The sequence below is a fragment of the Thetidibacter halocola genome, from assembly GCF_018224955.1.
Taxonomy (GTDB): Bacteria; Pseudomonadota; Alphaproteobacteria; order Rhodobacterales; family Rhodobacteraceae; genus Thetidibacter; species Thetidibacter halocola.
On record NZ_JAGTUU010000003.1, the window covers coordinates 111973 to 339121 of the forward strand.

The 227149-nt window shown below is 67.3% G+C and carries 201 protein-coding genes, 1 tRNA gene, 2 pseudogenes and 1 riboswitch (2 of these 205 running past the window's edge); of the genes and pseudogenes, 110 read left to right on the plus strand and 94 right to left on the minus strand.

Translation table 11 applies throughout. From position 1 onward, the window contains the following. Window positions 1–276, plus strand: the end of a protein-coding gene (gene cobT / locus KB874_RS07620) for a nicotinate-nucleotide--dimethylbenzimidazole phosphoribosyltransferase (RefSeq protein WP_212535977.1). The gene continues 741 nt to the left of window position 1, outside the view; 276 of the gene's 1017 nt are visible here — the last part of the coding sequence; the start codon falls outside the window, past its left edge; its stop codon occupies window positions 274–276. Window positions 277–328: 52 nt separating this feature from the next. Then, window positions 329–862, plus strand: a complete 534-nt coding sequence (locus KB874_RS07625) for a peroxiredoxin (protein WP_212535978.1) — start codon at window positions 329–331, stop codon at window positions 860–862. Between the two features lie 94 nt (window positions 863–956). Here the strand turns inward: KB874_RS07625 and KB874_RS07630 are convergent, their stop codons facing one another. The 6 genes from KB874_RS07630 to hmgA all read right to left on the minus strand — a co-directional run bounded on the left by KB874_RS07630 (window position 957) and on the right by hmgA (window position 7409). Continuing rightward, a complete protein-coding gene (locus KB874_RS07630) occupies window positions 957–1151 on the minus strand; it encodes a DUF2783 domain-containing protein (protein WP_212535979.1) in 195 nt (64 codons plus the stop codon). Between the two features lie 3 nt (window positions 1152–1154). Then, window positions 1155–2780, minus strand: coding sequence for an FAD-dependent oxidoreductase (locus KB874_RS07635; RefSeq protein WP_212535980.1), 1626 nt, complete (start codon window positions 2778–2780; stop codon window positions 1155–1157). 112 nt (window positions 2781–2892) lie between these two features. After that, a complete protein-coding gene (locus KB874_RS07640; RefSeq protein ID WP_212535981.1) occupies window positions 2893–3843 on the minus strand; it encodes an MBL fold metallo-hydrolase in 951 nt (316 codons plus the stop codon). Between the two features lie 79 nt (window positions 3844–3922). After that, window positions 3923–5185: a fumarylacetoacetase gene (gene fahA, locus KB874_RS07645; protein ID WP_212535982.1), complete on the minus strand. Its 1263-nt coding sequence runs from the start codon at window positions 5183–5185 to the stop codon at window positions 3923–3925. After that, window positions 5185–6057 (minus strand): MBL fold metallo-hydrolase, encoded by an 873-nt coding sequence (locus tag KB874_RS07650; RefSeq protein WP_212535983.1) that lies wholly within the window; start codon window positions 6055–6057, stop codon window positions 5185–5187. The genes fahA and KB874_RS07650 overlap by 1 nt, the downstream gene beginning before the upstream one ends. Beyond that, window positions 6054–7409 carry a homogentisate 1,2-dioxygenase gene (gene hmgA / locus KB874_RS07655; RefSeq protein ID WP_428849233.1) on the minus strand — a complete coding sequence of 452 codons (1356 nt, stop codon included), beginning with the start codon at window positions 7407–7409 and terminating at the stop codon, window positions 6054–6056. The genes KB874_RS07650 and hmgA overlap by 4 nt, the downstream gene beginning before the upstream one ends. 100 nt (window positions 7410–7509) lie before the next feature. On the opposite strand from hmgA, the gene KB874_RS07660 reads away from it, so the two are divergent. Further along, window positions 7510–7977 carry a MarR family winged helix-turn-helix transcriptional regulator gene (locus tag KB874_RS07660; protein WP_212535984.1) on the plus strand — a complete coding sequence of 156 codons (468 nt, stop codon included), beginning with the start codon at window positions 7510–7512 and terminating at the stop codon, window positions 7975–7977. Window positions 7978–8008: 31 nt separating this feature from the next. Here KB874_RS07660 and KB874_RS07665 read toward each other — a convergent pair whose 3' ends face one another. From KB874_RS07665 to KB874_RS07725, 13 genes are all read right to left on the minus strand, one after another. Then, the gene (locus tag KB874_RS07665) at window positions 8009–8704 is read right to left on the minus strand and encodes an HAD-IA family hydrolase (RefSeq protein ID WP_212535985.1); all 696 of its coding nucleotides are present in this window, start codon (window positions 8702–8704) and stop codon (window positions 8009–8011) included. After that, a complete protein-coding gene (gph, locus tag KB874_RS07670) occupies window positions 8701–9360 on the minus strand; it encodes a phosphoglycolate phosphatase (protein ID WP_212535986.1) in 660 nt (219 codons plus the stop codon). Before gph ends, KB874_RS07665 begins: the two co-directional genes overlap by 4 nt. Further along, on the minus strand, window positions 9357–9911 hold the full coding sequence (locus KB874_RS07675) for a thioredoxin family protein (protein ID WP_212535987.1): 555 nt from the start codon (window positions 9909–9911) through the stop codon (window positions 9357–9359). Before KB874_RS07675 ends, gph begins: the two co-directional genes overlap by 4 nt. Window positions 9912–9923: 12 nt before the next feature. Beyond that, complete coding sequence (rpe, locus tag KB874_RS07680) at window positions 9924–10619, minus strand: ribulose-phosphate 3-epimerase (protein WP_212535988.1); 696 nt, start codon at window positions 10617–10619, stop codon at window positions 9924–9926. After that, window positions 10616–11551 carry a CbbX protein gene (gene cbbX, locus KB874_RS07685; protein WP_212535989.1) on the minus strand — a complete coding sequence of 312 codons (936 nt, stop codon included), beginning with the start codon at window positions 11549–11551 and terminating at the stop codon, window positions 10616–10618. Before cbbX ends, rpe begins: the two co-directional genes overlap by 4 nt. A 123-nt stretch (window positions 11552–11674) precedes the next feature. Next, on the minus strand, window positions 11675–12064 hold the full coding sequence (locus tag KB874_RS07690; protein WP_212535990.1) for a ribulose bisphosphate carboxylase small subunit: 390 nt from the start codon (window positions 12062–12064) through the stop codon (window positions 11675–11677). A gap of 51 nt (window positions 12065–12115) precedes the next feature. Continuing rightward, a complete protein-coding gene (locus tag KB874_RS07695) occupies window positions 12116–13582 on the minus strand; it encodes a form I ribulose bisphosphate carboxylase large subunit (RefSeq protein WP_212535991.1) in 1467 nt (488 codons plus the stop codon). 25 nt (window positions 13583–13607) lie between these two features. Beyond that, entirely contained in the window at window positions 13608–14687 is a 1080-nt protein-coding gene (gene fba, locus KB874_RS07700; RefSeq protein ID WP_212535992.1) for a class II fructose-bisphosphate aldolase, read from the minus strand. An 11-nt stretch (window positions 14688–14698) separates the two neighbouring features. After that, window positions 14699–15907 carry a phosphoglycerate kinase gene (locus KB874_RS07705; protein WP_212535993.1) on the minus strand — a complete coding sequence of 403 codons (1209 nt, stop codon included), beginning with the start codon at window positions 15905–15907 and terminating at the stop codon, window positions 14699–14701. After that, window positions 15907–16908: a type I glyceraldehyde-3-phosphate dehydrogenase gene (gene gap, locus KB874_RS07710; protein WP_212535994.1), complete on the minus strand. Its 1002-nt coding sequence runs from the start codon at window positions 16906–16908 to the stop codon at window positions 15907–15909. Before gap ends, KB874_RS07705 begins: the two co-directional genes overlap by 1 nt. Then, entirely contained in the window at window positions 16905–18908 is a 2004-nt protein-coding gene (tkt, locus tag KB874_RS07715) for a transketolase (protein WP_212535995.1), read from the minus strand. Before tkt ends, gap begins: the two co-directional genes overlap by 4 nt. A gap of 47 nt (window positions 18909–18955) precedes the next feature. Continuing rightward, complete coding sequence (locus KB874_RS07720) at window positions 18956–19828, minus strand: phosphoribulokinase (protein WP_212535996.1); 873 nt, start codon at window positions 19826–19828, stop codon at window positions 18956–18958. A 15-nt stretch (window positions 19829–19843) separates the two neighbouring features. Next, window positions 19844–20845, minus strand: coding sequence for a class 1 fructose-bisphosphatase (locus KB874_RS07725; protein WP_428849234.1), 1002 nt, complete (start codon window positions 20843–20845; stop codon window positions 19844–19846). A 101-nt stretch (window positions 20846–20946) separates the two neighbouring features. Between KB874_RS07725 and KB874_RS07730 the strand changes: the two genes are divergently transcribed. Next, window positions 20947–21876, plus strand: coding sequence for a LysR family transcriptional regulator (locus tag KB874_RS07730; protein WP_212535997.1), 930 nt, complete (start codon window positions 20947–20949; stop codon window positions 21874–21876). A gap of 1 nt (window position 21877) precedes the next feature. Here the strand turns inward: KB874_RS07730 and ugpC are convergent, their stop codons facing one another. The 4 genes from ugpC to ugpB are packed head-to-tail and all read right to left on the minus strand — an operon-like array spanning window position 21878 to window position 25969. Continuing rightward, window positions 21878–22876, minus strand: coding sequence for a sn-glycerol-3-phosphate ABC transporter ATP-binding protein UgpC (ugpC, locus tag KB874_RS07735; RefSeq protein WP_212535998.1), 999 nt, complete (start codon window positions 22874–22876; stop codon window positions 21878–21880). Beyond that, on the minus strand, window positions 22876–23712 hold the full coding sequence (gene ugpE, locus KB874_RS07740; protein WP_212536400.1) for a sn-glycerol-3-phosphate ABC transporter permease UgpE: 837 nt from the start codon (window positions 23710–23712) through the stop codon (window positions 22876–22878). The genes ugpC and ugpE overlap by 1 nt, the downstream gene beginning before the upstream one ends. 17 nt (window positions 23713–23729) lie before the next feature. Further along, window positions 23730–24611: a sn-glycerol-3-phosphate ABC transporter permease UgpA gene (ugpA, locus tag KB874_RS07745; RefSeq protein ID WP_212535999.1), complete on the minus strand. Its 882-nt coding sequence runs from the start codon at window positions 24609–24611 to the stop codon at window positions 23730–23732. Between the two features lie 56 nt (window positions 24612–24667). After that, window positions 24668–25969 (minus strand): sn-glycerol-3-phosphate ABC transporter substrate-binding protein UgpB, encoded by a 1302-nt coding sequence (gene ugpB / locus KB874_RS07750; protein ID WP_212536000.1) that lies wholly within the window; start codon window positions 25967–25969, stop codon window positions 24668–24670. 264 nt (window positions 25970–26233) lie between these two features. On the opposite strand from ugpB, the gene KB874_RS07755 reads away from it, so the two are divergent. The 5 genes from KB874_RS07755 (at window position 26234) to KB874_RS07775 (ending at window position 30751) form a co-directional block, all read left to right on the plus strand. Next, window positions 26234–27364: an ABC transporter substrate-binding protein gene (locus tag KB874_RS07755; RefSeq protein ID WP_212536001.1), complete on the plus strand. Its 1131-nt coding sequence runs from the start codon at window positions 26234–26236 to the stop codon at window positions 27362–27364. Between the two features lie 64 nt (window positions 27365–27428). Beyond that, the gene (locus tag KB874_RS07760; RefSeq protein WP_212536002.1) at window positions 27429–28349 is read left to right on the plus strand and encodes a branched-chain amino acid ABC transporter permease; all 921 of its coding nucleotides are present in this window, start codon (window positions 27429–27431) and stop codon (window positions 28347–28349) included. Further along, a complete protein-coding gene (locus KB874_RS07765; protein ID WP_212536003.1) occupies window positions 28346–29329 on the plus strand; it encodes a branched-chain amino acid ABC transporter permease in 984 nt (327 codons plus the stop codon). Before KB874_RS07760 ends, KB874_RS07765 begins: the two co-directional genes overlap by 4 nt. Beyond that, complete coding sequence (locus KB874_RS07770) at window positions 29322–30071, plus strand: ABC transporter ATP-binding protein (RefSeq protein ID WP_212536004.1); 750 nt, start codon at window positions 29322–29324, stop codon at window positions 30069–30071. Before KB874_RS07765 ends, KB874_RS07770 begins: the two co-directional genes overlap by 8 nt. After that, window positions 30071–30751 (plus strand): ABC transporter ATP-binding protein, encoded by a 681-nt coding sequence (locus KB874_RS07775; protein WP_212536005.1) that lies wholly within the window; start codon window positions 30071–30073, stop codon window positions 30749–30751. Before KB874_RS07770 ends, KB874_RS07775 begins: the two co-directional genes overlap by 1 nt. A 3-nt stretch (window positions 30752–30754) precedes the next feature. On the opposite strand, the gene KB874_RS07780 is transcribed toward KB874_RS07775, so the two are convergent. Continuing rightward, window positions 30755–33352, minus strand: coding sequence for an AAA family ATPase (locus KB874_RS07780; RefSeq protein WP_212536006.1), 2598 nt, complete (start codon window positions 33350–33352; stop codon window positions 30755–30757). Continuing rightward, window positions 33349–34479, minus strand: coding sequence for a metallophosphoesterase family protein (locus tag KB874_RS07785; protein WP_212536007.1), 1131 nt, complete (start codon window positions 34477–34479; stop codon window positions 33349–33351). Before KB874_RS07785 ends, KB874_RS07780 begins: the two co-directional genes overlap by 4 nt. Before the next feature lie 250 nt (window positions 34480–34729). Beyond that, window positions 34730–34840: riboswitch (guanidine-I (ykkC/yxkD leader) on the plus strand. Window positions 34841–34933: 93 nt separating this feature from the next. Between KB874_RS07785 and KB874_RS07790 the strand changes: the two genes are divergently transcribed. From KB874_RS07790 to KB874_RS07810, 5 genes are read left to right on the plus strand one after another with little or no spacing between them, the layout of a single operon-like run. Further along, a complete protein-coding gene (locus KB874_RS07790; RefSeq protein ID WP_212536008.1) occupies window positions 34934–35989 on the plus strand; it encodes a putative urea ABC transporter substrate-binding protein in 1056 nt (351 codons plus the stop codon). 22 nt (window positions 35990–36011) lie between these two features. Continuing rightward, window positions 36012–36824: an ABC transporter permease gene (locus KB874_RS07795; RefSeq protein WP_212536009.1), complete on the plus strand. Its 813-nt coding sequence runs from the start codon at window positions 36012–36014 to the stop codon at window positions 36822–36824. Then, window positions 36821–37588 carry an ABC transporter ATP-binding protein gene (locus KB874_RS07800; protein WP_212536010.1) on the plus strand — a complete coding sequence of 256 codons (768 nt, stop codon included), beginning with the start codon at window positions 36821–36823 and terminating at the stop codon, window positions 37586–37588. The genes KB874_RS07795 and KB874_RS07800 overlap by 4 nt, the downstream gene beginning before the upstream one ends. After that, the gene (locus tag KB874_RS07805; protein ID WP_212536011.1) at window positions 37569–38813 is read left to right on the plus strand and encodes an agmatinase family protein; all 1245 of its coding nucleotides are present in this window, start codon (window positions 37569–37571) and stop codon (window positions 38811–38813) included. The genes KB874_RS07800 and KB874_RS07805 overlap by 20 nt, the downstream gene beginning before the upstream one ends. Beyond that, window positions 38803–39270, plus strand: a complete 468-nt coding sequence (locus KB874_RS07810; RefSeq protein ID WP_212536012.1) for a hypothetical protein — start codon at window positions 38803–38805, stop codon at window positions 39268–39270. Before KB874_RS07805 ends, KB874_RS07810 begins: the two co-directional genes overlap by 11 nt. Window positions 39271–39529: 259 nt before the next feature. Here KB874_RS07810 and KB874_RS07815 read toward each other — a convergent pair whose 3' ends face one another. Both KB874_RS07815 and KB874_RS07820 read right to left on the minus strand, forming a co-directional pair. Beyond that, window positions 39530–41908 (minus strand): YbcC family protein, encoded by a 2379-nt coding sequence (locus KB874_RS07815; protein ID WP_249200329.1) that lies wholly within the window; start codon window positions 41906–41908, stop codon window positions 39530–39532. A gap of 20 nt (window positions 41909–41928) precedes the next feature. Beyond that, entirely contained in the window at window positions 41929–43482 is a 1554-nt protein-coding gene (locus tag KB874_RS07820) for a proton-conducting transporter transmembrane domain-containing protein (protein WP_212536013.1), read from the minus strand. 100 nt (window positions 43483–43582) lie between these two features. Between KB874_RS07820 and KB874_RS07825 the strand changes: the two genes are divergently transcribed. Next, on the plus strand, window positions 43583–44464 hold the full coding sequence (locus tag KB874_RS07825) for a LysR family transcriptional regulator (RefSeq protein ID WP_212536014.1): 882 nt from the start codon (window positions 43583–43585) through the stop codon (window positions 44462–44464). Window positions 44465–44467: 3 nt separating this feature from the next. Here the strand turns inward: KB874_RS07825 and KB874_RS07830 are convergent, their stop codons facing one another. From KB874_RS07830 to gabT, 4 genes are all read right to left on the minus strand, one after another. Beyond that, complete coding sequence (locus KB874_RS07830) at window positions 44468–45022, minus strand: carboxymuconolactone decarboxylase family protein (RefSeq protein WP_212536015.1); 555 nt, start codon at window positions 45020–45022, stop codon at window positions 44468–44470. Continuing rightward, window positions 45019–46644, minus strand: coding sequence for an FMN-binding glutamate synthase family protein (locus KB874_RS07835; RefSeq protein ID WP_212536016.1), 1626 nt, complete (start codon window positions 46642–46644; stop codon window positions 45019–45021). Before KB874_RS07835 ends, KB874_RS07830 begins: the two co-directional genes overlap by 4 nt. 2 nt (window positions 46645–46646) lie before the next feature. Further along, window positions 46647–47966 carry an aspartate aminotransferase family protein gene (locus KB874_RS07840; protein ID WP_212536017.1) on the minus strand — a complete coding sequence of 440 codons (1320 nt, stop codon included), beginning with the start codon at window positions 47964–47966 and terminating at the stop codon, window positions 46647–46649. Window positions 47967–48074: 108 nt separating this feature from the next. Further along, window positions 48075–49478 carry a 4-aminobutyrate--2-oxoglutarate transaminase gene (gene gabT / locus KB874_RS07845; RefSeq protein ID WP_212536018.1) on the minus strand — a complete coding sequence of 468 codons (1404 nt, stop codon included), beginning with the start codon at window positions 49476–49478 and terminating at the stop codon, window positions 48075–48077. 176 nt (window positions 49479–49654) lie between these two features. Between gabT and KB874_RS07850 the strand changes: the two genes are divergently transcribed. From KB874_RS07850 to hutC, 9 genes are all read left to right on the plus strand, one after another. Continuing rightward, window positions 49655–50224 carry a cupin domain-containing protein gene (locus KB874_RS07850; RefSeq protein WP_212536019.1) on the plus strand — a complete coding sequence of 190 codons (570 nt, stop codon included), beginning with the start codon at window positions 49655–49657 and terminating at the stop codon, window positions 50222–50224. A 171-nt stretch (window positions 50225–50395) separates the two neighbouring features. After that, window positions 50396–51358, plus strand: a complete 963-nt coding sequence (locus tag KB874_RS07855) for a TAXI family TRAP transporter solute-binding subunit (RefSeq protein ID WP_212536020.1) — start codon at window positions 50396–50398, stop codon at window positions 51356–51358. 101 nt (window positions 51359–51459) lie between these two features. Continuing rightward, complete coding sequence (locus tag KB874_RS07860) at window positions 51460–54207, plus strand: TRAP transporter permease (RefSeq protein ID WP_212536021.1); 2748 nt, start codon at window positions 51460–51462, stop codon at window positions 54205–54207. An 11-nt stretch (window positions 54208–54218) separates the two neighbouring features. Continuing rightward, a complete protein-coding gene (locus KB874_RS07865; protein WP_212536022.1) occupies window positions 54219–54644 on the plus strand; it encodes a universal stress protein in 426 nt (141 codons plus the stop codon). Between the two features lie 84 nt (window positions 54645–54728). Then, window positions 54729–55697, plus strand: a complete 969-nt coding sequence (locus tag KB874_RS07870; RefSeq protein ID WP_212536023.1) for a carbon-nitrogen hydrolase family protein — start codon at window positions 54729–54731, stop codon at window positions 55695–55697. Between the two features lie 44 nt (window positions 55698–55741). Continuing rightward, entirely contained in the window at window positions 55742–58504 is a 2763-nt protein-coding gene (locus KB874_RS07875) for an aminotransferase class I/II-fold pyridoxal phosphate-dependent enzyme (protein ID WP_212536024.1), read from the plus strand. A gap of 3 nt (window positions 58505–58507) precedes the next feature. Beyond that, window positions 58508–59959, plus strand: coding sequence for a biotin carboxylase (locus tag KB874_RS07880; RefSeq protein ID WP_212536025.1), 1452 nt, complete (start codon window positions 58508–58510; stop codon window positions 59957–59959). Between the two features lie 5 nt (window positions 59960–59964). After that, a complete protein-coding gene (locus KB874_RS07885) occupies window positions 59965–60954 on the plus strand; it encodes a C45 family autoproteolytic acyltransferase/hydrolase (protein ID WP_212536026.1) in 990 nt (329 codons plus the stop codon). A 69-nt stretch (window positions 60955–61023) separates the two neighbouring features. Further along, a complete protein-coding gene (gene hutC, locus KB874_RS07890; protein ID WP_212536027.1) occupies window positions 61024–61749 on the plus strand; it encodes a histidine utilization transcriptional repressor HutC in 726 nt (241 codons plus the stop codon). A gap of 200 nt (window positions 61750–61949) precedes the next feature. Here the strand turns inward: hutC and hutU are convergent, their stop codons facing one another. Genes hutU through hutI form a run of 4 tightly spaced genes read right to left on the minus strand, consistent with a single transcriptional unit; the run spans window position 61950 to window position 67114 of the window. Beyond that, entirely contained in the window at window positions 61950–63647 is a 1698-nt protein-coding gene (gene hutU / locus KB874_RS07895) for a urocanate hydratase (RefSeq protein WP_212536028.1), read from the minus strand. After that, a complete protein-coding gene (gene hutG, locus KB874_RS07900; protein WP_212536029.1) occupies window positions 63644–64444 on the minus strand; it encodes an N-formylglutamate deformylase in 801 nt (266 codons plus the stop codon). Before hutG ends, hutU begins: the two co-directional genes overlap by 4 nt. Then, entirely contained in the window at window positions 64441–65967 is a 1527-nt protein-coding gene (gene hutH / locus KB874_RS07905) for a histidine ammonia-lyase (protein ID WP_212536030.1), read from the minus strand. Before hutH ends, hutG begins: the two co-directional genes overlap by 4 nt. Continuing rightward, on the minus strand, window positions 65960–67114 hold the full coding sequence (gene hutI / locus KB874_RS07910) for an imidazolonepropionase (RefSeq protein ID WP_428849239.1): 1155 nt from the start codon (window positions 67112–67114) through the stop codon (window positions 65960–65962). Before hutI ends, hutH begins: the two co-directional genes overlap by 8 nt. 124 nt (window positions 67115–67238) lie before the next feature. On the opposite strand from hutI, the gene KB874_RS07915 reads away from it, so the two are divergent. After that, a complete protein-coding gene (locus KB874_RS07915; protein ID WP_212536032.1) occupies window positions 67239–68573 on the plus strand; it encodes a formimidoylglutamate deiminase in 1335 nt (444 codons plus the stop codon). Here the strand turns inward: KB874_RS07915 and KB874_RS07920 are convergent. Together KB874_RS07920 and KB874_RS07925 are read right to left on the minus strand one after the other, a co-directional pair. Then, entirely contained in the window at window positions 68570–69313 is a 744-nt protein-coding gene (locus KB874_RS07920) for an amino acid ABC transporter permease (protein WP_212536033.1), read from the minus strand. The genes KB874_RS07915 and KB874_RS07920 overlap by 4 nt on opposite strands. A gap of 11 nt (window positions 69314–69324) precedes the next feature. Further along, window positions 69325–70077: an amino acid ABC transporter ATP-binding protein gene (locus KB874_RS07925; RefSeq protein WP_249200331.1), complete on the minus strand. Its 753-nt coding sequence runs from the start codon at window positions 70075–70077 to the stop codon at window positions 69325–69327. A 141-nt stretch (window positions 70078–70218) separates the two neighbouring features. Here KB874_RS07925 and KB874_RS07930 point away from each other — a divergent pair, with 141 nt between their 5' ends. From KB874_RS07930 to KB874_RS07940, 3 genes are read left to right on the plus strand one after another with little or no spacing between them, the layout of a single operon-like run. After that, window positions 70219–70995 carry a transporter substrate-binding domain-containing protein gene (locus KB874_RS07930; protein ID WP_428849235.1) on the plus strand — a complete coding sequence of 259 codons (777 nt, stop codon included), beginning with the start codon at window positions 70219–70221 and terminating at the stop codon, window positions 70993–70995. 49 nt (window positions 70996–71044) lie between these two features. After that, on the plus strand, window positions 71045–71683 hold the full coding sequence (locus KB874_RS07935) for a glutathione S-transferase family protein (RefSeq protein WP_212536035.1): 639 nt from the start codon (window positions 71045–71047) through the stop codon (window positions 71681–71683). After that, window positions 71683–72429 (plus strand): creatininase family protein, encoded by a 747-nt coding sequence (locus KB874_RS07940; RefSeq protein ID WP_212536036.1) that lies wholly within the window; start codon window positions 71683–71685, stop codon window positions 72427–72429. Before KB874_RS07935 ends, KB874_RS07940 begins: the two co-directional genes overlap by 1 nt. Here the strand turns inward: KB874_RS07940 and KB874_RS07945 are convergent. Beyond that, window positions 72414–72731, minus strand: a complete 318-nt coding sequence (locus tag KB874_RS07945) for a Rieske 2Fe-2S domain-containing protein (RefSeq protein WP_212536037.1) — start codon at window positions 72729–72731, stop codon at window positions 72414–72416. The genes KB874_RS07940 and KB874_RS07945 overlap by 16 nt on opposite strands. Further along, window positions 72728–73681, minus strand: a complete 954-nt coding sequence (locus KB874_RS07950; RefSeq protein ID WP_212536038.1) for a fatty acid desaturase family protein — start codon at window positions 73679–73681, stop codon at window positions 72728–72730. The genes KB874_RS07945 and KB874_RS07950 overlap by 4 nt, the downstream gene beginning before the upstream one ends. Window positions 73682–73754: 73 nt before the next feature. Between KB874_RS07950 and KB874_RS07955 the strand changes: the two genes are divergently transcribed. The 4 genes from KB874_RS07955 to KB874_RS07970 are packed head-to-tail and all read left to right on the plus strand — an operon-like array spanning window position 73755 to window position 78618. After that, window positions 73755–75005 (plus strand): FAD-dependent oxidoreductase, encoded by a 1251-nt coding sequence (locus KB874_RS07955; protein ID WP_212536039.1) that lies wholly within the window; start codon window positions 73755–73757, stop codon window positions 75003–75005. Between the two features lie 4 nt (window positions 75006–75009). Continuing rightward, window positions 75010–75264 (plus strand): sarcosine oxidase subunit delta, encoded by a 255-nt coding sequence (locus KB874_RS07960; RefSeq protein ID WP_212536040.1) that lies wholly within the window; start codon window positions 75010–75012, stop codon window positions 75262–75264. After that, a complete protein-coding gene (locus KB874_RS07965; protein WP_212536041.1) occupies window positions 75254–78157 on the plus strand; it encodes a 2Fe-2S iron-sulfur cluster-binding protein in 2904 nt (967 codons plus the stop codon). Before KB874_RS07960 ends, KB874_RS07965 begins: the two co-directional genes overlap by 11 nt. Beyond that, the gene (locus tag KB874_RS07970; protein WP_212536042.1) at window positions 78154–78618 is read left to right on the plus strand and encodes an aminomethyltransferase family protein; all 465 of its coding nucleotides are present in this window, start codon (window positions 78154–78156) and stop codon (window positions 78616–78618) included. Before KB874_RS07965 ends, KB874_RS07970 begins: the two co-directional genes overlap by 4 nt. On the opposite strand, the gene KB874_RS07975 is transcribed toward KB874_RS07970, so the two are convergent. Beyond that, a complete protein-coding gene (locus KB874_RS07975; protein WP_212536043.1) occupies window positions 78615–79226 on the minus strand; it encodes a helix-turn-helix domain-containing protein in 612 nt (203 codons plus the stop codon). The genes KB874_RS07970 and KB874_RS07975 overlap by 4 nt on opposite strands. Window positions 79227–79447: 221 nt before the next feature. Here KB874_RS07975 and KB874_RS07980 point away from each other — a divergent pair, with 221 nt between their 5' ends. The 4 genes from KB874_RS07980 to KB874_RS07995 are packed head-to-tail and all read left to right on the plus strand — an operon-like array spanning window position 79448 to window position 82837. Further along, entirely contained in the window at window positions 79448–80194 is a 747-nt protein-coding gene (locus KB874_RS07980) for an amino acid ABC transporter ATP-binding protein (RefSeq protein WP_346346518.1), read from the plus strand. Between the two features lies 1 nt (window position 80195). Continuing rightward, window positions 80196–81038, plus strand: a complete 843-nt coding sequence (locus tag KB874_RS07985) for an amino acid ABC transporter permease (protein ID WP_212536044.1) — start codon at window positions 80196–80198, stop codon at window positions 81036–81038. Window positions 81039–81077: 39 nt separating this feature from the next. Further along, on the plus strand, window positions 81078–81911 hold the full coding sequence (locus KB874_RS07990; RefSeq protein ID WP_212536045.1) for a transporter substrate-binding domain-containing protein: 834 nt from the start codon (window positions 81078–81080) through the stop codon (window positions 81909–81911). 50 nt (window positions 81912–81961) lie between these two features. Further along, window positions 81962–82837, plus strand: coding sequence for an amino acid ABC transporter permease (locus tag KB874_RS07995; RefSeq protein WP_212536046.1), 876 nt, complete (start codon window positions 81962–81964; stop codon window positions 82835–82837). Here the strand turns inward: KB874_RS07995 and KB874_RS08000 are convergent. Both KB874_RS08000 and KB874_RS08005 read right to left on the minus strand, forming a co-directional pair. Further along, the gene (locus tag KB874_RS08000; RefSeq protein ID WP_212536047.1) at window positions 82809–84185 is read right to left on the minus strand and encodes an MATE family efflux transporter; all 1377 of its coding nucleotides are present in this window, start codon (window positions 84183–84185) and stop codon (window positions 82809–82811) included. The two genes, KB874_RS07995 and KB874_RS08000, sit on opposite strands and share 29 nt — an antisense overlap. Window positions 84186–84228: 43 nt before the next feature. Beyond that, complete coding sequence (locus KB874_RS08005; RefSeq protein ID WP_212536048.1) at window positions 84229–85140, minus strand: LysR substrate-binding domain-containing protein; 912 nt, start codon at window positions 85138–85140, stop codon at window positions 84229–84231. 97 nt (window positions 85141–85237) lie between these two features. Here KB874_RS08005 and KB874_RS08010 point away from each other — a divergent pair, with 97 nt between their 5' ends. Further along, window positions 85238–86347, plus strand: coding sequence for a hypothetical protein (locus KB874_RS08010; RefSeq protein WP_212536049.1), 1110 nt, complete (start codon window positions 85238–85240; stop codon window positions 86345–86347). 5 nt (window positions 86348–86352) lie between these two features. On the opposite strand, the gene KB874_RS08015 is transcribed toward KB874_RS08010, so the two are convergent. Then, on the minus strand, window positions 86353–87345 hold the full coding sequence (locus KB874_RS08015; protein WP_212536050.1) for an amidohydrolase family protein: 993 nt from the start codon (window positions 87343–87345) through the stop codon (window positions 86353–86355). Window positions 87346–87436: 91 nt separating this feature from the next. On the opposite strand from KB874_RS08015, the gene KB874_RS08020 reads away from it, so the two are divergent. Next, window positions 87437–88483 carry an aromatic ring-hydroxylating dioxygenase subunit alpha gene (locus KB874_RS08020; RefSeq protein WP_212536051.1) on the plus strand — a complete coding sequence of 349 codons (1047 nt, stop codon included), beginning with the start codon at window positions 87437–87439 and terminating at the stop codon, window positions 88481–88483. Between the two features lie 7 nt (window positions 88484–88490). Here the strand turns inward: KB874_RS08020 and KB874_RS08025 are convergent, their stop codons facing one another. After that, complete coding sequence (locus KB874_RS08025) at window positions 88491–89426, minus strand: LysR family transcriptional regulator (protein WP_212536052.1); 936 nt, start codon at window positions 89424–89426, stop codon at window positions 88491–88493. A gap of 114 nt (window positions 89427–89540) precedes the next feature. Here KB874_RS08025 and KB874_RS08030 point away from each other — a divergent pair, with 114 nt between their 5' ends. The 8 genes from KB874_RS08030 to KB874_RS08065 are packed head-to-tail and all read left to right on the plus strand — an operon-like array spanning window position 89541 to window position 96775. Continuing rightward, window positions 89541–90011, plus strand: coding sequence for a TRAP transporter small permease (locus tag KB874_RS08030; protein WP_212536053.1), 471 nt, complete (start codon window positions 89541–89543; stop codon window positions 90009–90011). Further along, the gene (locus KB874_RS08035; protein ID WP_212536054.1) at window positions 90008–91306 is read left to right on the plus strand and encodes a TRAP transporter large permease; all 1299 of its coding nucleotides are present in this window, start codon (window positions 90008–90010) and stop codon (window positions 91304–91306) included. The genes KB874_RS08030 and KB874_RS08035 overlap by 4 nt, the downstream gene beginning before the upstream one ends. Before the next feature lie 35 nt (window positions 91307–91341). Further along, complete coding sequence (gene dctP / locus KB874_RS08040) at window positions 91342–92331, plus strand: TRAP transporter substrate-binding protein DctP (RefSeq protein ID WP_212536055.1); 990 nt, start codon at window positions 91342–91344, stop codon at window positions 92329–92331. Window positions 92332–92384: 53 nt separating this feature from the next. After that, on the plus strand, window positions 92385–93485 hold the full coding sequence (locus tag KB874_RS08045) for an NAD(P)/FAD-dependent oxidoreductase (RefSeq protein WP_212536056.1): 1101 nt from the start codon (window positions 92385–92387) through the stop codon (window positions 93483–93485). Next, window positions 93460–93765 (plus strand): (2Fe-2S)-binding protein, encoded by a 306-nt coding sequence (locus KB874_RS08050; protein WP_212536057.1) that lies wholly within the window; start codon window positions 93460–93462, stop codon window positions 93763–93765. Before KB874_RS08045 ends, KB874_RS08050 begins: the two co-directional genes overlap by 26 nt. Then, window positions 93755–95146: an FAD/NAD(P)-dependent oxidoreductase gene (locus tag KB874_RS08055; protein ID WP_212536058.1), complete on the plus strand. Its 1392-nt coding sequence runs from the start codon at window positions 93755–93757 to the stop codon at window positions 95144–95146. Before KB874_RS08050 ends, KB874_RS08055 begins: the two co-directional genes overlap by 11 nt. Before the next feature lie 16 nt (window positions 95147–95162). Further along, complete coding sequence (locus KB874_RS08060; protein WP_212536059.1) at window positions 95163–95501, plus strand: RidA family protein; 339 nt, start codon at window positions 95163–95165, stop codon at window positions 95499–95501. After that, entirely contained in the window at window positions 95435–96775 is a 1341-nt protein-coding gene (locus tag KB874_RS08065; RefSeq protein WP_346346533.1) for a D-amino acid dehydrogenase, read from the plus strand. The genes KB874_RS08060 and KB874_RS08065 overlap by 67 nt, the downstream gene beginning before the upstream one ends. Here KB874_RS08065 and KB874_RS08070 read toward each other — a convergent pair. The 7 genes from KB874_RS08070 to KB874_RS08100 all read right to left on the minus strand — a co-directional run bounded on the left by KB874_RS08070 (window position 96766) and on the right by KB874_RS08100 (window position 104263). Further along, window positions 96766–97740: a M14 family metallopeptidase gene (locus KB874_RS08070; RefSeq protein WP_212536061.1), complete on the minus strand. Its 975-nt coding sequence runs from the start codon at window positions 97738–97740 to the stop codon at window positions 96766–96768. The two genes, KB874_RS08065 and KB874_RS08070, sit on opposite strands and share 10 nt — an antisense overlap. After that, entirely contained in the window at window positions 97737–98612 is an 876-nt protein-coding gene (locus tag KB874_RS08075; protein ID WP_212536062.1) for an N-formylglutamate amidohydrolase, read from the minus strand. The genes KB874_RS08070 and KB874_RS08075 overlap by 4 nt, the downstream gene beginning before the upstream one ends. Beyond that, on the minus strand, window positions 98609–99607 hold the full coding sequence (locus tag KB874_RS08080) for an ABC transporter ATP-binding protein (RefSeq protein WP_212536063.1): 999 nt from the start codon (window positions 99605–99607) through the stop codon (window positions 98609–98611). The genes KB874_RS08075 and KB874_RS08080 overlap by 4 nt, the downstream gene beginning before the upstream one ends. Then, on the minus strand, window positions 99604–100578 hold the full coding sequence (locus KB874_RS08085) for an ABC transporter ATP-binding protein (RefSeq protein ID WP_212536064.1): 975 nt from the start codon (window positions 100576–100578) through the stop codon (window positions 99604–99606). The genes KB874_RS08080 and KB874_RS08085 overlap by 4 nt, the downstream gene beginning before the upstream one ends. Beyond that, complete coding sequence (locus KB874_RS08090) at window positions 100575–101606, minus strand: ABC transporter permease (RefSeq protein ID WP_249200333.1); 1032 nt, start codon at window positions 101604–101606, stop codon at window positions 100575–100577. The genes KB874_RS08085 and KB874_RS08090 overlap by 4 nt, the downstream gene beginning before the upstream one ends. Further along, window positions 101603–102580 (minus strand): ABC transporter permease, encoded by a 978-nt coding sequence (locus KB874_RS08095; protein WP_212536065.1) that lies wholly within the window; start codon window positions 102578–102580, stop codon window positions 101603–101605. The genes KB874_RS08090 and KB874_RS08095 overlap by 4 nt, the downstream gene beginning before the upstream one ends. A 63-nt stretch (window positions 102581–102643) precedes the next feature. Next, window positions 102644–104263, minus strand: coding sequence for an ABC transporter substrate-binding protein (locus KB874_RS08100; protein WP_212536066.1), 1620 nt, complete (start codon window positions 104261–104263; stop codon window positions 102644–102646). A 173-nt stretch (window positions 104264–104436) separates the two neighbouring features. On the opposite strand from KB874_RS08100, the gene KB874_RS08105 reads away from it, so the two are divergent. Further along, window positions 104437–105321 carry a LysR family transcriptional regulator gene (locus KB874_RS08105; protein ID WP_212536067.1) on the plus strand — a complete coding sequence of 295 codons (885 nt, stop codon included), beginning with the start codon at window positions 104437–104439 and terminating at the stop codon, window positions 105319–105321. Here KB874_RS08105 and KB874_RS08110 read toward each other — a convergent pair whose 3' ends face one another. Together KB874_RS08110 and KB874_RS08115 are read right to left on the minus strand one after the other, a co-directional pair. After that, a complete protein-coding gene (locus tag KB874_RS08110) occupies window positions 105322–107913 on the minus strand; it encodes a hybrid sensor histidine kinase/response regulator (protein WP_212536068.1) in 2592 nt (863 codons plus the stop codon). A gap of 43 nt (window positions 107914–107956) precedes the next feature. Then, on the minus strand, window positions 107957–108343 hold the full coding sequence (locus KB874_RS08115; protein WP_249200334.1) for a putative pterin-binding protein: 387 nt from the start codon (window positions 108341–108343) through the stop codon (window positions 107957–107959). 385 nt (window positions 108344–108728) lie between these two features. Here KB874_RS08115 and KB874_RS08120 point away from each other — a divergent pair, with 385 nt between their 5' ends. Beyond that, window positions 108729–109331, plus strand: coding sequence for a response regulator (locus KB874_RS08120; RefSeq protein ID WP_212536069.1), 603 nt, complete (start codon window positions 108729–108731; stop codon window positions 109329–109331). A gap of 97 nt (window positions 109332–109428) precedes the next feature. Here KB874_RS08120 and KB874_RS08125 read toward each other — a convergent pair whose 3' ends face one another. From KB874_RS08125 to ltnD, 4 genes are read right to left on the minus strand one after another with little or no spacing between them, the layout of a single operon-like run. Beyond that, the gene (locus KB874_RS08125; RefSeq protein WP_212536070.1) at window positions 109429–110196 is read right to left on the minus strand and encodes a hydroxypyruvate isomerase family protein; all 768 of its coding nucleotides are present in this window, start codon (window positions 110194–110196) and stop codon (window positions 109429–109431) included. After that, entirely contained in the window at window positions 110193–110843 is a 651-nt protein-coding gene (gene otnC, locus KB874_RS08130) for a 3-oxo-tetronate 4-phosphate decarboxylase (RefSeq protein ID WP_212536071.1), read from the minus strand. The genes KB874_RS08125 and otnC overlap by 4 nt, the downstream gene beginning before the upstream one ends. Beyond that, window positions 110840–112102, minus strand: a complete 1263-nt coding sequence (gene otnK / locus KB874_RS08135; protein ID WP_212536072.1) for a 3-oxo-tetronate kinase — start codon at window positions 112100–112102, stop codon at window positions 110840–110842. The genes otnC and otnK overlap by 4 nt, the downstream gene beginning before the upstream one ends. A 27-nt stretch (window positions 112103–112129) precedes the next feature. Then, window positions 112130–113026: an L-threonate dehydrogenase gene (ltnD, locus tag KB874_RS08140; protein WP_212536073.1), complete on the minus strand. Its 897-nt coding sequence runs from the start codon at window positions 113024–113026 to the stop codon at window positions 112130–112132. Between the two features lie 163 nt (window positions 113027–113189). Here ltnD and KB874_RS08145 point away from each other — a divergent pair, with 163 nt between their 5' ends. The 8 genes from KB874_RS08145 to KB874_RS08180 all read left to right on the plus strand — a co-directional run bounded on the left by KB874_RS08145 (window position 113190) and on the right by KB874_RS08180 (window position 125478). Further along, the gene (locus KB874_RS08145; RefSeq protein ID WP_212536074.1) at window positions 113190–114932 is read left to right on the plus strand and encodes a sigma-54-dependent Fis family transcriptional regulator; all 1743 of its coding nucleotides are present in this window, start codon (window positions 113190–113192) and stop codon (window positions 114930–114932) included. Between the two features lie 153 nt (window positions 114933–115085). After that, the gene (locus KB874_RS08150; RefSeq protein ID WP_212536075.1) at window positions 115086–116885 is read left to right on the plus strand and encodes an NAD(P)/FAD-dependent oxidoreductase; all 1800 of its coding nucleotides are present in this window, start codon (window positions 115086–115088) and stop codon (window positions 116883–116885) included. Between the two features lie 202 nt (window positions 116886–117087). Then, on the plus strand, window positions 117088–117249 hold the full coding sequence (locus tag KB874_RS08155; protein ID WP_212536076.1) for a hypothetical protein: 162 nt from the start codon (window positions 117088–117090) through the stop codon (window positions 117247–117249). Window positions 117250–117343: 94 nt separating this feature from the next. Beyond that, complete coding sequence (gene kduI, locus KB874_RS08160) at window positions 117344–118171, plus strand: 5-dehydro-4-deoxy-D-glucuronate isomerase (protein ID WP_212536077.1); 828 nt, start codon at window positions 117344–117346, stop codon at window positions 118169–118171. Next, window positions 118168–118923, plus strand: a complete 756-nt coding sequence (gene kduD / locus KB874_RS08165) for a 2-dehydro-3-deoxy-D-gluconate 5-dehydrogenase KduD (protein ID WP_212536078.1) — start codon at window positions 118168–118170, stop codon at window positions 118921–118923. The genes kduI and kduD overlap by 4 nt, the downstream gene beginning before the upstream one ends. A gap of 76 nt (window positions 118924–118999) precedes the next feature. Beyond that, on the plus strand, window positions 119000–119980 hold the full coding sequence (locus tag KB874_RS08170) for a LysR family transcriptional regulator (protein WP_212536079.1): 981 nt from the start codon (window positions 119000–119002) through the stop codon (window positions 119978–119980). A 95-nt stretch (window positions 119981–120075) separates the two neighbouring features. Continuing rightward, window positions 120076–122511, plus strand: a complete 2436-nt coding sequence (locus KB874_RS08175) for a GcvT family protein (protein WP_212536080.1) — start codon at window positions 120076–120078, stop codon at window positions 122509–122511. A gap of 78 nt (window positions 122512–122589) precedes the next feature. Next, window positions 122590–125478, plus strand: a complete 2889-nt coding sequence (locus KB874_RS08180) for an FAD-binding and (Fe-S)-binding domain-containing protein (RefSeq protein ID WP_346346519.1) — start codon at window positions 122590–122592, stop codon at window positions 125476–125478. A gap of 3 nt (window positions 125479–125481) precedes the next feature. Here KB874_RS08180 and KB874_RS08185 read toward each other — a convergent pair whose 3' ends face one another. The 5 genes from KB874_RS08185 to KB874_RS08205 all read right to left on the minus strand — a co-directional run bounded on the left by KB874_RS08185 (window position 125482) and on the right by KB874_RS08205 (window position 130220). Then, a complete protein-coding gene (locus KB874_RS08185; RefSeq protein WP_212536081.1) occupies window positions 125482–126546 on the minus strand; it encodes an Ldh family oxidoreductase in 1065 nt (354 codons plus the stop codon). Then, window positions 126539–127399, minus strand: a complete 861-nt coding sequence (locus tag KB874_RS08190) for an ABC transporter permease (protein ID WP_212536082.1) — start codon at window positions 127397–127399, stop codon at window positions 126539–126541. Before KB874_RS08190 ends, KB874_RS08185 begins: the two co-directional genes overlap by 8 nt. After that, on the minus strand, window positions 127396–128205 hold the full coding sequence (locus tag KB874_RS08195; RefSeq protein ID WP_212536083.1) for an ABC transporter ATP-binding protein: 810 nt from the start codon (window positions 128203–128205) through the stop codon (window positions 127396–127398). The genes KB874_RS08190 and KB874_RS08195 overlap by 4 nt, the downstream gene beginning before the upstream one ends. Further along, a complete protein-coding gene (locus KB874_RS08200; protein WP_212536084.1) occupies window positions 128202–129230 on the minus strand; it encodes an ABC transporter substrate-binding protein in 1029 nt (342 codons plus the stop codon). The genes KB874_RS08195 and KB874_RS08200 overlap by 4 nt, the downstream gene beginning before the upstream one ends. 63 nt (window positions 129231–129293) lie before the next feature. Beyond that, complete coding sequence (locus KB874_RS08205) at window positions 129294–130220, minus strand: fumarylacetoacetate hydrolase family protein (protein WP_212536085.1); 927 nt, start codon at window positions 130218–130220, stop codon at window positions 129294–129296. A 141-nt stretch (window positions 130221–130361) separates the two neighbouring features. On the opposite strand from KB874_RS08205, the gene KB874_RS08210 reads away from it, so the two are divergent. Continuing rightward, window positions 130362–131042 carry a FadR/GntR family transcriptional regulator gene (locus tag KB874_RS08210; RefSeq protein WP_212536086.1) on the plus strand — a complete coding sequence of 227 codons (681 nt, stop codon included), beginning with the start codon at window positions 130362–130364 and terminating at the stop codon, window positions 131040–131042. 77 nt (window positions 131043–131119) lie between these two features. Beyond that, window positions 131120–132022, plus strand: a complete 903-nt coding sequence (gene htpX / locus KB874_RS08215; RefSeq protein ID WP_212536087.1) for a zinc metalloprotease HtpX — start codon at window positions 131120–131122, stop codon at window positions 132020–132022. A gap of 16 nt (window positions 132023–132038) precedes the next feature. On the opposite strand, the gene KB874_RS08220 is transcribed toward htpX, so the two are convergent. Both KB874_RS08220 and KB874_RS23275 read right to left on the minus strand, forming a co-directional pair. Further along, window positions 132039–132674, minus strand: coding sequence for a gluzincin family metallopeptidase (locus KB874_RS08220; RefSeq protein WP_346346520.1), 636 nt, complete (start codon window positions 132672–132674; stop codon window positions 132039–132041). 12 nt (window positions 132675–132686) lie between these two features. Beyond that, window positions 132687–134804, minus strand: a pseudogene (locus KB874_RS23275) (TraG/VirB4 family ATPase). 170 nt (window positions 134805–134974) lie between these two features. Here KB874_RS23275 and KB874_RS08235 point away from each other — a divergent pair. Then, entirely contained in the window at window positions 134975–135364 is a 390-nt protein-coding gene (locus KB874_RS08235) for an antitoxin Xre-like helix-turn-helix domain-containing protein (protein WP_212536089.1), read from the plus strand. Next, on the plus strand, window positions 135361–136050 hold the full coding sequence (locus tag KB874_RS08240) for an RES family NAD+ phosphorylase (protein ID WP_212536090.1): 690 nt from the start codon (window positions 135361–135363) through the stop codon (window positions 136048–136050). The genes KB874_RS08235 and KB874_RS08240 overlap by 4 nt, the downstream gene beginning before the upstream one ends. A gap of 74 nt (window positions 136051–136124) precedes the next feature. On the opposite strand, the gene KB874_RS08245 is transcribed toward KB874_RS08240, so the two are convergent. Together KB874_RS08245 and KB874_RS08250 are read right to left on the minus strand one after the other, a co-directional pair. Then, on the minus strand, window positions 136125–137315 hold the full coding sequence (locus tag KB874_RS08245; RefSeq protein WP_212536091.1) for a DUF932 domain-containing protein: 1191 nt from the start codon (window positions 137313–137315) through the stop codon (window positions 136125–136127). Between the two features lie 89 nt (window positions 137316–137404). Further along, window positions 137405–138493: a site-specific integrase gene (locus KB874_RS08250; RefSeq protein ID WP_212536092.1), complete on the minus strand. Its 1089-nt coding sequence runs from the start codon at window positions 138491–138493 to the stop codon at window positions 137405–137407. A gap of 113 nt (window positions 138494–138606) precedes the next feature. On the opposite strand from KB874_RS08250, the gene dusA reads away from it, so the two are divergent. The 3 genes from dusA to KB874_RS08265 are packed head-to-tail and all read left to right on the plus strand — an operon-like array spanning window position 138607 to window position 141190. Beyond that, window positions 138607–139599 (plus strand): tRNA dihydrouridine(20/20a) synthase DusA, encoded by a 993-nt coding sequence (gene dusA, locus KB874_RS08255; RefSeq protein ID WP_212536093.1) that lies wholly within the window; start codon window positions 138607–138609, stop codon window positions 139597–139599. Next, window positions 139596–140414, plus strand: coding sequence for a sulfite exporter TauE/SafE family protein (locus KB874_RS08260; RefSeq protein WP_212536094.1), 819 nt, complete (start codon window positions 139596–139598; stop codon window positions 140412–140414). The genes dusA and KB874_RS08260 overlap by 4 nt, the downstream gene beginning before the upstream one ends. Next, window positions 140405–141190: a hypothetical protein gene (locus KB874_RS08265; RefSeq protein ID WP_346346521.1), complete on the plus strand. Its 786-nt coding sequence runs from the start codon at window positions 140405–140407 to the stop codon at window positions 141188–141190. Before KB874_RS08260 ends, KB874_RS08265 begins: the two co-directional genes overlap by 10 nt. Window positions 141191–141197: 7 nt before the next feature. On the opposite strand, the gene KB874_RS08270 is transcribed toward KB874_RS08265, so the two are convergent. The 3 genes from KB874_RS08270 to ccmI all read right to left on the minus strand — a co-directional run bounded on the left by KB874_RS08270 (window position 141198) and on the right by ccmI (window position 143265). Further along, entirely contained in the window at window positions 141198–141458 is a 261-nt protein-coding gene (locus tag KB874_RS08270) for a DUF1289 domain-containing protein (RefSeq protein WP_212536095.1), read from the minus strand. A gap of 12 nt (window positions 141459–141470) precedes the next feature. After that, window positions 141471–141947 (minus strand): Holliday junction resolvase RuvX, encoded by a 477-nt coding sequence (ruvX, locus tag KB874_RS08275; protein ID WP_212536096.1) that lies wholly within the window; start codon window positions 141945–141947, stop codon window positions 141471–141473. Window positions 141948–142035: 88 nt separating this feature from the next. Beyond that, window positions 142036–143265 carry a c-type cytochrome biogenesis protein CcmI gene (gene ccmI, locus KB874_RS08280; RefSeq protein ID WP_212536097.1) on the minus strand — a complete coding sequence of 410 codons (1230 nt, stop codon included), beginning with the start codon at window positions 143263–143265 and terminating at the stop codon, window positions 142036–142038. A gap of 185 nt (window positions 143266–143450) precedes the next feature. Here ccmI and KB874_RS08285 point away from each other — a divergent pair, with 185 nt between their 5' ends. From KB874_RS08285 to rarD, 6 genes are all read left to right on the plus strand, one after another. Further along, window positions 143451–144695 carry a sarcosine oxidase subunit beta family protein gene (locus KB874_RS08285; RefSeq protein ID WP_212536098.1) on the plus strand — a complete coding sequence of 415 codons (1245 nt, stop codon included), beginning with the start codon at window positions 143451–143453 and terminating at the stop codon, window positions 144693–144695. Between the two features lie 73 nt (window positions 144696–144768). Continuing rightward, window positions 144769–145107 (plus strand): sarcosine oxidase subunit delta, encoded by a 339-nt coding sequence (locus KB874_RS08290; protein WP_212536099.1) that lies wholly within the window; start codon window positions 144769–144771, stop codon window positions 145105–145107. Window positions 145108–145186: 79 nt separating this feature from the next. Beyond that, entirely contained in the window at window positions 145187–148195 is a 3009-nt protein-coding gene (locus KB874_RS08295; protein ID WP_212536100.1) for a sarcosine oxidase subunit alpha family protein, read from the plus strand. Next, on the plus strand, window positions 148188–148730 hold the full coding sequence (locus KB874_RS08300) for a sarcosine oxidase subunit gamma (RefSeq protein WP_212536101.1): 543 nt from the start codon (window positions 148188–148190) through the stop codon (window positions 148728–148730). Before KB874_RS08295 ends, KB874_RS08300 begins: the two co-directional genes overlap by 8 nt. Before the next feature lie 132 nt (window positions 148731–148862). Beyond that, the gene (locus KB874_RS08305) at window positions 148863–149465 is read left to right on the plus strand and encodes a superoxide dismutase (protein ID WP_212536102.1); all 603 of its coding nucleotides are present in this window, start codon (window positions 148863–148865) and stop codon (window positions 149463–149465) included. A 130-nt stretch (window positions 149466–149595) separates the two neighbouring features. Beyond that, entirely contained in the window at window positions 149596–150546 is a 951-nt protein-coding gene (rarD, locus tag KB874_RS08310; protein WP_212536103.1) for an EamA family transporter RarD, read from the plus strand. On the opposite strand, the gene KB874_RS08315 is transcribed toward rarD, so the two are convergent. Beyond that, window positions 150453–151004, minus strand: a complete 552-nt coding sequence (locus KB874_RS08315) for an LOG family protein (protein ID WP_212536104.1) — start codon at window positions 151002–151004, stop codon at window positions 150453–150455. The two genes, rarD and KB874_RS08315, sit on opposite strands and share 94 nt — an antisense overlap. A 116-nt stretch (window positions 151005–151120) precedes the next feature. Between KB874_RS08315 and KB874_RS08320 the strand changes: the two genes are divergently transcribed. Together KB874_RS08320 and KB874_RS08325 are read left to right on the plus strand one after the other, a co-directional pair. Beyond that, complete coding sequence (locus KB874_RS08320; RefSeq protein ID WP_212536105.1) at window positions 151121–152617, plus strand: LysM peptidoglycan-binding domain-containing protein; 1497 nt, start codon at window positions 151121–151123, stop codon at window positions 152615–152617. Between the two features lie 159 nt (window positions 152618–152776). Beyond that, a complete protein-coding gene (locus KB874_RS08325; RefSeq protein ID WP_212536106.1) occupies window positions 152777–154588 on the plus strand; it encodes an ABCB family ABC transporter ATP-binding protein/permease in 1812 nt (603 codons plus the stop codon). A gap of 7 nt (window positions 154589–154595) precedes the next feature. Here the strand turns inward: KB874_RS08325 and KB874_RS08330 are convergent, their stop codons facing one another. Then, entirely contained in the window at window positions 154596–155222 is a 627-nt protein-coding gene (locus KB874_RS08330; protein WP_212536107.1) for a CatA-like O-acetyltransferase, read from the minus strand. A gap of 134 nt (window positions 155223–155356) precedes the next feature. On the opposite strand from KB874_RS08330, the gene KB874_RS08335 reads away from it, so the two are divergent. The 4 genes from KB874_RS08335 (at window position 155357) to KB874_RS08350 (ending at window position 159630) form a co-directional block, all read left to right on the plus strand. Then, on the plus strand, window positions 155357–157504 hold the full coding sequence (locus tag KB874_RS08335) for a malate synthase G (RefSeq protein WP_212536108.1): 2148 nt from the start codon (window positions 155357–155359) through the stop codon (window positions 157502–157504). A gap of 197 nt (window positions 157505–157701) precedes the next feature. Continuing rightward, window positions 157702–158130, plus strand: coding sequence for a GlcG/HbpS family heme-binding protein (locus KB874_RS08340; protein ID WP_212536109.1), 429 nt, complete (start codon window positions 157702–157704; stop codon window positions 158128–158130). Between the two features lie 121 nt (window positions 158131–158251). Beyond that, window positions 158252–159028, plus strand: coding sequence for a gamma-glutamyl-gamma-aminobutyrate hydrolase family protein (locus tag KB874_RS08345; RefSeq protein WP_212536110.1), 777 nt, complete (start codon window positions 158252–158254; stop codon window positions 159026–159028). A gap of 65 nt (window positions 159029–159093) precedes the next feature. Continuing rightward, the gene (locus KB874_RS08350) at window positions 159094–159630 is read left to right on the plus strand and encodes a flavodoxin domain-containing protein (RefSeq protein ID WP_212536111.1); all 537 of its coding nucleotides are present in this window, start codon (window positions 159094–159096) and stop codon (window positions 159628–159630) included. A 16-nt stretch (window positions 159631–159646) separates the two neighbouring features. Here KB874_RS08350 and KB874_RS08355 read toward each other — a convergent pair whose 3' ends face one another. The 3 genes from KB874_RS08355 to KB874_RS08365 form a co-directional block, all read right to left on the minus strand. Continuing rightward, on the minus strand, window positions 159647–161887 hold the full coding sequence (locus tag KB874_RS08355; protein ID WP_212536112.1) for a xanthine dehydrogenase family protein molybdopterin-binding subunit: 2241 nt from the start codon (window positions 161885–161887) through the stop codon (window positions 159647–159649). A gap of 3 nt (window positions 161888–161890) precedes the next feature. Then, the gene (locus tag KB874_RS08360; protein WP_212536113.1) at window positions 161891–162346 is read right to left on the minus strand and encodes a (2Fe-2S)-binding protein; all 456 of its coding nucleotides are present in this window, start codon (window positions 162344–162346) and stop codon (window positions 161891–161893) included. 143 nt (window positions 162347–162489) lie between these two features. After that, on the minus strand, window positions 162490–163239 hold the full coding sequence (locus tag KB874_RS08365) for an SDR family NAD(P)-dependent oxidoreductase (protein ID WP_212536114.1): 750 nt from the start codon (window positions 163237–163239) through the stop codon (window positions 162490–162492). Between the two features lie 140 nt (window positions 163240–163379). Between KB874_RS08365 and KB874_RS08370 the strand changes: the two genes are divergently transcribed. From KB874_RS08370 to KB874_RS08410, 9 genes are all read left to right on the plus strand, one after another. Then, window positions 163380–164324, plus strand: coding sequence for an MBL fold metallo-hydrolase (locus KB874_RS08370; RefSeq protein ID WP_212536115.1), 945 nt, complete (start codon window positions 163380–163382; stop codon window positions 164322–164324). Between the two features lie 84 nt (window positions 164325–164408). Further along, entirely contained in the window at window positions 164409–164816 is a 408-nt protein-coding gene (locus tag KB874_RS08375; protein ID WP_212536116.1) for a rhodanese-like domain-containing protein, read from the plus strand. Window positions 164817–164899: 83 nt separating this feature from the next. Continuing rightward, window positions 164900–165352, plus strand: a complete 453-nt coding sequence (locus tag KB874_RS08380; protein WP_212536117.1) for a methyltransferase family protein — start codon at window positions 164900–164902, stop codon at window positions 165350–165352. Window positions 165353–165480: 128 nt separating this feature from the next. Further along, the gene (locus KB874_RS08385) at window positions 165481–167052 is read left to right on the plus strand and encodes a Re/Si-specific NAD(P)(+) transhydrogenase subunit alpha (RefSeq protein ID WP_212536118.1); all 1572 of its coding nucleotides are present in this window, start codon (window positions 165481–165483) and stop codon (window positions 167050–167052) included. A gap of 16 nt (window positions 167053–167068) precedes the next feature. Beyond that, entirely contained in the window at window positions 167069–168571 is a 1503-nt protein-coding gene (locus KB874_RS08390; protein WP_212536119.1) for an NAD(P)(+) transhydrogenase (Re/Si-specific) subunit beta, read from the plus strand. 134 nt (window positions 168572–168705) lie between these two features. Beyond that, a complete protein-coding gene (locus KB874_RS08395) occupies window positions 168706–169068 on the plus strand; it encodes a hypothetical protein (protein ID WP_212536120.1) in 363 nt (120 codons plus the stop codon). Window positions 169069–169168: 100 nt separating this feature from the next. Beyond that, window positions 169169–169777 carry a biotin transporter BioY gene (locus KB874_RS08400; RefSeq protein WP_249200336.1) on the plus strand — a complete coding sequence of 203 codons (609 nt, stop codon included), beginning with the start codon at window positions 169169–169171 and terminating at the stop codon, window positions 169775–169777. Window positions 169778–169906: 129 nt separating this feature from the next. Beyond that, on the plus strand, window positions 169907–170821 hold the full coding sequence (locus tag KB874_RS08405) for an endonuclease/exonuclease/phosphatase family protein (protein WP_212536121.1): 915 nt from the start codon (window positions 169907–169909) through the stop codon (window positions 170819–170821). Window positions 170822–170872: 51 nt separating this feature from the next. Beyond that, window positions 170873–171619, plus strand: a complete 747-nt coding sequence (locus tag KB874_RS08410) for a heme-dependent oxidative N-demethylase family protein (RefSeq protein ID WP_212536122.1) — start codon at window positions 170873–170875, stop codon at window positions 171617–171619. Here KB874_RS08410 and KB874_RS08415 read toward each other — a convergent pair. The 5 genes from KB874_RS08415 to KB874_RS08435 all read right to left on the minus strand — a co-directional run bounded on the left by KB874_RS08415 (window position 171600) and on the right by KB874_RS08435 (window position 176260). Beyond that, entirely contained in the window at window positions 171600–172340 is a 741-nt protein-coding gene (locus tag KB874_RS08415) for a hypothetical protein (protein WP_212536123.1), read from the minus strand. The two genes, KB874_RS08410 and KB874_RS08415, sit on opposite strands and share 20 nt — an antisense overlap. A gap of 132 nt (window positions 172341–172472) precedes the next feature. Further along, window positions 172473–173273, minus strand: a complete 801-nt coding sequence (locus tag KB874_RS08420) for a lytic murein transglycosylase (RefSeq protein ID WP_212536124.1) — start codon at window positions 173271–173273, stop codon at window positions 172473–172475. 81 nt (window positions 173274–173354) lie between these two features. Next, window positions 173355–174179, minus strand: a complete 825-nt coding sequence (locus KB874_RS08425; protein ID WP_212536125.1) for a hypothetical protein — start codon at window positions 174177–174179, stop codon at window positions 173355–173357. Window positions 174180–174474: 295 nt separating this feature from the next. Beyond that, complete coding sequence (gene glnA / locus KB874_RS08430; RefSeq protein ID WP_212536126.1) at window positions 174475–175881, minus strand: type I glutamate--ammonia ligase; 1407 nt, start codon at window positions 175879–175881, stop codon at window positions 174475–174477. A 40-nt stretch (window positions 175882–175921) separates the two neighbouring features. Then, the gene (locus KB874_RS08435; protein ID WP_212536127.1) at window positions 175922–176260 is read right to left on the minus strand and encodes a P-II family nitrogen regulator; all 339 of its coding nucleotides are present in this window, start codon (window positions 176258–176260) and stop codon (window positions 175922–175924) included. A gap of 165 nt (window positions 176261–176425) precedes the next feature. Between KB874_RS08435 and KB874_RS08440 the strand changes: the two genes are divergently transcribed. Continuing rightward, the gene (locus KB874_RS08440) at window positions 176426–178012 is read left to right on the plus strand and encodes an NAD(P)H-hydrate dehydratase (protein ID WP_212536128.1); all 1587 of its coding nucleotides are present in this window, start codon (window positions 176426–176428) and stop codon (window positions 178010–178012) included. On the opposite strand, the gene KB874_RS08445 is transcribed toward KB874_RS08440, so the two are convergent. After that, on the minus strand, window positions 177954–178454 hold the full coding sequence (locus KB874_RS08445) for a Hint domain-containing protein (protein ID WP_212536129.1): 501 nt from the start codon (window positions 178452–178454) through the stop codon (window positions 177954–177956). The genes KB874_RS08440 and KB874_RS08445 overlap by 59 nt on opposite strands. A gap of 194 nt (window positions 178455–178648) precedes the next feature. On the opposite strand from KB874_RS08445, the gene KB874_RS08450 reads away from it, so the two are divergent. Together KB874_RS08450 and KB874_RS08455 are read left to right on the plus strand one after the other, a co-directional pair. After that, a tRNA-Leu gene (locus KB874_RS08450) sits at window positions 178649–178733 on the plus strand. A 404-nt stretch (window positions 178734–179137) separates the two neighbouring features. Continuing rightward, window positions 179138–179341: a hypothetical protein gene (locus tag KB874_RS08455; protein ID WP_212536130.1), complete on the plus strand. Its 204-nt coding sequence runs from the start codon at window positions 179138–179140 to the stop codon at window positions 179339–179341. Between the two features lie 446 nt (window positions 179342–179787). Here KB874_RS08455 and KB874_RS08460 read toward each other — a convergent pair whose 3' ends face one another. Beyond that, window positions 179788–180441, minus strand: a complete 654-nt coding sequence (locus tag KB874_RS08460; RefSeq protein ID WP_249200337.1) for a VPLPA-CTERM sorting domain-containing protein — start codon at window positions 180439–180441, stop codon at window positions 179788–179790. A 526-nt stretch (window positions 180442–180967) separates the two neighbouring features. Here KB874_RS08460 and xrtD point away from each other — a divergent pair. After that, window positions 180968–182497 (plus strand): VPLPA-CTERM-specific exosortase XrtD, encoded by a 1530-nt coding sequence (gene xrtD, locus KB874_RS08465; RefSeq protein WP_346346534.1) that lies wholly within the window; start codon window positions 180968–180970, stop codon window positions 182495–182497. A gap of 179 nt (window positions 182498–182676) precedes the next feature. Next, window positions 182677–185151, plus strand: a complete 2475-nt coding sequence (locus KB874_RS08470) for a tetratricopeptide repeat protein (protein ID WP_212536132.1) — start codon at window positions 182677–182679, stop codon at window positions 185149–185151. A 94-nt stretch (window positions 185152–185245) separates the two neighbouring features. On the opposite strand, the pseudogene KB874_RS22825 reads toward KB874_RS08470, so the two are convergent. From KB874_RS22825 to KB874_RS08485, 4 genes and pseudogenes are all read right to left on the minus strand, one after another. Continuing rightward, window positions 185246–185406: pseudogene (locus KB874_RS22825) on the minus strand (IS3 family transposase); the annotation flags it as partial. Between the two features lie 344 nt (window positions 185407–185750). Continuing rightward, window positions 185751–186929 (minus strand): 3'-5' exonuclease, encoded by a 1179-nt coding sequence (locus KB874_RS22830; protein WP_249200339.1) that lies wholly within the window; start codon window positions 186927–186929, stop codon window positions 185751–185753. Window positions 186930–187544: 615 nt separating this feature from the next. After that, window positions 187545–188684: a glycine cleavage T C-terminal barrel domain-containing protein gene (locus KB874_RS08480; protein ID WP_212536133.1), complete on the minus strand. Its 1140-nt coding sequence runs from the start codon at window positions 188682–188684 to the stop codon at window positions 187545–187547. Between the two features lie 139 nt (window positions 188685–188823). Then, complete coding sequence (locus KB874_RS08485) at window positions 188824–189327, minus strand: Lrp/AsnC family transcriptional regulator (protein ID WP_212536134.1); 504 nt, start codon at window positions 189325–189327, stop codon at window positions 188824–188826. 212 nt (window positions 189328–189539) lie between these two features. Between KB874_RS08485 and KB874_RS08490 the strand changes: the two genes are divergently transcribed. Further along, window positions 189540–190727 carry a class I SAM-dependent methyltransferase gene (locus tag KB874_RS08490; protein WP_212536135.1) on the plus strand — a complete coding sequence of 396 codons (1188 nt, stop codon included), beginning with the start codon at window positions 189540–189542 and terminating at the stop codon, window positions 190725–190727. A 512-nt stretch (window positions 190728–191239) separates the two neighbouring features. Here the strand turns inward: KB874_RS08490 and KB874_RS08495 are convergent. After that, window positions 191240–194377: a calcium-binding protein gene (locus KB874_RS08495; RefSeq protein ID WP_212536136.1), complete on the minus strand. Its 3138-nt coding sequence runs from the start codon at window positions 194375–194377 to the stop codon at window positions 191240–191242. 103 nt (window positions 194378–194480) lie between these two features. Beyond that, the gene (locus tag KB874_RS08500) at window positions 194481–195578 is read right to left on the minus strand and encodes a flavin monoamine oxidase family protein (RefSeq protein WP_212536137.1); all 1098 of its coding nucleotides are present in this window, start codon (window positions 195576–195578) and stop codon (window positions 194481–194483) included. Between the two features lie 196 nt (window positions 195579–195774). Between KB874_RS08500 and KB874_RS23125 the strand changes: the two genes are divergently transcribed. Then, complete coding sequence (locus tag KB874_RS23125) at window positions 195775–197340, plus strand: calcium-binding protein (RefSeq protein ID WP_212536138.1); 1566 nt, start codon at window positions 195775–195777, stop codon at window positions 197338–197340. A gap of 299 nt (window positions 197341–197639) precedes the next feature. On the opposite strand, the gene KB874_RS08510 is transcribed toward KB874_RS23125, so the two are convergent. From KB874_RS08510 to KB874_RS08520, 3 genes are all read right to left on the minus strand, one after another. After that, window positions 197640–200201: a bifunctional diguanylate cyclase/phosphodiesterase gene (locus tag KB874_RS08510; RefSeq protein ID WP_212536139.1), complete on the minus strand. Its 2562-nt coding sequence runs from the start codon at window positions 200199–200201 to the stop codon at window positions 197640–197642. A gap of 242 nt (window positions 200202–200443) precedes the next feature. After that, complete coding sequence (locus tag KB874_RS23280; RefSeq protein WP_212536140.1) at window positions 200444–202192, minus strand: sensor histidine kinase; 1749 nt, start codon at window positions 202190–202192, stop codon at window positions 200444–200446. Window positions 202193–202224: 32 nt separating this feature from the next. Next, complete coding sequence (locus KB874_RS08520) at window positions 202225–205158, minus strand: chemotaxis protein CheB (RefSeq protein ID WP_212536141.1); 2934 nt, start codon at window positions 205156–205158, stop codon at window positions 202225–202227. Window positions 205159–205481: 323 nt separating this feature from the next. On the opposite strand from KB874_RS08520, the gene KB874_RS08525 reads away from it, so the two are divergent. The 4 genes from KB874_RS08525 (at window position 205482) to KB874_RS08540 (ending at window position 209595) form a co-directional block, all read left to right on the plus strand. Next, window positions 205482–207029: a PAS domain-containing hybrid sensor histidine kinase/response regulator gene (locus tag KB874_RS08525; protein ID WP_212536142.1), complete on the plus strand. Its 1548-nt coding sequence runs from the start codon at window positions 205482–205484 to the stop codon at window positions 207027–207029. A 131-nt stretch (window positions 207030–207160) separates the two neighbouring features. Further along, the gene (locus KB874_RS08530; protein WP_212536143.1) at window positions 207161–208450 is read left to right on the plus strand and encodes an NAD(P)H-dependent oxidoreductase; all 1290 of its coding nucleotides are present in this window, start codon (window positions 207161–207163) and stop codon (window positions 208448–208450) included. Window positions 208451–208528: 78 nt separating this feature from the next. Beyond that, complete coding sequence (locus tag KB874_RS08535) at window positions 208529–208882, plus strand: CidA/LrgA family protein (RefSeq protein ID WP_212536144.1); 354 nt, start codon at window positions 208529–208531, stop codon at window positions 208880–208882. After that, window positions 208879–209595, plus strand: a complete 717-nt coding sequence (locus KB874_RS08540; protein ID WP_212536145.1) for an LrgB family protein — start codon at window positions 208879–208881, stop codon at window positions 209593–209595. The genes KB874_RS08535 and KB874_RS08540 overlap by 4 nt, the downstream gene beginning before the upstream one ends. A gap of 9 nt (window positions 209596–209604) precedes the next feature. On the opposite strand, the gene KB874_RS08545 is transcribed toward KB874_RS08540, so the two are convergent. Beyond that, the gene (locus tag KB874_RS08545; protein WP_212536146.1) at window positions 209605–210603 is read right to left on the minus strand and encodes a helix-turn-helix transcriptional regulator; all 999 of its coding nucleotides are present in this window, start codon (window positions 210601–210603) and stop codon (window positions 209605–209607) included. A 111-nt stretch (window positions 210604–210714) separates the two neighbouring features. Further along, window positions 210715–211398, minus strand: a complete 684-nt coding sequence (locus KB874_RS08550; protein ID WP_212536147.1) for a fumarylacetoacetate hydrolase family protein — start codon at window positions 211396–211398, stop codon at window positions 210715–210717. Between the two features lie 134 nt (window positions 211399–211532). Here KB874_RS08550 and KB874_RS08555 point away from each other — a divergent pair, with 134 nt between their 5' ends. The 15 genes from KB874_RS08555 to KB874_RS08625 all read left to right on the plus strand — a co-directional run bounded on the left by KB874_RS08555 (window position 211533) and on the right by KB874_RS08625 (window position 226463). Then, window positions 211533–212255, plus strand: a complete 723-nt coding sequence (locus KB874_RS08555; RefSeq protein ID WP_212536148.1) for a FadR/GntR family transcriptional regulator — start codon at window positions 211533–211535, stop codon at window positions 212253–212255. A gap of 143 nt (window positions 212256–212398) precedes the next feature. After that, the gene (locus KB874_RS08560) at window positions 212399–213391 is read left to right on the plus strand and encodes a substrate-binding domain-containing protein (RefSeq protein WP_212536149.1); all 993 of its coding nucleotides are present in this window, start codon (window positions 212399–212401) and stop codon (window positions 213389–213391) included. After that, on the plus strand, window positions 213388–214167 hold the full coding sequence (locus KB874_RS08565; protein ID WP_212536150.1) for a sulfite exporter TauE/SafE family protein: 780 nt from the start codon (window positions 213388–213390) through the stop codon (window positions 214165–214167). The genes KB874_RS08560 and KB874_RS08565 overlap by 4 nt, the downstream gene beginning before the upstream one ends. Before the next feature lie 93 nt (window positions 214168–214260). Beyond that, window positions 214261–215259 carry a Bug family tripartite tricarboxylate transporter substrate binding protein gene (locus KB874_RS08570; RefSeq protein WP_212536151.1) on the plus strand — a complete coding sequence of 333 codons (999 nt, stop codon included), beginning with the start codon at window positions 214261–214263 and terminating at the stop codon, window positions 215257–215259. Between the two features lie 86 nt (window positions 215260–215345). After that, window positions 215346–215858 carry a tripartite tricarboxylate transporter TctB family protein gene (locus tag KB874_RS08575; RefSeq protein ID WP_212536152.1) on the plus strand — a complete coding sequence of 171 codons (513 nt, stop codon included), beginning with the start codon at window positions 215346–215348 and terminating at the stop codon, window positions 215856–215858. Further along, window positions 215851–217365 carry a tripartite tricarboxylate transporter permease gene (locus KB874_RS08580; protein WP_212536153.1) on the plus strand — a complete coding sequence of 505 codons (1515 nt, stop codon included), beginning with the start codon at window positions 215851–215853 and terminating at the stop codon, window positions 217363–217365. The genes KB874_RS08575 and KB874_RS08580 overlap by 8 nt, the downstream gene beginning before the upstream one ends. Further along, window positions 217362–218621 carry an LVIVD repeat-containing protein gene (locus tag KB874_RS08585; RefSeq protein ID WP_212536154.1) on the plus strand — a complete coding sequence of 420 codons (1260 nt, stop codon included), beginning with the start codon at window positions 217362–217364 and terminating at the stop codon, window positions 218619–218621. Before KB874_RS08580 ends, KB874_RS08585 begins: the two co-directional genes overlap by 4 nt. Continuing rightward, a complete protein-coding gene (locus tag KB874_RS08590; protein WP_212536155.1) occupies window positions 218618–219103 on the plus strand; it encodes an OsmC family protein in 486 nt (161 codons plus the stop codon). The genes KB874_RS08585 and KB874_RS08590 overlap by 4 nt, the downstream gene beginning before the upstream one ends. Continuing rightward, complete coding sequence (locus tag KB874_RS08595; protein ID WP_249200340.1) at window positions 219097–219546, plus strand: (2Fe-2S)-binding protein; 450 nt, start codon at window positions 219097–219099, stop codon at window positions 219544–219546. Before KB874_RS08590 ends, KB874_RS08595 begins: the two co-directional genes overlap by 7 nt. Further along, the gene (locus tag KB874_RS08600) at window positions 219543–221657 is read left to right on the plus strand and encodes a molybdopterin cofactor-binding domain-containing protein (protein ID WP_212536156.1); all 2115 of its coding nucleotides are present in this window, start codon (window positions 219543–219545) and stop codon (window positions 221655–221657) included. Before KB874_RS08595 ends, KB874_RS08600 begins: the two co-directional genes overlap by 4 nt. A gap of 45 nt (window positions 221658–221702) precedes the next feature. Beyond that, window positions 221703–222659: an NAD(P)/FAD-dependent oxidoreductase gene (locus tag KB874_RS08605; RefSeq protein ID WP_212536157.1), complete on the plus strand. Its 957-nt coding sequence runs from the start codon at window positions 221703–221705 to the stop codon at window positions 222657–222659. Window positions 222660–222717: 58 nt separating this feature from the next. Further along, window positions 222718–223668: an NAD(P)-dependent oxidoreductase gene (locus KB874_RS23285; protein ID WP_346346523.1), complete on the plus strand. Its 951-nt coding sequence runs from the start codon at window positions 222718–222720 to the stop codon at window positions 223666–223668. Next, window positions 223665–224528 carry a sugar phosphate isomerase/epimerase family protein gene (locus tag KB874_RS08615; RefSeq protein ID WP_212536159.1) on the plus strand — a complete coding sequence of 288 codons (864 nt, stop codon included), beginning with the start codon at window positions 223665–223667 and terminating at the stop codon, window positions 224526–224528. The genes KB874_RS23285 and KB874_RS08615 overlap by 4 nt, the downstream gene beginning before the upstream one ends. Before the next feature lie 159 nt (window positions 224529–224687). After that, on the plus strand, window positions 224688–226019 hold the full coding sequence (gene tig, locus KB874_RS08620; RefSeq protein ID WP_212536160.1) for a trigger factor: 1332 nt from the start codon (window positions 224688–224690) through the stop codon (window positions 226017–226019). Between the two features lie 144 nt (window positions 226020–226163). Then, window positions 226164–226463, plus strand: a complete 300-nt coding sequence (locus tag KB874_RS08625) for a hypothetical protein (RefSeq protein ID WP_212536161.1) — start codon at window positions 226164–226166, stop codon at window positions 226461–226463. Window positions 226464–226517: 54 nt separating this feature from the next. On the opposite strand, the gene rplI is transcribed toward KB874_RS08625, so the two are convergent. Both rplI and rpsR read right to left on the minus strand, forming a co-directional pair. Next, complete coding sequence (rplI, locus tag KB874_RS08630; protein ID WP_212536162.1) at window positions 226518–227126, minus strand: 50S ribosomal protein L9; 609 nt, start codon at window positions 227124–227126, stop codon at window positions 226518–226520. Between the two features lie 12 nt (window positions 227127–227138). After that, a protein-coding gene (gene rpsR, locus KB874_RS08635) for a 30S ribosomal protein S18 (protein WP_212536163.1) crosses the window boundary here: on the minus strand, window positions 227139–227149 show its end. Its footprint extends 217 nt past the window's final position; only the last 11 of its 228 coding nucleotides appear in the window; its start codon lies off the right edge, out of view — the gene reads right to left on this strand; its stop codon occupies window positions 227139–227141.

Here is a 227149-nt window from a genome sequence, read left to right on the forward strand (position 1 = left end):
CCGGTCATCCTCGACGGTTATATCTGCACCGCCGCGGTGGTGCCGCTGTTCACCGCAGATCCGGGCTTTCTGGATCATTGCGTGGTGGGCCATGCCAGCCGCGAGCCGGGCCATGCGCGCCTGCTCGAGGCGATGGGCCAGCGGCCGATCCTGACGCTGGACATGGCGCTGGGCGAGGGCTCGGGCGCGGCGGTGGCGCTGATGGTGCTGCGCGCGGCGCTGGAATGCCACAACGGGATGGCGACCTTCGCCGAGGCGGGTGTCTCTGGCGGGTGACTTGCGCGCGGCGCGGGGCTTGGGCATGGTCGCGACAAAACGCGAGGATGCCATGATCCCTGACACCGTGCCAGCCGTAACCTTCCACACCCGCCGCCGCAACCCGGCGCTGGGTGGCGACAACCCCTATGAGTGGCATGACGTCTCCAGCGCCGAGTTCTTCACGGGTCGCCGCGTGGTGGTCTTTGCGCTGCCGGGCGCCTTTACACCCGCCTGTTCGGAAAGCCACCTGCCGGGGTTCGAGCGCCTGCATGACGACTTCCGCGCCGAGGGGGTGGACGAGGTGATCTGCCTTTCGGTCAACGATGCCTTCGTGATGTTCCAGTGGGGCAAGGGCCTCGGCATCGAGAAGGTGACCTTGCTGCCCGACGGCAACGGTGATTTCAGCCGCCTGATGGGGATGCTGGTGCGGCGCACGCAGCAGGGCATGGGGATGCGCAGCTGGCGCTATTCCATGCTGGTCGAGGATTGCCGCATCACCGCCTTCTTCCCCGAGCCGGGATTCGGTGACGATCCGGCGGGCGTGCCGGTGAAGGAGTCCGCCGCCGAGGTGATGCTGGCACATCTGCGCGGGCAGACGGGCTGAGGGGAGTCCTGAGCCGCGCATCGCCGCCGCGTGGGTGCGCGTCGGCGATGCGCGGCGGGGCTGGCGCCCCTCGATCCCGCGCAAGCCTGCCCGTTCAATCGCTTTTCTTTGCCGCCTCCAGCGCCTGCGCCAGAACCTCGCGGTCACCCACCTGGTTCGCGAGGATCAGGATGAGCCGTGCGTTCATTGCGGCGCTTTCCTTGTCCGACAGCCCGTCATGCGCGGCGATCAGCGCGGCGTAGAACCCGTCGGGGTCGGCGATGTTCGGGGTCAGGATCAGGTCGGTCATGGCTCAGTCCCTCGCGCAGGCGCGGCGCAGCGCGGCGCGGGTCGCGGCATCATCGAAACGCGCCCAGCGGGCGACAACATGCTGGTCGGGGCGGATCAGGTAGACCGCGCCCGTCGCCGTGCCCAGATAGCGCGCCGCCAGTGCGCCAGTCGGGTCGTCCGCGGTCTTCAGCGCAACGCGGCGGATCGTAAGTCCGTCTGCCTCCAGCGTCTCGGGGGCATCGGCATCAATCGTCAGCAGCACGAAATCCCCGCCGAGGCGTTCCAGCAGGAACCCATGGCCCAGGGGCGCATCGGGACAGGGGCTGCCGGGTCGGCTTCGGTCCGGGGCACCGGGCAGAGCGTCCTCGCCGGTCAGGGACAGCCCGTCATAGGTGCAGGGCACCGACAGGCGCCCCGAATTCACCAGCGGCCGGGCAAAGGCGTGGCGTTCGGCCAGGTCCAGCACGGCGTTGCGAAAGACATGGGAGATCGTCGACTTGGGGGTGATGAAATCCGTGGCGCGGGTCGAGTTCAGGATGTTCTCGTCGGCGCCGAAGGCGCGTTCCTCGTGGTAGCTGTCCAGCAGCCGTTCAGGCGCCCGGCCGCGCACCACGAGGCCCAGTTTCCAGCCCAAATTGTCCACGTCCTGCATGCCGGAATTGGCGCCGCGCGCGCCGAACGGGCTGACCTGGTGCGCGCTGTCGCCGGCAAAGATCACCCGGCCATGGCGGAACTGCCGCATCCGGCGGCACTGGAAGGTGTAGATCGAGGTCCAGACGATCTCGTAATCCACGCCCGGCAGCATCGCGTCTAGGCGGCGGCGGACGTTTTCCTCCTTCAACTCCTCGGCGCGGTCCACGTCCCAGCCGATCTGGAAATCCACCCGCCAGATGCCGTCCGGCTGGCGGTGCAGCAGGGCCGAGGCGCCGGACTTGAAATGCGGCTCGAACCAGAACCAGCGTTCTGTGGGGAAATCCTCGCCCGTCATGCGGATGTCGGCGATCAGGAACGAATCCTCGAACACGCGCCCCTCGAAATCGAGGCCCAGCCGTTTGCGCGTCGGGCTGCCCGCGCCGTCGCAGGCGATCAGCCAGTCGGCGTGCAGCCGGTAGGGGCCGTCAGGGGTGAGGATGTCCAGAGTGACGCCCTCGGCTTCGGGTGTGACGCCTTCCACCCGGTTCCGACCGCGGATCTCGATCGGTGCGCCCTTCGCCCGTTCGCGTTCGATCTGCTCGAAGAGGAAGCGTTCGAAATAGGGCTGTTGCAGGTTGATGAAGGCGGGAAACTTGTGGCCTGCCTCGGGCAGCAGGTTGAACTCGAACACCTGCCGGTCGTCGTGAAAGACCTTGCCGATCTTCCAGACCACGCCCTTGTCCAGCATCGGCCCGGCCGCGCCATAACGGTCCGCGATCTCGAGGCAGCGCTTGGCAAAGCAGATGGCGCGGCTGCCCTGGCCCACGCCCTCGTGGTCGTCGAGCAGCAGCACCGGGATGCCCTGCCGCCCGAGGTCCAGCGCCATCGCAAGGCCGATGGGGCCGCCGCCGACCACGATCACCGGGTGATGCACGGGGTGGCCCGCGTCCTGGTCGGCGGAGCGGGCATAGGGGTAGAGGCGGAAGGCCAGTTGGTAGCGGTCGTCGAGCGGCATCACGTCCTCCCTCGATGGTCCGGAGCGGACCGTTCATTTCCTGCACTGCACGCCCCGGACGTGGTCCGGGGCCGAGCGGTCCCTGGTCAAGCCCGGGACGGGTGGCCCGCACTTACCCCTGCAACGCCGCCCACATTTCCTTGTCGCGCTGGGCGGTCCAGATGCGCGGCGTGTCGATGCCGCGCGCCTCGTCATAGGCGCGGGCGACGTTGAAGGGCAGGCAGTGTTCGTAGATGGCAAAGTCGCTGAACTTCGGATCGCACTCGGCGCGGCAGGCGTCCCAGGCCTCTTTCAGGCTGCCGCCGCGCGCCGCGACCCTGGCCACCGGGCGGTAGGTGGAGTTGACAAAGTCGGCGGTGCTGGCGATGGCCTTGCCCACCATCTCGCGCCCCACCAGCGCGTCGCCGCGTCCGGGCGCGATGCTTTGCGGATCGAAGGCCGCAATATTCATCAGCGTCTCTTCCCAGTCGCCGAAATGCCCGTCGCCGCAGTAGCAGGCCGAGTGGTATTCGACGATGTCGCCGGTGAACATGACCTCGGAATCGGGCACCCAGACCACCGCGTCGCCTGCCGTATGCGCCCTCCCGAGGTGCATGATGTCGACCCGGCGATTGCCGAGGTAGACGGTCATCCGGTCGGAGAACGTGGTGGTGGGCCAGGTCAGGCCCGGGATTTCCTCGTGCCCCTGGAAGAGGCGGGGGAAGCGCTCGAACTCACTCTGCCAGTCCTCGGCCCCGCGTTCGGCAACCATGGCGCGGGCGGTGTCGGACATGACGATCTGGGGCGCGCCATAGGCGCTGGCGCCAAGGACGCGGACAGCATGGTAATGGGTCAGGACAAGGTGGCTGATCGGCTTGTCCGTCACTTGGCGGACGCAGTCGATCACCTTCCGGGCCAGGCGGGGCGTGGCCTGCGCCTCGACGATCATCACGCTCTCGTCGCCGATGATGACGCCGGTGTTCGGATCGCCCTCGGCGGTGAAGGCGTAGAGGCCCGGACCGATCTCGGTGAAGCTGGTCTGTTTCTCGGTCATGTCGGCGGCGGAGGCGAAGGCCTTGGTCATCGTCGCGTGTCCTTTCGTGTCGTTGTGCCCTTGGCTGGGTCGGGAGCCTCCGGCGGGAGTTTTTTCGGCAAGATGAAGATCAGGCCGGGTATGGGTCGTCCAGCGCAGGCAGCACGGTGCCGGTGCAGGCGCCGAAGCCGATGCGAAAGCCTGCGCCCTGCGCATGGCCGCGCAGCGTGACCGTGTCGCCGTCATCCAGGAAGCTCCGGCTCTGGCCGTCTGCCAGGGTGATCGGCTTTTCGCCGTTCCACGACAGTTCCAGCAGTGCGCCCCGGCTGTCGGGTGCGGCCCCCGAGACGGTGCCAGAGCCCAGCAGGTCGCCCACCCGCATCGGGCAGCCGGACGTGGTGTGATGCGCCAGTTGCTGCGCCGCGCTCCAGTAAAGTTCGGATGCGTTGGTGCGGGCGATCACGGTTTCCACGCCGTCTTGCGGTGTCAGGCCGATCTCGAGCGCGATGTCGAGCCCGGTCGGATGCGGCTCGTCGAGATGCGGCAGGACAGGTCGCAGCCGGTCCGGCACCGGGCGGCGGAACGGGGCGAGGGCGGCGGCAGGCACGATCCAGGGGCTGATGCTGGTCGCCGTGGCCTTGGCCTGGAAGGGGCCAAGCGGCTGGTATTCCCAGGCCTGGATGTCGCGCGCCGACCAGTCGTTCAGCAGCACGTAGCCAAATATCATCGCCTCGGCCCGCGCCACGCTCACCGGCCCGTCCGAGGGCAAACCGACGATGGCGCCCAGTTCCAGTTCAAAATCGAAGCGGGTGGAGGGCGCGAAGTGTGGCAGCGCCTCGTCCGGCGCCTTGACCTGGCCCCAGGGGCGGCGGACGGGATTGCGCGAGACCACGACCGACGAGGCACGGCCGTTGTAGCCGATCGGGATCGACAGCCAGTTCGGCGGCAGCGCGTTGTCCGGCCCGCGGAACATGGTGCCGACGTTGGTGGCGTGGTGGCGCGAGGCGTAGAAATCGGTGTATTCCGCCACTCGGAAGGGCATATGCAGCGCCGCCTTGCGCATTGGCACGGAATAGGTGGCGATGGCGTCGCGCGCGGCGTCCGGCGCGTCGTGCCGCAGCATTGCGGTCAGGCGCGCGCGATAGCTGGCCCAGGCCTGTGGTCCCAACTCCATGAAGTCGTTCCAGGCGGGGGCGTCGAGCACCAATGCCTCCGGGTCGGGGCGCAGCAGGCCCGCCTCTTCCAGTCCGGTCGCGTCCACGATTCGGTCGCCAATGGCGATGCCGCAGCGCAGATCGCCGTCGCCCACGGAAAAGACGCCGCAGGGCAGGTTTTCCAGCGGGAAATCCGTTTCGCCGTCATTGGCGCTTGCGATCCAGCTTTTCAGGGGCATCAGGCGGCCTTTGCTGCTGCGGGCAGGGGGATTTCCGCGCCGTCGCCGCCCAGTGTCAGGGGGCCGGGCCAGTGCGGGCGGATCGCGGCCTCCCAGTCGGCGGGGCCGAAGGCGGGGTCATCGACCGGGATCATGTGGTTGAGCGCCAGCTGCCCGACGCCCGCCTCTGAAGCGATGCGAGCGACGGCGCCCGCCGGGCTGTGCGAGCGTTCGAGATGAACGCGCAGGCGGTCGTCGCCATTGCCCACACGGGCGCAAAGCGCGTCGATCCCCGCCTCGAGCATGGCCTCGTGCACCAGCACGTCCGCGCCGCGGGCAAAGTCGACCATCTCGGGCATCGGCGCGGTGTCGCCCGAGATCACCACGGCGCGGCCCGCATGATCGACGCGCAGGGCATAGCTGTCTTCGATAGGAGGGTGCACGTTGCGCATGGCGCGCAGCGCCAGCGGGCCGATGGCCTGGTCTTCCCCGATCACACGAATGTCGGCCAGCGGCGCAAGCGGCGGGCGGCCCTCGTCGCGCTGGCGCAACGCGATGTCGAAATCCATCGAGGCGAGGAAACCTTGCCAGTAGGTCGCCAGCCCCTCGGGTCCGATCACCGGCACCGGACGCTTCAGCCCCGCTGTCCAGGCGGTGTGCAGCAGCGGACCGAGTTCGAGGTAATGGTCCGAATGCAGATGCGTGATGACGATGGCATCCAGTGCCGTCAGCGCCACGCCCGCATCGCAGAGCCCCCGCGCCGCGCCCAGACCCGCGTCGATCAGCACCGTCGCGCCGCCCAGCTGCAGCAGCGTCGCGGTGGGCATGGGCGACCCGGGGCGGATCGCGGGCCCGCCCTTGGTGCCCAGCAGGACAACCCGTTCGGTGCTCATTTCTTGCCCGGCGTGCCGTCGAACTTCTTCTCGAGGCTGTCCCAGCAGTCGATGTAATTGTCCTGCAAGGGCGCCTCGGTCGCGGCAAAGCGGGTCAGGTGCTGCGGGAAGCGCGTCTCGAACATGAAGGACATGGTGTTGTCCAGCTTGTGCGGTTTCAGGTCGGCGTTCGACGCGCCCTCAAAGGCGTCGCGGTCGGGGCCGTGCGGCAGCATCATGTTGTGCAGGCTCATCCCGCCGGGGACGAAGCCCTGTGGCTTGGCGTCGTACTGGCCATAGATGTTGCCCATCAGCTCGGACATGATGTTCTTGTGATACCACGGCGGGCGAAAGGTGTTTTCCGCCACCATCCAGCGTTCGCGGAACAGCACGAAGTCGATATTGGCCGTGCCGGGCACACCGCTGGGTGCCGTCAGGACGGTAAAGATCGATGGGTCGGGATGGTCGAACAGGATCGCGCCGACGGGGCAGTAATTGCGCAAGTCATACTTGTAGGGCGCGTAATTGCCGTGCCAGGCCACCACGTCCAGCGGGCTTTGCCCGATGCGGGTCTCGTGGAACTGGCCGCACCATTTCACCGTCAGGGTCGAGGGCACCTCGCGGTCCTCGAAGGCCGCGACCGGCGCCTTGAAGTCGCGCGGGTTGGCAAGGCAGTTGGCGCCGATGGGGCCACGGCCTGGAAGCTCGAATTTCTGGCCGTAATTCTCGCAAACGAAGCCGCGGCAAGGGCCCTCCAGCACCTCGACCCGGTAGACGAGGCCGCGGGGCAGGATGGCGATTTCCTTCGGCTCGAGGTCGATGATGCCAAGCTCGGTGGCAAAGCGCAGGCGGCCCTCTTGCGGCACGACCAGCAATTCGCTGTCGGCGGAGAAGAAATACTCGTCCACCATCGATTGCGTCACAAGGTAGACATGCGCCGCCATGCCGACCTGCGTGTTCACGTCGCCGGCGGTGGTCATGGTGCGCATGCCCGTCAGCCAGGTCAGCGGCTGGTCGCTCAATGGCACCGGATCCCAGCGGTACTGGCCAAGGCTGATCACGTCGGGGTCGATGTTGGGCGCGGACCGCCAGTAGGGCAGGTCGATCTTCGCATAGCGCGCGGAATGCTTGACGCTGGGCCGGATGCGGTAAGACCAGGTGCGTTCGGGCGGGTTGGCGGTAAAGGCCGTTCCCGACAGTTGCTCGCCATACAGGCCGTAGTTGCATTTCTGCGGGCTGTTCATGCCCTGGGGCAGCGCGCCGGGCAGGGCCTCTGTCTCGAAATCGTTGGCAAAGCCCGGCATGTAGCCGGGCGTCGTGCCGGTCGGGTGTTCGGCCTGTTGGAGGCCGCTGGGGTGGCGCATGGTGTTCATGGGGCTCCTCCTCCCGCGTGTGACTCGGGTTTTGGCACAGGTTCGTTGCAAATGCAACGATGTGGCGCTACGACTGTCGGGGCACATGGAGAGCAACGGCATGGATGACGGACAGGGGATCGAGCCGGACGGGCTGCCGGCCTTCGACCTCGGGGGGTTCACACCCTATCGCGTGGCGCTGGTGGCGCAGCGGTTGAGCGAGGCCCTGGCGCGGGAATACCGCGTGCGCTTCGGCCTTTCGGTACCGGAATGGCGGGTGCTGGCGCACCTGGCGCAGTCAGACGCAGTATCGGTGCGCGATATCGAGGACGCCGTAGCGATGGAGAAATCGCGCGTCAGCCGCACAGCCGCCCGGCTCGAGGCGCGGGGGCTGGTGGCGAAACGTGCCGATCCCGGTGACCGGCGGCTGGTGCAGTTGTCGCTGACCGGCGACGGGCGGGCCATGATGGCGGACCTGCTGCCTTTGGCCAGCGCGTTTCAGGGGGAGATCGAGGCGCAGCTGGGCACGGATTTCGCCGGGTTCGATCGGGCGCTGGGGCGGCTGCTGGAGGCATATCGGGGCGGGTGATCCCTGTCGCCCGAGTCGCGGGCTTGGCGCCTCAGGCCACCGTTGCGCCAAAGGCCAGCGGCCCGGGCAGCGCCGCCCGCTCCAGCGTGTCGCGAACCCAGGTCGCGCCGGTGAAATCCTCGGCCGCCGTATAGGCCGAGGGCGTGACCAGCACGCGCAAACCAGCGCCAAGGGCCGAACGCAACCCGTTCGTGCTGTCCTCGAAGGCGATGCACTCGGCCGCGTCCAGCGCCAGCCGCTCCAGCGCCAGCCGGAACACGTCCGGCGCGGGTTTCTTCGCCGCCACCTCGTCGCCCGCCGCCACCACGTCGAAGACCCGCGCCATCGGCGCGTCGAAACAGGCCCGGCACAGCGCCTCGACATTGGGGCGGTTGGTGGTGGTGGCCACGGCGATCTTCAGCCCAGCCGCCCGGGCCGTACCGATCAGTTCGGCCACGCCGGGTCGCAGCGCCAGCCCGCCCGAGGCGAGGATCTCGCCATAGCGCGCCGTCTTGCGACCATGCAGTGCGGCGATTCCGGCATCGTCAGGCCCGCAGCCCGTTTCGTCGCGATACCGCGCCATGCGTTCCTTGCCGCCCGTGGTCCGCAAGAGACGTGCGTAATCCGCGCGGCTCCAGTGCCAGTCCAGCCCTGCCTCGGCGAACGTCTGGTTGAAGGCCGCGCGATGCGCCTCCTCGGTCTCGGCCAGCGTGCCGTCGACGTCGAAGATCAGCGCGCGCAGCCTCATGCCGCGCTCGCCAGCAGGCGCTCGACCAGCGCGGGCAGGGTGGCGAAATCGTCGAAGGGGACGTCGTGATGCATCTCGGACACCGGCACCTTTCGGTAGCCCTCGGTGAACAGCAGGAAGGGCACCTCGGCCCGCTGCGCGGTCTCGGCATCCACGTCGCTGTCGCCCACATACAGGCGCGGCCCATCCCCCAACGCCTCGAAGGCCGCATGGAGCGGCGCCGGGTCGGGCTTGTGCACGGGCAGGCTGTCGCCGCCCCAGACCGTGCCGAACCAGCGGTCGAGCCCCAGATGCGCCAGCACCGCGCGGGTGGGCCGGATCGGCTTGTTGGTGCAGACACCGAGGCGGTGGCCCTTTGCGGTCAGCGCCGCAAGCGCCTCGACCACGCCCGGATAAGGCAGGGTCAGCATCACCGCGTGGTCATAGCGCCTGATGAAGGAGGCCAGAAGGCGGGGATGCTCGGCCTCGGGGATGGACCGCGCCGCGCGCATCTTCTGGACAAAGACGCTGGCGCCATTGCCGATGAAATCGCGCGCCTGGGCCAGCGAGATCGGCTCCTGCCCCTCTTCGGAAAGGATCGCGTTGGCGATGCCGTGAATGTCGGGCGCGCTGTCGATCAGCGTGCCGTCGAGGTCGAAGACGATGCGCGCGTTCATGCTGTTTTCCACTTGATCGAGCAGCCCATCGAGGGGATCTGCTCAGTTGGGCCACGACCGGTCTCGGCCACCTGCTTCATCGCCTCGAAAAGGTCGCGGCGCAGGTCCGTCGGCCCCGCCTCCTTGCGAGAGGCGTCGAGCCGCCCGCGATACTGCAACTCCAGGTCGGCGTTGAAGCCGAAGAAATCCGGCGTGCAGGCCGCGTCATAGGCCCGCGCCACGCCTTGCGTCTCGTCGTAGAGATACGGAAACGGAAAGCCGCGCGCCTCGGCCATCGTCTTCATCGCGTCGAACCCGTCCTGCGGATAGGCGGCCGCGTCGTTCGACGAGATCGCCACAACGCCGACGCCGTGCCCGATCAGGTCGCGCGCGTCGCGGATGATCCGGTCAAGCACGGCCAGCACGTAGGGGCAGTGGTTGCAGATGAACATGACCAGCGTGCCTTTCGGCCCGGCGATATCCTTCAGCGACAGCATCCGGCCATCGGTGGCGGGCAGGGAGAAATCGGGCGCTCTCCAGCCGAAATCGCAGACGGGGGGAATGGCGGCCATGGTCACTCCTTTTCAGGCGGCGGCTCGGGCGCCTTCGGCGGCGGTGCGGATCGCGCGGATGTTGTCGCCGTAGGGTGCAGGATTGTCCACCGACCCGCCCCGGAACACCGCCGATCCGGCGACCAGCACATCCGCCCCCGCCGCCGCCACCAGCGGCGCGGTCACAGGATCGACCCCGCCGTCGATCTCGATATGGATGGGGCGGTCGCCGATCATCCGGCGCAGCGCGCGCACCTTGCCGGTCATGTCGAGGAACTTCTGCCCGCCGAAACCGGGGTTCACCGTCATCACGCAGACCAGGTCCGCGAGCTCCAGCAGGTGGGCAACCGACTCGGCCGGCGTGCCGGGGTTCAGCGCCACGCCCGCCTTCATCCCCGCGCCCCGGATCGCCTGGAGCGTGCGGTGGATATGCGGCCCGGCCTCGAGATGGGCGGTCAGGATATCGGCGCCGGCCTCGGCATAGGCGTCGATATACGGGTCGACCGGCGCGATCATCAGGTGGACGTCCATCACGGTCCTGACGTGCTTGCGGAACGCCTTCACCGCCGGCGGGCCAAAGGTCAGGTTGGGCACGAAATGCCCGTCCATGACGTCGACATGGACCCAGTCGGCGCCCTGCGCCTCGATGGCGCGGATCTCGCGGCCGAAATCGGCGAAATCGGCGGAGAGGATCGACGGGGCGATCCTGATGGAACGGTCAAGGGTCATTCTGCGGCCTCCTTGCGATTCAGGCGATCCACATCCAGCCCGCCGCGAAAGACGCGGCTGGTGCGGATATCGGGTTCGGTGATGGTGGAAAGCGCGGCGGCGTCGATCGGCCCCTTGGCCTCGTTGAAGAGCCGGTTCGCCTGCCGCAGCCGAGCCCGGTCCAGCGCGTTGCGGATCGAGCGCGCATTGGCGAAATGCGGCTGGCTCCGGCGCAGCGCGACATACTCGACCATCGCCTGCCGCGCGCCTTCGTCCAATCGGTAGTTCTGCGCTTCCAGCATCGTCTCGGCGATATGCAGCAGTTCGCCGTCGGAGTAATCGGGAAAGTCGATGTGATGCGCGATCCGGCTCCGGAAGCCGGGATTGGCGGAAAAGAACCGGTCCATCCGGTCGGCATAGCCGGCCATGATGACCACCAGGTCGTCGCGGTTGTTCTCCATCACCTGCAACAGGATCTCGATGGCTTCCTGGCCATAGTCCCGCTCGTTGTCGGGCTTGTATAGGTAATAGGCCTCGTCGATGAACAGCACGCCGCCCATCGCCTTCTTCAGCACTTCCTTGGTCTTGGGCGCGGTATGGCCGATATATTGCCCCACGAGGTCGTCGCGGGTAACGCTCACCAGGTGGCCCTTACGCACGTAGCCCAGCCGGTGCAGCAGCCCCGCCATCATCCGCGCCACGGTGGTCTTGCCGGTGCCCGGATTGCCGGTGAAGGACATGTGCAGCGTCGGCGTCTCGACCTGCAGGCCAAGGTCGCGCCGCGCCTTGTCCACCAGCAACAGCGCCGCCGTCTCGCGAATCCGCTGTTTCACCGGGGCGAGCCCGATCAACTCGCGGTCCAACTCGTCCAGCACCTCGCGCACGCCTGACGCCTCAAGCTCGGCGGCGAGGTCCACGGTGTCGGGTCTCGGTGTCTCCGTCTCGTCGGTCATGACAGGGTCCTGCTTCATCTTGCCAAGTAAACTCTGCTGGGGGGCGCCCCGTCGCCATTGGTCCGAGAGACAATGGCGACGGGGCGCCCCCTCGGCGGGTCGGATCGCGTCAGCGATCCAAATTCACGGCCTCACGTCCCAGGCGTATTTCTGGGCGCGGTCGACATGGTCGGTGCGCTGCATGTGGATCCGCGGCTCGGTCGCCGGGCGGTTCACGATGAAGGACATCTTGACCGACTCGATGCCGCGCTCGTCGTCGAAGGCGTTGATCCGGATATAGGCGTCGCCGTGGGCCTTGCGGCACTCGTCGAGTTCCATCATCACGCCCTTGGGGTCGTGCAGGTCGAACATCGGGTTGCCCCACATCTCCCAGTAGGTGTTGCGCGGGTGCGGGTCATGGGTGAATTCGATCCCGATGGCCCAGTCGTTGTTCAGGCAGTATTCCACCTGGTTCGAGATCTGCACGTCGTCGAGATCGGGCAGGAAGCTGAAGCAGCCTTGGGTGATACGCATGGTGTTTGTCTCCGGTTCTGGTCCGGGGTCGCCTGGACCCCGAAAGCGGGGTCAGTAGGCGACGGATTCGGTCGCCACGAAGTCCGAGGTGTCGGTCGAGGTGTAGTTGAAGCTGATGTTGCCCCAGGTATCGAGCGCGGCCTCCAGCGGCTTGCACCACTTGGCGGCCTCGCGCAGGATTTCCGGGCCTTCATTCCGGATGTCGCGGCCCTCGTTGCGGGCGAGGATCATCGCCTCCAGCGCCACGCGGTTCGCCGTGGCGCCCGCCTGGATGCCCATCGGGTGACCGATGGTGCCGCCGCCGAACTGCAGCACCACGTCGTCGCCGAAGAGGTCTATCAGCTGGTGCATCTGGCCAGCATGGATGCCGCCCGAGGCCACCGGCATAACCTTCTTCAGGTCGGCCCAGTCCTGCTCGAAGAAGATGCCGCGCGGCAGGTCCACCGCGTTCTTCGTCTCGCGGCAGACGTTGTAATAGCCCTGCACGGTCAGCGGATCGCCTTCCAGCTTGCCCACGGCGGTGCCGCAATGCAGGTGGTCGACGCCGGCCAGGCGCAGCCACTTGGCGATCACGCGGAAGCTGATGCCGTGGTTCTTCTGGCGGGTATAGGTGCCGTGGCCCGCGCGGTGCATGTGCAGGATCATGTTGTTGTCGCGGCACCACTTGGAGATCGACTGGATCGCGGTCCAACCGACGATCAGGTCGACCATGACGATGACCGATCCCAGCTCCTTCGCGAACTGGGCACGGGCATACATCTCTTCCATCGTGCCGGCGGTGATGTTCAGGTAATGGCCCTTGACCTCGCCGCTGTCGGCCGAGGCCTTGTTGACGGCCTCCATGCAGTACAGGAACCGGTCGCGCCAGTGCATGAAGGGCTGCGAGTTGATGTTCTCGTCATCCTTCATGAAGTCGAGACCGCCCTTGAGCCCCTCGTAGACCACGCGGCCATAGTTCTTGCCCGACAGGCCCAGCTTGGGCTTGGTCGTGGCGCCCAGCAGCGGCTTGCCGAACTTGTCCAGCCGCTCGCGTTCCACGATCAGGCCGGTGGGCGGGCCGGCGAAGGTCTTCACATAGGCGACCGGGAAGCGCATGTCCTCCAGCCGCGCGGCGCGCAGCGGCTTGAAGCTGAACACGTTGCCGATGATCGAGGCGGTCAGGTTCGCGATGGAACCTTCCTCGAACAGGATCAGGTCATAGGCGACATAAGCGAAATACTGGCCTGGCGTGCCCGGCACGGGTTCCACCTTGTAGGCCTTGGCGCGGTAGCTGTCGCAGGCGGTCAGCCGGTCGGTCCAGACCACGGTCCAGGTCGCGGTCGAGCTTTCGCCCGCCACCGCTGCCGCCGCCTCGATCGGGTCCACGCCGTCTTGGGGCGTGATGCGGAACAGAGCGAGGATGTCGGTGTCCTTGGGTTCGTAATCGCCGTCCCAGTAACCCATCTGGGCGTATTTCAGGACACCGGCGGCATAGCGCTTCTTCTTGTCGGTGATCTCGGTGGGTGCTTGGGTGTTCATCGAGTCTTCCTCCTTGGGGAATGGGTCAGGCCGCGCGGGCGGCTGCACTCTGCGGGTCGAGCGAGCCCGCGGCATAGCGCGCTGCCATGTCGTCCATCGGGATCACCTTGATCTTGCTGGCGTTTCCGGCCGTTCCAAAACGCTGGAATCGGTCGAGGCACAGCCTTTCCATTTCCTGCATCGCGGGGACCAGGAACTTGCGCGGGTCGAACTCGGTCGGCTTGTCGCGGGCGACCTTGCGGAACTGGCCGGTCAGCGCCATGCGGTTGTCGGTGTCGATGTTGACCTTGCGCACGCCGGACTTGATGCCGCGTTCGATCTCCTCGACGGGAACGCCGTAGGTCTGGGGCATCTCGCCACCGGACTCGTTGATCAGGTCCTGCAGGTATTGCGGCACGCTGGATGAGCCGTGCATGACGAGGTGCACGTTCGGGATCTTCGCGTGGATCGCCTCGATCTGGCTGATCGCCAGCGTGTCGCCGGTGGGCTTGGAGCTGAACTTGTAGGCGCCGTGCGAGGTGCCGCAGGCGATGGCCAGCGCGTCGACCTTGGTCAGGTGGACGAACTCGGCGGCCTCGTCCGGGTCGGTCAGCAGCTGGTCGTGGCTCAGCTTGCCCTCGGCGCCCGAGCCGTCCTCCTTGGCGGCCTCGCCGGTCTCGAGGCTGCCCAGCACGCCCAGCTCGCCCTCGACCGAGGCGCCGACCCAGTGGGCCATTCGCGCCACGCGCTCGGTGATCGCGACGTTGTAATCCCAGTCGGCGGGCGTCTTCATGTCTTCCTTCAGAGAACCGTCCATCATCACCGATGTGAAACCGTGGCGGATCGCGCTCAGGCAGGTGGCCTCGTTGTTGCCGTGGTCCTGGTGCATGCAGATCGGGATCGAGGGATACATCTCGGCCAGCGCCTGGATCATGTGGCGCAGCATGATGTCGCCGGCGTATTTCCGGGCGCCGCGGCTGGCCTGCATGATGACCGGCGCGTCGCAGGCCGCGGCGGCGTTCATGATCGCCAGGCCCTGTTCCATGTTGTTGATGTTGAAGGCCGGGACGCCGTAGCCATATTCGGCCGCGTGATCCAGGAGTTGGCGAAGGGTAATCAGAGCCATGTCGTCCTCCGTCAGGCTGCTTTGGCCGCGCGTTCCAGCGCCGCGATGCCGGGGAGCGTCCTGCCCTCCAGCCATTCCAGGAATGCCCCACCGGCGGTGGAGACATAGGTGAAGTCGTCGGCCACATGCGCCGCGTTCAGCGCTGCCACCGTGTCGCCGCCGCCCGCCACGCTGACCGCGTGACCCTCGCGGGTCAGATCGGCGGCGGTCTGGGCGAGCAGCATGGTGGACTGGTCGAAGGGCTTCATCTCGAAGGCGCCCAGCGGGCCGTTCCAGAGGATCGTGGCGCAGTCGGCCAGGACGCTCTGGAATTCGGCCAGAGCCTTCGGCCCGGCGTCGAGGATCATCGCGTCCTCGGGGCAGGCATCGCCGGCGACGACGGTGTTGCGGGCATGGGGTGCGAAATCCCATGCCGCGACCACGTCCACCGGCAGGTGGATCCTGCAGCCGGACTGCGCAGCCAGTTGGGTGATCTCGCGCACGGTGTCGACCTGGTCCGCCTCGTGCAGCGACCGGCCCATGGGCGCGCCTTGGGCGAACAGGAAGGTGTTGGCCATGCCGCCGCCGATGATGACGTGGTCGAGCTTGCCCACGAGGTTCTTCAGCACCGCGATCTTGGTCGAGACCTTCGATCCGCCGACGATTGCCACGGCGGGCTTCTTGGGCGCTTCCAAAGCGGCGGTCAGCGCGTCGATTTCCTCCAGCAGCAGGGGGCCGGCATAGGCGGGCATCAGGTGCGCCACGCCTTCGGTCGAGGCATGGGCGCGATGCGCGCAGGAAAACGCGTCGTTTACATAGAGATCGCCCAGCCGCGCCAGCGCGGCGGCAAAGCCGGGGTCGTTCGCCGTCTCGCCCGGATTGTAGCGCAGGTTCTCGCACAGCAGCGCCTGACCATCCTTCAGGCTTTCGCTGAGGATCACGGCGGCGTCCGTGGCGCAGGTGTCGGAAAAGCGCACCGGCACATCCAGCGCCTCGGCCAGCGCGGGGCGCAGCTTGTCCACCGAGTAGGCCGGGTCCATCACGTTGGGCTTCGGTCGACCGAAATGGGTGATGATGACCAGCCGCGCACCGCGCGCCAAGAGCGGTTTCATGCCATCGGCGAAGCGGGTGATGCGGGTGGCATCGGTGACCCGGCCATCCTCCATCGGCACGTTCAGATCGGCGCGCACCAGCAGGCGCTTGCCCTTCACGTCCACGTCCAGGATCGAGGGGATGGTCATCAGATCAGCCTCCCCATTGCCACGGCTGTATCCGCCATGCGGTTGGAAAAGCCCCATTCGTTGTCATACCAGGACAGGATGCGGACCATGCGGCCGTCCATCACCTTGGTCTGGTCCATGTGGAAGATCGACGAATGCGGATCGTGGTTGAAATCCATCGACACGTTGGGCCGGTCGGTATAGCCCAGCACGCTTTTCAGCGGGCCATCGGCAGCGGTGCGGATCGCGGCGTTGATCTCGTCCACACTGGTGTCGCGGGACGCCATGAAGGTCAGGTCCACGACCGACACGTTCGGCGTGGGCACCCGGATCGCGACGCCGTCGAGCTTGCCGTTCAGCTCCGGCAGGACAAGGCCCACGGCCTTGGCGGCGCCGGTCGAGGTCGGGATCATCGACAGGGCGGCGGCGCGGGCGCGGTAGAGATCCTTGTGCATCGTGTCCAGCGTCGGCTGGTCGCCGGTGTAGCTGTGGATCGTGGTCATGAAGCCCTTTTCGATCCCCACCGCGTCGTGCAGGACCTTGGCCACCGGCGACAGGCAGTTCGTCGTGCAGGACGCGTTCGACACGATCAGGTCCGACGCCTTCAGGTCTCGGTGGTTCACGCCGAAGACCACGGTCCGGTCGGCGCCATTGGCGGGGGCGGAAACCAGCACGCGCTTGGAGCCGTTCTTGAGGTGCAGCGCGGCCTTGTCGCGGTCGGTGAAGATGCCGGTGCATTCCAGCGCGATGTCGACGCCCTGCCACGGCAGGTTCGCCGGGTCGCGTTCCGCCGTCACCTCGATCGGGCCGCGGCCGATGTCGATCGTGTTGCCCTTGACCGTGACCTCGCCCGGATAGCGGCCATGCACACTGTCATAACGCAGCAGGTGGGCGTTGGTTTCCACGGGGCCAAGATCGTTGATCGCCACGACCTCGATATCGTTGCGGCCCGATTCCGAGATGGCGCGCAGCACGTTGCGCCCGATGCGGCCGAACCCGTTGATGGCAACCTTGACAGTCATGCTCGCTTTCCCTTTTCGATCATGCTTTTCGCTTCTGCGACAATGGCATCCGCAGTGATATTGAAGTGCTTGTAGAGGGCGTCGGCAGGGGCCGATGCGCCAAAGCCGGTCATGCCGACAAAGGCGTCGTCGCGGTCGAGGAACAGGTCCCAGCCCTGGCGAATGGCTGCCTCGCAGCCGACGCGCGGGGCCGTGCCCCGCACCTTGGCCTGGTAATCGGCGGGTTGCGCCGCGAAGAGCTCTAAGCTGGGGGCCGAGACCACGGCGGCGCGGATGCCCTGCGCCTCCAGCGCGTCGGCGGCGGTCAGCGCGATCTCGACCTCGGAGCCGGTGGCGATCAGCGTCACGTCGCGGGCGCCATCCGTCTCGCGCAGCACATAGGCGCCGCGCGCGGTCTTGTTGGTATCGGTATGCATCGTGCGCAGCGTCGGCAGGTTCTGGCGCGACAGGCACAGCAGCGTCGGTGTCGCCGTGGAACTGGCGGCGATCTGCCAGGCCTCGGCGGTCTCGACCGCGTCGGCGGGGCGGATCACCGTCAGGTTCGGCATGGCGCGCAAGCTGGCGATGGTCTCCACCGGTTGGTGGGTCGGGCCGTCCTCGCCGAGGCCGATGCTGTCATGGGTCATGACGTAGGCCACAGGCACGCCCATCAGCGCCGAGAGGCGGATGGCCGGGCGGCAATAGTCGGCGAAGGCGAGGAAAGTGCCGCCATAGGTGAAGAACCCGCCATGCAGCGCGATCCCGTTCATCGCGGCGGCCATGCCGTGTTCGCGGATGCCATAATGTATGTAGTCGCCGCTGTAGTCATGGGCGGTGACAGGGCGCATCGCGCGGGTCTTGGTCAGGTTCGAGCCGGTCAGGTCGGCGGAACCGCCCACGGAGTTGGGCAGGGTGCCGTTGACAACCTCCAGCGCCATCTCGCTTGCCTTGCGGGTGGCGACCTTGGGCTTGTCCGCGCTCAGTTGCGCCTTGTAGGCGCAGATCGCGGCGTCGAGCGTCTGCACGTCGACCGGCGCCACGGCGGCGTCGAAGGCATCGGAAAGGGGCGAGGCCGCCTTGCGGGCTGCCCAGGCCGCGTGGGCCTGCGCGCCGCGTTTCGCCACCGCTCGCCATGCGTTCCGCACCTCGGTCGGCACTTCGAAGGGCGCCCATGTCCAGGCCAGCGCCTCGCGGGTCGCGGCGATCTCGGCCGCGCCCAGCGGTGCGCCATGCACCTTGTGGCTGCCGCCCATCGTGGGCGCGCCCTTGCCGATCACCGTCTTGCAGGCGATCAGGGACGGGCGGTCGTCGGCCCGGGCGGCCTCGATGGCCTTGGCGATGGCCTCGGGGTCGTGGCCGTCCACCGCCTGAACATGCCAGCGCGCCGCCTCGAACCGCTTCACCTGGTCCATCGAGGTCGACAGGTCGGTGGTGCCATCGATGGTGATACCGTTGTCGTCCCAGAAGACGATCATCCGGCCCAGTGCCAGGTGCCCGGCGAGGTCGATCGCCTCGTGGCTGATCCCCTCCATCAGGCAGCCGTCGCCGGCGATGACCCAGGTCCAGTGGTCCACCAGCTCGTCGCCGAACCGGGCGTTCATCATCCGCTCGGCCAAAGCCATGCCGACAGCGGTCGCGATGCCCTGGCCCAGCGGCCCGGTCGTCGTCTCGATCCCCTTGGCGTGGCCGTATTCCGGGTGGCCGGCGGTGCGATAGCCCAACTGGCGGAAGTGGCGCAGCTGCTCGGCCCCCATGTCGTCATACCCAAGCAGGTGGTTGACCGCGTAATGCAGGGCCGAGGCGTGACCGGCGCTGAGGACAAAGCGGTCGCGGTCGGGCCAGCGGTGATCGGCCGGGTCGAGGGTGACGAAGCGGTTGAACAGCACCGCCGTCACGTCGGCGAGGCCCATCGGCGCGCCGGGATGGCCGGAATTGGCGGCCTGGACCATGTCCATCGCCAGCGCGCGGATCGCGTTGGCCATCAGGGTTTCGTCAGCCTTGGCAGGGGTTTGTACGTTCATCTTGACACATCCTTCTTGCGCTGCCGCTTCGCTGTTTGGGCGCGGGTTCAGGCGCGCTTCGATTCATGGACGAGGCGGTTGACCATCGGCGTGAAGATCAGCTGCATGGCGAGGTCCATCTTGCCGCCCGGGATCACGATGGAGTTCGCGCGGCTCATCCAGCTGTTCTGGATCATTGAGGTCAGGTACGGGAAATCGATGCCGCGCGGGTTCTTGAACCGGATCACCACGAGGCTTTCGTCGGCGGTGGGAATCCAGCGGGCAATGAACGGGTCCGAGGTGTCGACCACCGGCACGCGCTGGAAATTCACGTCGGTCTCGACGAATTGCGGGCAGATGCAGTGCACGTACGCGTGCATCCGGCGCAGGATCGTGTCGGTCACGGCCTCTGTCGTGTAGCCGCGGCTGGCCTTGTCGCGGTGGATCTTCTGGATCCATTCCAGGTTGATGACCGGGACCACGCCGATCTTGAGGTCGGCATGTTTTGCGAGGTTCACGTCGTTGTTCACCACCGCACCGTGCAGCCCCTCGTAGAACAGCAGGTCAGAGCCGTCCTCGAACGGTTTCCACTCGGTGAACTTGCCCGGGGCGACGCCGTGGCGCTCTGCCTCGCGGTCGTCGTGGATGTAGTGGCGCGTCTCGCCCTTGCCGGTCCGGGCATAGGTGCTGAACACCTCCTCCAGCTTGGCCAGTTCGTTCGCGTCATAGGAAAAATGGCTGAAGGTTTCGTCCCCGGCCGCCTTGCGCCGGTCCAGTTCGGCCTTCATCGACGCACGGTCGAAGCGGTGAAAGGCGTCGCCCTCGATGGAAACCGTCTTGATCCCCTCGCGGCGAAAGATCTGGTCGAACGTGCTTTTCACGGTCGTGGTGCCGGCACCGGAGGAACCGGTCACCGAGATGATCGGGTGCTTCTTGGACATGGGACTGCTTTCTGGTCAGGCGCGGAACAGGCCGCGATTGCCGAAGAGGGCGGAAACCTCCTGCGCGGGCAGGTCGTGATAGGTGGCGACGCGGGCGACCTTGTCGGCCGTGCCGAAGACAAAGGGGGTCCGGGCGTGCAGGCTGTCGGGGGCGATATCCAGGATCGGGCGTTCGCCGTCGGTCGCCGCACCGCCCGCCTGTTCCACCAGGTAGGCGATGGGATGGCATTCGTAGACCATCCGCAGGCGGCCGCGTTCGTAGCCGGGGCGCTCGTCGCCGGGGTACAGGAAGATGCCGCCACGCGACATGATGCGGTGTGTCTCGGCCACCAGCGAGGCGACCCAGCGCATGTTGAAATTCTTGCCGCGCGGGCCTTCGATCCCGGCCAGGCAGTCGTCGATATAGGCGCGGATCGGCTGCGCCCAGTGGCGATAGTTCGAGGCGTTGATTGCGAACTCGCTGGCCTGCGCGGGGATCGAGGGGGCCGAGGGTGTCTCGCGGAAGGTGCCCGTGGCGCGGTCCATCACGAATTGCCGCACGCCCGCGCCGAAGGTGACGACCAGCGCCGTCTGCGGCCCGTAGATGAAATAGCCCGAGGCGAGGATCGACCGACCGTCGCGTAGGAACGTGGCGTTGCCGTCGTCAAGCGCGTCGCGGATGCAGAAGATCGTGCCGATCGAGACATTGGCGTCGATGTTGGACGAGCCGTCCAGCGGGTCGATGGCCAGCGCGAGGTGCCCGGTGGCGTCGATCAGCTCAACCGTCTCGCGTTCCTCGGAGGCATACCAGCGCAGGCCGGTGCCACGCAGCGCGGTGCGAAAGGCGTCGTCGGCGATCACGTCCAGCGCCTTCTGCTGGTCGCCATCGGTATTGGCACCCACGGCGGCGCCCAGGTCGGCGCCCAGCGGGCCCAGCGAGATCCGCGCCGACAGGTCGGCGGCAACGGAACACAGCGCTTCGACGATCGGGGACAGGGTATCGGGGATCGCCCTTTCGGGCATCGCGATCATGGGCATCCGGACTGGCCTCCCTACCAGTGTGGCGAACACCCTTTGATATTCGGTTTTATGAATGATAATAAAATTTCATAATTCTTCACCGTGGTAAGAGAAAATTTATGAAGCGGCTCGATCAGCTCAATCTGCGGCAGTTGCGCGCCCTCAAGACGGTGGCCGAGGAACGCACGGTTTCTGCGGCTGCGAACGTGCTGGGGCTGACCCCTCCGGCGGTGCATACCCAGTTGAAAAACCTCGAGGAAATCATCGGTGCGCCGCTGATCGAACGCGAGAGCAAGGACCACGCTGTGCTGACGCGGCACGGTCGGGCCTTGGTGCGGGCCTATGACGAGATGCGTGCGACACTCGAACGCACCATCGTGCAGCTGAACGCGCTGGATAGCGGGCGGGCGGGGTCGGTCACGCTGGGCGTGGTGAGCACGGCCAAGTATTTCGCGCCGGGAATCGTCGCCATGCTGGGGCAGGAGATGCCCGACCTGGCGGTGCGGCTGATCATCGGGAATCGGGGCGAGATCGTCGAGGGGCTGGAACGCGGCGCCTATGACCTCTGCATCATGGGCCGTCCCCCGCGCGAGCCGCTGGTGGATGCCGTGCGGATCGGCCCGCACCCGCATGTCATCATCGCGCCGCCCGAGCATCCGCTGGCCGCGCGGCGGGGGCTGGCGCCGTCCGACCTGGTGGACGAACGCTTTGTCCTGCGCGAGGACGGGTCGGGCACACGGCTGCTGACCGAACGCTTCCTGGCCGAAATCGACGAGGACCGACCCGTGGCGCGGATCGAGATGTCGTCGAACGAGACGATCAAGCAGGCGGTCCTCAGCGGGCTGGGGATCGCGCTGATCTCGGCCCACACGGTGGCTTACGAGTTGTCGGTGGGCCGGTTGGTGGCGCTGGACGTGGCGGGCCTGCCGATCCTGCGCAGCTGGTACGTGACACGCTCAGAGCACGTGGCGCGCACTCAGGCCGCCGACCGCGTGCAGGACTGGCTGGTGAAGAACGCGCCGCGCTTTCTGCCCGAGTTGCCGTTCTGAATCAGACCCGGCGGCCCGCCGCGTCAAAGCGCATCATCGCACCGTCCTGCCAGCCGACGCGAATGGCGCTGCCTTCGGCCGGGATGGCGTGGGCGGCGTCCTGCCGGACCGTGACCTGCGTGCCGTCCGCGGCGCGCAGATGCACCAGCGTCTCGGCCCCCAGCGCCTCGGCATAGGCGACGGTTCCCTGCAACGCGCCCTCGGGATCGATCGCCATGTGTTCGGGGCGGATGCCGATCTGCCCGTCGCCCTGCTGTCCCAGCAGGGCGGGCGAGAGAAAGTTGGTGGGCGGAGAGCCGATGAAACCCGCGACAAAGGTCGTCTGCGGATTGCCGTAGACCTCCAGCGGCGCGCCCACCTGGTCGGCAACGCCGCCATTCATCACGACCATCCGGTCGGCCAGCGTCATCGCCTCGACCTGGTCATGGGTGACATACAGGGCTGTGACCCCCAGTTCGCGTTGCAGCGCCTTGATCTCCAGCCGCATCTGCACCCGCAGCTTGGCGTCGAGGTTCGACAGCGGTTCGTCGAACAGGAAGACGGCGGGCTTTCGCACTATGGCGCGACCCATGGCGACGCGCTGGCGCTGGCCGCCCGACAGCTCGCGCGGCTTGCGCTGCAGGTATGGTTCCAGCTGCAGCATCTTCGCGGCCTGCGCCACGCGGGCCTCGATCTCTGACTTGGGCGTCTTCGCGATCTTCAGTCCGTAGGCCATGTTGTCGAAGACCGACATGTGCGGGTAGAGCGCGTAGTTCTGGAACACCATGGCGATGTCGCGGGCCATCGGCTCTGCCTCGTTCACGCGGCGGTCGCCGATGCGGACCTCGCCGCTGGTCACGGTTTCCAGCCCCGCCACCATGCGCAGCAGCGTGGACTTGCCGCAGCCCGATGGTCCGACGATCACGATGAACTCGCCATCGGCGATGTCGATGTCGACGCCGTGGATAACGTCGGTCTTGCCGAAGGACTTGCGGATGTCCTGAAGGGATACGGTCGCCATTATTTCTCGCTTTCCACAAGCCCGCGGATGAACAGTTTCTGCATCCCGATCACCACCAGCACCGGCGGGATCATGGCGAGGATCGAGGTCGCCATGATGACCGGCCAGTCGGCGATGTCGTCGCCCGACGGGAACATCTGCTTGATCCCCATGACGATGGTGTTCATCGACGGGTCGGTGGTGATCAGCAGCGGCCAGAGATACTGGTTCCAGCCGTAGATGAACAGGATTACGAAGAGCGCGGCAATGTTCGTCCGGCTCATCGGCAGAAGGATGTCGAAGAAGAAGCGCATCGGCCCCGCGCCGTCGACCCGCGCCGCCTCGGCCAGTTCGTCCGGGACGGTCATGAAGAACTGCCGGAACAGGAAGGTGGCCGTGGCGCTGGCGACCAGCGGCAGGATCAGGCCGGAATAGCTGTTGAGCATGCCGAAATTGGCGATCACCTCGTAGGTCGGCACGATGCGCACCTCGACCGGCAGCATCAGCGTCAGGAAGATCAGCCAGAAGAAGACCCGCCGGAACGGAAAGCGGAAATAGACGATGGCAAAGGCCGACAGCAGTGAGATGGCGATCTTGCCCAGCGAGATGCCGATGGCCATGACCATCGAGTTCGCCAGCATCAGGGCCACGGGTGCGTTCACGCCCGAGGTCAGCGCCTTGGAGTAGTTCTCCCACATCTGGTCGCCGGGCAGCAGCGGCATGGGGGGGCGCACGATTTCCGGCTGGCTGACGGTCGAGGCGACAAAGGCCAGCCAGATCGGAAACGCGATGAACGCCACGCCCAGGATCAGCCCCAGATGCGTCAGCCACAGGCCCGCGCCGCGCCGTTCCACCATGCCGCCCCGGTCCGCCATCAGTAGTGCACCCTGCGTTCGATGTACTTGAACTGGATCACCGTCAGGATCGACACGACGAACAGCAGGATCACCGACTGCGCCGCAGACGATCCCAGGTCCTGGCCCACGAAGCCATCGGCATAGACCTTGTAGACAAGGATCGTGGTCGCCTGCTGCGGCCCGCCCGAGGTGATCGTGTGGATCACGCCGAAGGTCTCGAAAAAGGCGTAGATGATGTTGACCACCAGCAGGAAGAAGGTGGTGGGCGACAGCAGCGGCCAGACGATGGTGCGGAAGCGCGTCCAGAAATGCGCGCCGTCGATCGCCGCCGCCTCGATCACGCTGCGCGGGATCGCCTGAAGCCCGGCGAGGAAGAACAGGAAGTTGTAGCTGATGCGTCCCCATGCGCTGGCCACGACGACAAGGCCCATCGCCTCGCCCTCGTTCAGGACGTGGTTCCAGTCATAGCCGAGTTGCCCGAGATACCACGTGACGACGCCCACGCGGGTGTTGAACATGAACAGCCACAGCACGCCCGCCACCGCCGGAGCGACGGCATAGGGCCAGATCAGCAGCGTGCGATAGGTGCCCGAGCCCTTGATCAGCCGGTCGGCCAGCACCGCCAGATACAGCGCCACGCCCATCGACACGACCGTGACGAGGATCGAGAAGATCGCCGTGGTGACAAAGCTCGCGCGGTAATAGCGGTCGCCCAGCAGGTATTCGAAATTCCCCAGCCCCACCCATTGCATGGACAGGCCGAACGGGTCGGGGATGAACAGCGACTGCCAGATCGCCTGTCCCGCCGGATAGAAGAAGAACACCGCCGTGATGACGATCTGCGGCAGGACCAGCAGCAGGGGCAGCCAGATGCCCTTGAAGGTGACGCGCTTTTCCATGTGGGATCAGGCGGAAGACCCGTCCCGGAGCGAAGCCCGGGACGGGATTCCCCGGCTCAGCGGTTGGCTTGCTCGAAGCGGCGCAGCAACTGGTTGCCGCGTTCCACGGCGCTGTCCAGCGCCGCCTGCGCGTCCTTGTCGCCTGACCACACGGCCTCGAGTTCCTCGTCGATGATCGTGCGGATCTGGTCGAACGAGCCCAGGCGCAGACCCTTGGAGTTCTCTGTCGGCTCCTTGGCGGTCATCTGGATCACCGCGATGTCGGTGCCCGGATTCGCGTCGTAGAACCCCTGGCTGCGGGTCAACTCGCCGGCTTCGGCGGTGATCGGCAGATAGCCGGTGTCCTGGTGCCACTTGGCCTGGATTTCGGGGGACGACAGGAAATCCATGAAGGCGGCGACGCCCTTGTATTCCTCGTCGGTCTGGCCCGCCATCACCCACAGCGAGGCGCCGCCGATGATGGTGTTCTGCGGCTCGGCCGCGACGGCCTCCCAGTAGGGCAGGGGCCGCACGTCGAAGGCGAACTGCGCCTCGGCCTTGATGCCGGCGTAACCGGCCGAGGATTCGGTGAACAGTGCGCATTCACCCGCGCGGAAATTCGCCCCGCCCTCGTTGCGGCGGCCGGCATAGATGAATTTGCCGTCCTTGGCCCACTGGCCCATCGCGCCGATATGCGCCACCTGCGCCGGGCCGTTGAAGGCGAGTTCCGTATCCAGCCCGCCAAATCCGTTCTCCTTCGTGGCGAAGGGCACGTTGTGGTACGCGGACAGGTTTTCCAGGTGGATCCAGCTTTGCCATGCGGTGGTCAGCGGGCAGGACACGCCGGCTTCCTTCAATTGGTCCAGCACGCCGCCGACCTTTTCCCAGGTCGTCAGGTCGGTGTCGGGGTCGATCCCGGCCTCGGCCAGCTTGTCGCGGTTCACCCACAGGACGGGGGTGGACGAGTTGAACGGCAGCGACAGCATGTTGCCGTCCGGCGCGGTGTAGTAGCCCGTGACCGAGCCGATGTATTTCGACTGGTCGAACCCGTCGCCCATCACCTCGTAGACCGGCACGACGGCGCCCTTGGCGGCCATCATCGTGGCGGTGCCGACCTCGAACACCATCAGGATGTCGGGCTGTTCGCCGGCGCGGAAGGCGGCGATGCCGGCGTTCAGCGTTTCCGAATAGTTGCCCTTGTGGGTGGCGACGACGGTGTAATCGGACTGGCTGGCGTTGAAGGTGGTGACCTGTTCGGCCACCAGGTCGCCGAGGCGGCCGGTGAAGGCGTGCCAGAAATCGACCTGGGTCTGCGCCTGTGCGGCGGCGGCGGTGCCCATAACGGCAGCGGCCGCAAGAATCGATGCGGAATGTTTCACGGTGTATCCTTCCCTGTTTTCCGTTGCCTCGGGCAGCGCCTCCGGCACGACCGGCCTTATGATGCCGGTTCGTGAACCTTAGATGACGAGTCGCAGACTCGACAATACCCGGAATGCGGGTCTTGCCCCGTCGCATTCCCGGGAAAAAACTCAGGTCCGGCGTTGTGTTTGGCGCCGAAGTGGCGAAAACTCCGCCCCGACGCGGACCGGCGGGCGCGATGCTGCGGCGCGGCGCGGAAGAAAAAGAACGACAGGGAGAAACAGATGAAAAAGACATTGCTTGCGACCGCCGCGCTGATACTGGCCGCGGGTGCCGCGATGGCCGAGGTCAAGGTCGGCATGATCACCACGCTTTCGGGCGGCGGTGCGGGTCTGGGCATCGACGTGCGCGACGGCTTCATGCTGGCGGTCAAGCAGTCGGGCCGCGACGACATCGACGTGGTGATCGAGGACGACCAGCAAAAGCCCGACATCGCAGTGCAGCTGGCCGACAAGATGATCCAGTCGGAAAAGGTCGACGTGCTGACCGGCATCATCTGGTCGAACCTCGCCATGGCGGTGGTCCCGGCGGCGGTGGCGCAGGGCAAGTTCTACCTGTCGCCCAACGCGGGCCCCTCGGCGCTGGCCGGCGCGGGCTGCCATCCCAACTACTTCAACGTGGCCTGGCAGAACGACAACCTGCACGAGGCGGCGGGCGCCTATGCCAACACCGCCGGGCACAAGAACACCTTCATCCTCGCGCCCAACTATCCCGCCGGGCAGGACGCGCTGACCGGGTTCAAGCGCTTCTTCAAGGGCGATCTCGCGGGCGAGATCTACACCCAGCTGGGCCAGACCGACTATGCCGCCGAGATCGCGCAGATCCGGGCATCCGGCGCCGACAGCGTGTTCTTCTTCCTGCCGGGCGGCATGGGGATTTCCTTCCTCAAGCAATATGCCGATTCCGGTGTCGGCCTGCCGGTCGTGGGCCCCGCCTTCAGCTTTGACCAGGGGATCCTCCAGGCCGTGGGCGATGCCGCGCTGGGCGTGGTGAACACCTCGCAATGGTCCAAGGACATCGACAATCCGACCAACAAGGCCTTCGTCGAGACCTTCCAGGCGGAATACGGCCGTCTGCCCTCGCTCTACGCCAGCCAGGGCTTCGACACCGCGAACCTGCTGATCTCGGCGCTGGACAAGGCCGCGCCGTCGGATGCCGACGCCTTCCGCGCCGCGCTGGAGGCCGCCGATTTCTCCAGCACGCGGGGGGCGTTCCGGTTCGGCCCGAACCACCACCCGATCCAGACGATCTATGCCCGCGAGGTGATCAAGGAGGGTGACGTGTTCACCAACAAGATCATCGGCGTGGCGCTCGAGGATCACGCCGACGCCTACGCGGCCGAGTGCAAGATGTAAGACAGGCAATCGCGCGCTCCGGAGCTGATCCGGGGCGCGCCCTGCCGGTTTCAAGCCTGATCCCATGTCCCTTGTCCTGATTGCCGAGCAGGTGCTGAACGGCCTGCAATTCGGCGTGATGCTGTTCCTGATGGCGGCCGGCCTCACGCTGATCTTCGGCGTGATGGGGCTGATCAACCTCGCGCATGGCTCGCTCTACATGGTGGGGGCCTTTGCGGCGGCGGCGGTGGCGGGGGCTACGGGGTCCTTCCTGCTGGCGCTGGTGGCGGCGCTGGCGGCGGCGGCGCTGGCCGGCGCGATCGTCGAGATGGTCGTCATCCGCAGGCTCTACGCCGCGCCGCATCTGGACCAGGTGCTGGCCACCTTCGCGCTGATCCTGATCTTCTCGGAAGGCACGCGCTGGGTCTTCGGCTCTTTCCCTTTGTATCTCGATATCCCCGACTGGCTGTCCGGGCCCGTGACCTTGCCCGGAGGCATCGCCTATCCGCTCTACCGCCTTGCGCTGATCGGTGTGGGGCTGGCGGTGGCGGCGGGCCTGTGGTGGCTGACCGCGCGCACGCGGCTGGGCATCCAGATCCGCGCCGGTGAGAACGACCGCGAGATGGTCGCGGCGCTGGGCGTCGACATCTCGCGGCTCTACACGCTGGTCTTCGCGCTGGGCGCGGGGCTGGCCGGGCTGGCGGGCGCGCTGGTGGGCGCGATCCAGTCGGTGCAGGTGGGCATGGGCGAGCCCGTGCTGATCCTCGCTTTCGTCGTCATCGTGATCGGCGGCATCGGCTCGATCAAGGGCGCTTTCATCGGCGCGCTGCTGGTCGGGCTGACCGACACGCTGGGCGGCATCTTTCTGCCCGAACTGTTCAAGCTGTTCATGGAGCCGGGCGCGGCGACGCAGACCGGCTCGGCGCTGGCCTCGATGGCGATCTACATACTCATGAGTCTTGTCCTCGTCTGGCGGCCCTCGGGCCTGTTCGGGGCGCGGGCATGATTGGGGAACGCTGGATCAACCTTGCCGTGCCGTTGGCGCTGCTGGCCGTGCCTCTATACGCGCTGATGGCCGACGAGCCCTTTACCATCACGCTGGCCACCCGCGCGACCATCCTCGCGCTGGCCGCCGTGGGCCTCAACATCGCGCTGGGCATCGGCGGGCTGGTGAGCCTCGGCCATGCCGTCTTCTTCGGCCTTGGCGGCTACGCGATGGGCATCCTCGCCTTCCATGCGCAGAATTACAGCCCGCTGGAGATCGGCCCGCTGACCTTCGCAGGCACGAAATCCATGCCGGTGATCTGGCTGGTCGCCGTCATCGTTTCTGCCATGGCCGCGCTGCTGATCGGGGCGCTGTCGCTGCGCACCTCGGGTGTCTACTTCATCATGATCACGCTCGCCTTCGGGCAGATGTTCTATTATTTCGCGATTTCCTGGAGCGCCTATGGCGGCGAGGACGGGCTGTCGATCTATGTCCGCAACGGCTTTCCCGGCCTGAACACGCTCGTGCCGATCCAGTTCTTCGCGGTCTGTTTCGTGGTTCTCTGCCTGGCGCTGGCGCTGAACGCCATGCTGCGCGCCTCGCCCTTCGGGCTTGCGCTGAACGCCGCGCGGCAGGTGCCGCAGAGGGTCGAGACAGTGGGTCTGAACCCGATGCGGCTGAAACTGATGGCGTTTGTCATCTCGGGCGCGATCACCGGACTGGCCGGCGCGCTGTTCGCCGATCTGAACCGCTTCGTCAGCCCGTCCATGTTCAGCTGGCAGCTGTCGGGCGAGCTGATCATCCTGATCGTGATCGGCGGCGTCGGGCGGCTGATGGGGCCGGTGGTCGGTGCCTGCCTCTTCGTCGCGCTGGAACACTGGCTCGGCGGGTTGACGGATTTCTGGCACGTCTGGCTGGGCGTCGTGCTGCTGGGGATCGTGCTGTTCGCGCGGGGCGGCGTGGTGGGATTGCTGACCGGAAAGGCGGGGCCGCATGTCTGAGCCGATCCTCGCCACCCACGCCCTGTGCAAGAGTTTCGGCGCGCTGACGGCGACGGACGATGTCTCCATCGACCTGCGCGCCGGAGAGATCCACGCCATCATCGGCCCGAACGGCGCGGGCAAGTCGACGCTGATCGCGCAGATCTGCGGCGCTCTTGCGCCCGACGCCGGAACGGTCGAGTTGCTGGGGCGCGACGTGACCGGGCTGAGCACGCAGGCGCGGGCGCAGGCGGGGTTGGCCCGCACCTTCCAGATTTCGGCGCTGGCGATGGAGGATACCGTGCTGGACAACGCCCTGCTGGGCGCGCTGGGCGCGGCGGGGAACCCGTGGCGGCTGTGGGGGCGGGTCTCGCGCGACGCGGCCCTGCGCGACCGGGCAATGGCCGCGCTCGACCGCGTCGGGCTGGCCGATCACGCCGGAACCCGCACCGCCGATCTCAGCCACGGCCAGCGCCGGCAACTGGAGGTCGCCGTGGCGCTGACGCTGGCCCCGCGCGCCTTCGTCATGGACGAGCCGATGGCGGGGCTTGGGGCCGAGGGCTCTCGCGTGATGACGGGCTTTCTCGACGGGCTGCGGCAGGAGGCGCCGATCCTGCTGGTGGAACACGACATGGACGCGGTCTTTGCCCTGGCCGACCGGATCAGCGTGCTGGTCTATGGCCAGGTGATCGCCACCGGAACCGTGGACGAAATCCGCGCCGATCCTGCCGTACGCGCTGCCTACCTCGGGGAGGAGGCGTGATGCTGGAGGTCCGGGACCTGACCGCGCGCTACGGCGCCTCGCAGGCGCTGTTCGGCGTCGACCTGACCGTGGCCGAGGGGCAGGCCGTGGCGCTGATGGGGCGCAACGGCATGGGCAAGACGACAACCGTCAAGGCGATCTGCCGGATTATCCCGTCGCAGGGCACGCTGACGCTGGAGGGCAAGGACCTGCACCGCCTGCCCAGCTTTCGCGTGGCAAGGCTCGGCGTGGGGTTGGTGCCCGAAGGGCGACGCTGTTTCCGTGACCTGACGGTGCGCGAAAATCTTCTCGCCACCGCGCGGCCGGGAGACTGGACGTTGCAAAGCGTCACCGCGCTGTTTCCGCGCCTCGGTGAGCGGGCGGGCCAGCGGGCGGCGTCGCTGTCGGGCGGCGAACAACAGATGCTCGCCATCGGGCGCGCGCTGATGACCAATCCGCGCCTGCTGATCCTCGACGAGGCGACCGAGGGGCTGGCGCCGATCATCCGGCAGGAAATCTGGGCTGCCATCGCAAGGCTGCGGCAGGAAACCGGCATGGCGATCCTGCTGATCGACAAGTCGATCCGGGAACTGGCGCAGGTGTCGGACCGGGCCGTGATCGTTGAGCGCGGACAGACCGTCTGGCAGGGAGCCATGTCCGACCTCACGCCCGAGATCACCGAACGCTTCGTCGGCGTCTGACCCTTACCCCGCGCGTTCGAGGTGCAGTAACCGCCCGCCCAGCTCGCGAAAGGCGCGCTGGCGGCAGGTCAGCACGAGAATTTGCAAATCGCCCGCCTGCCGGTGCAGCGCGGTGAACATCCGTTCGATCCGGTCATCGTCGGTAAAGACCAGCGCATCGTCCAGGATCACCGGCGCGGGCCGCCCGGCCTTTGACAGCATCCGCGCAAAAGCCAGCCGCACCAGCAGCGCCAACTGCTCCTGCGTGCCGCCCGACAGGATGTCGACGGTTTCCTCCTGGCCGGCGCGGATCAGCGCTCGGGGCAGCAGCGTGTCCTGTTCCCAGGCGAGGTCGGCCTCGGGCCAGAGCAGTTGCAACAGCGGACGCAGTTCCTGCGCGACCGGCGCGAAATAGCGCTCGCGCGCCGCGCCGCGCGCCGCGTCCAGCGCCGCGTCGAGCCTTGTCAGAACGGCCACCTCGTGTTCGATCCGGGCCAGGTCGGCGCGGGCAGCCTCCAGCGCCTGCGCGGTTTCGGCCAGCCGTTCCTCGACCGCCTCGCCGGAACTGCGCGCGATGCGTTCCTCCAGCCGCGCGATCTGCGGCTTGAGCCGGGCGATTTCCGCCTGCGCGGTCTCGGCGATCGAGTCGGCACGGCTCAGCTCGGCGGCGGTGGTGCCGAGATCGGGTGCAGCGCGCAGGCGGTCGGCATGGACCGCCTCGGCTGCGGCGAGGGCCTCGGCCGCGCTCCGCATCTCCTGCACCAGCGCCTCGTCCGAGACATCGCCCAGCCGCGCCACGGCCTCGGCCGCGCGGGCGGCACGGGCTTGGGCGGCGCCGTGGGCGGCCTCGGTCCCGGCGGCGGCGCTGCGCGCGCCTGACAGGCGCTCGGCGGCCAGGTCATGCGCCAGGCGCGCGGTGTCGTGGTCAGAGCGGGCCTGCCGTTCGGCCGCCTCCGCGGCGGTCGGGTCGGGCAGGTCGCTGTCCTCCTCGGCATCGGGGATGCGCGCCAGCGCCTCTCGCAGCGCGTCGATGCCGTCGGGGGCCAGCGCGGTCAGCCGCGCCTGCGCCTCGGCGTGACGGCGCGTGGCGGCGTCGCGGGTCGCGGCGGCGGCGCGCGCGGCCTCGAGCGAGGGCGCGGCGATCCGGTCCAGCGCTTCGCGCAGTGCGCTCTCGGCGCTCTCGACACTGTCGCCGGCATCACTGCCGCCGGGGCGGATTTCCAGCGTGCCGACGCCCGCGATGGTCAGCCGTGTTGCGCGGGGCAGGGGCAAGGCCCGCCCGCCGGGCAGGGCGGCGCCCTCCAGCAGGATGCGCCCCTCGGCGCCCGCATCATAGGTCGCCACGATCTGCGTCGCCGCCGCGTCACGCGCCGCGCGGGCAGAGGCCAGCGCGCCCGCCAGCGCCTCGAGCCGATGTAGCGCCTTGGCATCGGGGCCGATGCGCGCCTCGGCTCCGGCCTGTTCCATCGCGTCGCGCGCGGCGTCGGCCTGCGCGATGCGTTCGGCCAGTTCGCGGCGGCGCTCAGCCCCGTCGCGGGCAGCCTGCGCGCGCTCGGCGCGGCGGCGGGTTTCCTGAGCGGCGGTCAGCGTCTGTTGCGCCTGTTGTAGCGCGGCCTCGGCCATGTCACGGGTGGCCTGCGCCTGCTCCAGTTTGGCGCGACGCTCGGCCAGGGCCTGGGCCGCGCGGGTGGCCTCGGCCCCGGCTGCCTGCGCCTCGTCCCGCGCGGCGCGGAAATCGTCCAGCCGGCGGTTCGCGGCGGTTACGGCCAGCCGGGACATGCCGACCTTTTGCGCGGCGGCTTCGACCGTCTCGGCATGGCGCAGCGCGGCTTGATGGGCGGCGCGCGCGGTGTCGAGCCGCTTGCTGCGCGCCGCGACCGCATCCGGCGCCTCGAGCGCGCGCAACTCGGCGCGGGCGCGCTTGCGTTCATCCAGCGCGGTGTGCAGGTCGCGCGCGGTCTCGGACAGTGCGGCATGGTCTGCCTCGAGTCTTGCGACCTCGTCCAGCGCGGCCTTCCACGGCCCGCCGGTCCGGGGGCTGCCTCGACCGGTCGTTGCATAGCGCGCCAGATCCTCGCGGACGCGTGCGAGGGCGGCATCCATGCGCCGCCCGCCGGTCATCGCCTCGACCTCGTCCCCGACCGAGGACATGAGGTCGCGCCGCGCCTCGAGCGCCTGCCTTTCCTCCTTGCCGGAACCCTCGGCCAGCGTGGTCAGCCCCTGCCGCACCCAGATCAGCCCCGACGGCCCGCCCGGCGCGCCACCCAGAATTCCGGCGATCCACGCCTCGGCCTCGTCCGACTGGGCGATCAGCCGGTCGCCGCGATGCACCGTGGCCGTTGGCCTCGACAGCCAGCGCTTCGACAGGGTGAACCGGCCCTCGCCGGTCTCGATCTCGACCGCGATCTCGGGCGCGCCGCCGGCATGGGGGCGCAGCGCCTTGATCTCCTTGTCGCTCGATCCATGCGGCTTGAAGAACACCGCGTGCAGCGCATCGAACAGGGTGGATTTGCCGGTTTCGTTTGGTTCGGACAGCACGTTCAGCCCGTCGGCGATGCCGTCGATCCGCACCGGATCGGTAAAGCGGCGGACATTGGTCAGGGTGATGGCGCGCAGTTTCATGCGGTGCCCTCGCTGACATAGGCGTGCAGGCGGGCCAGCGCGTCCTGCGCGATGCGGCGGTCCGTCGCGCCCAGGGTTTCCGAGGCGGCCTCGTCGCGCAGTGCCTCCGCGGCCATGCGCAGCGCGCCCGCTCGGTCGATCTGCTCGAGGTCGGCCTCGTCCGATTGCAGGCGCAGCGCGTCCGTGACCAGGTCGAAATGGGCGAATTCCGCGCCGGCCCGCCCAGCCGCGCGCAGCAGGTCCAGGCGGTCCGAAAGGGTGGCCCAGCCGGTGGCCGCGATGCGTAGCAGCACGTCGCGCCGCCCCGTGGCGGGCAGGACGGCGGACAATGCCGCGCCCGCATCCTGCCCGGGATGCAGCGGAACATCCGCCTCGGCCCAGAGGAACTGGCCGGTCTCCACCTCGGTGACGCGCGGGGGCGCGCCGGGCCCGTCGATCGCCACCGACAGGCAGACGCCGCGCCGTCCGTGGCGGAACCGGTCCTGTTCCGGGCTGCCAGAATAATGCACCCGGTCGGATACCGCCATGCGCCCGTGCCAATCGCCGAGTGCCAGGTAATCCAACCGTGCGGACCGGTCGCGGTCGGGTGCGATCAGTTCGCCGCTTTCGGTGAAATCGGTAATGCCGCCATGAGCCAGACCGATGCGCAGCGCGCCCTCGGGACTGGGCATTGTAACGAGTGCTTCTGTCGGGTCGGAGCCCGTGGCGCGCCAGGCGACGGGGCAGGGCAGCAGCGTCGCAACCTCTGCCAGCGGCTGGGGGTCGGCATCGCGAATGGCGCGCACATTGGCTGGGCCATCCTGCGTGATCGTCTGCCACAACGGTTCGGCATCGCGCAGGTTGTCGTGGTTGCCGGGGAGCAACCACCAGGTCACGCCCGCGGCCTCGGCCATCGCCGCCAGCGCCTGCCGGATCACCGGGGCCGAGGGCGTGGCCGTGTCGAACGTGTCGCCCGCCAGCAGGACATGGGCCGCGCCGGCATCCCGCGCCGCCTGCGCCAGCTTGCCGATGGCGCCATGCCGCGCCTCCATCAGGCGGCCACGGATATTGCTGTCCTCGGGCTGGGGGATGTTGGCGAATCTCCGGCCCAGGTGCAGGTCGGAAGCGTGGATGAATCGGAAACTCATGGAACCTGTCGCGTTTCGGGGTGAAGCGGATCGGCGTCAGGAAAGGCGCCGGGGCAGGTGAAGTCAAGCGGGGCGGGCGCAGGTCATGCCCAAGGGGGACAGGTTTTGTCACCTTGCTTCATACCAGTTGCGCCCATGTTTTGAGCGTTGATGGGCTGGGTGCCCGAAAAACGATCCATTGCCCTGCGCCAGGCGACGCAAAGGCGCCCTTTTGTTGGCCGCCGCCGGCCACCCGGCGCAGCCTGATGACAGGCAGGGTACCTAGGGTTCCGCCCATGCATGGCATGGGGTCCGGTCCGAGAGGCACCATCGGCGCGGCAAACTCCGCGCCGATACACGGCGGGGCAAAATCCCGGGAGATGACTGCACCAGACGCGGCCGGCCTCTCCATGTTCCGCCCCGGCCGTCTGGTCCCTGGCATTCGGGCGGAACACCGGACAAGAGGGGACGACCCATGACTGCAAGGACACTTCTGGCCGCGACGACCGCGTTGAGCCTTCTGGCGGGCCTGCCCGCGATGGCGCAGGAAAAGACCGAATTCCGTGTCGCCTGGTCGATCTATGTGGGCTGGATGCCCTGGGGCTATCTTGACGACTCGGGGATCATGGACAAGTGGGCCGAGAAATACGGCATCGACGTCGAGATCGTGCAGATCAACGATTACGTCGAGTCGATCAACCAGTACACGGCGGGCGCTTTCGACGGCGTGACGGCGACCAACATGGATACGCTGTCGATCCCCTCGGGCGGCGGCGTCGACACGACCGCGCTGATCGTGGGCGACTTCTCCAATGGCAACGACGCGGTGATCCTGAAGGGCGAGGGCGGGCTCGCCGATCTGGCGGGCAAGCCGGTGAACCTCGTGGAACTGTCGGTCTCGCATTACCTGCTGGCACGGGCGCTGGACAGCGCAGGGCTCTCCGAGGCCGACCTCGCAGGCGTCATCAACACCTCGGACGCCGACATGATCGCGGCCTATGCGACCGACGACGTGCAGGCGGTGGTGACGTGGAACCCACTGGTCTCCGCCATCATGGAAGAACCGGGCGCGAACAAACTGTTCGACAGCTCGGACATTCCGGGCGAGATCATCGACCTGATGGTGGTCAATACCGAGACGCTGGCCGCCAATCCCGATTTCGGCAAGGCGCTGGTCGGCGCCTGGTACGAGGTCATGGGCTTGATGGCGGCGGGCGACGAGGCGGTTCTGACCGAGATGGCAGAGGCCTCGGGCACCGATCTGGACGGCTACAAGTCGCAGCTGGCCAGCACGCAGATGTTCTACGACCCGGCCGAGGCGGTGGCCTTTACCCAGGGCGCCGAACTGCCCTCGACCATGGTGACGGTCGCGGAATTCCTGTTCGACAAGGGCATCCTGGGCGAAGGCGCGCCGAGCGCGGATTTCGTCGGCATCTCCTATCCCGACGGTTCGACCACGGGCGACGCGAACAACGTCACCTTCCGGTTTGACACGACCTACATGCAGATGGCCGCCGACGGCGCGCTGTAAGCTCACGCGAGAGGGGGGGGCGATGCGCTGGATCAACCGCAGGCCGGGCGCGGCTTTGGCCGCCTTCCTGGCGCTGGTGCCGTTTGCACTGGCGCTGGCGGCCTACATGATCGGTTCGGACATGCGGCTGGCGGTGAACCCGTCGGACAAGCTGCTGCCCGCCCCCTCCAGCATCGTGGATACCGCCCTGCGGCTGTTCACCGAACCCGACCGCCGCAGCGGGCGCATCCTGCTGTGGCACGACACGCTGGCCAGCCTGCAACGGCTGGCGCTGGGCGTCGGTATCTCGGCGGGCCTTGCGACGGCCTTCGGCCTGCTCATCGGGCTCTTGCCGCATGTTCGGGCGACGCTGGCCGGGTTCGTCGGCGTGCTGTCGATGATCCCGCCGCTGGCGGTGCTGCCAATCCTGTTCATCGTCTTCGGCCTTGGCGAGCTGTCCAAGGTCGTCCTCATCGTCATCGGCATCCTGCCGTTCCTGATCCGCGACCTCAGCCAGAGGGTGCTGGAAATCCCACGCGAGATGATCGTCAAGGCCGAGACGCTGGGCGCCTCGACCTCTGTCATCGCCCTACGCGTGGCGCTGCCGCAGTTGATGCCGCGCCTGTTGCAGGCGGTGCGGCTAAGCCTTGGCCCCGCCTGGCTGTTCCTGATCGCGGCCGAGGCCATCGCCAGCGACCAGGGGCTGGGCTATCGCATCTTCCTTGTCCGCCGCTACCTCGCGATGGACGTGATCCTGACCTATGTCGCGTGGATCACCCTGCTGGCGGTCATCATGGACCTCGCCCTGCGGGCGCTGTCGCGCCGCGCCTTCCGCTGGACGGAGACCGCGCTGTGAGCTTCGTCACCGTCGACAACGTGTTCCAGAGCTACGGCACGCGGCCGATCCTCGAACGTGTCAGCGTCGAGGTGAAGGAGGGCGAGTTCATCTCGATCGTCGGCGCCTCGGGCTGCGGCAAGTCCACCTTCCTGCGGCTGTTGCTGGCGCAGGAGACGCCCTCTCGCGGGGAAATCCGCGTGGCGGGACAACCGCCTGCGCGCGAACCGGGGCTGGATCGCGGCGTGGTGTTCCAGAAATACTCGGTCTTTCCGCACATGACCGTGCGCGAAAACGTGGTTGCCGGCGAAAGCCTGCGCCGCCCTTGGGGCCGCTTCTTCGGCAAGGAAAAGGTAGAGGCGCGCAAGCGGGCCGACGAGACGCTGGCGCGCATCGGGCTCGACCACGTGGCCGACGCCTATCCGGCGACGCTGTCGGGCGGCATGCAGCAGCGGTTGGCCATCGGGCAGGCGCTGGCCGCGCGGCCGCGCATCCTGCTGCTGGACGAGCCCTTTGGCGCACTCGACCCCGGCACGCGCCTGTCGATGCATGATTTCCTGCAGGACCTGCGGCGCGACACCGGCATGACCGTCTTCATGGTCACGCATGACCTGTCCGAGGGCTTCAAGCTGGGCGACCGCGTTCTGGTCTTCGACAAGCCGCGCTGGGATCCGCACGACCCGAACGCCTACGGCGCCACCATCACCTACGACTTCGACGCCCGAAACGGCGGCATTCCCTACCAGACCATCGAGGAGGACACCCATGTTCTGCGCCCCGCGTGACCGATCACGCTCTCACCACCCGGCCGACAGGCCTCTGACCGAGGCCCGCGCCCACCATCCCGACCTGTCCCGTCTGCGAGGCTGGAAGGCGATGAAGGCCGAGGCCGACCTGCCCGAGGGCCGCTGGGACGAGGAACGCCGCTGGGCGCTGCGCATGGGCCTGACCGGCGCCGACAGCATCGACGACAAGTCCATCCCCACATTTGCGCGGGGCGAGTTGCCGCATTACGCCGGCATCAACACCTTTCTCAAGGCGCCCTATGCCGAGGACGTGCTGGAGGTCGCCAACTATGACGCGACCGTGCTGGGCATCCCCTTTGACGGCGGCACCACCTATCGCCCCGGCACCCGTTTTGGCCCGCAGGGCGTGCGCAAGATCAGCGCGCTTTACACGCCCTACAACTACGAGATGGCGGTGGACCTGCGCGAGCAGATGACGATGTGCGACGCGGGCGACGTGTTCACGATTCCCGCGAACATCGAAAAGAGCTTTGACCAGATCAGCCGCGCGGTGAGCCACGTGTTTTCCTCCGGCTCGCTTCCGATCATGATCGGCGGCGACCATTCCATCGGCTTCCCCTGTGTGCGCGGCATCGCGGAATGCACCAGCAAGAAGATCGGCATCGTGCATTTCGACCGCCATGCCGACATCCAGGAAAAAGACCTGGACGAGCGGATGCACACGACGCCCTGGTTCCACGCCACTAACATGCCCAACGTCCCGGCCAAGAACCTTGTCCAGATCGGCATCGGCGGTTGGCAGGTGCCGCGCGAGGCGGTGAAAGTCGCGCGAGACCGCGAGACCAACATCATCACCATGGGCGACATGGAGAAGATGGGCATCGACAAGACCGCCGAGATGGCGCTGGAGATGGCCTGGGACGGGGTCGACATGGTCTACATGTCCTTCGACATCGACAGCATCGACTGCGGTTTCGTCCCCGGCACCGGCTGGCCCGAACCCGGCGGCTTCCTGCCGCGCGAGGCGTTGGCGCTGGCGTCCAAGGTCGCGGCCGAGGGGATCTGCGGCATGGAACTGGTCGAGGTCTCGCCGCCCTACGACACCTCTGACATCACGGCGCTGATGGGAACGCGGGTCATCGTCGACGTGCTGGGCAGCCTTGTCGCCTCGGGCAAGATGGGCGCGCACAAGCGGCATATCGACAAGCCCGTGACCATCCCGCATGGCCAGTTCGAGGGAAAGAGGTGGTCCAATGCCACATGATCACCCGCACCACGGCGACCATCACCACCACCACCACGATCACGACCACCCGCACGGCGCGGGACACAACCACGCGCATCCCGACCACCTGCATTCCCACATGCACAATGGCGACGACGCGGCGGACCTGCAGGTGCTTGCGACGCAGTTCATCGATGGTTTCGTGCAGGCGGCGGACAAGACCAGTTATCTCAAACTGGCGGGCGTGCCGTTCGAGCGCCCGGGGCGCGGCGGCGCCAAGGCGCTGAAACTGGTAGACGTATCGCTCCAGACCGAATGGCAGGTCGGCACGGCCTCGCCGTCCTTCGGCTCACGCGAACTCAGCTACCTGCCGTTCCCCGGCGCGATGGTGCGCGAGCGGACCAACATGTCGCTGATCTACGTCTCGATGGACGAGAAGAGCGTGCTGGACCTGCGCGACTTCCTGGCTCAGCGGAAGGCCGAGATCGAGCGCTGACCTGTGTGCAGACTTTGGCCCGGGCGACCAGCCCGGGCCGCGCCTGTCCGGGGCTTCGCCCGTTTGTCACTCAAACGCGCCACTGGCGCGTTTGCCGCCTGCGCGGTTCGCTCCAAACCCCTCCCCCCGGGAGGGCGCATTGGCGATGGCAGTCACCGCACATCCGGCCTGCGGGCTTTCGGGATAAACCGCTGATCACAAGCGTTTTAAAGCGCCCACCCAGGATCGGGCGCGGCCCTCCGCGCCCTTTCCCTGTGCCTCACGCCGCCTGCGCGAACCCCGCCGCCTCGAACCCCGAACCGGGCCGATAGCGCGCCGTCATCTTGCCGTCCTTGAGCGCAAACAGATGCAGCCAGCCGTTGTCGAAGAGCTTGGCCAGATCCGGGTGTTTCTTCAGAACCCCAAGGATCGCCTCTTCCGGCGCCTCGACCAGCACCGACAGGCGCAGCGGCTCATGCGCGGCTTTCTCGCCATCATGCACCGCCTGCCACGGCAGACCGGTCCGCAGCCGCCCGCCATTGCCCTCGACCACGCCGATCCCGCCGGTCACGTTGTGGATCAGCTTGTTGCCGCCGCCGAAGACCTGCGGCGCGACGGTCGAGCCGTAGTATTGCAGGCTGATCCAGCTGGCGACGACAACCGGCGCGGTCAGGATCGTTTCCAGTGTCGCGAAGCCCTGATCCGTCGTCCAGTCGTAGCTGTGCAGGAAGGCACGGCCGCCCAGGTCGGCTCCGGCACTCTGCCCGCGCGGGGCGGCGATGAAGGCGGCGCAACCGGCAAGACCCCATTCCGGGCGCGGCTCGGCCCAGCCTGTGGCCCGCTCGGCCAGCGTCGCGGCCTGCGCGCCGGGCAGGCGGGCCGCGCGTTCGGTCCGCGCGATCCGGCCTGCCCGGGACATCCAGGCCTTCGCCTGCTTCACGGCCTCGGCATGCTCGGGTGCCGCGTGATCGGGATACAGCGCGATCTCGTCGCTTGCCGTGTCGTGCAGGCCGGCGAGGAACAGCGTGTCGGCCGGCACGTCGATGCCATGCGCAGGCAGGGCGGCGCGCGTCGCAGGATCGTTCAGCAGCGCGGCCAGAAGCCGGGCCGAGACCTCGCCCGTGTGCCCGCCGCACGCGCCGCAGTGATAGGCGCTTTCATGCGGGTTGTTCACCACGCCCGAGCCATGCCCCAGCAGCAGAACCAGCGGCGCGTGCCCCTTGGTGATGCCCATGCCGGTCAGGATCGCGGCGGCGAGTTGCGCCCGTGCCTCGACGGAAAGCTCGTCCGACAGTTTCGGCGCGGGGGACGTGGCCTTGTTCTTCTTCAGACCCAGCGAGTCCGCCACCAGCTTGGCGCCATACATTGGCCCCGCAGCCTCGACGAAGGCAAAGGACGACACCGCCGCCTGCCGGAACCGGCCCCAGGCCCGCGTCGCCCGGGCGGCGATCCGCGCCTCGAAATCGGCCTTTTCCGGAGCGGCGGCGCAGGAATTCAGCGCGGGTTTCAGCAGCACCGGCAGATGTGCCTCGACCACGTCCGAGCCGTGATTGCGATGACCCAGCGCCAGGCCGAAGAAGCCGGCAAAGCCGATCGTCGCGATGCCGGGATCCTGCGCTTCCAGCGCCCGGCGGAACACCTCGGAGCGCACGTCGATGCAGAAGGCGGCCTGCAGCGCGGGCCGGTCGGCCCCGGCCACGGGCTGCGCCGAGGCCAGCGTCGCCGCCAGCCGACGCTGGTGGGCCCGGTCGGCTGCGTCCTGCAGGATCGCGTCGATCACCATGTCGGGCGAGGGCGCGACGGGCGCCGCGTGCTGTCCGACCGCCTCGGCCCAGGCCTTGGCCACACCCGGAACATGCGCCAGCAGCGCCTCCTCCCAGACCAGCCGGATCGCCAGCATTGCGGCCAGCGTGTTGTCGGTTTCGCCGTCCAGTTCCGCCTGCCACAGCAGCCAGCGCCCGTGCTGCGCCCAGCCGCCGAGGTCCATCAGCAGCCGGTGATAGACGGACTGCGCGGCGTCGTCATGCAGTCCCAGATGCTCGGAGGCGCGCAGGATCGCCCGTTCCGCCAAGTCCGGCGCACCGGCGACATGGGCGCAGAAGCCCTTCAGCCCGGCGATTTCCGGCGTCAGGTCGCGGCTGGCCCAGCCTTGCCACGCGGTGTAGGCGTTCTGCCCCGGCGCGGGCGTCCACAGCGCCTGGCCCCGGTCGAACTGTCCTGCGGCCCAGAGGCCAAAGGTGCGCGCGATGATCTCGGGCCAGTCGGTGCCGGTGGCCTGTGCGGCCAGGTCCGCAACCGTGGGCAGGGCCTGCGGCGCGGGGGCGTCTGCCTGGGCCTTGGCCTTGAGCGTGCCGAGGTCGATGGGCTTCATGGGCGAGGTGCTGCAGAACAGCGCGTCGGCGAGGTCCTCGTCGGTGATCCGGCCGGCAGCCATGGCGGCCGCATACTCGGCCCGCTTGCGCGTCAGGACGACGCCCGCGACCCGCGCCAGCCGCGCCGAGGCGGTGGCAAGGTCGTCGCCCACATGGCCCAGCACCGGGTTCACGGCGACGGTCGCCTCCAGCGGAAAGGCGGGCGGGATGGCGCGGCAGGCGGCCTCGGCGGCGTCGAGAAGGCCCGAGATGCGGGCCGGGGCGATCTGGCTGTGCTTGAGGAACATGTCTTGACCCTTCCCGCTTTTCAATTGGTCTTGGTGGTCTTGAACCCGCCGATCAGGCGGTCGAGCAGCGCATTCAGATAAAGCCCGTTGGCGACATGCACCCGCAGGCCGGTCGTGGCCGGGTGATGCGCCCAGAGGGGGAAGAGCGCCTGCGCCACGGCGACCGTGCCGAAGGACAGCACCGCCAGAACGATCAGCGCCCATTCCAGCGGCCCCGCGACAGGCGCGTCGGGCAGCATCGGCCCCCAGGCGGCGTTGGCGACCTGCTGGAAGACGAAATAGGCGATGGCGGCGGCGAAGGACGCCTTGGCGGTGCGCCGCGTCAGGTCGGCGGGCGCGGCATCGGCCAGCCCTTGGGCGATCAGGTAGGCCACGCCGAAGATCAGCATCGCGCCCAGTGCCAGCGCCTGCGGCGACTTTGCACCGACCAGCGCGATGAAGCCGGTGGCGACCACGCCATACAGCAGCAGCGCAAGGGCAAAGGCACGGGCCACGGCGCTCAGGTTGGGCACCGCAACCGGGCCAGGTCGCCGGATAGAGGCCACGGCCTTGACCGCGCCACCCGAGGACAGGAAGGCGTGCGCCTTGTACAGCGAATGCGCCACGATATGCAGCAGCGCCAGCGCCCACAGGCCAAGCCCGCATTGCAGCAGCATGAATCCCATCTGCGCCACGGTGGACCACGCCAGCGCCGTCTTGACCCCGCTTTGCGCCAGCATCACGACCGCGCCGAACAGGGCCGTCAGGCCGCCCAGCATCACCAGCGCGGCCATCGCGCCGGGGCTGGCCTGCACCGCGTCGGCCATACGGATCAGCAGCACGCCGCCGGCGTTCACGATGCCCGCATGCAGCAGGGCCGAAACGGGCGTCGGCGCCTCCATCACCTCGGTCAGCCAGCCATGCAGTGGGAAGGCGGCGGTTTTCAGCGCGGCGGCCAGCACCAGGGCTGCGACCGCGCCATGGGCGGCGGCGGGCAGCGCGCCCTCACGCGCCATCGTAGTCACTGTGGCGATGTCGGTCGCGCCCCAGGCCGCCCATAACAGGACCGCAGCCAGCGCCAGCGCAACGTCGCCCGCATGCCAGACCAGCGAGAACTTGGTCGCGGCCCGCCGTGCCTCGGGCCGGTCGGGGTAGAACAGCAGGAGTTGCCGTAGCAGCACGCCGATCGTGGCGAAGGCCAGGATCATCAGCGGCAGGCTGCCCGCCTGCACCAGCAGCAAGACCGGGGCCAGCGTGGCCAGCATGAGTCCGTGGAACGTGCCCTCGCGCGCCTCACCGTCCAGGTAGTTGCGCGCATACCGCATGACGACCCAGCCGATGAAGGCCACCAGCAGCGCCAGCGTCGCGCTGACGGCATCGGCGCCCAGAACCAGCGCGCCGGCGCCGCGCGTCACCGGGCCCGTGGCGATCACTTGCAGCAGGCCCAGACCGGCCATCGCCAGCGCCGCCAGCGCGGCGGTTTCCGACAGGCGAGGCAGGGCGCCCGGGCGGCGGCCCGGGCGCGCCAAGGCCAGAGCGGCCACGGCCAGCAGGACCAGCGGGGCGAGAAAGCTCAGGGGCAGGGTGATCGGCATCGCGTTTCTCCGGTTCTGACGGGTTGAGCGGTGACATAGCCCTTGCCGACATTTCCGAAAAATACATATATTCTATGCAATCGTTCTATTGAGTAGAATAATGGCCGCGCTCAACCTGCATCACCTGCGCCTTTTCCGCGCCATTGCCCGCGACGGTACGCTGACCGGCGCGGCGCGTGCGCTCAATCTGTCGCAATCGGCGCTGTCGACGCAGATCAAGGCGCTGGAAGACTCGCTGGGCCATGCCCTGTTCGAGCGGCGGGGGCGGGGCCTGATCCTGACCGAGGCGGGGCGCATCGCGCTGGACCATGCCGAGGTGATCTTTCGCACCGCCGAGGATCTGTCGGCCACGCTCAGCGAAAGCGGGGGCGCGCGGCGGGCGCTGCGGGTGGGGGCGCTGGCGACGCTGTCGCGGAACTTTCAGTTGGGGTTTCTTGCGCCGCTGATCGGGCGCGGGGATGTGGAGATCGTGCTGCGGTCCGGCACGCAGGGCGAACTCTTGCGCGGGCTCGACGCGCTGGCGCTGGACGTGGTGCTGACCAACCTCGTCCCGGCGCGGGACGCGGCCAGCCCCTACCTGGTGCAGCGCCTGTCGGAACAGCCCGTCGGCCTGATCGGGCGGCCCGCGCGGGCGGGTGGCACCCTGACCGAGTTGCTGGCGACGCAGCCGCTGATCCTGCCCACGCCGGAATCCGCCCTGCGCGCCGCCTTCGACGCGATGGTGGGGCGGCTGGACGTCGTGCCGCGCATCGCGGCCGAGGTCGACGACATGGCGATGATCCGCCTTCTGGCGCGCGAGGACGCTGGGCTTGCCGTCATCCCGCCCATCGTGGTGCGCGACGAACTGGCCTCGGGTCTGCTGGTGGAATGCGCCCGGCTGGAGGGCATCCGCGAGGTGTTCTGCGCCGTCACCCTGCAACGGCGCTTTCCCAACCCGCTGCTGGCCGACCTGCTGCAAGCAGGGGCGGATCGGGGCGGCTGAGGGCTAGGGGGCGAAGGGCCGGTCGCGCAGCGCCTGCGCCACATCCTCGTCCAGCGGGGTGCCGAAGGAATTGAGCGTGTAGCCCAGCACCGAGTAGAAGCCCACGGTGGCGATCAGGTCGAACATCGCCGCCTTTCCCAACCCCTCCACCAGCGCCGAGATCGTCGCGGGCGTCAGCGCGTGTGCGTCGAAAAGCTCGTCCACGGCGCGGGCGACCAGCGCATCGGTCGTGTCCATCGCGTCGAGCGGCCCAGCGCAGGATGCGATCCGCGCATCGCTCAGCCCGCGCGCGCGGGCCCGCTCGATATGCTGGTTCCACTCATAGGACGAGCCCAGCCGGTGCCCGGTGCGCAGGATCGCCACCTCGGACAGTTGCGGGCCAAGCGCAGTCCGGTTCACCACGTGTTCGCGCAGCGGTCTCCAGGCGCGCAGTAGGTCGGGGTGGTGCGCCATGACGCGGTAGACGTTGAGCCGCCCGGCAAAGCCCGCGCGCATGTCGGCGACCGCCTCGGGCCATGCCGCGTCGGAGAGCGGTGGGAAATCCGCCGGCCCGCTCATGCGCCGCGCCGCGTTTCGGTGTCGAAGGGCTGGAAACTGTCCGCCGCCGAGCGGCGCCACCGCTTGCGGTAGCCTTTCTCGTCGTCCTCGCCGTCGGTCAGCAGAAAGCCCTCGGGCATATAGGGATAGATCTCGTCGCCGGTGACCATCGTCCGCTCACCCTCGCGCAGAAGCAGGTGGAAGGGCAGGAATTCGCCCGGGTGCAGCAGACCCGCGGCAGAGGTCAGTTCGCCCACGGCATGCATCGTGTTCTTGTGGAAACTGGCCACGCGCTGGGCCTTGTCCGGCACCACGAGGGCGCGGGCGCGGCGCGGGTCCTGCGTCGCCACGCCCACCGGGCAATGGTTCGTGTGGCAGGCCTGTGCCTGGATGCAGCCCACCGCGAACATGAAGCCGCGCGCCGAATTGGCCCAATCCGCGCCCAGCGCGATGGCCTTGAGGATCGCAAAGGACGACACCAGCTTGCCCGAGGCGCCGATCTTGACCCGGTCGCGCAACCCTGCGCCACGCAGCGTGTTGTGGGCAAAGGTCAGCCCCTCGACCAGCGGCATGCCCATGTGGTCGGCGAATTCGACGGGGGCGGCGCCAGTGCCGCCCTCTTTCCCGTCGATGACGATGAAGTCGGGGACGATGCCGGTTTCCAGCATCGCCTTGACCATGCACATGAATTCCCGCCGGTGCCCGATGCACAGCTTGAAGCCCACCGGCTTGCCGCCGGACAGGTCACGCAGGCGGCCGATGAATTCCATCATCTCGATCGGGGTCGAGAATTCCGGGTGCGAGGCGGGCGAGATGCAGTCCTGTCCCATCGGAACGCCGCGCGCCTCGGAAATCTCGGGCGTGATCTTGGCGCCGGGCAGCATGCCGCCATGGCCGGGCTTGGCGCCCTGGCTCATCTTCAGTTCGATCATCTTGACCTGCGGGTCGGCGGCCTGTTCGGCAAAGCGCACCGGGTCGAACCGCCCGTCAGCCGTGCGGCAGCCGAAATAACCCGATCCGATTTCCCAGATCAGGTCGCCGCCGCCCTCGCGGTGATAACGGCTGATGCCGCCCTCGCCCGTGTCATGGGCAAAGCCGCCGGCCTTGGCGCCCTTGTTCAGGGCGAGGATGGCGTTGCCCGAGAGCGCGCCGAAACTCATCGCCGAGATGTTGAACAGCGAGATGTCGTAGGGCTGTTTGCAGTCCGGACCGCCGATGGGCACGCGAAAGTCGAAACTGTCGATCTTCGTCGGCTGGGCGGAATGGGTCAGCCATTCATATCCCGCGTCATAGACCCGGCGGCGCGTGCCAAAGGGGCGCTTGTCCTCGACGCCCTTGGCGCGCTGGTAGACCAGGCTGCGCTGCTCACGCGAGAACGGCTCCTCGTCGGCGTCGCTTTCGATCAGGTATTGCCGGATCTCGGGGCGGATCCCCTCGAACAGAAAGCGCATGTGCCCGAGCACCGGGTAGTTGCGCAGGATCGAATGGTGGGTCTGGGTGACGTCGTATACGCCGATCGCCGCCAGAAATCCGAACACCGCGACGCCGATCAGGAACCACGGGTTGAACAGCGCCAGCGCCAGCGAGACGATGGTCAGGGCCACGGAAAAGACGAAGACCGAGAAGCGGTTGAGTTGCAGCATGGTCAGATCACCGCAGCGATGGCGCGGGACAGCTTGTCGGTGAGTTCGTCCAATTGATCGTCCTCGATGATGAAGGGCGGGGCCAGCAGGATGTGGTCGCCGCGCCGCCCGTCGATGGTGCCCGACATGGGATAACAGATGAGTCCTTGCTCAAAGCTTGCTTTCTTGATTTTTCCCGCGACCCCCAGCGACGGATCGAAGGGCTCCTTGGTGGCGCGGTCGGCCACCAGTTCGATTCCCCGGAACAGCCCGCGCCCGCGCAGGTCGCCCACATGCGGGTGCTGGCCGAAACGATCCTCGAGCCGGTCCATCAGCTTGTCGCCCTGGTCGCGCACCCGTGCCACCAGGTTGCGGTCCAGGATCGAGCCCACCACCGCCAGCCCGCAGGCCGCCGCCGTGGGGTGGCCGATATAGGTATGCCCATGCTGGAAGAAGCCTGATCCCTGCTCGATCGCGGTATAGATCTCATCGGTGCAGAGCATCGCGCCGATGGGCTGGTATCCAGCGCCCAAACCCTTGGCGATGCAGGCGATATCCGGCGCGATGCCATCCTGCTCGCAGGCGAACAGGCTGCCGGTGCGACCCATGCCGCACATGACCTCGTCGAGGATCAGCAGCACGCCGTATTGGTCGCAGATCTCGCGGATGCGCTTGAAATAGCCCGGTGCGGGGGCCAGCGCGCCCGCCGTGGCGCCGACCACGGGTTCCGCCATGAAGGCCATGACCGTCTCGGGGCCAAGGCGCAGGATCTCGTCCTCCAGCGCCTGCGCGGCGCGCAACCCGTAATCCTCGAGGCTCTCGTTGTCGCGCCTCAAGCGGTATTCATAGCAGGGGTCGATGTGGCTCATGTCCAGCAGCAGCGGCCCGAACTGCGCGCGGCGCCATTCGTTGCCGCCCGCGGACAGCGCGCCGATGGTGTTGCCGTGATAGCTCTGCTTGCGGGCGATGAGTTTCGCGCGTTGCGGTTCACCCTTTTCGACCCAGTATTGCCGCGCCAGCTTGATCGCCGCCTCGGTCGCCTCGGACCCGCCCGACACCAGGTAAACCCGGTCGAGCCGGCCGGGCGCGTTGGCGATCAGCAGGTCGGCCAGCTTTTCAGCCGGTTCCGAGGTGAAGAAGCCGGTATGCGCAAAGGCCAGGTGTTCGACCTGCGTCTTGATCGCGTCGATCACGGTGGAATCGGAATGTCCCAGACAGGACACCGCAGCGCCGCCCGAGGCGTCCAGGTACCGCTTGCCCGACGCGTCGACCAGGTAACAGCCGTCACCTGCGACGGCGACGGGGGGCTGCTGGCGGGTGTGGCGGGGAAAGACATGCGACATGGGACGGCCTCCTATCCGTTTCGTGGCAGGACGGACCCAGTCTAAGGGGGAAACCGGTGCCGGTCCAACAGGCGGCGCGGAAATGGCCCGCACCGCCTTGGGATCACGTCACTCGGCGGCGTGGCGCAGCTCGGCTGCGATGGCGTCGGACAGGGCCGCTTCGAAGATGGCCAGGCCTTCCTCGATGATCGCGTCCGAGGCGGTCAGCGGCACCATGATGCGCACCGCGTTGCCATGCATCCCGCAGGACAGCAGGATCAACCCGCGCTTGAGCGCGTGGGCGATCACCGACTTGGTGAGGGCACCGTCGGGCGTGGCGCTGTCGAAATCGGTCACGAACTCGACCGCGAGCATCGCGCCCAGGCCGCGGATGTCCCACATCCGGTAGGGGGCCACGCGGGCGCCCATGTCGGCAAAGCGGGCGCGCATCGACTCGCCCAGAGCGGTCGAGCGGGCCAGAAGCCCCTCGGTTTCGATGGCATCGATGGCCGCGAGCGCCGCGGCGCAGGCCACCGGGTTGCCGCCATAGGTGCCGCCCAGGCCGCCCGGATCGAGCGCGTCCATCACGTCGGCGCGGCCGATCACGCCGGCGATGGGATAGCCGCCGGCCATCGACTTGGCGCAGGTGATGAGATCGGGCACGACGCCGGAATGCTGGATGGCGAACCATGCGCCGGTGCGGGCGAACCCGGCCTGGATCTCGTCCGAGATCAGCAGGATGCCGTGCTTGTCGCAGATCGCGCGCAGCGCCTGCCACATCTCGGTCGGGACGGGGTGATAGCCGCCTTCGCCAAGCACCGGCTCGAGGATGATCGCGGCCACGCGGTCGGGCTGGGCGTCGGTCAGGAACAGGGTTTCCAGCGCGCGGATCGAATCCTCGACGGTGATCCCGGCGCGGGCATCGGGGAAGGGCGCGCGGAAGATGTCGGAGGGGAAGGGGCCCACATCCTTCTTGTAGGGGTTGACCTTGCCGGTCATGCCCAGCGTCAGCAGCGTACGGCCGTGGTATCCGGCGGTGAAGGCGATGACGCCCGGGCGCTTGGTATAGGCGCGGGCGATCTTCACCGCGTTTTCAACGGCTTCCGCTCCGGTCGTGACCAGCAGCGTCTTCTTGGCGAAATCGCCCGGCGCGAGCGCGTTCAGCTTTTCGGCCAGCGCGACATAGGGCTCATACGGCACCACCTGGAACGAGGTGTGCGTGTAGCGGTCTTCCTGCGCCTTGGCGGCGGCGATCACGCCAGGGTGACGGTGGCCGGTGTTCAGCACGGCGATACCGCCTGCGAAGTCGATGTAGCGGTTGCCCTCGACATCCCACAGTTCGGCGTTCTCGGCGTGGCTGGCAAAGACCGGCGCGGCCGAGGCGACCCCGCGCGGCACGGCGGCCTGGCGGCGGGCCAGGAGCGCGGCGTTGGTCTGCGCGGCAGTCGTTGAGACGACGGCGGGGCGCTTGGCCGCGGCGGCCGTCGTCTTCTTGCTGGAACGGCTGCGGGGCTTGGCTGTCTTGGTGGTCATGGCCGGGCTCTCCTGTCGGCAAGGGCGTCAAATATGTTTATCGCGTGACGAGTTTACTTGTCAATTATGGCGTCATGTCGCCGAATTATTGAGCAAAAACAATAATTGATAAAGCGGCTTGACCTATGCACCCTTTGCCTGCCAAGTTTTCTTTACAAGTTGACAAGAGAATCAGGATGGATATCGGCGGACGTTTGCGGGCGATCAGAGAGTCACGAGGCATGTCCCAAAGGGATCTGGCGGGACGCGCCGGCCTGACCGGGGCGGCGATCTCGCTGATCGAGCAGAACAAGTCGAGTCCGTCGGTCGCGTCGCTGAAAAGCCTGCTCGATGCGATCCCGATGACGATGTCCGAGTTCTTCTCGGAGGTCGAGGTATCCGGCGCCCCGCGCTACTTCTACAGCGCGGGGGAATTCACAGAGCTGTCGCCGCAGGAGATCGGCCTTGGCTCGGGCGCGGCGCGTGTCTCGCTGCGCCAGGTGGGCGATGCTTCGCGCCACGCGTTGCAGATGCTGCACGAGACCTACCCGCCGGGCGCCGATACCGGCCCCGACATGCTGGAGCACGAGGGCGAGGAATGCGGGATCGTCATCTCGGGGATCATCGAGGTGACGGTGGCCGACCAGATCCGGGTTCTGAACCCGGGCGACGGATACCTGTTCGACAGCCGTTTGCCGCACAGGTTCCGCAACATCGGGGGGGCGGTCTGCGTGATCGTGAGTGCCTGCACCCCGCCAAGCTTCTGATGCGGGCCAGGCCCGCGCGGATCAGGGATCGCGTCGCAAACGGCGCATGCGATGTCGTAATCATGTATTTGTGTTGCGTGATTGGGGAACCTTGTTACCCTGTCAGCGTTAACGCCTTCGGACAGCGCTTTGCCGAAGAAACAAGAACCAAGCGCAGGAAAGGGAGAAAACATGCATAATTTCACGAAGGCGGCCCTGGCTGCCGCACTGTCGGTTTCCGCCACGATGACCGCCGCACAAGAGCGGTTCATCACCATTGGCACGGGTGGCCAGACGGGCGTCTACTACGTGGTCGGCCAATCGATCTGCCGTCTCGTCAACCGCGGCACCGCCGAGCACAACCTGAAATGCACCGCCCCCTCCACGGGCGGGTCGATCGCCAACATCAACGCGATCAAGGCGGGCGACATGGACATGGGCGTGGCCCAGTCCGACTGGCAGTATCACGCCTACAACGGCAGCTCGCAGTTCGAGGGCGACAAGTTCGACAACCTGCGCGCGGTCTTTTCCGTGCATGGCGAGCCCTTCACCGTCGTGGCGCGCGCCGATTCCGGTGTGACCACCTTCGACGACCTGTTCGGCAAGCGGGTGAACGTGGGTAACCCGGGCTCTGGCCAGCGCGCCACGATGGACGTGGTGCTGGAGGCGATGGGCAAGACGTCGGATGACTTCGCCCTGGCCTCCGAGCTGAAGCCCGCCGAACAGTCCGCCGCTCTGGGCGACAACAAGGTGGATGCGATCATCTACACTGTGGGCCATCCGAACGGCTCCATCCAGGAAGCGACCTCGACCGTCGATGCCCGGCTGGTCAGCGTGACCGGCGAAGCGATCGACAAGCTGGTGGCCGACAACCCGTATTACGCCAAGGCGATCATTCCCGGCGGGCTCTATGCCGGCAATGACGCGGATACCGAGACTTTCGGCGTCAAGGCGACCTTCGTGACCTCGGCCGACGTGCCCGAGGACGTGGTCTATACGGTGGTGAAGGCAGTGTTCGACAATTTCGACCGCTTCAAGGGCCTGCACCCGGCTTTCGCCACGCTGCAGGAAGCCGACATGATCTCGGCCGGTCTCAGCGCACCGCTGCACCCGGGCGCCGAGAAGTACTACCGCGAGCGCGGCTGGATCCAGTGATCCCCGCCACCTGAGACTTGCCGCGGTCCCGGTTCGCCCGGGGCCGCGGCTCAAGGCCCGATGCGAACAAGAACAGGGCCGCCAGCTAACAGGGGGACGCCATGAGCGACAAGACGCAGACTGCCGCGGCAAACGGCAACGGGGGGCTGAGCCAGGCCGAGATCGACGAAATGGTGGCAGCCGCGGATACCGGCGGGCGCGTGCCCAGCCCGGCCATCGCGAAGTTCATCATGATCGTCGCGATCATCTGGTCGCTGTTCCAGCTCTGGATCGCCAGCCCGATCCCCTTCATGATCAATTTTGGTGTTTTCAACGACACCGAGGCGCGGTCCTTCCACCTCGCCTTTGCCCTGTTCCTCGCCTTCCTCGCCTATCCCGCCCAGCGCACACCCGTGCAACTGGGGCTGGGGCTGGGGGTGCCGGCGTTGCTGATCGTGCTGTTCATGGTCGGCGCCAAGGAGGGCACCGCAGTCTGGTGGATTCCCATCGTCGGCATCATCGTCATGGCCGCGATCTTTCTCGGCTCTCCCAAGGACCGCGTGCCGCCGTGGGAATGGGCGATGGCCATCGTCGGCGCGGCGACCTCGCTGTATCTCTACTTTTTCTACGATGCGATCGCGACGCGCGTCGGCGCGCCGATAATGCAGGATTTCGTGGTCGCCGTGATCGGCATCCTGATCCTGCTCGAGGCCACGCGCCGCGCGCTTGGCCCGGCGCTGATGATCGTATCGACCGTCTTTCTCGCCTACACGTTCCTTGGCCCAATGATGCCGGGGATCATCGCACACAAGGGCAACTCGCTGTCCGAGGTCGTCAACCACCAGTGGATCACGACCGAGGGCGTCTTCGGCATCGCGCTGGGCGTCTCGACCTCCTTCGTGTTCCTCTTCGTGCTGTTCGGCTCGCTGCTCGACAAGGCGGGCGCCGGCAACTACTTCATTCAGGTGGCGTTTTCGCTGATGGGCCACATGCGCGGCGGACCGGCCAAGGCTGCCGTGGTCTCGTCGGCCATGACGGGCCTGATCTCGGGATCAAGCATCGCCAACGTCGTCACCACCGGCACTTTCACCATCCCGCTGATGAAGCGCGTGGGCTTTTCCAGTGAAAAGGCGGGCGCGGTCGAGGTGGCATCCTCCGTCAACGGCCAGATCATGCCGCCCGTGATGGGCGCCGCGGCCTTCCTGATGGTCGAATACGTGGGCATCCCCTATTTCGACGTGGTCAAGCACGCCTTCGTTCCGGCCGTCATCAGCTACATCGCGCTGGTCTATATCGTCCATCTCGAGGCGATGAAGGCGAACATGCAGGGTCTGCCGCGCGCCGTCGCGCCCAAGCCGCTGGTCGCCTGGTTGATCTCGCTCGCCTTCACCATCGCGGTGATCTGCGCGCTGTCCTTTGCCGTTTATTACGGCATGGGCTGGATCCGTCCCGCATTCGGCGCCTCGGCCGGTTACGTGGTCTTTGTTCTGCTGGTCGCGGTCTATGTCGGCCTGCTTCGCGTCGCCTGCCGCGAGGAGCGGCTCAAGCTCGAAGATCCCAACGCGCCGGTGACGAAACTGCCGCTGCCGGGGCCGACGATCCGCTCGGGCCTGCATTTCCTGCTGCCGGTTGTCGTGCTGGTCTGGGCGCTGATGGTGGATCGCCTGTCGCCCGGCCTGTCGGCCTTCTGGGCGGCGGCCTTCATGGTGTTCATCCTGATCACCCAGCGTCCGATCGAGGCGATCTTCCGGAATGAGGGCAACGTCCCGGGCGCCGTCGCCCAGGGATTCCGTGACCTTCTCGAAGGGCTCGAGGCCGGGGCGCGCAACATGATCGGTATCGGCATCGCCACGGCGACCGCCGGCATCATCGTGGGCGCGGTCAGCCAGACGGGCGTCGGCTCGGCCCTGGCGGACGTGGTCGAGGTGCTGTCGGGCGGCAACATCATGGCGATCCTGCTGCTGACGGCGGTGCTGTCTCTGATCCTCGGGATGGGCTTGCCGACGACGGCCAACTACATCGTCGTCTCGGCGCTGCTGGCACCGGTCATCGTGACGCTGGGCCAGCAGAACGGGCTGATCGTGCCGCTGATTGCGGTGCACCTGTTCGTCTTCTACTTCGGCATCATGGCCGACGTGACACCGCCGGTGGGCCTGGCAAGCTTTGCCGCTGCCGCCGTGTCGGGGGGCGATCCGATCCGCACCGGGGTGGTGGCCTTCTTCTACAGCCTGCGCACCGCCGCACTGCCCTTCCTGTTCATCTTCAACACCGATCTGCTGCTGATCAACGTGGACTGGATACACGGGATATTCGTCTTCATAACGGCGACCATCGCGATGTTGCTGTTCGCGGCGGCGACGCAAGGCTGGTTCCTGACGCGCAACCGCATCCACGAGACGGTGGCGCTGCTGCTGGTGGCCTTCACCCTGTTCCGTCCCGGCTTCTGGATGGACATGGTCGCGCCGCCCTTCGTCGAGGTGCCGCCGGCGCAGATCGAACAGGCGATGGCCGATGCCACGCCCGGCTCTTCGATCCGGCTGACGGTGAACGGGCTGAACGCGGTCGGCGATCCGGTGACCTTCACCGCGCCGCTGACCGTGCCCGAGGGAGCGACGGGGGCCGACCGGCTTCTGGCCACGGGGGTCGAGTATGTCGACAATGCCGGCACGATCATGATCGAGAACGTCACTTTCGGCAGCCCGGCACAAGAGGCCGGCCTCGACTGGGACCAGGAGATCGTTCAGGTCCTGTCGCCCGCACCGCAACCAACCAAGTACCTGATGTATATCCCGGCCCTGCTGCTGCTGGCGGGGGTGGTGCTGATGCAGCGCCGCCGCGGCCAGCCGCAGCCCAAGCAAGCCACGGCGTGAAGGAGCGTAAGATGTTCGACAATGTCCTCTTGCCGATCGACCTGAACCACCCCGCATCCTGGGAAAAGGCACTGCCTATGGCTGCGCGCCTCTGCGGCCCGGCGGGAACGCTGCATGTGTTGGGGATCGTCCACGATCTCGGCGCGGCGGCGGTCGCCTCCTACCTGCCCGCCGGGTTCGAGCAGCACGCGCTGCAACAGATGAAGGCCGATCTTGACGCCTTTGTCGCGAAGGAAGTGCCTGCGGGGGTGCAGGCCCAGGCCCATGTGGAGCACGGCCACGTGGCCGAGCACATCCTGCATGCGGGCCGCGCGGTGAATGCCGACGTGATCGTGATGGCCTCGCACCCGCCGGACGAGTTCATGTCCTTCCTCGTGGGTTCCAACGCGGATCGGGTCGTGCGCCATGCCGACAGGCCCGTCCTGGTGGTGCGCTGAACCGCGCGCCACGCCCGACCAACCTTGCAATGACCCGCGGGGGGCGGCTGGCTGCCGTGTCCTGCTACCGGAGATGACGAGTTTATGACCCCCTTCGCGATCGCTGGCGTGCAGATGCACGTCGCCGCGCTGCATTCCAACGTAGAGGCGATGCGCCACCGGATCGACGTGCTGATGGCGCGCTTTCCGTGGACGCAGATGGTTCTGTTCTCCGAGCTGGCGCCCTATGGCCCGCTCGACAAGTTCGCCCAACCGTTTCCCAACGACGCGCTCTACCAGTTCCAGGAGGACGCGCGCCGCTACGGGATCTGGCTGATCCCCGGCTCGATGTTCGAGAAGACCGAGGACGGGCGCATCCTCAATACCTCGGTGGTGATCAACCCCGAGGGCGAGATCGTGGCGCGCTATTCCAAGATGTTCCCGTTCCGGCCCTACGAGGCCGGGATCAGCGCGGGAACCGAGTTCTGCATCTTCGACGTGCCCGATGTGGGCCGCTTCGGCCTGTCGATCTGCTACGACATCTGGTTCCCCGAAACCACGCGCCAGCTGACCAGCCAGGGCGTCGAGGTGCTGCTGAACCCGGTGCTGACCGGCACCACCGACCGCGATGCCGAACTGGCCATCGCGCGGGCCACCGCGGCGCAGTTCCAGTGCTACGTCTTTGCCGTGAACGGGCTGGCGGCGGGCGGGGTCGGGCGATCCATCGTGGTCGACCCGGCCGCGACAGTCCTGCACCAGTCGGCCGGCCAGGAGGACATGTTCCCCATCGAGGTCGACATGGACATGGTCCGCCGCCAGCGCGAGACCGGCATGAAGGGCCTGGGCCAGGTGCTGAAAAGCTTCCGCGACCGCGACGTCGAGTTCAGCGTCTACGACCGCACCAGCGGCGCGGACAGCTATCTGCACACGCTGGGTCCGCTGGAAATGCCGCGCAAGGGGTCGGTCCGCGGCATCGCCGCATCTGACCCGCGCAGCGCGCTGGGTCACGTGGAACGGCCCGACACGCCGATCCAGAATTTTTCGGTGTTCCACGGCAAGACGGGCGCCGACTGACGACAGTGGGCCGGGACTGAACCGGTCTGACAGGGAGGCAAGACATGAACGTGCAAAAGGCCGAGGGCAAGCTGCCTTCCATCCGGGACTACTACAGCGCCACGCAGTTGCGCGCCGACCGCTGGAGCGCGCTGCGCGAGGCGGCCGAGGGGCTGCACCGGCATGGCGGCGACGGGCGGCAGGGCAAGAAGCTGCGCGCCACCGCCGAGGCGCTGTTCGAGGCGCTCGAGCCGATCGAGCGCTACTGGGCCTTTCCGGGCGCGCATGCCTTCGACCACCTGCGGCGGATGCTGCACAACGGCAATATCGAGGACCTGTCCTCGTCGGTGCGCCGGGTCGCGCGTGCGCTGACCTCGGGCGCCTACAGGCGCCGCACGATCCCGCTGGGCGCCGATGACGGCGATGGCGACGAGTTCGAGGAAGAGGCGGCCCTGTCGCCCGAGGCCCGCGCCCTTGGCCGACCCTATTTCGAGGTGCTGATCGTCGACGAAGTGAACGAGCACCAGGAACGTTTCCTGAAGCAGAACCTGCAACGGATGCGCCGCGCTGAAGATCCGTTCATCTACGAGGCGGTGGTCGTTCCCTCGCTCGAGGATGCGCTGATCGGGATCCTGTTCAATCACAACGTGCAGGCCGTGGTGGTGCGCCCCGGCCTGACGCTGAAGTCGAAGAACGACCTGCCGATCCTGAACCAGTATCTCAGCCGGGTGGCCGACGACGAGGAGATGGAGGCGCTCGAGCCGCATGCATACGGCCCCGAGGCCTGCCGCCTGATCGCAAAGATCCGCCCGGAACTGGATGCCTACCTCGTCACCGACCGCTCGGCCGAGGACATCGCGGGCCTCGACCTGGGCCGTTGCCGCCGGGTGTTCTACAACCAGGAAGACTTCCTGGAGCTGCACCTGAACATCCTGCGGGGCGTGAACCGGCGCTACAAGACGCCGTTCTTCACCGCGCTGAAAGAGTATTCGCGCCAGCCTACCGGCGTTTTCCACGCCATGCCGATCAGCCGCGGCAAGTCGATCAGCCGCAGCCATTGGATCCAGGACATGGGCGCTTTCTATGGCCCCAACATCTTCCTCGCGGAGACCTCGGCCACCAGCGGCGGGCTCGACAGCCTGCTGGAGCCGCGCGGCCCGATCAAGGAAGCGCAGGACATGGCGGCGCGGGCCTTCGGCTCGAAACACACGTTCTTCGCCACCAACGGCACCTCGACCTGCAACAAGATCGTGGTGCAGTCGGTGGTGCGCCCGGGCGACATCGTGCTGGTCGACCGCGACTGCCACAAGTCACACCATTACGGCATGGTGCTTGCGGGGGCGAACGTGGTCTACATGGACAGCTATCCGCTGCATCAGTATTCCATGTATGGCGCCGTGCCGATCCACGAGGTCAAACACCAGCTGCTGAAGCTGAAGGCCGCCGGCAAGCTGGACCGCGTGCGCATGGTCCTGCTGACCAACTGCACCTTCGACGGGCTGGTCTACAACGTCCAGCGCGTCATGGAGGAATGCCTCGCCATCAAGAAGGACCTGATCTTTCTCTGGGACGAGGCCTGGTTCGCCTTTGCGCGCTTCAGCCCGACCTACCGCCAGCGCACCGCGATGGGCGTCGCCAACACCCTGCGCGAGACGCTGCGCACCCCCGAGGCTGCCAAGGCCTGGGAGGCCCAGCAGAAGGAACTGGAAGGCGCCGACGACGAGACGTGGCTGAACACCCGCCTCGTGCCGCCGCCCGACGCGCGGGTGCGGGTCTATGCCACCCAGTCGACGCACAAGACGCTGACATCGCTGCGGCAGGGGTCGATGATCCATGTCAACGACCAGGACTTCAAGGGCGAGGTCGAACAGGCCTTCCACGAAGCCTACATGACCCATACCTCGACCAGCCCCAATTACCAGATCATCGCCTCGCTGGACGTGGGCCGCAGGCAGGTGGAACTGGAGGGGTTCGAGTTCGTCCAGCGCCAGGTCGAAAGCGCCATGTCGATCCGCCGGGCGATCATGACCCATCCGCTGCTCAGCAAGTATTTCCGCGTGCTGACACCGGGCGACATGATCCCCGAGGAGTACCGCGAAAGCGGCATCGAAAGTTATTTCGACCAGGATCACGGCTGGGTCGACAAGTGGTCGGTCTGGAACCAGGACGAATTCGTTCTGGACCCCACCCGCATCACGCTGGCGGTGGGCGGCACGGGCTGGGACGGCGATACGTTCAAGACCAAGATCCTGATGGACAAATACGGGATCCAGATCAACAAGACCTCGCGCAACACCGTGCTGTTCATGACGAACATCGGCACGACGCGCTCGTCTGTCGCCTACCTGATCGAGGTGCTGGTCGAGATCGCCAACGACCTGGACGAGTTGCTGGACGACGCCTCGCGGATGGAAAAGCGGTCGTTCGAGAACCGCGTCTCGGGGCTGGTGGAACATGTTCCGCCGCTGCCCGATTTCAGCCGCTTCCACGCGGCCTTCCGGACCGATTCAGAGACGCCCGAAGGGGATATCCGCTCGGCCTTCTTCCTCGCCTATGACGAGGACAATTGCGATTACCTGCCGATCGACGCCGCGCTGATGAAACGGCTGGAGGGGGGCGAGGAACTGGTCTCGTCCAGCTTCATCATCCCCTATCCGCCAGGCTTTCCGATCCTGGTGCCGGGGCAGGTGATCAGCAAGGAAATCATGCACTTCATGCAGGCGCTCGACGTGAGCGAGATCCACGGCTTCCGCCCGGACCTGGGCCTGCGTGTCTTCACCCAAGAGGCGCTCGACGCGCTGCTGAAGAAAAACAACGGAGAGGGATGAATCATGCCGAAGAAAGTCTTGCAGAACATTTCCGAGATCCGGCGGTATTTCCATACCAACCAGGATCCGATCTATTTCGTCTCGGCCACCAACTTCAACCTGCTGGGCCTCGACGAATGGGTGAAGAACTTCAAGTATATCTGCTACATGGACTGTTTCGACGGCCGTCATCCCAACGTGCTGTGCCCGTCTGAACTGCCGCATGACGAGTTCCAGTCGATCGAGGACATCAACAACTACCTGCTCCAGCACAAGGAGGTGGTTGACTACGTCAAGCGCCGCGGCGGCAAGCCGAAATTCGTCTTCCTGATGTTCGACGAAAAGACCGAGCGCCTGGCCAAGGAACTGGGCGGCGAAGTCTGGTTCCCCAAGGCCAAGCTGCGCACCGCGATGGACAACAAGATCGAGACGGTCCGCGTCGGCAACAAGGCGGGCGTGCCGTCGGTGCCCAACACGCTCTCCGAGGTGACGGGCTGGGATCAACTGTCCAAGGTCGCTACAAAGGCCGGGATCGGCACCGACCTGGTGCTGCAATCGGCCTTCGGCGACAGCGGCCACACCACCTTCTTCATCAACTCGGAGGCGGATTTCCGCAAGCACGAGCACGAGATCGTCGGCCAGGGCGAGATCAAGATCATGAAGCGGATCGACTGCCGTGGTTCCGCCATCGAGGCTTGTGCCACGTCCGAGGGCACCATCGTCGGCCCGCTGATGACGGAACTGGTGGGCTTCAAGGAACTGACGCCCTATCGCGGTGGCTGGTGCGGCAACGAGATCTTCTCGACCGCCTTCTCGCCCAAGCAGCGCCAGAAGGCCCGCGACCTGACCTTCAAGTTCGGCGAACAGCTGCGCAAGGAGGGCTATCGCGGTTATTTCGAGCTCGATTTCCTGATCGACAAGAAGAACGACGACATCTGGCTGGGCGAGCTGAACCCGCGCATCACCGGCGCCTCGTCGATGACCAACCACGCGGCCTTTGCCCATGCGGACGCGCCGCTGTTCCTGTTCCACCTGCTGGAATTCTCGAAGAAGGCGTTCAAGCTGGACGTGGACGAGTTGAACTCGCGCTGGTCCGACCCGGACATGATCGACTCGTGGAGCCAGATGGTCATCAAGCACACCGAGGACAGCGTCGACATCATCACCCACGCGCCGCAATCGGGCATCTACAAGATGATGCCGGACGGGCGTGTGGTGTTTGACCGCTTCGACTATCACCGTCGCGCGGTCGAGACCGAGGACGAGGCGTTCTTCCTGCGGATTTCCAATGCCGGCGACTATCGCTATGAAGGGGCCGATCTGGGTATCCTCGTCACGCGGGGCCGGTCGATGACCAAGAGCTTCCAGCTGACGGAGAAGTCCAAGAAATGGATCCACGGGATCAAGTCGGCCTACTCCGCCCGGCCGCTGCCATCGGCGCAAGCCTTCGAGGACCCCGCGTTCAAGATCATGTAGCGCCGATGCGGCTGACCTTCCGAGCCGTGTCCGAGGATGCGCCCGGCCCCAAGTGGGCCGGGCTCTTTGCCGCTTATCGCGATGCCTACGTGAAATGGTGGTCGCGCGAGGGGTTGTCGAACCGGCCGACCTATCTCGAATGCCGCAACGCGCTGGATCACCACATGCCGGAACTGGTGCCGATCTACGACCAGCTTTGCGAGTTGGCGGGCGGTGGCGACATGGAGGCGCGGTTCCTCAGCTACTACTGCCCGCCGCGCTACCTGACCGGGTGCAGCCAGGCGGTCTGGTCGGGCAACGAACCGCTGCTGGTGCGCAACTACGATTACGACCCCAAGGCGGTGGACGCGATTCTGCTCAGGACGGCGTGGCAGGGGCGGCAGGTGATCGGCACCTCGGACGGGCTGTTCGGGCTGGTGGACGGGATGAACGACGCAGGTCTCGTCGTGTCGCTGACCTTTGGCGGGCGGCGCGAGACGGGCGAGGGCTTTGGCGTGCCGCTGATCCTGCGCTATGTCCTGCAAACCTGCACCACCGTGGCCGAGGCGCGCGAGGTTCTGAAACGCGTGCCCTGCCACATGAGCTACAATGTCACCGTGCTGGACAAGCATCGCGACTTCCTGACCGCCTACCTGGCACCCGACCGCCCGCCGCTGATCACCCATGCGGCGGTGGCCACCAACCACCAGGAGCGGGTGGAATGGAAGAGCCACGCGCGCTTCACCGCCACGGTGGAACGCGAGCGCTTCCTGCTGCAACGGCTGACCCTGCATCCCGAAACGCAGGAGAAATTCGTGCGCTCCTTCCTGAAGCCGCCGCTTTACTCGCTGGCCTTCCAGCACGGGTTCGGCACGCTTTATACCGCCGCCTACCGGCCGCGCCGCCAGACGGTCGAGCTGCACTGGCCGGGATCGACCTGGACGAAATCCTTCGACGATTTCCCCGAGGACAGCATCGCCATCTCCTATCCGATCGGGTTCCACGGGCTGGTCTGATCGCCTGACATGTCTGGACATATCGCGCCGGCGCGCGTTTCCTGACCCGACAGGGGACGGAGGACAGGCATGGCGCAGGCGAAGGGGGCAGAGACGCTGCACGCCCGGATCATCGAGGATCTGCGGGGCCGGATCGTCGACGGCACCTGGGTTCCGGGCTTCCAGTTGCCGCGCGAAACCGACCTGGCCCAGGATTTCGGCGTCTCGCGCATGACGATGAACAAGGTGCTGACCCAGCTGGCGCAAGAGGGGTTCCTCGTACGGCGCAAGCGCAGCGGCACCTTCGTCGCCCAGCCCCGCGCGCAATCGGCGGTGCTGGAGATCACCAACATCGCCGACGAGGTCGGCGCGCAGGGGCGGGCGCATCGCTGGTCGCTGCTGGCCCGCGAATTGCGGCAGATGACGCAGGCCGACCTGCGGCTTCTGGGTGTTCAGCGGCCACGGGTGGACGAGCCCGCGCTGATCCTGCGGGGCGTGCATTTCGCCGATGACGCGCCTTTCTGCCTGGAAACGCGGGCCATCGACCTCGACGTGGTGCCGGATGCCGAGACCGCCGATTTCGCCGCCCATCCGCCCGGCGCCTGGTTGCTGGGCCACATGCCCTGGACGACGGCGCGCCACCAGATCCGCGCGGTCACCGTGACTGGCAGCGACGCCCGCGCGCTGGGCCTGCCCTCGGGCAACGCCTGCCTTGAAATCCTGCGCAAGACCGAGGTCAACGCCCGCTGGGTCACCTACGCCCGGCTGCTCTACCCGGGCGAGGCGCACCAGCTGGTGGCCGAGTTCGGGCCGTGAGGACGTTCGGGACCCAAGGGTAACTTGGCCCGGGCGCCCAGCCCGGGCCGCGCCCGATCCTCCCCCGGGAGGGCGCATTGGCGATGTCCCTTGCCGCTCGCAAGTCGTGCGGGCTTTCGGAATGAATCGCTGATCACAAGCGTCCCAAGGCGCCCACCCAGGCTCGGGCGCGGCCCTGTTCGAAAGGCATCCTCAGCCCCTCAGTTCCCGAGGATGCGCGGCAGCCGCAGCCCGTGGTCCCGCGCGCAGGCGATCGCTTCGGGGTATCCCGCATCCGCATGCCGCCAGACGCCCGAGGCGGGGTCGTTCCACAGCACCCGCTCCAGCCGCCGCGCGGCCTCGGGTGTGCCGTCGGCCACGATCACCACGCCCGCGTGCTGCGAGAACCCCATGCCGACCCCGCCGCCGTGATGCAGCGAAACCCAGGTCGCGCCCGACGCGGTGTTGACAAGCGCGTTCAGCAGCGGCCAGTCGCTGACCGCGTCCGAACCGTCGCGCATCGCCTCCGTCTCGCGGTTGGGGCTGGCGACAGAGCCGGAATCGAGGTGGTCGCGCCCGATCACCACGGGCGCCTTCAACTCGCCCGATGCCACCATCTCGTTGAAGCGCAGCCCGGCGCGATGCCGGTCGCCCAGGCCCAGCCAGCAGATGCGGGCGGGCAGGCCCTGAAAGGCGATCCGCTCGCGCGCCATGTCCAGCCAGCGATGCAGGTGAGCGTTGTCGGGGAACAGCGCCTTCATCGCGGCATCCGTTGCGTAGATGTCGTCCGGGTCGCCCGACAGCGCGCACCAGCGGAACGGGCCGATGCCCTTGCAGAACAGCGGCCGGATATAGGCCGGCACGAAGCCCGGAAAGGCGAATGCGTTCTCCAGCCCTTCCTCGCGCGCCACCTGCCGGATGTTGTTGCCGTAATCCAGGGTCGGAATCCCGGCGTTCCAGAAGCCCACCATCGCCGCCACGTGGTCCTTCATCGAGGCGCGGGCGGCCTTTTCGACCGCTTGCGGGTCGGTTTCCTGTTTCGCGCGCCAGTCGGCCACCGTCCAGCCGCGCGGCAGGTAGCCATGCAGCGGATCGTGCGCCGAGGTCTGGTCGGTCACGATATCGGGTCGGCCGTTGGGCATGTCCTCGGCGGCCTGCACCCGGCGCAGGATTTCCGGGAAGACGTCGGCGGCATTGCCGATCAGCGCGACAGACTTCGCCTCTCCGGCCTGCGTCCAGCGCCCGATCATCGCCAGCGCCTCGTCCAGCGAGTGTGTTTTCGCATCGCAATAGCGGGTGCGGATGCGGAAATCGGCGCGAGTCTCGTCGCATTCGACGGCAAGGCAGCAAGCCCCCGCCATCACCGCCGCCAGCGGCTGCGCCCCACCCATTCCGCCCAGACCGGCGGTCAGAATCCAGCGGCCCCTGAGAGAGCCGGCGTAATGCTGCCGTCCGGCTTCGGCAAACGTCTCGTAGGTGCCCTGCACGATGCCTTGCGTGCCGATGTAGATCCACGATCCGGCGGTCATCTGGCCATACATCATCAGTCCCTTGCGATCCAACTCGTTGAAATGCGCCCAAGTCGCCCAGTGCGGCACGAGGTTCGAATTGGCGATCAGCACGCGCGGCGCGTCCGGGTGCGTGCGGATGATGGCAATGGGCTTGCCGGATTGCACCACCAGCGTCTCGTCGCCCTCGAGGTCCTTCAGCGAGGCCACGATGGCGTCGAAATCGTCCCAGGTCCGCGCCGCCCGCCCGATGCCGCCATAGACCACCAGTTCATGCGGGTTCTCGGCCACGTCGGGATGCAGGTTGTTCATCAGCATCCGCATCGCGGCCTCGGTCTGCCAGGACTTGGCGATCAGCGTGGGTCCGGTCGGCGGGAACACGTCGCGGATGTTGTGACGGGGGTCGGTCATCGGGTCATCTCCTCGCTCAGGTCGATCAGCGCCTCGAGTATCTCCTGAAGCCAGCGGCGCAGGCGCTGCGCCTTTGCGGGGTCGAGGGCAAAGGGTGGCGCCTCGGTCGTCAAATGGCTGGATTGCGTCAGTTCCATCTGTATCGCGTGGACATGGTCGGCGGGGCGTCCGTAGTGGCGTGTCGTCCAGCCGCCCTTGAAACGGCCGTTCAGGACGCTGGTATAGGCCGAGGCGCAGGACGCGACGTGGTGCACCGCCTGCGCCAGTGCGGGCGCGCAACTGGCCCCGTCATTCGTGCCGATGTTGAAATCGGGCAGGGTGCCGGGAAAGAGCCAGGGCACGACCGAGCGGATCGAGTGGCAATCGTAGAGGATCGCAAACCCGTGCCGCGCTTTCACCCGCGCCAGTTCCTCCGACAGCGCGGCATGGTAGGGCGCGTGAAAGGCAGCAAGCCGTTCCGCCACGTCCTCCGGCGCCGGCTCCATCCCCTCGCGCCAGATCGGCACGTTGTCGAAGGTGATCAGCGGGACCAGCCCCGTGGTCGTCTGGCCGGGATAGAGACTGGCCCCCGAGGGGTCGCGGTTGGCGTCGATCACGTAGCGGTGGAAATTCGCCCGCACCGTCGTCGCCCCCGGGATCAACCCGTCATAGAGCGTGTCCACATGCCAGTCGGTGTCGCGCAACAGACGCCCCTCGGCGTTCAGCCGGTCGCGGATGGCCTCCGGCACATGGGTGCCCACATGTGGAAAGCCCAGCACCAGCGGGCCGTCGCCCCGGGTGACGGTGACGGGGGTCATCGGCAGACCTCTGGCAGGGGCAGGCCAGCGGTCAGCCTGCCGGTTGCAACCAGCCGTGCGGCCTCTTCGAGGTCTGGCGACAGGAACCGGTCCTCGGCCAGTTCCGGCACCGTCTCGCGCAGCCGCGCGATGACGCCCTGCAAAGCGGGCGCGGTCGCCAGCGGACGGCGCAGCGCGATGCCCTGTGCGCCGGTCAGCGCCTCGATCCCGAGGATGCGGAAGAGGTTGTCGGTCATCGGCCCCAGCCGCCGCGCGCCGTGGCAGGCCATCGAGACGTGATCCTCCTGGTTGGCCGAGGTCGGCGTGGAATCCACCGAGGCCGGGTGCGCCATCTGCTTGTTCTCGCTCATCAGCGCGGCCGAGGTCACTTCGGCGATCATCAGGCCCGAGTTCAGGCCCGGTTTCGGCGACAGGAAGGCGGGCAGGCCAAAGCTCAGCGCGGGGTCGACCAGCATGGCGATGCGGCGCTGCGCGATGGCGCCGGTCTCGGCCACGGCCAGCGCGATCATGTCGGCGGCAAAGGCCACCGGCTCGGCGTGGAAATTCCCGCCCGAGACGACCTGCCCGTCGGACAGGACCAGCGGGTTGTCGGTGGCGGCGTTGGCCTCGATCTCCAGCGTGGTCGCGGCCTGCCGCAGCAGGTCGAGGCAGGCGCCCGTGACCTGCGGGTTGCAGCGGATGCAATAGGGGTCCTGCACGCGCTCGTCGCCGTCGCGGTGGCTTTCGCGGATTTCCGACCCTTCCAGCAGTGCGCGCAGGGCGGCGGCGGCCTCGACCTGGCCGCGATGGCCGCGCAGGGCGTGGATTTCGGGGGTGAAGGGTGCGGTCGAACCCATCGCCGCATCGGTCGACAGAGCGCCCGTCACCAGCGCCGCCTGCACCGCGCGTTCGGCCCGGAACAGCCCCGCCAGCGCCAGCGCGGTCGAGACCTGCGTGCCGTTGATCAGCGCCAGCCCCTCCTTGGCGGAAAGCTGCACGGGGTCCAGACCGGCACGGGTCAGCGCCTCGGCCCCCGGGAGGCGTTGGCCGTCCAATACGGCCTCGCCCTCGCCGATCATCACGGCGGTCATGTGGGCCAGCGGCGCCAGATCGCCCGACGCGCCGACCGAGCCCTGCGCCGGGATCACCGGCGACACGCCTGCCGCCAGCATCCCCTGCAACAGCGCCACGATCTCGGGCCGCACGCCCGACGCGCCGCGGCCCAGCGAAACCAGCTTCAGCACCATGACGAGGCGGACGATTTCGGGCGCCAGCGGCTCTCCCACCCCGCAGCAATGGCTGAGGATCAGGTTGCGTTGCAGGGTGGCGACATCGCCCGCGCCGATGCGGATCGAGGCGAGTTTTCCGAAGCCAGTGTTGACGCCATAGACCGGGTCGCTTCCCCGTGCGACTTCGGCAATCCGGGCGGCGCTGCGGGCGATGCCCTCGGCGGCGCTGTCGGCCAGCCTGACCGGAGTTGCCTCGCAGTAGAGCCGCGCCAGCAGGCGCAGCGGCACGGCGCCGGGATGCAGGATCTCAGGCATCGAACACCTCTCCGTCGAAGACACGTGTATGCAGGGGATTGGGACCGATCCGCCCCACCAGCTCGGCCGGACGCTCGGCATCCCAGATCGCGAGGTCGGCACGCAGGCCCGGTACGATGCGGCCCACGTGGTCTTGCAGCCCCAGGGCGCGCGCGGCGTTGACCGTCACACCGTCGAGGCATTCGGCCACCGTCAGCCCGAAGAGGACGGCGGCCATGTTCATCGCCGTCAGGAGCGAGGCGATGGGCGACGACCCGGGGTTGCAGTCCGTGGCCACCGCCATGGGTACGCCTGCCGTGCGGCATTCGGCGATTGGCGGCTTTTGCGCCTCGTGCAGCATGTAGAAGGCGCCGGGCAGGATCACGGCCACGCATGCCGCGCGCGCCATCGCCGCCACGTCCTCGGCATTCGCGTATTCGAGGTGATCGACCGACAGCGCGCCATGCCGCGCGGCCAGCAGCGTCCCGCCGCTGCGGGTGAGTTGCTCGGCATGGAGTTTTACCGGCAGGCCAAGCGCGCGGGCCTCAACGAACAGAGGTTCCAACTCGTCGGCGGAAAAGGCGATGCCCTCACAGAACCCGTCCACCGCGTCGACCAGCCCCTCGGCCTGCGCCTGCGCGAGGCCAGCGATGGCGACATCGCGGATGTAGTCGGCCTTCGTCCCCTCGAAATCGGGTGGCATGGCGTGGGCGGCAAGCCACGTGGTGACGACCCGCACCGGGCGCAGCGTGGCCAGCCGGCGGGCGGCGCGCAACATGTCCAGTTCCGCCTCGACCGACAGGCCATAGCCCGACTTGATCTCGACCGTGGTCACGCCCTCGGCCAGCAGCGCGTCCAGCCGGGGCAGGGCGGCAGAGACCAGCCCGTCCACGTCCAGGCCCCGCGACGCCCGCATGGTCGCGGCGATGCCGCCGCCCGCCTTTGCGATCTCGGCATAGCTTGCGCCCTCCAGCCGCATCTCGAATTCCGCCGTCCGGTCGCCGCCAAAGACCAGATGCGTGTGGCAGTCGATCAGCCCCGGCGTGACCAGCCTACCGCAGCAATCATGCGCCTCGGCCTCGGCATGCAGCCCCGCGCCCACCGCCGCGATGCGCCCGTCACGGACGAGGATGGCACCCGGTTCGGGCGCCCGCGCCCCAGGCAGCATCAGGCGCGCATTGGTGAACAGCCGCGTGGCCGGCATCCGACTCTGTCCCCTTTTCGAGTCCCGTAATTAAGTATATACATAATTGATGCGGCGCGAAAGAGGCAAGCCGCGACGGAGGTCCGACATGATCCATGCCCGCATCGCCCTGCTGCCCGAAGGCTGGGGCCGCGACGTGCGCCTGGCGCTGGACGCAGGCCGGATCGCCTCGGTTCAGGCGTGGCAGGCGCCGCAGCCGGGTGATTGCCAGGTCGATTGCCTGCTGCCCGGCATGCCCAACGTCCACAGTCACGCCTTTCAGCGCGGGTTTTCCGGCATGACGGAACGGCGCGGACCGGGACAGGACAGTTTCTGGACCTGGCGCGAGGCGATGTATCGGCTGGCGCTGGCGCTCGATCCCGACGACATGCAGGCGCTGGCCGAAATGGCCTATGTCGAGATGCTCGAGGCGGGGTTCACCCGCGTCGGCGAATTCCACTACCTGCACCATGACCGCAGTGGCCGGCCCCACGCCGACCCTGCCGAGATGTCGGTGCGCATCTTTGCCGCCGCTGGGGCGACGGGGATCGCGCTGACGCATCTGCCGGTGTTCTATGCCCATGGCGGGTTCGGCCCGGTGCCGGCGGGCGACGGGCAACGGCGGTTCCTGCACGGGCTGGACGATTTCGTGGCACTGGTCGAGGCCTGCGACCGGCTGGCGACCCGGCCGCAGGACGTGGTGGGATACGCCCCGCATTCGCTGCGCGCGGCCAGCACGGACGAGTTGCGCGCACTGGCTCAGGCCTTGCACGGCCGCCCTGCGCATATCCACGTCGCGGAGCAGGAGAGGGAGGTCGCGGAGTGTCTTGCCTTCTGCGGCCGCAGGCCCGTGGCGCAGCTGATGGACACGGTCGGGGTCGGCCCGGACTGGTGCCTGATCCACGCCACGCATCTGGATGGCGCCGAACGGCTGGCGCTGGTGGGGTCGGGCGCGGTGGCGGGGTTGTGCCCGGTGACCGAGGCCAACCTGGGCGACGGGCTGTTCGCGGCGCGGGCCTTCCTGGCCGAGGGCGGGCGCATCGCCATCGGCACTGATTCCAACGTGGCGATTTCCGTCGCAGGCGAATTGCGGCTGCTGGAATACGGGCAGAGGCTGGCCTGGCGGGCGCGGTCGGTGCTGGCCGAGGCGGGCGGCTCGACCGGGGCGCGGCTGTATCGCGCGGCGCTGGCGGGCGGGTCGCAGGCGCTGGGCGCGCCCGACGCCGCAATCGCCCCGGGCGCGCCTGCCGACCTGGTGACGCTGTCCGACGCGCTGGGCCTGGGGCAAAGCGGCGAGACGATGCTCGACCGCTGGATATTTGGCCGCGACGTGGGGGTGGCGCAGGTCTGGGCCCATGGCGCGCAGGTGGTGCGCGACGGGCGGCACATCGCCCGCGAGGCGGTGGCGCGGCGTTTTGCCGACGTGATGCGGCGGCTGGCCTAGCCGCGCTCGTCCGCCTGCAAACGCCGTTCCAGCCATCGGACCCCGGCCGAGACGATCAGGATCAGCACCAGGTATTCCAGCACCAGAACGGTGTAGATTTCCAGCGGGCGGTATTCGGTGACGACCAGTTCGTTCGCCTTGCGCGTCAGTTCCTGCATCCCGATGACCGACACCAGCGAGGACATCTTCAGCATGTAGACCAGCTGGTTGCCCAGTGCCGGCAGGATGCGCCGGATCGCCTGTGGCAGGATCACGTAGCGCATCGTGTCGACATAGTTGAGAGACACGGAATAGGCGGCCTCGTATTGCCCCTTGGCGACCGACTGGATGCCGGCGCGAAAGATCTCGGCCTCGAAGGCGCTGTCCGACAGGGCCAGCGCGATGACCCCGGCCCAGAACACCCCGATGGCAAGGCCCGTCAGGGTCGGCAGACCGTAATAGACCCAGAGGATCATCACGAGGATCGGCACCGCGCGCACCAGTTCCACGTAGGTCCGGCTGGCCATGCGCAGCCAGCGCCGCGACGACAGGCCTGGCAGCGCCACCAGCAGCCCCAGCGTGACCGAGATGCAGATCGCCGTCAGCGACAGCAGGAGCGTGTATTTCAGCCCGCTCAGCAGGAAGGTGATGTTGGTCCAGCCGGTCTTGGTCTGCGGGTTGACCACGTACCAGCCCCAGTTGCCCGAGGAACAGCCCGCCAGCACCAGCGCCAGAAGGGCGAACAGCAGAACATTGCGCATCTCGTCCTCCCTCAGTGGTTCAGGATCTTGTTGAGGAAATCGCGGCAGCGCTGGCTGCGCGGCGCGGTGAAGAAGGCCTCGGGCGGGGCGGTCTCGACGATCTGGCCGTGATCCATGAACACCATCCGGTCGGCGACCTTGCGGGCAAAGCCCATCTCGTGCGTGACGACGATCATCGTCATGCCGGTGCCCGCCAGTTCCACCATCACGTCCAGCACCTCTGAAATCATCTCGGGGTCCAGCGCGGATGTCGGCTCGTCGAACAGCATGATGCGCGGCTCCATGCAGAGCGACCGCGCGATGGCGACACGCTGCTGCTGGCCGCCGGACAGCTGGCGGGGATACTTGTCGGCCTGTTCGGGGATGCGCACCCGTTCGAGATAGCGCATCGCGGTTTCGCGCGCCTGCGCCTGCGTCAGCTTGCGCGCGCGGATCGGGCCCAGCGTCAGGTTCTGCAACACCGTCAGGTGTGGGAACAGGTTGAACTGCTGGAACACCATGCCGACGCCGTTGCGCACCCGCGCCGGCGCGGCCTTGCCACGGCCCAGCGTGACGCCCTCGACCGTGATCGTGCCCGCGTCATGCGGCTCCAGCCCGTTGATGCAGCGGATCAGCGTCGACTTGCCCGATCCGGACGGGCCGCAGACCACGATGCGTTCGCCCTGCCTTGCCTCGAAGTCGATGGATTTCAGCACCTCGAAATCGCCGAAACGCTTCGAGACGCCCTCAAAGCGGATGATCGGATCGCCTTCGGTCTGCGTCATGGACCCTCCTGCCGCGTGCCGGGGCAACCCCGCCAAAGATGCATTGCCTGTTCGCCAATTTGCTTTGACGACCCTGCCTTTTGTCTGCACTCTTGGCCAAGCCTATACATAATGAATAGTCCAACACCGGGAGAAAAGATCGTGAAACTGTTGAAAGCATGCATCGCCGCGCTGGCGCTGGCCGTTGTCGCGCCCGTCGCGCAGGCGCAATCCGCGCTTCAGGACATCCTCAGCAACGGTATGCTGAAGGTCGGGACCACAGGTGACTGGAACCCGATGACGATGAAGGACCCGGCGACCAACAGCTATACCGGCTATGACATCGACGTGATGACCCAACTGGCCGCCGATCTGGGTGTCGAAGTGGAATTCGTGCCGACTGACTGGAAGACCCTGGTGAACGGCGTGACCTCGGGCAAGTATCACATGACCGGCTCGGCCTCGATCTCGCCGGCGCGGGCCAAGGCGGCGGGCTATTCGGTCAGCTACTTCTCGCTGGCGACCGTGCCGCTGATCCAGAAGAAGGACGCCGAGATGTTCAAGGACTGGGCGGACCTGGACAAGGCCGACGTGGTGGTTGCGGCGACCCTTGGCACGACGCAGGAAAAGCAGGTCAAGGAGTTCTTCCCCAACGCCCAGCACAAGATCGTCGAGGCCCCCGCCCGCGATTTCCAGGAGGTGCTGGCGGGCCGCGCGCAGGCGCATATCACCTCGAACGTCGAGGCGAACAAGCTGGTGGCGCAGTATGACACGCTGATGATCGTGCCGGTGTCCGCGCCCAAGGCGCGCACGCCGGTCGCCATGCTGCTGCCGCAGGCCGACCAAGTCTGGATCAACTACGTCAACACCTGGATCACGCTGAAGCAGGAGGCCGGGTTCTTCGACGAACTGGCCGCGAAATGGAACCTGGGCAACTGAGCCTTTTCCCGAACTTGAGGAGGGCGCCTGCGGGCGCCCTTTTTCGCACATGCTGACGCTCTATGCCATTCCGGTCAGCCTGTATTGCGCCAAGACGCGGATCGCGCTGCGCTTCAAGCATCTCGACTGGTCCGAGGTGCCGCCGCCGGGCGGCTATGGCTCGGCCGAGTATCAGCGCATCGTCGCCTCGGGCAACCTGCCGGCTCTGGATCACGACGGCTTTCTGCTGGCCGATTCAGAGGCTATCGCGGAGTATCTCGAAGAGGCCTTTCCGATGCCGCCCCTGCTGCCGAAAGGCGCGCAGGATCGCGCCCGGATGCGCGAGCGCGGGCGGTTTCACGACACCAGGCTGGAACCGGCGCTGCGGGCGCTGTTCGGCCATCTGAAGCCGGAGCTTCGTGACGCCGACCTGACCGCCCGGCAATCGGTCGCGCTGGGCGCGCGTCTGGTGCAACTGGCCCGCCTGCTGGAGGACGCGCCCGAGCTGCCCTTCGGGCTGGGCGATTGCGGCTATCCCGTCACCTTCGCCTGGCTGGACGCGCTGGCGCCGCGGCTGGACCTGGCCTTTGACTGGCCCGAGACGGTGAATGCCTGGCGCGCTACGCTGGAGGCCGAACCGGCGGTCGCGGCGGAACTGGCGGTCTATGTCCCCACGCTGACCCGGTGGCTGGACGGGCAGGGCGTCTGATGCGGCTGGATCACATGACATGGCCCGAGGCCGAGGCGCATGTGGCGGGCGGCGGCGGCGTCATCCTGCCCGTCGGCTCGACCGAACAGCACGGGCCTATGGGGCTGATCGGCACCGATGCCTTCTGCGCCCGCGTGATCGCCGAAGCCGCGGCGCCCCTTTGCGGTGCGGTGGTAGCGCCGACCCTCGCGCTGACGCCCGCACCCTTCAACATGGGCTTTCCCGGCACGCTCTCGATCTCGGAGGCGACCTTTGCCGCGCTGGCGGGCGAGGTGGTCGACGGGTTGCTGCACCACGGGTTCGCGGGGGTCTACGTGCTAAACGCGCATGGCGCGAACCTGTCGCCGCTGCGCGCCATACTGGAGACCCGCGCCGCAGCCCCCCTGCGCCTGAAAAGCTGGTGGGAGTTCGAGCCGGTCAACGCCCTGCGCTGCGACTGGTATGGCGACTGGGAGGGGATGCATGCCACGCCGTCCGAGGTGGCGATCACCATGGCGGCGATCCGGCAGCTGCCGGTGCCCGAGGCGGCGCAGACCCCGCCACGCAAGCTGTCGGCCGACTACATCCGCGCCCATTCGGGCGACCGCCACGGCCCGCCCGACGCACATCGCCGCGATTTCCCCGACGGGCGCGTGGGATCGCATTCCGCGCTGGCGACGCCGGAACAGGGGCGCGTCCTGATCGACACCGCCGCGCGGGCGGTGGCGCGCGACTACGCGGATTTCCTCGGTCAGATCAGGACCTGAACCATCCCGTCCTGCACCCGCGCCTCGATCATCCGCAGGGCCACGCGGGCGGGCGCGGCCACTGCCTGGCCCGTGCGGGCGTCGAACAGGCCCTGGTGCAGCGGGCATTCGATGCGCCGCCCGTCGAAATAGCCGTCGCAGAGGTTCGCGGCGCCATGCGTGCAGCGCGCGTAAGAAACGGTGACGCCCTCCAGCGTGTCGTAGACTGCCAGTTCCCGATGCCCCAGCGTGACCGGCGTCACGTCGCCCGACTCCAGCGCGGAAACCGCGATCAGGTCCGTCCAGACCTTGTCCCGGCTCATGCCCGGCGCCCCTCCGATCCGCCTCCGAACAGGTGGCGCAGGATCTCGCGATGGGCGCCGAGATAGCCCTCTTCCTCGACATGGACGTACCCTTTCAGCTTGTCATGCAGCCGGGGCAGGGCGTGGTAGGGCACCGACGAGGCATAGTGATGCTCGGCGTGGTAATTCATGTTCCAGCACAGGAAGCGCATCGGCGCGCTGACCATGTTCGATCGCGTGTTTTCCTTCATGTCGCGGATCGCCGGGCGGCCCACATGTTCCGTCATGCGGATGAAGCGCATCACCGGTTCGCCCAAAAACAGAGGGATCAGCCAGAACCACAGTGGCGCCCACCAGTCGAAGACCACGCAGGCCAGCAGGATCGACGCGTAGAAGGCCAGCATCAGCCGCGCTTCGAGGAAGATCGTGTGATGCTCTTCCTTCGGGATGAAGCCGCGTTCGACCTCGGTCAGGCGGCCTGCGGCATGGCGGCCGAGCTCCTGGAACTTGGCCCGCCAGTAGGGCACCGAGGAGATGTACCACAGGTATTCGCCCAGCGTTTTCGGCATCGGGATCTGTTCCGGGTCTTCGCCGGTCAGCTGGGTATAGGTGTGGTGGTCGCAATGTTCATAGCGGAAGAAGCGGTTGGGCAGGATGATGACCAACCCGCAAATGTAGCCGACCAGGTCGTTCAGCCAGCGGGTGCGGAACACCGTGTAATGCACGCATTCATGCTGGATCGAGAAGAAGTGCACCACCACGATCCCGTGCACGAACATCGCGGGCCAGACCCAGAGCGTGCCGAGGCTCGCCCAGACCAGCGTGCCCGTCGCGCCCAGCAGCATCAGCCACAGCGCAAGGTGAATCAGCGCGGGCCGGTCCGACCGGCGCATCAGCGCCTTCAACTCGGCGCGCGTCAGGACGCCGTCGTTCAGCGCCTGCGTGATCGGGGTCAGCACGGGTTCGGTCATCGGGCCTCCTTGTCGCGTGGGAGCACAATCAAGCGTTGCACGGGCGTGACTAAAGGTAAATATGGTTAGCGTCATGCAACGCTATTCCGCCCTCTCGCTGCTGCGCCACGCGCTGAACGGCCACCGAAACTGGCAGGCGGCCTGGCGCAGCCCACCTTTGCGCGACCGGTACAGCGCGATCATCGTGGGCGCGGGCGGGCATGGCCTCGCGGCGGCCTATTACCTGGCGAAGGAACACGGCATCACCGATGTCGCCGTGCTGGAGGCGGGGTGGCTGGGCGGCGGCAACGTGGCGCGCAACACGGTCACCGTGCGGTCGAACTACATGCGCGACGAATCGATCCCGTTCTACGTGCGGTCGGTGGACCTCTACGACGGGCTGACCCGCGACCTGAACTTCAACCTGATGCAGTCGAAACGGACGATGATCGACGTGCTCCAGACCTGGGGTATGGTGCGCGACCGGCGCAGGCGGCGGCTGATCATGGACATCTACGGCTCGACATACCAGGACATATCGGTGGACGAGCTGCGCCGCCGCGTGCCCTTGCTGACGGGCGGCGGGCCGGACAGCCGCCTGCCGATCCTGGGGGCCGCCGTGCACACGGATGCCTCGGTCAACCGGCACGACGCGGTTGCCTGGGGCTATGCCCGGGCGGCGGATGCGCTGGGGGTCGAGATCCACCAGAAGACGCCGGTGACGCAGCTCTTGCGCGGCCCGGATGGCGCCATTTCGGGCGTCGAGACGCCGCGCGGCACGGTGCGTGCGCCCATCGTGGCGCTGGCGGTCTCGGGCCACACCACGACGCTGACCGAAACCGTGGGCCTGCGCCTGCCGCTGCGCACGATCAACCTGACGGCCTTCGTCTCGGAGCCGGTGAAACCGGCGCTGGACGTGATCGTGAACTGCCCCGACCTGGGCGTCTACCTGTCGCAATCCGACAAGGGAGAGATGGTGATCGGCGGAGCGCCCGACCTCGGCCAGTCCTTCCGCCGCGACATCAAGCAGGGGGTTTTCGAGCACACCGTCGCCATGCTGCTGGAGCTGTTCCCCGCCTTCCGCCGGCTGAAGCTGCTGCGGCAATGGGGCGGACACCTGGACATGGCGCATGACGCGTCGCCCATCGTCTCGAAAACCGACATTCCCGGCCTGATCGTCAGCGCCGGCTGGTGGGGGGGATACAAGGCGATCCCGGCAGGGGGCGCGGGCCTTGCACACCTGATCGCCACGGGGCGGCCCGACCCGCTGACAGCGCCCTTCGGCCTGAACCGCTTTCGCCATCTCGACTACGTGGTCGAGACCGGCACGACTACGGCGCGCTAGAGCGATGCTGCTGATCGACTGCCCCTTCTGCGGCAAGCGCACCGAAAGCGAGTTCGCCTATGGCGGCCCGGCGCTGGCGCCGCGCCCGGATCCGGCGGCGCTGACGGATGCCGAGTGGGTCGACTGGCTGACCGTGCCGCCGAACCCGCTGGGCTGGGTCGAGGAACGCTGGTGGCATGCGCGCGGCTGCGGCGCCTGGCTGACCTTGCGGCGCCATACCGTGACGCACGAGATCGCCGAGGTCCGCCATGGCCGGTGACCGCCTGCCCTCCCGGGGCCGGATCGACCGGTCGCGCCCCTTGCGCTTTCGCTTCGACGGGCGGGACTACACCGGGTTTCACGGCGACACCCTGGCCTCGGCGCTGCTGGCCAATGGCGTGAGGATCACCGCGCGCAGCTTCAAGTATCACCGGGCACGGGGGATCATCGGCGCCGGGGTCGAGGAGCCCGCGACTTTGGTGGAACTCGAAGGCGACGCGGCCTCGGGCAACCGGATCGCCACCACCGTGCCGCTGGTCGAAGGGCTGTCGGCGCGGGCCGTTCACGCCTGGCCCTCGGCGCGGTTCGACCTCGGCGCGGTGAACCAGCTGATCGCGCGGCTGATCCCGGCGGGGTTCTACTACAAGACCTTCAAATGGCCCGACTGGCACCTGTTCGAGCCCGCGATCCGGCGCGCGGCAGGGCTTGGCGCGGTGCCGCCTGCCTTCGACGACAGTTACGAGACGCGGCACGCCCATGCCGACCTCCTGATCGCGGGCGCCGGTCCCGCCGGCCTGATGGCGGCGCTGGTGGCGGGGCGCGCGGGCGCGCGGGTGCTGCTGATGGACGAGGGGATCGAGGCAGGCGGATCGCTGCTGGCACACAAGGCGGCGATCGGCGGACGGGACGCGCTGGACTGGGTGGCCGGGGCCGTGGCCGAACTGGCCGCCATGCCCAATGTCACCCACCTGCAGGACGCGACCGCCTGGGCCTATCGCGAACACAACCTTCTGATGGTGCACGAACGCGCGCCCCGGGCAGACGGCCTGCGCGGGCGCGGCTGGCGGGTGCGGGCCCGCCAGGTGCTGGTCGCGACCGGCGCGATCGAGCGGATCATCGGGTTCGACGGCAACGACCGGCCGGGCGTGATGCTCGCCTCGGCGGTGCAGGCCCATCTGAACCGCTGGGCGGTGCGGCCCGGGCGGCGGGCGGTGGTCTTCACCAACAATGACAGCGCCTACACCGTCGCGGCGGACATGGCGGCGGCGGGCATCGCCGTGGCCGCCATCGTGGACAGCCGCGCATCGGTGCCAGGGACGGCGCGCGCCCAGGTGCGCGGCATCGAGGTCTTGCCGGGTCATCTCGTGACCCAGACCCACGGCGCGCGCGGTCTGCGCGCGGTCAGTGTCACCGCCGGGGGACGGTCTTGGCGCATCCCCTGCGACCTGCTGGCGGTCTCGGGCGGCTGGACGCCCTCGGTCCATCTCTGGTCGCAATCCCGAAGCTCCCTGCGCTGGGACGACGCCCTGTCGGCCTTTGTCCCCGACCGGCCCGCGCAGGCGGTGACGGCGGCGGGGGCGGCGGCGGGCGCGACGGGGCTGGGCCAGGCGCTGCGGCAGGGGGCAGAGGCGGCCTGCGCGGCGCTGGGCCTGCCTGCGCCCGAGGTCCCGCAGGCCGAGGACGCGCCCTATGCGATCGAACCGCTCTGGACCGTGCCGGGCGCGGGGGCCAAGGCCTTTGTCGACATCCAGAACGACGTGACCGTGGCCGACCTGGAACTGGCCCTGCGCGAAGGCTATGGCGCCATCGAGCACGTCAAACGCTACACGACCGGCGGCATGGCGATGGACCAGGGCAAGACCGGCAACCTGACCATCGTCGGCGCCGTGGCCGAGCGCCTGGGCCTGACCCCGCCCGAGATCGGCACCACCACCTATCGCCCGCCCTATACGCCGGTGGACTTCGGCGCGGTCGCCGGTCAGCAGGCCGGGCCGGTCGTGCTGCCCTACCGCCACACGCCGCTGACCGCCTGGCACAAGGCGCAAGGCGCCGTGATGTACGAGGCCGGCGCACGCTGGCGGCGGCCCGGCTATTACCCGCGCGAGGGCGAGAGTTTCCAGCAGACCGTCGACCGCGAGGCGCGCACGGTGCGGCAGGGCGTGGGCGTCTATGACGGGGCGCCGCTGGGCAAGTACCTGCTGCGCGGCGCGGATGCCGGGCGGTTCCTCGACTTGGTCTATACGCGGCCCATGTCGGGGCTGCGGCCGGGGCAGGGGCGTTACGCGCTGATGCTGACGGAGGACGGGCTGATCTTCGACGACGGCGTGTGCTTCCGGCTGGATGAGGGGCGGTTCCTGGTCTCCACCTCGACCGGCAATGCGGACGCGGTGGGGCAAGCGCTGGAAAAGCTGTTACAGGTCGAGCGGCTCGACTGGGACGTGACGATCACCAACATCACCGGGCAATGGGGCAATGCCACGCTCTGCGGCCCGCTGGCGCGCGACGTGCTGCGCGCGGCGGGCACGGATATCGACCTGTCTGGGCAGGCCTTCCCCTTCATGGCTATCCGCGACGGCAGTGTGGCCGGGCTGCGGGCGCGGGTGGCGCGGGTGTCCTTCACCGGCGAGCTGTCCTTCGAGATCAACGTGCGGCCCCGTGATCTGCCCGCGCTCTGGCAGGCAGTGCTGGAGGCGGGCGCGGCACAGGGGATCGCGCCCATCGGGTCCGAGGCCAACCATGTGCTGCGGGTGGAAAAGGGGTTCCTGTCGCTGGGGCACGAGGTGGACGGCACGGCCGACCCTTACGACCTCGGCATGGGTTGGGCGATGGCCAAGGGACCGGCGGATTTCATCGGCAAACGGTCGGTGCTGCTGCGCCGGTCGTCCGACCGGCCCCGGCGCGAACTGGTGGGCTTCCGCCCTGTCGATCCCGAACGGCAGGTCCCCGAGGGCGCGCCGCTGACGCCCCAGGGGCGCAAGGAGGCGACCGAGGGGTTCGTCACCGCCTGCGTCCGCTCGGTGGTCGAGGATCGCTGGCTGGGCCTCGCGCTGCTGATGGACGGGCGGGCGCGGATCGGCCAGACCGCCCATGTCCGCCTGCCCGAGGGCGCGGTCGCGGTCACGCTTTGCGAGCCGGTTTTCCATGACCCCTCGGGCGAGAGGCTGCGCTCGTGACCCGGTATGACGTGACCATCACCCGCCTGCCGCTGCGCGCGCTGTTCGAGATGCGCGGCGCGCTGCCCGGCGATGCCGGCTTGCCGCCGCCGCCCGCGCCGCTGCGCCTGACGCAGGCGGGCGACCGGGTGCTGGCGATGACCGGCCCGGCGCGCTGGCTGCTCATGGCGCCGCTGGCGCAGGAAGAGACGCTGGAACGGGCGCTGCCCGAGGCCGTGGCGCTGTCCGACACGCTGACCTTCTTCGCGATCACCGGTCTGGGCGCAGGTCAGATCATGGCCGTGGCCTCGCCGCTCGACCTGCACGCATCGGCCTTTCCCGAGGATGGTTGCGCCTTCACCGAGGCCTTCGGCATCCGCGCGCTGGTCCGTCGCCTGCCCGGTGGCTTTGAAATCGGCGTGGATGCCAGCCATGCGGACTGGTTCGCGGCCATGCTGGACCGGGTGGCGGGATGCGCCTAGTCGGGCCGCGCCGCCACGGTGACGAAGGTGACGGTTTCCGACAGGACCTCGCGCACGGTGTGGCGCAACTGGGCGTCGAAGCTCAGGCAATCGCCCGGCTCCATCGCGTATTCCGCGTCGCCGCAGGCATACAGGCAGCGCCCCTCGGTCACGGTCAGAAAGACATAGCCGCGCGAATGGTAGACCGGGTGGGTGCCGTTGCCCGTGCGTTCCAGCGTGACGCTGGCGGCGGTAAAACGCATCTGCCCGTTTCCGAAACTTGCCAGCATCCGGTAATCGTGCACATGGCCGGGCGCGAACCGCCGCGCCTCCAGCCCCGCGCCCGCCTTGACGAAGGTCACGTCGGCGGTGCGCAGCGTGTTCTGGAACAGAGCGATCACCGGAAGCTGCATGGCGCGGGCCAGCGATTCCAGCGTCGACAGCGAGGGCGATACCTGCCCGTTCTCGATCCGCGAAATCATCGCCGACGAGACGCCCGACAGCCTTCCCAACTCGCGGATGGCCAGGCCCGCCGCGACGCGCTGCCGGCGCAGTGCATGGCCCACGGCCGCGCCGATATCCAGCGGGTCGTCAAAGGCTGCGACGGGTTCCGGGCTTGCGTCGTCCATACCCCCTCCTGCACGGCCGGTGCCGATCCTTTGAGCCCTAGCATGGCCTTCGCCGCGGCAGAAGCGCCATTCACCGCCGAAACTGTTTATCCATGCGCATTCCTGTGCATAGTGGTTATCAAAGGCGGGGGGTCAGAATGGGGGCAGACGGTGCGGCAGGCAGGCAGGGCAGGGCGTCCGATCCCTTCGCGACAGGCCGGGCCGTGCAGGGCGGGTCGCCCGTGACAGACCCCGCCCCGATCATCGCGCTGCGCGACGTGTGCAAGTTCTACGGGCCGTTCCAGGCGCTGACCGATGTCAACCTCGACATCCGCCAGGGCGAACGGGTGGTGGTCTGCGGCCCCTCCGGCTCGGGCAAGTCGACGATGATCCGCTGCATCAACCGGCTGGAAGAGCATGACACGGGCTCGATCATCGTCGACGGGGTCGAACTGGACGAAGAGACGCGCAACATCCGCGCCGTTCGGCAGGATGTCGGCATGGTGTTCCAGCAGTTCAACCTGTTCCCGCACCTGACGGTGCTGGAGAACCTGACCATCGGCCCGATCCGCGTGCGCCGCATGGGCCGCGCGCAGGCCGAGGCGCTGGGCCGCAAGTTCCTCGACCGGGTCCACATCCCCGAACAGGCCGACAAGTATCCCGCGCAACTGTCGGGCGGCCAGCAGCAGCGCGTCGCCATCGCTCGCGCCCTGTGCATGGAGCCGCGGATCATGCTGTTCGACGAGCCCACATCGGCGCTCGATCCCGAGATGATCAACGAGGTTCTGGACGTGATGGTGGAACTGGCCGGCACCGGCATGACCATGGTCGTGGTCACGCACGAGATGGGCTTTGCCCGCAAGGTCGCCGACCGCATCGTGTTCATGGAAGCCGGCCGCATCGTCGAGGCCGCCCCGCCCGAGAAATTCTTTTCCGCCCCCGACAGCGAGCGGGCGCGGCTGTTCCTGAACCAGATCCTGGATCATTGAGATGGACCGCGCGGCGTCCCTTCCGGTCGGAAAACGGCGCCCGTCGCGGCGGTTGCGGTTGCGCCGGGCGGTGGCCTCGCGCCCGGTCTCGGTGCTGATCTACCTGGCGGTGATGGTTCTGATCCTCGGCGCCGCGTTCGAGGGCGCGGCGGCGATGGGCTACAACTGGCAATGGTATCGCATCCCGCGCTATTTCTGGACCGTGGGCGACGAGGGCTTTCGCTGGGGCGAGATACCGATGGGTCTGGTGGCCACGCTGGTCCTGTCCACGCTGGCCTTTGCGCTGGCCACCGTGATCGGCCTTGTCGTCGCGCTGCTGCGCCTGTCGGACCTGGTGGTGGGCCGGGCGGTGGCGCGGGTGTTCCTGGAAATCGTCCGCAACTCGCCGCTGCTGGTGCTGCTTTACGTCTTCTACTACGTCATGGGCCCGATTTTCGGGCTGGACCGCTACACCGCCTCCATCACCTGTCTCGCGGTGTTCCACGGCGCGCTGATCTCGGAGATCTTCCGCGCCGGGATCGAATCCGTGCCAAAGGGCCAGTGGGAGGCCGCCTCGGCCATCGGCATGACGCGCGGGCAGGTCTATCGCTGGATCGTCCTGCCGCAATCGGTGCGCTTCATGCTGCCGCCGATGACCGGCGAGGTCGTCAACATGATAAAAAGCTCGGCCATCGTCAGCGTGATCGCGGTGGCCGAGCTGACGACCATCGGCCGCAACCTGATCTCGGACACCTACATGAGTTTCGAGATCTGGTTCACCATCGCCGCGGTCTACCTGGCCGTGACGCTGCTCATCTCTGCTTTCGCAAGCCTGCTGGAGAAACGCCACGCGGTGCGCGACTGACACGACGGACTGACCCCAGAACCCGACAAGGAGGGTAACATGACACTGACCAGAAGACTGATGACCGCCGGGATCGGCGCGCTTATGGCTGCCGCCGTGGCGCTGCCCGCCGTGGCGCAGGACGCGCGCCAGCAGCTTTCCTCGGAAAGCGTGATCGAGACCATCAAGGAGAACGGCGTCATCAAGATCGGCCTGTCGCTGTTCGTGCCGTGGTCGATGCGCGACAAGAACGGCGATCTGATCGGCTTCGAGCTGGACGTCGGCCGGCAACTGGCCGCCGACATGGGCGTCGACGTGGAATTCGTGCCGACCGCCTGGGACGGGATCATCCCGGCCCTGGTGGCGGGCAAGTTCGACGTCATCATCTCGGGCATGTCGATCACGCCCGAGCGCAACTTGACCGTCAACTTCTCGGAGCCCTATGCCTTCTCCGGCCTGACCATCCTCGCCAACAAGAGCATGACCGACGGCTTCACGCTGGAGGATTTCAACAAGCCCGAAGTCACCTTTGCCGCCCGCCGCGGCGCGACGCCGGTGCAGGTGATCCAGCGCATGTTCCCCGACGCGACGCTGTTGCAGTTCGACGAGGACGGCGCCGCCACGCAGGAGGTGCTGAACGGCAATGCCCATGCCACGATGGCGTCCGAACCCACGCCCTCGCGCGAGGCGCGCAACTATCCCGAGACGCTCACCGTCCCCTTCGACCAGGTCTGGGACGCGCGCGGCGAGGCCTTTGCCTATCGCAAGGGCGACCCGGACGCATCCAACTACTTCAACAACTGGATCGGCCAGAAATGGCGTTCCGGCTGGCTGAAGGAGCGGCACGACTACTGGTTCAAGGGCAACGAGTGGGAAGCCATGGTGTCCCAGTGACCTGACCCGGTCCGGCCCGACCAGGGCCGGGCCACCCTTGCGGAGGCCCCATGCGGCGCAGGAAACGTTCCCTTCACTGGATCGACTGGCTGATCCTCGCGGTTCTCGCGGGGTTTTTCGCCGTGATCTGGTTCCGCATCTCGGGCACGCTGAACTACAAGTGGCAGTGGGACCGCATCCCCAACTACATCCTGCGCTGGGATGAGGAGGACGGACGCTGGGTCGCCAACCTGCTGTTGCAAGGGCTGATCACCACGATCCGCATCTCGATCTATGCCAGCATCCTGGCGCTGATCCTGGGCACGATCCTGGGCATCGCACGCTGTTCGACGAACCTCGCAATCCGGATGCTGGCGCGCACCTACCTCGAATTCCTGCGCAACATCCCGCCCGTCGTGGTGATCTTCATCTTCTACTTCTTCCTGTCCGAACAGATCGTCGCTGCCTTCGACATCGAGCGCTGGGCGCGCGGCATCGCCCGGTCCGAGAACCCCGAAATGTGGGAATTCTTCTTTGGCGACATGCGGCGGTTCCCGTCGATGATTTCGGGTGTGCTGGTGCTGGCGCTGTTCGAAAGCGCCTTTGTCGGCGAGATCGTGCGCGCCGGCATCCAGTCGATCCCGCGCGGCCAGCGCGAGGCGGCGCGCGCCATCGGCATGGGCTGGGGCGACGAGATGCGATTTGTCGTGCTGCCGCAGGCGCTGCGCAAGGTCATCCCGCCGATGTCGAACCAGTTCATCTCGCTGGTCAAGGACAGCTCGATCATCTCGCTGATCTCGGTGCAGGAACTGACCTACAAGACGGTGGAACTGGTCTCGTCCACAAGGATGATCTTCGAGGCATGGCTGACCACGGCCGCGCTGTATTTCCTGCTGTGTTTCGGCCTGTCGCTGCTGTTCAGGCGGCTTGAGGGCGAGCGGCGGTGAACAGCCCGCCCATGTGCTGGCGCGCCACGCGCTCGGCCACGGCCAGCGACAGGATCAGGCCGGTGGACACGGCGGTGGCGATGCCGAACCAGACGCCCCAGGTGCCGAGGCCCATCACCTCGACGTAAAGCCAGCAGAACAGCGCCACCGCGATCCCCTGCCGCCACAGTCCGATCCAGACCGTCGACACCGGGCGCTTCAGCGCCTGCAAGAGCGAATTGGTGGCGAACAGCACAAGGTAGACGGGCAGGATGAACCCGTCGACATGCAGGTAATCGCCGCCCAGCCGGATCACCTCGGGGTCGTCGCTGAACAGCGCGACCATGGGCCGGGCCGCGAACCACAGCACGACCGATCCGCAGGCCATCAGGGCCACGCCCGCCTTGACGCAGAAGAAGAACGCCTCGCGCACCCGCTCATGGTTGCCCGCGCCGAAATTCTGCGCCGCGATGGGCAGCAGCGCGCCGGTCAGGCCGAAACCGGGCAGCAGGATCAGCTGTTCGATCCGCAGGCCCACTCCATAGGCGGCCAGCGCTGCGGGGCCGAACCCCTTGAGGAACAACTGCACGACAAAGCCCGCGATCAGCATGATGACCATGGCGAATGTCGAGGGCAGCGCCTGTGCCGCGATGGCCTGCCAGCGCGCCGGGTCGGGTCGCCAGACGCGCGCGCCCGCCATGACATCCGACGCCATGACCCGCCACAGGATGAAGCCCATGACGCCAGTCTGGCTGACCAGCGTCGACAGGGCAATCCCGTTGAAGCCGATCCCCGGCACCAGCCCCGGAATGCCGAAGATGAACAGCGGGTTCAGCACGAGATTGGCGAAGAAGGCCGCGATCTGCGCCCGCTTCATCGACTCGGTATCACCCTGCGCGGTCAGGATGCCGTTGCCCGCAAAGGCCAGCAGGAAGGGCGCGGCGGCCCAAAGTAGAACCGCCATGTAGGCATTGGCGGCGTCGCGATAGGCGCCCGGTTCCGACACAAGAGACAGCATCGCCGGCGCGCCCCAGATGCCGCCGATACCCAGCGTCAATGAAAGCGCCGTGCCGAACAGTAGTCCCTGGCAGGCGGTCTCGCGCGCGGCATCCGCGTCATCCGCGCCAATGGCGTTGCCCACCAGCGCCGACATGGCGCTGCCCAGACCCACGCCGAAGGCCACCAGCAGCATGAAGACCGGAAAGGTGATCGCCAGCCCCGCCTGTGCTGTCGTCGACAGCAGGCCCGCGTACCAGATGTCCACCACGTTGTAGAGCGTCGCGAACATCATGCCGATCGCTGCCGGCACCGCAAGCGCGCGGAAATGTCCGGGGATCGAGCCCTGTCTCAGGTCGCGCCCGCGTGCCATGCCGTTCCCTTTCGCGTCAGGCGGGGCAAAGAGCCCGCTCCCCTTAGTTGCCGTGCACCGCGCCGCCGTCAAGCGCGGCGGCCTCGCGGCGCAGCCAGTCGCGGAAATCCCGCAGGTGCGGCTGCTCCAGCGCGGCGGGCGGGCAGGTGAACCAGTAGTGAAAGCGCGAGCTGCCTTCCTGCGGAAAGGGCCGCACCAGCCGCCCCGCCGCCAGCGCATCCATCACCAGCGGTTCTCGCCCCAGCGCCACGCCCGCGCCCTCGATCGCGGCCTGGATCGACAGGTTCGACTGGCCGAAGCGGCGGGTGCGGGCGGCGGGCAGGGTCTGTCCGGTCTCCTCCGCCCAGCTTTCCCAGGTCGGCGGGCGATGCGGGCCGGGATCGTGCGTGTCGACCAGCAGCGTGTGCCGCCCGAGGTCGGCCACCGATTTCAGCCGCCGGCCCAGATCAGGTGTGCATACCGGAAAGACCCGCTCGCCGAACAGCCGTTCCGCATGCATCCCCCGCGGTCGTGCGGCGGCATAGCGGATTGCCGCATCGGCGCCCTCGCCATCGCCCGGATCGGTCCCGGTGCGGGTCGAGATCGACACCGGGATGTCGGGATGCTCGGAATCGAAGTTCAGCAGGCGCGGAAACAGCCAGTTGACCGCGAAACCCGGCGGGCAGGCGATGTTCACCACCGTCCGCCGCCGCGTCGCTTGCAGCGCCTCCAGCGTCGCATCGATCCGGCCCAGCCCCTCGGCCACCGCCTCGGCCAGGCGCGCGCCCTCTTGCGTGGCGATCGACCGGCGCGCGCCGCGCGCGATCAGCTGACAGCCGGTCCAGTCCTCGAGCGCGCGCACATGCTGGCTGACGGCGGATTGCGTCATGCCCAGGTCCTCGGCCGCGCGGCTGAAACTGTGCAGCCGGGCGACCGTCTCGAACACGCGCAGCGAGGGGTAAGGCAAGGGACGCATTCCATCAGCATCACTAATGGTTCACATTATGCAAGCGGAATTGCCGCACGTGCGAGAGCCCCTAGACTGGTCGCATCCCGAAAGTTGTGAGGCGCCCATGAGCCTTGATTTCACCCTCGACGCCGCGATGACCAACCTGCTGGGCCATTGTGCGGGGTTGCGCGCGGGCGACCGGCTGGTGGTGGTCGAGGAGGCGGGCAGCGATTACTACGACGGTCGGATCGGTGGTGCCGTGGCTGCGGCGGCCCGCGCGCGCGGCATCGACACCGACCTGCACCGCGTCCCCTTTTGCCATGCCGTCGATGGGCTGGGAGAGCCACTGACCACCCTCATGTCCGAGGCCGACTGCACGATCTTCTGCGCCCGGCTGGGCGACCAGGTGCGGTTCCGCGAGATGCCGAAGGGCATCCGCGCCGTCGTCTGTTACGCGCTTGACCTGCCGATGCTGGCCTCTGCCTTTGGTGCCGCCGATTACCGCGCCTTCCTCGGGTTGAAACATGCGCTGGACGACATGCTGTTCGCGGCAGGCCATATCCGCGTGACCTGCCCGCGCGGCACAGATTTCGCGGGGCCGGGGCCGGGCGCCGCGCTGCACGGGCCCGACGACGTGTCGATCATCCGCTTTCCCATGTCGACCTTCGCGCCGGTTCCGGCGCAGGGCTTTTCGGGCCGCGTGGTGCTGGCGGGGTTCCTGATGGGCACTGGCTCGCGCTATTACGAGCCTTACGGGATCGGCACGCAGGGACGGCTGATCGCCCATTTCCGCGAAGGGCGCCTGACCGGCTTCGGCGGCAGCCCGGTCGATGTCGCAATGGCCGAGGCGCATTACACCGATATTGCCGAACGGTTCGGCATCGACCGCGACGCGGTGCATTCCTGGCATGCGGGCATCCATCCCGGCTGCGCCTTTGCCAACCCGGTCGAGGCCGATTTCCTGCGCTGGAGCGGCGGCGCCTTCGGCAATCCGCGCATCCTGCATTTCCACACTTGCGGCACCCAACCCCCCGGCGAGATCTCGTGGAACGTGCTCGATCCCACGGTCGAGGTCGACGGGTTCAAGGTCTGGGAGGATGGCGTGCTGCATCCCGACCGCGTGCCGGGCGCGGCGTCGCTGCTGGCCGAGTATCCCTGTGCCGCGGCCGCCTTTGCCCATCCCGCGCGGGACGTGGGGATCATGGGCGCGCTGCTGGACCGGATCGGCGCGTGAGGCGCTCAGCGGTCGAGCGAGGCGATCAATTCCAGTGCATTGAGGCCGGCGATGCGCGCCTTGTCCTCCGGGTCGAGCCGCGCCGGCTCCAGCGCATGGGTGTAAGGATCGTCGACAAAGATCGGCCAGTCCGATCCCAGAAAGATCCGGTCGGCGCCGAACAGGTCCACCGCCGCCTCCAGTGCACGGGGCCCGAGCGAGGCGCAATCATACCACAGGTTGCGCAGCCGCGCGGTGGGAAAGGGCATGTCGGGGTTGCGGTGCCGGCCGATCGACTCCAGCCGTTCGATGATGAAGGGCAGGGTGCCGCCCAGGTTCACCACCTGGAAGGCAAGGCGCGGCCAGAGGTGCTGGATGTCCGACAGGATCAGCGTCAGCGCGGTCTGCGCGATCTGCGATTGCAGCGCCACGGCCGAGGTCCGGTATTGCGGGAAATCCGCCGCCGGGTCGGGCGGGGCCCCTCCGACCCTCGGGCCGGGATGGATCATCACCAGGCAGCCGGTCTCGTTCGCGGCCTCGAGGATGGGCGCCAGGCTGCGCGCCTCTGCGACCGAGTTGAAACAGTCGCCCGGCAGGATGATACCGGGCAGGTTGAGGTCGCGCCTGATACGCCGAACCTCGGCCACCGCCAGGTCCATGTCGGCCAGCGGCAACCCGCCCAGTCCAAGGATGCGACCGCCGGTTTCCTGCCGCAGCCCGGCGAGATGGGTGTTGAAGGCGGATATGGCCTGCGCGACCTCGGCACCGGGCTGGATGTCGAGACAGAGCGCGCCCGGAAAGGTCAGCATCCGGTGGCTGAGGCCCTGCCGGTCCATCTGCGCCAGCCCCACCGATATGTCATGATAGGCGGGGCTGAATGGAAACTCGCCGTTCATCGCCAGCATGCCGGCCGAGCCGTCGGCGCGTGTTCGCAGGCAGGGGCGGGACTGCCTTGCCTGCAACATCTCGACCAGTCCGCCGCCGTAGAAATGGGCATGCATGTCGACGCGCTGTTCCATCGGGCGGCCCTTGCCTCTCATGCAAACTGTTTCGTAATGATAAACCATGCCGCAGGTTCCGGCGCAACGCCGCCCGCGAAAGGATGATGCCATGTTCTCGGACGACTATCCGCTCAACTTCTGGTACGTCGCCGGCCGGGCCGAGGATTTCGGCCGCGCGCTGAAACCGCTGACGCTATTCGGGCGCAAGATCGTGTTCTACCGGCGCGAGGACGGCACCCCGGTTGCGCTGGAGGATGCCTGTCCGCACCGCAAGCTGCCGTTGTCCAAGGGCGCCTTGCAGGGCGATACGGTGGTGTGCGGCTATCACGGGCTGACCTTCGACGGGGCGGGGCGCTGCGTCGCCGCGCCGACGCAGGCGGATGCGGTGCCTAAACGTGCCCGCGTGATCTCCTATCCGGTGGCCGAGAAATACGGCTTTGTCTGGATCTGGCCGGGCGATGCAGCGCTGGCTGATCCCGCGCGGCTGATCGACATTCCACATTACGACGATCCCACCTGGGGCAAGACTCGGCGCGGCGCGCTGGACATCGCCTGCAACTATCTCTGGGTCACGGACAACCTGCTGGACCCGTCGCACGTGGCCTGGGTGCACGTCACCTCCTTCGCCGGAGCGGGCACCGACAACGTGCCGTTGCAGATCACCGAAGGCCACGACCATGTGATCGTCTGGCGCTGGATCCCGGACCGGCCCGCGCCGCCCTATTACCAGCAGCTCATGGGATTCGAGGGGCATTGTGACCGCAAGCAGCACTATGAATGCCGCGTGCCATCGACCGCGATCAACAAGTCGATCTACACGCCTGCCGGAACCGGTGGCGATGACGACGCGCTGCCCGAGGCGGCCTTCGTCAACTTCTCCTACAACTTCATGACGCCGGTCGATGCGGATCATACGCTGTATTTCTGGTTCCAGCACCGCAACGCCCGTGCCGATGACGAGGCCGTATCGCAGCGCATGTTCGAGGGCGCGACCATGGCCTTCAACGAGGACAAGGCCGTGCTGGAGGACGTGCACACGGGCATGAAGGACGCCGCTACGCCCGTCCTCAACCTCGGGCTGGATGCGGGCGCGCTGCGGTTCCGCAAGCTGGTCGAGCGCGCCGTAACGACCGAGCGCGAGACGCTGACCGCCTGAGCCGGGCTCAGGGCGCCGCCAACGCCTTTTCGATCTCGTCCGGCATCCGTTCCAGCGCCTGCGACAGGTCCGCGATGAAGGCCTGCGTCACCAGTGACGGCGTGGCATAGCCGGGCGTCAGGATCGACACGCTGTTCGAGATGCGCGGGCGAAAGCGGCGGATGCACAGCCCGGACGGGCCGGGGTTCTGCACCAGGTGGCTATAGGCCGTGATCATGTCGCAGATCATGATGCACAGCCCCTCGGCCACGAATTGCAGGCCCGGCAGGAAGGTGCGCAACTCCAGATATTTGTTGAACGAGTGGCCGCTTGCTTGAAAGGCGGCCTCGGTCTGGGTGGCGGTGGTGTGGGCCTCGAACAGGATCGCCATCGGCCTGCCGTCGAGGTCGGCGGGCATCAACACCTCGCGCGCCGCCAGCGGATCGTCTTGCGACAGGACGCAGACGCATTCGAGATCGTAATCGCGCTGATGGATCGAGGCGCGCGGCACGGGCGTCTCGGCAAAGCCGATATCGTATTGCTGCGAGGCGATCAGATCCTCGATCACCCCCGACGAGCGCATGATCAGCGCCAACTCCAGCCCCGGCTTGTCCTTGGCAAAGCGCGTCAGCAGGCGTGGCATGAAGAACCCCGACGCCGCCGGGTGGCAGGCGATGCGCAGCGTGCCCGATCGCAGCGTGCCGATCCGGCCCAGCGTTTCCTTGGTGCGTTCCAGCCGGGCAAGGATCGCCTCGGCCTCTTCGAGGAAAAAGCGCGCCTCGGGTGTCGGCGTCAGCTTGCCATGTTCGCGCAGGAACAGCGCGAAGCCCAACTCGTCCTCCAGCGTGGCGATCATGGCGCTGACGGCGGGCTGGGTGCGCCCGACCGTGCGCGCGGCCTGGCTGATCGAGCCGCTGCGCATGACTTCGCGGAATGTGACAAGCTGGCGGATCGAGAGGTTCATTGCGCAATCCATAAACTGAATTGATGATGTTACAGATTTTTTGAAATTGATTTTATGCGCCATGTCCAGTGAAATCCCACGCATCCGGCAGCAACGACTCCGGAAGGGGGACGGATGGACAGATTCTCGAAATACCTTCTGACCGCGCTGATCGGCGTCGTGGCCCTGGGCCAGTTCGTGCAGGTCGTCACGCGCTACGTGCTTCAGATCCCTGTCATGGGGCTGGAAGAGACGATGCTGTATCCGACGCTGTGGCTCTACATGCTGGGCGCGGTGAACGCCTCGCGCGAGAACACCCATATCCGCGCCAACGTGCTGGAAATCTGGCTGAAGACGCCGCGCCAGCACACGATCCTCGCCATCGTGGGCGAGATCATCAGCCTGGCCGTGGGCCTGTGGCTGCTGTCCTGGGCGTGGGATTTCACGCGCTATTCCTGGCGCGTCTGGAAGGAAAGCCCGACCCTCTACATCCCGACCTTCTATTCCGACGTGGCGCTGGTGATCGGGCTGGGGCTGATGATGCTCTACACGCTGGTTCACCTCTGGTCCCATGTCCGCATCCTGGCGAAAGGCGCCGAACAATGATCGAGATCGCGCTTCTGTCCATCGCTGTCCTCGTGCTGACCCTGACGCTGGGCGTGCCGCTGCCCTACTGTTTCGGCGCGGCTCTGATGGTCATGTATTTCATCGGCGACGTGACGATGAAAGGCATGATGATCTGGGGATTCCAGCAGATGGGCAACCCGGTTCTGCTGGCCATTCCGCTGTTCGTCCTGGCCGGCACGATCATGTCAGAGTCAGGCATAGCCGCCTCGCTGCTGCGCTTCGTCAACGCCTTCATCGGGCATGTTCGCGGCGGGCTGGGCGTGGTGGCGGCGGTATCCTGCGCGGTGATAGGGGCGATTTCCGGCTCCGGCCTGACCGGCATCGCCGCCATCGGCCCGCTGCTGATCCCCGAGATGGAAAAGCGCGGCTATCCCCGCGAATACGCCACCGCCCTGATCGCCAATTCCTCGATCCTGGGCCTGCTGATCCCGCCGTCTGTCACGATGATCGTCTATGGCTGGGTGACGGATACCTCGATCCTCGCCTGTTTCCTGGCGACGCTGGGGCCGGGGCTGCTGATCATGGTCAACTTCTCGGTCGTGAACCTCTGGATGAGCCGCAAGTTCAACTTGCATCTCGATGAAAAGCCGACCTTTTCCGAGCTGACCTCGGAAGTGACCAAGCGCGGAATCCACGCCTTTCCGGCGCTGCTGATGCCGGTGATGATCCTCGGCGGCATCTATGGCGGCATCATGACGCCGACCGAGGCCGCCGCCCTGTCGGTGATCTACGCGATCCCGGTGGGCTTCCTGATCTACAAGGGCCTGCGCTGGGACAATTTCCTGATGGCCGGGAAAGAGGCCGCGACAGCGGTGGGCGCGATCATGGTCATGATCCTTTTCTCGATGATCCTCGGCCAGATGTTCGTCTATGAAAGCATCCCGCAGCAACTGGTCAGCGCGATCTTCGGCATCACCGAGAACAAGGTCCTGCTGCTGATCTTCATCAACATCCTGCTGTTCCTGGTGGGCATGGTGGTGAACGACGTGACCGCCATCATCCTGATCGCGCCGCTGCTGCTGCCGCTGATGACCGCGATCGGCGTCAGCCCGGTGCAGTTCGCCGCGATCATGGGCGTCAACACGGCAATGGGGGGCGTGACGCCGCCCTATGCCTCGATCCTCTATCTCGGCGCCCGGATCGGCAACGTGAAGGTCACCAAGGTGATCCCGCCCGCGATGATGCTGATCGTCACGGGCTATGTGCCGGTGGTCTTCCTGACCTCGCTCTGGCCCGACCTGTCGCTCTTCCTGCCGCGCCTTTTCGGCTACTGACCGCAATTCCCGACCCGCAACCAAGGAGACCAACCATGACCCGCTTCCTGACCACCACCGCCGCCGCCGCGCTGTTCGCGCTGGCCGGTATCGCCAATGCCGCCGACCTGAAGATGAGCCATGTCCGCCCGCAGGACGCCACCATCGACAAGGAACTGCGCGCCTTCGCGGCCCAGGTCGACACCGCGACCGGCGGCGACGTCAAGATCGAGATCTTCCCGGCCTCGGCGCTGGGCGACTACACCACCGTGCAGGAACGCATCAGCGTGGGCGCCATCGACATGGCGACCCAGCCCGCCGGCACCGCCGCCGACCGCCGGATGCAGATCAGCTCGTTCCCCTTCCTCGCCAGCAACTGGGAAGAGGCGCGCAAGATCTACGGGCCCGACGGCCCGGTGCGCAATGTCATGGCAGACCTCTACGCCGAGCAGGACATCACCATGCTGGCGGCCTATCCGGTCTATTTCGGCGGCATCTCGCTGAACACCGACCCGGTCAATCCCGGTGAGCCCGCCGCCAACGGCATCAAGGTGCGCGTGCCCGGCATCAAGTCCTTCCAGCTGACCGGCGAGGCGCTGGGCTACATCCCGTCGCCGATCCCCTTCTCCGAGGCGTTCACCGCGATCCAGACCGGCGTCGTCGATGGCGTGATCGGGTCCGGGGCCGAGGGCTATTACGCCTCGTTCCGCGACGTGACCAAGGCCTACATCCCTGCGAATACCCATTTCGAGGTCTGGTACATGATCATCTCGAACGGCTCGCTTGCGGAACTCGACGCCGAGGACCAGGAGGCGCTCAAGGCCGCCGCGGCTGCCTTCGAGGCGCAGCGCTGGACCGTGGCCGAGTCCGATCAGGCCGCCTGGGAACAGAAGCTGACCGACGATCTGGGCACCACCGTGGTCGCGCTGACACCCGAGCAGCTTTCCGCGATGGCGGCCAAGGTGCGCAGCGATGTGTGGCCCGTGGTGCTCGAGGATGTGGGCGCCGATTGGGGCCAGGCGATCCTCGACAAGGTCGGCCAGTAAGGACCGCAGGCGGGGGCGGCGCCGTGCCGCCCCCAGCCACAAGGGAGACCCTCATGGACACGGATTACGCGATCATCGGCGGTGGTGTCGTCGGCCTGTCGGTGGCCTGGGGGCTGCTGTCGCGCGGCCGCCGCGTGACCGTGATCGACGGCGACGACGGCGCCTTTCGCGCCAGCCGCGGCAATTTCGGCCTGGTCTGGGTGCAGTCCAAGGGCATGAAGCAGCCGCGCTACGCCCGCTGGTCGCAGCAATCCGCCGCGCTCTGGGCCGATTTCGCCGCTGAACTGGGCGAGAACGCCGGCACGATTGTTCCGCTGGAACAGAAGGGCGGCTACGACCTGCATTTCTCCGAGGAAACGCTGGCCGAAACGGTCGAGAAATACGAGATCCTGAAGGCCAAGCTGGGCGGAGATTACCCGTTCGAGGTGCTGGGCCACAACGCCCTGCGCAAGGAAGAGCCGCATATCGGTCCGAAGGTCGTGGGCGCGATCCTGCATCACCAGGATGGGCACGCGAACCCCTTGAGACTGCTGCGCGCGCTGGCCGCAGACGTGCGGCGGATGGGCGGGCAGGTGCTGACCGGCAAGACGGTGACGGGCGTCACGAAGCCTGATGGCTTCCGCGTGACCTGTGCCGACGGCACCGTGATCGGCGCGGATCGGGTGATCCTGTCCGCCGGTCTGGGCGCGGCAACGCTTGGCCCCGCGATGGGCTTCAAGGCGCCGGTCAGGCCGCAGCGCGGGCAGGTGCTGATTACCGAGAAACTGCCGAAACTCATCAATCGCCCCTCGCTGATCGCCCGCCAGGTGGACGAGGGCGGCATCCAGATCGGAGCGACGAACGAAGAGGTCGGGCTTGACGACCGGGTGACGCAACCGGGCCTGTCGGGCCTCGCCGCCGAGGCCATCGCCGCCTATCCCGCGCTGGCCCGGGCGCAGCTGGTGCGCAGCTGGGGCGCGCTGCGCGTGCTCTCTCCCGACGGGCTGCCGATCTACCAGGAAAGCCGCGAGATGCCGGGCGCCTTCCTCGTGACCTGTCATAGCGGCATCACCCTTGCCGCCGTGCATGCCCGCCTTCTGCCAGACTGGCTGGAGGGCACGCAGGCCGCCCCGGACCTGGAGGTGTTCAGTGAAGACCGTTTCGCCGTTTCTTGAACTCGACGACGCGCCGACGGTCGCCGTGACCTTCGACGGCCGGACGCTGGACCTGCCCGAGGGCGCGAACCTGGCCGCCGCACTGCTGGCGGCGGGCGAGGGCGTGTTCCGCCGAACGCCGGTCTCGGGCGCGCCGCGCGGGCCGTTCTGCATGATGGGGGCGTGTTTCGACTGCCTGGTCGAGATCGACGGCATCGTGCGGCAGGCCTGCATGATCGAGGTGACAGAGGGCTTGCAGATCGCGCGCCCGCATGAGGCGGGGGCAGAGGATGACACGTGACCTGGTGGTAATCGGCGCGGGACCGGCCGGAATGGCCGCCGCTGCTACCGCCGCCGAGGCGGGCCTGTCTGTGGCGCTGCTGGACGAGCAGAAGCGCCCCGGCGGGCAGATCTATCGCGACGTGGACCGCGCGATGGTCCGTCGCGGCGCGATCCTGGGCGCCGATTTCGCCCATGGCGCCGGCTTGACGGCGGGTTTGCGCCATGACCGCATCAAGCACCTGGCGGGTGCGGTCGTCTGGGCCATCGAGGAGGGCTTTCGCGTCTCCTACACGCAGGATGGAAAGGGGGCGCAGGTCTCGGGCGCGCGGGTGCTGCTGGCCACCGGCGCGCTGGAGCGCCCGATGCCCGTGCCGGGCTGGACGATGCCCGGAGTCATGACCGCAGGCGCTGCGCAGATCCTGCTGAAACAGTCGGGCGTGGTGCCGCGCCGGGCCGTCCTGGTGGGCTCCGGCCCCCTGATCTACCTGATCGCGGCGCAGATGGTGCGGGCGGGCACGCCGCCGCTGGCGCTGGTCGAAACGCAGACACGGGGCGACATGATGGGCGCGATGCGCCATCTGGGTGGCGCGCTGCGGGGCTTTTGGACATTGGCCAAGGGTCTGAAGCTGCTGGCGGAAATTACCCGCGCCAGAGTGCCGCGCCACACGGGCGCGACGCAAATCGCCATCGAGGGCGCGGACCGGGCCGAGGCAATCACCTTTCACGCCGCTGGCCGCGCGCACCGCATCGTCTGCGACACGGTCCTGCTGCATCATGGCGTGGTGCCGAACACGCAGGCGGCGCGGTCGTTGGGTGTCACGCATCGCTGGAACACCGCGCAGCAGTGTTTCTTGCCGCAGGTCGACGACTGGGGTGCGACGGATGTGCCCGGCCTGATGATCGCGGGCGACGGCGCCGGGATCGGCGGGGCGACGGTGGCCGAGATCGCTGGTCGCCTTGCGGCGCTGCATGCCGCCTGCGAAACGGGCCATCTCACGCGGGAGCAGCGCGACGCACGGGCCGGCTCGCTGCACCGGGCGTTGGACAAGGATCGCGCGATCCGCCCCTTCCTCGACGCGGCCTATCCGCCCTTTGCGCAGGCGCTGGCCCCCGCCGACGCCACCATCGTCTGCCGTTGCGAGGAGGTGACGGCCGGCACGATCCGCGCCCATGCAGGGCTGGGCTGCACCGGCCCGAACCAGGCCAAGGCCTTTGGCCGGGCGGGCATGGGACCGTGCCAGGGGCGCTACTGCGGCCTGACCGTGACGGGAATTCTGGCACAGGCCAATGGACAGACCCCCGATGAAACGGGTTACTATCGGATCAGGCCGCCGCTGAAACCCGTGACGCTGGGCGAACTCGCGGCGATGGACAATCCGGGGCAGGACGCCGCGGAATAGGGACAGGAGAACGACCATGATCGAACGGATCGACACCGGCACGAGGATGAGCAAGATCGTCAAGCATAACGGTGTCGCCTATCTCTGCGGTCAGGTCGGCGATGGCGAGGCGGTGACGGAACAGACGCGCGACTGCCTAGCACGGGTCGATGCGTTGCTGGCCAAGGCGGGATCGTCACGGGAACAGATGTTGCAGGCCATCATCTGGCTGGCCGACATGGACGATTTCGCCGAGATGAACGCGGTCTGGGACGCCTGGGTGCCCGAGGGTCACGCCCCCGCGCGGGCCTGCGGCGAGGCGAAACTCGCCCGCCCCGCGCTCAAGGTCGAGATCATCGTCACTGCCGCCTGTTGAGCGATCCGGGGGAAAACACCATGAAGATCGTTGTCCTCGGCGCCGGCGTGCTTGGCGTCACCACTGCATGGTATCTGGCGCGGGCCGGTGCCGAGGTGATCGTGCTGGACCGCCAGCGCGAACCCGGCATGGAGACCAGCTATGCCAATGCCGGTGAACTCAGCTACGGCATGACCTCGCCCTGGGCGGCGCCGGGCGTGCCAAAGAAGGCGATCAAGTGGCTGTTCATGCGCCACCGCCCCCTGTTCATCTGGCCGCTCATCAGCCCGACCATGTGGGCCTGGGGCCTGCGGATGCTGGCGAATTGCAACGAGACCGCCTATCGCGTGAACAAGGCGCGCATGGTGCGCGTGTCCGATTACAGCCGCCGCGCGCTGACCGACCTGATGGCGGAAATGCCGATGGATTTCGAGTTGCGCGAGCGCGGCACCCTGCAACTGTTCCGCACCGAAAAGCAGCTCAAGGGTTCCAAGGCCGACCAGGAGGTGCTGGCCGAGTTCGGTTCGCCCTTCGAGGTGCTGGACCGCGACGGCTGCATCGCTGCCGAACCGGGCCTGGCCCACGTCGCCGAGAAATTCGTGGGCGGCCTGCGGCTGACCGCCGACCGCACAGGCGATTGCCGGATGTTCACCCAAGCCCTGGCGAAGAAGGCCGAGGAAAAGGGTGTCACCTTTCGCTATGGCGTGACGATCATGGGGCTGGGGATGAAGGATGGGCGCATCGCCAGCGTCCGCACCGACCACGGCACCGAGACGGCGGATGCGTTTGTCTGCTGCATGGGGCCCTTTGCGCCGATCCTGCTGAAGCAGGTCGGGATCAAGGTGCCGATCTACCCGATCAAGGGCTATTCCATCACTCTGCCGGTGACCGATTCCGACGCCGCGCCGCAGTCGACCATCATGGACGAGACGCACAAGGTGGCGATCACCCGGCTGGGCGACCGCATCCGCGTGGCGGGTCAGGCCGAGATCATCGGCTACAACCAGAAACTCGGCAGCCACGCCACGGATACCGTGCGCCACGTGGTCAAGGACCTTTTTCCCAAAGGCGGCGACCTCAGCCAGATCAAGGGCTGGACCGGGCTGCGCCCGATGACGCCGGACGGCACGCCGGTGATCGGGCCGACGCGCATCCCCAACCTTTATCTCAACACCGGTCACGGCACGCTGGGCTGGACGATGGCCTGCGGCTCGGCCCGGGCGGTGGCCGATATCGTGATGGGCCGCCCGCCCGAGATCGACATGGACGGGCTGACCGCCGCGCGTTACGGCTGAACCGGCTGGGCCAGCCGCACGGCGGTCTTGCCGGGCCATAGCCGGCGCGACGGCATGATGAGCACGGTCGGATCGTGCGGCGCGTGTACCGGCTTGTCGCCGTCCCAGCCGATCAGCCGGCCCTGTTCGAGATGCTCGAAACCGCGCCAGTCCTCGGCAAAGCGAAAGTTTTCCGTCTCGATCGTGACGGGGCCGGAGACTTCGTAGAATTTCTGTTCCGGCAGGGGGCGGGTTGCCATGCGCTCGGCGCCCCAGTCGGCGGCGACGGCGCCGGTCGCGCGCAGGAAGCCCGTGACGCAGTCTTTCGCCACCTCGGCGCTCTCCGCCTCCCAGTGCTGGCCGCATTCGACCAGCGCGGCGTTCTTTGCCGAACCGGGGTCCGAGAAACCCTCGAAATCGCGCATCCGCATACCCTCGGCATGGCCCTTGTCGGTGACGACGATTCCGGGCCAGCGGATAACGTGGCCAAGGCTGCGCCCCTTGGCGGCGGGGCCCGCGATGATCAGCGGCTGGGTCTTGTGCTGCATGGAATGGATGTCCAGCAACAGATCCACGTCGCGCAGCCAGGGGCGGATTTCGCGGGCGCGCTCGACCTCGGGCGTCACGCGGCGGTCGGGATCGTCCAGCACGCCCGGCCCCCAGAGCCGGTTGAAATCCTCCTCGATCCAGCGCGTCGCGTCGGGCACCTGGGGGTCGAAGGCCTCGTAGGCGGCGGTGTTGATGAAGGCGAAGGACAGCTTGCCCTGCACCGGGCGCAGGTCCATTCCCATCAGCCAGTCCAGCGCGATGGCGCCGCAGGGCTCGTTACCGTGCACGATGGCGGTCAGCGCCACGTGCGGCCCGGAGGCGCCGCTGTCGAAGGTCCAGACATAGGGAATCCCGGTGTTGCCCGCGGAAAAGGCAGACAGGTCCGGCGGGGTCAGTTCGACGGCGTAGATATTGGGAAGGCCGGTGGCGGAACTCATGTCATCTGTCCTTCAAGCGCGGCTTCGACGAAGCGGGCGAGGTGGCGGGAAAGGTCTGTGAAGGTGGCCTTGAGGTCGGCATAGCCCGCGTTGGGCTCGCGCGTGGATTCGTCCATGTAGAGCTTGCGGTTGACCTCGATCTGCATCGAGTGACGCCCCTGCAGGGGCGCGCCGTTGGCGCAGATCAACTCCATCCCCTTGTAGGGGTCGTTGATCGCCACCGAATGACCGCGCGCGCGCAGGAAATCGGCGACCGCGGCGGTGAAACAAGGGGCGCAGGCGGTGCCGTCGCGGTCGCCCAGCACGAAATCGGGGCGCGGTGTGCCACGCTCTTGCGTGGACATGGCCGAGGCGACCTCCTGCATGGAGTGGCAGTTGACGTGCCATACCTTGCCCCATCGCCCGCGGGACTCGTCCAGCAGGGCGCGCAGGCGGGTCTGGTAAGGCTGGTGATAGCGCGTCACGCGGGCATGGACCTCTTCCGCCGTCAGGCGCCGGTCATACAGCGGCCCACCAGCGGGCGGCTCACGCGTCCAGCACAGGCCGATGCCGAGCGTGCTCTTGATCGTGGGGTTCAGGGGGAGCGGATAGGCGCCCTCGATCTGGTCCGGGTCCATGTCGTCGGCGGCACGGTTGGCGTCGACGTAGGAGCGCGGGAAATGCGCGTGCAGCAGGACCGCGCCCGCCTCGACCGCGCCACGCCAGAGGTCGTGCACATGCGTGTCCTCGGCATGGCGCAGGCCCACCGGATCGACCGCGTGGTTGAAATCCGTCGGATAGTCGGTGCCCGAATGCGGGCTGTCGAGGACCAGAGGCAGCCGCTGCGTGTCCAGCCCCTCGACGCTGAGGACACCGGGAATGTGATGGGTCATGCGACGCCTCCGTCGTTCAGGTGGCAGGCCACGGCGCGCGGGCCGTCATGGATCAGGCGCGGCGCCTCGGACTTGCAACGCGGCCCGGCCAGCGGGCAGCGCGGATGGAAATGGCAGCCGGGCGGCGGGTTGAGCGGCGAGGGGATCTCGCCCTTGATCGTGTGGTACTCGCGATGCCCCGCCTCGAGCTTTGGCACCTGGTCCAGCAGCGCCTGCGTGTAGGGGTGTTTCGGGCCGTCAAACAGCTCGCCCGTGGGGGCGATTTCCACGACCCGGCCCAGATACATGACCACCACTCGGTCGGCGATATGCTCGATCACGCCGAGGTCGTGGCTGATGAACAGGTAGGTCAGGTCGAGGTCGCGGCGCAGGTCCTGGAACAGGTTGATGACCTGCGCCTGGATCGACACGTCGAGCGCCGCGATGCTTTCGTCGCAGATCAGGAATTCGGGCTGCACCGCCAGAGCGCGGGCGATGCCGATCCGCTGTCGCTGGCCGCCCGAGAACTGGTGCGGGAAGCGCTGGGCATAGGACGGATCGAGGCCCACCTTGGTCATCAGGTCGGCGACGTAGTCGGTCATCTCGCGTTTCGTCGTCAGGCCATGGAATACCGCGGCCTCTCCCACGATGTCGTTCACCCGCATCCGCGGATTGAGCGACGACATCGGGTCCTGGAAAATCATCTGCACCCGCAGGCGCGCTGCCTTGGCGGCCTCGGTGCGGGCGTCGGTCACGTCGACGCCTTCAAAGCGGATAGTGCCCTTTGTGACGGGCAGCAGCCCAGCCACCATGCGCCCGAGCGTGGACTTGCCGCAGCCGGATTCGCCCACCAGCCCTACGACCTCGCCGCGCGCCACCTCGAATGAGGCACTGTCCACTGCGTTCACGCGGGATTCCGAGACATTGGCGCCCAGCGTGCGGGCGAATTTCTCAATGGCGTCCAGCTTCTTCTCGAAGACGCGGCTGACGCCCTGCAATTCCAGCATCGCGCTCATGCCACGGCCTCCGTCAGCGGGTGCAGGCAGCGCAAGGCGCGGCCCGCGCCGGTTTCCGTGACCTCGGGCGCGGTGGCGCGGCAGGCGTCGCTGACGCGCGGGCATCGCGGTGCAAAGGCGCAGCCCGGCGGCAGATGCGCCATGTTAGGCGCCATGCCGGGGATCTGCGTCAGCCGGTCGCCCCGCCGCCCGTGCCCGGGGATCGAACCCAGCAGGCCGGCCGTATAGGGATGGGCGGGCGCGGTCAGGATGGCGCTGGCCGGCCCGCTTTCCACGATCCGGCCCGCATACATGACCGCGATCCGGTCGGCGAGGCCCGCCACCACCGCCAGGTCATGGGTGATCCAGATCAGCGATGTCCCGGTCTCGCGCGCAAGGCCCTGCACCTCGGCCAGGATCTGGCTTTGAATCGTGACGTCCAGCGCAGTCGTCGGCTCGTCCGCGATGATCAGGTCAGGTCCGTTCAGCAGGGCGATGGCGATGGCCACGCGCTGCCGCATCCCGCCGGAGAACTGGTGCGGGTAGGCGTTGAGGCGTTCGGCGGGCGAGGGGATGCCCACCCGCGCCAGCGCCTGCACCGCGCGGTCGCGCGCCGCCGCCTTGCTGACCTTTTCATGCGCCTGCACCGCCTCGATCATCTGCGTGTCGATGCGCAGAACCGGGTTCAGCGTCATCATCGGGTCCTGGAAGATCATCGCGATCCGGTTGCCACGCAGGCGGCGCATCTCGCGGTCGGGCAGCTTGGCCAGGTCCTGGCCCCGGAACAGGATGCGCCCGCCCGTGACCCGGCCCGGCGGATCGACAAGCCGCAGGATGGAAAAGCCGGTCACGGTCTTGCCCGATCCGCTTTCGCCGACCAGCCCCAGCACCTCACCTTCCTCCAGCGAGAAGCTGACGCCATCCACCGCCTTCACCACGCCCGCATCGGTGAAGAAATGGGTTTGCAGGTTCTCGACGCTCAGGACGGTCATCGGCGCAGCCTCGGGTTCAGCACGTCGCGCAGCCGGTCGCCGACGAGGTTGATGGAGGCCACGATGGCCAACAGGGCGACGCCGGGATACATGCTCATCCAGTATTGGCCGGACAGCATGTAGTCGTAGCCGTTGGCGATCAGCAGCCCCAGCGAGGGCCGGGTGATCGGCACGCCGACGCCGAGGAAGGACAGCGACGACTCCAGCACGATTGTGTTGGCGACCTGCACGGTCGAGATCACCACCAGCGGCGGGATGCAGTTGGGCAGCAGATGGCGGAACAGGATGCGCCGCGATGACAGGCCCAGGCCGCGCGCCGCATCGATGTATTCCTTGCGCGCCTCTGACAGGGCCGTGCCGCGCACGGTGCGGGCGTAATAGGCCCATTGCACCACGATCAGCGCGATGATGACCTTGTCGAGGCCCCGCCCGAAGGCCGCCATCAGCATCAAGGCCACGAGGATCGACGGGAAGGACAGTTGCAGGTCCACCAGCCGCATCAGGATGGTTTCCACCCGCCCGCCGGCCCAGGCGGCGTAGATGCCCACGACGACGCCGATCGCCATCGCCGCCATCGTGGCGACGATCGCCACCATCAGCGAGACGCGCAGGCCGTAAAGGATGCCCGACAGGATGTCGCGGCCCTGCTCGTCGGTGCCCAGGTGATAGGTCATCGACCCGTCGAAATTCGTGCCCCCCGGCTCCAGCCGCCCGTCCATGATGTCGAGTTGTGCCAGGTCATAAGGGTTCTGCGGCGACAGCTCGGGCGCGAATAGCGCGACTATGACCAGCACCAGAAGGCTGGCGGCGGCGAACCATGCGGCCGGGCCGTTGAAGAACTGCTTCATGCGCCCCTTCAGCAGGCGCGCCGCGAAGAAGACCGACAGGACCAGCAGCAGCAGGCGGGCGGGCAGGCTGGCCCATTGTGGCGCAAGCCCCAGCGCCAGCACGGCGGCCACCGCCAGCAGACCCGCGATCAGCGGCAGGCGGTCGGCTCGGACGGGCGGGTTGGTGGCGGGGGCGCTCATGATGCGGCTCCCGAGATGCGCACGCGCGGGTCGAGCAGCGTATAGATCACGTCCACGATCAGGTTGATGGTGATGAAGATCAGCACCGTCATCATCAGGTAGGCGACGATCACCGGGCGATCCAAGGTCAGGATCGAGTCGATCAGCAGCTTGCCCATGCCGGGCCAGGCAAAGACCGTCTCGGTCACCACGGCGAAGGCGATCATCGAGCCCAGCTCCAGCCCCAGCACCGTGACGATGGGGATCATGATGTTCTTGAGCACGTGGACAAAGAGGATGCGGGTTTCCGACACGCCCTTGGCGCGGGCGAATTTCACGTAGTCCTGCACCAGCGCCTCCTGCGTTCCGGCGCGGGCCAGGCGCGTCACCAGCGACGCCTTGTATAGCGCCAGCGTCAGCGCGGGCAGGATCATGTATTGCAGACCGCCTTCGGCAAAGATCGACAGGCGGACGCCCAGCACCTCTACCGTGTCGCCGCGCCCCGTCGAGGGCAGCCATCGCAACTCGACCGCGAAGATCAGGATCAGCAGCATCCCCACCCAGAAATTCGGCAGCGAAAAGCCGAAGATTGAACCGGTCATGATCGCGCGGCCCTGCCAGCGGTCGGACTTGTAGCCGGCATAGACGCCCAGCGGCACGCCGATCAGGACGGAGAAGAAAAGGCCCAGTGCCGCCAGTTCCAGCGTCGCGGGCATGTAATGCAGGATCAGTTGCACCGCCGGTTCGCCATGCACGAAACTGCGGCCGAGATCGCCCTGCAGCGCATTGCCGAGGAAGGTCAGGAACTGCATCCAGATCGGCTGGTCAAAGCCGAAACGCTCCATCGTCGCCTCGATCTCGGCCGGGGTCGCGTCGGGCGAGATCAGGATGTCGACGGGATTGCCGACCATGTAGATGCCGAAGAAGACGATCACCATCATCGCCAGGGCGACAAAGATCGACTGGGCGATGCGCCTCAGCAGGTAGACCAGCATTGTCGGGATCCTCGGCCAGAAAGGCCGCGCGGCAGGTCATCCCGCCGCGCGGCGCAGGTCACGTCACTGCGCGGGGCGCACGTCGTAGGGCAGGGTGTACTGGTCCACCCGCGGCGTGTAGCTGAGCGACTTCTTCATCGCCCAGGGCGTCACCTCGAAATGCAGCGGGATGATCGCCCAGTCGGCCATCGCGACGCGCGAGGCCTCGCGCAGCAGCTCCTGCCGCTTGGCATCGTCCACCGTGGCCAGCGCCTGCGTCAGCAGGTCGTCCATCGCCGTGTTGGAATACTGCCCGCGGTTCGTGCCGCCATAGCCGCGGCTCTTGTCCGGCGTGGCCAGCAGCGCCTTGAGCGGCGAGGACATCTCGCCCGTGCCCGAGCCCCAGCCAGCCAGGTAGGCCGAGAACTCGTGCGCGTTGCGGCGCGAGAAGAAGGTCGATGCGGTCGAGGCGTCGATCTCGGTCGTGATGCCGATCCGCGACCACATCTGCGCCACGGCCTGCGCGACCTGCGCGTCATTGATGTAGCGGTCGTTCGGCGTGCCGATGGTGATGCCGAACCCGTTCGGATAGCCCGCCTCGGTCAGCAGCGCCTTGGCGCGGTCCGCGTCAAAGCCCGGCGGGGGCATGTCGCCGTCCGCATGGGCGCCGAACATGCCGCCGGGCAGCAACTCGCCCGCCGCCACGGCCACACCGCCCATGATGCGGTCGACGATGGCGTCGCGGTTGATCGCGATCGACAGCGCCTCGCGCACGCGGATGTCCTTCAGCGGGTTCTTGCCGTCGGTGCCGGTGATCATCGGCGACGGTTCCTGCGCGTGGTCGAGGTGGATGTAGATCACCCGGTTGGAGATGCCTTGCACCGCCAGCAGGTCGTCCTGCCCCTTGATCCGGTCGAGATCCTGCAGCGGCGGGTTCTCGATCATGTCGACGTCACCGGCGAACAGCGCGGCGACGCGCGGTCCGGCCGAGGTCAGCGGCTTCATCTCGACCTTTTCCCACGGCGCAGGCTCACCCCAGTAATCCGGGTTGCGCACCAGCGTCACGCCCTCGCCGCGGCGGAAGCTTTCCATCAGGAAGGGGCCGGTGCCGATGGCGGCCGAGCCGTCGTTGAAGGCCTGCGTCGCTGGATAGGCCAAGTCGCCGCAGCCATCCGGGCTGAACTGGATCGACGCGCCGTCGACGCCGTTCGCCTTGGCCGAGATCACGCCCCAGGTCGAGACCTCGGTGGGCAGCAGCGGGTAGGGGCCGTCGGTCTTGATGACCAGCGTCAGCGGGTCCGGCACCTCGAAGCCCGCGATGGCCTTGGTGTAGGTGGTGAAGAGCGAGGGCGAATCCGGCACGCCGGGGATGCGGCAGACGGAATAGATCACGTCATAGGCGTCGAAATCGGACCCGTCCGAGAATTTCACGCCCGGGCGCAGCTTGAACTCCCAGCTGGAATCGTCCAGCGGGCGCCAGCTTTCGGCCAGTTCGGGTAGCAGCGCCTGCGTCTCGTCGGTTCCGACGAGCGATTCGAACACGTTGCGGCGCAGCTGGTTGTTCGGGCCGACATTGTGGAAATGCGGGTCGGCCGAGCTGGGCTCGGACGCAACGCCGATGCGCAGCTCCTGGGCGGCCAGCGGCATGGCGGCAAGGCCCAGCGCCACCGCACAGGCGGTGAGGCGCAGATGTCTGGTCTTCATGGTCGTCTCCCTGTTTGCCGGACTTCTGGATGCGTCCGTTTTCGCCTTTCGGCGGGTGGGGGAAGCCTAGCAGACGCGAAATGCATGGAAAGCGGCGACATGATGCGCTTTCATCATGTAACAACAAGCGGAACGCATAGGGTGTCCGGCTTGCAGCAGAGGGAGGCGAGGTGGTGCGCAACAACTGGCATTCGATCCGCGAGTACGAGGCGCTGCGCGCGGTCATCACCTCGGGCACGACGAATGGCGCAGCGCGGCTGCTGGGCGTGTCGCAATCCGCGGTCAGCCGGTCCATCGGCCAGCTTGAGGCGCGGCTGAACCTGGTCCTGTTCGAGCGGCGCGGCGGGCGGCTGCGCCCCACGGCCGAGGGGCTGCGGCTGAACGGCAATCTCGACCGCCTGTTCGACGCCATCGCGGTGCTGAACGGCGCCGATCCCGAGGAACCGGGCAGCGGCACGCTGCGGCTGGCCGCGCCGCCCTCGCTGTCGCAGATGGTGGCCAACCAGATGGCCAGCTTCATCGCGCTGCATCCGGGACAGCGCCTGTCGCTGGAGACCTGCACCTCGTCTGGTCTCGTCAGCCGGATCAGCGAGGACGCGGTCGACCTCGGTTTCACCCATGCCGACCTGACCCATTCCTCGATGGAGCTGATCCCGTTCCACGAAAGCGTTGCGGTCTGCATCCTGCCACGGAACCATCCACTGGCGCGGCACGAGATCATCACGCCCGAGCACCTGCACGGGCAGGATTTCATCTCGATCCTGCGGCGGCACATCGTGCGCTCGCGGCTCGATCGGCTGTTCGCCGAGGCCGGGTCGGTGCCGAACCGCGTCGCCGAGGTGGCGACGGGCCTCAGCGCGGCGACCCTGGTGCGGGCGGGCACGGGCGTCTCGGTGATCTGCCCCTTTCCGGTGGTGCGCGAGGACGACCAGACGCTGGTCGTGCGCCCCTTCCTGCCGCGCTTCATCTACCGGACGTCCTTTGCCGTTTCGACGATGCGGCCGCTGTCGCGTGTCGCGCGCGCCTTCATGCGGCATGTCAAGCTGTCCCTGGCCTGATCAGGTCTCGTCCTGCACCGGGGCCGCAGGGCTGGTGCGCAGGGCGGCGCGCGTGTCCTTCCAGCACAGGCACAGCGCCCGCCACGCCGCGTCGAGATCCTCGGTCGCGGCGCCGGGGGCGTCGCGCTCTAGCAGGCGCAGCCGGTCGCCCAGCGCCCGCGCGCCGTACACCCCGGCCGATCCGGCCAGTCGATGTGCCTCGGCAACCAGCGCGGCACGGTCGGCGCCGGCTCCTGTGACGGGTGGCCCGTCGAAGAACGCGTCCATTTCGGACAGGAAGGCCCGGTAGGCGGTGCGCAGCCTTGCCGCGGGAAGGGTTGCGACCAGTTCGGACAGGTGCGCCTGGTCCAGCAGCTGGTCCAGCGGGTGATCCAGGGGGGCGTCCACGGCCTTCGTCGTGGCGCCGACGGCGGTCGCCAGCGCCCGGCGCAGCGCCGCGACGCTGAGCGGCTTGACCAGAACGTCGGTCATGCCGGCGGCGCGGAAGGCGTCCAGTTCCTCGGGCATGGCATGGGCGGTAGTGGCGATGACCGGGATCTCGGCAAGGCCGTTGCCGCGCGCCCGGATCGCCCGCGTGGCCTCCAGCCCGTCCATTCCGGGCATGGAGATGTCCATCAGGATCGCGTCGAAGGCGCGGCCTTGCGCCGCCTGCACGCCTTCGCGCCCGTCATGCGCCGTGACCACGTGATGGCCGTCGCGTTCCAGCATCTCGCGCGCCACCATTCGGTTAGTCGGGTTGTCCTCGACCAGAAGGATGTCCAGCGGCGGGATGGCGACGCCCTGGTGGTCCGGCGCCTCAGCGCACTCTGGTTCGGCGGCGGCTGTCCTGCCTTCGCTGTCATGCGGCGGCGCCAGCGGCAGACGCAGCCAGAACACGCTGCCCTCGCCCGGCTCGCTTTCGGCGCCCAGCGTGCCGCCCATCGCGGTAGCCAGCCGCCGCGAGATCGCCAGTCCAAGGCCCGTGCCGCCCGTCGCCCGTCGGTAAGAGGCGTCGACGGTGACGAAATCGCCGAAGATCCGCTCGATATCCTCCTCGGCGATGCCGATGCCGGTGTCGATGACGCGGATCTCGACCTCGTCGAGTCCCGACATGCATTCTGTCTCGATGATCACCTCGCCGTCACGGGTGAAATTCAGCGCGTTGCTCACGAGGTTCAGCAGGATGTGCCGGATCCGGTTATGGTCGCCATGCACCTCGTGCAGCGCCGGGCTGGGCGGCGCCAACCGCAGCCGGTTGCCGCGCTCGACCGCGCGGCCGGTCTGGCCCTCGACGATCTCGCGCAACAGCGCCACCAGGTCGAAACGGGTGCGGTGCATCGCCATCTTGCCGGCGTCCAGCCGCGAGATGTCGAGCACGTCGTTCACATGGCCCAGCAGGGTGCGCCCGGAATTGCGGATGATGCGCAGGTAGCGGCGGTGGCGGGCATCCAGTGTGTCGGGGTCGAACAGTTCCAGCGTGCCCAGCATCCCGTTGAGCGGCGTGCGCATCTCGTGGCTCATCACCGCCAGCAGCTCGGCCTTGGACTTTTCCCCGGCTACGGCGCGGTCGTGCGCTTTGCGCAGCGTGTTCTCCGCCTCGACCCGGTCCGAGATGTCGCGCATGAAGCCGATGATGATGTCGCCCTCGGGCGCACGGGCGGCGGCCAGTGCCAGGTCGACCGGGAACTCCGTGCCGTCGCGGTGCAGCGCCTGCATCTGGACGATGCCATGGCCGATGACGTGCTTTTCACGGGTGGTGCGGTAATGCTCCATCCCCTTGCGGTGCATTTCGCGCACCGGTTCCGGCACGATCAGGCGGCTCATCTCGGCGCCCATCGCCTCGGCGCGGGAAAAGCCGAAGGTGCGTTCGGCGGCCTCGTTGTATTCGATGATCTTCCCGTCCAGGTCCGTCACCACGATCGCGTCGAGCGAGGTGGCGACGATGGTCTGCATCCGCTCGCTGACCTGGCGAAGGTCGCTGGTCGCATTTTGCATCCGGCGCAGCAGCCGTGCCAGCGCCACGACCAATAGCAGCAGCAGCAACAAAAGCACGGTGGTCAGCGCAGCGATGTCCAGCAGCGTGCGCGAGATGCTGGCGCGGCGCTGGTCGCTGAGGCGGGAGAAGATTTCGATGCCCGCCAGGGCGGTCTGCCGCAACAGGCCCTGCGCGTTGCGCGCCTCGGCGATCAGGACGGGCAACTGCGCCTGCAACGCGGCGTCGGGCCCGTCGATCACCGGGGTCGTCCGGTCGAAGATGGTGTCCAGTTCGGCCAAGGCCGCGGCGACGCCGTCATCCGCCCGCAGCTCGGCGTAAACCGGGCTGTCGCGCAGCGTGGCGACGCGGCTGTAGAGGATGTCGAACCTCAGCCGCACGGCGCTCAGCCGGGGCTGGTCCGCCACGCTTTGCCGCGCAGCCTCGGACTCCAGTTCCATGGCCTCGACTTCGGCCTGCGACAACGTCCATTCCACGTTGTCGGAAGAGGCCGACGCCAGCGAGTGCAACTGTGTCCGCACGTCGGACACGAAGTAGATAAGAGCGGTCATGAGAAGCGCCACCACGAGGACCAATAGTCCTCTCAGCGTGGTCTTGCTTCCCATGATCCAGTCCGTCATGCCGCGTTTCACCCCTCGATCCTTCCCCAAGGAAAGAGGGGCGTCAACGTGTTACGGCAAGCCGGTCGAGTTGCCAGATGCTCCGTGAGTAGTAGACTTCTGACTTGAATTTCTGATCGGCATCGAAAGGGTAGACAATCCAGAGCGGGCCCTTGTCCCGCACCGACATGGGTTCCCCGTTCCGGTCCATCGCCAGCAGTGCGGATCCCTCCAGCGCGTCGTCCACCGGGATCTGCACCGCGTAGTCGTTCAGCGCGGTGGCGGTGATCGCGGTGCCCTCGGCGCCCACGGCGGTCAGGACCGCGGCAAGGCGCGGCCCGGTAAAGGTCTGTTCGCCGTCAGTCCAGATCGTCGAGGTGGTCACGCTGTCCTGGCCCAGGGCTATCAGCATCTCGCGGTCGAAATGCGCCTCGTCCCCGGCATTGGTCATGGTTATGTCGCCGCTGACGCGCAACAGGACGGGTCCTTGCGGCTGCGGCAGTTCCCCGGCCGCGGCCATGCCAAGCCCGGTTGCCGCGAGGGCGATGGCAATGCCGAAAACTCTGCCTGCCCGGACCAAGCGCACAAAATGGTTCCTTTCAATGCTGTTCTTGGACCCTCAATCGCACACTCTGTCCCTGTTGTCGCGGTTCCGGCAGCATAGGGCGCCTATCCTTTCGTATAGGGCACGGCATCATCGGCTTTTCGGAGGCCTGCGGCATCCGAAAAGCGAGGGGCCTTCTATCCCGCGGGCCGCGGCGGCCGGCGCACTGGTCTTTCCCGGCCATCTCGCTATGGTCGTCTGAACCGCGGGGCTGATGGAGCAGGCCTTTTCGATGCGCATACTTGTCGCCGACGACCATGACCTTGTCCGCGAAACCATAGCGGCCTTCCTGAGTGCCGCAGACATCGCCGAAGTGCGGGGCGTGGCCACGCTGGACGCGGCCGTGGCCCTGGCCGAGGAAAGCGGCAGTTTCGACCTCGTGCTGCTGGACTACGACATGCCCGGCATGCGCGGACTCGAGGGTCTGGCGCGGATGCGGGTCGCCAACAACGGCAGGCCGGTGGCGATTCTGTCGGGCACCGCCACGCGCGAGGTCGCCGAGGCCGCGCTCGAGGCGGGGGCGCAGGGTTTCATCCCCAAGACGCTGGCGGCCAGGTCGCTGCTGACGGCGGCGCGGTTCATGGCGGCGGGCGAGATCTATGCGCCCTTCGACTTCATGAACGGGCGTGGCGAGACGGCGGACGAGACGCTGACACGGCGCGAATACGACATGCTGCGCGGCATCTGCGAGGGCAAGTCCAACAAGGAGATCGCCCGCGACCACGACCTTCAGGAGGTCACGGTCAAGCTGCATGTCAAGACGCTGACGCGCAAGCTGGGCGCCCGCAACCGCACCCAGGCCGCGATGATCGCCCGCGACCGCGGTTTGGTCTGACCGCCATCAACGACGCATCGCGGCGTGATTCTGCCCGGCCATCTCAGGCGGGCGCGCCATGTCCCTTGCGGGGATGACGGGATGTCGGGCCGGGGGCCTAGGACAGACTCTGCGACCGCCGGGCATGCAGCCAGCCCAGCGTGTCGTCGGAAGAGCCGCCGGGCTTGTATTCCGCGCCCAGCGGCCGGCTCCAGCCCAGCGCGGCGATGCGGTCGAAGACATAGTTGTAATCCATCTCGCCATGATCCGGCGCGCCACGGTCGGGCACGGCGGCGAACTGGATATGGCCGATCAGCGGCAGCAGCGCGGCAAGCCGCGTGACCACATCGCCCTCTGTCCGCCCGACATGGTAGCAGTCGAACATCAGTTTCATGCCCGGCAGGTCCAGATCTGCCAGCAATGCAGCGGCCTGGTCGGTCGTGCGCAGGAAATAGCCCGGTGCGTCGTGACGGTTCAGCGGCTCGATCAGCAGGGTGATCGCATCCGGGCAAGCCGTGCGGGCATACCGCAGGTTCGCCAGGAAAGCCGCGTGGGCCTCTGGTCCCTCGGCGAAACCGGCCATGACATGGATCGCCTGCGCGCCCACGGCGACGGCATAGGCGATGGCCTGGTCGATGGCGGCGCGGGCCTCTGCCTCGCGGCCGGGCAGGGCGGACAGGCCGTTCTCGCCCGGATTGCCGCGGATCGTGTTCAGCCCCAGCATCGGCAGGCCGGTCTGGTCCAGCGCAGCGCGCACCTCGGCGGCAGGCGTGTCATAGGGCCAGTGGCATTCGACCGCGTCGAAGCCTGCCGCATGGGCGGCACGGATCGCGTCCGGCAGCGGGCGGTCGGCCCAGAGAAAGCCGAGATTGGCAGAGAATTTCATCCGTCCCACTCCACGTCGAACCTGGTGACGACCGCGCGCACCTGCGCCTCGGTCAGCATCCGGGGATCCAGGCCGCGCGTCAGCATCGCCAGACGCGCGGTGTTTTCCAGTTCCTCGACCGCGTTGCAGGCGGCCTCCACGTCCTTGCCGGCTACCACCGGCCCATGATTGGCCAGCATCACCGCCGCGCGTTTCCCGGCCAGCCCGCGCACCGCCTCGCCCATCGCCGGGTCGCCGGGCAGAAAGAAGGGCAGCAGCGTGACCCGCCCCAGCAGCATGATCCCGTAGGGCGTGAGCGGCGGCAGGAAGTCGTTCGCGTCCACGTCAGGCATCATCGACAGAGCGACGGAATAGCACGAATGCAGGTGCACCACCGCCCCCGTGGCCGAGCGTGTCTCGTAAAAGGCACTGTGCAGGGGCATTTCCTTGGTCGGCCTGTCGCCATCGACATGCCGTCCCGCCGCGTCGAACCGGCTGAGACGCGCCGGGTCGAGCCGGCCGAAACTGGTGCCCGTGGGGCTGACCAGCAATCCGCCATCCTCGGTCCGGGCCGAGATGTTGCCGGTGCTGCCATGCGTCAACCCCCGGTCAAAGATCGACCGAGCCAGCAGGCAGATGCGCTCGCGCAGGGCGGCCTCGGCGCTCATATCCGATCCAGCGCGTCGGAAAAGAACGTGGGCGCGCCGAAATTGCCGGATTTCAGCGTCAGCGCGATCCGGTGCCCGCCGCTGTCGCACCAGGTCCAGGGCACGCCGGGCGCGATCTCGGGGCCGATATCCAGCCGGTCGACGCCCAGCGCCTGCGTGACCGCGCCCGAAGTCTCGCCGCCGGCGACAACGATCCGCCGCGCGCCCGCGTCGCGCGCCGCCACGGCGCAGGCGGCCAGCGCCTGTTCGACGATCTGCCCGGCGCGGTCGCGGCCTAGCCTGTCCTGCGCTTCGCGCACGGCGGCGGGTTCAGCGGTGGCGTAGAGCAGCGGCGCCCGATCCAGGTCCTGCTGCGCCAGCCAGTCCAGCGCCGGTTGCACCCCGCCCTCTGCCAGCGCCAGCGGGTTCAGCCGAAAGGCGGGCACGCCAAGGTCGCGATAGGCGGCGACTTGCGCGTTGGTCATCGCCGAACAGCTGCCCGACAGGACGATCGCCGCACGGGGCAGGTCTGGCGCCGCGACGGGGGCAGCGTCGAGGCCCGGCAGGCCCTCGGCGCGGTAGAGCGCGGGCAGGGGCATGGCCAAAGCGCTGCCCCCGGTCAACAGCGGCATGTCGCGGCAGGCCTCGGCGATCACCGCGAGGTCGTCATCGGCCACCGCATCGACCACCACATGCGCCACGCCCTCGGCCCGCAGTCTTGCCAGCGCGTCGTGCAGCGCGGGCGCACCCGCCGCCACGGTCAGCCGGTCCGCCAGCCCGACAGGCCGCGTCACCTGCGGCTCCAGCAGGCGCATCAGGTTGGAATCGCGCATCGGCGTCAGGGGATGGTCCTTCATCGGGCTTTCGGCCAGCGGCTGCCGCCCGACAAAGAGGTTGCCCATGAAAATCGCCCGGCCGTTCTCCGGGAAGGCCGGGCAATAGATCGTCTGGTCGGTGTCGAGGTCTTTCATCAGCGCCTCGGCGACCGGGCCGATATTGCCCTCAGGCGTGGAATCGAAGGTCGAGCAATATTTCCAGAAGAACCGCTGCGCCCCCGCCTGCCGCAGCCAGTCTAGCGCGGCGCGACACTCGGCAACCGCCTGCGCGACCGGCGCGGTCCGCACCTTGAGGGCGATCACCTCAAAGGCGGCGGTCTGCGAGGGTGGGACGGACGGCACGCCGATCCGCAGCGACACCGCCACGCCGGAGCGCGCCAGCAGCCCGGCGAGGTCGGTCGCGCCGGTGAAATCGTCGGCGATGCAGCCCATAACGGTGCGCATGGCGTGGTCCTTTCGTGACAGGCCGGTTCAGCCCTTTTCGGGCGGCAGGTCCAGCCCGGCATTGCGGGCATAGACCTTGGCGATGGCAGCGTCGTCCTGGTGGCCCAGGCCCATACCTACCGCGACCATGTATTGCTGCAAGGCCGCAGCGGTGATCGGCGCCGAGAACCCGGCCGTCTTGGCGATGTCCAGCACGATGCCCAGGTCTTTTGGCCAGATGTTGATCTGGCTGCGGGGCGTATAGTCGCCGTCTACGATATGGGGCGCGCGGTTCTCCAGCATCCAGCTGGTGCCGGCGCATTGGCTGATGACCTCGACGAACTTTGCCGGTTCCACGCCCTGCGTCATGCCGAAGGTCAGCGCCTCTGCCATGGTGGCGATATGCACGCCCGCCAGAAGCTGGTTGACCGCCTTCATCGCCGAGCCGGGCCCGGCTTCGGACCCCAGTTCGAAAACCGTTGTGGCGCAGGCGTCGAGCACCGGGCGCGCGGCGGCAAAGGCCTGTGGGGTGCCCGCCGCCATCATTGACAACGCGCCCTGCGCCGCCTTGGCCGCCCCGCCCGAGATCGGCGCATCCAGGTAATGCACGCCCGCCTCGGCACAGCGCGCCTCCATCGCGCGGGCAAAGTCGGGCGGCACCGTGGCGCAGGAAATCACCACCGCGCCGGGCCGCAGCCCGGACACCGCGCCGGTCTCTCCGAACAGAACCGCCTCTGTCTGGGCGGCGTTCAGCACCACCACCACCAGCGCATCCAGGTCGCGGGGTACTTCGCCCGTCTGCCCGCCCTCGGTCGTAAAGCGGTGGACGGCATCCGCGTTGATGTCGACGCCCCAGGTGCGATGCCCCGCCCGCAGGCAGGATTGCGCCATGCCGTAGCCCATCGATCCCAGGCCGATCACGGCCGTCCTGAATTGCGTTGTCATCGCTGCCCCCCTGTTGCCGCGCCTGTGCGCGGGTCATTCCCTGCTCCGGGAATAGAGGGTCGCAGGCCCCGGCGGCAACCGCTTCTTTTCCGACCTTGGCAGGACTCGGCGGATGCTGCCGACCGTGCTAGGGTCAGCGCGCGCGTTGCGATGGGAGGAGCGGATGCGCGATATCGACCACGTGACAGAGATCGACCGCGTGCTGCGCGGGCAGGAAACCGGGCGCGACCGGGTGGTGGCCGACAGCTGGCGGCGCTGTGTCGAATCCTATGGCATGGACCCCGCGCGCCCCGATCCGGCGCATATCGTGACCGAGACCGAGTTGCGCGCCCACCGCGAACAGGCCGAACGCCTGATCGCCACCGCGCGCTCGGGCCTGCATGCGCTGTTCCGGCAGGTGGCGGGGCAGAATTACGTCCTGCTGCTGGCCGATGCCAAGGGTGTCTGCGTCGACTTCTTCGGCGACCCGAGGTTCGAGGACGACCTGCGGCAGGCGGGGCTTTACCTCGGCTCCGACTGGTCCGAGGACCTGGCCGGCACCTGTGGCGTGGGCTCTTGCCTGATCACCGGCCAACCGGTGACGATCCACCAGTCCGACCATTTCGGGCTGGCGCATACGCCGCTGTCCTGCACCGCCGCGCCGATCCGCGACACGCGGGGTGAGTTGACGGCGGTTCTGGACATCTCGCTGTTGCGCTCGCCCTCGCCGAAATCCTCGCAGAACCTGGCGATGAGCCTTGTCACCGCCGCCGCGCGGCGGGTCGAGATGGCGAACCTGATGGCGATGACGCGGCGCGACTGGGTGCTGCGTTTCTCCACCAGCCCCGAATTCCTCGAGGTCGATCCCGAGGCGGCCGTGGCGCTGGACGGGTCGGGGCGGATCCTGGGGATGACGACCGGCGCGCAGCGCGCCCTTGACCCCGAGGGCACGGGCGCGCTGATCGGCACCCACATCGACGACTGGATCGAGATGAGCGTGGACGACCTGCCCGACCTGATGCGCGGCCGTCCGACCGAGGACCGCGTGCTGCGGCACAAGGACGGGCGCGGCCTGTTCGGCCATGCCATCGCGCCGCAATCGCCACACAGCGCCGCCGCGTTGCGCCGCCAAGAGCCCGACCTGCCCGGCGCGCTGGGCAGTTTCGCCGGGTCCGACCCGGCGCTGGCGCGGCTGCTGGGGCGGGCGGCGCGTCTGGCGACGACACCGGTGCCGCTGCTGGTCGTGGGCGAGACCGGGACCGGCAAGGAAAAGCTGGCCCGTGCCATCCATGTCTGCGGGCCGCAGGGGCGCGGCTTTCACGCGCTGCGCTGCGCCGGGCTGTCCGACCTCGCGGCGCTGGATGAGGCGACGGCGGGCACGCTGTTCCTGCGCGGCATCGAGGATCTGACGCCCGAGGCGCAGGGCCGGCTGCTGGCGCTGCTCGACCGGCGCGGCGACCTGCGGGTGATCGCCGCGACCCGCGCGGCACCGCCCGCCTTGGCGGACATCCTGCGCGACGACCTGTTCCACCGCATCGCCGGCGCCACCCTGTCCCTGCCGCCGCTGCGCCACCGCGCCGATTTCGACTGGCTGCTGGAGCGCCTTCTGCGCCGCCGCTCGGCCGACGATGCACGGCTTACCCCGGCGGCACGGGCCGAGCTGAAATCCCGCGACTGGCCCGGCAACATCCGCGAGCTGGAACGCGCCCTGGACGTCGCTCTGGCCGTGGCCGGAGGGCCGGTGATCGACCTGCCGGACCTGCCCGATCCGCCCTGCGCCGCCGTGCCCGAGGACCGCGCCGAGGATCTCGAGGCGTTGCTGAATGCCTGCGGCTGGAACATGGCGCAGGCGGCGCGGCGGCTGGGCGTCAACCGCTCGACAGTGCTGCGGCGCATCCGCAAGGCCGGGCTGACCCCGCCCGCCTGACGCGGATGTTGCGCCCCTGTTGCGCGCGCAACGCCGCGCGCCCCGTGCGCCGGTTTTGTCCCTGCCGCAACGTCAGCCCCGTTGCCCGCGCGGCCCGAGCCGGTCCAGCCTGTGCACCGGAGGAATCCGCAACCACAGTAAAGGGAGGAGCACATGCTCGATTCGACACTGGCCGACCAGACCCAGGCCTTTCTCGACGATTTCGACGCCGCGCTGGAGGCGGGCGACACGGCCCGCGCGCGCGAGATGTTCGCGGACGACTGCTATTGGCGCGACCTCGTGACCTTCACCTGGAACATCAAGACGGTCGAGGGCAAGGCGCAGGTGGAGGACATGCTGAAGCACCAGCTGGCCACCACCAAACCCACCGGCTGGGCGCTGGCAGAGGGCGAGCTGCCCACCGATGAGGGGGGCGTCGTCACCGCCTGGATCACCTTCGAGACGGCGGTGGCGCGCGGCTATGGCCTGATCCGGATCAGGGAGGGCAAGATCTGGACCCTGCTGACCACGATGGTGGAACTCAAGGGCCACGAGGAACCCAAGGGGTTCGCCCGCCCGCTGGGCGCCAAGCACGGCGCCGGCAAGAACCGCACCACCTGGCTGGAGGAACGCCAGAAGGAAGAAAAGGAACTCGGCTACACGAAACAACCCTATGTCGTCATCATCGGCGGCGGACAGGGCGGCATCGCGCTTGGCGCGCGGCTGCGCCAGCTGGGCGTGCCGACGATCATCGTGGAAAAGAACGACCGCCCCGGCGACAGCTGGCGCAAGCGCTACAAGTCGCTCTGCCTGCATGACCCGGTCTGGTATGACCATCTGCCGTATATCAAGTTCCCCGAGAACTGGCCGATCTTCAGCCCCAAGGACAAGATCGGAGACTGGCTGGAAATGTATACCAAGGTGATGGAGCTGAACTACTGGACCCGCACCACGGCCAAGTCCGCCCGGTATGACGAGAAGACCAAGGAATGGATCGTCGTCGTGGACCGCGATGGCGAGGAAGTGGTGCTGAAGCCGAAACAGCTGGTCATGGCCACCGGCATGTCCGGAAAGGCGCGGATGCCGAATTTCCCCGGCATGGACAAGTTCAAGGGCGACCAGCACCATTCCAGCCAGCATCCGGGCCCGGACCGCTACAAGGGCAAGAAGGCCGTGGTGATCGGCTCGAACAACTCGGCCCATGACATCTGCGCCGCGCTCTGGGAAAACGACGTGGACGTGACGATGGTGCAGCGGTCCTCGACCCATATCGTGCGATCCGACACGCTGATGGAGGTGGGGCTGGGTGCGCTTTACTCCGAAGAGGCGGTGCAGAACGGCGTGACGACTGAGAAGGCCGACCTGATCTTTGCCTCTCTGCCCTACGCGATCCTGCATGAATTCCAGATCCCGGCCTATGAGGAGATGAAGAAGCGCGATGCCGATTTCTACGCCGGGCTGGAAAAGGCCGGCTTCTGGCTGGACTGGGGCGACGACGGCTCTGGCCTGTTCATGAAATACCTGCGCCGCGGCTCGGGCTATTACATCGACATCGGCGCAAGCCAGCTGATCATCGACGGCAAGATCAAGCTCAAGCGCGGACAGGTGGTCAGCGTCGATGAGACCGGCGTCAACCTCGACACCGGAGAGCACCTCGACGCCGACCTGATCGTCTACGCCACCGGCTATAACTCGATGAACGGCTGGGTGGCCGACCTGATGGGCCAGGAGACGGCCGACAGGTTGGGCAAGGTCTGGGGCCTCGGCTCGGACACCACCAAGGATCCGGGCCCCTGGGAGGGCGAACAGCGCAACATGTGGAAGCCGACGCAGGTCGAGGGGCTCTGGATGCATGGCGGCAACCTGCACCAGTCGCGGCACTATTCGCAGTTCCTGGCGCTGCAACTGAAGGCCCGGATGGAGGGCATCCCGACCCCGGTCTACGGCCTCCAGGAGGTGCATCACCTGGCCTGAGCCCGCGCGTGTCGCGGGGCGGCGCCCGACGGGGAAACCTGCGGGCGCCGTTCCCTTTTCCGGCAGCATCTCATCGGCGCAGCCGGGCCAGTCGGCCGAACTGGCATGCGGATGGAAACCGGTCTAGCCTTTGCCCCGAACCAGGCGGGCAGGGACGGCATGGCGCAGCAACTCGGGATCGGCGGCAGGGGCACCAGCGTCGATGGCATCTTTGTCCATTTCCAAGGCCGGGATCGTGGCGCGGTTCGCCGTGTCGCGCCAGCGGGTGCGCGCGGCCTTCGCCGGTCCGGCCAATCCCGACCTGCTGCTGATCCGCCTGCAGTCCGCGGCCGAGATCGCCAAGTCGCGCCTTGCCCGCTCTTGATCGAGACCAAAGCGCCGCACCGCGCCGTGGCCGGGGCGGTCGGGGCGCAGGGGGCTGAGCGGGCCATTGCAAGACTGCATGAAAAGGAAACAGCATGATCAAGACAGAACTGCGCCGCGCCGTCGACCCGCGCCACGCCCGAACCATGGACACCGACGCGCTGCGCGCCGAGTTCCTGGTCGAAGACCTGTTCACGCCGGACGCGGTGCGGCTGGTCTATTCACAGTATGACAGGATGATCTTCGGCGGCGCGGTGCCCGCAGGCGGGCCGCTGACCATCGACGCGGTGCCCGAGACCGGCACGCCCTCGTGGCTCGACCGGCGCGAGGCCGTGCTGGTCAACCTCGGGACCGATGGCGCGGTCGCAGCTGGCGGCGAAACCTACACGCTTGGCCGGTGCGACATGCTGTATCTCGGCATGGGGTCGGGCCCCGTCACCGTCTCGGGCGCGGGGGCGCGATTCTATATCGTCTCGGCCCCGGCGCACCGGATGATCCCGGCGCGGCGCGTGACGCTGGACGAGGCCGCGCGCCTGCCGCTGGGCCACCGCGACACAGCGAACGAGCGGGTCGTCAACCAGATGATCCACCCGGCGGTGATGGAAACCTGCCAGATCGTCATGGGTTTGACGCGGCTTGCCACCGGGTCGGTCTGGAACACCATGCCCACCCATACGCATGAACGGCGGTCCGAGGCCTATCTCTATCTCGATATCCCCGAGGACCAGTTCATCCTGCACCTGATGGGAGAACCGGACCAGACGCGCCACCTGGTCGTGCGCAACGAGCAGGCGGTGCTGTCGCCGCCCTGGTCGATCCATTGCGGGGCGGGCACCGCCTCCTACGCCTTCATCTGGGCGATGGCGGGCGACAATGTCGATTACACCGACATGGACATGGTCGCGATGGGGGACCTGAAGTGAGCCGCTTTTCGCTGGACGGAACCCGCGCCTTCGTCACCGGCGCCAATACCGGCATCGGACAGGCCATCGCGGTCGACCTGGCGCGGCACGGCGCCCACGTGGTCGCGGTGGGACGCTCCTCGATGGAGGAAACGCTGCAAGCGGTCGCGCAGGCCAGCGGGCGGGCCGATGTCGTGCAGGCCGACCTGGGCAGCGTTGCCGGGGCGGTGGCCGCCTTTGACGAGGCCGGGTCGCGGTTCGGCCCGATCGACACGCTGGTGAACAACGCCGGCATCATCCGCCGCGCCGACAGCCTGGATTTTACCGAGGCGGACTGGGACGCGGTGATGGACATCAACCTCAAGGTCGTCTTCTTCCTGTCGCAGGCCTTTGCCCGGTCGCGGATCGCGGCGGGGCAGGGCGGCAGCATCGTCAACATCGCCTCGCTTTTGTCCTTTCAGGGGGGAATCCGCATCCCCTCCTACACCGCGTCGAAAAGCGGTGTCGCGGGACTGACCAAGACGCTGTCGAACGAATGGTCGGCGAAGGGCATTACCGTCAACGCCGTGGCGCCGGGCTATGTGATCAGCAACAACACCGAGGCGCTGCGCGCCGATCCCGAGCGCAACCGCGCCATCCTCGACCGCATCCCGATGGGGCGCTGGGCCGAACCGGTGGACATCGCCGGCGCGGTGACGTTCCTCGCCTCGCCCGCCGCGCGCTATGTCACCGGGATCACCTTGCCGGTGGATGGTGGCTGGCTGGGTCGCTGACAGCCTCGCGCGATTTGACACGACGTGAAATGGTGGCGACAGTTCCGAGAAACCCGGAACAGGGCGGAGCCCATCCATGTCGTTGCCACGCCTTTCCCTGCAAGTGCTGGACGCCTTCGAGCAGGTCGCGCGCCTGGGCTCGATGAAACGCGCAGCCGAGGCAATGGGCCTGTCTATCTCGTCGGTCTCGCACCATGTCGCGCGGCTGGAGGAGGCGCTGGGCGTGACGCTGATCGACCGCTCGGCGCGTCCCTTTGCACTCACGCCCGAGGGGCGAGAGGCGTTCCGCCACCTGTCGGCGGGGTTGCAGCACCTGCGCCGCGCCACCAGCGAGACGGTGGTGGGCGGATTGCTGGGCGCGCGGTCGCTGCGGGTGGGGATCGTCGAGGATTTCGAAAGCGGCGTCGCGCCGGAACTGGCCGTCACACTGGCCCGGCGCATGCCGCGGGCCGCGCTGTCGATCCGAACCATCCTCAGCCACGAGGCGGTCGGCCTGCTGGCGCGCGGCGCCCTGGATATTGCCGTAGCAGCCGAGGCGGCCGATCTGCCGCCTGACCTGCCCGTGGCGCCGCTGGTGCGCGATCCCTTTGTCCTGGCCATGCCGCGCGAGGTCGAGACCACGCCGGAGGACCTGCTGCGCGGGCGCCCTGCGCTGCCCTTCCTGCGCTTCAACCGCGACCACCTGATCGGTCGCCAGATCGAGGCACAGCTGACGCGCAACCGGATCGCCCCGCCTGACCGCTATGCCTTTGACAGCGCGCACTCGATCATGGCGGTGATCGCGGGCGGGGCGGGCTGGTCGATCCTGACGCCGCTGGGCTGCTTGCGGGCCAGTCGCTATGCCGCGCAGGTGCGGCTGCACCGCCTGCCGCTGGCGGCCTTTTCGCGGCGTATCTCGCTGCTGGCGCGGCCGGATTTCGATCCGCCCGTGGCCGAGGCCATCGCCATGCTGCTGCGTCAGGCCATCGGGCGCCTGGTCGTGGCCCCCGTGCTGGCGGATCATCCCTGGCTTGCGCCGGATTTCACCATCCTCGGGCCGGATGGGAATCCGGGATGACAGGTTCGGTTTTTTCGAAACTGTTGTGTGCCGGTTGACCCATGCCGGGCCGTCTTGCTGGATCGGGACGGTGCGGATCGGCGACGGAGGCGGGAATGCGGAACCAGGCAAGAGTGGTGGTGATCGGTGGCGGCATCGCGGGATGCTCGACCCTCTATCATCTCACGCAGGAGGGGTGGAGCGACGTCATGCTGATCGAGCGGGACGAGCTGACCTCGGGCACGACATGGCATTCCGCGGCGCAGGTCACGAATTTCGGCATGACCCAGACGATGGTCGGCCTGAAAAGCCATTCCATCGCGCTCTACAAGGAATTGCGGGACGATCCCGACTACCCGGTGGGCTACAATTACGCCGATGGCGGCATCCGGCTGGCCAACACGCAGGCACAAATGGACGGCTATCGCCATTTCGCCTCGATGGCCGCCGGAATGGGGGTCGAGTTCGAGGTGATCGACGCCGCCGAATGCGCCCGCCGCCATCCGCTGATCTCGACCGACAACCTGCTGGGCGGGCTGTGGGATCCGCATGATGGCCATATCGACCCGGCGCAACTGTGCCAGGCGCTGGCGCGGCGCGCGCGCCTTGCCGGGGCCGAGGTGAACCGCCACACGCCCGTCACCGGCCTGACCCAGCATCCCGACCACAGCTGGACGGTGCACACCGCAAAGGGCGACGTCCGGGCCGAGATCGTGGTGAACGCCGGCGGCTACCGCTGCAACGAGATCGGCGCGATGATGGGCGTGCAGCATCCTGTCGCCTCGATGGAGCACCAGTATTTCCTGACCGAGGACATTGCCGCCATCGCCGAGGCCGGGCACCGGATGCCGCTGCTGCGCTGCCCGATCAGCGACTACTACTGCCGGCAGGAAAAGGGCGGTCTGCTGCTGGGCTTCTACGAGCAGGATTGCCGCCCCTGGGGCATGGACGGGATCGACCCGAACTTCTCCAACGATCTGTGCCCCGACGATCTCGACCGCATCACCGACGTGCTGGAAGGCGCCTTTGCCCGCATGCCGGCGCTGATGGAGACCGGCATCCGCACGGTTGTGAACGGGCCGATCACCTACACGATCGACGGCGCGCCGCTGGTCGGGCCGGTCCCGGGCAAGCGCAACGCCTTCTGCATCGTCGGGCTGCGCGCCGGGCTGGGCGAGGGTGGCGGGCATGGCTGGCTGCTGGCGCAGCAGATCGTGCATGGCGAGGCGCAGTATGACACCTGGATCATCGACCCGCGCCGCTTTACCGGCCATGCCACGGTGGAACTGACCTCGCTGAAGGCGATCGAGGATTACCAGAACGAGTTCCGCTTTCACTTTCCGCACGAACACCGCCCCGCCGGACGCCCGATGAAGACCACGCCGCTGACTGCCGTGCTGGCCGCCGAGGGCGCGGAATTCGGCACGGTGAACGGCTGGGAGCGGGTCGATTACATCCGGCCATCACCGGACTTCACCGAAACGCTGGGTTTTCGGTTCAACGAAGTGCAGGCCGTGGTCGCCGACGAGGTTCGCGCGGTGGCGACCGGTGTCGGTCTGACCGAGGTCTCGGGCTTCAACCGGATCGAGCTGACCGGCGCCGATGTGCATGCCTTCCTCGACCGGATGACCTGCGGTGCGGTGCCCCGGCGTCCAGGGCGCGTGGGCCTGTGCTACCTGCTGAACCAGCTTGGCTGCCTCAAGGGCGAGGCGACCATCGCGAACATCCCGCCGTCGCACCGGGGTGGGGCGCGGGTCTGGTATGGCTCGGCCGCCGCGTCGGAATTCCACGACATGGACTGGCTGCGCGCGCATCTGCGCCCGGGCGAGGACGTGACCCTGCAATCCCTGACCAACGCGCAGACGATCCTCGTTCTGGCCGGGCCAAAGGCGCGCGCCGTCCTGTCCGCCGCCGCGCGCGGCGACTGGTCGCGCGAGGCGTTTCCGTGGCTGTCCGTGCGCGAGACCCATGTGGGCATTGCGCCCGCGACGGTGCTGGGCGTCAGTTTCTCGGGTGAACTGGCCTATGAGATCCACGTCCCGAACGAAAGCCTGCACGCAGCCTACCTCGCCCTGCGCCGTGCCGGCGAGGCGCATGGCCTGCGCCTGTTCGGCTCGCGCGCGGTCGAGTCGATGCGGATGGAAAAGGGCTTCCTGCACTGGAAGGCGGATATCGTGACCGAGTTCGACCCGTTTGAGACCGGGCTCGACCGGTTCGTGCGGCCGGAGAAGGGCGATTTCATTGGCAAAACCGCGCTGCTGGAGCGCCGGGCGCGGGGGTCATCGCGCCGCCTTGTCACGCTCGCCATCGAGACGGATGAGGCCGCGGCCCATCCAGGCGCCTCGGTCCGGGAAGGAGGGCGCATAATGGGCACTGTGACCTCGGCCGACCGGGGGCACCGGACCGGCCTGAACCTGGCCTATGCCTTTGTCGATCCGGCCTGCTCGGTCGAGGGCACGAGTCTGACGGTCGATATCCTTGGCCAGCCCGTCGCCGCGCGGATCATTCCGGCGGGGCCCTACGACCCTGATCATGCCCGGATGCGCGGCTGAGGCCGCGATCCGCGATTGCCGGGCGGCCCGTCTGTCGCCATTCTGACCGCAAGCGGTTTTCCGGGAAGGACGGGCAGGGTGACACAAGACATGGCGGATCTGGCCGCGCGACTTGCGCGCCGCGTGCAGGGCGAGGTGATGGTCGATGCCTTCTCGCGCGGGCGCTATGCGACCGATGCCTCTTTTTACCAGATGATGCCCTTGGGCGTCCTGGTGCCCAGATCCGAGGAGGATATCGCCGCTGCCATCGACATGGCCCGCGAAGAAGGCGTGCCGATCCTTCCGCGCGGCGGTGGCACCTCGCAATGCGGGCAGACGGTGAACGCGGCGCTTGTGGTGGACAATTCCGTCCATTTCAACGACCTGCTGTCGCTGGACGTGGAAAACCGCCGCTGCACCGTGCGCCCCGGCATCGTGCTGGACGACCTGAACCGCGCGCTGAGGCCGCACGGCCTTTGGTTCCCGGTCGACGTCTCGACCGCGTCGCGCGCCACGATCGGCGGGATGGCGGGGAACAACTCTTGCGGGGGCAAGTCGCTGCGATATGGCATCATGCGCGACAACGTCCAGTCCGTCGACGCGATCCTTGCGGACGGCACGAAGCGGCAGTTCGGTCCGGTGAACGGCGCGGACGATCCGCTGGCCCGCGACCTGCTGGCGCTGGGCGCGCGCGAGGCGGCGGAAATCGACGCGCGCTTTCCCAAGCTCATGCGCCGGGTTGGCGGCTACAACATCGACGCGCTGGTGCCGGGCCGCGCGGTCAACCTGTCGGAGCTGCTGGTTGGGTCAGAGGGGACGCTTGCCTATTCCACCGCGATCGAGCTGAAACTCTCGCCGCTGCCGGGTGAGGTGGGCCTAGGCGTCTGCCATTTTCCGACCTTCCACCAGGCGATGGAGGCAGCGCAGCACCTCGTCACGCTGGGCCCGCAGGCGGTCGAACTGGTGGATTCTACGATGATCGCGCTGGCCCGCGACATTCCGATGTTCCGCGCCACCGTGGCCGAGTTCGTGACCGGCGACCCCGACGCCCTGCTGCTGGTCGAGTTCGCCGAGGGCGAGACGGCGGCGAACGCGGAAAAGCTGCGCCTGCTCGACCAGATGATGGGCGACCTCGGCTATGACTGGCGCGGCGAGGAGCGGCGCTGGGGTGGCGTGACCCCGGTCACCGACAAGGGCCTGCAAGGGCGCATCGCGCATCTGCGCAGCGCGGGACTGAACATCATGATGTCGATGAAGGACGCGGGCAAACCCGTGTCCTTCGTCGAGGATTGCGCCGTGGCGCTGCCCGACCTCGCCGACTACACCGCCGGGCTGACCGAGATCTTCGATCGCCATGGCACGCGCGGGACGTGGTATGCCCATGCCTCGGTCGGTTGCCTGCATGTGCGCCCCGTGCTGAACCTGAAACTCGACAAGGACGTGGCCGCGATGCGGGCCATCGCCGAGGAATGTTTCGACCTCGTGGCGCGCTACAAGGGCTCGCATTCGGGCGAACATGGCGACGGGATCGTGCGGTCGGAATTCCACGAACGGATGTTCGGCAAGCGCATGGTCGCGGCCTTTGCCGAGGTCAAGCGGCGCTTCGATCCGCATGGCCTGTTCAACCCGGGCAAGATCGTCGACGCGTCGAAAATGGATGATCGCGGCCTCTTTCGGTATCCGCCGGGCTATGCCGCGTCGGATCATCGCCCGGTGCTGGACTGGCGGGCCTGGCCGGGCGGAGCGGGCGGGTTCCAGGGCGCGGTCGAGATGTGCAACAACAACGGCGCCTGCCGCGCGCTGAAGGGCGGGGTGATGTGTCCGTCCTACCGCGTGACGCGTGACGAGCGCGACGTCACGCGGGGGCGGGCGAACACTCTGCGGCTGGCGCTTTCGGGGCAGTTGGGGCCGGACGCGCTGGCCTCCGACGCGATGGCCGAGACGATGAAGCTGTGTGTCTCGTGCAAGGGCTGCAAGCGCGACTGCCCGACCGGCGTCGACATGGCCCGGATGAAGATCGAGGTGCAGGCGGCCCGCGTCGCGGCGCATGGCCTGAACCTGCATGACCGGCTGGTGGCCTACCTGCCGCGCTATGCGCCCTATCTCGGGCGGATGCCGTGGCTGACGAACCTGCGCAACCGGGTGCCGGCGCTGGCGCGGCTGACCGAGGGGCTGACCGGCTTTACCGCCTCGCGCCCCCTGCCGGAGTGGAGCGCGCGGCCCTTTCGCGATGCCGAGGCAGCGGCGGGGGACCCGCAGGCCGTGCTGCTGGCCGATTGTTTCAACCGCTGGTTCGAGCCGGAAAACCTGCGCGCCGGCGTTCGCGTGCTGGCCGCTGCGGGCGTTCCGGTCACGGTTGCGGCCGCACCGCCTGGCCAGCGACCCTTGTGCTGCGGGCGGACGTTCCTGTCGGCGGGGCTGGTCGATCAGGCACGCACCGAGGCGACGCGCCTGATGGCCGCGCTGCTGCCTCATGCCGAACGCGGCCTGCCCATCGTCGGACTGGAACCCAGTTGCCTGTTGACCCTGCGCGACGAGATCCCGGCGCTGCTGCCCGGCCCCGAGGCCGAGGCGCTGTTCGCGCAGGCAAAGCTGCTGGAGGAATATCTGGCCGACCGCGCCGATGAGCCGGATTTCACCCTGCCGCTGAAATCGCCCGCGCCCCGGGTGCTGCTGCATGGCCATTGCCACCAGAAGGCGATGGGCGTCATGCCCGCGATCCAGCGCACGCTGGCGCTGTTGCCCGACACCGAAGTTTCGGTGATCGAAAGCAGTTGTTGCGGCATGGCCGGGGCCTTTGGCTACGGGGTCGGGACACATGGTTTCTCGCGCAGCATGGCCGAACTTGACCTGATGCCGGCGATCCGGGCCGCCGATGCGGAAACGCTGATCGTGGCCGATGGCACCTCGTGCCGGCACCAGATCGCCGACCTTGGCGACAGGCCGGCGATCCACGTGGCGCGGCTGTTGGACCGGGCGCTGGTCTAGGCGTTAGGCGTCCGCAAAGGGTGCGTCGAGCCCGCATTCGGCGGCCAGCGCGTTCAGATCGCGCCGCAGCGCGGGGTTGAGCGTCAGGCCACTCTCGCGCCGGGCCTCCGCCTCGGCGGTCTTGCCGTCGCCGGGCAGGCGCACCGGGTCATGGCCGGGCAGGGGCGTCGAGGCCCGGAACTCGGCAAAGACCCGCGCCGCCTCGGTGGCAAAGCCGTCGCCCAGCCCGAAGGCAGCCGGGTTCAGCGCCATGACGAATTGCCCCGTGTTGGTTTCCGATGTCGTGTCAGCGGTGAAATCCACCACGTTCGCGCCAAAAGCCGCGCCGTTCAGCACGCCCGCGAGCATCCCGATGGCGACCGACAGGCCATAGCCCTTGGGCCCGCCGATGGGCAGAAGAAAGCCCTCGTCGCGGCGGTTCGGATCGGTCAGCGGCTTGCCGTCGCGGCCCACCATCCAGCCCTCGGGCATCAGCTTGCCCTGTTGGGCCAGCGTCTTGATCTTGCCCATCGCGGCCACGGTCGTCGCCATGTCGAAGACAAAGGGGTCGGCCCCCGCGACCGGCGCCGAGAAGGCGATCGGGTTGGTGCCCAGAAGCTCATCCGTGCCGCCATAGGGCGGCACGTGATTGGCGCTGCCGACCGCGCCCGCCATGCCCAGCAGCCCCGCCTCGGCCTGCGGCCGGACATAGAGCGCCAGTGGCCCCGCGTGGTTGCCGCGCCGAACGCCGACCCAGCCGATGCCCGCCGCGCGGGCCTTTTCCATCGCCAGGTCGCGGGCGGCGGCCATGGCCAGGTGGCCCAGCCCGTTGTCGCCGTCGATCAGCGCAGTCGCTTCGGTCTGCCTAACCACTCTGATGACGGGGGCAGGGTTGCACCCGCCGCCCGCCAGTCTTGCCAGGTATTGCCGCAGGCGAAAGACGCCATGCGTGCCGTAGCCGTAGATGTCCGCCTCGACCATCAGCGCCGCCACGCGCTCCGCATCCGCCTCGGGAACCCCGCGCGATTGCAGCGCGCGGGCCACGAAATCGCGCAGGGTATGCGCGGCGATGGTGCCTGCCTCAGGCATCGTGCGCGCCAACCCGTTCCTTGTGCCAGAACACGACCTTGCGCTGTGTCCACTGCACCAGCACGTAGAGCGCGAGGCCCACGAGGCTGAGGTAGAGGATGAGCGAGAAGACGCGCGGCGTGTTCAGCTGCGAGGCGGCGACCCGGATCAACTCGCCAAAGCCCCTGCCGCCACCCAGGAATTCGCCCGTGATGGCGCCCGCCATGACGCCGACGGCACCGATCTTGAGCCCGGTGAAGATCTGCGGCAGGCCTGTGGGCAGCTTCATCTTGATGAGGGTCTGCATCCGCGTCGCGCCCATGGTCTTGAACAGCATGCGGGCGTTTTCATCCGCCGCATGCAGGCCGGCGGCGGTGCCCACGACGATCGGGAAGGTCGCGATGAAGGCCGCCAGAGCCACCTTGGATTCGATGCCGAAGCCCAGCCAAGCCACGAAAAGCGGCGCAAAGGCCACCTTGGGCATGGTGTCGATGGCCACGAGATAGGGCATCACGGCCTTCTCGCCAAACGCGGTCTCGCCCACCAGGACGCCCAGCGAAAAGCCGATGGCGATGGCCAGGGCAAAGCCGTAGATCACCTCCTTCATGGTGATCCACAGCGCCAGCAGCATGTAGCCGCCGGTCAGCAGGTTCTGCCCGACAAAGATCATGTCCTTGAGCGTTTCCATCGGCGTCGGCAGGATGATCGGCGACACCAGCCCGAGGCTGGTCGTCAGTTGCCAGGTGCCGACGAAGACCACGAAGACGAATGTCATCGCGATCCAACGCGGGATGGAATCGATCAGCGATATTTCCTGGACCCAGACCGTGTCCTGGCCCGCGTCGGCGGAGGAATTTGCCTGAACGTCGCTCACATGTCTTCTCCCTTGTCCAGAAGGCCGCGGATATGGTCGACGATGGCGCCGAACTTGGGCGTGGTCATCATGTCGAGCGTGCGGGGCCGGGGCAGGTCCACCGGCACGACCTCTGCGATGCGGCCGGGGCGGGGTTTCATCACGATGATGTCGTCGGACAGGATCACCGCCTCCTGGATCGAGTGCGTCACGAGGAAGGCCGTGGCGTTCTGCTCGCGGCAGATCCGCTGCAATTCCATGTTCATCATGTCGCGCGACAGCTCGTCCAGCGCGCTGAACGGCTCGTCCAGCAACAGCACGGCGGGTTCGGTGATCAGCATCCGGCAGATCGAGGTCCGCTGCGCCATGCCGCCCGAAAGCTCGTTCGGATAGACGTTCTCGAAGCCCTTGAGGCCGACGATCTCCATCAGCTCATGCGCCTTGTCGAGCGCCTTTTTCGCGGCGGCCGCGCCGTCGCGGATCTCGATGGGCAACACGATGTTTTCCACCGCCGTCTTCCACGGGAACAGGGTGGCCTGCTGGAACATCATGCCGATGTCGCGGCGCGGGCCGGTCACTGGCCGGCCTTGCAGCACCACGCGCCCTTTGGTGGGCGGGATCAGCCCGGCCATGATCTTGAGCAGGGTGGATTTCCCGCATCCGCTGGAGCCGATGACCGAGGTGAAGCTGCCCTTGCAAAGGGTCAGCGTCACCTCGGTCAAGGCCACCACCTTGTTGCGGGCATAGGTCTTGCTGACATTGGTCAGCTCGTAGACCGGCGCGCCATGAGGCGCGCCGGAATACTCGTTTGCAAGGGCCGTGTTCATCCGCCGATGGCCTTGTTCCAGTCGGCGATGAATTCGTTGGTAAAGGCCGCGCTCAGGTCGTCCAGCGGTCCGGGGATCTCGCCGCCGGCGACCATGCTTGCCTGCCACTCTTCCCAGACCTCGGGCGGCATGTAGCCCAGGCCGTTGCTCATGTCGGCGGGTACGGTCTTGGAGCGCACGGCGTCGAACAGTGCCGACTGGAACTCCTTGTCCTCGCCTTCCTGCGGGTTGCCGGTTGCCAGGTGCGCCAGCACCGTGTCGCGGTTCGCGTCGTCGAGGGCAAACGCGTGGCCGCGCATGAAGGCGCGACCGAACTTCTCGACCAACTCACGGTCGTTGCGGATCGTGTCGCCCATCGTGGCGATGCCGTTGCCGAAGAAGCGGCCGAACTCGGCGGGGGTGATGTCACGCACCGCCATGCCGCGCTGGTTCAGGATCGCCGCGTCCGCGGTCGAGGCGGAATAGGCGTCGATCTCGCCCGACAGGAAGGCCGCCGTCGCCGGGCCGCCGTCGCCCACCGTCAGGAAGGTATAGTCGGTGCCGTCGGTCATGCCCGAGCCGGACATCACGTTGCGGGCAAAGCCCACCTCGGCGCCATCCGCGGTGCCGGTGCCGATCACCTTGCCGCGCAGGCCCTCGGGGCCCTGGATGTCGGAATCCTGGCGGACGACCACGCCGAAGTTGCTGCGCGCGGCGACGTTGTAGATGAACACCGCGTCCACCCCGCGCGAGCGCGCGGCGATGACCGGGCCGGGGCCGGGACGGCCGAAATGCGCTTGGCCTGCCGACAGCGCCTGAAGCACCGCGCCCGAGCCGTTGATCGCCTCGACGGTGACGTTCAGCCCTTCCTCGGCGAAATAACCCTCGCCGATGGCGACGAAGACCGGGAACGAGTTGATGGCGGACGGACTGGGCTGGACGAAGGTGATGTCGCGCATCCCCTGGGCCAGGGCCGCCGTGCCCAAGAGCCCCGTCGCCGGAATGGCCGACAGAAGCGAGGCGGTGAAGGTTCTTCTGGTAATCATTGTCGTGTCTCCTCCCTTGTTTGGTTCGCCCGGTGACCGCACCTCCCGTGCGGCGCCGGGTCTTCAGACAGCGCGCATCGTGTTGCTGAGCGTGCCGATTCCGGAAATCTCGCAGACCACCACGTCGCCATCCTTGAGGAAGCGCGGCGGGTCCATCGCATAGCCCACGCCCGAGGGCGTTCCCGTGGCGATCAGGTCGCCGGGTTCCAGCGTCAGACCCTCGGACAGAGACGCGATCAGCGTCGGAATGTCAAAGATCATGTCCGCCGTGTTGCCGTCCTGGCGCTGCTCGCCGTTCACGGTCAGGCCGATGGACAGCGCGTGCGCGTCGGCGATCTCGTCGGCGGTGACGATCCAGGGGCCGATCGGGCATGAGCCGTCCAGCCCCTTGCCCTTGAAATACTGCCCTCCATGGCGGCGCTGGATGTCGCGTGCGGTGACGTCATTGAGGATAGTATAGCCGAAAACGTGATCCCAGGCATCCGCCTTGGCGATGTTGCGCCCCGGCTTGCCGATCACGACGGCCAGTTCAACCTCGTAGTCGATGGCCTCGGACACGGCCGGAAAGATCGGCACCTCGGCGTCCGGGCCCACGACGGCGGTCGGGGGCTTGGTGAAGTAGACCGGGTGTTCGGTCACGCCGACCTTCTGCTTCTGCGCCCGGTCGCCTTCGGCGATGTGTTCGGCATAGTTACGCCCGACGCAGAAGACGTTTTTGCGCGGTGCCGGGATCGGCGCCAGCAGCGTCGCGCCAGCGGGATGGCGGGCATCGGCATGGGCGCCGCCCTCTGCCTCTGCCACCAGCGCGCGAAGCGCGTCCAGCGCGGCGGGGCCGCCCGAAATCAGCGTCTGCATCGAGCCGGCCCGCAGCGCGTCGCCCGCGGCACCGGCCACGGCGCCTGCCGCGCGGGCGATATCCAGCATGCTGCCGTCGTTCAGGACTGCGGCGCAAACAGGCGCACCGCCCACGGAAATGGTTGCCAGTCGCACCCGGCGATCCTCCCTCTTTTTTCACTTCCGCGGCGGGGCCGACCCTGACATGGGCCGAGTCGCCGCGAACTCCCCTTCACATCCCATTTTTGCCGAGTTAGCGTTTCGATCAATCAACCAATCACCGAATTGGGTGGAACGATGACGACATCCGGCGCTCTCGCGCAACGCCTGCGAGATCTGATCGACAAGGCCGGATACCGGCACAACGACCGCGTCCCGCCGGAACGCGAATTGTGCGAATTGCTGGGCACCACGCGCAACCAGTTGCGCGGCGCGCTGGCCGAGCTCGAGGCACAGGGGCGGATCTGGCGGCACGTGGGGAGGGGCACCTTCGTCGGTTCTCGCCCGGTGCTGAACCTCAAGGATGTTAGCTATCTGCGTGACCAGATCAAGCCGGCCCAGGTCGTGTCGGTGCGCTTTGGCATCGAGCCGGAACTGAGCCGGCTGGCGGCGCGCCAGGCCAACCGTTCCGACCGCGACCAGATGAAGCTTTGCGCCGAACGCTGCCGCAGCGCCGAAGACTGGCGCACCTACGAGGCCTGGGACAACAACCTGCACCACGCCATCGCGCGGGCGACGCACAACCAGCTTTACCTGTATTTCTTCGAGACGCTGAACGCCGTGCGCCGCGCCATCGTCTGGGGGCAGCCGCGCTCGACCCGCGGGCCGGCTGCCGACTATTCCAGCTTTGCCGAGCATGACGCCATCGTGTCGGCGATCCTCGCCGGGGACGAAGACCTGGCGGCACGGTCGATGCTGCTGCACCTGCGTTCGGTCTATTCCCGCGTCCTGCCGGGCAGCGTGCCGGCCGAGGTCTGACGTGGCCGCCGGGCCCACGCTTGCGTGCGGGGGCGAGGCCGCCCATATCTGCGGACAGGTCGCAGGAGGATGTGCACATGGCCGGATACATGCGGACGGCGATGCTGATGGCGGTGATGACGGCGCTGTTCATGGGCGTCGGCTGGATCCTGGGCGGGGCGTCGGGCGCCGTGCTGGCGCTGCTGGTCGCGGCGGGGATGAACCTGGTGACGTGGTGGAATTCCGACAGGATGGTGCTGTCGATGCACGGTGCCCGGCCCGCGACCGGCCCTGACGCGCGCGAGCCGCAGCAACTGCTGATCGAGCTGGCGCGCAATGCCGCCATACCGGTGCCCGCGCTCTACATCATCGACACCGACCAGCCCAACGCCTTTGCCACCGGGCGCAGCCCCGACCGGGCGGCGGTCGCGGTGACGACCGGGCTGTTGCGCAGCCTCGGCCGCGAGGAGGTGGCCGCCGTCATCGCGCACGAACTGGCGCATATCCGCAACCATGACACGCTGATCATGACCGTGACCGCGACCTTTGCCGGGGCGATCTCGATGCTGGCGAATTTTGCGATGTTCTTTGGCGGGCGGCGGGACGGGCCGATGGGCTTCCTCGGGGTGATCGCGATGATGATCGTGGCGCCGCTGGCGGCGATGCTGGTGCAGATGGCGATCAGCCGGGGCCGCGAATACGAGGCCGACCGGATCGGCGCCGAGATCTGCGGCAACCCGCTGTGGCTCGCCTCGGCGCTGGAACGGATCGGCGGGCTGGCCGCGCGGATCGACAATCACGTGGCCGAGCGCAACCCCGGAACGGCGCACATGTTCATCATCAACCCGTTGCACGCGCATGGCTATGACAACCTGTTCGCCACCCATCCCAGCACGCAGAACCGGGTCGCGGCCCTGCGGGCCATGGCGCAGCCGCGCGGTGCGTCCCCGTCGCGCCGGCCCGCCCGTCAGCGACCGACCGGCAGCGGCCCCTGGGGCTGAGCGCGCCGCGGCCGTGTCAGGCGGCGAAGCGTTCGCGCAGATGGGAGAGGTCGGCGTCGACGTCGTCCATGCCCGCTGCGGTCGCGTCCAGCATCTCGGCGCGGCTGCGCGACCGCACATGCGTCCAGAGCGCGCGTTCAAGGGCGGCGCGAAGGGGCGCGTAATCGGCCCGGGCGAGGCCGGAGGCAACCGCCTTGTCCTCGCGAAGCCGCGCGAATAGCCGCGCGGCGGTCAGGTTGCCGATGGTGTAGGTCGGGAAGGCCCCGAAATAGTTCTGCGACCAATGCACGTCCTGGAGGCATCCCCGCGCGTCGTCGGGCAGGTCCAGTCCCAGGTCCTGCCGGATGCCATCTGCCCACATGGCGGGGATGTCGGCCACGGCAAGCGATCCGTCCAGCAGCGCCATCTCGATCCGGACGCGCAGCATGATGTGCAGATCGTCGGTCGGCTCGTCGGCCTCGATCCGGATAAAACCGGGCCGCACACCGTTTATCGCGGCCAGCCACTCGTCGACGCCCACATCGCCCAACTGGTCGGGGAAGGTATCGCGCAGCCGTCCGAAATGGCGCGCCCAGAAGGGGGCCGAGCGACCGACATGGTTCTCGATCAGGCGCGACTGGCTTTCATGCATGCCAAAGCTGGCGCCGCCCACCGCGCAGGGTGGTCAGGGTTGCGGGTCATTCTCTGTCTCCTTCTGGTCGCTGGGTTGGGGGTTTGGAGTGGGTGACTCAGTCCCGGGTCGGAGCAACTCGACGGCCCAGTCGAGACTGCGATGGCGCAGCCAGGCGGCGGCGAAGCCGTCCCGGCCATGGCTGGCAAGCAACTCGGTAATGGCGGTCTGTTCGGTCTTGGCGGACGCGGCGGTGAAGGCTAGCGCCACCTCGCCGAGACCCAGCGAGAACAGCCGGTTGCCGCGGCGCGACTGGCAGTAGTAGTCGTGTTTCGGTGTTGCGCGGGCGACGATGTCGATCTGTCGGTCGTTCAGCCCGAAGTTCTGGTAGATGCGCGCGATCTGCGGCTCAAAGGCGCGCTCGTTGGGCAGGAATATCCTTGTGGGGCAGCTCTCGACGATTGCAGGCGCAATGAGGGACCCGTCGATGTCGGCCAGCGATTGGGTGGCGAAGATCACCGATGCGTTCTTCTTCCTCAGGGTCTTCAGCCATTCGCGGAGCTGTCCGCCGAAATTGGCATCGTCCAGCGCCAGCCAGCCTTCATCGATCAGGATCATGGTTGGCCGCCCGTCGAGCCGGGCTTCGATCCGGTGGAAGAGATAGGCGAGGACGGCGGGTGCGGCCGCCGAACCGACCAGACCTTCGGTCTCGAAGGCGAGCACATCGGCGCTGCCCAGTTCCTCGGTCTCTGCATCAAGAAGCCGCCCGAAGGGCCCTCCGAGGCAGAACGGTTTCAACGCGCGCTTTAACTCGGTCGATTGCAGCAGGACCGAGAGGCCGGTCAGCGTGCGTTCCTCGGGCGGGGCCGAGGCCAACGAGGTCAATGCTGACCAGAGATGGTCCCGTGCGCTTGGGTCGATCATCGCCCCCTCGCGCCCGAGGATCCCCGCGAGCCAGTCCTGCGCCCAGGCGCGCTCGGACGCCTCATGGATCCCGGTGAGCGGCTGCAGCTGCACCGCTGGTTCCTCGTCGGCCAGTGCGTCGCCGAGATTTTCCCAATCCCCGCCCATGGCCAGAGTGGCGCAGCGGATCGAACCGCCGAAGTCGAAGGCGACGACCTGGGCACCGGCCTAGCGACGGAACTGCAGCGCCATGAGGGCGAGCAGCACCGATTTGCCCGCTCCGGTCGGTCCAACGATCAGAGTATGGCCGACATCGCCCACATGTGTGGAGAAGCGAAACGGGGTCTTGCCGTCGGTTTCGGCATGGAAGAGCGGCGGTCCGTCGAGGTGGTCGTTCCGATCCGGCCCCGCCCAGACTGCCGAGATCGGGATCATATGGGCGAGGTTCAGCGTCGAGATTGGTGGCTGGCGAACATTGGCGTAGAGATGTCCGGGCAAGGAGCCGAGCCAGGCCTCGAGCGCGTTCAGGGATTCGAGGATGCAGGTGAAATCGCGCCCTTGCACGATCTTCTCTGCTGCCTTGAGCTTCGCTTCGGCGGTACGGGCATTCTCGTCCCAGACGGTAATCGTCGCGGTGACGTAAGCCGCGCCCGCTACATCGGCACCGAGTTCCTGCAGCGCCTCCCAGACCTGCTCCTGCCGCGCATGATCAGGATTGACCGTGAAGGCCATGAGCTGGTCGAGCGTCATTTCCTCCTCGGCATAGGCGTCGAGCAGCGACGGTGCGACGGCGGCGAGCTTCAGCCGCTGCTTGACCACGCTGGCCGAGAGGAAGAAGGCCGCGGCGATTTCCTCCTCTGTGCGGCCCTTCTCGCGCATCGCGTGGAAGGCGCGGAACTGGTCGAGCGGATGCAGCGGCGCGCGCTGGACGTTCTCGGCCAGGCTGTCCTCCTCGGCGAGCCCATCGGTGCGCACGATGCAGGGCACCAGCGCGGTCTTGTTCATGCGCTTCTGCTTGACGAGCAGTTCCAGCGCCCGGAACCGCCGCCCGCCGGCGGGGATCGTGTACATGCCGGTCTCGGCACCGCTCTCATCCAGCACGGGCCGAACGGTAATGGAGCTGAGCAGCGTTCGCCGCGCGATGTCCTCCGCCAGTTCCTCGATCGACACGCCCGCCTTGACGTGGCGCACGTTCGACTGGCTGAGCATCAGCTTGTTGAAGGGAATGTCGCGCGAGGCGCTGAGGGTGATCTTCGCTTGCTTGGTCATCGGGATATCTCCGCGACAGGCCAGCCGGGAGCCTCTCTCCCGACCTCCAAACCCGTCACGGAAAACCCGGCACCCCTCTTACTCTGGAGGCACTGAGAGGATCATATGAACTTGCAAATCAATCCATATGGCCTTATATCATCAGTCAAGCTAGGAAGGAGCGCCAACACATGGAAAACGTTGTTCTGGAACGTCCTGCGCCGGATCGGCAGGGTGTCGCTCTCAAGGCCTTCGCCCGGATCGCGGACGCCTGGTCGCTCACCTTGCGTGAGGCGGCGGCACTGGCGGATATGTCGGACTCGACCTGGAAGCGGGCGAAGAAGCCCGGTTTTGCGGGGGATCTGACGCGGGACCAGATGCTGCGACTGAGTGCGCTGATCGGCCTCTATAAGTCGCTCGAACTCTACTTCAACGAGCCGATTTCGCGGGACTGGGTGAAGCTGCCTAACCAGGGTCCGGAGTTCGACGGCGCGCGGCCCGTTGACGCGATGATCGAAGGGGGATTGCCCAAGATCCTGCGCGTGCGGGGCTATGTCGATGCGCTGCGGGGCGGGGTTTGAGGATCACGTCGGTCAATGACCGCGCACTTGTCCGGCTGATCTCCGAGACCCATCACAAGCCGCCCGTGCTGCGGGGACTGGTCGACAGCGACGAGGAGGCCGCGATTCTCGCCGAGATCGAGGGCGAGTCCAGTGCCCGCCTGATCGCCGAGGCGCAGGGCAGCCCCGCGCTCGACCGCCGCGAACTCGCTTTCGCGCGGCGGTCGCATGACCTCACCCTCTATGGACAGAGCCATATCAACGCGGCCTTCACGTACACGAGACCGTCGGGCAACCGCTTCAATACTGGTGACCGCGGTGCCTGGTATTGCGCCTGGGAGATGCTGACGAGCGCGCAAGAGGTCGGGTTTCACCGGACCCGCGAACTGGGCTTCATCGGTCGCTACGAGGACGAGGCCCGTTACGTGGAACTGCTGGCGGATTTCATTGGGGACTTCCCGGATCTGCACGGGGAGGCGCATCAGGCGCTCGATCCGGATCCGGAACGCGGTTATCTGGCCGGGCAGCACCTCGCGGCGGATCTGAGATCAGAGGGGCATCGCGGGCTGATCTACCCCTCATTGCGCCACCCGGGCGGACGGTGCTTTGTCGCCTTCGATCCCGGGATCATCCAGAATGTCCGTCCCGGCGCGAGCTGGAAGCTGGTCTGGCAAGGTGCGCCCGAGTTCACGGTCGAGGGGCTATAGCGCCCCTCGACATGTTCATTCAGCGCTTGAGATTATCTCGATAAAGGTTTGAACAGCGTACATATTCAACGCAATCATACCTTCTCCAACAACACCTTCGCCTTGCCCTCCATCACCAGCCGCGCATCCTGCTGCGGCTTCGACCGGGCCACCGCGGTGATCCCCTGCACGAAATCAAAGACGCTCTCGGGCGGGCGGCCCTCCTCGGCGAGCACCGTCTCGACGATCCGCCCGGTCTCCGCCTTCGAGAACCCGCGCTTGCGGAGGAAGTCCTGCCGGTCCTCGTCCGACCGCGCGACGATCTTCTCGCGCGCCGCGCGGATGCCGTCGATAAACGGCGCGGGAGAGGACTCGGCGAAGCGGCTGAGCGCCGGCGCGGCCTCATGCGCGAAGCGAGAGGCGGCGTATTTCGAGTGCCGGATCGTGATCTCCTGGAAGTCCTCGACGCCCCAGAGGTTGCGGTTCTGGCAGACCGCGCGCAGGTAGAAGCTGGCGATGCCGAGCGTCTTAGCGCCCACCTCGGAATTCCAGCAGTAGAACCCCCGGAAATAGAGGTCGGGTGAGCCGTCGGGCAGCAGCCCCGCCTCGATGGGGTTCAGGTCATCGACGAGGAACAGGAACACGTCGCGGTCCGAGGCGTAGAGCGTCGTTGTCTCCTTCGTCACGTCCGCGCGCGGGTTGTAGATGCCGGTCGACCAGTCGAGCACGCCGGGGACCTTCCAGCGCGTGTCGCCGGTGCCGTTTCCCGCGATGCGCTGGATGGCGGAGACCAGTTCGTGGTCGTAGATGCGGCCGTAATCGGGGCCGGTCACCGCACGCAATTCCGTCCGGCCATCCGTGACTTCCATAGTCTTGATTTGCTCTGCCCGGTGGTTGGTCAGCCCGTATTGCAGGTTGATGCCCGCCAGCGGCGCGGGAAGCTGCCGAAGATAGGCCGCGGGCGCGCCGACGAGGCTTGAGAGCTGACCGAAGGACCAATGCGTCGGCGCGATCGGCTCATCCGCCCCCGGCAGGACCAGCCCCAGCCTCTCCGGGTTGTCGCGATGCGCCTCGACCCGGATCGCCGCGCTTTCCACGGTGCGCGTCCGGCTCCGCTCCGCCCGGCCCTTGACCGAGGCGAAAAGGTCGTCGAGCGACAGGAACCGCTCGTCATCCGGCCGCGAGAACCACTCGGACGACACGCGGTCCACGTTTGTGCCGCGCGACACATCCACCCTGTAGCCGCCGCTCATGTCACGCCCGGCATCGATGATTTCGGTCTTCATTGGGAAACCTCCGCGACGGGCGGCCGGGAGCCTCTCTCTCGACCTCCAAACCCGTCACGGGCCGGGACGGCACCCCTCTAACTCTCCGATCACTCGGCTGCGCGGGTCTCGAGCGGGGAAGGGGCGCGCGACGCGGCGAGCCAGTGCAGCGTTTCCGGGCGGATATGCGTGTACCGGCGCAGCATTTTCCAATCCTTGTGGCCGGTGACCAGCGAGACTTGCTCGATGGCGAAGCCGGCCTCGAACAGGCGGCTTGTGCCTTCATGGCGCAGATCGTGGAAATGCAGGTCCTTCACGCTGACCTCGACGCAGGCGCGCCGGAAGGCCGTTCCGACCGATCTCGAGTTATAGGGAAAGATCCGGCCTCTTGCGTGCCCGAGTTCCTTGGCCTGTTCAGTGACCAACGCCCAGGCATCGAACCCCGTGGCGGCGAATAGTGGGATCCGCTGGTCGTTCCCGGTCTTGTTGCGCGGGTCCTTCCTATCGCGGATCATGAGCATTCGGCGGTCGACGTCGAGATCAGTCCATTCGACGCGGCAGATCTCGTCGAGCCGCATGGCCGTGGCCACCGCGAACTTCACGATCCGTGTCATCGGCAGGGTCAGGCGTTCGTTGTCATCGAAGCAACGGAAGAGGCGGTTCAACTCATCGGTGGTGGGGCGACGATCCCGCTCCGTGCCTTTGCCGATCAGCCCGAGACGCTTGAGCGCGACACGCGCCAGATCAAAGGGTTCGGGAGAAATATCGAGCCCGTGCACGGCGGCAGCGTGGGTGATGATCATCTTGATCACCCCGATGTCGATCCCGAGAGTCACTGGTCCCGCGCCTTGGTCCGCACGCATCTTGCCGTAGTCGATCAGCTTCTGCCGATCGAGGTGACCGATCCGTTCCTTCCCAAGATCGCGCTTCAACGTGGTGAGTGTGGCGGCCTTGCTGCGACGCGGCGGTTTCCCTACCTCGCACATATCGGCTATATGAAGGTCGATGAGGTCGCCAAAGGTCTGGAGGCGGGAGACGGACGACTTGTTCGGCGCCAGTCCCTGATCGACCCGGGTCTCCGCCTGGCGGGCCCAGCGATGGGCGTCGTCGCGGCGGAGGAACGTCTCGCTCGCGTAGCGGCCCTTTCGTCTGATCTGAACCCGGTAGGCGCCGGAGGGGAGCTTGGTGATGGAGGCCATTTTCGTGTGCGCTGTGTGTGCAATGAGTCGTCGTAGAGGGGCAAATTCGGGGATATCGGGACGTATTCCAGGGTAGCAGCATCCGCCGCCAACAGTTTGAAGATACACAAAAAATGCAAATAAATCAACACGCTAGATTGTCCACGGCCCCTATGATGGACTGGACCGACCGGCATTGCCGGTTCTTCCACCGACAGATCAGCCGCAAGGCGCTGCTCTATACAGAGATGGTCACCGCGCCCGCGCTGGTGCGCGGCGGGGCGCTGCACCTGCTCGACCATAGCCCCGAGGAGCATCCCGTCGCGCTGCAACTGGGCGGCTCGGACCCGGTGGAACTGGCGCAGGCGGCGCGGCTTGGGGCCGAGGCGGGCTATGACGAGATCAACCTCAATTGCGGCTGCCCCTCGGACCGGGTGCAGTCGGGCACCTTCGGCGCGGTGCTGATGAAGGATGCGGCGCTGGTCGCGCGCTGCGTCGCGGCCATGCGTGAGGCGGTTGAGGTTCCGGTGACGGTGAAATGCCGCATCGGCGTCGACGACCAGGATGCCGAGCAGGTGCTGCCCGAATTCCTGGCTCGCATCGTCGCGGCGGGCTGCGAGCGGGTGGCGATCCATGCCCGCAAGGCCTGGCTCCAGGGCCTCAGCCCCAAGGAAAACCGCGAGATCCCGCCGCTCGACTACGACTTGGCGCAGCGGATGAAGATGCTGTTTCCAAACCTGCATGTCTCGCTCAACGGGGGCATCGCCACGCAGGCGGATGTCTTGCACTGGCTGGATGCCGGGTTCGACGGCGCGATGGTGGGTCGCGCGGCCTATCACCAGCCCTGGGACATCCTGGGCGGCGCGGACGAGGCGGTCTGGGGCGCAACCAGCCCGAACGCGACCCGCGCCGACGTGGTGCAGGCCATGCTGCCCTATATCGAGGGGCATCTCACCTCGGGCGGGCGGCTGCACCAGGTGACGCGGCACATGCTGGGCCTGTTCGCCGGACAGCCGGGCGCGCGACTGTGGCGGCGCATCCTGTCCGAGGGCGCGGCGCGCGAGGGCGCGGGGCCGGACCTAGTCGAAGAGGCACTGGGCCAGGTGATGATGGCGCAGGCCGCATGATGGACATGGCGACGCTGGCCCCGCTGCTGGGGCTGCTGATGGTCTCGGGCGCCTTTGCCGGACTGCTGGCGGGGATGCTGGGCGTGGGCGGCGGCATCGTGCATGTGCCGGCCTTCTTCTTTGTTTTCGTTACCCTTGGCTACGATGGCCCGCAACTGATGCAGGTTTGCCTTGCGACCTCGCTTTCGGCCATCGTCGTGACCTCGATCCGCTCTGTCGCGGCGCATAACAAGCGTGGCGCGGTGGATTGGTCGATCCTGCGCGGCTGGGCGCCGGGGATCGTGGCGGGGGCGCTGGTTGGCGTCGGTGTCGCGGCGCAGCTGCGATCCGAGGCCTTGCAGGTGATCTTCGGCATCGTGGCGACCGTGGTCGGCTTCTACCTGATGTTCGGGCGGGAAAGCTGGCGCCTGGGCGAGGCGATGCCCGGCGGTGTGCTGAAGCCCGCCTGGGCGGCGGCGGTGGGTTTCCTGTCGGTGCTTATGGGCATCGGCGGAGGCAGTTTCGGTGTCCCGCTGATGGCGCTTTACGGCGTGCCGATGCACCGGGCGGTGGCGACGGCGGCGGGGTTTGGCGTGCTGATCGCGCTGCCCTCGGCGCTGGCCTTCCTGCTGGTCGCCATTCCCGCCGCGCCGCCGCTGACGGTCGGGGCGGTGAACCTGCCCGCGCTCGGCATCGCCATCACGATGACGCTGATCACCGCGCCGCTGGGCGCGCGGCTGGCCCATGCTCTGCCGGCGCGACGGCTGCGGCGCATCTTCGCCGTGTTCATCCTGATCGTCGCGGCCAACATGCTGCGGCGGGTGCTGTGGGGCTGAGCGACCTCGAGACGCGCGGCTGGATCCGCCTGTCGGGCCTTGCCGGCCTGTCGGACTGGACCAGCGCGGCGCACGACGCGGCGCTGAAGGTCGTGGCCGACCCGGTCCTGCGCGACCGCTGGCTGGAATGCGAGGGGACGTGGTTCGTCGGCGTCGATGCGCTGCCCACCGGGCCCGATGGCGGGATCGGGGGCGTGGCCTTGCCGGACAGCCTGTTACGCCTGCTGCCGCCCTTGCCGCCGCTGCACCCTGCGCAACTGTCGGTCGTCTATCCCGGCTATCCGCGCCCACGTCGCGGCGAGAGCGCCGCCGGTTTCGCCTATCGCCGCGACCGCTGCGCCGCGCATGTGGACGGAATTATCGCCGAGGGCGAGGCGCGCCGTCGTTTCGTCACCGAGCCGCACGGCTTTGTGCTGGGCCTGCCGCTGAACGTGGCCGATCCGGGCGCCGCGCCGCTGACGGTGTGGGAAGGCAGCCACAGCCTGATCCGCAACGCGCTGGCCGGGGCCTGCGATGCGGGGCAGGGCGCGCTGGACAACATCGACGTGACAGAGGTCTACCAGGCGGCGCGGCGTCTGTGTTTCAAGACCTGCCCGCGTGTCGCCTTGCATGCCGAACCGGGTGAGGCGCTGCTGCTGCATCGCCACCTGCTGCACGGGATCGCACCATGGCAGGACGGCGCCAAGGCCCCGCCCGAGGGCCGCATGATCGCCTATTTCCGTCCGCTGGCGCGGGGCGGTCACGCGGTCTGGATCGATCCGGCGCCGCTGGTCTGAGGACGGTTCAGCGGGTTTCGGGCAGGCCGCCCGTGCCACGGGCCAGCCGTGCCGCGCGGCCGCCGCGGCGCTGTTGCAGCAGGGGCTCGCGGGCGGGAAGCTCTGCCATCACCGCGCGGCGCGCCTCGGGAGTCATGCGCGACCAGGCGCCGATCTCGTCGATGGTGCGCAGGCAACCGGTGCAGAGCCGCGTCGCGGGATGCACGACGCAGACCTTGACGCAGGGGCTTTCGATCTCGTTCCGCTTCCAGATGTCGTCGGTGCTCATGCCTGTTCCGATTCAATTCCCGCCGCGCAGGTGGCGCAGCCGGTCCAGCGCCCCTTGCAGGATATACGAGGCGGCGACATGGTCGATGACCTCGGCGCGACGTTTGCGTGACGTATCCGCCTCGAGCAAGGCTCTTTCTGCGGCCACGGTCGACAATCTTTCGTCCCAGAAGGTGATCGGCCCGTCCCACTCGCGGGCGAAATTGCGCGCGAAGGCGCGCGTCGACTGGCAGCGCGGCCCCTCGGAGCCGTCCATGTTGCGCGGCAGGCCCAGTACCAGCCCGCCGATGCGGCGATCTGCGATGATGGCGCGCAGGCGCTCGGCATCGAGGCCGAACTTGCGCCGCCGGATCGTTTCCAGCGGGGTCGCGACCGAGCACAGCGTGTCCGAGACCGCGACGCCGATGGTCTTTTCGCCGAAATCCAGCCCGGCTATGGCGTGCATCGGCGGCAGGGCTGCAGCGAAGGTCTCGATCTCGTCGGTGATCATGGCGGCGGGGCCCTGTGGTTGGCGGGGAGGGGGCTCTGCCCCGGCCGCGTTCCGCGACCCCCGGGGATCGGTTCAGCCCGAAGTTGGCTCAGTCCAGGATGCCCGCACGTTCGACGGTCGAGCGGATCACGGCCAGCGCGTCGGGCGCCTCGGCGAAGACCTGTTGCGCGTCGGCCCAGATGGCGCGGGCCTGATCGGCCTCGCCCAGCACCATGAGCGACGAGATCAGGCGCGACCAGTCCTCGGGCGGGCCGCCCTCGGTCGCCAGCCGGTCGGACAGCTGGCCGACCATACCGCGGATCATGTCCATCCGTTCCTCGGGTGTCATGGTCGCGGCGTTGGCCATGTCGGCCTCGGTGGGGCCGCGCGGGCCGCCGCGATCGGGCAATTGATAGTCCGAAACGCCGGCCCGGAAGGCCATTTCCGCCATCTGCTCGTAGATCGGGTCCAGCCAGGGCGCGTCGGCCGGGCTTTCTCGCAGCAGGCGGTCCCACATCTGGAAGGCGATGTCGGGCCGCCCGGTCTGGGCCATCATCAGCCCGCCGTAATAGCGCGCGACGCCGTTGTTCGGATCGCGTTCCAGCGCGACCTCAAGCGCCTCTTGCGCCTCGGGCGAGACATAGCCGCCGGCGGCAAGGATCATCATGTCGGCAAGATCGGCGAAATCCTTCGATGTCGCCGCATCGCCCTTGAGCGCGATCACCTGTTCGAGCGCGGCATAGGCGGCCCGGTAATTGCCCATCGCGCCCTCGGAGCGCGCCAGCAGTTCCTGGCCGCGCAGATCGGTCGGCCGCTCGGCCACGGCACCGCGCAGTCGGGTGACGAGCTGGGCATATTCCTCGGGGATCTCGGGATTGGCCGTCTCGGGCATCTGCGCTTCGGCCTCGGCCTGGCTGGGACGGTTCTCGCGCAGGTCGGCGGCGGCAGCGATCCGGCCGGCCAGCGGCAGGTCGGGATAGCCCGGCGCGCCGATCTGCATGTAGAGACCGATACCTCCGGCCAGCACCACCGCGACGACAGCCCCGGCCAGCGCGAGCGTCGCCGTTTTCGGCTGACCGGCGGAGGCGGCACTGCCCTGCACGCGCGCATCCGCGCTGAGCAGGCGGCGCGACACCTCGGTGCGCAGGCGCTCTGCCTCGTCCTCGGGCAGGGTGCCGCGGGCGAGGTCGCGCTCGATCTCCTTGAGCTGGTCGCGGTAGACCTGAAGGTCGAAGGCCTCGGCCGGCCCGGTCTCGCGCCGGCCGCGCAGCAGCGCCAGTGCCAGCAGTGCCGAAACCGCCAGTGCCATCCCGCCGGCCATGATCCAGAAAAGCGTCATCGTTCCTCCTGCCTTTGGTTCCATCTAGGCCGCGCACGCCCAGGATAAAAGACCCCCCGCGCGCGGCAGATCGCCCCCTTGCCGGCGATGTCGCAAAGATGCCGAATTGTGACGGTTGCGTGTCGCGCGCCATCGATGCGCCGGTCCATGTATCGGCCAGAGCAGCACGGGGGGATTCGACGCCCATGAAACGCTATTCCGCCTTCGCGGTCGCCCGAGAGGCGCTGACCGGCCACAAGGGCTGGGAACGGGCCTGGCGCAAAGCCCAGCCGAAAAAGCGCTACGACGTTGTGATCGTCGGCGCGGGCGGGCATGGCCTGGCCACCGCCTATTATCTCGGCAAGCGGTTCGGGATCACCAACGTGGCGATCATCGAGAAGGGCTGGCTGGGTGGTGGCAACACGGGTCGGAACACGACGATCATCCGGTCGAACTATCTCCAGGATCCGTCGGCGGCGATCTACGAGAAGGCGCGGTCGCTGTATGAGACCCTCAGCCAGGACCTGAACTACAACGTCATGTTCAGCCCGCGCGGTGTGATGATGCTGGCCCAGACCGAGCACGAGGTGCGCGGCTACCTGCGCACCGTGCATGCCAATGCCCTGCAAGGGGTCAAGACGCGTTTCATCACCCCCGCCGAGGTCAAGAAGATCGTCCCGATCATCCGCCTCGACGGCCCGCGCTACCCGGTGCTGGGCGCGCTCTGGCAGGACCGCGGCGGCACCGCGCGGCACGACGCCGTGGCCTGGGGCTATGCGCGGGCGTGCTCGGCCATGGGCATGGACATCATCCAGAAATGCGAGGTCACCGGCGTCCGGCAAGAGGCCGGCCGCGTCACCGGCGTGCAGACGACGAAGGGCGACATCGCCTGCGACAAGCTGGGCATCGTCGTCGCGGGTCATTCCGGCGTTGTGGCGAACATGGCGGGCTTCCGCCTGCCGATCGAATGCGTGGCTTTGCAGGCGCTGGTCTCGGAACCGATCAAGCCGGTGATGGACTGCGTCGTCATGGCCAACACCGTGCACGGCTACATGAGCCAGTCCGACAAGGGCGAGATGGTGATCGGCGGCGGCGCGGACCAGTTCAACAACTACTCCCAGCGCGGCAGCTTCCACCATGTCGAGGAAACCGTCCGCGCCCTGATCGAGACCTTCCCGATGCTCTCGCGCCTCAAGATGCTGCGCTGGTGGGGCGGGATCGTCGACATGACGGGCGACCGCTCTCCCATCCTGTCCAAGACGCCGCTCGAGGGTTGCTTCATCAATTGCGGCTGGGGCACCGGCGGGTTCAAGGCGATCCCGGGCTCGGGCTGGGGCTTTGCCGAGCTGATGGCCAAGGGCCACTCGCCCCTGACCGAGGAATTCTCCATGTGGCGCTTCCGCGAAGGCAAGTTCATCGACGAGAGCGTGGCGGCGGGGGTGGCACATTGATGAGCTGCCTTAGGACCTTCCGCCCGGCGGCAAAGCCGGGCGCTGCCCTCTGCACTTTGCAGGAGACGAAACGATGCTGACCCTCCAATGCCCCCATTGCGGCGTCCATGCCGAGGAAACCGAACTCACCGGCGGCGGCGAGGCGCATCTGAAGCGCTTCGGTCCCGGCTCGGACGACGACGCGTTCGAAGGCTACCTCTTCCTGCGCGAGAACCCCAAGGGGGTGCATTTCGAGCGCTGGCGCCACAGCTACGGCTGCGGCAAGTGGTTCCACGCCGCGCGCTGCACCGTCACGATGGAGGTCTTCGGCACCTACACGGCGCAGACGTCGAAACCGCCGCAAGACCTGCTTGACCGCATTTCCGAAAAACGCCCCGGCTGGCGCTGGCGCGATCTGAACGAACCGGCCTGATCTTCATCTTGCCAAGCAAACTCCGGGGGTCCGGGGGCAGAGCCCCCGGCGACAGCCAGAAAGACCAGAGGTCCGACACATGAGCACCCGTCTCGCCACCGGCGGCCGCCTGATCGACCGCAGCAAGCCTGTCCGCTTCCAGTTCAACGACACCTGGCTGTCGGGGTTCGAGGGCGACACGCTGGCCTCGGCGCTGCTGGCCAACGACAAGGTCATGGTGGGCCGCAGCTTCAAGTATCACCGCCCGCGCGGCATCGTCGCCTCGGGGGCGGAGGAGCCCAACGCGCTGGTCAACCTCGGCAAGGGCGCGCGGCACGAGCCGAACCAGCGCGCCACCACGACCGAGCTTTTCGACGGGCTTTACGCCACCTCGCAGAACCACTGGCCCAGCCTCGAGTTCGACATCGGCGCGATCAATGCGAAACTCGCGCGCTTCCTGCCGGCGGGCTTCTATTACAAGATGTTCATCCACCCGCGCCCGTTCTGGAAACACATCTACGAGCCTTTCATCCGCCAGTCGGCAGGCCTTGGCCGCGCGCCCGATCCCGAAACCCGCGATCCCGACACCTACGAGCATTTCTACGCCTATGTGGACGTGCTGGTGGTGGGCGGCGGCGTGGCCGGTTTGCAGGCCGCGAAGGCTGCGGCCAAGTCGGGCGCGCGTGTTCTGCTGATCGAACAGACCGCCCATTGGGGCGGCCGCGCGGCGGTCGATGGCGGCATGGTCGACGGCCAGCCCGCCCGCGACTGGATCGCCGCCACCGTCAAGACGCTGGAGGGGATGGAGAACGTCACGCTGCGCACCCGTTGCATGGGGGCGGGCGTCTACGATCATGGCTATGTTCTCGGCTACGAGCGTCTCAACGATCACCAGCCGCAGGCCGACGGCCCGCGCCACCGCCTCTGGCGCATCCGCACGAAGCAGATCATCACCGCAACCGGCGCGATCGAACGGCCCATTTCCTTTGCAGGCAACGATCTGCCGGGCGTCATGCTGGCCTCGGCCGTGCGCGATTATGTGGTGAACTATGGTGTGGCTCCGGGTGAGCGCACGGTGGTCGTGACCAACAACGACGACGGGTATCGGACGGCCATTGCGCTGAAGGCCGCGGGCCTCGCCGTTCCGGCAGTGATCGACCCGCGCGTCCACGCGATCGACCCGCCGCTGGTCGCGCAGGCCAAGGCGGCCGGGATCGAGGTTCTGATGGGCCGCGCCGTGGCCAAGGCCAAGGGCGGACGCCGCGTCACCGGTATCGTCGTCACCGCGCATTCGGGCGAGGGCGCGGCCCTGCGCGAGATCGCCTGCGATTGCGTCGCCATGTCCGGCGGCTGGTCGCCGGTCGTGCACCTGTGGTCGCATTGCGGCGGCAAGCTGACCTGGGACGCGCACCACGCCTTCTTCCGCCCCGATCCGGCCAAGGCGCCCACGGGCGCCGATGGTGCGCCCTTCGTCCATGTGGCGGGCAGCGCGAACGGCTATCTGTTCCTCAAGGATGTCCTGCAAGACGCTGAAAACGCGGGAAGAGTCTCTGTCGGACTGGAGCGTGACCCGGCCCCCGACGCCAACAGCGAACACGCAGCCCCGATCCACCCGGTCTGGATGATGCCGGCCAAGGCGGGGGACGACCTGCGCGCCAAGGCTTGGCTCGACTACCAGAACGACGTCAAGGTCTCGGACGTGCAACTGGCCGCGCGCGAGGGCTTCGAAAGCGTAGAACACACCAAGCGCTACACCACGCTCGGCATGGCAACCGATCAGGGTAAGCTGAGCAACATCAACGGCCTGGCGATCCTTTCTGATGCGTTGGGCGAGGATATCCCGCAGGTCGGCACCACCACCTTCCGTCCGCCCTATACCCCGATCAGCATGGGCGCCATCGCCGGACAGGCGCGGGACGAGATCTTCCAGCCGATCCGCAAGACGCCGGTCCACGCCTGGCACGAGGAGAACGGCGCCGTGTGGGAACCGGTCGGCCAGTGGCGCCGGCCCTACTGCTTCCCCCGCAAGGGCGAGAGCAAGCACCAGGCGGTACGCCGCGAGGTGCGGGCCACGCGCAACGGTGTCGGCCTGCTGGACGCGTCCACGCTGGGCAAGATCGTGGTCAAGGGGTCGGACGCTGGCCGCTTCCTCGACATGCTCTACACCAACCTGATGAGCACGCTTCCCGTGGGCAAATGCCGCTATGGCCTGATGTGCACGGAAAACGGGTTCCTCACCGATGACGGCGTGGTCGCGCGGCTGGACGAGGACACGTTCCTTTGCCACACCACCACCGGCGGCGCGGACCGCATCCATGCCCACATGGAGGAATGGCTCCAGACCGAGTGGTGGGACTGGAAGGTCTACACCGCCAACCTGACCGAGCAATATGCCCAGATCGCCGTGGTCGGCCCCAAGGCCCGCGTGCTGCTGGAGCGGCTTGGCGGCATGGATGTCTCGAAAGAGGCGCTGCCCTTCATGCAATGGGCGGATGGCACGCTGGGCAGCATCCCGGCGCGGGTCTTCCGCATCTCCTTCTCGGGGGAACTCAGCTACGAGGTTGCCGTGCCTGCCGGCCGGGGTCGCGAGTTCTGGGACCTCTGCCTGCATGTCGGTGCGGATCTCGGCATCACGCCCTACGGCACCGAGGCGCTGCACGTGATGCGGGCCGAGAAGGGGTTCATCATGATCGGCGACGAGACCGACGGCACGGTGATCCCTCAGGACCTTGGCCTGAACTGGGCGATCTCGAAGAAGAAGGCCGACTATATCGGCAAGCGCGCGCAGGAACGCAGCCACATGACCAGCGCCGACCGCTGGCAGCTGGTCGGGCTGGAGACGCTGGATGGCTCTGTCCTGCCCGATGGTGCCTATGCCGTGGCCGACGGGCGCAACGCCAACGGCCAGCGCAACACGCAAGGCCGCGTGACCTCGACCTATTACTCGCCGACGCTCGACAAGGGCATCGCGATGGGGCTGGTTCACAACGGCCCGGCCCGCATGGGCGAGGTTGTGGTCTTCCTGAAGGAGGATGGCGAGACAAAGGTCAAGGCGCGGATCGTCAACCCGGTCTTCTACGACCCGAAGGGAGAAAAGCAGGATGTCTGAGGGTTTCGAGGAGCTCTGCCGGGTTCGGCCTATCGCACGGCAGGGCATGATCACGCTGCGCGGCGACCTGTCCGCCAAGGCGGTCAAGAACGCTGTGACGGGCGTCGCGGGCGTCGACATGCCGTCGCGGCGCGAGGCCCGCCATGTGGGCGAACGCGCGATCCTGTGGATGTCCCCCGACGAACTGGCGGTGCTGGTGCCGCATGAGGAGGCCGCTGTCGCCGCCGAGACGATGCGCTCCGCGCTGGCGGGAATACACGCGCTTGTCGCGGACGTGTCGGATGCGCGCGCGCACTTCCGGCTGGAGGGCGATACGATCCGCGAAGTCATCGCCAAGCTGGCCCCGGTCGACATGTCCCCTGCCGCCATGCAGCCGGGCATGGTGCGCCGCACGCGCTTTGCCCAGGTCGCCGCCGGATTCTGGCTGCGCGACGAGGCGACGGCGCAGGTCTTCTGCTTCCGATCTGTCGCGGATTACATGTCGGGTCTGCTGCGCACCGCCGCCACGCCGGGCAGCGCGGTGGGGTATTTCTGACCGCGCGAAGGCGCCTTATACAGGAACCATCCGCCCTGCGCGGGGGTTGTTCCCAGTGAAGGGCTTGACGCGACGCCCGCCCCGGCACAGGTATGCCGGGACAATTCGCCACAACCAACGAGGGGTGACACCATGGCTTTCGAACTTCCCGATCTTCCCTATGCCCACGATGCGCTTGCCGCGAAGGGCATGAGCAAGGAGACGATGGAGTATCACCACGACATCCACCACAAGGCCTATGTCGACAACGGCAACAAGCTGATCGCCGGCACCGAGTGGGAGGGCAAGTCCCTCGAAGAGATCGTCAAGGGCACCTACAACGCCGGCGCCGTGGCGCAGAACGGCATCTTCAACAACGCCTCGCAGCACTGGAACCACATGCAGTTCTGGGAAATGATGGGGCCGGGCGGCTCTGCCATGCCGGGCACGCTGGAAAAGGCGCTGACCGAGGCGTTCGGCTCTGTCGCCAAGTTCAAGGAAGACTTCGCCGCCGCCGGCGCGGGCCAGTTCGGCTCGGGCTGGTGCTGGCTGGTGCAGAAGGCTGACGGCAGCCTCGCGGTGACCAAGACCGAGAATGGCGTGAACCCGCTGTGCTTCGACCAGACCGCCCTGCTGGGCTGCGACGTGTGGGAGCACTCCTATTACATCGACTTCCGCAACAAGCGTCCGGCCTACCTGGCGAACTTCCTCGACAACCTGGTGAACTGGGAAAACGTCGCAAGCCGGATGAAGTGATCGCCGCCTGACGGCTGACACAGGCGCCGCGTCCCGATGGGGCGCGGCGCTTTTCGTTTCGGGCGCAAGGCTGGACAGGCCGCGCGCCCCGTGTCATGCGCGGAAGGATCGGCCAGGGGCGGAGGACGGTATGGAGGAGGGCAAGAGCGGGATCGTCGCGATCATCGCCGCCTGCACCATCTGGGGCCTGTCGCCGCTGTTCTACAAGCTGCTGAACCACGTCCCGCCCTTCGAGCTGTTCCTGCATCGCGCGGTCTGGTCTCTGGTGATCTTCGCCGGGCTGTTGGTGGTGCAGCGGCGTCTGAAGGCGCTGAAGCCGGCCTTTGCCAGCCCGCGCGCCGCCGCGCTGACGGCCTTTTGCGGCGCGATGGTCTCGGTCAACTGGTTCCTGCTGATCTGGTCGGTGCAGGCGGGACGCGTGACGGAGACCTCGCTGGGCTATTACATGCTGCCGCTGATGTCGGTGCTGCTGGGCACGGTCTGGCTGGGAGAGCGGCTGACGCGGCTGCAATGGCTGGCGGTGGCGCTGGCCGCGACGGGCGTGGCGGTGCTGGCCGTGGGGCGCGGTACGCCGCCCTGGCTGTCGCTGGCGCTGGCGGTCAGCTTTGGTCTTTATGGGCTGGTCAAGAAGGGCATCGCCACCGGGCCCGTCGCCTCGGTCACGGCGGAATGCCTTGTTGTCGGTCCGCTTGCGCTGGCGGGGCTGGCGTGGTTCGCGCTGCACGGGCAGGCGAGTTTCGGGCAGGACGTCTCGACCTCGGTGCTGCTGATGCTGTCGGGCCTGCTGACGGCGCTGCCGCTGATCCTGTTTTCGCGCGCGGCGCAGCGGGTGCGGCTGGCGACGCTGGGCATCGTGCAGTATCTCAACCCGACCTTGCAGTTCCTCTGCGCGGTCGTGGTCTTTGCCGAGCCCTTCGGGCCGATCCACGCCGTCACCTTCGGCCTGATCTGGGTGGCGCTGGCGCTCTATTCCGGCGCGGCGCTGCGTCAGGACAGGGCGCGGCGCAGGATGGTGATGGCCTCGTCGGCGGTCCCGGCGGTCTGCACGAAATCCAGCAGCGAACCGTCCGCGAACCCGTGATCCACCACGTGGTGCAGCAGCGCCGCCAGCGGCCCCCAGTAACCGTTCACGTCGAGCAGCACGATGGGCTTTCCATGCAAGCCCAACTGCCGCCAGGTGAGCACCTCGAAGAACTCGTCCAGCGACCCCGCGCCACCCGGCATCACCACGATCGCGTCGGCATTCATCACCATGACCTTCTTGCGTTCGTGCATCGTCTCGGTGACGACGAAGCGCGTCAGGTCGCGCTTGCCCACTTCCCATTGCAGCAGGTGGGTGGGGATCACGCCGAACGTGTCGGCCCCCGCGGCCTGGGCCGCGCGCGCCACGATCCCCATCAGCCCGACATCGCCCGCGCCGTAGACCAGTCGCCAGCCCTCGGAGGCCAGCGCCTGTCCCATCGCCTCGGCCTGCGCGGCATAGGCAGGGTCGTGCCCCGGGCGCGAGCCGCAGTAGATGCAGACGGATTTCTGTGACATGGCGGCCTCAACGTTGGGATATTTGCAGTTTTGACCCTTGATACAGCGCCTGATATACACGCTCAACCGTGCAGGCGATGGGGATCGCCTGTCGCTGGGGACGCTGCGCAAAGACCATGAGCAAGAGAGCTGCAATCACCGGCTGGGCCGGGCTCGGGGTGGCCGGGGTATTGGCCCTTGGCTGGGCCTTGGGAGTCTTTGATCGCGCGTCTGCGCCCCGGCAGGCGACCCTGCCTGCCGCGACCCAGGACATGGCCGCCGCGCCGCCAGACGACAAGGCAACGACACCGCAAGCGACCGGGTCCGCGCTGCAGACCGATGCGGCGGCTGGGGCCGAGGCCGTGCCCGGGCCGCAGTCCGACGCCGCGGCTTCGGACGATACACCGCCGCGGATCGATCCTCCGACATTCGACGTTGTGCGCCCCGATGGCACCGGGTCGGTTCTGGTCGCTGGAAGGGCCGCGCCGGGGGGGCGGATCGAGGTGCTGGTCGACGGTGCCGCCGAGGCCGAGACCGAGGTGGGAGGCGATGGAACGTTCGCGGCCTTCCTTGATATCGACACCTCGCAGCGCCCGCGCGTGCTGACGCTGCGCCTGACGCTGGGCGATGTGGTGATCCTGTCGATAGAAAAGAGCATCCTTGCTCCCGCGGCCGCACCCATGGCGCAGGCCGAAACCGCGAATCCCGAGGGGCAGGGCGAACAACTGGCCCTCGCCATGCCCGAGCCGCAGTCAGAACCGCAGGCCCAGTCTGAGCCTCAGGCCCAGTCGCAGGCAGAGCCGCAGACGCAACCCCCGCCGCAACCGGAGACAGAGGCAGAGCCGCAGGCGTCGGACCTGTCGCAATCCGCCTCTCAACCGCTGCCAGGCTCGCAGGCCACAGCGGACGCGCCCGCCACGACCCAAGACCAGTCCGGCGCCGCGCAAGCCCCCGCCACCTCGCCGCAAGCCGCATCCGACGACCCGACCGCGCCCTCGGGTGCTCTGGCCGGGGGGACGGCGCCTGCCGTGCCAGGCGCGATCGGCGCCGCGCCGCGCAGCGCGGGCCCGGCGCCCGACCCGCAACTGCCGCAAGAACCCTCGGGTGCGCCTGCCGTCATGCTGTCGACCGCGCGCGGCGTCGAGTTGCTGCGCGACGCGCCGCTGCCCACGGGCGAGGTAGCGCTGGACGCGATCAGTTATGACGAGGCGGGCGATGTCTTGCTGTCGGGGCGTGGCGCGGGCGACGGGTTCGTGCGCGTCTATCTCGACAATGCGCCGCTGACCACCGCGCCCATCGGCGAGACCGGACGGTGGCGCGTGACCCTGCCCGAGGTGGACAGCGGCACCTACACGCTGCGCGTCGATCAGATCGACGGCGCCGGCACCGTGACCGCGCGGGTCGAAAGCCCCTTCCGGCGTGAAAGCGCCGAGACGCTGGCCGCCGCCGCGCAGGGTCTGCAAGGGCCGGTCGGCTCGATCACCGTTCAGCCGGGCAATACGCTCTGGGCCATCGCGCGGGACCGCTATGGCGACGGGCTGGATTACGTGAAGGTGTTCGAGGCCAACCGCGACCGCATCCGCGACCCCGACCTGATCTATCCCGGTCAGATCTTCGACCTGCCCGACCGCTGAGGCGGGCATGGCGTGATCCAGAGGAGCGCTTCCGCGCGCTTTCATTCTGCCAGCGGCGGGTGATCGCGCCCGCTGCGGCGCTGGGTTGCGGCGCGGGCGGGGCTGGCCTTTGGTCGCGCCAGCGCCTAGATGGTGCCGGGAATTGCCGGGACCGATGCCATGACAGACCAGACCGCCGCCGCCATCGCCGCCGAGGAGCGGCGTTCGGGCCTGCGCACGATCCGCAAGGTCGGGCCCTACCTGTGGCCGGAATCCCACCCCTGGGTCAAGCAGCGGGTGAGCATCGCGCTGGCCCTGCTGCTGCTGTCCAAGCTGATCGCGGTGGGCACGCCCATCCTCTACAAGGCCGCCGTCGACACGTTGTCGGGCGACGTGTCGGACCTGATGCTGGGCGCGGTGGGCCTGACCGTGGCCTATGGCATGGCGCGGCTGCTGTCGACGGGCTTCCAGCAGTTGCGCGACGCGGTGTTTGCCAAGGTGGGGCAGCGCGCCCTGCGCCAGCTGGCGCTGGAGACCTTCACCCATATCCACGCGCTGTCGCTGCGCTATCACATCACCCGCAAGACCGGCGGGCTGAGCCGGATCATCGAGCGCGGCGTGAAGGGCGTCGATTTCCTGCTGCGCTTCCTGATCTTCTCGATTGGCCCGCTGGCGCTGGAGCTGATCCTGGTCGGCGCGGTTCTGTTCTGGCTGTTCGACATCTGGTACCTGCTGGTCGTGGGCGCGGTGATCGGCGCCTATGTCTGGTTCACCTTCGCCGTCACCGAATGGCGGGTGAAGCTGCGCCGCGAGATGAACAAGCAGGATACCGACGCCAACCAGAAGGCCATCGACAGCCTGCTGAACTTCGAGACCGTCAAGTATTTCGGCGCCGAGACGCGCGAGGCGGCGCGCTATGACCGGGCGATGGCGAATTACGAGACCGCCGCGATCAAGACCGCGACCTCGCTGGCCTTCCTGAATTTCGGCCAGGCGCTGATCATCACCTCCGGGCTCGTGGCGGTGATGGTGATGGCGGCGCTGGGCGTGCAGAACGGCACGCTAACGGTGGGCGATTTCGTCATGGTCAACGCCTACATGATCCAGATCACCATGCCGCTGAACTTTCTCGGCACGGTCTATCGTGAGATCCGGCAGGCGCTGGTCGACATGGGCGAGATGTTCGACCTGCTGGAACAGCCCCGCGACGTGACCGACAGGCCCGGCGCGCCCGACCTGACCGTGTCGGGTGGGGTCGTGGCGTTCGAGGACATCTCGTTCGGCTATGATGCCGCGCGGCCGATCCTGAAGGGCGTGACGATCCGCGTCGGCGCCGGCGAAAGCGTGGCGTTGGTCGGCCCGTCCGGGTCGGGCAAGTCTACCATCGGGCGGCTTCTGTTCCGTTTCTACGACGTAGGCGGGGGGCGCATCACCATCGACGGGCAGGACATCCGTGACGTGACGCAAGAGTCCGTCCATGCCGCGATCGGCGTCGTGCCGCAGGACACGGTCCTGTTCAACGACACGATCCGATACAACATCGCCTATGGCCGCGATGGCGCGACCGAGGATGAGATCGTCGCAGCGGCCAGGGCAGCGCAGATCCACGATTTCATCGCCAGCCTACCCGAGGGCTACGACACCCAGGTGGGTGAACGCGGATTGAAGCTGTCGGGCGGGGAAAAGCAGCGCGTCGGCATCGCGCGCACCCTGCTCAAGGATCCGCCGATCCTGCTGCTGGACGAGGCGACCAGCGCGCTGGATACCGAGACCGAGGCCAGCATCCAGGACGCGCTGAAGCGCGCGGGCGAGGGGCGGACCGTCATCACCATCGCGCATCGCCTGTCGACCATCGCCGATGCCGACCGGATCGTGGTGCTGCAGGACGGACAGGTGGTCGAGGAAGGCCGTCACGACGACCTCCTGGCGCGGGCTGGGCGCTATGCCGCGCTCTGGGCGCGGCAGCAGGCGGAACGCGAAGAGGCTGCCTGAACGCCGTTCAGACCGAGTCCAACGCCCGCTGCACCTCGGCAAAGAAGGCGCCCAGGTGTTCGCCGTCCACCAGCGCGTGATGTACCTGGATCGCCATCGCCACGCGGGTGCGGTCGCCCTCGGGCGTGAACCGGCCCCAGGAAACGCGCGGGATGCAGTCGTCGCGGTCGCGCAGCGCATTGTCCACGGCGGTGAAATCCAGCCAGGGCAGGCAGGAGAGATACGCCACCGCATCCTGCACCCCGTCATTCTCGCCCAGCGTGTCGCGGTCCTGCGCAGCCTTCAACCGCCGGGTCGCTTCGGCGTCGAACCGGGCAAAATCGGGGTCGAAGGGCAGGTCGGCATAGTTGAACCCGCCATCGCGGCGGGGCGCTGTCACCGACAGCGCGATGCGGTCATGCAGCACCACGCCCGCGCCGCGCAGGCGCATCCGCAATTCCGGCACCGCGTGCAAACCGCAGCCGATGGCGAAGACGCAGGCGCGGTAGGGTGAGACCCCGTCAGCCTTGCGCGCAACCAGCCGCGTCACGTCGAGTCGCGTGGTTATGGAGTATTGCGGCCGCTCATAGCCGCGAAACAGCGCGAACTGCGCCGCGCGCCCCCATGTAGCCAGGTCGACCGGTGTTTCCGCCATTTCTGCCCCCGTTCAAGGCACGCATTGAAACAGCTTCGCGCGGGATTGGAAGGATTTCCTGACCAAAGCTGTTGCCTGTCGGAAGCCTTCTTTCTAAACCGTGCACCATCGTATGCAACGCCGAGGGGAAAGAGATGGCCGAGCGGATAGAGCGTCACGGGCTTCAGATCGACAAGGTTCTGTTCGATTTCATCGAGGGCGAGGCGCTGCCCGGAACCGGTGTCGAGGCGGATGCCTTCTGGAAGGGGCTGAGCGATCTGGCACATGGCTACGGGCCGAAGAACCGCGCCCTGCTGGACAAGCGCGCGGATCTTCAGCGCAGGATCGACGAATGGCACAAGGCGCGCGCCAACCAGCCGCACGATCACGAGGCCTACAAGGCCTTCCTGTATGAAATCGGCTACATGATCCCCGAGGGCGATGCCTTCGAGATCGAGACCGGCAACACCGACCCCGAGATCGCTACTGTTCCCGGCCCGCAGCTGGTGGTGCCGATCACCAATGCGCGCTACGCGCTGAACGCGGCGAATGCCCGGTGGGGCAGCCTGTATGACGGGCTGTACGGCACCGACGCGATGGGTTCGGCCCCGCCGAAAGGCGGCTATGACAAGGGCCGGGGCGCGCGGGTCGTGGCGCGGGCGCGGGTGTTCCTGGACGAGGCGTTTCCGATCCAAGGCACCAGCCATGCGGATGCGCGGCGCTACTACGTCGACAAGGGCGCACTGCTGATCGACGATCAACCGCTGATGCAACCAGAGAAATTCGTGGGCTATCGCGGCCATCCCAAGGCGCCCGAGGCGGTGCTGCTGCGCAACAACGGGCTGCACGTGGAACTGGTGTTTGACCGGACCCACATGATCGGCGCGCGCGACCAGGCGGGCCTGGCCGATGTGCGGCTGGAATCGGCGATCAGCGCCATCATGGATTGCGAGGATTCGGTCGCCTGCGTGGATGCCGAGGACAAGACCTTGGCCTATCGCAACTGGCTGGGCCTGATGAAGGGCGACCTTGCCGACACGTTCGAGAAGGGCGGCAAGAGCGTCACGCGCAAGCTGCACGCGGACCGCAACTTTATCGCGCCCGATGGCGGCAACCTGACGGTCAAGGGCCGCGCCTTGATGCTTGTCCGCAACGTCGGCCACCTGATGACCAACCCGGCGATCCTGCTCAAGGACGGCTCGGAGATCTTCGAGGGGCTGATGGACGCGGCGGTGACGGTGCTGATCGCCAAGCACGACCTGCTGAAATCCGAGGGCGACCGCAACAGCCACACCGGCAGCGTCTATGTCGTGAAGCCCAAGATGCACGGGCCGGAAGAGGTGGCCTTTGCCGACGAGACCTATGGTGTCGTCGAGCAGTTCCTCGGCCTGCCGAAATACACCGTCAAGCTGGGCATCATGGACGAGGAGCGCCGCACGTCGGTGAACCTCAAGGAGTGCATCCGGGCGGCCAGCCACCGTGTGGCCTTCATCAACACCGGCTTCCTCGACCGGACCGGCGACGAGATCCACACCTCGATGGAGGCGGGGCCGTTCAGCCGCAAGGACTTCATCAAGCGCAAGGCGTGGATCGGCGGCTACGAGAACCGCAACGTCGATATCGGGCTGGAATGCGGCCTGTCGGGCAAGGCGCAGATCGGCAAGGGCATGTGGGCCATGCCCGACATGATGGCCGCCATGCTGGAGCAGAAGATCGAGCATCCCAAGGCGGGCGCGAACTGCGCCTGGGTGCCCAGCCCGACCGCCGCCACGCTGCACGCGCTGCATTACCACAAGGTCGATGTCTTCGCCGTGCAGGCCAGGCTGCGCAAGGGCGGGCGTCGCGCGCATGTGGACACGATCCTCGACATTCCGCTGGCGGCCTTCCGCAAGTGGAGCAAGGAGCAGATCGCCCGCGAGGTCGAGAACAACGCGCAGGGCATCCTGGGCTACGTGGTGCGCTGGATCGATCAGGGCGTCGGCTGTTCCAAGGTGCCCGACATCAACGACGTGGGATTGATGGAGGATCGCGCGACCTGCCGGATCAGCTCTCAGCACATTGCCAACTGGCTGCATCACGGCATCGTCTCGAAGGATGAGACGATGGAGATCATGAAGCGCATGGCCGAGGTGGTGGACCGTCAGAACGCGGGCGACCCGGCCTATCGGCCGATGGCGCCGGGTTTCGACGGGATCGCCTTCCAGGCGGCCTGTGACCTGGTCTTCGAGGGGCGCGTGCAGCCCTCGGGCTATACCGAGCCGGTCCTGCACAAGCGCCGGCTGGAGCTGAAGGCGGCGTCGTAAGAGGGGGTGCGCCCGGCTGTCGCCGGTCGCGGTGGGGGCGCGCGCCCTTTTCCGGGAGGCTTTGGCCCTCTCTCCCGGGGCCGGGGCTTTGCCCGTCTTTTCCGGGCCAGGGCGGTGCCCGGCTTTTCCGGGATTGCATCCTGGAAAATTCACCCCAAGGTATTTGTGGCCCAAAGAAGCATGAGGGAGGGTTTTCCATGGCAGGCATTCCGTTGCGCAAGGCGCGCACGATCATCCGCAAGACGCTGGAGGCGGGGCACGAGATGGGGCTCAAGCCGCTGTCCGTGATCGTTCTGGACGAGGGTGGCAACGTGCTGGCCTTCGAGCGCGAGGACGGCTCGAGCCCGGGGCGGTTCCAGATCGCCCATGGCAAGGCCTACGGCGCGGTGATGATGGGGGTGGCCGGCACGGCGCAGCTGGCGCGGGCCGAGGCGCAGCCGGCCTTCATCGCCGCGGTCAACGCCGCCTTCGGCGGGGCGCTGGTGCCGGTGCCGGGCGGCATCCTGGTGCGCGACGGCAAGGGCCGGGTGCTGGGGTCGGTCGGCGTCACCGGCGACACGTCGGACAACGATGCGGCGGCGGGGCGCGCGGGCATCGAGGCGGCGGGGCTGGTGGCCGAGATCTGACCGGGGGCGCGTGGATTGCTGCATCGCGCGGCATCTGCGTCGCCGCAGGGCGACTTGTGCGCGTGGGAACCTTTCGGAAAGTTTCCGGATGCAGTATCCAGAAGAAAACCCGGAGGCCAGCATGCAGCGCCCGATCATCGGCATCATCGGAAACGCCTATTTGCTCAACGACCAGTATCCCGCCCATGCGGGCGGGGTGATGAACAGCCAGGCGGTGGCCGAGGTGTCGGGTTGCATGCCGCTGCTGATCCCGTCGGACCCGCGTTTCGTCTCGGTGGCCGAGTTGCTGGAGGTCTGCGACGGGTTCGTGCTGACCGGCGGGCGGCCCAACGTCCACCCCGAGGAATATGGCGAGTCCTGGACCGAGGCGCATGGTGCGCATGACCGGGCGCGCGATGCGATCACGCTGCCGCTGGTGCGGGCCTGTGTCGAGCGCGGTCAGCCCTTCATGGGGATTTGCCGCGGCTTCCAGGAGGTGAACGTGGCGCTGGGCGGCACGCTTTACCCCGAGATCCGCGACCTGCCGGGGCGGATGAACCATCGGATGCCGCCCGACGGCACGCTGGAAGAGAAATTCGCCCTGCGCCACAAGGTGACGCTCACCGAGGGCGGGGTGTTCCACCGCCTGTTCGGTGCCGCCGAGGTGATGACCAACACGTTGCACGGGCAGGGTATCAAGACGCCGGGTAAACACGTGGTGATCGACGGTCACGCGCCCGACGGCACGCCCGAGGCGATCTATGTCAAGGATGCGCCCGGTTTCACCCTGTCGGTGCAGTGGCACCCGGAATGGGATGCGTGCAACGATCCCGTGTCGCGCCCACTGTTCACCGCCTTCGGCGAGGCGGCGCGGGCGTGGGTGGCGCAGAAATCGGCGCCGGTTCGGCGCAGCGCTTGATACGCCTCAAGGACACGCTTTCCGGGGCGTGACAGGGTTGGGCCGTCCAGACCGGAGGGCCCGCAATGACAATTCTCATAGCCTATGCCACGACCGAGGGGCAGACCGCCCGCATCGCCGAGTTCGCAGCCGACAGCCTGCGAGCCGAGGGGCGGGACGTGTCGCTGCTGCGGCTGGAGGCGGGGACGGTTCCCGCCCCCGACCCGTTCGACGCCGCCATCCTCGCGGGATCGGTCCATGCCGGGCACCTGCAGCCGGCGCTCATTGCCTTTGCCAAGACGCAGGCGGCGCGGCTCAACGCCATGCCCTCGCTGTTCCTGCAAGTGTCGCTGGCGGCGGCAGGCGAGGAAGAGGATGAATGGGACGACCTGCGCCGGATCGCGGCGCGGTTCGTCGAGGAAAGCGGCTGGACCCCGGACCGGGTCGAGCACGTGGCGGGCGCGCTGAACTTTCCGGAATACAATTTTGTCGTGGCCTGGGTCATGCGCCGGATCGCGCGGTCACATGGTGTCGAATTCGACCCGCATGGCGTGACCGAGTTCACCGACTGGGAGGCGCTGCGCACCGATCTGGCCGAGTGGGCGCGCGGGATTCAGGGCTGAGCCCCGCGCGGCCCGGTCAGGCGTAGAAACTCACCGCCTTGCGCAGCGGCAGGCTTCGGATGCGCTGGCCCGTCAGGTCGAAGATCGCGTTGGCCAGCGCGGGGGCTGCGGGCGGGGTGCCGACCTCGCCGATCCCGCCAAGACGCCGCTGCGTTTCCACGATGCGGACCGCGACGGGGGGCATCTGCGGCAGGCGCAGCGGTTCGTAATCTGGAAAGTTGGTTTGCTCGGCGCGGTGGCCGGCAAAGGTGATTTCCTCGTTCATCGCGGCTGACAGGCCATAGACCATGCCGCCGGTCAGCTGCGCCTCGATATTGCCGGGATCCAGCGCGACACCGGGATCGGCGGCAATCCAGGCGTTGGTCAGGCGGATCGCGCCGCCCTCGTCTTGGGTCACGTCGATCACCATGGCGACGGGTGTGCCGAAACTGTAGCAAAACGCCAGGCCCCGGCCGGTGCTCTCGGGCTTGTTGGCCCAGTCGCACATCTCTTCGACCGCCTCGAGCACGTTCAGCGCCGGTTCCCATTCATCCAGCGTCAGCGTCTTGCGAAAGGCCATCGGGTCGGCGCCCGCCGCATGGGCCATCTCGTCGATGAAGCTTTCCATGAAGAAGGCATTCATCGAGTTGCCGACCGACCGCCAGAAGCCAAGCGGCGGCGCGATGCCGGCCTTGTAGCCGCGCACGCGGAAGGACGGGATGCCGTAGGGCTGGTTGAAGGCGCCGTCGACGATGCCCCGGTCCGGCCCGGACGGAGTGAAGCCGACCCAGCGTTTCAGCGCCTGTTCCGCGATCGAGGGCGAGGCGATGGAGGCATCCAGCAGCACCGCGCGCCCGTCCTGCACGGCGCCGCGCATCCGTGCCAGCGTGGCGGGGCGGTAGAAATCCCGGGTCATGTCCTCTTCGCGCGACCAGGTGACGTTGACCGGCGTGCCGGGCATGGCCTTGGCGACGCGGGTGGCGATCACGGCATAATCGACCTCGCCCCGCCGGCCGAACCCGCCGCCCATGAGGGTCGTGGTCAGGTCCACGTCCGCCTCGTCGATCCCGGCCTCGTCGGCGCAATTCTTGACGACAAAGGCGGGTGCCTGGTTGCCGCACCAGAGCCGCAGCGTGCCGCCATCCAGCCAGGCGGTGGCGTTCATCGGCTCCATCGTGGCGTGGGCCAGGAAGGGCACGCTGTAGTCCGCGGTCACTTCGGTCGCACCATTCGGCAGGGTGTCGGCATCGCCATCATCGCGCAGGGTCGAGTTGGGGTCGTCGTCAAAGGCGGCCGCGATGCGTTCGACCAGCGCCTCGGTCGTGGCGGGATAGTCGGGCGCGTCGCCCCAATCCGCTTCAACCGCGTCCAGCGCCTGCTGGGCCAGCCAGGTGTTGGTGGCGATCACCGCATAGCCGTCGCCCAGGTTGACGACCTTTTCGACACCCGGACGCTTCAGCGCCTCGCGGTCGCGCAAGGTACGCAGCGTGCCGCCATGCGGGGCCATGCGCAGGGCGGCAAAGCGCATGCCAGGCAGCCGGGTGTCTATGCCGAATTGCGCGGTGCCGGTGGATTTCGCCACCATGTCGATGCGGGGCAGCGTGGTGCCCAGCAGGCGCCATTGCTCTCGCGGGCGCAGTTCCACATGGCGCGGTTCGATCCCGGCGGCGTCTGCGGCAAGCTCGGTGTAGGGCAGGGTGGTACCATCGGGGGCGATGACTGCGCCGGCCTCTGTGAGCAGGTCGCGGGTATCCACGCCCAGGCGGCGCGCGGCGGCCTCCTTCAGCATCTCGCGGGCGGTGGCGCCGACCACGCGCATCCGTTCATAGCCGTCCTTCATGGCGGTCGATCCACCCGTCACCTGCATGTCGAAGACCTTGCCGAGATGGCCCAGCGCCTCGCCCAGGTTGTGCTGGAAGGCGGAGGCGTCATAGCCCTTGTTGGGCAGCCCTTCGCCCAGCAGGGCAGAGTTGTAATAGGCCTTGGCGGCGGGGCCGTGGATGACGCGGACCTGCTCCCATTGCAGGTCCATCTCCTCGGCGATGAGCGCGGCCCAGGTGGTGTGGGTGCCCTGGCCCATCTCGGCGCGCGGGGCGACCAGCGTGACGCCGCTGCCGTCGATCATGACGAAGGCGTTGAGCGCGGTCTCGCCCTCGGCCGGTCGCAAGGGGTTGGGGGCGGGGCGGCTGACCATGTAGACGCCAAGGGCCACGCCGCCGACGATGGCGGCGCTGCCGATGAGGAAGGAGCGGCGGGCGATCTTGCCGATGCGGGACATGACTCAGGCTCCTTCCACGGCAGACTTGATGGCGGCGCGGATTCGCGGGTAGGTGCCGCAGCGACACAGGTTCCCGGCCATCGCCGCGTCGATCTCGTCATCCGTGGGGGCGGGGTTCTCGGCCAGCAGGCTCGCGGCCTGCATGATCTGGCCGGACTGGCAATAGCCGCATTGCGCGACCTGGTGCTCGATCCAGGCCGCTTGCAGCCGGTGCAGCGCGGCGGGCGTGCCCAGCCCCTCGATCGTGGTGACGGCGCCCCAGACATCGCCCAGCGCCACCTGGCAGGAGCGCACGGCCTGGCCTTCGATCTGCACGGTGCAGGCGCCGCAGGCGGCAACGCCGCAGCCGTATTTCGTGCCGGTCAGGCTCAGCGCGTCGCGCAGCACCCAAAGCAGAGGCACGTCGTCCGGCAGGTCGATGGCGTGTTCAGTTCCGTTCACGGTGAGGGTCGTGGCCATGGCGGGTCTTCCTTGCTTTTGCCCCAGAGATGGGCGGAGGCGCGGCGGTGTCAATCCAACGGTGCGGGCCTGTCGGCCCGCGCATCGTGTCTCGTCGCCCGCCTTTGGCGGCCTTCTCGTGCCGCCCGTGGCTATGGCAGGCGTCAGATTTCGCCGCCGGAAATCTGGATGGCCTGTCCGTTCACGCTGTCCGAGAGCGGCGAGCAGAGCCAGAGCGCGGCCTCGGCGACCTCGGCGGGGTGGATCAGGCGGCCATGCGGGTTGAGGTCGGTCATCAGGCGGCGGGCCTCGTCCTCGGGCAGGCCGGTGCGGGCCATGATCGACTCGGTGTTGCGGGTGATGATGTCGGTGTCGACATAGGCCGGGCAGAGCGCGTTGAACGTGTAGGGTTTGCTTGCGTAATCGGCCGAAAGCGCGCGGATCAGGCCTATCATGGCGTGTTTGCTGGCGGAATAGGTCGGCGCGCCCTTCAGCCCCCTGAGCCCGGCGATGGAGGAGACGGCGATCACCCGGCCCCAGTCCGTCGTGGTCATGGATTTCAGCGACTCGCGGATCGTCAGGAAGGCGCCGTCGAGATTGGTCGCCATCATGCGGCGCCAGAACTCCATGTCGGTCTTGAGCAGGGCGCGCCCTTCGGCGATACCGGCATTCGGCACGCAGACCTGGACCGGGCCGCGCGCGGCGACGGCCGTTGCGATGCCGTCGACCACCGCCGCCTCGTCGGTCACGTCCATGACCAGCGGAAAAATGCGGTCGGTCGCCGCCTCTTGCAGCGGGCCTGCACGCCGGCCGGTGATCGTGACCGTCGCGCCCTTGTCGGCCAGCGCCCGCGCGATGGCCAGGCCGATCCCGGTGCCGCCGCCGGTGACCAGCGCGTGTTTCCCCTCGAGCATCCCCGTTCCTCCCTGTCGCGTCGGCGCCAGACTAGTCGCCGTGCCGGGCATGTCCAGATGTGGCGTCAGAGACGGGGCGGGGGGCTTGGCAGAGCCATTCATGTATGCGAATGTGTGCAGGATTCCGAGGGAGGAAACCCATGACCCGTGCAGCCCTTGCCATTCTGCTTGCCGCCAGCCCCGTGCTTGCCAGCGAGGATATCCCCGACAAGTATCCGCAGTCCGAGCTTTACGACAAGCCGGTCGAGGTGATCCCGCATGTCTTCAGCGCGATCGGCGCCACCGCGCCGCCGACCTACGAGAACAGCGGCCACAACAACAATCTCAGTTTCGTCGTTACCGGCGACGGGGTTATCGTGATCAACGGCGGCGCCTCGGTGCGCCTGGCCGCCGCGCTGCATGACGAAATCAAGGCCGTGACCGACCAGCCGGTCAAGCTGGTGATCAACGAGAACGGCCAGGGTCACGCGATGCTGGGCAATTCCTACTGGATCGATCAGGGCGTGGACGTGCTGGCGCATGTGGACGCGGCCGAGGTCTTTGCCAAGGACGCGGATTTCATCCTCCAGGGGATGATGCGCTACAACCAGGACAAGGCCGAGGGCACGCGGATCGTGGAGCCCACGCTGACCTTCGAGGACGAATACGTGATCGAGATTGGGGGCCTGACCGTCAAGGCGCTGCACCTGGGCCCGGCGCATGATCCGGGCGACACGCAGGTCTGGATTCCCGACTGGGGCATCGTGATCGCCGGAGACATCGCCTTTCACGAGCGGATGCCGCCGATCTTCGAGGGCACCGACACCGATGCCTGGATCGAGACTTTCGACGGGCCGTTCACCGCGCTGGGCGCGACCTACGTGATCCCGGGTCACGGGCATCCGACGAACATGGCGCAGGTGACGCGCTATACCTCTGACTATCTCAAGGACCTCCGCGCCAAGATCCAGGCGCATATCGACGATGGCGGCGACCTGGCCGGGGCCTATTACGTCGATCAGTCGCAATGGGCGCATCTGGACACGTTCGAGGAACTTGCGACCAAGAACGCGGGCCGGGTGTTCGAGGAGATGGAGTGGGAGTGACCACAGGCCGTTCCCGCGACACAGCGACGGTGGACTGAGAGGGGCCTTGCGGGCACAGTTCCGCAAGGACGAAAGGAAAAGCCCATGAAACCTCTTCTGACAGCCGCCTTCATGTCGTTGGCGATGCCTGTCGCGGCGCAGGATATCGGGGACGAGATCATCGCCTACATGGATTTCGCGACCGCGACACAAGGCATCATCCTGCCGCAGCAACTGACGCGCGATATCTGGGATGGCATCACCTTCATCGACACGCGGCCAGCGGCGGAATTCGCGGCCGAGACGATTCCGGGTGCCAGTCACATCGAGTGGCGCGAAGTGCCGGGCAGGCTGGGCGAATTGCCGGAGGAGGGTATGGTCGTGCTGTTCTGCAATACTGGCGTGCGCTCGTCGCAGGCGATGTTCGCCGCGCGGTTGATGGGGCGTGAGAACGTGCTTGTCCTGCAATCGGGATTCGAGGGCTGGCAGCGCGACGCGGCGTGGAAACCGTAGCGCTGGGGGCTCTGCCCCCGTTGCCCTTTGCAGGGCGACTCTCCCGGGATATTTGAAGCCAGAAGATGCGGGGAGTGCGCGCGATGCGGAAATGGATCGACATGCCGCCGATATGGCTGGCGGCGGCGCTGGCGCTGGCCTGGATGCAGAAGACGCATTTCGCCTATGGCCTGGGCTTTGGCCCGGTCTGGGCGGACCTGCTGGGCGGGACCCTGGTGGGGGCGGGGATCCTGCTGATGCTGCTGGCCATATGGGAGATGCGCCGCCACCGGACCACGGTCATCCCGCATCGCGAGGCCGACCGCATGGTGACCACCGGGATCTTCTCGCGCACGCGCAATCCGATCTACCTGGGTGATTCGCTGATCCTGGTGGGCATGATCCTGTATTGGGATGCGGTGTTGGCGCTACCGCTGGTGCCGCTCTTTGTCTGGGTGATCGAGCGACGCTTCATCATCCCCGAGGAGGACCGGCTGCGCCGAAAGTTTCGTGCCGATTTTGCCCGTTATGCGCAACAAGTGCGAAGGTGGCTTTAAATTCGGCGCAGACTATGGTTTAGGGCCGCGCATGTTTGATTGTGGCCGCTAGGTCAGCACTGTAGACCAATCTCAACGCCGCGGGCCTGCTCGCGGCTTCACTGTTCTGACGCAAGGGGGACAAATACGTGAAAATCGGGACTCCAAAGGAAGTCGAGACCGGCGAAGCCCGGGTCGCCATGACGCCCGACTCCGCGCGCCAGCTGCAGAAGCTGGGTTATGACTGCATCATCCAGTCGGGCGCGGGCGAGGCGGCGGGTTTTTCCGACGCCCTTTACGAAGAAGCTGGCGTGCAGGTGGTCAAGACCGCCGACACGCTGTGGAAGAACGCCGACGTCGTCGCCAAGGTGCGCCCGCCGCGCGAGGCCGAGGTCAAGAAGATGCGCGAGGGGCAACTGCTGATCTCGTTCTTCTACCCGGCATCGAACGAGGCGCTGATGAAGCAGGCGGCCGACCTGGGCGCCTCTGTCATCGCGATGGACATGGTGCCGCGGATCAGCCGCGCGCAGAAGATGGACGCGCTGTCGTCGATGGCGAACATCGCCGGCTACCGCGCGGTGATCGAGGCGGGCAACAATTTCGGCCGCTTCTTCACCGGGCAGGTGACGGCGGCGGGCAAGGTTCCCCCGGCCAAGGTGCTGGTGGTGGGTGCGGGCGTCGCAGGCCTGGCCGCGATCGGCACCTCGACCTCGCTGGGCGCGATCACCTACGCCTTCGACGTGCGTCCCGAGGTGGCCGAGCAGGTCGAGTCGATGGGCGCAGAGTTCGTCTATCTCGACTTCGAGGAAGAGCAGCAGGATGGCGCCGCGACCGGCGGCTATGCCTCTGTCTCGTCGCCTGAGTTCCGCGAGGCGCAGCTCAAGAAGTTCCGCGAACTGGCGCCCGACATGGACATCGTCATCACCACGGCGCTGATCCCCAACCGCGAGGCGCCCGAGTTGTGGACCGAGGACATGGTCAAGGCCATGAAGCCCGGTTCCGTCATCGTCGACCTCGCCGCCGAGCGCGGCGGCAACTGCAAGATGACCGTCAAGGACGAGAAGATCGTCACCGACAACGGCGTGACCATCGTCGGCTACACCGACTTCCCGTCGCGCATGGCGGCGCAGTCTTCGACGCTTTACTCCACGAACATCCGTCACATGATGACCGACCTGACGCCCGAAAAGGACGGCACGGTCAATCACAACATGGAGGATGACGTGATCCGCGGCGCGACCATCGCGCATGCAAAGGCCGTCACCTTCCCGCCGCCGCCGCCCAAGGTGCAGGCGATCGCGGCGCAGAAGAAGGAAAAGCCGAAGGAACTGACGCCGGAAGAGAAGAAGGCCAAGGAAGCCGCAGCCTTCAAGGCGCAGACAAAGAGCCAGATCACCATGCTGGCCATTGGCGGCGCGCTGATGGCGCTGCTGGGCCTGGTGGCCCCGCCGAGCTTCATGCAGCACTTCATTGTCTTCGTGCTGTCCTGCTTCATCGGCTTCCAGGTGATCTGGAACGTCAGCCACTCGCTGCACACGCCGCTGATGGCGGTCACCAACGCGATCTCCGGCATCATCGTGCTGGGCGCGGTGTTGCAGATCGGGTCGTCGAACGGGATCGTCGTCTTCCTCAGCACCATCGCGGTGCTGGTCGCGACGATCAACATCGTCGGTGGCTTCCTCGTGACGCGGCGCATGCTCGCCATGTTCCAGAAATCGTAAGGCTGCGGAGACACTCATGTTCGGAGATCAATTCGTTACCGCCGCGGCCATCACCGCGAGCGTCCTGTTCATCCTCAGCCTCGGCGGCCTGTCGGGCCAGGAAAGCGCCAAGCGCGCGGTCTGGTACGGCATCGTCGGCATGGCCCTTGCGGTGGTTTTCACCGTGTTCGGCCCGGGCATCGACAACTTTGCCTTCCTGCTGATCGCCATGGCGGTCGGTGCGGCTGCCGGTGCGGTCGTCGCGAAGCGCGTGGAAATGACCGAGATGCCGCAGCTGGTCGCGGCGCTGCACAGCTTCGTCGGCCTCGCCGCCGTGTTTGTCGGCCTCAACGCCGAGATGGAGCGTCTGCGCGTCGCCGGCGCGCTGCGCGAGGCGGGGATCGCCTGCGAAGGCGCGATCAGCGCCATCGCCTGCGCAGTCAATGCCGGTCAGCCCGACCTGTTCAAGGAATTCCAGGGCTTCGCCTACAAGGTCGCCACCAAGATCCCGTCGGAAATCGCCTTCCTCAAGATCGAGGTGGTTCTGGGCATCTTCATCGGCGCCGTGACCTTTACCGGCTCGGTCATCGCCTTCGGCAAGCTGGCGGGCAAGGTGGACGGCAAGCCGTTCCAGCTTCCGGGCGGCCACATGCTGAACGCGGGCGCGGCATTCGCTTCGCTGCTGCTGGCGGTGATCTACATGGTCTATGGCGGCATGTTCCCGCTGATCCTCATCACCATCCTGGCGCTGTTCATCGGCTACCACCTCATCATGGGCATCGGCGGCGCCGACATGCCGGTCGTGGTGTCGATGCTGAACAGCTACTCGGGTTGGGCTGCGGCGGCCATTGGCTTTACCCTGTCCAACGACCTGCTGATCGTCACCGGCGCTCTGGTGGGCTCTTCGGGTGCGATCCTGTCGTACATCATGTGCAAGGCGATGAACCGCGCCTTCGTCAGCGTGATCCTGGGCGGCTTCGGCGGCGCCTCGGGCCCGCAGATGGCGGTCGAGGGTGAACAGATCGCCATCGACGCCGACGGCGTGGCAGCGGCGCTCGAGGATGCCGACAGCGTCATCATCATCCCGGGTTACGGCATGGCCGTGGCGCAGGCGCAGCAGAACGTCGCCGAACTGACCCGCCGGCTGCGCGCCAAGGGCAAGACGGTGCGGTTTGCCATCCACCCCGTCGCGGGCCGTCTGCCGGGCCACATGAACGTGCTGCTGGCCGAAGCCAAGGTGCCCTACGACATCGTTCTGGAAATGGACGAGATCAACGAGGACTTCCCGGAAACGGACGTCGCCATCGTGATCGGGTCGAACGACATCGTGAATCCGGCCGCGCAGGACGATCCCAACAGCCCCATCGCCGGCATGCCGGTTCTGGAATGCTGGAAGGCCAAGCAGGTCTTCGTCTCCAAGCGGGGGCAGGGCACCGGCTATTCGGGCATCGAGAACCCGCTGTTCTACAAGGAGAACACGCGCATGTTCTACGGCGACGCCAAGGCTTCGGTCGGCGAGCTGCTGAACCGGATCTCCTGATCCGCGTGTGATCCGGCGACTGCGGTCGCCCGGCTTCGGGCCCATCCCTTGCGGGGTGGGCCTTTTCGTTGGGGACGGGCTTGCCATGCGCCTTATTTCCGATTATTTCTGTCGGAAATTAGGAGGTGTGCCGCATGGTTCCCGTATCCGACGCCCACTGGTCCCGTCTGTGTCCGCAGGCGCTGAGCGGGTTCGATCCCCGGCTCGAGGTCCTGCGCGCCGTTCAGGCCGCGGGAGAGCGGGCGGCCGGGGATGCCGTCGCGGCGCTGCTGGGCCTGTTGCACGGGGCCTTGCCGCAGGGGTTGCGGCTGAACCCGCCCGGCACCGACACGCGCAACTTCGACGAGGACTGGCTGCTGGGGCTGTTTGCCGCGCAGGACCGGCGCGATGGCAGCGGCTATCGCTTTCTCCTGTTGTCGCGCCTGAACCGGGTCGACGCGGCGCGCGCGCATTTCCGGCTGGTGCAGGCGCGGCTGCGGATCGAGGATCGGCTGTAGCTTTGCATCATCGTGGCTTTGCAGGCTTTGCAATTCTACATCGCGCGCCGCTTGCGGCGGCGCGGCATATGCGGCATGACTGTGTCCGAATGAGGATGACATGGGGGACACCATGAACACGGCAATGACTCGCCCGGTGCTGGCAGAGGTTTTCGGCGCGAACGAGGGCATGGCCCTGCGGATCCGGCAGGTGGCGCTGGTGATCCTGGGCGTCGCGGCGCTGACCGCGGCGGCCAAGATCCGCGTTCCGATGTGGCCGGTCCCGGTGACGATGCAGACCTTCGCGGTGCTGACCATCGGCGCGGCCTATGGCACGCGCCTAGGTGTGGTGACGCTGCTGGCCTACCTGGCGATCGGCGCCGCGGGCCTGGCGGTGTTCACCGGCGAAACGGCGGGCCTGGCCTATATGGCGGGCCCGACCGGCGGTTACCTGGTCGGCTTCGCCGCGGCGGCGGCGCTGATGGGCTGGCTGGCCCGGCGCGGCTGGGATCGTGATTTCGGCCGCATGGTTGCGGCGCTGGTTCTCGGCAACGCGGTGATCTACGCCGTCGGTCTGCCGTGGATGGCTTGGCTGTTCCTTGAAACCAAGGGTGCGGCCTGGGTCTTCCAGTGGGGCATGGGCAACTTCTTGCTGGGCGACGCGCTGAAGCTGGTGCTGGCGGCGATGCTGCTGCCGACCGTCTGGGCGGCACTGGGCCGCGGTCGCTGAGCCCGGGTCGGGGCGGGGGAAACCCCACCCTGCGCGCCGTGGCGGACAACGGAACGGGCCGGGGGGCAGACCCCGGCCCTTTTCTTTGGGCAACCGGGCATCCCGGACGGATCGACAGGCCTGAGGGCGATGGGCAGACCGATGGGCGGACAGGCGATACGATTGTGGCGCAAGGCGCTGGCCGGCCTCGCGGGGCTGGCGGCGCTGGGCGTGGCGGCCGGGTTTCTGGGGGCGCTGCACCCGGTGGGGGATTCCTTTTCGGTGTTCCGCCCGGTCTTCGCGGGCCTTGCGCTGGCAAGTGGCCTGGCCCTGCGGCCGCGCGGGCCGCGGTTGGCCGTCATGGTCGCGCTGACGCTGCTGCTGGGCTGGCATGGCTGGCAGGGGCTCCGACCGGATTGGCAGGGGGCCTCGCGGCTGACGCTCTACCAGAAGAACCTGTATTTCCAGAACGATGCCAGGGACAGCCTGCTTGCGGATCTGCGTGCCCGGTCGGCCGACATCGTCACCCTCCAGGAGGTGAGCAATGCCAATGCCGCGCTGCTCGAAGCACTACGCGCGGACTATCCGCATCAGCTTTACTGTCCGCTGTCGCCGAACCTGGGCGAGGTAGTCCTGTCGCGCCATCCCTTCGTGCCGGACACGTCGGAATGCAGCCGTCGCGACGCCCTGGCCATCGTGCAGGTCGCCGCGCCCGCAGGGCCGGTCTGGATCATATCGGTGCACCTGGGCTGGCCCTGGCCGCGCGGCCAGGCCGCGCAGGTGACGCGAGCGCTGCCCCACCTTTCGTCCGTCTCCGGGCCGGCGGTGGTGGCGGGCGACTTCAACGCCGTGGCTTGGTCGTATACGGTGGCGCGGATCGCATCGGCCACGCAAACCCGCCGGGTGGGCCGCCAGCTGGCGACGTTGCGCCTGCCGGTGACCGGCATTCCGATCGGGATCGACCACGTCCTGTCGACCGGTCCGGGACGGGTGCGGACCCTGCCGCTGCTGGGCTCGGACCATGCCGGGCTCTGGGCCGAGCTTGACCCCTGGGCGACCGAATAGCGCTGTCGGGCCGCCTGTCCTTCGCCGCGCGGCCGGGCTAGACCCTTGGTCATGATTCTCCAGTCATCCCTGCCATACGATCCGTTCGACCCGCGCCCGCTGCCGGGCATCGCCCCGCTAGACCCGGCCGAGTGGTTGCACGTGGACGATGCCTATGCGGCGCAGATGGCCGAGCGCGCCCGCCTGCTGGCAGAGCACGCCGAGGCGGTGCTGTGGCAGGACCCGAGCGCCGATGCGGCGGTGCGGGAATTGCTGGACATGGTGCTGGAGGCGTTGCCAGAGGGGTTTGCCCGCGACGGCGACCGCGTGACCTGCCCGGACGGGCGGCGCGTGACGGTCGACCGGGACGCCGCGCTGCGAAGCCTCAACGCGCTGGTGCAGGAGGATTTCTGCATCCTTATGAAGGACGAGGGCGAGGCCGAGCACGTGCTGCGCGCCGCGATCCTGTGTTTTCCGGCCAGCTGGATGCTGTCGGAAAAGGCGGGGCGGCCGCTGTTGGCGATTCACGCCCCGGTGCACGAGTATCCGGGCGACCTGGCCCGCCGGGTGCAGCGCTTGTTCGACGGGGTCCGCCCGGGGCGTCCGTTGTGGCGGTTCAATGCGCTCTGGTATGCCGACCCGACGCTGCACCAGCCGCGCTCTGTCCATGCGCCGCGCCCGGCCCAAGAGCGCGCCCAGGGCGGCTTCCTGCGCTCGGAACGGCAATGCATCCTGCGTCTGCCGCAAAGCGGTGCGGTGGTCTTTTCGATCCACACCTACATGCTGGCGCGCGCCTCGGTCAGTGCAGGGCGGCCATGACGAAGCGGTTGATCGCCTCGGTATTGCCCAGCGCCACGAACAGCGCCGTCACCGACAGGACCTGTGTCGCCAGGCGGAACTCCATCCCCCGGACCAGGCCCATCAGGCTCAGCGCCGCGGCCGTGGGCAGGGAGACCAGCGAGAGCAGCCCGGTCATCAGCCAGCCTGTCGCGCCAAGCCGGCTCTGTTCCGGGTCGGGCTTACTCAATGCGGTGAGGATGGGAATGCCGCGCACCGCCGCTGAGGGCATCGCGGAGGCGGCGTGATCCTTGACCAGGTGGCTGCGCAGGTCGTGCAGCTCGGTCGGCTCGTCGAGATCGGATTCCTCGGCGAAGACCTCCGGGTCGATGCCGCAGAGCGACAGGAACTCGTCGCGCTCGATCAGGCGACCGGTGGCGCACCACTCGATGATGTCGCAATCCGAGTAGCGAAGCGCGTCGAGGACGATGTCCTGCAACACGGCTTCGGCCTGCGCGCCGCTGACGGGGAGGCCGTCGGGATCGTGGATCGACAGGCGGACCGCTGGACCGAACTCTCCCTGTTCCTCTGTCTGGACCAGCAGCATGTGGTTGGCGCCGGTTGCGGTATCGAACCCCAACCGGACGGGTATCTGAGCGCCGGCGCCCAGGACGCGCTCGGCGCTGCGCAGATAGGGCAGGCGTCGCACTCCATGGGCATCCGGCAGGATCAGCGTGGCGAAGGCGGCATTGTGGCAGCTCATGACGGACCTCGGACAAATTCTTGTCGGAACGGCCTCACTATCGCCGGCAATTTTGTTAAAATTGAGGCAAAACGAGCCGCTGCCTTCAAACGGCCCGATCTTTCCGTCCGCAATGTGGCGGATCGGCGGTGCTTAGCGGTCGATCCGGGCGGCGGCGGCGGCGATGGCCTGCTGGTAGACGGTGGCCGCGTTCCACTCGTTCAACACGGGGAAATTCGGCTGACCCGGCTCGAACCCGGCCCCGGCGCGCCAGCCCTTCTGGCGCAGGAAATTGGCGGTCGAGGCGAGGGCGTCCCACTCGTTGTAGAAATCCACCCGCCCGTCGCCGCTACCGTCGACGCCATAGCGCAGGGCGTTGCCCGGCAGGAACTGGGTGTGGCCCAGCTCGCCGTGGAAGGCGCCCAGCTGGTTGGGCGACAGCATCCCGCGATCCACCATCTGCAAGGCTGCAAGCGCATGCGGGATGAAGAAGTCGGAGCGGCGGCAATCATAGGCGACCGTCAGGATCGACGACACCACCGGGACCGAGCCCATGGTGCGGCCGAACCCGGTCTCCATCCCGTGGATCGAGACGAGGATAGAGCCGGGAACGCCATACCGGCTTTCGACGGCGGCAAAGAAGGCCGGGTTGCGGGCGATGCGCTTGCGCGCCGAGGCGGCAAATGCGTCGAGCGAGCCAAGGCGGATGCGCACGAAATCGTTGAAGGCGTATTTCACGCCCTTCTGGTTGCGGTCTGCGTTGATCGTCTTTTGCGAATAGCTGGCCGCGGCCAGCGCCTGAAGCCCGCGTTGCCCAATCCCGGCGCGCTGCGCCTCGGCGGCAAAGGCGGATTTCCAGGCTCCGAAACCTGAGGATGTGTTGCCGCAGGTCGCAGAAATGGCCGGTGCGGCGGCAAAAAGGGACAGGCAAAGGGCGGTAAGGAAACGACGCATGACACTCTCCAGTCATCAACAATAATCCCGAGAGTGCCGCAAATGGGTTGCAGGGAAAAGGGTAAACCGGGCGCGAGGCCCCTAGAACGCCGCCGCCATCGCGCCGCTGTGATCGAGGGAGAAGACAAAGCCCGCGATCCCCACGGACAGGGCGGCGGCGCGCATGTCCTCGCCCTTGACCAGGTTCCAGGCCATGATCGGGATCGCCACCGGCAGCGCGATGGTCGCGGCGGACAGCGACATCGCCCACGTGGCCAGCCGGGCCTCGACGGGCAGGGCGTGGGCATCCGGGGCCGTCTGCATCGCCGGCTCGGCGCGCAAACTGTTCCGCATGGCCGCCTCGAAGGCCATCACATGGGCGTCATAGCGCCGGTCCGTGGCGCGGACGCCGCCCATCGCGTTTGCGTAGCGGTCGATTCGATCATGCGGATCAGCGGCCGGGCGTGCGGCGGGACGGGACCGTTGCGCCGGGTGACGATCGATCGGGCGCGCGATCCGGCGTGGCGCCACGCCGTCGGAGGCCTTGCGCGGCGCGCCCAAGATATCGGACAGGCTTTCCAGGAACTGGTCGCGCGGGATGCGCAGGGCCGAGCCGGGCCAGACGATATGCGCCACGGCGATCCGGCTGACCAGCGCATAGGTCAGCGAGGCGAGCGTGCCCTCGGGGTCGTCGGCGCCATGCAGGATCGTCACCGAAACCTCTGGGCCGCCATCCTCGAAGGCGAGATCGAGGCGCAGGCTCAGCCGGTCGCCGCGCAGGCGCAGATGCGTCAGAGTCACCTCCTCGAAACGCATGGGGCGATGCGGCGAGACGACGTCGTTCAGCAGTGTCGCCAGCCTTGGCAGCGAGACAAAGCGTTCCCCGGTGAAGATCAGCCGGGCGACGGGTGCGGCTTGGTCGGTCATCGTCACTACTCCTTGCGGGCGGATCCCGGTTCAGCGGGACCGTCGCAGCGGAGTGGGGTGATTTCGTGAAACGAATGGGCAAAGTTGCAGGCCTCTCGGGCCGGAATCGGGCAGGCCGGGACGGGTTGCGCCACAATCGGGGTCTTTCGTGGAGATCCGCCCCGGAGTGCTCAGGATTCGTCTAAAACTGGCAATATATTTCAATGGCTTGCCGGCGGTTTCTCAAGTTTTATGGATGCGAAATGCAAACGGGGCGCCCGATGGGCGCCCCGCTGAAACCGTGATCCGGAAAGGATCAGCAGCTGTAATACATCTTGAACTCGACCGGGTGCGGCGTGTGTTCGAAGGCGATGACCTCTTCCATCTTGAGGTCGATATAGGCCATGATCTGGTCCTTCGTAAACACGTCGCCTGCCAGCAGGAAGTCGTGATCCTTGGTCAGGGCCTCGAGCGCCTCGCGCAGCGAGCCGCAGACCGTCGGGATTCCGGCCAGTTCTTCGGCGGGCAGGTCGTACAGGTTCTTGTCCATCGCCTCGCCCGGATCGATCTTGTTCTTGATGCCATCCAGGCCGGCCATCAGGAGCGCCGCGAACGCCAGGTAGGGGTTCGCCGCCGGATCGGGGAAGCGGGCCTCGACGCGCTTGGCCTTCGGCGATTCGGTCCACGGAATACGGACGCAGCCAGACCGGTTGCGGGCCGAGTAGGCGCGCAGCACGGGGGCCTCGAAGCCGGGAATCAGACGCTTGTAGCTGTTCGTCGACGGGTTGGTGAACGCGTTCAGCGTCTTGGCGTGCTTCAGAATGCCGCCGATGTAATACAGCGCTTCCTGGCTCAGGTCGGCATACTTGTCGCCGGCGAAGAGCGGCTTGCCGTCCTTCCAGATCGACATGTTGACGTGCATGCCCGAGCCGTTGTCGCCATACATCGGCTTCGGCATGAAGGTTGCCGAGCGGCCATAGGCCTGCGCCACGTTGTGGATGACATACTTGTACTTCTGGATCTCGTCGGCCTGCTTGGTCAGGCTTCCGAAGATCAGGCCCAGTTCGTGCTGGCTGGTCGCGACCTCGTGGTGGTGCTTGTCGACCTTCATGCCGATGCGCTTCATCGTCGACAACATTTCCGAACGGATGTCCTGGCCGTCATCGGACGGGTTCACCGGGAAATAGCCGCCCTTGTAGGTCGGACGGTGACCCAGGTTGCCCATCTCGAAATCGGCATCGGTGTTCCACGCGGCGTGGTCGGCATCCACCTCGTAGGACACCTTGTTCGGCGTGACGGCATACTTGACGTCGTCGAACAGGAAGAACTCGGCCTCGGGGCCGAAATAGGACACGTCGCCGATGCCCGAGGACTTCAGGTAGGCTTCGGCCTTCAGGGCGGTGCCGCGCGGGTCGCGGTCATAGGATTCGCCGGTGTCGGGTTCGACGACCGAGCAATGGATGCAGACGGTCTTCTCGGCATAGAACGGGTCGATGTAGGCGCTGTCGGTGTCCGGCATCAGTTTCATGTCGGAGGCTTCGATCGACTTCCAGCCGGCGATCGACGAGCCGTCGAACATGAAGCCCTCTTCCAGGAAATCCTCGTCAACCAGGTCCGACATCACGGTGACGTGCTGCAGCTTGCCGCGCGGGTCGGTGAACCGGATGTCGACATAGGCGACGTCCTCGTCCTTGATCATCTTGAGCAGGTCTTTTGCGCTCATTTCGCTTTTCCCTTGAGTTTGTTTTCCTGAAAGACGGATGTCACAGCGCGTCCGAGCCGGACTCTCCGGTGCGGATGCGGATGGCCTGTTCGACGGAGGTGACGAAGATCTTGCCGTCGCCGATCTTGTCGGTCTTGGCGGCGGCGATGATCGCCTCGATCGCGCCGTCGACCTGATCGTCGTCAAGGACGACCTCGATCTTCACCTTGGGCAGGAAGTCGACCACGTATTCGGCGCCGCGATACAGCTCCGTGTGACCCTTCTGCCGCCCGAACCCCTTGACCTCGATCACCGAGAGACCCTGGATGCCGGCCTCTTGCAGGGCTTCTTTCACTTCGTCGAGTTTGAACGGTTTGATGATCGCCTCGATCTTCTTCATGGCCCTCTCTCCTCGTGCGTCGGTCCGTCCCCGGCAGACCACTTCTCAGAAGCGGTCACAATCCGTTAAGACGGGTTGTGAGGCGGGGCAAGTGGTGAAAAATCGAGTGCGACTAAAAAACAGGCATAACGCACCAATAATGGGCATTATTGAATCGGAGTGGCCATGACGGACCTTCTGACGGCGGCACAGATGCGGGCGGTGGAGCGCGCCGCGATCGAGAGCGGATCGGTCACCGGCCTGGAGCTGATGGAGCGCGCCGGGGCTGGGGTCGTCGAGGCGGTGCTCGAGGAGTGGCCGGAACTGGTTGAGGGCACGCACCGGGCGGTTGTCCTGTGCGGACCGGGCAATAATGGTGGGGACGGGTTCGTGGTGGCGCGGCTGCTGAAAGAGCGGGGTTGGTCGGTCGAGGTGTTTCTGTTTGGCGATGCCGGAAAGCTTCCACCTGATGCGAAAACGAATTTCGACCGCTGGTCCGCTCTTGGCGCCGTGGGGCGCATGGCCGACTGGTCGCAGGATCTGCCCGATCTCGTCGTCGATGCCCTATTCGGCACCGGGCTGACGCGCCCTGTCGAGGGTCTGTTCGACGAGTTTCTCCACCTGAACGAGGAAACGCTCAGATCACAGTATTTTCGGTACGCAAACCTGCGGGTCACCTCCATCGACATGCCAAGCGGCGTCTGCAGCGACAGCGGTCGGATTCTTGAGCCCGCGAACTGGACCGAAAAGGCGCGCTGGTGGCGCCCCACGGCCTTGGCTGGCCAGTTGACCGTCACCTTTCACAGCATGAAGCCGGGACATGTACTGGCCGATGGTCCCGGGGCTTGCGGCAAGGTGGTCGTCAAGGACATCGGGCTTGAACCATCTAGAGGGGACGACGCCGAAATCGCCCGGATCGCCGCGAGGCCTGATCTGTGGAGCCTCGGAAAGCGGCTGGGTCACAAATATGACCACGGTCACGCGCTGCTCCTGTCCGGGGGCGCGGGGCGCACGGGCGCCGCGCGGCTGGCGGCGCGGGGGGCGCTGCGGATCGGGGCGGGGCTGGTGACGCTGGGCGTGCCGGGATCGGCGCAGATGGAGGTCGCCGCGCAGGTCACGGCGATCATGCTGCGGCGGGTCGAGGATGCGGACGGGCTTGCCGCCGTGCTGGAGGACATGCGGTTCAACGCGCTTTGCCTGGGCCCGGGGCTGGGTCTGGACCGGGCGCGCGAGCTGGCGCCGGTGGCGGTGCGTGCGGAGCACGCACCCTACGTCGTGCTTGACGCGGATGCGCTGACCGCCTTCGCGGGCGATCCCGAGGCGCTCCGTGCGATGCTGCACGACCGCTGCGTCCTGACCCCGCATGACGGCGAATTCGCCCGTCTCTTTCCCGACATCGCCGAAAGGCTGAACGCTCCCGCGACAACCGGCCCCGTCTATTCCAAGGTGGACGCCACACGGGCGGCGGCGAAACGGGCGGGCTGCATCGTGCTCTTCAAGGGGCCGGACACGGTCATCGCGGCGCCGGATGGGCGCGCATCGGTCAATGCCGCCGTCTACGAGCGCGCGGCACCCTGGTTGGCTACGGCAGGGTCAGGCGATGTTCTGGCCGGCTTCATAACCGGGCTTCTGGCGCGCGGGTTCGATCCGATGCAGGCCGCCGAGACCGCCGCCTGGCTGCATGTGGAATGCGCCCGCCGCTTTGGCCCCGGTCTCATCGCCGAGGATCTGCCCGAGACGCTGCCGGCGGTGTTCCGCGATCTGGCTCTGTGAGCGGCGCGGCCGAGGCGAGTTCCAGCCCATCGGCATAGACCACGTGCCGCCGGTCGAAGGACAGGTGCACCAGCCGCAGCCGCACCAGCCCCAGGGCGCGCACCCGCCGCCCGTCCACCAGCGCCTCGGCCCGGACGAGGGCAAAGGGCTGGCCGGAATGCGCCAGCGCGTGATCGCCGCGCAGCAGCAATTCGGCCCGCGCGGGCAGGACCACGTCATGGGTTGGCCTGCCGGGGCCCAGCGTGCCCGCTGCCACCTGCACCGCGTCGATGGGCATCTTCTGCACCTGCACCGCGCGCAGCACCGACGCGCCGGTGTCGCGGGTGACGATCCGCGTTCCCGGCTTCAGCCCCTCTGCCGGCATCGCACCCTCCAACGTCAGCACATGGCTACCTGCGGGCAGGGCGTTCGGTTCGGCCGTGATGCTGTGCGGCATGGGCATGGCGCGGGTATCCCGTTGCGGTTGGCGTCCGGCGCAGGCTGCCGTTTGTCACGCCAAGAAGCGGTAAACGCCGGGTCAAAAAACCGGTCGGATTTTATCGGTCCGGCCGGGCGCTGCGGATGAAATTCCCTCTCGCCCCCGACGCGGCGCTTTGCTAGGTAACAGCCTGCCGGGCGCCTCGGGCCTCTGGCCGTGCGGGTGTGGCGAAATTGGTAGACGCACCAGATTTAGGTTCTGGCGCCGCAAGGCGTGGGGGTTCAAGTCCCTCCACCCGCACCATGCTAACACATTGAAATCGCTGGATGGCATTGCCTGCAGTGTCTGTCTTCGGGATTGCCGTTGCAAAGATCGTTGCAAAGATCGTTGCAAGCCGAGCTGATTTGGCAGGCTGACTCCACCCTCTTCCCGGGCGGCCAGGACGACGGTGCGCGCGTCTGGTCATGCCAAGGGGCTGGCGCGGCCATGGGGAAACCGGGCTGCCTAGGCCGCTGGCCGCAGACCCCCGGCTTGCGCGCAGGCAATTGCCTGAGGCTGTTTCGCAACCTCGGACCCAGATCCCTGTCGCGCAGGGCAAACCCGGGACTCGCCGGCGAACCCGCGAGATGCCCTTTGACGCGTCTGGCCGCATAGGCCCAAGTTCGGTGCTGAGGCCGAGGTTGCCCGCCGACAATGGCGGGTCTTGCGTGGCCGACGATCTGGCCGAAGGCCTCGATGACAAGCGCACCGCATCATCCCGGATACAGGGCAGGACCGGGCGCTGGCGCCTGGCGATGATGACCGGGCTTTTGCTGGAAAACCACGTCCGGCATCCGGCCCGGCGACCCGGAACGGCGGTCTTGTCGATCACGACAACACGCGCCGCTGCCAAGAGCGCGCAGTCAACCTGACGACCGCCGATGCCCGCCAGCTAAGGGGCGGGGCTGTCCTGAAGGCGAGAGAGAAGACCAGGAACCAGGCAGTCCGGCGACGGCGTTTTCAGCGCCAAGCCGCTGCCACCTGAACTGAACCGGCAGTCGAACCAGAACCTCCGTCACGAAACGGCGCGTGATGTCCGAAAGACCGGAACGACAGGCGGAAACGCTTTGGGTATCCCTCCGCCCGCGGCGGAAGTGCCCCACGGCCAGCGTGGTGCGGCGTTGCACGGTTGTTTCCAACCACCAGCCCGGTCCGAGCCTGTCGCCGCGAACCGAAGGTGCCCGGGCTTGCGACGCCCAACGGCCCAATCTCACGCCGAAACCGAACGGTCCAAAACAAAAGGCTGGCCTCCATGACAGAGGCCAGCCTGAATTACGCCGACGACCCGGCGCGAAGCCCTTTTGTCAGGACGGCAAGGCTATGCGATAGCCTGCTTGTTTCGCCGCCGTGCCATGAAACCGAGGCCGCCAAGCGCCCCGAGCATGAGAAAGCCCGCGGCGGGAAGCGGTACTTGCGGCACCGACGTGACGTAGCTGTCGGATTTGTCGTTCGGCAGGCCCTGAAGGTGAATGCCGAAGCGCAGGTCGCCGGATGTCAGCGAGGCCACAATCGCATCGAAGTTACCTCCGAACACGAAACCGCCGGTTTCGCCCTGCTGGATCGCGTTCACGTTGGCCGACCCGTTGACACGGTTGAAGTTGAACTCGGTCGAGAAGCCGACATTGTTGCCCTGCGGCAGGTTGCCACCGGAGGACCGGGTCATGTTCACAGTGCCGACAGAGTTGGTTCCGACATTGCTATTCGCCGTCGGCAGGGACGTGAACGAGGTCGGATTCGTGTCGTCGACAAAGATCGTGCGGATGAAGTAGCCCAGGCTCGGAGCCGCCGCACTGATGATCTGGATCAGCACGTTGCCGGAGCCGAGGTTCGACACCGCCAGCGAGAAGTTTCCGGCATACGCGTCGCCGACCGTGTCCGCGCCGGGAATGTTCAGGAAGTTGAAGGTGACCGCGCTTGCCTGCTGCGTCGCCCCCAGCGTTGCGCCAGCGCTGATAACCAGCGCAGCCGCCATATTCTTCAGTTTCGTAATACCAATCATCTCTAGCACCCCAAAAATACTGCCTAGCGACTCAGTGCGAACAGGCAGGCAGCAACCGTTCTCGACATCTGAATCTACATGGTGTGTAGAATTTTGCAAGAAGATTAGAATCCTGGGTTGACACGCATTTTCACAATAAAATCAATTATATAAGTCGACTCAATCCGGGGTTGTGGGTGGTGTTCGGGGCCAAGCGGCGGATAGTCGCCCGTCAGTGCTGAAAATCGTGCATCGGGCAGGGCGATGGCCTGGCCTCGGCGGGTTTTCAAGCGCCCGAAGGTGCGCCCGTCCTGCAATCGAGGCCGTGTCCCGCGGTCGGCAACCACGACAAACGGAAACAGTCTAATCCTCCGATTCCGCTAGGCGTCCTGGAAGCGCTGCTATAGTTTTCGAAAAGTCGGTTCAAATCGTTGGCCATCGAATGGCAGGTAGCATCATTTCCCGCGGCGTCGTTCTTTCAGCCGTTCACACCGTCAATCCGGCCGGTTTCGCCTTGTTCGTGGCCTTGATTGCCGTGGCTTTGCCTGTCTTCTGGCTTGGCTTCCAGTCCCTGGGGGCGGCCTGGATCACTGCCGAGTACAGTCACGGCCCGATGATCCCGCTGATCTCTCTGTATCTGTTCCTGCGTGAACTGCGAAACGATTCGCCGCGCGATCCGGCACGGGCAGCCAATCGCTGGCCCGGCATTGCGGTGATCGTGCTTGGCCTGGGGCTCGGCATCCTGGGCAACCTCGTGCGGATCCCGGATGTCGTGACCTACGCCCTGATCGTCTGGGTCGGTGGGGTTGTCCTGACCGTTCTTGGCTGGCAGCGCGGCAAGAGCCACCAGCTGCCGGTGCTGCACCTGGTCTTCATGCTGCCGCTGCCGCAGTTCCTGTACTGGCAATTGACGGTCTTCCTGCAACTCGTGTCTTCGGAACTGGGGGTCTGGTTCATCGGCCTGGCCGGCATCCCGGTCCATCTCGACGGCAACGTGATCAATCTCGGGGTCTACAAGCTCCAGGTGGCCGAGGCCTGTTCCGGACTGCGTTACCTGTTCCCGATCCTGTCGTTCAGCTATCTCGTCGCGATCCTCTACCGCGGGCCGTTCTGGCACAAGGCGCTGATCTTTCTGATGGCCGCGCCGCTGGCCGTCTTCATGAATTCCTTCCGGATCGGCATGATCGGCGTTCTCGTGAACAGTCATGGCATCGAGCAGGCCGAAGGGTTCCTGCACTTTTTCGAAGGCTGGGTGATTTTCGGCACCTGCGTCGCGATCCTGTTTGCCGTGGCGGTGATGCTGCAACGGCTGACGCCGAACCCGCTGGGGCTGCGCGATACGATCGACATGGATTTCGACGGGCTTGGGGCACAGGCCACGCGCATCCTGTCCATCGCCCCGACGCGCGGCATGCTGATCGCAACCGTCGCCAGCCTCGCCGTGACCGCTGCCTTCCTGTTCACGCCGGCCCCTCAGCGGGTCCTGCCAGAGCGTGACGCCTTTGCGCTGTTTCCTCGAAACGTTGGAGACTGGAGCAGCTTTGCGATCCCGCTGGAACCCGAGGTGGCCCAGGTTCTGAAGGCCTCGGATTACGTCAATTCCGTCTATTCGAGGCCGGCCGATCCGGACAGCCATGTCGGCTTCTTCTCGGCCTATTACGACAAGCAGACCGAGGGGTCGGGCATACACTCGCCCGAAGTCTGCCTGCCCGTGGGCGGGTGGGAGATATTCTCGATCGAAACCGTCGAGGTGACGTTTCCGGATACCGTCTACGGCACCTTCTCGCTGAACCGGGCGATCATCGAAAACGGCCTGTCGCGCCAGTTGGTCTATTACTGGTTCGAACAGCGGGGAAAGCGGATGACAAACGACTACCTCGCCAAGGCCGATGTCGTCTGGGACAGCCTGACGATCGGGCGAACCGATGGTGCGCTGGTGCGCTTCGTGACGCCGATCAACCGTGGCGAGACAGCCGCCGATGCAGACGCACGCCTGCGTGATTTCATGGCCGAGCTGCTGCCGCGGCTGCCTCGGTTCATCCCGGAATGAGAGGCGTCGCATGACCTGTTCAACCGGTGATCAACTTGAAAACACGGGGGCGCACGGGCCTCTGTCACGGCGGGCGAGGCATCATGCCGAACCCGGTCGCGTCCATTCCTGCCTGGACGCTGCAGGCGGGTACGGAGCCGGGAATTGTCCCAAGGTCTTGAACGTGAGGGGCGAGCGACATGAAACGGCATCTTGAGCGCGCGCGTCCGGCGATCCTTCTGGCGGCTCTTTGCGGAACGCTGCTCCTTTCGGGGTGCAAGAGCCCAGAGGAAAAAGCCGAGGGTTACTACCAGTCCGGCCTCGCCCTTCTTGCGGAGGGCGACGAAGAGCGCGCCCTGATCGAACTGCTCAATGTCTTCGACCAGGTCGAATTCCACAAGGAGGCCTTGCAGACCTACGCCGACATCATGATGAAGCGGGGCAGGGAGTCCGAGGCGCGCAGCTATTACCAGCGCCTGGTCGAACGGCACCCCGACATGATCGACGCGCGTTTCGCCCTGGCCCAGATCGCGATCAGGAGCGGCAATTGGCAAGAGGCCGAACGACAGAGGGATGCCTTGGCGGCGTTGCAGCCGGGCAACCCGAAGATCCGGGCCATCGGGCTCGTCCTGGAATATCGCGACGCCACGCTTGACGGTGAAGACGCCGCGCGCCAACGCATCGCCGCCGAGGCGGCGGCCGACCTTGCGGCGCTGCGTGTTGCGGACGAGACGGATGACTTTGGGCTGAACCGGATCGTGATCGACCATCTGGCGACCGGGGACGACCCGCTGAGCGCCTTGCCAGAGATCGATGCGGCACTGGAACGCGACCCGGGCGGGCTGGAGCTCAACATGCTCAAGGCCCGCATCCTTGCGACCGCGGGCGAGCGTGAGGCCACCGGGGTGCAACTCCGTCGCATGATAGAGCTGTTTCCCGAAAACCGCGCCATCCAGCAGGCGCTCATCAGTTGGTTCCTCGCCCAGGAAGACGTCGCCGGCGCCGAGGCTTTCCTGCGGGGGCGGGCGGGTGCCGATACCGCCGACACCGGCGGTCACGTCGATGTCGTGCAGCTTCTGCTGGCCACCCGGGGGCGCGAGGCCGCCCGCGAAGAACTCGCGCGGCTCGTCGCAGCCAACACCGACACGGAAAACGGCCGGTTCTATCGCGCGATGCTGGCGTCGATGGATTTCGAGGAAGGCCAGGTCGAGGCTGGTATCGCGGGTATGCGCGCCGCGCTCGACGGGGCCGCGCCGGGCGCGCGGACCTATGGCAATCAGGTCATCCTGGCAAGGATGCTCGTGCGTGGCGGTGACGACGCCGGCGCGCGGGCACTGGTGACACAGGTGCTCGAGGCCGATCCGGGCTACCTGCCAGCCCTCAAGTTGCGGGCAGAGTGGTTGATCGAGGCCGACAAGCCCGGCGAAGCGATCATCGTTCTGCGCACGGCGTTGAACCAGGCCCCCCGGGATGCAGAGACACTGACCCTGCTGGCCTTGGCGCACCAGCGCAACGGCGATACCGAACTCGTCGCAGACCGCCTTCGCCTCGCTGTCGAAGCGTCCAACGGGGCCCCTGCGGAATCGCTGCGATACGCACGGCACCTCATTGAAACCGGGCGCGCAAGACTGGCCGTGCCCGTACTTCAGGATGTCCGTCTTCGAGCGCCGCAAGACCTCGAAACGCTGCTTCTCCTCGCCAATATCCATCTCGGTACGCAGTCCTGGATCGAGGCGCAGGATATCGTGGAGGCGATGCGCGGGATCGACACGGATATTGCAAGGGAGGCGGCCCTGACCCTGCAGGCGGCCATCCTGCAGGGCCAAAACCGCACCGAAGACAGTCTCGCCCTGCTTCAGGGCGAAGTGGGTGCGGCGGTTTCCGCGTCGGACCTGCAGGCCACGCGATCCGTGATGCTGATCGTCCAGACCCATATCCGCAACGGTGATGCCGAGGCGGCGCGGGCCTATCTTGACGGGATACTCGAGACCTCTCCGGACAATCCGAACCTGCAGTTGCTGGATGCCAACCTGCACGCGCTGATGGGCAGACGGGACCTGGCCGAGGCCGGCTATCGCGCCTTGATCGACCGGTTGCCGCAGGACGAACTTCCTGTGCGCCTCCTGATGGGAATCCTCTCCGCCACCGGGCGTCAGGACGAGGCAAGCGTGGTGCTGTCTGACGCAATCGACCGGATGCCGAATTCCGTCACCCTGCTCGGGATCAAGGCAAACCACCTGGAGCGGGACCGGAACTATGCCGAAGCGATCACGATCTACGAGACGCTTTATGACCGCGATAACAGCAACATCATCGTCGTAAACAACCTCGCAAGCCTGCTGAGCGTCCACGGGGGAACCCCGGAGAGCCTTGATCGGGCCTACAACCTGGCGAAACGTCTGCGGGACACCGCGGTGCCGGCCTTTCAGGACACCTACGGGTGGATCGAATATCTACGCGGGAACTACGAAACCGCGCTCGAGTATCTCGGTCCTGCTGCTGCGGAACTCGATACCGACCCCTTCGTGCAATACCATCTGGGGATGGTTTACGCCAAACTGGGACGTGGCAGCGATGCCAAGGAGGCACTCAGCCGTGCGCTGGAACTGGCGGGCGAGAGCCTTTCCGCGGAATTGGCAGAGGCACAGAACACCCTGGCCACGCTTTCGGACTGAATTCCGCAGCCTCCCTCGAGCGGAGTCGAAGGCGCGTCGGTACTTTCGAGGTGGCGTGATCGCGTTGACCCGTCTCCCATTGAGTCCGCGTTTGCAAAGCGGCTCTGTTCAGGGGTTGGTTCGCCTCTGACCGTTGGCGATACCCCAGCGGGTTCGCCCGTCGCGGTTCGAGTACGGGCGGTGATGGTCTGGGTCGTCGCGCCATGCCGCAATCATGCGGCAGGCATGACGCAGCGACGGGACCAAGTCTGCGTTGCGGCGCGGTGTTGTCGTGGACCCGACCCCCGATAGGCGCAGGGGTTAGCACAATGCCGGCCTTGTTCCCCGAACGGGTCTTGTAGCGCTCGAACAATCCGCGGACCAAAGCATGCTTGCGGCAGAGCTTCCTGATGCCGTCCACGTCCGTGTTTGCCATCGCCGGGCCGTCCCGGTCGGTCGTCACAGGTGGCATCGCAGTCGAGGCCGCGTTGGATCCGCCGATGCCGTCCTGGGGTAACGCGCGCCAGACCTCACGCAGGGAGACGTCGCTGCATCGGAGGTGGCCCGGCGTCAGACCGATTTCGCCGATCACGGCATCCGGGCAGCGACCCACGCGGTGCTCACCGTGGCGGCGGACCGGTGTCCTCTTCCTCGATCACGTCGAAATCGTCGTCCATCACTGCCCGCCGGGCAGGGGCGATCCTGGCCCCCTCGGCATGCAGGACGATCTCGGCCGCGGCACGCGCGTCCTCTCCGGCGTCATGATGCCTGAAGGACAGGCCCAGATGCGCCTTGAGCGAGGCCAGGCCATGACCGCCATTGCCCTTCAGTTCGGGCCAGGCACGGCGCGCGACGCCGACGCTGTCCTGCCACGTCCAGTCGGGTTCGTCGCAGCCGATGGCGGCGCAGGCCGCGCGGACGGCGCTGCGGTCGAAGCCCGAGTGCTGGTAAACCGTCAGGCCGTCCAGCGCCGGCCGAAGCACGGGCAGGACCTCGGCGAAAGTTGGCGCGCCGGTCACGGTCTTCTGCGTGATCCCGTGGATGTGCGAGCAGGTCCAGTGATCCGTCCGGGGATCGACATGGGTCACCCAGGTCTCGATGCTGGCGTCCGGGCGCACGCAGGCCACGCCGATCTGGCAGATGCTGCCGCGATCATTGTTCGCGGTCTCGACGTCCAGCGCGACAAAGCGAAACGGCCCTTCCGGAAAGGGCGGGAGTCCTGCCTTTGGCTGCGCCTCGGTGACGAATGGCCGGGTCACACCGGTCAGGAAACGCGCCTTCTGGCGTTCCAGGGCGGCACGCTCGGCGGTGCCGAACCCGAGCCTGTCGATCACCAGGTCGACCAGGGCCGCGGGCTCGTCATAGGCGTCCATGCCGCGCCTGTTCCATGCGACGGCTTCCCTTGGCGCAAGGTCGATCACCGCGGCCTCCAGCGCGGCGATCGCGGCGTCGTCCGGCAGCGGCACCCAGACTGCGCGGCAGTACTCGGCGATGAAGGCGTTGCGCAGGGACTTGGCGATGTCTCCATCCGCCCTGGTCGCCGGGTCGTTCCGCAGCCGCCACATCCGGCCGGTGTTATACATGCGCGAGAAATAGTGGCTGGTGGTTTCCGAACCGTTCCGGTGCCGGTGATGGATGCGCTTGTGAAATGTCTCGTCGGCGGCGCTGGTCGAGCCGATGTACCGCAGATCGCCAAAGTGATCGACGAGGCCGTAGATGCCACGGCAATCCCCTGGGGCCTGGTCCGTTCGCTGCGGCTTGGCCGCCAGAAGCTGGTCGAGGATGGCCTGTGCAGTCATGGGGATGCTCGTTGGGCAGAAGAAATTCAAAACGGCGAAAATCCTGATGTGTCTGGTCTCCAGTCGGGCCTCGTCGCGCCCGGACGCTATGCACGATCGGCAACCGGCCTGCACACCGAAATCCATCGTCACGGTGCCGCGTCTGCGCCAACGTCGCAGGTGCGGACACAGGCGAAAGAACCGGCTCGCCACGGCGTCGACTCTCTACTGCCCTGACTGGCGTCACAAAGCAATGTCCGGAGAGGGGATTTCGATCCAACGACGGGGCGGCGAGAACGCCCGACCGGCTGCGCGCAGGCCCGGGACGCGAGGCAGGAGGCGACCGACATCCGGCCCGGCGGGGTCTTTCCGGGACGGGTCACCGCGTGGTCCGACCAGCCCGACAGGGGGCAACCCGCCTTCGCGGCAAGAACAAGGACAGGGCCGCTGCCAGCGTCGGTTCGGGGTCGGCCCGGTCCGGATCGCCGCCCCGATTCGGGACGGCGTCCATATCGACGTTGCATCGCGCGCCGAACGACACGTGACGCGCCCTGGAATGCCGGCCGACTTGCCGGGCCAGTCAGGCCTGCTGCCAGCGCAGCGGCATGGCGCGATCGGGGATCGGCTGTCCCGGGCTCAAGCGGCGACCAGCGACTTCTTCGGGTCGAAGAAAGGGCGTTCCACCACGGTCGCGACGGTCGGACCCGCAGGAAGGACGACCTCGACCTGCATCCCGACATGCGCATGTTCGACCGCGACCATGGCCAGCGCGATGTTGCGCCCAAGCCGGGGCGAGTAGACGGCCGAGGTCACCTTGCCGATTTCGGCGCCGTCGCGGTTGATCGGCCAGAAGGTCGTGTTCGGACCCTTCAGCGGCGCGGCTTCGATGACCAGCCCGACCTGCATCCGCGTCACGCCTTTGTCGCGGATGCGACGCAGCGCGGCCTTGCCGATGAACTCGGCCTCCATCTCGAGGTTCACCAGCCGGTCCAGCCCCAGTTCGTAAGGGTTGGTGTGGATGTCGGCATCGGCGTGGTAGGACAACATCCCGCCCTCGATCCGGCGGATCGACGAGGTGTGACCCGGTTTCAGGCCGAATTCCATACCCGCGGCCATGATCCGTTCCCACAGGGCATCGCCCTTGCTGCCGTCGCGCAGGTAGATCTCGTAGCCCAGTTCGCTCGACCAGCCGGTGCGCGAGACGATCAACGGGATGCCGTCCAGTTCGAGTTCGCGCAGCCAGTAGTATTTCAGGCTGAGGATTTCGTCGCCGAAAAGCGCCTGCATGATCTGGCCGGACTTGGGCCCCTGGAGCTGCAGCGGAGACACGTCCGGTTCGCGGATCGCCACGTCCATCCCGGAATGCACCGCCACGCCCTGTGCCCAAAGCAGGATGTCGCTGTCGGCGAGCGAGATCCAGAAGTGGTTTTCGGCCAGCCGCAGCAGGATCGGGTCGTTCAGGATGCCGCCCTCGGCATTGGTGATCAGGATGTACTTGCACTGACCGACGGCCATTTTCGACAGGTCGCGCGGCGTCAGCATCTGCACGAACCGCGCGGCGTCCGGCCCGGTGATCTCTACCTGCCGCTCGACGGCCACGTCGCACAGGATCGCGTCATTCACGAGGTTCCAGAAGTTCTGCTCGGGATCTCCGAAATCGCGCGGGATGTACATGTGATTGTAGACGGAAAACCCCCTGGCCCCCCAGCGCACCGTGGCGTCGAAATAGGGGGATTTCCGGATCTGCGTGCCAAAGCCGAATTCGTCTGCGTGCATCGTGAGCGCCCTTGCTGAACGCCCGGGACGGTCACCCGGGACACGGTGGAAGATGCGGCTATTTAGGGCCGGGACGGGCCGGGCTGTGGCCTGAAATGCGGGCCGGAGGCGGACTGTTCGGGCTGTTTTCGACCCGCGCTCAGGCCGTTTGGTCGCGCACGGTTGGTCCCGCCAGTTTCGCGATGTTGGGGCGCCCGGTCTTGACCACGCGGGTCGCGATGTAGGTCATGTAGCGATCCACCGACAGCTCGGCGTCGAGCATGTCCTGCATCAGGGTCTGGAACCCCGCAAGCTTGGGGCAGATCGCCTTCATCACATAGTCCATGCCGCCGCCCGTGGCGACGCATTCGGTGATCTCGTCATGCCGTCTGACCCAGTCCTCGAAACGGTCGAAATCGGACTTTCGATGGCGGGTGAGCGACACGGTGACGATGACCTGCGTGACATCGCAGAGCCTGTCGAGCGCGATATCCGCATGATAGCCGCGAATGTAGCCGGCCGCCTTCAACCGATCCAGCCGCGCCCAACAGGGCGTGGCCGAGATGTTCACGATCTCGGACAACCGGGTCTTGCTCAGCGGTCCGTGCTGCTGCACTGCGCCGAGGATACGGATATCCGTCGCATCGAGACTGAGTTTCTTCACCGGTTCTTGGCCTTCGATGTGTTGGAACGCATAACGGCTGCCAGCCACGGGACCGACACCGTCTTATGCCCCTTGGCGCCCGCCCCGTCGAGCGTTGCGTCGAGACGCCTCCGCGCCCGCTCGGCGCCCCTCGATACATTCTTTACCATATCTTATCGCCGCCATGGCTATGCCCGTCCGACGCGTTTCCTTAGAAAGAGGACGAACGAACCATGGCAAAAGACCATGCGCCCCAGTTCCATCAGGACCATTCGGACTTTCCCCAGATTGATCGGCAGGCGACGCTGCAGGCTGACCGCCTTGTCGAACTGGCCAGACTGCAACCGCTGACAGACGGCGGCCTGCGGACATCCGAACTGCTTTCCGAGGCCCTGGCCAACGCCCCTCACCACCACGACGCACGGATCCTGCTGGAGCGCCTTCACCAGATGTTCGTTCCTCGATGGCACTTCCCCATGCTGGCGGACAAGGTCCGCAACCGGGCCTTTGCCGAGGCCATCGCGGCGAAGGTCGGACCCGGCGACATTGTCCTGGACATTGGCTGCGGGGCGGGCCTGACGGCGATGCTGGCGGCGCGCGCGGGTGCGAGGCATGTCTACACCTGCGAACAGCAACCATTGATCGCGCGGGCCGCTGTCCGTGTCATCGAGGAAAACGGCCTGGGCGACCGGATCACGGTGATTCCGAAACCGTCACACGAACTCGTCGTCGGCGTCGATCTTCCGGCACCGGCGGATGTCGTGATTTCCGAGATCGTCGATACCGTCCTGCTTGGCGAAGGCGCGCTGGCGACGCTTGTCCACGCGATGCGCAGACTCGCGAGGCCCGATGCCCGTGCGATCCCCGAGCAGGGCAGGCTGATGGCCCAGCCTGTGGACAGCGACAAGCTGCTGGCCCTCTGGCGCCCAGGGCAGGCCGAGGGGTTCGATCTTGGCGCGTTTCACCATTTTGCCAGTGTCGCCCAGATCACGCCGAACGACTTGTCGGCCGTTGGCCTCAGGCCGCTGGGCCCGGCAACGGACCTGTTCCACTTCGATTTCATCAGGCCGGACATGAGGCCGGGGCGAACCACGCGGGATCTGGCCTGTTCCAGCGCCGGCACCCTTCATGCCGTCTTTGTCTTCTTCGAGATGGACCTCGGGCCCGGCATCAGCCTGACGAACGACCTGTCCTCGGATGGTCATTGGGGGCGAACCGCGTTCCTGCTGGATCGTCCGATCTGCGCGGCGCCGGGAGACCTGCTGCGGTTAACGGCGCAGCATGACACGTCGCAACTCAGCCTGTCGGTGCAGGGATTCGCCTCCTGCACCGGTGATCCGGATCTTCCGTTCCTCTGGATGAGCCATGCGGCGTCCTCGTGCCCTCCCAGGCCGGATTGCCGTGCCGTTCTGACCGCTTGAGGCAAGGCTTGCGGCGCCCCCGTCGCCGAGGCCATCCGGTCCGGGATCGTCTGCCGCAACCGGTCCGGAACGGGGGGCCGGCCGGTGGGCAGCAGCGATGGCCCTGGCGTCATGGCTGCTTGCGACAGCCCTGCGGCACGGGACCGCCACACGGTCTCTTGCCCGCCGGGGGACGCTTGTGTCTTGGGTGTCTGCTGACACACCCCGTCATGCGACCGAACCCGCGGGGCTTGATCCCGTCGATCTGGAAGGCGCGCGGCGGCGTTGTCGAGGTCGCGGTTCGAATGCGCCCCGACCTGACGGCAGGCCACGAGACAGGTGGAAGACCCGCCGCCCTCGGCCTCCGGGGCAAGACCGCGAATGCCGTCGCCCGTTGCGAAACGGCCGATCAGGCCATGGCCAGACGCGACCTGCGAGACACCTGCCCAACGGGGCGACGCCCCGTGGTCCCAATCTCATCTCTCTTGCGCGCGGCCGGGCTTGGGATCCTGCTGTTCGCGGCCGCGAAACCCTCAGACCAGCACGATGTCGTCCAGCAGCCCGGCGTTCGAGGTCAACCCCTCGAAGGTGATGCTGTGGCCGCCGCCGAAATCCAGCACCAGCGTGCCGGAACTCGTGTCGGTCAGCGCCTCCAGCCGCGCCTGGTCGAGGGCGCCGCCCCAGAGGCCCGTGTCGATCTCCAACGCATCCTGGCCCAGCTGGTAGTCGCGGATGACATCGGCATCGATTCCGGCCGCGAAGACAAAGACATCCGCGCCGTCGCCGCCAACGGCGGTGTCGTTGCCGCCGCCCATGCGGATCGTGTCGTCGCCGGTCCAGCCGTCGATGAAATCGTCGCCGAACTGCACCTGGTCATTGTCGAACCACTGGTCGTTGCCGGCGCCCAGGAAGGCCCGGTCGCGGCCGTTGCCGCCCGCCACCACGTCATTCCCGTCGCCGCCGCGCAGCGTGTCGTTCTGGTCGCCGCCGAACAGCCGGTCATTGCCCAGACGCCCGAGGATCAGGTCGGCGCCGCCCTCGCCGTAGAACACGTCGTCGCCATTGCCGCCCTGCACCGTGTCGTTGCCGGCATTGGCCCAGACCGTGTCGCGCCCGTTCACGCCGCCCTGCGCGTTGTCGAAGAACAGGTCGTCTCCGCCGCCGAGGTAGGCCAGGTCGCGCCCGTCGCCGCCAACCACCCGGTCATTGCCGTCGCCACCGCGCAGCGTGTCGTAACCCTTGCCGCCGAAGATCGTGTCGGCCCCGTCGGCCCCGATCACGCTGTCGTCGCCATTGCCGCCATCCAGCCGGTCATCGCCATCGCCACCCAGCAGCGTGTCGTTGCCGGTATTCCCGAACAGGCTGTCGTTGCCCGCACCGCCGTCCAGCAGGTCGTCGCCACCCGCGCCCGTCAGCCTGTCCTCGCCCAGATCGCTGCGCAGCACGTTGTCGACGTCGCTGCCGATGAGTTCGGCATCGAAATCGCCGAGCAGGGTATAGTTCTCGATACCGTCGAAGGCGTCCTGCCCGAAGGGCAGCGGATCGCCGGTGACAGGGTCGGTGCCATAGCCGATCCCGGTGGCGAGATCGGCGAAGACGCCAAAGCTCTGCTGCGCTCCGCCGGTCAGGTCGACCAGCACCGTGTCGGTGCCCGCTCCGCCGATGAACGTATCAAAGCCGGTGCCCATGACGAACAGGTCGTTCTGGTTGCCGCCGCGCAGCTCGTCGTCGCCCTGGCCGTCGCGGATCGTGTCGTCGCCGTCGCCGCCATAAACCGTGTCGTCCCCGTCCCCCGCCGAGATGTCGTCGCCACCGCCGAGTCCGTAGATCTGGTCTTCGCCCGCACGACCCGCAAGGTAGTTGTTCTGGTCGTCGCCCACCACGCTGTCGTCGAAATCGGTGCCCTCGACCGCCTCGATGTCGAACAGCCTGTCGATGTCACCGGCCGCGTCGGTGGCGCGGTTAAAGTTGAGGTTGACGCTGACCCCGCCCTGGGTCGAAGCCAGCCAGTATTGCACCGTGTCCCAGCCGCCATTGCCGTCGATCGTGTCCGCGCCATCCTCGCCGACAAAGCTTTCGCCGGCCGCGGAGCCGACGAAACTGTCAGCCTCCTGTGTGCCCTCGATATGATCGACATAGGTGAAGCTGTCGTTCAGCACGCCAACAACGTTCGACACCGCGGTGCCGGAGCCGTTCGGCCCGATCGTAACCACGATGCCTCCCGAGCCCTGGAGGTTCTCGTAGATCAGGTCGACGCCGCCGCCAAAGCCCGCCTCCCAGGCGGCCTGGTGGCCGATGATCGTGTTCATGCCGCTGCCCGGCAGGACGATGTCGCCAAAGCCCTGGCCCACGGCGCTGCCGGCCGAGGCGTCGATCCGGTCATTGCCCCCGCCGCCGTTCAGGATGTCGCGCGCGTTACCGCCAAGCAGCGTATCGTCGCCATCATGGCCTTCCAGCCGGATCCGGTCGATGGTGTTCGACCCCATGACCATCAGGTCGCCGAAGATCGTGCCGCGCAGCCGCTCGATCCCGGTGAAGCTGTCGCTGCCGCCGAGACCGTCGTCGCTGACCGTGCCGGCGCCGAAATCGGCGACGATGCCCGTCGTGCCGCCGCTGAAATGGGTGTCCCAGTAGTCGAGCCCGTCAAAGCCCGCGCCGCCGTGGATCGTGTCGTTGCCGCCGAGGCCCTGGTAGCCCTCGAATCGGTCCTCGTTCGAACCCTGGATCAGGTCGCCGTCCATCGAGCCGATGAAATAGTGGATATAGGTGAAACTGTCATTCACCCGCCCGTCGCCGCTCTTCACCGTGCCGGAGCCGTTGGTGCCAGAGTTGATGGTCAGGCCGCCCACGCCCGAGACGTCGCCGTAGAAGATGTCGCCGCCTTCGCCCGTGTCCCAATGCGCGGCATGGCCGAGGATCGTGTCCCGGCCCAGGCCAGGTTCAAAGAAATCTCCGAATCCCTGGGTGCCCGCGCTGCCGCCGGAGCCGTCGAGCAGGTCGTTGCCGTCGCCACCGCGCAGATTGTCGCGCCCGTTGCCGCCGATCAGCGTGTCGCCGCCCGCGCCGCCGCGCAGCGTGTCGTCTCCGCCATTGCCGATCAGCAGGTCGAGTCCGATTCCGCCGTCGATATCGTCACTCTCGGGCGTGCCAAAGATCGTGTCGTTCTCGGTCTGGGAAACGCCGGTCAGCGTCGCCAGCAGGATCGAGTCACCCGCGGCAAAGGGGCTGGAGGCGGTGAAGTCGATCGAGCCCACGGTGCCGAGGCTGGCGTTGAAATCGTCCCATTCCGAGGGCGTGTCGATTGAGGGCGGCAGCGGATCGCCGCCGATGATGAAGTAATACTCGCCGAAATCCGGGCGCAGGTCATCGATGACCAGCACCACCGAGCCGCCCGAGGCGCCGTCATAGGTCCAGCCGATGTCGATGATCTGTGCCTCGATCTGGCCCAGGTCGACATTGTTCGGACCGCCGCTGATTCTCGGCCAGAGCGTCTCGTACAGGCCGTTGATGTCGATCGTGGGCTGATCGTCGTCGTTCAGTCCGTCATAGAAATAGCTGAAGCTGGTGACGCCGGGCTCGGCCGACAGGTTGAACGCGGCGGGCAGGAAGGTGTCCACCGCGTCGAGTTGGTCGTAGCGGACGTAAATCCCCTCGAGTGTATAGGTGGTCATTGCCGAAGTCCTTTTCGTGCTGAAACGCTGTGTGCCAAACCTGTTAACCATTGAGCCTAAGGCTCTCGTTCGAGTCGAGCAACAGGCCTGTCACAAGGCCCTTTCAGCGGGGGCGCGCCATGTCGGTGAGGATCAGCGCAGCGACCCGTTCGGCCGAGGCCAGCGCGCCCTCCATCAGGCCGCCCATCTCAGGCGCGGTTTCGGTCGCGGCAAGATGCAGGCGGCCGTCACGCAGCCGTGCCAGGGAACCCGGCAGCCCGTAGTCGGGATGCGACCGGGGCGGCGTCCTGTCCTGCCAGGAGGCGGTGGCTGTCTCGGCGGACCAGTCCTGCAAGGCGGTCGTGGTGGGCGCGGCGGCGTCCGGGCCGAACAGGCGGGTCAACTGCGCCAGCGCTGCCGCCCGCAGCTCGGCGGACTGTCCGGCGCGCAGGTCTGCGGGCACGCCGATAAAGCCGAACAGCGCAGCGGGGCGGCCATCCGGGCCACAGGCATCGTGGATCTCGGCCAGCGGGCCGTGCCGGCTCATCGCGTCGCCTGACAGGCCCGCCTCGCGCCAGAAGGGACGATCGTAGACCGCAACGAACTTGGCATGGCCCGCCATCCAGGTGGGGATGGCGCGCAGGCCCTGCATCGCGGCGTCCGGCAGCGGCGGGTCGAAGTGCATCCCGGCCACCAGCCGGGGCGGCAGGGCCAGCACCACGTGCCGCCCGGCGACGCGCCCACCGTCAGCCAACAGCACGCCCTCTTGCGTCACCGCCCGGACTGGGCTGGACAGGGTCAAGTGTTCCGGCGGCAAGCGCGCGGCCAGACCCTCGACCAGGCTGGAAAGGCCGCCCTCGACCCGGAACGACCCTGCCATCGAGGCAAAGCCCATCCCGCGATGCACGGCACCCTGCGTATCCTCGAAACAGATCTCGCCCTCCGAGAACTGCTCGAAGGCGCGCAGGCCCAGATCCTCGATCAGCCGTGCGATCCGCGGCTGGCCCGGCCAGAACCAGGATGGGCCCAGGTCGATGCGGCCCTGCGGCGTGTCCAGCGCCATGATCCGCCCGCCCAGCCGGGACCGCGCTTCGACCAGCCGAAAGGCGACGCCGGCCCGGTGCAGGCGGTCGGCCAGCGCCAGGCCAGCAAGACCACCACCGACGATGACCACGGGGCAGCGCCGGTCGCGCCCTCCTGTCGCTGTGTTGTGCGCTGTCATCTGCCTGTGCCTCCGGGATGGCGTGTCGTGGCGCCTGTCCGCGGTCCACGGAGCGGCACCCTAGCGTGGTGCGTTCCAAGGTCAAACGGGCCGGTCCGGGCCGGTCGTTGCCGAGAATGCAAGGCATACGCGGCTTGCCCACGGGCCGCGGCGTGGCCACTCTGGTGCGGATGGGCAGGCAGTGGCGGGACGGGGCATGGAACGGCTGACCTACTGGTATCCGATGAACGACTGGCAGCCGGGCTCTGGCGGGCCGGATGCCGCGCAGATCGCCGAGGCCGGGCAACGTCTTGCCACGCTGGGCGTGACGGAACTGGTCATCGGGATAGACGGGCGCCGGCTGAGCAGCCAGTGGAACTATCTCGACGGGTTCGACTCGCGCGCCTTCCGCGCCGACCTGGAGCGAGTGCTGGATGCGCTCTTTGCCGGCGGGTTCGACGGCGCGGTGTCCCTCATGCCGATCAACGGGCATTACGATTGGCAGACCGCGAACCATGCCCGCGCCTTCTGGATGGTCAACGCCACGCTGCGGTTCATCGAGGCCAGCGCGCATCGCGACCGGGTGTCGGGCCTCGTGACCGACACGGAATTCGCGCCGACGCCGGAGTGGCAGGGCGCCGATGACGCCGGCAAGGCCGACATTCTGCGCCAATACGTCACCCTGCTGGACGGGATCGAGGCGCGGGTGACGGGTTTTGACCCGTCCTTGCAGACCACGACCTATCACGGCGCTCAGATCGACCGGGGCGATGCGCGCCTTCTGCTGGATGGGGTGAATTACGGCGACAGCACGGTGCTGGGCGCGGCCGTCGACCGCATCATCCTGCCAATCCGCCTGACCGACGCCATCGACCCCGGTGTCGCCCATGATTTCGACGCCCTGATCGCCCGTGCCGTTGCGCAGACCGCCAACGAACTGGCTCGCCTCGCGGTAAGCGCGACGCGGATCGTGCTGGATGTCGAATGGGAAGAGGCTCATCGCGGTCTTGGCGCGCCCAACCTCTTTGCGCAGGTGGAGGCGGCCCTCGCGGAGGCGATCGCCGATCACCCTGTCCTCGCGGGGCTTGCGGTATTCATCTCGCCCACGATCAGCAGCGTTCCCCTGCGCGACCTGCGGATCGAGGGATTGCCCGGCGCGGATCGGCTGCTCGGCACCGCCGGGCACGACACGATCCGGGGCCATGATGGTGCCGACACGCTGGAGGGCCACGCGGGCCATGACCGCCTGGAGGGCGGCGCAAGGGGCGACATCCTGAGCGGCGGCACCGGGAACGACACGCTGCGCGGCGAACAGGGGCCCGATGACCTGGCTGGCGGCAATGGCAATGACCGCCTGTCGGGGGGCGACGGTCATGACAGCCTGACCGGCGGCCCGGGCCGTGACCGGCTCTTGGGCGGGCGGCATGACGACAGGCTGGAGGGCGGGTCCGCCAACGATTGGCTGGGGGGCGGCGCGGGGCATGACACCCTGGTCGGCGGGAGCGGGGACGACACGCTGACCGGCGGTTCGGGCGCGGATGCCTTCGTCTTTGCCGGGGCCGATCCGGGCCACGACACGATCTGCGACTTCACGCCCGGTGAGGATCGGCTGACCCTTGGCGGCGAATGGGCACCGCCAAGCGGTCTGGAGGGCTTTTTCGCGGCGACCGTCGAGGCAGGCGGCGCGCTGGTCTACGATCCGGTCGGGGACGGTGTCTTCCGTATTACGTTGGAGGGGCTATCGCTGGCGGATCTGTCGCCGGGCGATGTCGTCCTGATCTGAGGGCTGGGCCGGGCGCGCATCCGCGCAACCGCGCCCGGCGGGATCGCTGGTTAAACGACCCGCCGCAGCGCCCCGTCAGGTGACACGGGGATGCCGGTTGGATCGCCCGCGCCCCGCCCGCGCCTGCGGTCTGCCCGCTGGCAAGCGCGTTGATCCTGTCTGTGATCGTGCATATCGGCACTGCGCGCCGCGCCCGGGCGCGGCAGGGGAGGGGCTCCCGGCGCCCGGGTCGTGTTCGACTTCGGTTGCATGCCGGGCGCATCCCAAGCGGATGCAATCCGCGCGCGGTCCCATGCCGCTCAGCTGCCCGTGCCGGCGCGGGCGCGGAGCGGTTCCGAGTGCCGTCCGCACCAGGCTACGATCCAGTCGTTCAGGTCCTGCTGGGCCAGCGGGCGCCCTACCAGATATCCCTGCACCTGCGCGCAGGTCGTCGAAAGCAGGAAGGCGCGATCCTCCTCGGTCTCGAGCCCTTCGGCCAGCACGGTCACCCCCAGCTTCTGCCCCAGGTCCGAGATTGCCGTGGTAATGGCTTGCAGGTTGCGGTCGCCGGCGATGCCGGCGACGAGGCTCTTGTCGATCTTGATCCGCGACACGGGAAAGTTGAGCAGGCTGGCGATGGCGGTATGGCCGCTGCCGAAATCGTCCAGTTCCACGCTGAAGCCGGCCTTGGCGAGGTCATGCACGTTGCGCACCACGTTTCCAGCGCGTTCGTTCAGCAGCGTGGATTCGAGGATCTCAATGCAAATCCTCTGCGGATCGATCGAGGCTTCGTCAACCTTCCATAGCAGGCGGTCGACGACCGAGGCATGCATCAGCTGCGAGGTCGAGAGGTTCACGCTGATCCGTGTCTCGGTCAGTCCCAGGCCGTCGAGCATGGCCAGCGCATCGAGCACCCTGGAGAAGACCAGGTCGTCGATCGCCTCGATCAGGTGCGCGTCCTCGGCATGGGGCACGAAGGCCGCCGCGTTCAGGATGCCCCGTTCCGGGTGACGCCAGCGCGCCAGCGCCTCGAACCCGACGATCCGGTTGCTGCGCAGGTCGACTTGCGGCTGGAAGAAGGCGACGAATTCATTGCGGTCGATCCCCTCGCGGATCTGCATCGCGATCTCGACCGAGCGCACCGTCTCGTCGCGCATCGCGGGCTCGAAGAAGACGCAGCGCCCCTTGCCCGATGTCTTGGCGTGTTTGAGAGCGATGTCGGCATTGGCGATCGCGGTGCAGACGGATTCCTCCGTGGCGCTGGACACGACATCGACGCCGATGCTGGCGCCGACGCGAAAACCCTTGCCCTCGAAGGCGATCGGCTGGCCGATTGCGGTGATGAGCGACTGCGCGAAATCCAGCAGGCCTGCGTCGCTAACCTCGGTCCGGATCGCCAGCAGGAACTCGTCCCCGCCGACCCGCGCGATCACCTCGAAGGCGCCGTGAAAGCCGCGCAGCCGGTCCGCGATCTCGCGCAGAACGTGGTCTCCGGCCTCGTGGCCGTTGCTGTCGTTGATCGCCTTGAACATGTCGAGATCGACATGCATCAGGCACAGCCGTGCGGTATCGCTCAGCGCGGCGGCGTGGCGCGTCAGCACCTGAGACAGGCCGCGGCGGTTGCGCAGGCCGGTCAGGTCGTCGGTCATCGCCGCACGCTTGAGCTCGCGTTCGTGGCGGCGCAGCTCGGTCAGGTCGACATGGGTGCCGACGATGCGCACGACGCGCCCGTCGCGCCGCACCAGCCGGGCACGGGCCAGCACGTTGATCCAGTGACCGTCCTTGTGCCGCATGCGGAACTCGTTCTCGACGATGTCGCCGTCGCTGTCGGTGAAGTCGTGGGCCGGGCGAATGACGTTGTCGACATCGGCGGGATGGATCAGCTTGCGGAACGTGTCGAAATGCAGCGGCAACTCTTCGGCGCGATAGCCGACCATCTGGAACCAGCGCGGCGAGTAATAGGTCTCGCCGGTGAGCGTGTTGAGGTCGAACAGCCCGTCCGAGGCCCCCTCCATCGCCAGCGCAAAGCGTTCCTCGCGCTCGACAAGGCGCTGCTTGTTCAGGGCGGATTCGTTCAGCAGCGCCGGTACGAACACTGTCAGCGCCAGGCCGATCAGAAGGATCAGCTCGTCGAGCGGGCTTTGCGCCGCCGCTACCTCGGCCGAGGTCGGGCGCGCGATGATCGTCCAGGTTCGTCCGGCGATGTCGAGGGTTGTGCTGACGGCAAAGGCCTCACCGACGGGGTCGTGGGGCATTTCATGCACCGAATTGGTGCCGTCCATCACCGTGACGGAGAAGGATTTCGCATCCGATGGCCCCATCACGTGGTCCATCAGCGGCGCCGAGCGGAAGACCAGGTTTAGAAAGCCGGCCACCTCGCCGTTCACCCGCACCGGGGCATAGCCGACGATCCCCTTGCCGCCCTGCGCCAGTTCGATCGGGCCGGTGAGGCGAAAGGCGTCGAGGGCGGTTGCGTCACGCAACGCCTGGCCCGGCCCCGGCAAGGCGGCGACGTTCAGACCCAGGGCGCGTTCATTGCCGTCGAGCGGCGTCACGCGCTCGATCTCACCTGCGGCGTTGACCCAGTTGAGAGCCTGCACCTCGTCGAAATAGGCATGGATGATGTCCGCAACATCGTCGAATTCGCCAAGTCCGGCCATCCGCTCCTTCTGCCAGCTGGCCCGGACCAGTTCGACCACGTCAATGCGGTTTTGCAGCTGTTCGCCGAGCTTGGCGGCGAAGACCCGCGAATAGGTCTCGACCACCGAGACCACGCGCTCCGACTGCGCGACCCTCGCAAAACGGCTCATCACCACGGTCGAGGTCAGAAGGACCAGCGCCGCGATCATGGCTCTTTTTGTCAACAGGCTGCGTGCAGGCATCGCTCTCTCGTCGGTTCGGGTCTGGCGACACTGGAGCACGCATCACTTTCCAAAAGGAAAACGTGCCTGCCATGCCTGCACCCTTCCACACGCATCACGGCGGAACCAGCCGACAATCATGGCAAAATGGTTAACAAGACGTTTCCAGCGCGAGTGGCTTTGGTTGTTTTCCCAAGAAATCGCTCGCCCAGCGGGTTTGCCGGGCTGGGTGCCCATCTTTCGGGATGCGCCGCGCCGCCCGGTCAGTCCGCGCGGTCCTTGCGCGGAGCGCCGACATGGCGGGGAAAGATCATCGAGACTTCGGTGCCTTTCCGGGCCTGGGTGGACAGGCGCATGTAGCCCTGGGACTGCCGCACGAAACCCGCGACCATGCTCAGGCCCAGACCCACCCCGGCGCCGACGCCCCGGGTCGAGAAGAAGGGTTCGGTGGCCTGTTTCGCCGTGTCGCGGTCCATGCCGTCGCCCTCGTCGCGCACGACGAAGGCCACGTGGTCACGCTCGCATTGCAGCTCGGCCGGCAGGCGGGGGTCGCCGGCGGAAAAGTTCAGCGCCTCGACCGCGACCCGGCCGCCCGCGGGCATGGCCTGGCGCGCGTTGGACAGCAGGTTGACCAGCGCGACCTCCAGCTGTTGCGCGTCGAGCAGGATGTGCCAGTCGTCCTGGGGGATGCCGATGTCCAGGTGGATGCGGTTGGGGGCTCGCAGCGCGCTTTTCAGGATGACCTGGTGGTCGGTGAGGAAGGCACCGGGCGAGACCGGCGCAGCCTGAAGGTGCTGGCGCCCGGCATAGGACAGGAGGTGCCCGGTCAGTTTCGATGCCTTGGCGACCGCGGCCGCGATCGCCTCGACATGCGGCCGCAGGGTCTCCGAGTTGTCCGACAGCATGGCCAGCAGCTCGGCATTGCCGGCGATTGCCGTCAGCTGGTTGTTGAACTCGTGCGCGATGCCGCCCGCGATCTTGCCAAGCGCCTGCTGGCGGTTGGACTGCATCAGGTTCTCGCGGATGCGGTGGTTCTCGATCAGCCGGTCCAGCTCGGCGGCGATCGCGGTCCAGGTTTCCTCCAGCGCGGCCTGCCACCAGCCGCCCAGCGGCAGGTCGGCCAGCTGGCCGCCCTCGTCGGCGCCGCGAAGGCGGTGGCAGAAGCGCACATGCCCGCCGCCGCCGCGCCACAGCTCGCGCAGCGCGCCGTCAAAGCCGCCCGGCCCGTCGCAGGCCGCGTCCGAGCCGTGCTGCCGCCCGCCGTGGTCGATCTGGATCCACAGGTCCATCTCCATGCCGAAACAGGGCCGCAGCACGCGCGGGGCCGCGTCTAGCATGGCCTCGACCGATGCTTCGGGATCGGCCGAGAGCCGATCCAGCGCGACGATCGCCTGGTTGCGCCGCTCGAGGTGGTTCAGTCGGGCGACATGGATCTTGAGATCGGTCTGGTCGACGATCACCGCCAGGACCGAGGCCGCGCCAGTGCCGGGACCCAGACGCTGAAGATGCACCTCGGCGCGCAGCAGGTCGTCCTCGTCCCGGCCGCGAAGGGCGATGTCGGCAAGATAGGCCTGTCCGCCGGTGTTCGCCTCGGCCAGTGCCAGCGCCAGAATGTCCTGTTGCCGCCGCGCCCGGCCCAGCCTGCGCCACAGGCAGTCGGTGCCGCTGGCGAGCTTGCCGAACCTCTGCCTCGCCCGGAAATTCGCCGTGCGGACCATGCCGCCTGTTGGTTCGATAACGATGGCCGGCGCCGGCAATTCCTCGAAGAATTGCTGGAAGCGCCGTAGCGCCTGTTCGCTGCGCAGGCTGGTTTCGCGCAGTTCCTCGGCCTGCAAGGCAAGCTCGGCATCGAAGACCAGCACCTCGTGCGTCAGTTCGGCGATGGACAGGCCGCCTTCGGCGATCAGGCGGTCGCCGGTGCGCAGGTCTCCCTGGCGAAGCGCCGCAAGCGCACGACTTCGCAGATCGTCCCGGTATTCCGACGACATTCCCATGTGATTCGTATCGGTCACGCCTGCGATTTCCTCTGGTGACCGGCCGATGGTCAGTTCTGTCCGCGTTCATGCTCGATCCGGGCGGGATCGATCCAGTCGCTCAGATTGTAGTGTGTCACCACGCCGCCCCCCTTCGTCAAGCCCGTCGCGTTGAGCAGGAACCATTGCTCCCTGCCGTCGGACGGGCAGGGGTACAGCTGGGAAAAGCTCGCGCGTGTGCCGGCGAGAATGGCCTCGAGGCCCTCCAGGACGCGTCGGGCATACTGGTCGGAGGGCGCGGCGCGGCGGCAGGCCTCAAGATAGTCGATGCCCGGGCCGGTGCCGGAAAGAGAGCCGCCGTTGCGGGTCGAGAAGTCGCGCCACGCGCTGTTGACCTCGACGATCGTGCCGTCGGGATCCAGCACCACGACGCTTTCCGGCAGCGCGTCGAGCACGGCCCGGAGATCGCGCAGGCCGAGCACGCTGGAAAGGTCGATGAACGAGATCACCACCCGCACCGTGCTGGCGCCGGTTGGCGTGTAGGGCAGGATGGTGACCATCCACTCTCTTCCGTCGCGGCTCTGGACCTCGTGTTGCAGGCTTGTCTGCTCGCTCATGGATCGCTGGATCTGGTCGAACAGCCCCTCGAAATGCAGGTTCGTGGTCAGTTCCGTGATCGGCCGTCCGATATCGGTCTCGCGCAGCGAGAACAGCGCGAGCACCTCGGAAGTATACCGCGTGATCCGCAGGTCCGAGTCGAGGAAAAGCAGCGGGATATGCGCCGCCCGCGCCAGACTGTCGAGATCGGCGTTGATCTCGTTCATCTCGACGATCTTGGCCTGGTATTCGGCGTTGATCGTATGCAACTCCTCGTTGACCGACTGAAGCTCTTCGTTCGAGCTTTGTAATTCCTCGTTTGCGGCCATCAGTTCCTCGTTCGAGGCCTGGAGTTCCTCGTTCGTGGTTCCCAATTCCTGGATCGTCGCGTTCAGGTTCGACCGGGTGAGCTCCAGTTCGCGCTCCAGGTCGGCGGCGTGGCGGCTGGACATGTCGCTCAGCTGGTCGGGGTCGATCTGGCGCGGCGGTTCGGCGCTGCGTGCCCGTGGTGCGGACCGTTCGAAGCTGATGAGCAGGTTCGACACGGTGATCGCGGCGTCGTCGAGGGGCACGACCGACACGGTCAGCGCCTCCGGATCGCCATGGCCCAAGGCCCAGCGGGTGCTGGCCGTCTGGGGCTTCTTGTCCCGGATCGCGCTGTGCATCAGGGTCGAGACGATCGGCACCAGGCCAGGGTCGAGCAACTGGTTGAGGTCAAGGCTGGGCGTGCCGGACCGCACCGCAAGCAGCCCCTCGGTGCGGCCGAAGACATGCAGCACGCAGCGCGCGCTGTCGACGAGGATCGAGGGCGGGGCGTAGGCCTCGCACAGCTTTTCCTGCGCCACGTGCACCAGCGGTCGGCCACGCCGCGGATCGGGCGCCGCCCACGACGCCTCCCTGGTCCGGCCCAGCCCCGAGGACAGCGCCATCGTCGCCTCGGGCGCCAGCAACGGCATGCGCCGCTTGATGCGGAAGATCTTGCTGCGCTGGTCCACCGGGTTGTAGTCGCCCGAAAAACGCCCCGGCGTCTCGCTCGATCCCAGGAACAGCGTTCCGTCCGCCTTGAGCGCATAGGACAGCCGGCTCATCACCCGTTCCTGCGCCGGGATGCGCAGGTAGATCAGCATGTTGCGGCAGGTGATGAGATCCATGTTGGTGAAGGGTGCGTCGCTCATCAGGTCGTGGCGCGAAAACACGATGGACTGCCGCAGGCGCGGCACCACCGTGTACGTCCGCCCTTCGGTGCCGCGCGTGAACCAGCGCTCGCGCACGGTTTCGGGCAGCGTCGCCACCTGCGCCGCGGCGAATGTTCCGGCGCCCGCCCGGGCGACATAGTCGGGATCGACATCCGTGGCGAAGAACTTGAGCGGCGCGCGGCATTCGGCGTTCTCCATCGCCTCGAGCAGCAGGATGGCGATGGAATAGGCCTCTTCGCCGGTCGCGCAGGACGTGGCCCAGACGCGGATCGGATCATCGTGATTGTCGCGCCGGTCCTCGACCAGCGGGACGATGACCTGGTCGCGCAGGCATTCGAAGGCGTCGGGATCGCGGAAGAAGGCAGTGACCGGGATCAGGATCTCGTGGCGCAGCGCGGTCACTTCGTCGGGGCGGCTCGACAGGAACGCGGTATAGGCGTGCAGGTCGGGGATGCCGCAGGCGATCAGCCGTCGTTCCAGCCGCCGCAACAGCGTGTTCGGCTTGTATTCCGGCAGGTTCAGCTGCACCAGGCTGGACAGGGTCCGCAGGTTGCTGCCCAGCAGGTCGCGTTCGTCCAGCACGTGTTCCGACCGCAGGCTTTTCGACGACGGGCGCAGCCCGCTGTGGCACAGGCTGGTCACCTCCTGGGCCAGGCCTTCGGGCGACAGGACATGGTCGACCGCGCCGGTGGCGATGGCGTTGGCGGGCATCCCGTCGAACCGCGCGCCCTCGGGATCCTGCGCCATCACCCAGGCGCCGGCCTCGGACAGGGTGCGCGCGCCGAGGCTGCCGTCGGACCCGGTGCCGGACAGGACGATGCCGATGGCCTTGTCCGGGCAATCCTGCGCGAGGCTGTCGAAGAAGGCGTTGATCGGCAGGGAGATCCCCGCGTTGCTGCGCGGCGCCAGCTTTAGCCGGCCGCCGACGATCGTCATGGCGGCGTTGGGCGGGATGACATAGACATGCCCGGTCTGCACCGCCATGTCGTGGCCCGCCACCTGCACGGGCATCTGCGTGTGTCGCGCCAGCAACTTGTCCATCATCGTCTCGTGTTCCGGCGCAAGGTGCTGGATCACCACGAAGGCGGCGTTCACCGGGAGGTCGACCGCGCCGAAGAACCGGTCGAGCGCGTCCAGCCCGCCGGCCGAGGCGCCGAGCGCCACGATGGTGCCCGGGTTTGCGGCGGCGTCTTCGGTGGCTCGGCTGTCCATCCTGGGGTCTTCCGTCGGGTTGAGGGGCCTGTTCGTGCCGGTCGGGCGGCGCAGGGCGTCGGGGGTCGCGGGGATCATTCCCGATGCGCTTGCGGTTGTAAACACGACGCGCAAGCAACCATGGGCCCCTGTGCTCGTGGCGGAGGATTGCGCGGTCCGGCCGTGAAACCGGGCCGCGTCGCGCGCACTGCCGCCAAGGCCTTCCGTCGTGCCCGCAGGCCGGTTCTTCCGGTCCACAACGGCAAGTGCGGATTTGACACCGGCCCGGTAATGTTGGACCGTTGCTCAACCTGAGGATGTTCAAGCCATCGGAGACTCGGATCATGCAACAGGCTTCCGATGCCGCCGAATCCGGCCTTTTTCCCTCGGTTGCGGCCAGCATTCCGGGGTATATCTTCCGCTATCGGCAGGCCGCCGACGGGATCGAGACACTCGATTATGTCAGTCCGGGATTCGACGAGATCTGGCAGCCCCAGCCAGGCGAGAACCGCAACGATCCGGAGATGCACTGGTCCCGCATCCATGAAAGCGATCTCGAGGCGTTCCAGGCCTCGTTCGCGACGGCGCTGCGCACCGGTGCCTGGGATTTCCGCTATCGGATCCGGATGCCCGATGGCTCGCTGAAATGGCTGCACGGGCGCGGCAAGCTCCAGTTTCCCGGCGATGGCGGGTTCCTGTGTGATGGCATGATCCAGGACGTCACGCGCCAGGTCGAGGTCGAGCAGAGCCTCGAAGAGACCAAGCGCCGCCTCGTGCAGGCCTACAGGATGGAGGCGATCGGCAACCTGACGGCGGGTGTCGCGCATGACTTCAACAACCTCCTGGCGGTGATCCTGGGCAATCTCGAACTGATGGATTTCGCCAACGATCCCGATGATTTCCGCGAGATGCAGGACCAGGCGATCAAGGCGGTGGACCGGGGGCGCAGCCTGACGCTGAGCCTGCTCAGCTTTGCCCGCAAGTCGACGCTGAACGCCCGGCGGATCGACGCCGTGGAGGCGCTGAAATCCTCCGAGGGCCTGATCACGCGCGCGCTGTTCGAGAATGTCTCGGTGCGCCGGGTCTATCCCGACGGCCCGCTGATGACCGTCATCGACGGCAGCCTGCTCGAGAATGCCATTCTCAACCTCGCCCTGAACGCCCGCGATGCGATGCCCGAAGGCGGCACGCTGTCCATCGAGGCAGGGCGCCGCATGGTCGCGCCGGGGGCGGTCATCTGCGGGATCGAGCCGCTGGCCCCCGGGCGCTATGTCGAGATCGTGGTGCGCGACACCGGCCGTGGCATTCCCGAGGCCGACCTGGCCCGCGTGGTCGAGCCGTTCTTCACCACCAAGGGGCCGGACAAGGGCTCGGGTCTGGGCCTGTCGATGGTGCAGGGCTTCGTCGCGCAATCCGGTGGCGGCATGCGGATCGACTCGGTGCCGGGGCAGGGCACCGCGGTGCACCTGTTCCTGCCAGAGGCCGCGCCCGAGGAGGAGCAAGCCGAGGCGGAAACCCGCCCCGCGCCGCGCATCCTGCTGGTCGAGGACGAACCCGACGTGCGCGCGGTCATCGGACGGCTGCTTGAAAGCCTGGGTTGCGACGTGCGCGCGGTGGGCGACCCGCCGGCGGCTATGGATGCGCTGCGCGAGGATGGCCCGTTCTCGGTTGCCGTCATCGACCAGAACCTGGGCACGCAGATTTCGGGGCGCGATCTGTCCCGCCTGATCCGGTCGGGCACGCCCGAGTGCCGCACGATCATCCTCAGCGGCATGTGGGACAGCGCCAACGACGGCGACAGCGTGACCGACAGCTGCGACCTGTTCCTGCAAAAGCCGGTGCAGCGCAGCACGCTGAACGCGGCCCTCTCCGATCTGCTGGCGCGCGACTGAGGCGACTGGCTCGCTCGCCAGTTCCGGTCGGGCCGGTCGCTTCCCTTTGCCTCGGGCGCCCGGATCGTGGCAGACCTTCCGCACAGGGACGGGAGTCGGCAGGACCCCGTGCAGAATGGGGAGAGGATGCCATGAACCTTGCACGACTTGCGGCCGAGGCCGCCGAGCGGGGATCGCCTGTCCGGGCCGGGCTGATCGGCGCGGGCAAGTTCGGCTCGATGTTTCTCAGCCAGGTGCCGACCATTCCGGGGCTGACGGTGACGGCCATCGCCGATCTCGATCCCGACAAGGCGCGCGCCGCCTGCCGCACCGTGGGCTGGGACGCCGCCCGCATCGAGGCGACGACCTTTGTCGACGATGGCGCAGCGCTCGCCGGGCGCGACGATGTCGAGGTGGTGATCGAGGCGACGGGCAATCCCCGCGCCGGCATCGCCAATGCCGAGGCCGCCATTGCCGCGGGCCGGCACGTGGTCATGGTCAATGTCGAGGCCGACGCCATGGTCGGCCCGCTTCTGGCGCGCAAGGCCGCCGCAGCCGGGGTCTGCTATTCGATGGCCTATGGCGACCAGCCGGCGCTGGTCTCGGAAATGGTCGACTGGGCGCGCGCCGCGGGGTTTCACGTCACCGCCGCCGGCAAGGGCACCAAATACCTGCCCGCCTATCACGCCGTGACCCCCGACGATGTCTGGACGCATTACGGCCTGACGCCGGACGCGGCGCGCGCGGCGGGGATGAACCCGCAGATGTTCAACTCGTTCCTCGACGGCACCAAGAGCGCGATCGAGATGGTCGCCATCGCCAATGCCTGCGGCCTGGACGTGCCCGACGAGGGGTTGGCCTTTCCGCCTTGCGGCGTTGACGACCTGGCGCATGTGCTGCGCCCGCGCGACCTGGGTGGCCAACTGGCAAGGCGCGGCATGGTCGAGACGATCTCTTCGCTGGAACGCGACGGCAGGCCGGTCTTTCGCGACCTGCGCTGGGGCGTCTACGTGGTGCTCGAGGCGCCGAACGACTATGCGGCGGCCTGTTTCCGGCAATACGGCCTGCCGACAGATTCCACGGGCCGTTTCGCCGCGATGTACAAGCCGTTCCACCTGATCGGGCTGGAACTGTCGATCTCGGTCCTCAGCGTCGCCCTGCGCCGCGAGCCCACCGGGCAGGCGCGCGAGATGCGCGGCACCGTCGCTGCGGTGGCCAAGCGCGCGCTGCGGTCGGGCGAGATGCTGGACGGCGAGGGCGGTTACACCGTCTGGGGCAAGGCGCTGCCGCTGGCGCGGGCGGGCGCGGCGCTGCCAATCGGGTTGGCGCACCGGGTGCGTCTGCGGCGCGACATTCCGGCCGGAGCGGTGCTGACGCTGGACGACGTCGAGATCGGCGACGACCCGGTCGCGGCGCTGTACCGGCAGGCCATCGCGGGCTGACGCCGCCGGGACAGGGGCCATTGTGCCGGTGTTGGCGGCGCGGCTACACTCGGGATCCAAAGGGGGAGTTGTCGGGACATGCTGGGAGCGATCGGGCTGTTGCTGGCGTGCCAGTTGGTCGGAGAGGTTGTGACGCGCGGCGCGGGCCTGCCGGTGCCGGGGCCGGTCGCGGGGCTGGCGCTGCTGATCGTGATCCTGCGGCTGCGGCCCGGGCTTGCCGCACGCATCCGGCCAACCGTCACCGTGATCCTTGCCAACCTGTCGCTGCTTTTCGTGCCGGCGGGCGTCGGGGTGATCGGCAATCTTGATGCGCTGTCGGCGCATGGGCCGGCGCTGATCGTCGTGCTGGTGGTCTCGACCCTGCTGGCGATGCTGGCGGCGGTCGGCACCTTCATCGGGGTGCGGCGCCTGACCGAAAGACCGGCGCCATGACCGATGTCGCGCAGCTCTGGAGCTATCTGTCCGCCACGCCGCTGCTGTGGCTGACCGCGACGGTGCTGGCCTATGTGCTGGCCGACGCGCTGGCGCGGCGGCTGGGCAACCCGCCCTGGGCCAACCCGGTGCTGATGTCGGTCTGCCTGATCGCGCCGGTGCTGTGGATCACCGCGACCGACTATGCCACCTATTTCGAGGGCGCGCAGTTCATCCATTTCCTGCTGGGTCCGGCCACGGTGGCGCTGGCGCTGCCGCTGGTCGACAATCTCGACACGATCCGCCGCTCCGTCGCGCCGATCCTGCTGGCGCTGCTGGCCGGGTCGGTCGTGGCGGTCTGCTCGGCCATCCTGCTGGCGCTGGCGCTGGGCCTGCCCGAGGCGGTGATCCTGTCGCTCAGCCCGAAATCCACCACCGCGCCCGTGGCGCTGGGCGTGTCCGAGGCGGTGGGCGGCATCCCGACCCTGACGGCCGTTCTGGTGATCCTGACCGGGATCATCGGCGCGGTGACGGTGACGCCGCTGATGACGCTTCTGCGGGTGCGCGACTGGCGGGCGCGCGGCTTTGCCGTGGGGGTCGCGGCGCATGGCATCGGCACGGCGCGCGCCTTTCAGGTCAACCAGACCGCCGGCGCCTATGCCGGGATCGGCATGGCGCTGAACGCGCTGCTGACCAGCCTGATCGTGCCGCTGATCGTACGCTGGCTGGTCTAGGCGCGGACGTCAGGGGAAAGACGGAAAATCGGCCCGCCGGTGCCCCTCGACCAGCACGCGCAGCGCCTCGGGCGCCAGCACCTCGACCGAGTCGCCCCATTGATACAGGTGCCAGGCCATCTCGAGGTGGCCCGAGGCCTGGAACCGCACCGTCAGCGCGCCATCGGGGTCGTCGGTCATCTCTTGCCGGGGATGGAACTGAAAGGCGCGGGCGACCTCTGCCGCATGCGGGGCAAAGCGCCAGACCACCTCGCCATACTCGGCCTCGGCATGGAACGAGCCGAAGGCGCGCTCGGTATGGGCGGCGAGGTCGAAATCCGGGTCGCGCGCGAACGACGCCTTGCCGATCTGCGCAGTCTCGATCCGGTCCAGTCGGAAATGCCGCAGCTGCGTGTCGCTGCCGGGCACCCGCGCCACCAGGTAGCGCCGCGTGCCAAGGATCAGGCCATAGGGTTCGATCACCCGTTCGCGCGGGGCGTTGTCGCGCGCGCCCGCGTAGGTCAGGTGCAACTGCCAGGGCGCCTGCAACGCCTCGGCGATCAGCGCCAGCAGGTCGTAGCGTTCACGCAGGCGGGGGCCGGGACGGCTGGCAAATCCCTGCGCCTCCAGCAGCGCCTCGGCATCGGCCTCGATCCGGCGGGCCTGCGATCCGGGCGTCGCCGCCAGCAGCCGGTCGCGCAACCGCGTCAGGGTCTGGGCGTCGCGCGTGTCGCCGTCGCGTGTCGCGCGCCGGATCGACTGTTCCAGCGCCGTCAACTCGCGCGCCTGGAGCATGGTCTGCGCTGCCTGGCGCAGGTCGGGGCGCGGCAGGCGCCAGTATTTGCGGCGGTCGGGGGCGGTGTCGGTCTCGCAGGCCGGAAACGTCTCTTCGAGTGCCTTTGTCATCCGCTGCGCGGTGCGGCGGTCGACCTCGAATTCGGCCACGATGTCGTCGAGCGTCACGCCACCATAGCGCGCGGTCGCCATGTCGGCGAGCGCCAGAAGATCGACGGCTTTCCTGAAAGACATCGGCGCCTCCGGGTCAATGGGGTGACAGGTTTCGTCACCTTGGCCAAGGAGTGGCGGCGATGCAAGGGGATCGGCGCGCGGGCCGGGTTCGTCGCCCGCGCGCCGGAGAGATCAGACGACCGTGACGGTCATCGCGCCAAGGCCCTCGACGGCCAGTTCCATGACGTCGCCCTTGACCACGGCGCCGACGCCCGCGGGCGTGCCCGACAGGATCACGTCGCCCGGTGCCAGCGTGTAATACTGGGACAGGTAGGAGATCATCTCCGGCACCTTCCAGATCATCTGGTTCAGGTCGCCTTCCTGCTTGAGTTCGCCATTGACCTTCAGCGTGATGCTGCCCTCGGTCAGGTGGCCGACCTCGTCCACGGTGTGAATCGGGCCAACAGGCGCCGAGGCGTCGAACGCCTTGCCGATCTCCCAGGGGCGGCCCATCTTCTTGGCCGTGCCCTGAAGGTCGCGCCGTGTCATGTCGAGGCAGAGCGCGTAACCGTAGACATGGTCCAGCGCCTTTTCGAGCGGGATGTCCGTGCCGCCCGCCTTCAGGAATACGGCGACCTCGGCCTCGTGATGCACGTCCGAGGTCTGGCGCGGATAGGGGAATTCGCCGCTCGCGTTCAGGTCGTCGGGATTCTTCTGGAAGAAGAACGGCGGTTCGCGATCCGGGTCATGCCCCATCTCGACCGCATGGGCGGCATAATTGCGGCCGATGCAATAGACCCGTCGGACGGGAAACTGGCCCCCGCCGGCCACCGGGACGGTGACGGTCGGCGGTGCGGGGATCACGAAATCGGACATGGAATCCTCCCATTTATCGCGTTTGCTTCTTACGCGTCGTAGACCGTCCAGTTGGACAAATCAATCCAAACCATTCCGATGCGTCACTCAAGAATCCATTGCCAGATGCGTTTTTCGGCGTATGGTTCGAACCAATGAACACATTGGCCAACCAATATGCGCAGCGCGAATCGGTGATCCGGCGTCCTTCGGACGAACTGGAACTGGTCGAGCGGGTAAGGGCCTTCATCGCCTCGGGCGGCTATGCCGCCGGCGACCGGCTGCCGCCGGAACGACAGCTGATCGGCGAACTCGACCTGACTCGCGGCGCGCTGCGCAAGGCGCTGGACGCGCTCGAGCGCGAGGGCCTGATCTGGCGGCAGGTGGGCAAGGGCACGTTCATCTCGCGCCAGGGCGCCGAGATCGGCGGCGAGGCTCTGGTCGACCTGGCGCGTCAGATCACGCCCTTCCGAATGGTGCGCGCCCGGATGACGATCGAGCCCGCCATCGCCCGAGAGGCGGCGATGAACGCCTCGGGCGAGGCGATGACGCGGATGCGCATCGCCATGGACCGCGCCGCCTCCGCGACGAACTGGCAGGAATACGAGGCGCAGGACGACAGTTTCCACCGCTCGGTCGCAGAGGCCAGCGACAACATGCTGCTGTTGGCGCTGTTCGACCAGCTGAACCAGGTGCGCCGTGCCGTCGCCTGGGGGACCGTGACGCGGTCTACGGCGCGGCCGTCGCCGGATCATTCCAGCTTTGCCGAGCACGAGGCCATCGCTTCGGCCATCGAGGCGCATGATCCCGAGGCGGCTTACAACGCGATGCGGACGCATCTGCGCTCTGTTTCGGCGCGGCTGTTCGAGGAGGGATGAGCATCGACTGACCGGGCGGCAGACCCGGACGATTGGGGAAACAAGACAGATACGAGAGGGAGGAGTATCATGTCATTGTCGAGAGGGGCGGTTGCGACATCCGCCACTGGCAGCCGGGACGCCGACGCTTGGCGGGCCCGCGCATGAAGCTGACGCTGGCAACGTGGGATCACGACCGGGTCATGGCGCTGCATGACGGGCGCGTGACCGTGCCGGGCGTGGAATTCGAGAGCCACATCCTGCCCACGGGAAAGCTGTTTCCCATTGCCGTGCAGGAAGCGCGGTTCGACATCACCGAACTGTCGGTTTCCAGTTACGTCCTGCAGGTGTCGCGCGGCACCTCTGAATACACCGCCATCCCCGCCTTTATCAGCCGCGCCTTCCGCCACAGCGGCTTCTTTGCCCGCGAAGGCTCTGACATCCGCACGCTGGGCGACCTCGCGGGCAAGCGCGTGGGCGTCCCGGAATACCAGATGACGGCGGCGCTGTGGATGCGCGGGCTGCTGACGGACGAATACGGCATCGACCCGGCGGGTATCCACTGGCGCACCGGTGCGCTGGATCAGGGCGTGCGACACGAACGGCTGGAACTGGACCTGCCCGAGGGCATGGTGGTGGAACCCATAAAGGACGGCGAGACGCTGCAGGACCTGCTGCTGTCGGGGGAAATCGACGGGCTGCTGGCGCCGAACCCGCCGCGCGCCTTCCTCGAGGGCGATCCGCGCATCCGCCGCATCCTGTCCGATTTCGGCGCAGAGGAGCGCGCCTATCACAAGCGAACCGGGTTTTTCCCGATCATGCACCTTGTCGCCGTGCGCAAGACGCTGGTCGACGAAAACCCCTGGCTGCCCGAGGCGCTGATGCAGGGTTTCACCCAGGCGCGCGACATGGCGCTGGAGCGACTACGTGACGTCTGGCTGGGATCGGCCAACCGCCTGTCGCTGCCCTGGCTCAATGAAAGCATGGAGGCCACGATCGGCGCGATGGGGCGCGACTACTGGCCCTACGGCTTTGCCGCGAACCGGGCGGAACTGGACGCGGTCTGCCGCTACTCGGTGCAGCAATACCTCGCCGCGCGCCGGGTCAAGCCCGAGGAACTGTTTCCCGAAAGCGTGCGCGGAGGTGTCCCGGCATGACGCTCGACCTGCTCCATGCCGGGCTGGGATGGCCGGTGGCGGGAACGCTCACGGCACTGAGTTTCGTCACGTCCTTCATCACAGCCGCCTTCGGGATCGGAGGCGGTGCGGTGATGCTGGCGGTTCTGGCGGTTATGCTGCCCGCCGCTGCGATCATCCCGGTGCACGGGCTGGTGCAGCTGGGCTCGAACGCGGGGCGCGCGGCGATCATGCTGGGCCACGTGCACCGCGTGGTGCTGCCAGCCTTCATCGCGGGCGCGCTGATCGGCGTGGCGCTGGGCGGGGCCTTCGTCGTGCAACTGCCGGCGGGCGCGATCCAGGTCGGCGTGGGCCTGTTCATCCTGTGGTCGGTGTTCTTTACCCCGCCCGCGCTGATGCGCCGCTCGGCCGGGCTGGCCGGCGCGGTGTCGAGTTTCCTGACCATGTTCTTCGGCGGCACCGGCCCGTTCGTAGCCGCCTATGTCAAGGGGCAGGGTCTGGACCGGATGGCGCATGTGGCGACGCATTCGGCGCTGATGACGATCCAGCACGCGCTCAAGGTCGTGGCTTTCGGGCTGCTCGGCTTCATCTTTACGCAGTGGCTCGGCTTCGTGGCGCTGCTGGTCGCGGCGGGCTTTGCCGGTACCGTTGTCGGGCGCGCCGTGCTGACGCGCATCGACGAGCGCCGCTTCCTGGCCATCCTTCACGTGATCCTGACCGTGCTGGCGCTGCGCCTGATCTGGTCGGGCGCGGGCGATCTGTGGGCCGCCCATGCGCCCGCTCCGATGGAGGGCTGACAGGCAAGGCATACCAACCGAGGCGGCCACGTCCGGGCCGATCGCGGGGCACAGAACCGGACGATTTCTCAACAACCCCCTAGGGAGGAAGACATGAACCGCAAGACGATCCTGAACCGCCGGACATTCCTGTCCACCAGCGCCGCGGCCTCGCTGACGCTGGCCACGCCGGGCCTGCTGCGCGCGAACACCTTTCCCGAGCGCAACATAGACGTCTACGTTCCGACCGCTGAGGGCGGCGGCGCCGACCGCAACTTCCGCGCCTTCACCAGCATCTGGAAGACCAAGCTGGGCGTCGATTTCGAACCGGGCTACTACCCCGGCGCGTCCGGCCGGGTGGGCTATGAGATCTACATGGGTAAGGCCGAGCCCGACTGCTACAGCCTGATCTTCGGCAACATGGGCCCCGAGGTGCTGAACTGGGCCATGCAGGAGCCGACATTCGACGTCGACGACTACTTCTATTTCGGCCAGGTCGACGTGGACCCGTCGGTCGTCTTCGTCGGCGCCGAAAGCCCGTTCCAGACCATCGATGACATCGTCGCCGAAGGACAGAAGCGGACGCTGACCGTGGGCACCAGTCGCATGGCGCACCCGGCCTCCATCGGTATCCTCGCTCTGGGCGACCAGACCGGGGCGAAGTTCAACCTGATCCCGCTTGCGGGCGGCAAGAACACGGTCGCGGGCGCCGTGACCGGCGAGGTCGACTTCTCGGTGCTGACCTCGGGTTCGGTGATCGCCGCGGGCGACGCCGTGCGCACGCTGCTGGTCTTCGGCGAGAACCGCGTGGGCGAGCGTCTGAACAATGCCAAGAACATCAACGAGGTCTATGGCATGGACCTGCCCGAAATGCTGTCGGCCCGCGCCTTCGGCATCCACCGCGCCGCGGCCGAGGCTTATCCCGACCGCTTCGCGCGGCTCCAGGAGACCTTTGCCGAGACCTTCGAGGATCCGGCCCTGCTCGAGGCCTATGTCGCCTCGGGCGGCGCGCCGGAATACCTGCGCATGGGCGGTGTCGAGGAATGCGCCAAGTTCAAGGCCGCGATGCTGGAACTGGGCGCGAAATACAAGCCGCTGCTGACCGGCGCCTGATCCGCTGAAAACACGGGCGGCGCCCCCGCTGCGGGCGCCGCCCTTCGGTTCGAGCGACAGCGAAAACTCCCGTCAGAGGACGCACCATGAAAATCGATCCCGACCGGCCGCCACGCCATCTCGGCGGTGAGCTGATCATTCCCGCGCTGGCGGTGGTGTTCACGCTCTATTTCTTCAGCACGATCTGGAATTCACCCTGGACGGCGCAGGTCAGCGCCTTTTCCCTTGGCGGCGTGCTGTTGCTGCTCTGCGTCATCTTCTTCGCCAAGGCCCTTGGCATGGTGGCGAAGGGCGAGGGCAGCCTGACCTTCGGCAATGTCGTCACCTACGAGGACCTGCGGACCGGGCGGCTGGGCCTGATCGTCACCACGGTCGGCTATTGCTGGCTGATCGACGACCTGGGCTTCACCCTGGCGACCTTCCTGTTCCTGTGGCTGAGCATGCTGGTCTTGTCGCGGTTCCGCGGCGTCGGGCGCGTCACGCTGACCTCGGCGATCATGGCGCTGGGCGGCTGGGCGATTTTCATCTGGGCCTTCGACACGCGCTTTCCGCGCGGCTGGTTCGAGGCGACCATGGAGGCGGTGCTGAAAAATGGGTGACACGGCTGCGCTTCTGTTCAGCGTCCTGATGGACACGCTGGGCTACTGGTGGGTGATGATCCCCACCATCTTCCTTGGCCTGATCGTGGGCGGCATTCCCGGCTTTTCGGCGGCCAACACGATCATCATCCTGATGCCGCTGACGCTTGCGATGGACCTCCAGATGGGCCTGGTGTTCATGGTCACGCTCTATTGCGCGGCGCGCATGGGGGCGGGCATTCCGGCGATCCTGGTGAACATCCCCGGCACGGCGGGCGCGGCGGCGACGCCACTGGATGGCTACCCGATGACCAAGCAGGGGCGCGGCCAGCAGGCGCTGTCGATCTCCTTCGTGTCGTCGGCCATCGGCGGGCTGCTGACCACGATCATCGCGCTGGCGGCGATGCCGCTTCTGGCGCGGGTGGGCTTCTACATGCATGCGGTCGAGATGATCGTGGTGATGCTGTTCGGCATCTCGCTGATCGCCTCCATCGCGGCGCAGGACATGATCAAGGGCCTGATCGCGGGTTTCCTGGGCCTGATGATCGGCTCGATCGGCACGGACGTGGTCTATGCCACGCCGCGCGGCACGATGGGGTTCCTCGAACTCTATGACGGGGTGCCGCTGATCCCGGCGCTGGTCGGCCTGTTCGCGGTGTCCGAGGCCTTCATCATCATCGAGAAGAAGGTGATCCTGTCCAAGAAGGGGCAGGAGGCGATGGAGAATCCGTCCTGGGCGGCCACCTTCGAGGGTGTGCGCGAGGCGCTGGTGCGCTGGAAGCACATCGTCTGGACCTCGATCATCGGCCTCGTGATCGGCGTGATCCCCGGCGCGGGCGCCTCGATCGCCAGCTTCGTCGCCTACCAGCAGTCGCGGACCTTCTCCAAGACGCCCGAGAAATACGGCACCGGCCATATCGAGGGCCTGATCGCCCCGGAAAGCGCCAACAACGGCGTGACCTCTGGCACCCTCGTGCCGCTGCTGGTGCTTGGCATTCCCGGCGGGGCGACGGCGGCGATCATGCTGGTCGTGATGCAGTATCACGGCGTCAGCTTTGGTCCGTCGCTGTTCCAGCGCCAGCCCGAAGTCGGCTACGGCATGTTCATGGCGATGGCCGTGTCCTACCTGCTGATGATGCTGACGATCATCCCGCTGTCGCGCTACATGAGCCGTGTGACCACGGTGCCGACGATCTACCTGGCGCCGATGATCATCTCGTTCACGCTGGTCGGGGCCTTCGTTCCGCGCGAGTACATGTTCGACATGTACCTGGCACTGGCCTTCGGCGTGCTGGGCTACATCGCCCGCCGCACCGGCTATCACGTCGCCGCCATCCTGATCGGCGTCATCCTCGGCCCGCTGCTGGAGACCTATTTCCTGCGCGCGCTGAAGAAGTCCGAAGGCGACATCACCGTCCTGTTCTCGTCCACCATCGGCAACATCCTCTGGGTGGCGCTGGTCGTGTCCCTGATCCTGCCGGCCGTCTTCGACCGCCGGCGCAAGCGCAAGGAGCTCGTCACCCCATGAAGGTCGAGATGGAATTCGAGATGGCGCACAACGTGCGCCAATTGTCCCGGATGGAGATACCGGGCGGTGGACAGGTCGTGGTGCAGGGCGACTATGCCTATGTCGGCCACATGAAGCCGCCGCACGGCACCTCGATCATCGACGTGTCGGACCCGGCCAACCCGACGGTCGTGGCGCATATCGAGCCGCCGGAATGGTCGCACACCCACAAGGTGCGCGTCGCCGGCGACCTGATGATCACCAACGTGGAGCAGGACAAGCGCCACTTCCTGCGCAAGGGCGACAAGATCCCCGGCCTGCGGGCCGAGGGCAAGAACGACACCCAGATCGCGGCGGAACTGGGCGTGAAGCCGACGGATATCGCCGTGCTGGATGAGGCGCGCGAGCGAGGCTATACCAACGGCGGCTTCCGCGTCTGGGACATCTCGGACAAGACCGCGCCGAAGCTGCTGTCCTACGTCAAGACGCATGGTTTTGGCGTGCACCGCTTCGACATGGACGAGAACTACGCCTACATCTCGACCGAGATGGAGGGCTATGTCGGCAATATCCTGGTCATCTATGACCTGTCCGACCCGACCAACCCGACCGAGGTCTCGCGCTGGCACATGCCGGGACAGCACGTGGCGGCGGGTGAAACGCCGACCGGCAAGGGCTACAGCCACCGTCTGCACCACGCGATGCGCTGCGGGAACGAGTTCTGGGCCGCGTGCTGGCACGCCGGGATGCGCGTGCTGGATTGTTCCGACATCACGAAACCCCGCCAGATCGGCAGCTACATCTGGCCAAAGGCGATCCCGGAACCCACGCACACCGTCATGCCGCTGGAGCAGACGATCAACGGCCGACGCTATGCCATCGCCATCGACGAGGAACACGACCACCAGCCGGGACGCCTGCACGGCTTTGTCTGGGTGATGGACGTGACCGACCTGAACAACATCGAGGCGGTGGCGGCCTGGGACCTCAGCGAACGCGCCTGTCCCTGGGTGGGCCAGCCCGGCGCGCGGTTCGGCGCGCACCAGTATCGCGAGAAGCTGGACTCGACGCTGGTCTATTGCACCTGGTTCGCGGGCGGGCTGCGGGTGCTGGACATGGCCGATCCGCTGCTCCCCAAGGAGGTCGCCTGGTTCATTCCCGGCGCAGGGCCGGGCGGCATCCCGCCGCAATCGAACGACGTCGATGTGGATGACAAGGGCCGCATCTACCTGCTCGACCGCAACCACGGCCTCGACATTCTGGAGATGACCCCATGAGCGATACCGACGACCTGCTGCCGCCCAGCGTGGACCCGAACACCAAGGCGCTGGGCATTCGCCGCGTCTCGATGCGCAACGAGGGGTCGACCCGCAGCGTGATGATGGTCCGCGATCACGTCGTCATCACCGACGAAAAGGAAAGCAACACCGGTCCCACGCCGCTGGAAATGACGCTGGCCTCGCTCTGCGGTTGCGAGGGCGTCATCATCAACCGCTGCGCCGAGGCGATGCGGTTCCAGTACTCCGCCGTCGAGGTCGAGGCCGATGGCGAGGTCGACCAGCGCGGCTCGCGCGGGGTGCAGGGCGTGCGGCCCTATTTCAACTGGGTCAAGATGCGCATCCGCATCCACACCGACGAGTCCGAGGACAGGCTGGCGCGCCTGCGCCGCAATGTCGAATACCGCTGCCCGGTGATGAACCTGTTCTCGGCGGCGGGCGTCGATCTGGACGTGACATGGGAGCGCGTCGCGCCATGCTGACGCTGAGGATCAATGGCGAGGATCGGCGCATCAACTCCGACCCGGATACGCCATTGGCCTATGTGCTGCGCGATGAACTGGGGCTGAAGGGCACCAGGATCGGTTGCGGGCTGGAGCAATGCGGCGCCTGTGCCGCGCTGGTGGATGGCGAAGCGGTGCTGACCTGTTCCACCCCCGCGGCGGTATTCGAGGGGCGTGAGATCGTCACGGTCGAGGGCGTGTCCGCCCTGCCCGAGGGGCGGCGCGTGCAGGATGCCTTTGTCGCGCAGGCGGCGGCGCAATGCGGATACTGCACCGCCGGGCTGGTCGTGGCGGTGACGGCGCTGGCCAGGGCCGGTGCGGCGCCCGACCGCGAGGCGATCAAGCAGGCGCTGGCCCCGCATCTGTGCCGCTGCGGCAGCCATCCGCGCGTGCTGGCGGCGGCGGAGGAGGCACTGTCGTGAACGTCACGGACTATCCGCTGCTGCGCGACTGGCTGCGCGTCGGGGACGGGGGCCTGATCCTGCGCACCGGCAAGGTCGACCTGGGCCAACGCATCTCGACGGCCCTTGTGCGCATCGCCACCGAGGAACTCTCGGTGCCGCCCGATCGCATCGCGATCGCGCCCGTCCGTACCGGCGACAGCCCGGACGAGGGCATCACCTCGGGCAGCAATTCCATCGAGCAATCGGGCCTCGCCCAGCGCCTCGCCTGCGCCACGGCCCGGATCGCCGCGCTGGCACTGGCGGCAGACCGGCTGGGAACGACGCCGGATGCGCTGGACCTGGACGATGGGCGCGTGACCCATCGCGGCACCAACCGGTCCCTTGACATGGTCGACCTGGTCGCCGCCCTGCCGGAGGATCTGCCGGTCGACCGCGACGCCCCGGCGCGCGTCCTGCCCGAACCCCTGCCAGAGTTCGAGCCGCGCGGCCTGCGGGCGATGGTCGAGGGGCGATACACCTATGTTCACGACCTCGACCGCCCCGGGATGCTTCATGCCCGCGTGCTGCGGCCGCCGATGATGGACGCGCGACTGGCCGACCTGCCGCAGGATATCGTCGCCGGTCTCGAGTCTGCCGGTCTGCACCTTATCCGCGACGGCAGTTTCGTTGCCGTGGCCGGACCGCAGGAATGGCCGGTGGTGCGCGCCGCCGAACGTCTGAGCAACGGCTGCCGTTGGGACATCGGCGACGGGCTGGAGACAGGCGACATCTTCCAGATATTGGCCGCGCGCGAGGCGCAGCGCTTTCCGGTGATCGATGGCACGCCGAAAAAGGCGCCGCTGCCCGACCCGCTGGCCAGCGCCGATTTCGACGCCCGGTTCGAGCGGCCCTACACGATGCACGGCGCACTGGCGCCCTCTGCCGCGCTGGCGGAATGGCGGGACGGGCGGTTGGAAATCCTGACGCATAGCCAGGGGCTGTATTTCCTGCGCGGCAGCATCGCCGACAGCCTGGACATGGCCGAGGCGGATATCGTGCTTGAACACGTTCCCGGCTCGGGCTGCTATGGCCATAACGGCGCCGACGACGTGGCCTTTGAGGCCGCGCTGATCGCCCGCGCCATTCCCGACACGCCGATCCTTCTGAAATGGTCGCGCGCCGACGAGCACGGCCGCGAGCCGCTGGGCACCGCCATGGCGGTCAGCGTGCAGGCGCAGGTGGACGGGAAGGGCGGTCTGGCTGCCTTGTGGATGGAGACCCGTGGCGACACTCATCGCGGGCGGCCCCGCAAGGGCGCGAACCGGGCGGGCCCGGCGCGTCTCTCAGCCAACAGCCTGCGGGATACGGACGTTCCGCGCTTCGTGCCAGAGCCCAACATGAACAACCATGCCGGGCTGCACCGGAATTTCGACCCGATCTACACGGTGCCGGACAAGCGTCTGGTCAAGGCGCTGGTCGCGGACCTGCCGCTGCGCCCCTCGGCGCTGCGCTGCCTTGGCGCGCCTGCGAACGTGCTGGCGATCGAATCGATGATGGACGAACTTGCCGCGCAGGCGGGTGAGGATCCCATCGCCTACCGCCGCCGCCACTTGGACGATCCGCGCGCCGTGGCGGTGCTGGACGCGCTGGAGGTCATGCTGCGCGACCGTCCAATGCCGGGCGAGGGCGGCGGGCGCGGCATCGCCTATGCGCAATACAAGAACGCCATGACTCGCGTCGGTCTTGCCGTGGATCTCGAGATCGCGGAAACCGGTGAGGCGCGGCTGACCGACGTGATCCTGGTGGCCGATGCCGGCCGTATCGTTGACCCCGACGGGTTGCGCGCACAGCTGGAGGGCGGCGTGATCCAGGGCGCCAGCTGGGCCCTGCACGAGCGCGTTCTCTGGGGCCCCGAGGGGCGCGAGACGCTGGATTGGGACAGCTACCCGGTGCTGCGGTTCGACAACGTCCCGCGCATCGCGGTGCACCTGCTGGACCATCCGGGCGCGCCTTCGGTCGGTGCCGGAGAGGCTAGCCCAGGCCCGACCGTCGCCGCCATCGCGAACGCGATCCACGCCGCCACGGGTCTGCGGCTGCGGCGGATGCCGTTCGACGCCGATGCTGTCGTGGCCGCGGCCCTACAAGCCTGACCGCGCCGCGCTAGCTTGCGCTCGGACAGGACAGGAGGCGACAAGATGCAGAGGATCGCGGTGATCGGGGCAGGGCCGGCGGGGCTGGCCTGCGCGCAAGCGTTGCGGCAGGCGGGACTGGCGCCCGTGCTCTACGAGAAAAGCCGCGGCATCGGCGGGCGGATGGCCAAGCGGCGGCGCGACGACCTGCAATTCGACCATGGCGCGCAGCGCATCTTCGCCACCACGCCCGAGACCCGCGGCTGGCTGGACACCGCGCAGGCGGCAGGCTGTGCCGCGCCCTGGCCCGAGGGGGCGGATGCCTTGGGCACCGTTCCTTTCGTCGGCTTGCCGGGGATGAGCGGGCTGTGCCGCCCACTGGCCGAGGGGCTGGAAATCCGCTTTTCAACCGAAGTGAAGCGGGTTTCACGTGCGGGTTCGGGATGGCGTGTGGCGACAGATACGGATGCCGAGGATTTCGACCTTGTCGCCACGGCCATTCCCGCACCGCAGGTGTTGCGGATCATGCGGGACGTGGCGCCGTTCGACACGGTTCTGCCGGGTGTCGTCATGGCGCCCTGCTGGGCGTTGATGGTCAGTTTCGGGACACCGCTGAATGCGGCGCCGATCCACGAGCCGCCGGACGGGCCGTTCGACCTGGTCCTGTGCGACAGCGCCAAGCCGGGCCGCCCGGCGGGCGCGGCCTGGGTCGCCCATGCCAGCGCCGACTGGAGCCGCGCGCACCTGGAAGAAGAGCGTGAGACCATCCGTGACGCGCTGCTGGCGGCGTTGCCGGACGTGCTGGGCCCTTTGCCCGGCATCTCTACGGCGAGCGCGCATCGCTGGCGCTTTGGCCTGACCGAAACGCCGCTGGGCGCGGACTATCTTGCCACCGTGGACGGCACGCTGCTGGCGGGCGGCGACTGGTCCCTCGGCGCGACGGCCGGGGACGGCCTGCGCAGCGGGCAGGCGATGGCAGCGACGCTGCTGGCCCGGATCGGCGCACCCCAGCCCGCAGCCTGATCCCGAGGGCCGCACAAAACCCTTCCCCGGACGCCCCCGCATCGGGCAGGCTTGGCGCGTGGGGGCGCGAACCGCTCCACGCGCTGGAAAAGCACAGGGGAGGGACGACATGCGCGCAGGGGTGATCGGTATCGGCAACATGGGCTCCGGGCTGGCCCGGAACCTGATGAAGAACGGCTTCGAGGTCAGCGGGCACGACCTGCTGGAGCATCGTATGCGGGATTTCCGCGAGATGGGCGGGATTGCCTGCGCGAACGCGGCCGAGGTGGGCGCGCGATCCGACGCCGTCTTTGTCATGGTGATGAACGGCGACGAGGTGAAATCGGTGCTGTTCGGCGAGAACGGGCTGCTGTGGACCATGCCAAAGGGTGGCACGGTGATCCTGACCGCCACGATCAAGCCGCGCGAGGCGCGCGAGATCGCGGAGATGATGGAAGGCTCGGGCATCGGCCTGATCGACAGCCCTGTCTCGGGCGGTTACGCGGGCGCGCAGGGCGGCACTCTGACGCTGATGGCCGCGGGGCCGGCCGAGTTGCTGGATCGGAACGCCCCGGTGATGCAGGCCGTGTCCAAGGTGATCCACCGTGTCGGAGAGGATGCGGGCATGGGCCAGACCGTCAAGGCCTGCCTGCAGACGCTGATCGGCTCGATCTTTTCCGCCACCTTCGAGGCGAGCGTGCTGGCCGCCAAGGCGGGCGTGCGGGGCGAGGACCTTTACAAGGTGTTCTCGACCAGCGGCGCGGGCTGCGGCTGCACCAACCAGGCGCTGGAAAGCGTGATCGACCGCAAGTTCGAGGGCACCGGCTCGACCATCTCGACCATGCACAAGGACCTGACGATCTCGCTGGACCTCGCCGAGGAATTGCTGGTGCCGCTCCACATGGCGACCAGCGCGATGCAGATCTTCCACGCTGGCAAGGCGCGCTATCCCGACGCAGACAACTGGGCCTGCACGCTGGTGATGGAGGAGATCGCGGGCGCCGCGCTGCATCGCGAGCCGCAATCATGAAACTGGGTGTCATCTGCGACGGCATCAGCCGGGACTTGCCCCACGCGATCGACGTGATGGACGAATTCGGCCTGACCCATGCCGAGTTGCAGTTCGTCGGCCATACCGAGGTCGGCGATCACTCGGCGCAGGAAATCCGCGCCATCGACGCGTTGCTGCGCAACCGGGGCAAGCCCGTGTCCTGCCTCAGCCGGCACATCTTTGCCGGCATGACCACCGCCAATGATCCGGGCGATGCGCTGCATTTGAGGCACATGGACGCGCTGAAACGGGTGATCGACATGGCGCATGTGGTGGGCAGCCCGCTGGTGCGCATCATGACCAACAAGAAGGAACAGATCCTCTGGGGCCGCAACGGCGCTGAAAAGTGGAACGTGGCGCATGGCGCCTGGGACAAGACGCTGGCCCTGATCGCGCCCGCCTGCGATTTGGCGCGGGATGCGGGGATCGGGCTGGTGGTCGAGACCGGCAACGGCACGATGGTCAATTCCAACTGGACGGCGCGGCGGCTGATCGACGACCTGGATGCGAAGGACGTGCTGCGAATCCTCTGGGACCCGGCGAACAACTGCTGGTGCCATGAAGAGGCCTGGCCGCGGGGATACGAGACTGCGCGGGACGGCTATCTCGGTCACATCCATATCAAGGACGTGCAGGTCGACACCCCCTCGGCCACGCTCGAGGTGCGGCGGATGGGCGAGGGGCAACTGGCCGACCAGTATCCGCATGTCGCCAGGGCGCTGCGGGCGGACGGCTATGACGGCGTGGTCTCTTTCGAAAGCGTCTATCACCCGGGGAACGGCGATTTCGAGGCGGGCTTTCGCCTGTGCATCGACCGCTTCAGGGCGCTGTTCGGCTGATCCGCGTGGCGCTGGCCGCCGCGACAGGGCGGATGGGTCGATCCCTGCGGCAATAGGGGTGAATCCGTCTTGCATGCCCGGGCTTCGGACAATAGAAGGTGCCAAATTCAAAACCAGGGCCCCGGCGCACCGGGGCTTTCGCAGTTCATGGGAAGAGACATGCAGGTCACCGAGACGCTGAACGAAGGTCTGAAGCGCGCCTATTCCATCACCGTGACGGCCGACGAACTGGACGCCAAGGTGAATGCCAAGCTGAAGGAAGCGCAGCCCGACATCGAGATGAAGGGCTTTCGCAAGGGCAAGGTCCCGATGCCGCTGCTGAAGAAGCAGTTCGGCCAGCGCCTGCTGGGCGAGACGATGCAGGAAGCCATCGACGGCGCGATGAACGAGCATTTCGAGAAGTCGGGCGACCGCCCGGCGCTCCAGCCGCAGGTCAAGATGACCAACGAGGACTGGAAGGAAGGCGACGACATCCTGGTGGAAATGTCCTACGAGGCGCTGCCCGAGGTGCCCGAGTTGGACCTGAGCACGATCACGGTCGAGCGCCTGGTGGTCAAGGCCGATGACGCCTCGGTGACCGAGGCGCTGGAGTCGCTGGCCAAGACCGCGCAGGATTTCAAGGACCGCAAGAAGGGCTCCAAGGCCAAGGACGGCGACCAGGTCGTGATCGACTTCGTAGGCAAGATCGACGGAGAGCCCTTCGAGGGCGGCGCGGCCGACGATTATCCGCTGGTCCTGGGGTCGAACTCGTTCATCCCCGGCTTCGAAGAGCAGCTGGTCGGCGTGAAGGCCGGCGAGGAAAAGGCCGTCGAGGTCAAGTTCCCCGAGGAGTACGGCGCCGACAACCTGGCCGGCAAGGACGCGGTGTTCGACGTGACCGTGAAGGCCGTCAAGGAGCCCGTCTCGGCCGAGATCGACGACGAGCTGGCCAAGAAATTCGGCGCCGAGGATCTTGCCGCGCTCAAGGGCCAGATCGCCGAGCGGCTGGAGGCCGAGTATTCCGGCGCCGCCCGCGCCGTAATGAAGCGCGGAATTCTCGACGCGCTGGACGGCATGGTGACGTTCGACCTGCCGCCGAGCCTGGTCGAGGCCGAGGCCAAGCAGATCGCGCACCAGCTGTGGCACGAGGAGCACCCCGAGGTGCATGACCACAACCACGACACGGTCGAGCCGACCGAGGAGCACAACAAGCTGGCCGTGCGCCGCGTGCGCCTTGGCCTGCTGCTGGCCGAGCTGGGCCAGAAGGCCAAGGTCGAGGTGTCCGACGCCGAGATGACGCAGGCGATCATGCAGCAGGCCCGCCAGTATCCGGGCCAGGAGCGCGCCTTCTTCGACTTCGTGCGCCAGAACGCCCAGATGCAGCAGCAGTTGCGCGCGCCGATCTTCGAGGACAAGGTCATCGACCACATCGCCGAACAGGCGCAGGTGACCGAGAAGGAGATCAGCAAGGACGACCTGCAAAAGGCCGTGGACGCGCTGGACGACGAATAAGCCGCCTTAAACGGCGATAGGCGAGGGCCGCTCCGATGGGGCGGCCTTTTGCTTTGCCGGTGGCAGGATCGCGCGGGGCACCGATTTTGCGGGACGGCTCCTGTTCCATCGACTAGCCTGTCTCAAGGACATGCGGAGGGCATCGTGTATTCGTCGGCAGTCGAGGTCTTGTTCATCGCCGGATTTCTGTCGTTCTGGCTGGGGGGCGTGCTTCTGATGGTTCCGTTCGTCTGGCGGATCGTGTTCGGTCCTGGCTGGACAAGGCGGATGTCGGGGTCTGCAGGCGCGCGCATGGACGCGCTGTCGCCCGTAGTGCATGCCGAGATGCAACGTGCCGGCAGGGATCGCCGGGGGCGGCTTGCGCAGGCTTTGATTGCCTTGGGAACCGTGCTGTTGATGCTTTCAGGGCTGGTCTGGCTAGTATTCGCGATCGTCGCACAATGAAAAAGGCCGCGCCCGGGGCGCGGCCTTTCTGTATCGGGTGAGGGGACCGAGGGGTTACTCGGACTTGCCTTCCGGCGTCTCGACCAAGCCGGCATCGTCATCCGATGCGGCGCCGCCGATGTCGTCGAACAGTTCCTGGATCTCGAATTCGGCCTGTGCCTCTTCCTCGGCGGCCAGTTCCTGGATCGACTTGCCCGACGCCTGAAGCTCGGCCTCTTCGGGCGAGCGGGCGACGTTCAGGGTGATCGTGACCATGACCTCGGGGTGCAGGTGCACCTCGAGTTCGTGCAGGCCCAGTTCCTTGATCGGCTGGCGGATCAGCACCTGCTTGCGATCCAGGGTGAAGCCCTCGGCGGTGGCGACGTCGGCCGCGTCACGGGTGGTGACGGAGCCATAGAGGTTGCCGCCGTCCGATGCCTGGCGAATCACGACGAAGGTCTGGCCGTCAAGCTTGGCGGCCAGCGCCCCGGCCTCCTGCTTGGTCTCGAGGTTGCGCGCCTCAAGCTGGGCCTTCTGATCCTCGAACCGGGCGATGTTCTCTTTCGAGGCAGTCAGCGCCTTGCCCTGCAGCAGCAGGTAGTTGCGAGCGAAGCCCGGCTTGACGTCGACGATGTCGCCCATCTGGCCCAGCTTGGCCACGCGCTCCAGAAGAATGACTTGCATGGGTCTCTCTCCTTATTTCACGG

What these genes read in the sequence shown, in the direction of transcription:
- KB874_RS08260 (WP_212536094.1), top strand. Translation starts at nt 139,596, where the DNA reads ATGATGGACATGGCGACGCTGGCCCCGCTGCTGGGGCTGCTGATGGTC.
- KB874_RS08375 (WP_212536116.1), top strand. Translation starts at nt 164,409, where the DNA reads ATGAAACCTCTTCTGACAGCCGCCTTCATGTCGTTGGCGATGCCTGTC.
- KB874_RS07630 (WP_212535979.1), bottom strand. Translation starts at nt 1,151, where the DNA reads ATGACCGACCTGATCCTGACCCCGAACATCGCCGACCCCGACGGGTTC.
- KB874_RS07995 (WP_212536046.1), top strand. Translation starts at nt 81,962, where the DNA reads ATGCGGCGCAGGAAACGTTCCCTTCACTGGATCGACTGGCTGATCCTC.
- htpX (WP_212536087.1), top strand. Translation starts at nt 131,120, where the DNA reads ATGGCCGGATACATGCGGACGGCGATGCTGATGGCGGTGATGACGGCG.
- KB874_RS08145 (WP_212536074.1), top strand. Translation starts at nt 113,190, where the DNA reads ATGCGCGATATCGACCACGTGACAGAGATCGACCGCGTGCTGCGCGGG.
- KB874_RS08245 (WP_212536091.1), bottom strand. Translation starts at nt 137,315, where the DNA reads ATGAAGACCGAAATCATCGATGCCGGGCGTGACATGAGCGGCGGCTAC.
- hutH (WP_212536030.1), bottom strand. Translation starts at nt 65,967, where the DNA reads ATGCCTGAGATCCTGCATCCCGGCGCCGTGCCGCTGCGCCTGCTGGCG.
- KB874_RS08025 (WP_212536052.1), bottom strand. Translation starts at nt 89,426, where the DNA reads ATGAACCTCTCGATCCGCCAGCTTGTCACATTCCGCGAAGTCATGCGC.
- KB874_RS07770 (WP_212536004.1), top strand. Translation starts at nt 29,322, where the DNA reads ATGTCTGAGCCGATCCTCGCCACCCACGCCCTGTGCAAGAGTTTCGGC.
- KB874_RS08490 (WP_212536135.1), top strand. Translation starts at nt 189,540, where the DNA reads ATGGCAAAAGACCATGCGCCCCAGTTCCATCAGGACCATTCGGACTTT.
- KB874_RS08110 (WP_212536068.1), bottom strand. Translation starts at nt 107,913, where the DNA reads ATGACGGACTGGATCATGGGAAGCAAGACCACGCTGAGAGGACTATTG.
- KB874_RS08500 (WP_212536137.1), bottom strand. Translation starts at nt 195,578, where the DNA reads ATGACAGCGCACAACACAGCGACAGGAGGGCGCGACCGGCGCTGCCCC.
- ruvX (WP_212536096.1), bottom strand. Translation starts at nt 141,947, where the DNA reads ATGATCACCGACGAGATCGAGACCTTCGCTGCAGCCCTGCCGCCGATG.
- KB874_RS08440 (WP_212536128.1), top strand. Translation starts at nt 176,426, where the DNA reads ATGACGGACCTTCTGACGGCGGCACAGATGCGGGCGGTGGAGCGCGCC.
- KB874_RS08315 (WP_212536104.1), bottom strand. Translation starts at nt 151,004, where the DNA reads ATGTCACAGAAATCCGTCTGCATCTACTGCGGCTCGCGCCCGGGGCAC.
- KB874_RS08010 (WP_212536049.1), top strand. Translation starts at nt 85,238, where the DNA reads ATGAGCCTTGATTTCACCCTCGACGCCGCGATGACCAACCTGCTGGGC.
- KB874_RS08150 (WP_212536075.1), top strand. Translation starts at nt 115,086, where the DNA reads ATGCTCGATTCGACACTGGCCGACCAGACCCAGGCCTTTCTCGACGAT.
- KB874_RS08000 (WP_212536047.1), bottom strand. Translation starts at nt 84,185, where the DNA reads ATGGCACGCGGGCGCGACCTGAGACAGGGCTCGATCCCCGGACATTTC.
- KB874_RS07730 (WP_212535997.1), top strand. Translation starts at nt 20,947, where the DNA reads ATGAAGCGGCTCGATCAGCTCAATCTGCGGCAGTTGCGCGCCCTCAAG.
- gap (WP_212535994.1), bottom strand. Translation starts at nt 16,908, where the DNA reads ATGACTGTCAAGGTTGCCATCAACGGGTTCGGCCGCATCGGGCGCAAC.
- KB874_RS08020 (WP_212536051.1), top strand. Translation starts at nt 87,437, where the DNA reads ATGTTCTCGGACGACTATCCGCTCAACTTCTGGTACGTCGCCGGCCGG.
- KB874_RS08325 (WP_212536106.1), top strand. Translation starts at nt 152,777, where the DNA reads ATGACAGACCAGACCGCCGCCGCCATCGCCGCCGAGGAGCGGCGTTCG.
- KB874_RS07955 (WP_212536039.1), top strand. Translation starts at nt 73,755, where the DNA reads ATGCAACGCTATTCCGCCCTCTCGCTGCTGCGCCACGCGCTGAACGGC.
- KB874_RS07765 (WP_212536003.1), top strand. Translation starts at nt 28,346, where the DNA reads ATGATTGGGGAACGCTGGATCAACCTTGCCGTGCCGTTGGCGCTGCTG.
- KB874_RS08570 (WP_212536151.1), top strand. Translation starts at nt 214,261, where the DNA reads ATGAACCGCAAGACGATCCTGAACCGCCGGACATTCCTGTCCACCAGC.
- KB874_RS08350 (WP_212536111.1), top strand. Translation starts at nt 159,094, where the DNA reads ATGACAATTCTCATAGCCTATGCCACGACCGAGGGGCAGACCGCCCGC.
- KB874_RS07835 (WP_212536016.1), bottom strand. Translation starts at nt 46,644, where the DNA reads ATGCTGCAACTCAACCGCTTCTCGGTCTTCGTCTTTTCCGTGGCCCTG.
- hutI (WP_428849239.1), bottom strand. Translation starts at nt 67,114, where the DNA reads ATGCTGCCTGGGGCGCGGGCGCCCGAACCGGGTGCCATCCTCGTCCGT.
- KB874_RS08555 (WP_212536148.1), top strand. Translation starts at nt 211,533, where the DNA reads ATGAACACATTGGCCAACCAATATGCGCAGCGCGAATCGGTGATCCGG.
- KB874_RS08250 (WP_212536092.1), bottom strand. Translation starts at nt 138,493, where the DNA reads ATGGCCTCCATCACCAAGCTCCCCTCCGGCGCCTACCGGGTTCAGATC.
- KB874_RS08195 (WP_212536083.1), bottom strand. Translation starts at nt 128,205, where the DNA reads ATGAACACGGCCCTTGCAAACGAGTATTCCGGCGCGCCTCATGGCGCG.
- KB874_RS08445 (WP_212536129.1), bottom strand. Translation starts at nt 178,454, where the DNA reads ATGCCCATGCCGCACAGCATCACGGCCGAACCGAACGCCCTGCCCGCA.
- KB874_RS08295 (WP_212536100.1), top strand. Translation starts at nt 145,187, where the DNA reads ATGAGCACCCGTCTCGCCACCGGCGGCCGCCTGATCGACCGCAGCAAG.
- otnC (WP_212536071.1), bottom strand. Translation starts at nt 110,843, where the DNA reads ATGAGCGCCGAGGCCGCCCTGCGCGAGCGCATCTGCCTGCTGGCTCGG.
- ltnD (WP_212536073.1), bottom strand. Translation starts at nt 113,026, where the DNA reads ATGACAACGCAATTCAGGACGGCCGTGATCGGCCTGGGATCGATGGGC.
- KB874_RS08330 (WP_212536107.1), bottom strand. Translation starts at nt 155,222, where the DNA reads ATGGCGGAAACACCGGTCGACCTGGCTACATGGGGGCGCGCGGCGCAG.
- KB874_RS08235 (WP_212536089.1), top strand. Translation starts at nt 134,975, where the DNA reads ATGGAAAACGTTGTTCTGGAACGTCCTGCGCCGGATCGGCAGGGTGTC.
- rarD (WP_212536103.1), top strand. Translation starts at nt 149,596, where the DNA reads ATGGAGGAGGGCAAGAGCGGGATCGTCGCGATCATCGCCGCCTGCACC.
- KB874_RS08370 (WP_212536115.1), top strand. Translation starts at nt 163,380, where the DNA reads ATGACCCGTGCAGCCCTTGCCATTCTGCTTGCCGCCAGCCCCGTGCTT.
- KB874_RS08435 (WP_212536127.1), bottom strand. Translation starts at nt 176,260, where the DNA reads ATGAAGAAGATCGAGGCGATCATCAAACCGTTCAAACTCGACGAAGTG.
- KB874_RS08605 (WP_212536157.1), top strand. Translation starts at nt 221,703, where the DNA reads ATGCAGAGGATCGCGGTGATCGGGGCAGGGCCGGCGGGGCTGGCCTGC.
- KB874_RS07925 (WP_249200331.1), bottom strand. Translation starts at nt 70,077, where the DNA reads ATGACGCAGACCGAAGGCGATCCGATCATCCGCTTTGAGGGCGTCTCG.
- KB874_RS08365 (WP_212536114.1), bottom strand. Translation starts at nt 163,239, where the DNA reads ATGCTCGAGGGGAAACACGCGCTGGTCACCGGCGGCGGCACCGGGATC.
- KB874_RS08395 (WP_212536120.1), top strand. Translation starts at nt 168,706, where the DNA reads ATGGTTCCCGTATCCGACGCCCACTGGTCCCGTCTGTGTCCGCAGGCG.
- KB874_RS08510 (WP_212536139.1), bottom strand. Translation starts at nt 200,201, where the DNA reads ATGCCTGCACGCAGCCTGTTGACAAAAAGAGCCATGATCGCGGCGCTG.
- KB874_RS08055 (WP_212536058.1), top strand. Translation starts at nt 93,755, where the DNA reads ATGACACGTGACCTGGTGGTAATCGGCGCGGGACCGGCCGGAATGGCC.
- KB874_RS08060 (WP_212536059.1), top strand. Translation starts at nt 95,163, where the DNA reads ATGATCGAACGGATCGACACCGGCACGAGGATGAGCAAGATCGTCAAG.
- hutU (WP_212536028.1), bottom strand. Translation starts at nt 63,647, where the DNA reads ATGACCGACCCCCGTCACAACATCCGCGACGTGTTCCCGCCGACCGGA.
- KB874_RS08535 (WP_212536144.1), top strand. Translation starts at nt 208,529, where the DNA reads ATGCTGGGAGCGATCGGGCTGTTGCTGGCGTGCCAGTTGGTCGGAGAG.
- rplI (WP_212536162.1), bottom strand. Translation starts at nt 227,126, where the DNA reads ATGCAAGTCATTCTTCTGGAGCGCGTGGCCAAGCTGGGCCAGATGGGC.
- KB874_RS08300 (WP_212536101.1), top strand. Translation starts at nt 148,188, where the DNA reads ATGTCTGAGGGTTTCGAGGAGCTCTGCCGGGTTCGGCCTATCGCACGG.
- dctP (WP_212536055.1), top strand. Translation starts at nt 91,342, where the DNA reads ATGACCCGCTTCCTGACCACCACCGCCGCCGCCGCGCTGTTCGCGCTG.
- KB874_RS08030 (WP_212536053.1), top strand. Translation starts at nt 89,541, where the DNA reads ATGGACAGATTCTCGAAATACCTTCTGACCGCGCTGATCGGCGTCGTG.
- KB874_RS08320 (WP_212536105.1), top strand. Translation starts at nt 151,121, where the DNA reads ATGAGCAAGAGAGCTGCAATCACCGGCTGGGCCGGGCTCGGGGTGGCC.
- KB874_RS07870 (WP_212536023.1), top strand. Translation starts at nt 54,729, where the DNA reads ATGACCCCCTTCGCGATCGCTGGCGTGCAGATGCACGTCGCCGCGCTG.
- KB874_RS08125 (WP_212536070.1), bottom strand. Translation starts at nt 110,196, where the DNA reads ATGAAATTCTCTGCCAATCTCGGCTTTCTCTGGGCCGACCGCCCGCTG.
- KB874_RS08460 (WP_249200337.1), bottom strand. Translation starts at nt 180,441, where the DNA reads ATGGCGGCTGCGCTGGTTATCAGCGCTGGCGCAACGCTGGGGGCGACG.
- KB874_RS08015 (WP_212536050.1), bottom strand. Translation starts at nt 87,345, where the DNA reads ATGGAACAGCGCGTCGACATGCATGCCCATTTCTACGGCGGCGGACTG.
- KB874_RS08525 (WP_212536142.1), top strand. Translation starts at nt 205,482, where the DNA reads ATGCAACAGGCTTCCGATGCCGCCGAATCCGGCCTTTTTCCCTCGGTT.
- cbbX (WP_212535989.1), bottom strand. Translation starts at nt 11,551, where the DNA reads ATGACCGACGAGACGGAGACACCGAGACCCGACACCGTGGACCTCGCC.
- rpe (WP_212535988.1), bottom strand. Translation starts at nt 10,619, where the DNA reads ATGACCCTTGACCGTTCCATCAGGATCGCCCCGTCGATCCTCTCCGCC.
- KB874_RS08340 (WP_212536109.1), top strand. Translation starts at nt 157,702, where the DNA reads ATGGCAGGCATTCCGTTGCGCAAGGCGCGCACGATCATCCGCAAGACG.
- ccmI (WP_212536097.1), bottom strand. Translation starts at nt 143,265, where the DNA reads ATGACGCTTTTCTGGATCATGGCCGGCGGGATGGCACTGGCGGTTTCG.
- KB874_RS08170 (WP_212536079.1), top strand. Translation starts at nt 119,000, where the DNA reads ATGTCGTTGCCACGCCTTTCCCTGCAAGTGCTGGACGCCTTCGAGCAG.
- gph (WP_212535986.1), bottom strand. Translation starts at nt 9,360, where the DNA reads ATGAACGCGCGCATCGTCTTCGACCTCGACGGCACGCTGATCGACAGC.
- KB874_RS07965 (WP_212536041.1), top strand. Translation starts at nt 75,254, where the DNA reads ATGGCCGGTGACCGCCTGCCCTCCCGGGGCCGGATCGACCGGTCGCGC.
- KB874_RS08185 (WP_212536081.1), bottom strand. Translation starts at nt 126,546, where the DNA reads ATGCCTGAGGCAGGCACCATCGCCGCGCATACCCTGCGCGATTTCGTG.
- KB874_RS08545 (WP_212536146.1), bottom strand. Translation starts at nt 210,603, where the DNA reads ATGTCTTTCAGGAAAGCCGTCGATCTTCTGGCGCTCGCCGACATGGCG.
- KB874_RS08345 (WP_212536110.1), top strand. Translation starts at nt 158,252, where the DNA reads ATGCAGCGCCCGATCATCGGCATCATCGGAAACGCCTATTTGCTCAAC.
- ugpE (WP_212536400.1), bottom strand. Translation starts at nt 23,712, where the DNA reads ATGGTGGAACGGCGCGGCGCGGGCCTGTGGCTGACGCATCTGGGGCTG.
- KB874_RS07635 (WP_212535980.1), bottom strand. Translation starts at nt 2,780, where the DNA reads ATGCCGCTCGACGACCGCTACCAACTGGCCTTCCGCCTCTACCCCTAT.
- dusA (WP_212536093.1), top strand. Translation starts at nt 138,607, where the DNA reads ATGCAAATAAATCAACACGCTAGATTGTCCACGGCCCCTATGATGGAC.
- KB874_RS07785 (WP_212536007.1), bottom strand. Translation starts at nt 34,479, where the DNA reads ATGAGTTTCCGATTCATCCACGCTTCCGACCTGCACCTGGGCCGGAGA.
- KB874_RS08045 (WP_212536056.1), top strand. Translation starts at nt 92,385, where the DNA reads ATGGACACGGATTACGCGATCATCGGCGGTGGTGTCGTCGGCCTGTCG.
- KB874_RS07885 (WP_212536026.1), top strand. Translation starts at nt 59,965, where the DNA reads ATGCGGCTGACCTTCCGAGCCGTGTCCGAGGATGCGCCCGGCCCCAAG.
- tkt (WP_212535995.1), bottom strand. Translation starts at nt 18,908, where the DNA reads ATGAACGTACAAACCCCTGCCAAGGCTGACGAAACCCTGATGGCCAAC.
- KB874_RS08290 (WP_212536099.1), top strand. Translation starts at nt 144,769, where the DNA reads ATGCTGACCCTCCAATGCCCCCATTGCGGCGTCCATGCCGAGGAAACC.
- KB874_RS07920 (WP_212536033.1), bottom strand. Translation starts at nt 69,313, where the DNA reads ATGCGCAATGTTCTGCTGTTCGCCCTTCTGGCGCTGGTGCTGGCGGGC.
- KB874_RS07960 (WP_212536040.1), top strand. Translation starts at nt 75,010, where the DNA reads ATGCTGCTGATCGACTGCCCCTTCTGCGGCAAGCGCACCGAAAGCGAG.
- KB874_RS07865 (WP_212536022.1), top strand. Translation starts at nt 54,219, where the DNA reads ATGTTCGACAATGTCCTCTTGCCGATCGACCTGAACCACCCCGCATCC.
- KB874_RS08360 (WP_212536113.1), bottom strand. Translation starts at nt 162,346, where the DNA reads ATGGCCACGACCCTCACCGTGAACGGAACTGAACACGCCATCGACCTG.
- KB874_RS07940 (WP_212536036.1), top strand. Translation starts at nt 71,683, where the DNA reads ATGCGGCTGGATCACATGACATGGCCCGAGGCCGAGGCGCATGTGGCG.
- KB874_RS08210 (WP_212536086.1), top strand. Translation starts at nt 130,362, where the DNA reads ATGACGACATCCGGCGCTCTCGCGCAACGCCTGCGAGATCTGATCGAC.
- KB874_RS08425 (WP_212536125.1), bottom strand. Translation starts at nt 174,179, where the DNA reads ATGACCGACCAAGCCGCACCCGTCGCCCGGCTGATCTTCACCGGGGAA.
- KB874_RS07840 (WP_212536017.1), bottom strand. Translation starts at nt 47,966, where the DNA reads ATGTCGCATGTCTTTCCCCGCCACACCCGCCAGCAGCCCCCCGTCGCC.
- KB874_RS07755 (WP_212536001.1), top strand. Translation starts at nt 26,234, where the DNA reads ATGAAAAAGACATTGCTTGCGACCGCCGCGCTGATACTGGCCGCGGGT.
- KB874_RS08480 (WP_212536133.1), bottom strand. Translation starts at nt 188,684, where the DNA reads ATGCACGCAGACGAATTCGGCTTTGGCACGCAGATCCGGAAATCCCCC.
- tig (WP_212536160.1), top strand. Translation starts at nt 224,688, where the DNA reads ATGCAGGTCACCGAGACGCTGAACGAAGGTCTGAAGCGCGCCTATTCC.
- hutC (WP_212536027.1), top strand. Translation starts at nt 61,024, where the DNA reads ATGGCGCAGGCGAAGGGGGCAGAGACGCTGCACGCCCGGATCATCGAG.
- KB874_RS07650 (WP_212535983.1), bottom strand. Translation starts at nt 6,057, where the DNA reads ATGAGCACCGAACGGGTTGTCCTGCTGGGCACCAAGGGCGGGCCCGCG.
- KB874_RS23125 (WP_212536138.1), top strand. Translation starts at nt 195,775, where the DNA reads ATGGAACGGCTGACCTACTGGTATCCGATGAACGACTGGCAGCCGGGC.
- KB874_RS22830 (WP_249200339.1), bottom strand. Translation starts at nt 186,929, where the DNA reads ATGACTGCACAGGCCATCCTCGACCAGCTTCTGGCGGCCAAGCCGCAG.
- KB874_RS08285 (WP_212536098.1), top strand. Translation starts at nt 143,451, where the DNA reads ATGAAACGCTATTCCGCCTTCGCGGTCGCCCGAGAGGCGCTGACCGGC.
- KB874_RS08470 (WP_212536132.1), top strand. Translation starts at nt 182,677, where the DNA reads ATGAAACGGCATCTTGAGCGCGCGCGTCCGGCGATCCTTCTGGCGGCT.
- glnA (WP_212536126.1), bottom strand. Translation starts at nt 175,881, where the DNA reads ATGAGCGCAAAAGACCTGCTCAAGATGATCAAGGACGAGGACGTCGCC.
- KB874_RS07690 (WP_212535990.1), bottom strand. Translation starts at nt 12,064, where the DNA reads ATGCGTATCACCCAAGGCTGCTTCAGCTTCCTGCCCGATCTCGACGAC.
- KB874_RS08005 (WP_212536048.1), bottom strand. Translation starts at nt 85,140, where the DNA reads ATGCGTCCCTTGCCTTACCCCTCGCTGCGCGTGTTCGAGACGGTCGCC.
- KB874_RS08615 (WP_212536159.1), top strand. Translation starts at nt 223,665, where the DNA reads ATGAAACTGGGTGTCATCTGCGACGGCATCAGCCGGGACTTGCCCCAC.
- KB874_RS07855 (WP_212536020.1), top strand. Translation starts at nt 50,396, where the DNA reads ATGCATAATTTCACGAAGGCGGCCCTGGCTGCCGCACTGTCGGTTTCC.
- KB874_RS07860 (WP_212536021.1), top strand. Translation starts at nt 51,460, where the DNA reads ATGAGCGACAAGACGCAGACTGCCGCGGCAAACGGCAACGGGGGGCTG.
- KB874_RS08335 (WP_212536108.1), top strand. Translation starts at nt 155,357, where the DNA reads ATGGCCGAGCGGATAGAGCGTCACGGGCTTCAGATCGACAAGGTTCTG.
- KB874_RS08550 (WP_212536147.1), bottom strand. Translation starts at nt 211,398, where the DNA reads ATGTCCGATTTCGTGATCCCCGCACCGCCGACCGTCACCGTCCCGGTG.
- KB874_RS07725 (WP_428849234.1), bottom strand. Translation starts at nt 20,845, where the DNA reads ATGCCCATGATCGCGATGCCCGAAAGGGCGATCCCCGATACCCTGTCC.
- kduI (WP_212536077.1), top strand. Translation starts at nt 117,344, where the DNA reads ATGATCAAGACAGAACTGCGCCGCGCCGTCGACCCGCGCCACGCCCGA.
- fahA (WP_212535982.1), bottom strand. Translation starts at nt 5,185, where the DNA reads ATGCCCCTGAAAAGCTGGATCGCAAGCGCCAATGACGGCGAAACGGAT.
- KB874_RS08075 (WP_212536062.1), bottom strand. Translation starts at nt 98,612, where the DNA reads ATGACCCATCACATTCCCGGTGTCCTCAGCGTCGAGGGGCTGGACACG.
- KB874_RS07665 (WP_212535985.1), bottom strand. Translation starts at nt 8,704, where the DNA reads ATGAGGCTGCGCGCGCTGATCTTCGACGTCGACGGCACGCTGGCCGAG.
- KB874_RS07790 (WP_212536008.1), top strand. Translation starts at nt 34,934, where the DNA reads ATGACTGCAAGGACACTTCTGGCCGCGACGACCGCGTTGAGCCTTCTG.
- KB874_RS07805 (WP_212536011.1), top strand. Translation starts at nt 37,569, where the DNA reads ATGTTCTGCGCCCCGCGTGACCGATCACGCTCTCACCACCCGGCCGAC.
- KB874_RS07825 (WP_212536014.1), top strand. Translation starts at nt 43,583, where the DNA reads ATGGCCGCGCTCAACCTGCATCACCTGCGCCTTTTCCGCGCCATTGCC.
- KB874_RS08420 (WP_212536124.1), bottom strand. Translation starts at nt 173,273, where the DNA reads ATGCGTCGTTTCCTTACCGCCCTTTGCCTGTCCCTTTTTGCCGCCGCA.
- KB874_RS08520 (WP_212536141.1), bottom strand. Translation starts at nt 205,158, where the DNA reads ATGGACAGCCGAGCCACCGAAGACGCCGCCGCAAACCCGGGCACCATC.
- KB874_RS07815 (WP_249200329.1), bottom strand. Translation starts at nt 41,908, where the DNA reads ATGTTCCTCAAGCACAGCCAGATCGCCCCGGCCCGCATCTCGGGCCTT.
- KB874_RS08070 (WP_212536061.1), bottom strand. Translation starts at nt 97,740, where the DNA reads ATGAGTTCCGCCACCGGCCTTCCCAATATCTACGCCGTCGAACTGACC.
- fba (WP_212535992.1), bottom strand. Translation starts at nt 14,687, where the DNA reads ATGGCTCTGATTACCCTTCGCCAACTCCTGGATCACGCGGCCGAATAT.
- KB874_RS07850 (WP_212536019.1), top strand. Translation starts at nt 49,655, where the DNA reads ATGGATATCGGCGGACGTTTGCGGGCGATCAGAGAGTCACGAGGCATG.
- KB874_RS07875 (WP_212536024.1), top strand. Translation starts at nt 55,742, where the DNA reads ATGAACGTGCAAAAGGCCGAGGGCAAGCTGCCTTCCATCCGGGACTAC.
- KB874_RS07945 (WP_212536037.1), bottom strand. Translation starts at nt 72,731, where the DNA reads ATGAGCCGGGACAAGGTCTGGACGGACCTGATCGCGGTTTCCGCGCTG.
- KB874_RS08100 (WP_212536066.1), bottom strand. Translation starts at nt 104,263, where the DNA reads ATGAAGACCAGACATCTGCGCCTCACCGCCTGTGCGGTGGCGCTGGGC.
- KB874_RS08415 (WP_212536123.1), bottom strand. Translation starts at nt 172,340, where the DNA reads ATGAGCTGCCACAATGCCGCCTTCGCCACGCTGATCCTGCCGGATGCC.
- KB874_RS08175 (WP_212536080.1), top strand. Translation starts at nt 120,076, where the DNA reads ATGCGGAACCAGGCAAGAGTGGTGGTGATCGGTGGCGGCATCGCGGGA.
- KB874_RS07935 (WP_212536035.1), top strand. Translation starts at nt 71,045, where the DNA reads ATGCTGACGCTCTATGCCATTCCGGTCAGCCTGTATTGCGCCAAGACG.
- KB874_RS08530 (WP_212536143.1), top strand. Translation starts at nt 207,161, where the DNA reads ATGAACCTTGCACGACTTGCGGCCGAGGCCGCCGAGCGGGGATCGCCT.
- KB874_RS08585 (WP_212536154.1), top strand. Translation starts at nt 217,362, where the DNA reads ATGAAGGTCGAGATGGAATTCGAGATGGCGCACAACGTGCGCCAATTG.
- KB874_RS07795 (WP_212536009.1), top strand. Translation starts at nt 36,012, where the DNA reads ATGCGCTGGATCAACCGCAGGCCGGGCGCGGCTTTGGCCGCCTTCCTG.
- KB874_RS08115 (WP_249200334.1), bottom strand. Translation starts at nt 108,343, where the DNA reads ATGACCAATGCCGGGGACGAGGCGCATTTCGACCGCGAGATGCTGATA.
- KB874_RS08380 (WP_212536117.1), top strand. Translation starts at nt 164,900, where the DNA reads ATGCGGAAATGGATCGACATGCCGCCGATATGGCTGGCGGCGGCGCTG.
- gabT (WP_212536018.1), bottom strand. Translation starts at nt 49,478, where the DNA reads ATGACCACCAAGACAGCCAAGCCCCGCAGCCGTTCCAGCAAGAAGACG.
- KB874_RS08120 (WP_212536069.1), top strand. Translation starts at nt 108,729, where the DNA reads ATGCGCATACTTGTCGCCGACGACCATGACCTTGTCCGCGAAACCATA.
- KB874_RS08355 (WP_212536112.1), bottom strand. Translation starts at nt 161,887, where the DNA reads ATGTCCCGCATCGGCAAGATCGCCCGCCGCTCCTTCCTCATCGGCAGC.
- KB874_RS08590 (WP_212536155.1), top strand. Translation starts at nt 218,618, where the DNA reads ATGAGCGATACCGACGACCTGCTGCCGCCCAGCGTGGACCCGAACACC.
- KB874_RS08095 (WP_212536065.1), bottom strand. Translation starts at nt 102,580, where the DNA reads ATGCTGGTCTACCTGCTGAGGCGCATCGCCCAGTCGATCTTTGTCGCC.
- KB874_RS08405 (WP_212536121.1), top strand. Translation starts at nt 169,907, where the DNA reads ATGGGCAGACCGATGGGCGGACAGGCGATACGATTGTGGCGCAAGGCG.
- KB874_RS08200 (WP_212536084.1), bottom strand. Translation starts at nt 129,230, where the DNA reads ATGATTACCAGAAGAACCTTCACCGCCTCGCTTCTGTCGGCCATTCCG.
- ugpC (WP_212535998.1), bottom strand. Translation starts at nt 22,876, where the DNA reads ATGGCGACCGTATCCCTTCAGGACATCCGCAAGTCCTTCGGCAAGACC.
- KB874_RS08155 (WP_212536076.1), top strand. Translation starts at nt 117,088, where the DNA reads ATGGCATCTTTGTCCATTTCCAAGGCCGGGATCGTGGCGCGGTTCGCC.
- KB874_RS08085 (WP_212536064.1), bottom strand. Translation starts at nt 100,578, where the DNA reads ATGACCGTCCTGAGCGTCGAGAACCTGCAAACCCATTTCTTCACCGAT.
- KB874_RS08580 (WP_212536153.1), top strand. Translation starts at nt 215,851, where the DNA reads ATGGGTGACACGGCTGCGCTTCTGTTCAGCGTCCTGATGGACACGCTG.
- KB874_RS08090 (WP_249200333.1), bottom strand. Translation starts at nt 101,606, where the DNA reads ATGAGCGCCCCCGCCACCAACCCGCCCGTCCGAGCCGACCGCCTGCCG.
- KB874_RS07950 (WP_212536038.1), bottom strand. Translation starts at nt 73,681, where the DNA reads ATGACCGAACCCGTGCTGACCCCGATCACGCAGGCGCTGAACGACGGC.
- otnK (WP_212536072.1), bottom strand. Translation starts at nt 112,102, where the DNA reads ATGCGCACCGTTATGGGCTGCATCGCCGACGATTTCACCGGCGCGACC.
- KB874_RS08080 (WP_212536063.1), bottom strand. Translation starts at nt 99,607, where the DNA reads ATGAGCGCGATGCTGGAATTGCAGGGCGTCAGCCGCGTCTTCGAGAAG.
- KB874_RS07830 (WP_212536015.1), bottom strand. Translation starts at nt 45,022, where the DNA reads ATGAGCGGGCCGGCGGATTTCCCACCGCTCTCCGACGCGGCATGGCCC.
- KB874_RS07810 (WP_212536012.1), top strand. Translation starts at nt 38,803, where the DNA reads ATGCCACATGATCACCCGCACCACGGCGACCATCACCACCACCACCAC.
- KB874_RS08390 (WP_212536119.1), top strand. Translation starts at nt 167,069, where the DNA reads ATGTTCGGAGATCAATTCGTTACCGCCGCGGCCATCACCGCGAGCGTC.
- ugpA (WP_212535999.1), bottom strand. Translation starts at nt 24,611, where the DNA reads ATGGAAAAGCGCGTCACCTTCAAGGGCATCTGGCTGCCCCTGCTGCTG.
- KB874_RS08305 (WP_212536102.1), top strand. Translation starts at nt 148,863, where the DNA reads ATGGCTTTCGAACTTCCCGATCTTCCCTATGCCCACGATGCGCTTGCC.
- KB874_RS07985 (WP_212536044.1), top strand. Translation starts at nt 80,196, where the DNA reads ATGGACCGCGCGGCGTCCCTTCCGGTCGGAAAACGGCGCCCGTCGCGG.
- KB874_RS07695 (WP_212535991.1), bottom strand. Translation starts at nt 13,582, where the DNA reads ATGAACACCCAAGCACCCACCGAGATCACCGACAAGAAGAAGCGCTAT.
- KB874_RS08270 (WP_212536095.1), bottom strand. Translation starts at nt 141,458, where the DNA reads ATGAGCACCGACGACATCTGGAAGCGGAACGAGATCGAAAGCCCCTGC.
- KB874_RS08400 (WP_249200336.1), top strand. Translation starts at nt 169,169, where the DNA reads ATGGGGGACACCATGAACACGGCAATGACTCGCCCGGTGCTGGCAGAG.
- KB874_RS07975 (WP_212536043.1), bottom strand. Translation starts at nt 79,226, where the DNA reads ATGGACGACGCAAGCCCGGAACCCGTCGCAGCCTTTGACGACCCGCTG.
- hutG (WP_212536029.1), bottom strand. Translation starts at nt 64,444, where the DNA reads ATGACCCCCGTCACCGTCACCCGGGGCGACGGCCCGCTGGTGCTGGGC.
- KB874_RS07780 (WP_212536006.1), bottom strand. Translation starts at nt 33,352, where the DNA reads ATGAAACTGCGCGCCATCACCCTGACCAATGTCCGCCGCTTTACCGAT.
- KB874_RS07990 (WP_212536045.1), top strand. Translation starts at nt 81,078, where the DNA reads ATGACACTGACCAGAAGACTGATGACCGCCGGGATCGGCGCGCTTATG.
- hmgA (WP_428849233.1), bottom strand. Translation starts at nt 7,409, where the DNA reads ATGAACACCATGCGCCACCCCAGCGGCCTCCAACAGGCCGAACACCCG.
- KB874_RS07675 (WP_212535987.1), bottom strand. Translation starts at nt 9,911, where the DNA reads ATGGCCGCCATTCCCCCCGTCTGCGATTTCGGCTGGAGAGCGCCCGAT.
- KB874_RS08595 (WP_249200340.1), top strand. Translation starts at nt 219,097, where the DNA reads ATGCTGACGCTGAGGATCAATGGCGAGGATCGGCGCATCAACTCCGAC.
- KB874_RS07640 (WP_212535981.1), bottom strand. Translation starts at nt 3,843, where the DNA reads ATGACCAAGGCCTTCGCCTCCGCCGCCGACATGACCGAGAAACAGACC.
- KB874_RS07720 (WP_212535996.1), bottom strand. Translation starts at nt 19,828, where the DNA reads ATGTCCAAGAAGCACCCGATCATCTCGGTGACCGGTTCCTCCGGTGCC.
- KB874_RS07760 (WP_212536002.1), top strand. Translation starts at nt 27,429, where the DNA reads ATGTCCCTTGTCCTGATTGCCGAGCAGGTGCTGAACGGCCTGCAATTC.
- KB874_RS08540 (WP_212536145.1), top strand. Translation starts at nt 208,879, where the DNA reads ATGACCGATGTCGCGCAGCTCTGGAGCTATCTGTCCGCCACGCCGCTG.
- KB874_RS07775 (WP_212536005.1), top strand. Translation starts at nt 30,071, where the DNA reads ATGCTGGAGGTCCGGGACCTGACCGCGCGCTACGGCGCCTCGCAGGCG.
- KB874_RS08575 (WP_212536152.1), top strand. Translation starts at nt 215,346, where the DNA reads ATGAAAATCGATCCCGACCGGCCGCCACGCCATCTCGGCGGTGAGCTG.
- KB874_RS08560 (WP_212536149.1), top strand. Translation starts at nt 212,399, where the DNA reads ATGAAGCTGACGCTGGCAACGTGGGATCACGACCGGGTCATGGCGCTG.
- KB874_RS07880 (WP_212536025.1), top strand. Translation starts at nt 58,508, where the DNA reads ATGCCGAAGAAAGTCTTGCAGAACATTTCCGAGATCCGGCGGTATTTC.
- KB874_RS07915 (WP_212536032.1), top strand. Translation starts at nt 67,239, where the DNA reads ATGATCCATGCCCGCATCGCCCTGCTGCCCGAAGGCTGGGGCCGCGAC.
- KB874_RS08565 (WP_212536150.1), top strand. Translation starts at nt 213,388, where the DNA reads ATGACGCTCGACCTGCTCCATGCCGGGCTGGGATGGCCGGTGGCGGGA.
- KB874_RS08035 (WP_212536054.1), top strand. Translation starts at nt 90,008, where the DNA reads ATGATCGAGATCGCGCTTCTGTCCATCGCTGTCCTCGTGCTGACCCTG.
- KB874_RS08495 (WP_212536136.1), bottom strand. Translation starts at nt 194,377, where the DNA reads ATGACCACCTATACACTCGAGGGGATTTACGTCCGCTACGACCAACTC.
- KB874_RS08410 (WP_212536122.1), top strand. Translation starts at nt 170,873, where the DNA reads ATGATTCTCCAGTCATCCCTGCCATACGATCCGTTCGACCCGCGCCCG.
- KB874_RS07660 (WP_212535984.1), top strand. Translation starts at nt 7,510, where the DNA reads ATGGATGACGGACAGGGGATCGAGCCGGACGGGCTGCCGGCCTTCGAC.
- KB874_RS07625 (WP_212535978.1), top strand. Translation starts at nt 329, where the DNA reads ATGATCCCTGACACCGTGCCAGCCGTAACCTTCCACACCCGCCGCCGC.
- KB874_RS07820 (WP_212536013.1), bottom strand. Translation starts at nt 43,482, where the DNA reads ATGCCGATCACCCTGCCCCTGAGCTTTCTCGCCCCGCTGGTCCTGCTG.
- KB874_RS07705 (WP_212535993.1), bottom strand. Translation starts at nt 15,907, where the DNA reads ATGACCATCCCCTCGATCCTGGACGTGGACGTGAAGGGCAAGCGCCTG.